Origin of the sequence: Sciscionella marina DSM 45152, from assembly GCF_000379465.1 — a bacterium.
Lineage (GTDB): Bacteria > Actinomycetota > Actinomycetes > Mycobacteriales > Pseudonocardiaceae > Sciscionella > Sciscionella marina.
In genome coordinates, this window is sequence record NZ_KB905403.1 from 454,678 (window position 1) to 632,875 (window position 178,198).

The window sequence follows — 178,198 nt, forward strand, 5'->3', positions numbered from 1 at the left end:
GCGTGATGAACGGGATCGCCGACGAGGTCCGGGATCTGCCCGGGGTGGCCGCGGTGCCGATCTCCACTCCGAACGCGACCGCGGACACCGGCATCATGCAGGTGGTCCCGGACGGGGACGGGTTCTCCGAACAGACCAAGCAGCTGGTCACCAAGATCCGTTCGCTGCAAGGACATTTCCAGGACAAGTACGGGGTCTCCACGGCGATCACCGGAATCACCGCGGTCGCGCTCGACGTCTCCGATCAGCTCGCCGGATCGCTGCTGCCGTTCGGGATCCTCGTGGTCGGGCTCTCGCTGATCCTGCTCGCGATGGTGTTCCGCTCGATCTGGGTGCCGATCAAGGCCGCGGCGGGCTATCTGCTCTCGGTACTCGTCGCGTTCGGGGCGACCTCCTTCGTGTTCGTGCAGGGGCATTTCGCCGATCTGTTCAACATCCCGAAGACCGGCAGCGTGATCAGCTTCTTACCGATCCTGCTGATGGGTGTGCTCTTCGGTCTCGCGATGGACTACGAGGTGTTCCTCGTGACCCGGATCCGCGAGGAATTCGTGCACAAGGGCGACCCGCGCCAGGCGATCGAGACCGGGTTCATCTCCGCCTCCCGCGTGGTGACCTCCGCGGCGATCATCATGTTCGCGGTGTTCGCCGCCTTCGTCCCGGAGGGGAACGGGCCCATCAAACCGATGGCGTTCTCCTTGGCGATCGGGGTGTTCGTGGACGCGTTCATCGTGCGGATGATCCTGGTCCCCGCGGTGCTCGCGCTGCTGGGCAAGCACGCCTGGTGGTTGCCGCGCTGGCTGGAGCGGCGCCTGCCGGTGTTCGACGCCGAGGGCGACGGCCTGATGAACGAGCTGCGGCTGCAGGACTGGCCGAGCCCGGAATCCGATGACGCGATCAACGCGGCCCGGCTGCGGCTCGGCGATGACCGCAACCACACCGTGTTCTCGGACTTCGCGGTGCACCTGCCGCGCGGTGGCGTGCTGGCGATCAGCGGACCGGCCCCGTCCGGTAAGTCCGCGCTGCTGTACACGCTCGCCGGGCGGGTGCGGCGCATCGACGGTGATCTGAAGGTGCTCGGCAACGTGCTTCCGCAGCGGGCGCACGCGATCCGCCGTCGGGTGGCGCTCATTCCCTGCCGTACCACCAACCATCCCGGCGAGGAGGTGCGCGCCGCGCTCCGCGACGGGATCCGGCTGATCCTGCTCGACGATGCCGATCTGGTGGTGAACACCGAGGAGCGCGCGATCCTCCGGGATGTGCTCTCCGCCCCCATCGGCGGGGATGGAACACCGGCGAGCGTGGCGCTAACGTGTCAGTCCCCCACCTTGCTTTTCGACCTGTTACCCGCGGGGACCGTCTCGGTGGATCTGGGTAACCGGCCCGCGAACGTGGCGCCCGCGAATGACGACCCGACGATGGAACAGACCCTCACGATCCAGGACGCGGAGGTCAACTGAATGTTCGACCCGCAACGCAAGTCCCGATTCGGCTCGCTTTTCCGGCCGTTCGCGAACGCGGCCGGTTCGACCGGTACCGGCCCGGTCACCTGGCGCACCTGGCTCGGGCTGATCATCGTGCCCTCGCTGATCGTGGGCGTGCTCGCCTGGGCGTTCTGGGCACCGGGGACCAACCGCGGGAGCGCGCAGGCCGCCGTGGTGAACAATGACGAGCCGGTGAAGATCCAGGGGCAGCTGCTCCCGCTCGGCCGCGAACTCGCCGGGAAGATCATCGACAACAAGGACTCCAGTTTCGACTGGAGCCTCACCAACGAAAGCGATGCCAAGGACGGACTGGCGAGCGGAAAATACGCCACCGTCGTCACCATCCCGAAGAATTTCTCCAAATCCGCGACCTCCGCGGCGAGCGTCACGATGAAGGGTGATCCGAAAACGGCGCGCCAGGCCAATGTGGACATCAAGACCTCGAGCAATGGCAAAGTCGTCGACCCGATGATGAGCAGCGATATCGCCAAGGCCACCGTCGCCACGCTCAACCAGCAGGTCGTGGAGACCTATCTGGACCAGATCTATGTCGGCTTCAACGGTATGCACGACATGATCGGCAAGGCCGCGCAGGGTGCGGGCAAGGTCAAGGACGGGCTGAGCCAGCTCACCAGTGGCACCGGTCAGCTCGCCGACGGCACGAAACTGCTCAGCGGCGCGGCGAACCAGCTCGACACCGGGGCGCAGACGCTCAACGGCGGGATCGGCCAGCTGGCCCAGGGCTCGGGCGCGCTGGCGAACGGGCTGCAGCAGGGCGCCGAGCAGACCAAGCAGATGCCCGCGCTGATGCGCAAACTCGCGGACGGGGCCAAACAGGTCGCGGACGGCAACCAGAAGATGGCCGACCAGATCGGCCCGATGGCGGACGGCATCATCAAGTTCATCGATTCCCTCCCCTCCACCGACGGAGTGGCCAAGAAGTTCCAGCAGATCGCCGCGCAGTGCGAGGCATCCGGTGCGGCCCCGCAGTTCTGCGCCGGACTGAAACAGACCGCGGACAAGTTCGCCGGGCAGTCCGACGACACCAAGGGCCAGCTCGCCAAGATCCGCCAGGCGGCGGTCGACACGAAGAACGGAACCGCCGCGCTCGCCAAGGGTGCGAGGCAGGTCGCCGACGGCAACCAGCAGCTGGCCGACAAGGCACCGCAGATGATCGGCATGATCGGGAAAGCGGCCGATGGCGCGGGCAAGCTGGACGGCGGGATCCACAAGCTGCAGGGCGGAACCGGGCAACTCGCGAACGGGACCAAGCAGCTCGCCGACAAGGCACCCGAACTCGTCAAGGGCGTCGGCGGACTACAGGACGGTGCCTCGAAGCTCGGCGACGGCGCCGGGCAGCTCGCGGGCGGGCTGGACAAGGGCAAGCAGCAGGTGCCCAGTTACTCCGAGGACGGCAGGGACCACCTGAAGACGGTCGCGGCGAATCCTGCGCTCGCGAACGCGCTCGGTGGCCCGGACTTCGGCCCGTTCGCGATCGCGCTGATCCTCGCCGTCGCGCTGTGGGCGCTCGCGCTGGCGCTGTACATGCTCACCCGCGCGGTGCCACCCGAGGTGCTCACCTCACGGGAACCGACCTGGAAGATCGTGTTCCGTGCCGCACTGCCCGGTGCGGGCATCGCGACCGCGGCCGCCGCGGTGATCAGCCTCGTACTGCTGCCCTTCCTCGGTCTCGGTGTGGCGCACTGGTTCGAACTGCTCGGGGTGCTCGTGCTCGCCGCGAATTCCTTCGTCGCGCTCAACCAGGCCGTGATCGCGATCTTCAAACGACCGGGGAGATTCCTGTCCTTCGCGGTGCTCGTGCTCACCATCGCCAGCGGGGTGGTCAGCACCGTGCCTGGCTTCTTCGACACCGTCGGCGGGCTACTCCCGACCAACGGCGCGATCGAGGCCGTGCGCTCGGTGACCACCGGATCGGACGGGCTGGCCAGCGGGCTGATCCAGTTGCTCGCCTGGCTGATCGTCGGCGGACTGGCCAGCATCGTGGTCACCGATCGCCGCCGTTCGCTTCCCGCGCGGCAGCTGCGGCTGGGGGCCTAGAATCCTGGTTCAGAAGCCCTTGGTCAGCAGCGGCCAGGCGCGCTGTAGTTCACGGAACCAGTACGGCCAGGAGTGCGTGCCCGCGCCGTAGAAGTCGGTGGTCACCGGGATACCGAGCAGCTTCAGCTTGGCGACGAAACCGAGCGAGTTCGCCAGGGTCGGCGGTTCGAGCAGGTTCGCGGCCGGAGTCTGGTCCGGCGGGTCGAGATCGGTGGACAGCCCGTTGCCTGCGGAGACGAACAGCCGGGTACCGCGCAGCTTGTCCGCATTGTCGAAGGGGTTGTGCGCCCGCCAGATGCCGGACTGGGTGACCGGGTTTCCCCAGAGCGCGAACGGGACCTGGTCGCTGCGCAGGGTGCCGAAGAGCACGGAGACCTGCCCGCTGGGCGCGCGGGTGTTCAGGATCCCGCTGAAGGCCGCGGCGGCACCGAACATGCCCGGGCGGCGGCTCGCGTACTCCATCGCGCCGTACGCGCCCGCGGAGAGCCCGGCGATCGCCCGTTTCGTGCCCGCGCGGTAATTGCGTTCGAGGATCTGGCGCATCTCGTCCAGATGGAATTTCTCCCAATTCGGCGGACCGTACTTGCCGAAGTTCCACCAGTCGGAGTAATTGCCATTGATGCCGTCGCTCGGCATGGCCACGATGACGTTCTTGTCTTTCGCGAATTGTTCGATATCGGTGAAATCCGTCCAGGACCGGTAGTCGTGGGCCGGTTCGCAGCAGCCGCCGAGCAGGTCCACGACCGGCCAGGTCCGTGGCGAGGTCCTGGCCCAGCCGGGCGGGAGCAGCAACCGCATGCTCGCCTTCCTGCCCAGCGCGGGGGACTGCATCCGCACATCCAGTTCCCGCGGGCCGATCCACTGTTCCTGGTAGACGCGCGCACCGTCGTCCGCCTGGCGCTGTGCCGCGGCCGCACTGGTGACCCCGGTGGCACTCAGTGTGAGTAGTACGGCCGCCAACAGCGAAAACACTGCCTTCGCCGTCTTGCTTCCGATACGCATACGCGGACTTTATCCGCGGTGAATCGATCATCCGGAAAAAACAACCCTTCGCGGGGAGTGCGCGTATCCCCGGTATTGGTCACCGGTAACTTTCCCGTTGTGTTGCGTGACTGGCTGAACCCCGCGAAGCCGCTCGAGTCACGGGCCGAACGCGGCGAGCGGCGGCTCATCGTCATCGAGCTCGTCATCGTCTTCGCGATCACGCTCGGGCTCTCCGGGCTGCGCAGCCTGCTCTCGCTGCTCGATTCGCTGCTGCGCACCACCCCGCTGGACAAGCAGACCGTGGCGATCAACGCCCCGCAGGCGCGCGCGGACTGGCTCGACCTGCTCACCCAGCTCGCCGGGATCCTGCAGCTGTTCGCCTGGGCGGCGCTCGGTCTGTACCTGTTGCACCGCAGCGGGATCGGTGCGCGGGCGATCGGGCTCGCCCGCCGGGTGACCGGGCGGGACTGGCTCGGCGGGGCCGGGCTCACCGCGCTGATCGGCATCCCGGGGCTCGGCCTGTACTTCGCCGCCCGTGCGATCGGGGCGAACCTCAACGTCGCACCGTCCACATTGGATGGAACCTGGTGGCGGGTGCCGGTGCTGGTGATCTCCGCGGTCGCGAACGCGGTCGCCGAGGAGGTGCTGGTGGTCGGGTTCCTGTTGACCCGGCTGCGCCGGTTCGGGGCCAGGGAGAACAGCGCGCTGTTCATCGCCGCCGTGCTGCGCGGTTCCTATCACCTGTACCAGGGGTTCGGCGGATTCGTGGGCAATCTGCTCATGGGCCTGGTGTTCGGGCGGGTGTGGCAGCGGACCAACCGGCTCTGGCCACTGGTGCTCGCGCACAGCCTGATCGATCTGATCGCGTTCGTCGGCTATGCGCTGCTCGCCCCGCTGCTACCGTTCTTGCGCTGAGCAACGATCAATTGGTTAGATCGTGAATTCGCACAACAATCCGTAGGTCCTGTGGCGAATCACGATCGAATACGTTGTCAGCTCTCGGTCCGGCACGTGGTTGCGAGTACGCTCCGAAACCATGGGAAGCGTGGAAAGCGAGGTCGGCACGCTGCGCAGCGTGCTGCTGCACCGTCCGGGCAAGGAACTCAAGCGACTCACCCCGCGCAACAATGACCAGCTGCTGTTCGACGGCCTGCCCTGGGTCGGGCGGGCGCAGGAGGAACACGACGCGTTCGCCGAACTGCTCCGCTCGCGGGACATCGAGGTGCTGCTGCTCGGTGAACTGCTCGCGACCGCGCTCGAGGACGAGCGCGCGCGGGCCGCGGGAATCGGTTCCGCCGTGGTCGAGCGGCGGATCGGGCTCGATCTCGCCGACGCGCTGCGCTCGCACCTGAGCGGGCTCAAACCCGAGGACCTGGCCGGGGTGCTGATGGCCGGGCTCACCTTCGAAGAACTGCCCGCCGCCGAAGGTGCCTCCCTGGTGCGCCGGATGCACCAGCCCGCCGATTTCCTCATCGAGCCGCTGCCGAACCTGTTGTTCACCCGGGATTCCTCGGCCTGGGTCGGGGACCGGGTGGCGATCGCCTCGCTCGTGCTTCCGGCCCGGATCAGAGAATCCGCCATCACCGACATCGTGTACGCCTACCACCCGCGGTTCGCCGGGACCGCCCGCGCCTACGGTGCGCACTCCGCGCCGATCGAGGGCGGGGATGTGCTCGCGCTCGCCCCGGGCGTGCTCGCCATCGGTGTCGGCGAGCGCACCACCCCGGCCGGTGCGGAATCCTTCGCGCGCAGCGCCTTCCGCGACGAGCTCGCGCACACCGTGCTCGCCGTGCCCATCGAACAGCAGCGCGCCTCGATGCACCTGGACACCGTGTGCACCATGGTCGACACCGATGCCGTGGTCATGTACCCGGCCATCCGGGACAGCCTCGACGCGTATCCGGTGCGCCCCAACGGAGACGGGGTCACCGTCGAAGGACCGGTGCCCTTCCTCGACGCCGCTGCCGAGGCCATGGGGATCGGGCGGCTGCGGGTCATCGACACCGGGCTCGATCCGGTCACCGCCGAACGCGAACAGTGGGACGACGGCAACAACACCCTCGCGCTGGCCCCCGGTGTGGTCGTTGCCTACGAGCGCAACACCGAGACGAACGCGCGGCTGCGCGACGCGGGGGTCGAGGTGCTGCCCATCTCGGGTTCGGAACTGGGTTCCGGTCGTGGCGGACCGCGTTGCATGTCCTGTCCACTGGACCGCGCCCCGCTCTGAGCAACCCCGTCTAGCTCAGGGGCAGATCGAGTTGGTCCACGGGCACATCGCGGCGTCGTAGTCGTCCGTCAGCCGCTGCTGAATGAATGCTCGCGTGACGTTGTATTCGAGCTTCAGCCATCGGGCGAGGATCAGTACCGAAATCGTCCGGGCACCGCAGCACGTAACGCCAGGGCGAGGGATTGTGCGTGTCCACCCGTAGTCCAGGTGTCATCGATCAGCAGTATATGTGCGTTTTCTGGTAGGTGATGCGCGATATGGAAGTGTTCGCCCGACAATCCGCGCGGGTTGTCCGTTACCCGTGGGGCTACCTGGACCTCCGTGGTCCGCGCGAATCGGGTGGCGTAGTGGTGCAGTTGATGCTCACCTTGCCGTCCGGCGAGTGAGGGAACACTCGCCCAGTGGGCTATTGGGGTTCCAGCCAGCGCTTCCACGCATGCGGTGTGGTGCAGTGCGAGTCCGAGCGTGCTGGCCACGATGCGCTGATGTAAGGGTGGCGGGCGTTCACTTTTGTAGCCGCGCATCACGTAGCCCGACTGGCGACCTGCGATGGCATAGGTCATGATTCCGACACGATCGGCCAGTAGCTCGCCTGCTGTTGCGCGGTGTTCGTGGCACCGGAAACAGCGCTCAAAGCCGTCTACCGGTGTTGTGCAGACGGAACAGGTGACCAGCCGCTCACGAAGTGGATTGCGGAAATAACCACCGGCCGAGCGTGTCAGGATCACGCGCAGGTGATCTACGGATGGCTCGGTCATGCCGAGGCGGTCCCGAGCGGGCTCAGGGCGCGCTCGACCTCCAAGTCTTCTCGCGCCAGCTCGCCGACAATCGAGATGACTTCCTCGCTCGTGCTTGCGATATGCACTCGGGGTCGGTGCCGGAGTTCCTTTGCCCAGTCGGTGTTGTTCAGCACGGAGGTTGTGAGCACGACCGGCCGACCGTGCTCGACGGCGAGCCGGGCCTGGATCCGAGTGCCGCTGTGTTCACCGGCTTCCACGATGACGGTGGCGAGGCTGTATCCGGACATGGTGGCGTTGCGCTGCGGAAAGTGCTGGCTTCGCGGCGCTGAACCAGGCAGGAACTGTGAAAGGACCAGGCCGTCTTCGCCGATCTGGTCTTGCAGTGCCCGATTCTCGTTCGGGTAGTACCTGTCGATTCCGGTACCGACGACCGCAACGGTGCGTCCGCCTGCCGCGAGCGCTGCCGAGTGCGCTGCCGTATCGATTCCGGCGGCAAGACCCGCGACTACCGTGATGCCTTCGGCCACGAGTGATCGGGCGACCTGGGAGGCGAACTCGCGTCCGCCCGCTGACGCATTCCGTGAACCGACAACGGCGACAGCGCGGTCCTTCGGAACCACTGTCCCCTTGGTGAACAGCAGGGCCGGAGCCTGATGAACCTCGCGCAGCTTCGTCGGATAATGGTCATCAGCGATAGTGAGCATTGACAGCCCGGCAGCGCGCCACGCGATGATCGTCTGCTTCGCCTCTGTCAGCTGATCGAGTTCCTCGACCGGGTCCAGCAGCGTCGGAGGCTGGGTTGCTCGCCACACTGCAAGTGCGCTGCCTTCGGCCAGCACATTGGTGGCGATCTCCTGGCGAGTCTGCTCGGTTGACCGTGCCGAGAGCAGCGCCAGGAGGGCAGCCTGCTCAGTCACATCGGCGTCGTCCACTCGCCAAGTGTCCGAGTGGGTGCGTGCCCTCGGGGCAAGGGACACGCTGAATTTGTCGAACTTAGGTTCGATCGTACTCGATCCCATTTAGCTAAAGTCTTTAGGTATATGTACGCTAGCTATAGCTAGACGGGAGAAGGCTTATGGCACGTGTCGGATTGACCACGGAGCGGCTGACTCGCGCCGGTGCGGAGCTGGCCGATGAGGTCGGCTTCGCGCAGGTGACGGTCTCGGCGCTGGCCAGAAGGTTCGATGTGCAGGTCGCGAGCCTGTACTCGCACGTCAAGGGCTCGGCGGAGCTCAAGACGGGGATCGCGCTGTTTGCGCTTGCCGAGCTCGCGGACCGGGTGACCGAGGCGCTGGCCGGACGAGCGGGCAAGGACGCCCTTTCCGCGTTCGCGAACGCCTACCGCGATTACGCGCGGGAGCACCCTGGGCGGTTCGCGGCCGCCAAGCACCCGCTCGACGCGGAGACGGCCGCCGCGAGTGCCGGGCCCAGGCATGCGCAACTGACCAGGGCGATCCTGCGTGCCTATGACTTGGACGAGCCGGACGAGACGCACGCGGTCCGGCTGCTCGGCGGCGTTTTCCAGGGCTTCGTGACCCTGGAACTGGCGGGCGGATTCGCGCACAGCTCTCCCGATGCGCGGCAGAGCTGGGACTGGGCCATCGAGGCCCTGGACGCGCTGCTGCGCAACCACGCGACAACCGACGGGGAATGAGAACGATGATCAGCACACCCATCACCGCGGAGCTGCTGCGCGGGGCACTCGAACTGGAGCGCACCGAGAATGGCCTGCTGCCGCACCGACTTCCGGCATGGGCCCGTGCCCAGGCCGCCGATCCGCAGCTGACGATGGCGGAGGCGCAGCCTTCCGGGGTCCGACTCGCGTTCCGCACCACGGCCACCGTGGTGGAACTGGACACGCTGCGCACCAAGCGCGCCTATATCGGTGCCCCGCCGCGCCCGGACGGCGTCTACGACCTGCTCGTCGACGGCCGGCTCACCGCGCAGTCGGGTGCGACCGGCGGCAACGTGCTGACCATCGATCTGCGCACCGGATCCGCGACGCGGGAACCCGGCCCGGTCGGCACCGTGCGGTTCGACGGCCTGCCCGGGCACGCCAAGGAACTCGAAATCTGGCTGCCGCACAACGAAACCACCGAGCTCGTCGCACTGCGCGCCGATGCCCCGATCGAAGCGATCACCGAACACACCCGCCCGGTGTGGCTGCACCACGGCAGCTCGATCAGCCATGGCTCGGACGCGGCCAGCCCCACCACGACCTGGCCCGCGCTCGCCGCCTCGCTCGCGGGTACCGAACTGGTCAATCTGGGGCTCGCGGGCAGCGCGATGGCCGACCCGTTCACCGCCCGCACGCTGCGCGACACCCCGGCGGATCTGCTCAGCGTCAAGCTCGGCATCAACGTGGTCAACGGCGACCTGATGCGGTTGCGCGCCTTCGGTCCCGCCGTACACGGATTCCTGGACACCATCCGGGAAGGGCACCCGGATGCGCCGCTGCTGGTGATCTCGCCGCTGTACTGCCGGATCCACGAGGACACTCCCGGTCCCGCCGCCTTCGACTTCGAGGCGCTGGGCAGCGGGCGGCTGCGGTTCCGGGCGACCGGCGACCCCGAGGCACGCAGCGCGGGGAAGCTGACGCTCACCGTGATCCGCGAGGAACTGGACCGGATCGTGCGGCGGCGCGCGGCCGAGGACCCGAACCTGCACTACCTCGACGGCCGCGAGCTCTACGGCGAGGCCGATTTCGCCGAACTGCCGCTGCCCGACGAGCTGCACCCGGACGCGGCGACGCACCGGCGCATCGGGGAACGCTTCGCCAAACACCTCGCCGAACTGGTGCGGTGATGGCTGGTCACCACGCGAGGAGCAGCAGGGCGGTGCCGAGCAGTTCGACGAGGAAGTAGCACCAGATGGGATAGAACGCCCTCGGCCGGTCGATCAGGGCGGAGAGCAGCCTGCCGAGGGCCATGCCCCCGAGCGCGGCGGCGACCGTGATCACCGCACCCTCGCGGATACCATCGAGGTCGAACGCGGCGAGCAGCAGCACGGCGGCGATGGCGAGGCCGAATCCGCCGTAGACCGCACGGACCTCGGCGCGCGCTTCGGAGCTGTCTGCGCTGAGCCGGAACGGCCGGGCCAGCGCGGCGGGGGCGATGAGCGCATAGCAGCCCATGCCGAGAAAGAACGCGCAGACGATGAGGATCAGGACGGTACTCATGGCAGCGTGGTTTCCTCCGGCGGATCGGCTTCCGTGCGAGCATCGGGGATGTGGACGATCCCGCGCTTCCGGAAACGTGCTGTGCCGCGGACGAGTCCCGGATCTGGATCAGGCCGGGGCAGGCCGCGTATCTGGGGCCCGCGCTGCGCCTCGGCGCGCATTCCGGCTCGGTGGACTGCTTCGCGCTCGGGTTGGACGCGGACTTCACGCTGTGCGCCGAGGGCATCGGTGAGCGGCGGGCGCGCAGTGCCCTCATTCCCGCGCGACAACCTCATCTGCTTTCCGCGCACGGCCGCATGTTGTTCTGCTACCTGGATCCCGGATCGGCCGCCGCCGAGCGGATCCGGGAGCGGATGAGCGAACACACGAGCGCGGCACGGTTCGGGTTCAGCGGGGAACGCGAGCTGATCCGGCGGGTGCGGGCCACGGGGCCGCGCGAACTGTTCACGAACCCGGATTCCGCGCGGCTCGATGAGCGGATCCGGGTGGCGCTGCGCATCATGCGGGCCGATCCGGCGAACGCCCCGAGCGCGGATCGGCTCGCCCAGCAGGTGCACCTGTCGAGCTCGCGGTTCCTGCACCTGTTCTCCGCGCACACCGGGACGAGCTTTCGCCGCTACCGGTTGTGGAACCGGATGCTCTGCGTGGCCGCGGCGATCGAGGCCGGACATGACCTGACCCGGGCCAGCACCGTGGCCGGGTTCGCCTCACCCGGTCACTTCAGCGACAGTTTCCGGGCCATGTTCGGCCTTCCCGCGAGTACTCTGTTGGCCGGGCGGGTGCGTATCACGGTGCTCGAACCGGGTGATCCTGCGTCATGATCGGATGAGCGAATGTTCTACACGGGTGCGTCCGAGCGCACGCTCGCTTTCGCCGCGCTCATCGAGGGCTTCTTCGGATGCCTCTGGTTCGGCTGGGGCCAGGAAGGACCACCGGCCTGGGCCGTGCCAGTGCTGATCACCGGCCAGATTCTCGCGGTGCTGCTCCTGCTGGGCGGTGTCGTGGCGATTCTCCGGTCACCACGGGATTCCTCGCCGCTGCGGGACCGCGCGGCCGCCCGGCGGTACGGAATCACCGTCGGGGCGGAGTTCGGCGTGTGCGGTGTCGGCGCGGCGATCCTCGGTGCCACCGGACATGCGGAGTTCATCTCCGCCCTGATCTGTTTCGTGGTGGGAATCCACTTCACGCCGCTGAACCGGGTGTTCCCGGGGATCGGCATGCTCGCGCTCTCCGGTGCGGTGACCGCGGTGGCCGTCGCGGCCCTGATCACCGGCCTGGCCAGCCCCGTGCTCCCGAGCACCGTCACCGGGCTCGGGGCCGGGCTCTGCCTGCTCGGGCACGGCGCCGCGCTGCTGGCCGGGTCACTGAGCCGGAAAACCCCTAGCCGAAAGTCTCCAGCAGCAGCTCGGTGAGCAGGGCCGCGTCGGCATCGAAGGCGACGTGCGCAGTGGGCTCGTCCGGGGTGTGCGGGCGCCGGTCCATCACGGTGCGGCCGATCGTGAGCGGGCTCGTGGTCTCGACGCGGACCGGGATGTGCTCGGTGGTGATCAGTTCCGGGCGCACAAGGCAGGCGGTACACACCACATCGTGCACCGGCGCGGCATCGGTGCCCGGCAGCATCGCCGTATAGGCCTCGATCCGTTTGCCGATGAACCGCGCGCAGGCGGTACCGGCCGGGGTACCGAGCGCCCCGAGCGCGTCCACGCTCGCCCTGCTGATCAGCGCACGATGGGTGGCGTCCAGTGGAACGAGGGTCAGCCGCTCGAATCCGGCGGAGAACACGACCGCGGCCGCTTCCGGATCACCCCAGATGTTGAACTCCGCGGAGGCGGTCACATTGCCGACCGCGTGCCCACCGCCCATGATCACGAGTTCGGCAACGGACTCGGTCAGCCCGGGATCGATCGCGAGCGCGGTGGCGATATTGCTCAGCGGGCCGACCGCGACCAGGGTGAGCGGATCGGTGACCGTGCGCAGGGTTTCGACGAGGAATTCGACCGCCCCGGTGCCCGCTGCGCTGCTGTGCGGTTCCGGAATGTCCAGGGCCAGACCGTGCGGATCGGCTTTCCCGTCCCGTTCGTAGTGCCGCGGCCCCGGCGAACCGTTGCGGGCCAGCGGGCGGGAAAGGCCGCGGTACACCGGAATATCGGAGCGCCCGATCCAGTCGAGCACCCGCAGCGTGTTGTCGGTCGTATTGGTGACCGGGACATTGCCGTTCACCGTGGTCACCCCGAGCAGTTCGAGTTCGGGATGCAGTGCCGCGAACATGATCGCGACCGCGTCGTCGGTTCCGGTGTCCACGTCGAGAACGAGCCTGCGCGTCATACGCGGCACGCTATCGCGTGAACCCCTGGGTCAGCAGCGGCCAGGAGCGGTGCAGTTCCCGTTGCCAGTAGGGCCAATCGTGCGTGCCGTCGCCGTAGAGATCGGTCGTCGCGGGGATTCCGGCCTTCTGCAGCGAATCGGTGAACATCTTCGTGACGGTGCCCATTACGCCCTCGACGGGATCGAATCCCTTACCCGGTTTGTCGAGCTTCCCCGGTTTCCCATTGCCCGAGGAGAAGAACAGCCGGGTGCCGCGCAGTTCGCGGACGTGCGCGATCGGATTGTTCTGCTGCCAGATCACGGATTCCCGGTTCGGGTCACCCCATAGCGCGTTCGGATCGAGACCGCGGGCGAACATCAGCAACTGCAGCGCCTGGGGCACCGCGGGGAACGTGGTGTCCAGTAATCCGCTGTACGAGGCGGCGGCGCTGAACATCCCGGGGCGCAGCTCGGCATAACGCATCGCGCCGAATCCGCCCATGGACAGTCCGGCGACCGCGCGCTGATCGCTCGCGTGATAGCCGCGCTCCAGGATCTGCGGGAGCTCGTCGAGATGGAAGGTCTGCCACGCGGGCTTGCCGTGCAGCCAATCGGAGTAGAAGCCGAAGGTGTCGGCGGTGGGCATCGCGATGATGACGTGCTTGTCCCGCGCGAACCGCTGGATGTCGGTGAACTTCGTCCACGCGGTGTAGTCGGCGTCGTCATTGGCGCCGTGCAGCAGGTACACGACCGGCCAGCTGCGCCCGGATTCCGGCGACCAGCCGGGTGGCACGATCAGCCGCACCATGGCGTCCCTGCCGAGCGCGGTCGAGGAGATCGTGAGGTCCATGGTTCGGTCGCCGAGCCATTTCTGGGTCACGACATGGGCCCCGTTCGCACTGCGCGGGGTGACCGCCGATGCGGTGCCCGGCGCGGTGAACAGGGCGATGAGCAGTGCTGTCAGCGCGACGCGGCACGCCATTGTGATCCGCCTCATATTTTGACGGTAGGTATTGCTCCCCTCCAAGGGGTACCGCCAGGCGGGTAATCCTCGGTGACCGAATGGCTACCCGGCGAAGGTACGGGCCGCCTCGAGCAGGGCGTCGTTCTCCTCGCGCGTCCCGATGGTGATCCGCGCCCCGGAATCGGCGAAGGCGCGCACGATCACCTTGTGCCCGAGGCAGTGTTCATCGAAGGCCGCAGTGCGCGCCCCGAGGGGCAGCCAGACGAAGTTGGCCTGGCTCGGCGGCACCTCGTAGCCGTACTCCTGCAGCGCCGAGCGCACCCGCGCGCGTTCGGCGATGATCTCCCGGCAGCGCGCCATGAGTTCCTCCTCGGCGTCCAGCGAGGCGATCGCCGCGGTCTGGGCGAGCATGTTCACCGCGAACGGCACGGCGACCTTGCGCAGTGCCTCCGCCACCGGGACCGGCGCGGCGCAGTAGCCGACGCGGATCCCGGCCAGCCCGTAGGCCTTGGAGAAGGTGCGCAGTACCGCGATGTTCTCCCGGCCCTCGGCCCAGCAGCGCTTGGCGAACTCGATGCCGTCCGGGACCTCCGGGTCGTCCACGAACTCCCGGTAGGCCTCGTCGAGCACGATCAGCACGTGTTCCGGGGCCGACTCCACGAACCGGGTGAGCTCGGCCCCGGTCAGCGTGGTCCCGGTCGGATTGTTCGGCGAGCACAGGAAAACCACCCGGGTTTCCGGGGTGATCGCGGCGAGCAGCGCGTCCACGTCGAGCGCGTGTTCCGGGGTCGTCGGGACCGTGATCTGGGTGGTGCCGACGACCTGGCTCAGGATCGGGTACGCCTCGAAGGAGCGCCAGCCGAACAGCACCGCATCCGCCGGGGTGCATGTGGCCTGAATCACCATCTGGCACAGGCTCACCGAACCGCAGCCGACGACCACCCGCCCGGGCTCGAGATCGAACCGTTCCGCCAGGCGGGAGACCAGCGCCTGGGAACCCGTGTCCGGGTACCGGTTCACCCCCGCGGCCGCCTCGGCGATCGCCGCGCGGACGCTCGGCAGTGGACCAGCGGAAACCTCATTGCTCGCGAGTTTGATCGCCCCCTGAATGGTCTTCCCGGGAACGTAGGCGGGCAGCGTGGCGAGGTCGGCGCGTGGCAAGGAGGTCATGGGCACAGCTAATCAGGATCGGCTCCCGCGGCGGAACCGGGAGGAGGCCGGTAACCGTCGGTGAAGTGTTGACTCGTGATCGCACCGACCGGTTGGCTTGCCCGATGACCCAAACCTTCACCGAAACGGTGCGGCTCACCGATGGGCGCGCACTGCGGATGACCATCGCCGAACCCGAGCACGCGGTTCGCGGCGGGCTGATCGTGCTCCACGGGGATGCGGCGGCCGATATCCCCGCGACACTCGCGTGCGAGGGCTGGCTCACGGTCGTCCCCGAATCCGGCGAGGGGCAGATCATCGAAGACTTCGACGCGGCCGGGGTGTGGCTGTCCGAGCGGGACATCTCCTCCGACCGGCTCGGTGTGCTCGGTTTCGATCTCGGTGGCGGATACGCGCTCGAGATCGCGGCCAAGCGGTCCATCGGGGCCGCGGTGAGCATCGCCGCGCCCGGGATCCTCGAACCGGGCTCGGCGAGCCTGCCCGCGCTGCGCGATATCGCCGGCGAACTGTCCTGTCCCTGGCTCGGCGTCTACGGGGACGCGGACGGGTTCGCCACCGCCGAGGCGATCGAGGTGCTCAAGCGCGCGGTCGCCGGTTCGGAGGTCGCCCACGACGTGCTCACCGTGCCCGGCGAGGAGCACCGATTCGACCGTGATCAGGAGGTCGCGGCCGGTGTACTGCACCGGGTCGTCAACTGGTTCGACGCGCATCTGCGGTGAGTGGGACATCTGCCCCTAGGTTGTGCCAGGCACGGGTGGGTGTATTACGCTGGGGCCGCCTCCGCGTTCCCGTCCATCCCCCCAACGGTCGAGCGCGGAGGCCCATTACCAAGGAGGCCGAAAAAGCCGATTCGGCCAGGTGAGATCCCCTTGACGGACAAAGGGGATCGGCTTGCTGGAGGTCGGTTTGGTATCTACCGGCACAGCATCCACGGTCCGTGGTGCTCCCGTTCGCGGGCGCGCTTAGGTACTGTGCCAACCGTGAATGCTGAGCCAGAAGTCTTGTGGCGTCCGGAAAAACCCGAGCAGACCGCGACCGCGCGGTTCCGCGACTGGCTGCGGGAGCGGCACGGCCTGGAACTGGCCGACTACGCCGAGCTGCACGAGTGGTCGGTCGCCGAACTCGAGGCCTTCTGGTCCGCCTTCGCCGAATACGCCGGTGTGCGGTTCCATCAGCAGCCGAGCTCGGCGCTCGGTACCCGCACCATGCCCGGTGCGCAGTGGTTTCCCGGAGCCACGCTGAACTATGCCGAACACGCGCTCACCGGCCGGGCCGACGACGCGCTCGCCGTGGTGTTCGCCCGCGAGGACGGGCTGCGCGACCGGGTCACCTACGGACAGCTGCGCGCACAGGTCGCCGAGGCACGTGCGGGACTGCGTGCGCTCGGGGTCGGCCGCGGCGACCGGGTGGCCGCGTTCGCGCCCAACTGCGTACAGACCCTCGTCGCCTTCCTGGCCACCGCGAGCCTCGGCGCCGTGTGGTCCTCGTGTTCCCCCGACTTCGGTGCGCACGCGGTGATCGACCGGTTCGCCCAGATCGAGCCGAAGGTGCTCATCGCCGTGGACGGGTACCACTACGGCGGGAAAGTCCGTTCCGTGCTGGACACCGTCACCCAGGTGCGCGAGGCCATCGACGCGGAGTGCGTGCTGATCGACTACACCGGTACCGGTTCCCTCGAGGGCACCCTGCCGTGGAGCGAGTTCACCGTCGAGCGCGGCGAGCTCGACTTCGAACCGGTGCCCTTCGACCACCCGCTGTGGGTGCTCTACTCCTCGGGAACCACCGGACTGCCCAAGGGAATCGTGCACGGGCACGGCGGCATCGTCGTGGAACACCTCAAATCCCTGCGCCTGCAGATGGATCTCGGCAAGTCCGACCGGTTCTTCTGGTTCACCACGACCGGTTGGATGATGTGGAACCTGCTCGTCTCCGGACTGCTCGTCGGCTCGGCGATCGTGCTCTACGACGGTTCCCCTGGATATCCCGACATGTCCGCGCTCTGGCGGCTCGCCGCCGAGGAAGGCGTCACCTACTTCGGTACCTCGGCCCCGTTCATCCAGGCCTGCCTCAAGGCCGGGATCGATCCGCGCGCCGAGTACGACCTCAGCGGAGTGCGTGCCCTCGGCTCCACCGGGGCACCGCTTTCCCCGGAAGGATTCAGCTGGATCGGCGAGCACATCGGGGAACGCGTGCAGATCTGTTCCGTCTCCGGCGGCACCGACCTGTGCACCGCCATGGTGTGCTCCGCCCCGGACGTTCCTGTCTGGCGCGGTGAACTCTCCTGCGCCGCGCTCGGTTCCGCCGTCGCCGCCTACGATCCCGAAGGTCGTCCCGTGCTCGGCGAGGTCGGCGAACTCGTGATCACCGAACCCATGCCCTCCATGCCACTGCGGCTCTGGGGCGATGCCGATGGCAGTAAGGAACGCGAGGCCTACTACGAGATGTACCCCGGGATCTGGCGCCACGGCGACTGGATCACCATCACCGAACGCGGCTCAGCCGTGATCCACGGTCGCTCCGACTCCACCCTCAACCGCGGCGGAGTGCGCATGGGGACCGCCGAGTTCTACCGCGTCGTGGAAGGCTTCGAGGCGATCGCCGACTCCCTGGTGATCGACACCTCCGCGGGCGGGGCCGAAGGCAAACTCCTGTGCTTCCTCGTGCTCGCGCCCGGGACCCAGCTCGCCGACGTCGAGCCCGAACTGCGCAAAGCCGTGCGCAGCGAACTGTCCCCGCGCCACGTGCCCGACGAATTCCACCTCGTCCAGGCCATCCCGCGCACCCTCAACGGCAAGAAATGCGAGGTCCCCGTCAAACGCATCCTCGCGGGTACCCCCGTCGAGAAAGCCGTCTCCCTCGACGCGCTCGCCAGCCCCGAAGCGCTGCAGCCCTTCATCGACCTCGCCGTGGAGCGATCCGGGTGATCGGCGTGATCGGTCTGATCCGCCCAGCGCAGCGCCGGTTCGGTGAGCAAACCGTAACCCGCGTGCGGAGCCTGCGAACGGGTGTGTAAGCTATCTTCTGCACATAGCCGAAGGCTCCAGGAGGCTTCGCCTAGTCTGGTCTATGGCGCCGCACTGCTAATGCGGTTTGGGTTTACGCCCATCCCGGGTTCAAATCCCGGAGCCTCCGCGCTCGTCGGTTCGCCGACGACACAACTGAAGACGGCCAACAGGCCATGCGCCCGTAGCTCAACGGATAGAGCATCTGACTACGGATCAGAAGGTTTGGGGTTCGAATCCCTACGGGCGCGCAACGTTTTTGCAGTTCAGGGGCGGCTTCTCGGGTGTTACCGAGGAGCCGCCCCTGACTTATCCCTTTATCCATCCCTGTAACTGCAGGGATGGCTCTGTGCTTATAGGGATTACGTTGTGTAGTTGTGACTGGTTGCTGCTTCCATCGAGGCGCGGTGTGGGGGTGTCAGCGGTCGGCACGGTGTTCTGAACTGTGTGCACCGGGGCGCACGCCCTGCTTTGGTTGGTGCTGCGGTGCTGCGGTGCTGCGGTGCTGCGGTGCTGCGGTGCTGCGGTGGGGTGAGGGGCTTGTGGGTTGGCGTGTTTCGTGGAGCGGGTGGGGTTTGGGAGTCCTGCGTTGTTGCGGCAGCGGGACGCGGTGTTGCTGGAGTTGGTTGCGGATCCGCTTGGGGTGGTGCGGGTTTGGGCGTTGTCGCCGTTGATGTTGGATCAGGCCGTCGCCGGGTGGCGTGCGGCCGGTGTTGGTGTTGTCGGGGTTCGGGCTCGGTGTGAGTTGCTGTGTGCCGGGACTGGGTGGGCGTGCGCGCGGGGCTGGTTGGTGCGGGATCCGTTGGCGGGTGTGGCCCGGTTGCCGGGGACGCAACCGCGGTTGCAGTTGCCGGTGCCGGTGGTGCGCGAGCTGGTGATGGTTGGGCATTGGTTGGCGGAGCAGGCTGAGCGGGACTGGGGTGGTTCGCGAGGTTCGTGGTTGCGGTGGTTTCGTGCCGAGCAGAGGTGTCTGCAGGTGCTGTTACTTGCTGAGAGTGGGCTGCGTCGCGGTGAGTTGGCGGGGCTTCGTACCGATGACCTGTGTGGCCAGGGGTTGTGGGTTGAGCGGGCGCGGAAACCGGGTCGGTGTGGTGGCGTGATTACGGGGGCGACGAAGTCTTATCGACATGACCGGCTGTCTCTGTCTCGAGCCACGGCGCTCTACTGGCGGCAACACATTCGCACTTGGTATCCGGATTCCTTGGACAGGGCGCGATGGCTGTTCTGTGCTACCCCGGATACTGATGTCCCGCTTGTCCCGGGGACGGTCGCGGCGCGGCCGGTGTTCCTGGCCAATCACGTTGACCGGCGAATCGCCATAGATGTGGCGCCGCATCGGATTCGGCACACCGTTGCCTGCGTTCTGACCGGCTGGGGCGATCCCGGCGCGGTCCAACGGCGTCTGCGGCACCGCCGGCTGGGCACGACCATGGTCCACTAAGTGGACACCAGCCAACTGGGCGACGACACCCAGCATGGCGCTGATCTGGCATGCGAAGTACTTCGCCGACGTCCCCGCGCAGCAGGTGGTGTCATGGTGAAATGGGCTCTTATTGCACGGTGCGGGCGAGGATTCCGAGGGTGGCGCGGAGAGCGTCTGCGGAGATGACGGGGAAGATGGCGCGTTCGCGCCAGGCCGGGTCGATTTGTGACCAGTCGTAGTAGGAGGTCACCAACGTCGTAGCGGCGTCGGGGTCGGCGGGTTCGAGCTGGTAGCCGTAGACGTGCCCGATGGGTGGGCGCTGTTGGCCTTCTATGGTCCAGGCGAGTTCCCGGTTTTCGATGTATTTGGTGATACGTACGGTTACGTCGTATCGTCCGAGTGGGTAATCCCCGAGGGCTTCGCGGTCCATGTGTACCACGAACCGGTCGCCCTCGGCGCCCACGCGGTGCCCGTCGGCGCTCATCAGCATTCCGGAGCTGTCGATGGTCACGTGCCCGCGCGGGTCGCACAGCACCTGGAAGATCACCTGAGGACTCGCGTCGATCCTGCGTTGCGCCGAGAGCCTTGTTTCATCACTCACCTCGCCCAGTCTAACCTTTGTGTGGTGGCCGTACGGGCACGCGGGTATTTCCCAACGAACAAGCAGCGCTCAAATGCCTGTAGCTTGTGACGACGGACCATGTGCTGGAAGCCAGTTCTCGACGCGTTCTTCATCACTTTCGGTAACTGCTGGCCGGGAGCCGAACAGTACTCACAACACACGCCGGAAATACCGTCCGCGCGAAAGCCCTCTACAGCCCCGAGACCAGCAGCATGGTCCTGGTTGCTCAACAAGACACCGAGAGATGCAGTGCCCAGTGGTGCCATACGCCAACAGGTAGGTGCCAGCTCGCGACAGGGTTCTCTAGCCGATGCTCGGCTGGGACCTTCGCGTCGAGGGGCCGATCCCTCGTTTTGCGTGTCCGGTAGTTCCATCACCAGTCAGCCACACGCGAACACAACAGCACAAGAAAACACGCCCCGTGGGACGAATCAACACGATTTGGACGCGGAAATCGTACGGATCAGAAGGTTTGGGGTTCGAATCCCTAGGCGCGCCAGAGTTTATGCAGGTCGAGGGAATTCCACCGGCGGCATTCGGTGGAGCTCCCTTGGTTTGTTCCTTTATCCATCCCTTTAAGTCGGGGCCCTGCCGGGCCGGTAAAGAAATGTTTTTGAGGCTGTTTTCCTTGCGGTGTCAGCGAATTCGGTGCCACGGTGCCGGTTAGACCACTTGTCGGCGTAATTGTTGTCTGTCCCCTACGAGATCTGTCAGATGTTCAAGCGACAGTCTTGCTGACCGGGTCTTGGTATCGATCTCGCCCTGATGGAGAAGTTCGTGCGGCTGCGTCAAGTGCGGGTGCTCGTCCAGTAGCGCTTGGCGATGTTCAGGTGGAAGGAGCATTCGAGGGCGGTCACGGCCTGGTGGGACCCGATGTCCGTGGTGAGGAAATCCGCCAGTTCCTCCTCGTTGTGGAACACGCCGTCCCAGGTGAGTGTGGGTTTGGCGGCGACGAGGCCGAGGAATCGGGTCGCCGGATGTGTGCGTAGCGCGGCGGTCAGCTCGTCGGTGGCGTGCGGCAGGCAGGAAATGCTGAGCACGACTTCGGTCTGGTAGCCGAGCTGGTGTGGGTCGATTTCGACGCGCGGCCGGAGCATCCCGGAGTCGAACAGGGCGGTCGCGGTGCGCCGGGCCCGTGATTCGGTGATCTCGAGGCTGCGGGCGATCTCCGAGTGGGGGGTGCGGGCGTCGGTCCGGAGTAGCCCGGCCAGGTCTCGTTCGAGCGGGCCGAGTTCCTGGTGGCGTTGGCCGCGCTCGGTGATGGTGTGCTCGGTGAGGGCGGCGCGCTGCTCCTCGCCGAGCCGGGGTAACCGCCAGGCCGCGGAACTGGTCAGCCTGCGTAGCACCCATTCGCTGCGGACCGTGCGGATTCCCGCGATCCGGGGCAGCTCGGTGGTCAATGCGGTGGTGGTGGCCTGTCTGGTCATGCCGTGCAGCACGGTGTAGACGTCGCCGCGTCCGGAGCAGACGCTGACGAAGGTGGTGTCCGTCCGCGCGGCGAGTGCCGTGGCTACCTCGTGTGCGGCCCCCGGTTCGGTGTCCAGCCACACGTTCACCGGAACCCCTTCGGCGAGCAGTGACCAGTCGAGCTCGCAGATGACCCGGAGCAGATCATCCTCGACCAGGCGCGCGTACCGGCGGGTCACGGTGCGCGCGGAGACACCGATGGCGCGCGCCAGTATGTCGAAGGGCGCGCGGGGCGCGTGTTGCAGGGCGGCGACCAGGTCGAGGTCGACCTCGTCCAGGCAGGGTGCCTCGGCCATCGTGTTCCTCTCCTCGGTGTCGGCGGCGAGCTTAGCGCAGGAATCCGGCAGGTGTAGACTTGCCTGAATCAGGCGTCGAGGAGCTCTATCTTGAATGAATACGGCATTATGTGCGATGCTGACGCTCGGGTATGAACAAACCTCGATGGTCAACGGAGAAGGAGGTGGCGGATGTCGTCGGTGCGCCCTGGGGGAGTCAAGATCTTCGTCATCTCCGGTGTGGGCACGACCCTCGAGTACTACGACTTCCTCATTTACGGCACCGCTGCGTCGCTGGTGTTCAACAAGCTTTTCTTTCCGGTGAGCGATCCGCTGATCGGCACGCTGTTGGCCTTCGCGGCGTTCGGCACCGGTTTTCTCGCCCGGCCGATCGGCGGCGTCCTCGCCGGTCATTGGGGTGACCGGCTCGGCCGCAAGCGGATGCTGATGCTGACCCTGGTGGTGATGGGCACGTCCACGGTGCTGATCGGAGTGCTCCCGGGTTACGCCACGATCGGTGTCTGGGCGCCGATTCTGCTGGTGCTGCTGCGGTTGGTGCAGGGATTCGCCTCCGGCGGCGAGTGGGGTGGTGCGGCACTGTACGGGGTCGAGTCGGCACCGCCGGGCAAACGCGCGCTCTACGGCAGCTTCACCGGCGCGGGGATCAGCATCGGCGGGCTGCTTGCGGTGCTGGTGTTCGCCGCGATCTCGGCGCTGTTCCCGGATTCGATGCAGACCTGGGGCTGGCGGGTACCGTTCCTGCTCAGCGCGGTCCTCGTCGTGGTCGGGCTGGCCGCGCGCCGCGGTGCGGGGGACACCCCGGAGTTCGAGCGCACTGAACGGCCGCCGCGGATTCCCTTGGTGACCGTGTTCACCGAGCATCTGCGGGCGCTGTCGCTCACTTTCGGGCTGAGCATGGGATACAACGCGATCGCCTATCTCGGCTTCTCCTTTTTCCTCACCTATGCACTCGCCGTCGGACACACGCAGGCGCAAAGCCTTGCGGCGCAGGCGATCTTCCTGACCGGTACCACCGTGTTCTCGTTCGTCTCCGGCGCGCTGGCCGATCGCTTCGGCCGTCGTCCGGTGGTGTGCATCGGTGCCGTGCTCACCGGGATCTACCTGTTCGCGTTCTTCTGGATGGTCCACCAGGGCAACGATTTCCTGTTCTATCTGGCGTTCGCGCTGGCATCCCCGCTGACCGCTTCGATGAAGGGCACCACCCCGGCGATGATCGCCGAACAGTTCCCCGCCCAGGTCCGCTACAGCGGCGCCTCGCTGGGCTATCAGCTTGGTGCGGCGCTCGGCGGCGGTCTCGCGCCCACTCTGGCCACGCTCGTGTTCGTCTCCTCGGGCAAGGCGTCCTGGAGCGTTCCGTTGCTCGGCGCGGGTGTCGCACTGCTCGTACTGGTCTGTGCCGCGCTGTTGCCCGAAACCGCGCCGCGCCGGATCGGCGAGCGCGCACAACCCATTCCGGAGGTAGCCAAATGATCGAGGTAGCCGGCATCCACGACTGGCTCGCCGGACATCGGGACGAGCTGGTCGCCGATCTCGGCGCGCTCGTCGGTTACGAGAGCCCGAGCGGGGATCCCGCACTGCTCGCCGAGACCCTGAGTTGGCTGGAACGCTGGATCGGTGACCGGCTGGGCGCCGCGGACCGGCGCGAGCTGACGGCCGGCGGGGAACACGGATCGGTGCTCGTGCTGGATTTCCCGGGCCACGGCACGGCGCCGGTCGTGTTGCTCGGGCACTACGACACCGTGTGGCCCGAGGGAACCCTGGCACAGTGGCCGTACACGGTGGACGGTGACACGGCGAGCGGACCCGGCACCTTCGACATGAAGGCCGGTCTGGTGCAGGCGTTCTGGGCGTTGCGAGCCTTGGCGCGCAACGGATACACCATGCCGCCGGTGCGGATTGTGCTCAACGGCGATGAGGAAATCGGCAGCCCGGTTTCCCGGCCGGTGATCGAGCGCGAGTGCGCGGATGCCGCCGCGGTGCTGGTGTTCGAGGGCAGCGCCGCGGGCTCGGTCAAGACAGCGCGCAAAGGGGTCGGGATCTTCGAGATCGCGGTCACCGGGCGCGAGGCACATGCCGGACTGGACCCGGAGAAAGGTGCGAGCGCGGTCGATGAACTGGCGCGGGCCACGCTCACACTGCACGCCTTGACCGACCTCGCGGCGGGAACCTCGGTCAACGTGGGGCTCGTACACGGGGGCACCGCGAGCAACGTGGTCGCCGGAAACGCCGCGGCCACGGTGGATGTGCGGGTGCGAAGCCGGGCCGAACAGGACCGTATCGCGAGCGCGCTGACCGGACTGCGCACAACGGACCCGCGGGCGCAGATCACGGTCAGCGGGGAGTGGAACCGGCCGGTCATGGAACGCAGCGCAGTGGCGGGAAAGCTCGCGGAACTCGCCAACCGGGCGGGCGCCGGACTCGGCCTGGATATCGGCGAGCGCGCGGTCGGCGGAGCCAGTGACGGCAATTTCGTTGCCGCACTGGGGGTTCCGGTGCTGGACGGGATCGGCGCGGTCGGGGATGGCGCGCATGCCAGGCATGAACACGTTTCGATCGCTGCCATGACCGAGCGTGCCGCCGTGGCCGCCGCGGTGATCGCCGAATTCACCGGCAACCTTGGAGGACCGCTGTGAAGATCGAGGGAATCGAAATCCTCCGGCTCAGACTGCCGTTGCGGCACCCGTTCCGCACCTCGTTCGGTGCGGTGCACGAACGCGAAGTGCTCCTGCTGCGCGTGCTCACCCCGGATGCCGAGGGCTGGGCCGAATGCGTCGCGTTCAGCACCCCCATGTATTCCTCGGAATACGTGGACGGCGTTGCCGAGATGATCCAGCGGTTCCTGATTCCGCGGCTGCGCGAGGAACGGGAACCCACCGCGGAGCAGCTCGGCGAGTTGTTCGCCCCGGTTCGCGGGCACCGGATGGCGAAAAGCACCGTGGAGACCGCGGTTCTCGACGCCCAGCTGCGCACCCACGGGCTCGCACTCGGCGGTTACCTCGGCGCCACCCGCGAACGGGTTCCGGCCGGGGTATCGGTCGGGATCCACGATTCGATCCCGGAACTGCTCGATGCCGTCACCGGATACCTCGACGAGGGCTATGTGCGGATCAAACTGAAGATCGCGCCCGGCTGGGATATCGAGCCGGTGCGCGCGGTCCGGGAACGCTTCGGGGACGAGCTCGTGCTCCAGGTCGACGCCAACTCCGCGTACACCCTCGCTGACGCGCGCGACCTCGCCCGGCTCGACCCGTTCGACCTGCTGCTCATCGAGCAACCGCTCGGCGAGGAACAGCTGCGCCAGCACGCCGAACTGGCCTTGCAGCTGCGCACTCCCGTGTGCCTGGACGAATCGATCGTCTCCGCCGGGGCCGCCGCGGACGCGATCGCGCTCGGCGCCTGCCGGATCGTGAACATCAAACCCGGGAGGGTCGGCGGCTACCTCGAATCACGGCGCATCCACGATCTGTGCCAGGCCAACGGAATCGCCGTATGGTGCGGCGGAATGTTGGAAACCGGGATCGGGCGCGCGGCCAACCTCGCCCTCGCCGGACTGCCCGGGTTCACCTTGCCAAGCGACACCTCGGCCTCCTCCCGCTACTACGCACAGGACATCACCGAACCCTTCGAACTCCGGGACGGTTGCCTGGAAGTGCCTACCGGTCCCGGAATCGGCGTCTCTGCGGACCAGGACGCCCTTGCCGCGCTCACCACCGCGCGGCAGTGGATCGCCTTCTGATCATCGGAGAGCATCAGGAGCGTTAGGGGTGTGTCATTCGAACGACAGCCCCCGACGACGGTCTTGGTCCAGACGAATGGTTTGGGGTTGGCGTTTCAATCGTTGGTCCACTGTCGTACGCCGTTTTCCAGTGCGGTGACGCTGCGGTGGGCTGAGCGGCGAAGACGCCGCCGCCTACGCGGCCCTCGGCGCCACCGTTGTCACCGTCACCGTTGACACCACTGCACTCACCGACATGGTTGACGTTCACCTGCAAGATGCTCGAAAATGGTGCTCGCCGCGCACCCTGCTGCCGACCATGAAGCGGCGCACAGTGCCCGACAGCCCGCACGGGCCGTTCCTAGCTGTTCACACAATGAACTATTCGCCGAGTTGGGATCACATAGATGAGCCGAACGATTCAAATCGCACCGTCTGACCTTATTCACTGGGTCACATGGGAATCGATACCAGGATCTTCCGAGGTACGCGACCGCTGCAATCCTCAGTTCGTCGCATCGGCGTTGTCAGAACTGGACGGAGCTCGAGTCGTCTCGGTCGACATCAACTCCTCTGGCGAGTGCGAGTTGCCGGCACCGCCCGGCTTCGAAGATCTCCCCGGTTGGGGCACGATGACCGGCCTGCCCGAGTACTGCGAGGTCCGCGTCGAACAATTCAGCCCGGGCGGCGCTACCGCCCAGGTCACCGTGTGGGTGCCACTCGACTGGAACGGTCGCTTCCTGGGGACCGCGGGCTCCGGCAACCGCACGAATAGCGTCTATGTTCCGTCGTTCGACATCCTGCGTGTACTGACTCCGACGATGGCGCTGAAGAACGGCTTCGCGACAGCCACAACCGACGGCGGCGTCGGGCTGGACGAGCCGCGGATGTTGGACTGGCAGTTGGATGAGGACACCGGCGAACTGAACTGGGACCTCATCCAGAACTGGGCGCACCGCAGCGCTCACGAGATGACCATCATCGGCAAGGCCGTTACCGAGACTATCCACGGAGAGGCGCCCGAATACTCCTATTTTTGCGGCTGCTCCGGAGGTGGCCGACAGGCGCTTGTACAAGCGCAGCGCTACCCGGACGACTACGACGGAGTGTGGGCTTCTGATCCCGCGATCAACTGGACCAGGTTGATTACCGCCGAGCTTTGGCCGGCGCTGGTCATGAAGGAGTATCACAATCCGCTGTCCCCAGCGAAGCTGCGAACGTTCCGTACTGCCGCACTCACGGCCTACCCGCAGCGCGACCAGGCAGATTCACACGAGTTGATCGCATTCGACGCCAGTGCCGTCATCGGCACCAACACCCCGGACGGGGAAATCACCGCCACCGATGCCGAGGTTATGCAACAAATCTGGGACGGGCCAAGAGCCGCTGATGGTGAATTCCTCTGGTACGGCCTCCATCCCGGAGCGGAAAGCTGGGGAGACAACATACTCAAGACCGGCCTGTGTATGACACAGGAACAAGACGGCGGGCTCGTCCCGGCACCGTTCGAAATAGCCGCGTCATGGTTTCGGACGTGGCTACTGAAAGACTCCGACTGGGATTGGACGACGCTGACCTTCGAGTCGTACGAAGAACTGTTCCGCCAAGGAGTTCAAGAATTCGCCGAGGTTGCCAGCGACAGCGCCGACCTTTCCGGTCTGCGCGATAGCGGTGGAAAGCTGATCCTGTCGCACGCGTTGAACGACGAGCTCATCTTCTCGCAGGGCTCCATCGACTACTACAAGCGTGCCGTTGTGGCGACCGGTGAAGTGGGCGGCTTCTTCCGACTCTTCTGCTCGCCCGGCGATGGTCACAGCCACGTGGACGCCGGTCCGGGACTCACGATCGCTCGCGGTATGGCCGCGCTCATGGAGTGGGTAGAGGAGGGCAAGGCGCCTGATTCGATCACCGCGGAAAGGTTTGATCTCGAACTGCAAAAGATTGGCGATGAGGAGCCAGTACCCGCTTTCACGCTCTAGTGCGACAGTCTTTTTCTGCCCGTCCGGATCCCGGACCGTCCGGGCACGTCGTTTGACGCTGAGGAAATCTTTTTGCTTTCTTCAAATCAAACTTCTGCCGTAGCAGCCTACCGACGCTCCGCAGTGAGGTTCGGTAGCTACCGGAAGAATGACGCTATTCTCCCGATCCGCCGAGCTTGCCGACCTCCGAGTAGGTCGGCTGGTGCGCCTCGAGTCCGCCGTCCACGTTGAGCGTCGTGCCCGTCACGAACGCGGCATCGTCCGAAGCGAGATACGCCACCGCCGCCGCGATGTCCTCCGGCTTGCCCAGCCGGGCGTGAGCGTATTGGACAGGAACACCTCCCGCATCTCTGCGGGCATGAACTCCGTAGCGGCGGGCGTCAGCATGAGTCCGGGATTGACGGCATTGCACCGAATCCTCTGCTTGCCGTACTGGGTGGCCACGTACTTCGTGAGCATCATGACGCCGCTCTTGGAAGCTGCGTACGCCATCTGCGTTCGATCGCCGGCCTGCCCCTGTGTCGACGCGGTCATCACGATCGAGCCCCCACCATGCTCCAGCATGTACGGAATCGCATACTTGCAGCCAGCGAGATATCCACGCAGGTTGATCCGCATGGTCGTATCCCACGTATCGAAATCGATATTGAGAACATTGGTGTCCTTCGACGCGTGCTCCGGCGAGAGAATCGCTACGTTGTTGTGCAAGACGTCAAAGCGCCCGAAGTGCGCCGCTGCGTTATCCACCAGCTGCTTGATGGAGCCGGTGTCGCCGGCATCGAACTGCACGGCGAACGCTGCGTCACCGATCTCCTTTGCGACTTGTTCCGCGCCGTCCCGGTTCAAGTCTCCGAGAACGACCTTTGCGCCTTCGCTCGCCAGCCGCCGCGCTGTCGCCGCCCCGATGCCCGACGCGCCGCCGGTGACGAGCGCTACCTTGCCATCGAACCGTTGACCAACCGCCATACTCTGCCACCTCTTTCAGATTCGTCTCGCACCAACTTGGGAGTCCAGTACGCTGCGCCGACACGTGCCGAAAGTCAACGGGCCCATGAGGCAAGCGCCTGTTCGACAGTGACGGCGCCAGTCCCGGGTGCGCTGCGGATGTGTGTCGGCGTGACGCTGAAGCGCGGAGCCGGAGCGGGTTGGTTCACCTCGCTCACCTCGGTGTATGTTTCGCGGGCCGCGAGCTGTGCGTGGTCTTTCGCCTCGCTCAGCGAGAGGACGGGCGCGACACAGGTGTCGGTGTCGGCGAAGTGAGCTGTCCAGTCACGACGTGTGGCGCGAGTGAACTGCTCGGCGATCCGTTTCCGGAGATCGGGCCACCGTTCCGGATTCGAGCGCTCGGTCTCGTCGGCCTGGTGCACTACATCCGGCGCAGCGTCGCCGACGGCTTCGGTCTGCTCGCGCCCCTGGCCGGCCGGATCGAGCCCACCACCGCGATGGACCAGGTCGGGGCCAGGGCCGACGCCCGCACCCATGCCCTCGTGGCACGAGTACATGACGACGGAGCACTCCGCACCGACGTCACCACCATGGACCTGTCCCTGCTCATCGATCAGTTCAGCCGCCTCCCGGCACCACCCGACCAAGGCTCCCCACCTGCGAGACCGTCTGCTGGGCATCGCCATTGACGGCCTCCGCTCGACCACGAACACGCTCCCCGCACCGGCACCCGCCCCTGACGTCTACAGCGAGCTCTGGCAGCACAGAGCAGATGTAGGGAACTAGGAAAGCGAGCGGCTCGTCACTGTCAAGGGCTCGGCCAGGCGGTGGTCAATGGACGACAAGGACGGCGCATGTCGCGTGTTCGGCGCAGGCGGCGCTCACCGAGCCCATGAGGAGTCCGGCGACGGCTCCGTGTCCGCGGGAGCCGACGATGAGCATGGAGGCCGAGGAGGCCTCCTCGATGAGCACGCTCGCGCTGTCGCCCTCGACGACGACGGACTCGCATGCTTCCGGTTGCCGGTCACCGAACGCCTCGCGCAAGGCGTCGTGCTGGATGCGGCGAGCCCACTCGTCGTCGCCACCGATCACCTCGCTGCCGTAGACGTCTTCGGCCGAGGAGGGCGCCTGCCATTCGGTGACGATCCTCAGCCCGGTGCCCAGGGCGGCGCCGAGGTTCCCGGCGATGCGCAGTGCCATGACGGAGGAGGGCGAGCCGTCCACCCCGCCGATGACCGCGTCGGAGACCTCGGTGACCGTGTGGCTCACGGGTGCGGCTTGCGGGACCTGCCAGATGTACGAGCTTCTCCTGCCACTGATGCCCGGCGATGCCCCGGTTGACGACGGGGCGGGGACCGCATGAGCGTCCCTGCGTACGAGGCTGTCATCGCTGCCACGGCTCGACCCGGGGTTTTCGTCGGCGCCACGATGGTGATCGTCGCGCTCGCCTGCCTGGGCTTCGCCTCGGTCAACGTCTTCTCCGAGGCGACCGGGTACGTCGACGCCGACCCCTGAATAGCCCGGCCGTGGAGTCGGCGTTCCACCGGCCGATCGCCGCTGATAAACCACGTCCGGGCGGGCGATGGTGGCCCAGTCCTGCCAGGGGCTGCATGGCCACCAACTCGACCTCACCCGGTGCGGCTTGACACAGCCTTGCCATCGCCGCGATGTCACCATCGCAGATGTCGTCCCGGATGGCGTCGAGGCCGTCGATCGCGGCGCTGGTCGCCGCGCCCAGTTGGTCCAGCGTGCTGGCCGGCTCGAGCGGCGGAGTGATCACGAATCGCTCACGGATCTTAGCTGGTGCCCGACTGGCCGAGCTGTTCCAGGGCGCGCAGCACCTGATCGGACGACGGGGACATTTGCAACGCGGACGAGGTCATTGGCGGCACCTTCAGTGAGAAGTCAGGTTAAGACTCAGCGTCAGGACTTACAGCGGCAGGTCAAGGGACCCGGCGAACTCGCGTAGTAACCGGTTCGAGCGTTCGGGCTGGTCCCACAGCACTTGGTGGCCGGCTCGCTCGACGAGTTGGAACGTCACTTCGGCACCAGAGTGCTTCTGGATCTCTGCTGCGACGTCAGGCGGGGTGAGCGGATCCTCAGCGCCGGCCAGCACAAGCAGCGGCTCACGCACCGTAGACAGGTCGGCGCGCAGGTCGAGGTCGGCGAATGTGGCCATGAAGTGCTCGTTGACCTCGGGCGTGGTGATCCGCTCATTGACGATCCGAGTGAGCACGTCGCCCGGCGGGCGCAGCCGGGCCAGTGGCGCGCAGACCCGAGCCCATTCCTGCTCGTTTTCCGGCGACGGATCGTGGAGAGTCCGTGCCATCACCCGGGCGGCGTCCTCTCCCCCGAGTTCGCGGTATCGCTCGATGATCTCGCTTGCGGCAGCCCTCCGCGCCGAAGACCCGACGATCACTCCACCCCGAACCACGCCGGGATGGCTGGCCAGAAATCGCTGCACCACGAACCCGCCGAACGATGTCCCGACCAGCAGAACGTCCGTCAAGCCGAGAATTTCCACGAACTGACGGACATCGTTGGCCCACTGGTCCAGTGTCCAGTGGGCTGGATCCGATCGGTCGCTCCGGCCGTGGCCGCGCTGGTCGGGAACGACCACTGTGGCCCAGTCCTGCTGCGGCGCAAGGAAGTAGCGCAACTGCGCGCCGTCGATCCCCGGTCCGCCATGCAGGCCGAGAACAACCGGCTTGCGCGAGTCCCAGGACCGCCGGGTGGAGGCGGTGAAATAGATGCCGACGTCGGCTAACGTGATTCGCAAAATGCGTCCCATCATCGTGAGGTGGACCGACCGACGGGTCGGCCGGCGAACCGAATCCGGAGGTCGATCGGGAACAACGTGCTGTTGGTGGAGACAGACTTCGGGAGCACTCCACTCAGCTTGACGGCCGTGCCGGGGGACTTGCTGAACAAGCTCGTCGAGGCGCCGCAGCGCGAGATCCGCAGCCACGCACCGGCGAGCGCCTGCCCCAAAGGGGAAATACTCCGTGATCCACGGACGCAAACTAGCCCATCGCTCGGGCCTGAACTTCTCGGGCGTTGGGAAGCGTCTCCCCGTCATCCGAGCCGACCTCATCGTCGTCGCCGACTTTGGCCTCCTGCCGGTTTCCCCGGACGCCGCGGGGGCTTCTACCGGCTAGTGGATGCCTCCTACGAGCGCTGCGTGCTTGCGGTCAGCTCAAATCTTCATCCGTCAGGATTCGACGAGATCATGCCGAAACCCTCGCCACGGCGACCGTCGATCGGCTGCTGCACCACGCCCACGTCGTGGTCACTGAAAGTGACAGCTACCGGCTTACCGAAGCCACTACCGGCAAGGGGGTGAAGCTTTTCACCTAACAAGCTCGGGGAGAAACCCTGTCCACCAGCGTGGAATTCTCCTGTCCACCCACGGGGAGAACAATGTCCGCCACCGGGGAGAAGACCGGCTCTGGCACACTTTCCGTGAAGCCGTGGACTGGGTGCACGGTCGAACTCGACAGGAGTTGTTGCGGAGACCCGTGAATCGCTGTCGCCCATCGAGATCCGGCCGACCAGATGGCACGCGACATCCTACGATCCGGATCCGGACGACCTACCAGATCACGACAAGTGCGCGAGAGCCAAATTTCTTACAGTCCCGAAGCCCACATCCGAGTGCGCTGTGGCGGCGTTGAGTGCTGTCGTGCTCGAGTGATGGTGCAGGGGTGGCTGTGCGGTCGGTGTTGGTGGGAGGTCTCGCCGGTAGGCTCATTCGGTGCCCAGGGTGCGGTTGAGGTGCTCTACCTTGCCGTTCTGCCGGGGCCTCTCAAACACCCGTGATGACGGAGCGGCCGGGCATCGCCGTGGTGACCGGGGCAGTGGTGGGCTTCGTTACGGGATCCAGTTCTCGATGCGGCAAACCTCGGCTTGGCGGGGGAACACCTTGGTTGTCAGCACGCGGTGCACTTCCTCGTCGCCATCGAGGCAGCCGTCGGAGAGCACCGTGATGCGATAGTCGAGATCGGCGGCCTGGCGGAGCGTCGAGAGCACCACACCGCTGGTGGCGATACCGCTGAGGACAAGGGTATCGATGTCCGAAGCACGCAGCACGACGTCGAGGTCACTGCCGGCGAAGGCGCTGACCCGGCGTTTGGTGACCACGATGTCGCTTCCCTGCGGGGTGATGTCGGGATGGATCTCGGTGTCCCTTTCTCCGATGAGCATGCCGCCCGAATCGGTAATGGCGCCGAACCCGCGGTTGCGGCTGCTCACTTCGGGATATCCGGCCCGAAATCCGACAACCACATAGATGACCGGGAGCCGGGCGCTTCGCGCGGTGGCGATCGCCTGGCCGAGGCGGGGAAGGTAGTCCGGGAAACCTTCGGTGAACCGGGAGACGATTCCCTGCTGTATGTCCATGACCAGTAGTGCGCTCTTCGACACGGATTACTCCTTTCAGTATGACCGCTGGTGGCGGCCGCGAAGCAGTGAGGCGATGGCTGCGACCACGGCCATCACGGCCGCTGCGGTGAACACGGTGACCAGACCCTGATGGAACGGTGCCGAAACCAGGGACGGGAAAAAGCCCTTGCCCGTGAGGATGTCTGCGTTGTGCTGCGGCAGAGCCTGCAGTACGCCGCCAGGGGCGAGGAGGTGCTCGATCGGGTTGTTCCCGAGGAAAGTCGCGAAAAGCGTGCTGACCGGAGGGAGTGCGGCCACATGGCCGGCGACGGCGGTGGGAACGCCCTGGGACTGCAGTCCGTTGGACAGCGTGAGCGGCAGCGATCCGGCGAGGCCGGAGATCATCAGCGAGAAGAACACGCCGATGGACAGGGCCGTTCCGGAGTTCTGGAAGGTGGACCGCATGCCCGAGGCGACCCCGCGCTGTTCGGGCGAGACACTGCTCATGATCGCCGAGGTGTTCGGTGCGGAGAACATGCCTTGCCCGACGCCGCTGCACAATAGCAGGACGGCGAACAGCGGGTAGGAGAAGTTCACCGGCAGCGAGAGCAGGCCGATGAACGAAGCGGCGACGATACCGAGGCCGGTGGTGGAAAGCGGCCGGGCACCGAATCGGTCGGAGAGAAAACCGGAGACCGGTCCGGCCAGCAGGAAACCCACGGTCAGCGGCAACATGTAGATGCCGGCCCACAACGGGGTGTCCTCGTAATCGAAACCGTGTAGCGGTAGCCAGATTCCCTGCAACCAGATGATCAGCATGAACTGCAGTCCACCGCGCGCCACCGCCGTCAACAGTGCCGCGAGGTTACCCGCAGCGAAGGCACGGACCCGGAACAGCGCCAGGCGGAACATCGGTTCGGCGATCTTGGTCTCGGCGACACAGAACACGATAAGCAGCAGCACCCCGAGTCCCAGCCCCCCGAGCACCCAGGGGCTTGTCCAGCCGGTCGGGTGCTCACCGTAGGGCTGGATCCCATATGTGATCGCGGCCAGCAACACACCGGTCCCGGCCGCGAAGGTGAGGTTGCCGATCCAATCGATCCGCGCTGCCCGGCGCTGCCCGGTCTCACGCAGGCTGCGATACGACCAGACCGTGCCGACCACCCCGATCGGCACGCTCACCCAGAACACGGCCCGCCAATCGATCGCGGCGAGCAGCCCTCCGGCGACCAGGCCGATGAACTGCCCGGCCAGGGCGGTGATCTGGTTGATTCCCAGGGCCATACCGCGTTGGCGCGCAGGGAATGCGTCGGTCAGGATCGCCGCCGAATTCGCGGTGAGCATCGATCCGCCGAAAGCCTGGACGATCCGCCAGCCGATCAACCACAACGCACCCGGCCCAGCGCTGAGAGGGTCCAGCGAGAGCGCGAGCGAAGCGCACGCGAAGATCGCGAAACCCATGTTGTACATGCGGACCCGGCCGAAGATATCGCCCAGTCGCCCGAGTGCTACCACCAGCACCGCGGACACCAGGAGATACCCGAGGATCATCCACAGTAGGTACCCGATGTTCGCTGGAATCAGCGGGTCCAGGCCGATTCCCCGGAATATCGCGGGCAGCGAGATGATCACGATCGAACCGTCGACCGTGGCGATCAGTACTCCGAGGGTCGTATTGGACAGCGCCACCCATTTGTAGCGGGGCCCCACGGTCGTGCCGGTGTCGGTGGTGGTCACAGTTTGTCCCCGAGCCGGTCGAGCAGCGGTAGCACGGCGAGCAGCTTGCGGCGTTCGGTCATGGTGAATTCCGCGGCCAGCACCGCGGCCAGCCGTTGCACACTCTCGGAGCGCCGATCCCTGAGCACCTTGCGACCCGCAGCAGTGAGCGACATTCCCACACGCCTGCCGTCGGCCGGATCGGTGTCGCGTCGCACCAAGCCCCGCCGTTCCAGGACGGTGAGCGTACTGCCCATCGCCTGCGGCCGGACCCGTTCGAGCTCGGCAAGCTCACCAGGCGAGCGCGGACCGTCCCGCTCCAACCGGCCCAGCGCCGACACCTCGGACATCGTCAGCTCGCCGACAGCGTGACGCTGTCGCAAACGCCGGGCGACCCGCCCGATCAGCAGCCGCAACTCACCACCGAGCTGTACCAGTTCATCGGACTCACGATCCCGCATATTTAGTAACAATAGACTTATCAATCTACTATTGCGAGTGGCGGAGCACTATGTCCGGATGATCCCGGTATCGGGCCGAATCGACGAGGGGCAAGACTTGCCCCATAGGGACAGGCATCGATCGAAGCGATCGAGTCGCGCGCGGTGACCGCCCGCAAACACCGGCAACTGATCCACGACCTGCTCGATAAGGTTGAGGCCGCCCGAGATCACCGCAAGATCGATCTCGGCTTGAACACCGTCAAACGCTACGCGCGCATCGATCACTCCGGCGGTGGTGTAGTGCCGCAGGGCGTGCTCGGCCCCGAGGCAACCGGTCACAAGGTTGGGACCATGCGTCCTTTGGCGGCATTGAGCATGGAGGCCGAACACCGCGCATCTCGAGGTCGACACTGTCCCCGAGCCGACCGGTTTCGCGGGGACGCCGGTGCCGTTGGGGCGAGAACAGTTGCACCTCATCGCGGCCGTCGGCATACACGCCGTCGCGACGGCGGAACCGGGATGCACCCGCCGGGGACGGCGCACCGCCGACGATGTCGGCTGCCTGTGACCGTGACGAGCCCGCTACCCCGGAAGGAATCCGGCTGCTACCGGCTGCTGAGCTCGGCCAGCGCAGCAGCCGGGTGCCGGTATCGCTCGCTGTCGTTTCAGCTCGCGGCGAGGGCAGCGTATTCGGCGTCGGTGAGCAGCCGCGAACGGATCAGGAAGCGGACCCCCTCGGGCGCTTCAAGGGAGAAGCCTGCGCCCCGGCCGGGCACCACGTCAATGGTGAGGTGGGTGTGTTTCCAGTACTCGAACTGAGCCGCTGACATCCAGACCGACACCGGTTCATCGACTCCGGGCACAGTCAGATCACCCAGGTGGACATCGGAGCTGCCGATGTGGAAATCCCCTGCGGGGTAGCACATGGGTGAGCTGCCGTCGCAACACCCGCCGGACTGATGGAACATCAACGGCCCGTGCATGCCGGTGAGCCGGTGCAGCATGTCCGCGGCGGAAGTGGTGACATCGACCCGCTGCATCGCAATCCCTCTTGTCTTCGTCAACGAGTGGGGCGCTCCAAACGGTCGCCTTCCACGGCCGGTTTCAGAACAGGCCCTGCGGCTGGTCTGAGTAGCTCACCAACATGTTCTTGGTCTGCTGGTAGTGATCGAGCATCATCTTGTGATTCTCTCGCCCGATGCCGGATTGCTTGTAGCCGCCGAAGGCGGCGTGGGCGGGATAGACGTGGTAGCAGTTGGTCCAGACTCGCCCGGCCTGGATATCGCGGCCGGCCCGGTACGCGGTGTTGATATTTCGCGACCACACCGCGGCGCCGAGCCCGTAAAGGGTGTCATTGGCTGTCTTCACGGCATCGTCGTAGTCGTCGAACTTCGTGACCGACACGACCGGGCCGAAGATCTCCTCCTGGAAGATCCGCATCTTGTTGTCGCCCTCGAAGATCGTGGGTTTGATGTAGTACCCACCGGAGAGCTCACCGGCCATCTCCGCGCGTTCGCCGCCGATGAGAACTTTGGCGCCCTCCTGCTGGCCGATGTCGAGATAAGAGAGGATTTTCTCGTACTGGTCATTGGAGGCCTGCGCCCCGACCTGCGTTTCGGTGTCCAGCGGGTGTCCCTGCACCAATGCCTCGGTGCGCTTGATGACGTCGGGGACGAACTCTTCATAGATGCCTGCCTGGATCAGCGCACGCGACGGGCAGGTGCACACCTCACCCTGGTTGAGGGCGAACATAGTGAAGCCCTCGAGAGCCTTGTCGTAGAAGTCGTCTCGATGCGTGGCGACATCGTCGAAGAAAATGTTCGGCGACTTCCCACCGAGTTCCAGGGTCACCGGGTGAATGTTCTCCGAGGCGTACTGCATGATCAACCGCCCCGTCGTCGTCTCCCCGGTGAAGGCAACCTTGGCTACCCGCGGGTGCGCGGCAAGCGGCTTGCCCGCCTCGGCGCCGAACCCGTTGACCACGTTCACCACTCCTGCCGGGATCAGATCGGCGATCAGCGAAAGCAGCACATGGATCGAGGCCGGAGTCTGCTCGGCGGGCTTGAGCACCACCGTGTTCCCCGCGGCCAGCGCCGGGGCCAACTTCCAGGTCGCCATCAGAATCGGGAAATTCCACGGGATGATCTGCCCGACAACCCCGAGCGGCTCGTGGAAATGGTAGGCCACCGTGTCCGAGTCGATCTCCGAGATGCCGCCCTCCTGAGCCCGGATCGCAGCGGCGAAATACCGCCAGTGATCTACCGCCAGTGGGAGATCAGCCGCCAGCGCCTCACGCACCGGTTTGCCATTCTCCCAGGACTCGGCCACGGCCAGCTTTTCGATATTCGCCTCGACACGGTCGGCGATACTGTTCAACAGCGTCGAGCGCTCAGTCGCCGAGGTCTTCGACCACGCTCCGAAAGCACCCGCGGCCGCCTCGACCGCACGGTCGATGTCCTCGGACGTGCCACGAGCGATCTCGGTGAAGTCTTGCCCCGTCACCGGCGTCGGATCGGCGAAATACTGCCCCTTGGCCGGTGACAGATACTCGCCGCCGATGAAATGCCCGTAGCGAGACTCGTAGGAAACCACACTCCCCGCGGACCCCGGGGCGACGTACTGGGTCATGACAACCTCCACCCACCCGCTCAGCAGGACAACTGACCGTGAGCTCCGCATAAGCGGGAAAAACTCGATCACAAGGCCGTATCTGCGGTGTCTTCATGCTCATGGTAACGCGGTACCGACATTATGCGGTAGGGGCAACAAGCCGTCCGGACCAGACGCAAGAGCAAAGGCCGCCAGGGTCCCCTCCCAGCCGCCCTCCGGCGCAGTACTGCTGCGAGGGCGTTCACCCCTCGAGCGACCCCGATGGCACCGGATCGATGCGGTGGTGGCCAGGAACCGTGGTCGTCACCGGCTGTTTCGCAGCGGTGTGGGATCGCGGTAGGCGCGCCAGCAGGTGACGCGGAAGGGCACTTCGATCCTGCCGTCTTGGCCGGGTTCGCTGTGCGCTCGGATGTATTCGAGCGCTCGTGTTTCGGTCCGGGTTTTTTCGGTCGGTCCGGCGGTCAGCACGGGGCTGTGCGTGCAGACCCAGGTCGCAAGTTCGTCGGCACGCATCTGCCTGTTCCAGTGGAAAGTGGCCTGCTGCCATTCGGCGAACGGCAGTCCGGGCGGTAATCGCGGCGGTTGCCTACGCCTCGCGCCGGGCGCGGTATCGGCGCCGTGGCGCATGGTCGCCAATCCAGACAGCCACCGCTGTGCGGGCTCGTCGAGGCCGCAGTACAGCACGGCCAGCACACCGCCCGGGCGCAGTACCCTGCTGATTTCCTGCCCGGCATTCGGCTGGGTGAACCAATGCCACGCCGAACACACCAGGACCGCATCGAGGCGTGCGTCGCGGATGGGGAGCGCTTCCGCGGTGGCGGTGATCGTCGTGATCTGGGGTGAGCGCTCGTGCAGCAGCCGGTTCATCCGGGCATCGGGCTCGACCGCGACCACATGCCTGGCCCGTCGCGCCAACACGCGGGTGGCGATGCCGGTTCCCGCCGCGAGATCGAGCGCGAGCTCGCAGCGCTGCGGCAACGCCCAGTGCAGCGCGAGCAACGGCGGTGCGGGACGGGTCTGGTCGTACTCTTCGGCTACGAGACCGAATGAGCGGGCGCGCGAGCGTCGCGCTACGCCGGAGGGGTCGGGTTCCTCCGGCAGCCGCAGCGTTCCGAGTACAGGCAGACTCCGGCCACGCTCCGACGGGACACCCGACCGGCGAGCATGCCACCAGCTGCCCAGATACACCGCAGCGATCACCGCGCCCACCACACCGGCCGGTATACCCACGAACAACCCGATCGTCGCCCCGATCCCCAAACCACCGCTGTCACCCGAACTAGCCAGCACGGAGAGGGCTGACAGGACCGCAACCATGGCCCGAAGCATAAGAACCGCCCAGTGAGACCGCCGTTCGGTCGCCAGCCCGGTTGCCGCGGACGTCGCCCCCAACCCGTTTCAACCCGCCCCCTACCGAATCACCCGTATGCCAAGTCGGCCTTGCCCAACATCGACTCGATCACCGGAGATCAAAAGTCACCGGGAACCGCAATCGACGGCAAAAGGCGCAGTCCAGGCATACCGGACAGCAATCCGACGCTCATCAGAGCCGAAACTCCCGAATCCATACCCGGCATCCCTGGGTGCCGGAGGGACTGGCTGGCCCCTTTGTCAAGCTGTGAGTGCGTGTTGGGCTCGAGTGTTGTTGATCATGGTTCGGTGGATGACCTCGAGAGTCGGCGTTTGAGGATTCGTAGGGCCTCGAGTCCGCCGTTGCCGTTGGCTTTTCTGCGGGCGATCATGGCGCGTGCGTCAGGATGCCAGTGGGCTTGTGTGTGGGCGATCTGGTGCGGGGCGGCGTTGAGGTGCCGATTGCCGGTACGTGACAGACGGTGGCGAGTTCGATTGGATGACCACACCGGCAGCGGCGCGGTTGCGGTATGCCTGGCGTAAGCGTCTTTGGAACGAAACCGTTCTATGCCGGCGGTTTCGGCAAGGATCTTCGCTGCCGTAAGCGGACCGCATCCGCAGATCGTCAGCATCGGGGGCGCCAAACGCTGCATGAGTGCTGTGATCTCTGCGGTGAGCTGATCGATTTCCGCGGTCAGGGCACGGCCGTGCTGCATCAGCGCGTGAGCGAGTCGTGCGACTATGCCGGTCAGCGAGCTGAGTTTGGTTTCGATCTTGTCGTACGCACTGGTTCGTTCGATCTTGGTCGGTGGTGTCCAGCCGGGATCAAGTTCATGCAAGTGCCAGCGCTCGACCGGCGCCAGCACCGGCACACGGCACAAGATTCGGGTCGTCGAAATCCGCCGAGATCGCGGTCCGACCATGAGAGAGTCGCAATCCAGCGGATGGCCTTCTGCGTCACGACACGACCCGTGGCTCATGATCGACTGCACATTCAGGCTCCGCCACGGAAGCTTCCTCCCGCGTTGCCGGAAACACGGGCCCACGTCGGCGGCACCCATGCTGACCACGTCCGCTGCCTTGATATGGGTTCAGCGGGGATCTTGGGCCGGTCGTAACATAGGAGTGAGCACGGGTGATGAACCCACCTGCACTTCGCCCAATTTTCGAAACCCGTGGCGTTCGTAAAGACGAATGTTGCGTGGGTTCGTCGAAGTAAGATAGGCAGATTTATGCTCTGCGTCACAGCGCCGAAGTCCGTGCGCCAGGAGCGATCCGCCGTAGCCCTGCCCGCGTCGGCCGGGCTCCACTCCGATCAATGGTAGATACCAATGATCTTCTGTCGGTTGAAAGCTGTCCATTTGGTCGAGGAATTCAATTGCCTCATCCTTGATGTCTGGGTCGAACTCTTCGATTACCGTGCCAAAGGCGTTCTCGTCTGAGTGAACCCCGGGGCGGAGCCACGTGGCGGCTCCAGCTCCGTCATTGGTCACATCGAAAGACCCATCTTCGAAGCCGCTGCCCGCGAGAGCATCTCGCATTCCAGGGAAGGCCTCCGCGAATTTGCCTGGCCGTGAGTACAGCCAGCGGACGGTTGGATCATCGCAGAACGCCAGAGTGAGCGTCGCCTTCGCATCGGCGACATGGCCGGGGCTGCCAGACACGACATTCATGAGTGCTCTCCCATCGTCGAACCAGACCAGTGCACACATCTACATGTACAGGTTAGCCTGGGTCTTTCGTGAGCGGATGTACGACACGGGCTGTAGATGCACGAAAGTGCCTGTCCTGCAAGGGATAACGGGCTTGCTGGAGTCCATGATCGTCCGAGCCGGGACGCACCCGGCGGGTGAAGCGTGACAAGCCAAGGAAACGAGTCGAGATTACTGCGAACGGGCGGGTGTCGTGTCGCACGCCGGGACATGCGTACCGCGGGAGACCGCCGAGCACACCGGTTTGATCGGCGGGATCGGCGGGGCGCTGCTGGATACCCATAAGGGTCCGCCCGGCATGCTCCGGGACGGTGCCGCCGGGCTGACGCGACATCAGCACTCCGCATTCCTTGTCTTCTCCGAGCGAGGGAACGGAGGTGTTACATCCGTTTGCTATCACGTCACGAGCGCCGCGAATTCCATTCGCGGGCCGGACGGCCCCCCAGGACAGTCGATATGTCCCGAACAGGCAGCATCTGCTGCCCGATCGTGCACGACGGGCTCCGGCTGCGGATCATGGCGTCGCGGGGCCGCTCGGCCGTGACGATTCCGCCCAGAACCCGGTGAGGACCTCGGCGACACGGGCAGAATCCTGGACCATCCACCAGTGTCCGATACCTGGCAGGATCTCCTCCCGGGCGCCGGCCCGTCGGGCCGCCCGCCGCCTCATCGATTCGCTGCCCACGAACGTGTCGCTCGTACCGATGACGGCCAGCCCCGGCCGCGCCGCGGCGGCCTCGAGATTCCGTCCGAGCTCGGACATGACGGGCTGGATGGCGGACCGGTAGAACGCCAGGATGGCACGACCCATCTCGGGTCCCTGTGCGCCGGCGATGCTGGTCGCAACGCTGCGGTCGGCGCCGACCCGCTCCATCACGCGCTCCGTCCGCTCGGCGATCGTGCCGCCCATCCAGCGCGCCACCGACTCTTCCCCGAGCTCGGGGGTCTGCCATTCCCGAGCGAGCGGGTGCCACTCGTAGTCGGGGTCGAAGACGCCGAGCGAGTCGCTGACCCAGCTGCGCAGCAGGTCGGGGCGCGCCATGGCGACGGCCAGCACGGTGCTGCCACCGACATCGTGGCCGACGAGGTCGACGGGCTCACCGATCCGTTCGAGCTCCTCGATCAGCCAGTCGCGGAGCGCGTCGACCGTTCCGGGGAAGTCCTCCGGAATCGGTGCGCCGAACCCGGGCGGGCTGAGACGACGGGCGTCCGGGAGCGCGAGCCGAGCGAGGAGGGGGTCCCAGATGGATCCGTTCTCCGGGTTGCCGTTGACGAAGACCACTGCCACGGGACCGATCCTCTCCGGATCGTGTCCGTCAGCGCAAGGGCGAGATCGGGGTGGCAGGGCGATCGTTGATGTGGCACGGGCGATGCTTTCGGGACCGTTCTCCGGCGGCCGGATGCCGTCGGCGACGGCTCTCGCGCGGATGCGAAGGCGTTCGTCGAGGCTCGGGAACGGCCGGATGCGCGTGATCCGAGGCGCCCCGTCGAGGGCGTACATGGCCACGGTCAGCGGATAGCGTTCGACTCGCGAGGACACCACCCGCCGCCAACCCGCGATCGTCGGGGACGGCCCGCCGATCCGCAGATGGTAGGTGCGGATCTCGTAGACGTCGCCGAACGTGCCCGGTTCGACGTCGGGCAGGAAGTCGAACGGACGATAGGTGGCGATGTCGAGGGTGTCGAGGTGCTTCCCGATCCCGAACGGGTCCGCACTGTGCAGGATCCGCTCGCGCTCGGCGGCGAGCCAAGCGAAAGCCCAGTGGACGGCAACGGTTGATGAGGGGTGCCGGGGCTCGTCCGACGCAGGGTCGATGCCTACCGCTACTACGACGGGGTGCGATTCACCGAAGGCACACCAGGGTGTCTGGTGCTGGTCGATATCGACGCGAACAACGCCGAGGCCGCCCGCAGATGGGCAGACGCGATGATCACTGCCGGGCGTGACGAAGGACCAGCGCCGGGGATGCTCGCGGCGAGTTTCTTCCTTGATACCTCTGGGCAGAAGATTCTGAACGTGGCCGAATGGGTTGAAGCCGCTGCGCATCAAGCCATGATCGAAAGACCCCGCAGCAACGCCTCCCGTGGCACGCCCCGGATGCTGATGGCGTCAGCCCCATTGGCTTCGTCCGCAGCAGTCTCGCTCTTCAGGATCCGGACTTCGGTGACACGAGTGGTAGTGCACAATCACGCAGAAGTCTACTGAAATACTCGGGATCCTCCATCGGGCCAAAATGGCCCTGATCTTCGATATCGATGAACTGCTTGTGCGCGACTTCGAGGGTGTCGAGGAATTTCTTTGCCGTCGGTGCCGGGGTGAACAGGTCGAAGCGGCCACCGACCACGATCACCGGCACCTCGAACGCCGCCCCCGCTGCGCGGTCGAAGAACCGCGGGAGCTCTGCCAGCGCGATCTCCATGTTGAGGGCGCTCGCCCTCCTGTTCGCCAGCGTCGCGAGGTCGCGCCAGCTGTAGTCCGGCGATCGGAAGGCCAACCAGAACAGCGCTCGCATCGCGTTCGGGTCGCGGTGGTTGCCGAATCCCAGTTTATGGTAGGCGTTCCGCACGACGCCGATAGCTTCGGCGGTCACACCTTGCGGATATTCCTCGATGGCGGAGAGCGCGGTGACCAGTTTGGTCTCGCCGCGACTGCGTGCCGCAGCGAGCACTTTCTCGTAGCCGTACCGTTCGGCGGCCATGAAGTCCGCGACCTGGCCGATCCCGAGATAGGCGCCGAAATGGTCGGGCTCACGACGCAGCATCTCGATCGCCACCGCCGTTCCCCACGAGTGGCCCACCAGCACGACTGGACGGCCAGGAAAGCGCACGCGCAGCTGCCGAACCAGGTCCAGACCGTCTTCGGCGTACCGGTCGAGACCCACATCGTCGCGCTGCAGCCCGTTCTGGACAAGGGTCTTACCGGAGTTGCGCTGGTCCCAGTGCACGACCGTGAAGTCGGACTCCCACTCACGCTGCATGGCGTAGGCGAAGGGCATCATCGGGAGGCCAGGACCTCCGTGCAGATACACTAAGAGCGGGTTGGCCAGGTTCTCGCCGCGTATCTGCACCCACTGCGGGACACCGCCGATCGTCCAAGGGGCGAGTTCGCTCACGCTGCCTGCACCATCGAGCCGTCGATCGCGCTCGACCCGGCGCTGCAGGAACCGACGAAGCCCGATCAGCGCGGCCACCATGGCGGCCAGGGGCGCCACGATCCGGCCCAGGACCTTCATCGGGGGCACGACCCGTCGAACAGGGGTGGATTCGGTGCGACCGCAGGCGAGAGCGAGCCTGCGGCCCGGCCGACCCCCTCCGCGTTCAGTGGCGCGTGGTCGCGCCGTACCGCGGCGCGATCTTCAGGGAACTGCGCCGAAATCTTCACCTGATCCCGAGCTCGACCGATCGGTGGCCCGGCTTGTCTCTGGCCCTGCGACTTTGGTGACATGGCACTAAGGCTATACCGGTAAGTCCGCATCAGTTACCACCCGAACCTGTTCCACCGAAGTCGCCATCACGCGAGCCGATGGCTGTTCGCCGACCGCGGCTACGATTCCGACCCCCACCGTGCGAGGCTCCGGAACCGAGGAATCGTCCCGAAAATCGCCCGCCGCAACACCAAACACGGCTCCGGACTCGGCAAACACCGCTGGTTCGTCGAACGCGGATTCGCCTGGCTACACCAATATAAACGCCTCCGCACCCGCTACGAACGCCGAGCCGACCACCGAAATCACAAACTGTCGTTGCAGTACTAAGCTTACGAGACACGAGATGCTCCTTCGATCAGCTGATCGACGCAACCGGGTCGTCGTCGACATACCGGCGGTGCGATGAACAAGACCGGGCGCCTCCGTGCTGTACCAGGTGTCCATTTCAGACTGCGTGCAGGAGCGCAAGCCGGTGCTGCTGTCGGCGAACCAGGTGTTTCCTACGGATCAGGTGTCGTGTTCGGGAGAGGGGGCAGGCGTGGTGGTGTGCTGGACGAAGGCGGCGATGTCGGGTGACGTGGCGGACTCCGACCACGCTAGCCGCAGCTCGCTGGCCGACAAATCTGTCACCGCCACGACGGAGATCCCGGTCAGCACCATCTCCGGCAACAGCGACTCCGGGACGAACCCGACCGCTTGACCCAGGCGGACACAGGCCGCGTATTGGGCCGCGTCCGATACGGACGGTCCCGGCTTCCACGTGTGGTGGGCCAGGTCGACGCCCGCCCAGAATGCCGCCTGTTCGGGTGTGTTCCCCTGCCAAACTGCGAAGGTCTCGCCGTCGAGTTCGGCGCGCTCGATGAGCGGACGGGTGGCGAGCGGATGGGCGTTGGACACGAGCGCGACGCGCGGGTCGGACCGGATGAGATCGTTGTCAAGGCCATGCATATCGAGCGGGGAACGGACCAGGGTGAGGTCGGTTTGTCCCGCCCGTACCTCCTCGACCTGGACCTGTCCGTCCACCACGGCCCACTCCGCCGGGGCATGATCGTGTCGCGTCGCGTTGTAGGAGGCCACGAGAGATTCGAGGGTCTCGACGTCGCACGCTCGCGCGGTGACCCGTAGGCGCCGTCCCTGCTGGCTGCGTCGAGTGGCGCGGGTGATCGCCGCCCGGGCGGCCTCGTCGAGCACGCGAGCATCGTCGCGCAGCGACCGGCCCGCGTCGGTCAGTGTCGCGCCGTGATGGTTGCGCTCGAACAGGGCGGCCCCGATCATCGCCTCCAGGCTTCGGATCGCCCGCGACAGTGCGGGCTGGGTCACCTCTAACCGCTCGGCGGCACCGGTGAAGGTTCCCTCCTCGGCCACCGCAAGCACGTATCGGAAGTGTCTGAGCTCGATTCTCGGTTCCACCCTCCGAGTCTCCCAGCGCTGCGGCGATGCCGCGAGGACATGGCCCCATGTCATGCAGGTTTTGGACGGCGATGGGAGTCATGCGTTGTACTCGCGGTTCCGGAGTGAGAGCGAAGGGGATGAGCGATGGTTCGGAAAGCGGTCGTCACGGGTGGTACCGGGGGGATCGGGTTCCACGTGGCCGCGCAACTGCGGTCCGAGGGGTTCGAGGTCACCGTCGTCGGTCGAGACGCCGAGCGCGGCCAGGAAGCCGTCCACCGGATCGGGTCCGACGCCCGATTCCTGCGAGCCGATCTGTCCTCGCTGCACCAGGTATGGGCGCTCGGAGCACGACTCGTCGAGGAAAGCCCGTGGCAGTTGCTGGTGAACAACGTCGGCGGCATGTGGTCGACGCGTTGGGAGACCGTCGATGGTATCGAGGCGAGCTTCGCCCTCAACCACCTCTCTCCGGTGGTGCTGACGTCGGTGCTGCTCGGTGCCCTCCGCGCCGGTGCTCCCAGCCGGATCGTCGACGTCACCTCCTCGTCCATCACGACCGCCGTAGCCGACGGCGTCCCGACCTACGAGGATGTCGAACAGGACGGCGAGTACCACGGCATGTCGGTAACGGGCCGCGCCAAGCTCGCCCACCTCGCTCACGTCCAGGAGCTGGCCGAGGAGCTGCGGGGAAGCGGTGTGTCCGTGCTCGCCGTCGATCCCCTCGGCCCGGCCGCGGCGATGACCCCGAACGCCGCCGCGATGACCCCGGAGATCTTGCCCCCCGTGCTCCGTCACCTCTGGGAGCAGATCCAGGCAGGCCTCCGGCCGCCCGCCGAGGCCGCTCGAGCGATCGTCGCTGCGGCTACCGACCCGGTCCTGGACGACGCGACCGGCCTGGTGCTCGGTCCGGACGGTGCGCCGTCCGACGAACTCAGCCGGTACGTCACCCCAGACCTCGCGACGGCTGCAGGCGCGCTGACGAGACGGACGCTCACCGATCGAACAGGTGCGCCGCCAGCCTAGCTTCGCAACGCGTGGAAGTGGGTCTGGATGCCATCGCGCTCCATCTTCCGCCTGGCACCGCTTCTTGTGCTCCAAGAGCAATCGCGCTCCATCGTCAGCTCGCCGATCTTGGCGTACGACTCCGGGGTCTTGGTCTCGCCCGCGGTGGTCTTCGACTCGAATACGTCGGCCAGCAGCTGGTTCTTCCAGGCCGTGATCTGGTTGGGTGCACATCGGACCGCTGCGCCGACTGGGCCAGCGTCTGGTCTTTCTTCACGGCCGCCGGGGCGACCTTGGCCTTGAACGCCGCCGAGTGGTTCCTACGCTGACGAGACACGAGATGCTTCTTCGATCAGATGATCACTATCGAAGCAGCTCCCCACCTAACGAGCTCCAGCCCGGTAGACACGCCACAAGATCAGCGACGGAACCGTTCACCGTTACAGTCCCACCGTCAACGCGGTGCGAGCCTATCGGCAAACCAGTCGGCGACGAGGGACGTGCGTTCGTGGCAGTGGTTGTAGATGGTGTGGTCACCGTCTGGCCAGACGCACAGCGTCTTGTCGGCGCCTGCGCTGTCCAGGAAGGGCTGCTGTGCGTCGAGATCGAACAGTGCGTCGTGCCCGCCGTGCAGAACCAGCAGTGGGCAGTCGATGTGTGCGCGGCGCGGGTCGAACTCGAGGCGCCGGAAATTCGCGGCGATACGGTCGGTGTCGGGCGTGCCCAGCATCGCCGCGGCCTGTTCGTCGAAGCTGCGATGTCCGAGCAGCGACGGTCGGGCGGGCGCGCCGTTGACGCAACAGGCCCGCAATCTGCGGTCCGCGGCGGCGGTGAGTGCTGCGTAGAGACCGCCGAGGCTGTTGCCGAAGATGCCCACCGCCGAGCCGAGTGATCTGTCGTGGTCCACGAAGTCGAGGTACCTGCCGTACGCGGCCGGAATGTCCACGTCGAGGAACACGCGATGCCGTAGCCGGGTCTCTCCCTGGCCCGGCCCTTCGGCGAGGATGGTCGCGAAGCCGCGCGCCGCCAGCGCGTCGGCGTGACGCCAGTACGCGGCTCCCCACCCGCTCTGGCCGCCGAACACGATGACCGTGCCGAGCGCCTCGGTTCTCGGTGGTCTGATCAACCAGCCGACCAGATGCTGCGAGCCGAAGCCCAGTACCAGTTTCTCGAAGCGGTCGCCGAGGACGCCGGACAGGGTGGACAGCAACGAACTCAATTGGTCGTACAGCTGGTGTTTGCGGGGTGTGTCGTCGTTGAACGCCATCTGCGCGAAGATCAGGTCGGCGACGGCCGCGCGGTACGCCTCGACCGCCGTCGCCGGATGGCCCGCCTCCAGCGCCTGTCGCCCGCGGACCTCTTGGGCGTGTGCCAACGACTCGGCGGCGACGTCCCACGCCGATCCGTCAGCCGTCATGGCCTGCATTCGGGTGATGTCGTCGGGCAGCATCCCGTAGTCGAACATGCGGGTCGGCGTCATCGACCGCCACTGTGCAGCCAGCAGTTTCTGCGCCGGTGACGAGGTGTCCGTCGGCCGGTTCATCGTGTGGCCGTCATTCGCGCTCCGTCCGGCTCCGGCCGGCTGACATAGTTCAGTTTCTCCCGGAGCTGCGCGATCAGCGGACCGATGCCTGCTGCGGCGCATGTTCCGAAGATCGCGAAGTCCGGTCGGCTGAGGAACATGTCGGCGCCGACGTCGTCGAGATATCGCGTGTACGTTCCCGCCACGTCCCGGAAGGAGCGGGCTTCGCCCTCGGCCAGCGTGTGCACCGTGCAGCCGATCTCGTCCAGGAAAGCCTCCTGCTCGCGATCGAGCAGCCCGTCGGTTCCCGTCCGGGTCACCAACCGGAAGCCGTGGCCGAATACGTCGTCGAACCTTCCCGACCGACCGTCCGGGGTGGACACCGGTCCCTGTGGCGCGAGGGTGCCGGCGAACGGTGCCGGGGTGCCGTCACCGGCCGTGTGGACGACCCCGGTCTCGAGAACGGGGAACGGAGGTGGCGGCGGCATGGAACCGCTGAGGAACGCTTCGTCACGGGCCGCGGCACGCGCCGGGTCCATTGTGTACGCGACGTCACCGAGCATGATCGACGTCTCGATGATCGTCAGGGCGTGTGGCCGACGTTCCCCCTCGTAGGTCGCCAGCAGCTGCTCGGCGGCCCGTTCCCGCAGCACCAGGTCGAGCTTCCACGCGAGGGTGACCGCGTCCCGCATCCCGGAGCAGGCGCCCTGGCCCATGGTCGGAGGCATCGTGTGCGCCGCGTCGCCCACCAGGAACACCCGATTGCCTACGCTCCACGAATCGGCAATCCTCGCCCTGATGGGATACAGCACCTGACGGATGATCTCGACATCGTCGGGGCCGAGGCCATGCGTCTCCCACAGCCACTGCCACGCGCGGTCCCGGACCTCGAGGACGTCCTCGTTCTCACCGGGCAACGCGGCAAACTCGAAGCGCTGCCGCTCGTGACCGATGGGCATGAACATGTGGGGCCTTGCCGGGTCGCAGAACAGCATGGTGTGGTCGAACCGAGCCGGGAGCCGGCGCAACGTCTTCGTGTCGATGTTCAGCCACCGCTCGTCCACACCGAAGTCGAACTGCCCGATGCCGAGCGCGGTGCGCACGAAGCTGTTGGCGCCGTCGGCGCCCAGCAGGTACCTGGACCGGACCGTGGCCCGGCGATCACCGTGCGCCTCGTGCGCGGTCAGCTCGACCCGATCTGCCAGGACGTGGAGGTCCGTCGCCTGCCATCCGCACAGGTGCAGGACGTTCGGGTGCTGCCGCACCCGCGTATCGATCGCGTCCTCGATGTCCGGTTGGTACATCGAGATGTGTGCGGGATGCCCACACGACTCACCGTCCCACGGCAGCTCGACCAGGAGCTTGCCGTCGGTGTTGATGTACTTGAAACTGTCCAGTGCATGGGCATCCCGCAGCGCCACGTCGACGTCCGCGGCGGCCTGCACGATACGCGCGGCCTCCCCATCGATGTGGGTGAGCCGTGGCAGGCCGTACAGGTGCGAATGCCGCTCCACTACGACGACGCGATGGCCCATCCCGCCCAGTATCGAGGCGGCGACCAGACCAGTCGGGCCGTAGCCGACGATGGCGACATCGGCATCGTAGGACTCATCGATCATTGCGCGCTCCCACCGATCGTTCGCGATAACTGAACCTAATAGTTAGGATGATTATGACTCTTTGTGTGTCAAGTCAGCGGCGGTACGCGGAACAGGCGCTCGGCGTTGCGGTGACTCACCATCGCGTGCTGCTCGTCATCCAGCTCCGCTTTGGACAGGAACTCGGTGGCGACACCGCTGTCCTCGTAGGGGTAGTCGACCGCGAACAACACCCGCTCGGCGCCGACCTTGGTCAGGCAGTAGTTCAACGCGTCGTGGTCGCACATGCCGCTCGTGGTGATCCAGATGTTGCGCTGGAAGTACTCGCTGGGCGTGAGCTGGAGGCCGACCATGTCCAGCACGTCGCGCGCCCACGCGTAAGCTTTCGCGTGCATGTTGTCGATGCGCCACAGCCAGAACGGGAGGCCTTCACCCAGGTGGCCGAGGACAACGCGCAGGTTCGGGTGCCGGTCGAAGGCGCCGCTCAGGATCAGCCGCAGCGCGTGTGTCGAGGCTTCGGCCTGGAACCCCCAGATCGCCTGCTGCAACCCGTACGGCTTGTACGGCTCCAGCATCTGCGGACTCGGCATTCTCGGGTGCAGGTATAGCGTGCTGTCCGTCTCCTCGAGCGCGGCCAGGATCGGTTCGCACTCCGGCTCGTCCAGATACCGGCCGCCCGTGTGCGACCCGATGAGGACCCCGCCGAATCCGAGTGTCCCCGTGGCGCGGCGGATCTCCTCCGCTGCCGCTGCCGGCTCCTGGGGCGCGACGGCGGCGAGCCCGGCGAACCGCGTGGGGTGAGCGGCCACGATGTCCGCGAGCACGTCGTTCATCTCGCGTGCCAGCGACGTCGCGGTCGCGGCATCGGACCAGAGTTGCACGCCCGGCGGGTTCAGGCTCAGGACCGACACGTCGACTCCCGCGCTGTCCATCTCGTCCAGCCGGGTCCGCAGATCCGTCAGCCGCTTGCTGATGAACTCGTTGGCGATGAAACTGCGGGAGTAGACGCGTTCGGCGTCCTCGCCGGAAAACGCCGGCAACTCGGCTGTCCGGTTCCAGTATTCGGTGGTCGCGAAATGTTCCTCGACCGCGATGACGCGTCGGCTCGTGGTGTCCGGCATCGCTCGTACCCCTTTTCCGGAGTTTTCTCCCTGCTCGTCCATGCACGCTATGGCCGCGCCCGACACGCGTGCTGTCCCCTGCTCTTCCTAGGAGCGCCAGGGGCACCCTCGAACTAAGGTCGTCGACATGCGCCGTGACAACCTGCTCGGCGAGTACCTGCGCGCCTGCCGCGAACGGGTCTCGCCCGCCAACATCGGGCTGGAGGCGCTCGGGCCGCGCCGGGTGCCCGGACTGCGTCGTGAGGAGGTCGCGCTGCTCGCAGGCATCAGCGCGAACTACTACCTGCGGTTGGAGCAGGGCGTGGACCGGCATCCCTCGGGGCAGGTGCTGGAGTCGCTCGCGCGGGCACTGCGGCTGGACGAGACGGAGACGGTCCACCTGCTGGCGTTGGGCCGCCCACCGGCGAAGGACGTGACCGGTGCCGGGATGGCGGCTGTCCCGAGCAGTATCAGAGGGCTGCTGCGGACGCTGGAGCTGCCCGCCTTCGTGCAGGACGAGCACTTCGACGTCCTCGCCTCGAACGCCATGGCCGTGGCGCTCTCACCGACACTGCGCCCCGGTCGCAACCGGGTGCTTTCGGTGTTCCTCGATCCCGACGAGCGCGCGTTGTTCGCCGACTGGGAGGTGGACTCCGGTCTCCTGGTCGCCTCGTTCCGCGCCTCCATCGCGGCCGACGCGGCCGACCGGCGCACGACCGAGCTGGTGGACGAGCTCTCGGCGCGCGACTCGCACTTCCGTGAGCTGTGGGCAGGCCACGACGTCGCCAATCGCGTGGACCGGCCACCGGTCCGTTTCGCCCACCCCGTGGTCGGCCAACTCACGCTGATCCGGGACAACCTGGCCGTCGACGGGCCTGACGCGTTGCGGCTCATGGTCTATCACGCCGATCCGGGCTCGGCCGACTTCGGCAAGCTGGCCCGGCTCAGGGAGTTGACGCTCGAGCGGCCTTGACACTCGTTTCGCGCCAAGGACATACTGAAAAAGACCTAACCATTAGGTGTTATTCAGTGAGAGGACTCCCGAGCAGATGGCTCTCCAGCATGAGCAGGCGGCGTCCGGCGTCGACGACGCCGCGGTACCGGATATCGACGTCGGCACGATGACCCGCGACGAACTGATCGCGCACAACCTGCGTGTCGTCGAGGCGCACTTTCACAACGAGAACCCCGAGCTGATCGACAAGGCACTGGCCGTGTACGGCCCCGACATCGTGTGGGAGGCCCCGGCACGCGGCCTGGTCTACGACGACGTCGAGGAGGTTCGCGAAGGTTACCTGGGTATCTTCCGGACCGTGCACTGGAACCGCACGACGTCGTTGCGCCGCTTCGCCACCGAGGACTTCGTGTTCGACGACCAGATCGCCGACCTGACCGTGGTGGGCACGGACATGCCCAACCTCCCGTTCGAACCCGGCCAGCGGATCAGCATGCGCCTGATCCATTGCTTCGAGATGAAGGACGGCAAGATCGCGCGCGAGATCACCTACGAGATCCCACGCTCGCACGGCGGCCCGCTCGACAACGACGCCGTGCCCGCGGGTGCGGTGGTCACCGACTTCCCGGACGGTCCCGACTACGGCAAGTGGGCGGCCAAGTGAGGTTCATCGGATACATCCACAATGGAGCTCGACACGTCGGTGCCGTCGAGGGGGATCACGTCATCCCGCTGGGTGAGGTGGACGCCTTCTACGCGGACCCGTGGGCGGCTACTGTGCGCGCGGACCAGGTGGTGGAACGACTCGCCCGCGCCGAGCTGGTCGAGGCGCCACCGGTGCCGGAAACCGCGCGGGTGTTCTGCGTCGGCATCAACTACCGCGCGCACGGCGACGAATCCAGGGAACACTCCGGGCTGGACACCCCGAAGGTGCCGATGATCTTCGGCCGGTGGGCCGACACGCTCGTCGTGGACGGCGATCCGGTGCCGGTGCCGCCGCACGAGGTCGGCCTGGACTGGGAGGTCGAGCTCGCGGCGATCGTCGCCGACACGGTCTGGGCCGCGGATCGCGACACGGCGGCTCAGCACGTGCTGGGATACACCGTCTTCAACGACCTCAGCGCACGCCGGAAGCAGTTGGAGACGGCACAGTTCACGTTGGGCAAGAACGCCGACCGCAGCGGACCGATCGGCCCGGTGGTCGTCACCGCCGACGAGATCGACGACCCCGACTCGCTGACGCTGTGGACTCGTATCGGCGACTCGGTCATGCAGTCCGGCAATACCAAGGACCTGATTCACGACGTCCCGTCGATCATTGCCTACATCACCGACACGGTGACGCTGAAGCCTGGCGACGTGATCGCGACCGGCACCCCGGCCGGCGTGGGGCTCGGCAGGAAGCCACAGGTCTACCTGACCCCCGGTGACACCGTCGAGGTCGAGGTGGAGCGCATCGGTGTGCTCCACACACCGATCGTGAGCCGCGCCGACCTGGAACTCTGATCATGTACGAAGCGAGGTCGGTGCTCGATGACCGCGGCGAGGTGCCGACGGTCGTCGGCGGTCGCCAGATGGCGGCGGTTGCGGGTGAGTGGATCGACGTGTTCGCGCCGTCGCGGCACGACACCCGGCTGGGGCGCGTGCCGAGGGCGCGCGCGGCCGACGTGGACCGCGCGGTGTCGGCCGCCCGCGCCGCGCTGCCGGGATGGCGCCGCCTGCACTTCACGGAGCGGCAGCACGCGCTGCTGTCCATCGCAGCTGAATTGTCCGATCACGCCGAGGAACTGGCACTGCTCACCGCCGCGGACACCGGCAACGCCCTGCGGCCGCAGGCACGGCCGGAGTCGGCCACGCTCGCGAGGTTGTTCCGGTACTTCGGCGGCGTCGCCTCGGAGGCCAAGGGGGTCGTGCTCCCGGCAGGCGACGGCCAGCTGCAGTACACGCAACGTGAACCGGTGGGTGTGGTCGGCGCGATCCTGCCGTGGAACTCGCCGTTGATGATCGCCGGCATGAAGATACCCGCCGCGCTGGCGGCAGGGAACACGATCGTCGTCAAGGCGTCGGAGGAGGCGCCACTGACCGTGCTGCGCCTCGCCGAGCTGTGCGCGCCGCACCTGCCGCCGGGCGTCCTGAACGTCCTGACCGGCTACGGAACCGAATGCGGGACGGCGCTCGCCGAGCATCCCGGAGTGGACAAGGTGTCGTTCACCGGATCCACCGCCGTCGGGCGTTCAGTGGGCGCGACCGCCGGTGACCGCCTCGCCCCCGTCTCGCTGGAGCTGGGCGGCAAGAGCCCGACCATCGTGTGGCCGGACGCCGCATCGCCGGACCGGATCGACGAGACGGTGGCGGGCATCCTCGCGGGCATGCGCATCACCCGGCAGGGCCAGTCGTGCACCGCGGGCTCCCGGCTGTTCGTGCACGATGACGTGTACGAACAGGTGCTCGATGCCACGGTGGACCGGCTGCGTGCGCTGAACGTCGGCGACCCGCTCGACGAGACCACCGATATGGGCAGCCTGATCAACAGCAGGCAGTACGACCGTGTCCGCGACTACGTGCGGGAAGGGCTCAGCAGGCCGGACATCGGGGTCGCGCTCGACGGCCTCACCGGACCGTACGACGGGCTTTTCATGGGCCCGACCGTGTTCTCCCGGGCGGACAACGCGTGGCGCCTCGCCCGCGAGGAAATCTTCGGCCCGGTAGTCGTCGCCATCCCGTGGCGCGCCGACGAGGAAGTCGTCGCGATGGCCAACGACTCCCATTACGGGCTCGCCGCATACCTGTGGTGTCACGACCTGGACCGTGCACTGGCGGCCGCCGGCGAGGTCGAGTCGGGCTGGATCCAGGTCAACCAGGCCGGTGGCCAAGAGGTGGGCCAGTCCTACGGCGGCCTCAAGCAGAGCGGTATCGGCCGGGAGTTTTCGCTGGAAGGGATGCTCGAGGCGTTCACGACCATCAAGCAGGTCAACGTGCGCATCGACCCGCTCCGGCCGGGTGCCGTTCGATGAGCGCCAGGAGCGGCCCCCTCGCCGGCATTCTCGTGATCGACCTCAGCCGAGCCCTGGCGGGGCCGCACGCGGCCATGATGCTGGGCGATCTCGGCGCCCGGGTGATCAAGATCGAGCGTCCCGGGAGTGGCGACGACTCCCGAGGCTGGGGCCCGCCGTTCGTACATCCCACCGGTGCCGACCGTGAGTCGACGTACTTCTTCTCGGCGAACCGGAACAAGGAGTCGGTTGTCCTCGACCTGACCGAAGGGCACGACCTCGATGTGCTGAGCGCATTGCTGCGTCGTGCCGACGTGCTCGTCGAGAACTTCCGGCCCGGCGTCCTCACGCGATTGGGTCTCGACGCCGAGGGGCTGACCGAGCTGAACCCGAGACTGGTGACGTTGTCGATCAGCGGGTTCGGCCACGACGGGCCGGAGTCCGCACGTGCTGGCTATGACCAGATCGCGCAGGGCGAGACCGGGCTCATGTCCCTCACAGGTCCCTCGGCCAACGACCCGCAACGAACGGGCGTACCGATCACCGACCTGCTGGCCGGTATGTACGGCGCATTCGGCGCGGTCAGCGCGCTGCACGAACGAGAGCGGACCAGCCGCGGCCAGATCGTGCGCACCTCGTTGCTCGCGGCCGGTATCGGCGTGCACGCCTACCAGGGCACCGCCTGGACGGTGGGCGGCGTTCGCGGCCGGGCCGCGGGCAACCACCACCCGTCAATCAGCCCGTACGGCCTGTTTCCCTGTGCCGACGGCAGCGTCCAGCTGGCGTGTGGCAGCGAGGCCCTGTGGCGGCGGCTGTGCGCCGAGTTCGGCTTGGACGCCGAAAGGCCGGACATCGCGACCAACGCCGATCGGGTAGCCCGTCGCGAGGTGGTGGCCGCCGAGCTGGAGAAGGCGTTCGCTGACCTTCCGGCCACACGGCTACTCGATCGCCTGGCGGCGGCCGGTGTTCCTGCCGGGCGGATCCGGACACTGGACGAGGTGTACGCCTGGCCGCAGGTCGAGTCGCAGGGGCTGAAGACCACGGTGCACCACGAAACGGTCGGGCCGATGGAGCTACCGGGCCCGCCGCTGCGGTTCTTCCGCACCGGCTCGGGCCAGGAGCACGAGGTCACCAAACGTGACCACCGGGCCCCACCCGTACTCGACGCGGATGCCGAAGCCGTCCGCGCGTGGCTGGCCGCGATCGACCAACCGTGAACGGGCGCGACGGCCGCGCTATCCCGTCGTCAGGGCGTGCTCACGAGCGAGATCGGCGGCCCTGTCCAGATTGCCCGCGACGACGGCTTTCGCGATGCGCTGATGCAGTCGCAGGCGCGATCGCTTGTACCGGCGGTGGCTGGTGTCCTCCTCGACCGAGCCGACACCTAGCGTCTCGGCATCGATGAACCGCAGCATCGACAAGTAGGTCTCGCGCAGGATCCGGTTGGGGGTGATTCGCGCGAACGTCCGGTGCAACTCCCAGACCGCGTGCACGAACGCGTTCGGGTCGTCGACCACGTCCGCCAGCGCCTCGGACTGCGCAGTGATCGCGACGATGTCGTCTTGCGTCCGGTGCTCGGCGGCGTCGACGATGATCCGTGGTTCGAGCAGTTCGCGGACGACCACGGCGTCCGCGACCCGGACGGGCTCCGCGTCCACCGTCAGCAGACTCTGGCCCAGCCGTACCACCGGATCGTGCTGGGCTACGAACAACCCGCCGCCGGGACCTGGGCGGACGGCCACGACTCCCTGCGACTCGAGCAACCGGACGGCCTCGTTCATCGTCGCCTTGGCCACACCGACCGACGCGCGGATGTCGGTCTTGGTGCCGATCAGCTGGCCAGGCCGCAGCCCTCGCTCGGCGATCTCGCGCCGAACGTGTTGGCCAACCGCCTCGGCACGTGTCATCCTCGAAAGCGCCACGTCCACCATGACCCGATTATAGGATCACGTCGCGATCCTCATCCCGAACCTCGGGGCCAATCGTACGGATCAGAAGGTTTGGGGTTCGAATCCCTGCGGGCGCGCCAGATTTTATACAGGTCCAGGACACTCCATCGGTGACATCCGATGGAGTGTCCTGGACTTATCCCTTTATCCATCCTTCAACTGGGATGGTCGGTGGGCGTCGTAAAGGGCTGTGTCGAGCCTGTTTTCGTTGGTGTGTCAGCGAAGTCGGTGTCACGGTCACGGTGGGACCACGTGGCGACGTAGGTGTTGTCTGTCACCCAGCGTGTTGTTCGGCTGAGGACACGGCTGCACGTCGTCGCGCGAGTGGGTTCGGATTCTCCTGCAGCGGCCGAGCCCACTTCCGCTTCGTCGGGCCGGGCGCCGGTTGTCATGCCTGTAGTCGCGGGAAGAGGGCTTCGGAGTTGCCTCGGTCGATGGCGGTTCGGAGGCCGTGGTCGAGCGGGTACTTCTGGTACGTGCGGTTGAGGAAGGTGACCGCGGCGGCGGGGGCGAAGGGGTAGTCGCTGCCGTAGGTGATGTGGGTGGGTTCGGCGACTTCCAGGAGGCTGGGCAAAGCTGCTGGAGAGGACGAGAGGGCGATGTCGTAGTAGAAGCGGCGGAGCGGTTCGAGTTCTTTGTGGACTTGGCGGTCCTGGTTGAGCATGGCCCAGGCCTGCTGTGCCCTGTTCTTGGTGTTGAGGATGGTCAGCAGGATCCGGTAGGAGATGTAAGGGACGAATCCGCCCGCGTGGGCCAGGATGAATTTGATGTCCGGGTACTGCTCGATCGCCCCGGAGAGGATGAGGCTGATCGCGGTCCGAGTGGTGTCGAGCAGGAAGTCCGCGGTGAAGGTGGGGACGTCCGGGACTTCGGGCGCGGGGAGCTCGCCGGGGTGGGTGAACACCGCGGCGCTGCGGTGGTGCAGAAATTCCAGCAGTGGGGCGAATTCGGGGTCGCCGAGGTAACGGCCGTCGTTGTTGGCCAGCAGGACGATCCCGTCCGCACCGAGCACGTCGAGGGCGTATTCGGCTTCGGTGAGGGCGCCGTCCACATCGGGCAGCGTGAGGGTCGCGAACTGCCCGAACCGGTCCGGATGGTCTTTGACGAGTTCGGCGGCGTATTCGTTGATCTTGCGTGCCCAGCGTCGTGCTTCGTCGCGGTCACCGAAGTACACACCGGGGGTGGACAGCGACAGGATCCCGGTGCGAATGCCGTGTCCGTCCATGAATCGCACCGCCGCCGACGGTGACCACTTCGGCAGCTCGACCCCGCCGGGGCGGATGCCCTTCTCGTGCAACCACTCGGCGTAGCGTGGAGGAAGGAAATGCTGGTGGGTGTCGATGCGGTGCGCGCGACTCACGGGCGGCTCCAGCGGTCAGTGGTCGAGATGTTCGGCGGCGTCGAACAGGGCGCGGGCGTGCAGTTCGAAGAGGCGGATGAGATCGACGGAGTCACCGCCGATCTCCTTGGCGATGAACAGTCCGTCGGCCGCGGCCATCGCGTAGGTGGTGAGCAGCCCGACGGCGTCGTCGTCGATGTGGGGAGCGAATTCCCGCGCGAGTGCGGCGAAGCGGTGATGCGCGGTGTGGCGGACCTCGAGGAAGACGGTGCGGGCGCTGGGTTCCTCCGGGCGGCGTTCCAGTGCCAGCATCAGGCCCAGCCGCAGGAAATCGGGTGCGTCGAGCAGACCTTTGGCGACGGTGACGGCGAGGTCGCGCACGGACTCCGGTGAGGCGTGCATGTCCTCGGGCAGGGCGGCGGCCAGCCACGTGTTGAAGCTGCGCTCGATGACGGCGGCGATGAGTTCGTCTTTGTCCTTGAAGTGCCAGTAGATTGAGCTCGCAGGCAGGCCGGAGCGCGCGCTGACGGCGTTGATGCTGGTGCCGTCGTAGCCGCGTTCGCCGGCGACCTCGACTGCGGCGTCGAGGATCTTGCGCCGTGATTCCTCGCCGTTGGAGCGGCGCTGGCGGGTGGCGCGGGGGTCGGCCGATGAGACTCGCTACTGCGCGACGGCAGTCATTGCGCGGGCAAGGAGTTCATCGATCGTGTCGGAAGTGTCCTGGAAAATCCATGCGGTGATGGCTGCGTCCGCGCAGGACAGTGCGGAGCAGATCAGCGCGTGCGGACGTGGATCCGATCGATCGTCGGGGTCGATCTGGAGTCTGCGGGAGACCTCGGGCCGCAGAAGTGGGGACCAGCGCGCGTGCTTGCCCGAGTGGGCGGCGGCAAGCGACGGGGTGCTGTACATAAGAGTGATCAGCTGGCGGGACCGTTCGGTGTCCGAGGCATAGCTGCGGCTGAGCGCTCCTAACGCGTGCCGGAGGGATTGCCACACGGGTTCATCGACGGGACGTTCTCGGAGCGCCTCAAGCAGCTCCAGGCCGACGGAGTCCCCGTCGCCGAGCAGTGCGTCGTCCTTCGAGGTGAAGTAACGGAAGAAGGTCGTGCGCGAGATCTCCGCAGCCGCACAAATCTGCTCCACGGTGGTGCTGTCGTAGCCCGCATCCAAACACAGGTCCAGAGCGATCTGGGAGATCTGGGCACGCATGGCCCGGCGCGCACGCTCACGTGCACCTCCGGCCTGCCTGGGGTTCTGCACCATATGCCCATGTTACAGCAGTCCTAATATGTTACAGTGTTTCACATTCGGGACAGTGACCTAGGAGCTGGTATGGCAGAGTCGAAGACCATCGTGATAACCGGCGCGAGCGACGGAATCGGTGCTGCGGCAGCCCGTCGGCTGGGCAACGACGGTCATCGCGTCGTCGTGGTCGGCCGCTCACCACAGAAGACGGCTGCCGTGGCGCGAGAGGTCGGCGCCGCTGATCACTATCTCGCCGACTTCACCGAGCTCGAGCAGGTTCGGAGCCTCGCCGACGAATTGTTGGCGACCTACCCTCGCATCGACGTGCTCGCCAACAACGCGGGTGGCGTCTTCGGCGACCCCACGAAGACCGTCGACGGGTTCGAGCGCACATTTCAGATCAACCACCTGGCGCCCTTCCTCCTCACCCGGCTGCTCATGGACACCCTCATCGACTCCCACGCGAGCGTCATCCAGACCTCGAGCACTGTGCGGCCCGCGCGAGAGATCGACCTCGGCGACCTCAACCACGACAAGAACTTCAGCCCTGTCCGGGCCTACACCGCCGCGAAGCTGGAGAACGTCCTGTTCAGCACCGAGCTGCACCGTCGTTTCGGCGCCCGGGGGATCTCGGCAGCCTCCTTCTACCCCGGCAATGTGGCCTCTAGTTTCGGCACGCAGTCTGAGAGCAGGCTCATGCGCTTCATCACCACCAACCCGATCTCGCGGCGCCTCATGCTCATCAGCCCAGATCGCGGCGCAGACACACTCGTGTGGCTCGCCGAAGCCACGCCGGGGCGCGACTGGGAGCCGGGTCGGTACTTCTACAAGCGCGAGCCGACCAAGCCGCAGAACGGCCAAGCCCTCGACGCTGACCTCGCGCGCCGTTTCTGGGACCGTTCCGAGCAATTGCTCGGCGTTTAACACACAGGTCATGCCCCCAGCCCACACCACAGCCGCTCCTGACCCGGATCGCGAAGATACGGCCTCTTCGCAGCGGACCGTCAAGGTGGCCACGGTGTGCGGTGACAACTGCCCGGTCCATCTCCTTCAACCGATCTCGACGTGCCTGACGCTACCCCGCCGTCCGGCTTCGGCCATCCCGATCCGAGGTCCTTCGCTCGACTGGATGGCATCTATCAGCGCATGGTCGAGGCCTACCGTCACGAAGACCGGCAGCGTGGCCGCGAGCTGATGGCCACACTGATCAGAGACCTCAGCACCGGCGTCCCGAAGACGCTGAGTGAGCTCATCACGCTGGGGCGGACCTTGAGAAAGCGCGCCGCTGACGTACTGGCCTACTTCGACCGCCCCGGCACCGGCAGCGGTCCCACTGCGGCGCTCAATGGCAGGCTCGAGCATGTCCGCGGCAGCGCACTGGGCTTCCGCAACCTGACTGACTACATCGCCAGGTCATTGCTCGAGACCGGCGGCTTCAGACGCCAACTACACCTTCGATTGGGATGAGCCGCCAATCCGGCATGTGACGACAGATACCGGAACTGGGCGCTGGGCCGACGCGCTGCGGCCCGGGCAGGCGGCCACACCCCGCGGGCTACGGTGCCACCGGGCATCGAGGCACCACCGCCACCGGGCCCGCAGGGACCCGCCGACTGGCCCGGTGGCGCAACGCCCGCCCCAACCGGGTGCTCAATCCGCTGCGCCAGGCCGAACGCTACGACCCGACCGGCGACTACACTCGCCGCTGGGTCCCCGAACTCGCCGGCCTCGACCAGTCCCGCGACGTCCACCAGCCGTGGCGCCTCGGCGAATCGGCGCTGCGCGTGCTCGGCCACCCACCACCGATCTCGACACCGCCCGGCGACGCTTCCACGAACAACGACGACTGGCCCTCGACATATGAACTCACCCATCAGCCGGCCGGAATCGGCGGGAACCGCGGTATTGGCCGGCTGCGGCGACCTCGGCGCACGCGTCGGCCAACGCCTGACTCGCCTCGGTTACCGCGTGCTCGGGCTGCGCAGACATCCCGAACACCTGCCCGTGGGCATCGCGGGTCAGGCAGTCGACCTCCGCGAGCAGCGACCACAGCTGCCTGCCGACACGACCCTGGTCGTGGTCGCCCTGACCGCCGATGCGTATACCGCTTCGGCCTACCGCGACACGTACGTGACCGGATTACGGCGCGTGCTCGACGCGATCGAGGAGGATCTGCCCGCACCGCCCCGGATGCTGCTGGTGTCCTCGACCGCCGTCTACGGCGTCACGGACGGGAGCTGGGTCGACGAACAGCACCCCGCGATCCCCGCGACCGATACCGGCGCACAACTGCGGGCCGCGGAAGCATGCCTGCAGGCGCGGCAGCCGGAAGGGATCGTGCTGCGCCTCGGCGGCCTCTACGGGCCCGGCCCCAGCCGACTGGTGACCAGCGTGCGCGATGGGACCGCCACTGTCCCGGCGGCGCCGATGTTCACCAATCGGATCCACCGCGACGATGCCGCCGGTGTGATCGTGCACCTGGCCACCCGGAGGGCATCCGCGCAACGGCTGTATCTCGGCGTGGACCACGAGCCCGTCGAACGGGCCGTGGTGCTGCGGTACGTCGCCGAACTGCTCGGCGTGCCGCCACCGCCGGTCGCGGCCGAGGAGTCCGGGCGCGGCTCCGGTAAACGCTGCAGCGGCGAGCTGCTGCGCTCGACCGGGTACACCTTCAGCTATCCCACCTACCGCGAGGGCTACCGCGCCGCCCTCGAAGGGAGTCGATGACATGCGCTGCGTCGTACTCGGTGCCACCGGCTACATCGGCGGCCGGCTCGTGCCCCAGCTCCTGCAGGCCGGGCACCGAGTCCGGGTCGTAGCCCGCGATCCCGACAAACTCTCCGATGTCCCCTGGCGAGACGCGGTCGACATCGTGCGCGGCGACGTCATCGATCCCACCGACATGCACACCGCGCTGCACGGGCAACAGGTCGCCTACTACCTCGTGCACGCCCTGCACCGCACCGACTTCAGCCAGCTCGACCGCACCGCCGCCCATAACGTAGCCACCGCGGCACGCCGAGCAGGCCTGTCCCGGCTGGTGTACCTCGGCGGTATCACCCCCGCCGGCGAGGAGGCGCTCTCCGAGCACCTCGCCTCCCGTACCGAAGTCGGCCACATCCTGCTCGACTCCGGTGTCCCTACCGCGGTACTGCAGGCGGCAGTGATCATCGGATCCGGCTCGGCCAGCTTCGAAATGCTGCGCTACCTCACCGAACGGCTGCCGGTCATGGTCACCCCGCGCTGGGTGCACAACCGCATCCAGCCGATCGCGGTCCGCGATGTGCTGCATTACCTCACCCATGCCGCCGAACTGCCCAGCCAGGTCCACGGCAGCTTCGACATCGGCGGCCCGGACGTGCTCACCTACCTGGACATGATGCGCCGATACGCGGTCGTCGCCCAACTGCCGAGACGATTCGTGCTGCCCGTGCCGGTGTTGACCCCGTGGCTCTCGGCCCAGTGGGTCAACCTCGTCACGCCCGTACCACGCAGCATCGGCATCCCGCTGATCGAATCACTGGTGCACGAGGTCGTCTGCCGCGAGCACGACATCGACGCGCACATCGGCCGACCCGCCGACGGGGCGACGCACTACGAGCACGCGATCGAACTCGCCCTGACCCGCATTCGCGACGCCGAGGTGCCCACCCGCTGGTCCGACGCGACCTGGCCGGCAGCGCCATCGGATCCGCTGCCCACCGACCCGGACTGGTCCGGCGGCACCACATACCGGGATGTCCGCGAGCGCCCCACCAGCGCCACACCGGCCCGGCTGTGGCAGGTCATCGAAGCGATCGGCGGTGAACACGGCTGGTACTCCTTCCCGCTGGCCTGGACCGTTCGCGGCTGGGCCGATCGCCTCCTCGGCGGTGTGGGACTGCGCCGCGGCCGCCGTGATCCACGCCATCTGCACGTCGGTGAAGCCCTCGACTGGTGGCGCGTCGAGACCCTCGAACGCCCGCACCGGCTGCGACTGCGCGCCGAGATGAAACTCCCGGGACGCGCCTGGCTCGAACTCATCGCCGAACCGGACGACGGCGGCGGAGCCCGCTACCGGCAACGCGCCCTGTTCGAACCGCACGGCCTCGCCGGGCACCTGTACTGGAAAACCATCGCCCCCTTCCACGACATCATCTTCGGCGGCATGGCCCGCAACATCACCACCGCTGCCGAACGCATCGCCGACAACGAACCCGAGTCCCCGTGAACCGGAGCCGGTGATCCGTCGGTTCGACCACCGTAGAACGTCCGGATGCCAAGGCGATTCCCTCGCGTGCTTGGTGAAGTCCCGCGTTGGCGTATACCGCGGGCGGCCTTGTGCTGTCGGGTTTCCGGTCGGAGGCAAGCCCCGATGTGGACCGTGTGTTGCTCGCGGATCGAGGTCAGGAACCGGCCGTCGTGACGGTGTTCCCACGGATCAGTGAGATGCCCACCCGGTCGGCCGGGTCTGACGAGACGGCCGATTCCACGATCGCCGCACGGGTGGAGGCACGGCACCCTCGATGGCCGGGCTCCGTGCTGTGTTCGAGTGCCGTAGCGTTCGAGTGCCGTAGCGTTCAAGGACGCCGTAGCGCACGTCGCACGATCACCGGATGCCGGACGACCGCAGGCGCGACCCTGAGCGCGAGAAGCGTGACCGCCAACCACGGGCGCAGATGCGGTGTGATCGACCGGATACGCCCGTCCGCGGCCAGCCGCAGCACCATCGCGTCGTCAAGTCGCAGCGCGCCGATCCGAGCCTGGCCGACGACCACCCGCAGCTCGCCATCGCCGAGCTCGGCATGCCACTGCAATCGGCTCAGACGGCCGTAGATCGCCGCCAACAGCACCCGGAGGTCTTCCGCGCCGCGGAAGACCATGCGACCGGACAAGGGTGACACCAACTCGGCGTCCGAGGAGAGGGTCGCGACCATCCCGTCGATATCGTTCGCGACCGAGGCAGCTCGGAACCGGGCCACAGCGTCTTCCACACTTCCCATTGTGTCATCACGCGGACCGCGAAGCCCGCGATCAATCCACCGTTCCAAGACGGGCTGCCTGCCACCCAGTACAGCGCAGATCGGTGCCGCTGACGCCCGAATCGCGGTCTCCTCGGCTGAGCTGCCGGTGCTGGATCGTGTCAGGCTGGGCGGGGTGTGACCTCGGTGCCTGCGCTCCAGATGCGGCGGATGGCGCGGGTGCGGGTGATGTCGTGTAACGGGTCGCCGTCGATGAGCAGAAGGTCGGCACGTTGTCCTGGCCGGATGGTGCCACGATCGGTGAGGCCGAAGTGGCGAGCGGGCAGAACGGTCGCCGCTTGCAGGGCTTCTGCGGTGGAAAGACCGGCATCGACGAGCAGTTCCAGTTCGTGGTGGAGTCCTGGTCCGTGTGGCACGGGGTTCGGTATCGGCGCGGGACCGGCGAAGGCGTCGGTGCCGGCGAGGACGGGTATTCCTCCGGTGTGCAGGGCGGTGACGCTGTCGCGGCTGTAGGTGTATTCCTCGCCGGGCAGGGCGACAGCGGTGATGACGGCTTCCATCATGGCCAGTGTCGGCACGGCGGCCTGTTGCTGTTCGCGCATCTGCGCGATCGTGTCGGGATCGAGCACGCCGTCGCGGGGCACGTGGGTGATGATGTCGGCACCGGCTCGCACGGCGCGCCGGTAGGCGTCGAGGGCGGAGGCGTGCGCGACGGTGAGTTTGCCGTGCGCTTTGCCCGCGGCGATCACGGCGTCGATGGTGGCCTGGCCGAGCAGGTCTGCTTCGATGACGATCTTGATGTAGTCGGAGCCCTCGGCCACCCGGTCGGCGACGAAGGTTTCGGCCTGGGCGGGATCGGTGAGGATCGCCTCGGTGGGCATGCCGGGCATGCGGGCGTGGTTGCCGCCGGGGCCGATGGCGGGCAGGCCCGCGCTGCGGATATCCGGGATGTGGCCGCGAAAGGAGTCGGTCTTGTTCCGGGGCCAGCAGGCCATGTCGAGCGCGGTGGTGATGCCGTGCCCGGCGAGAGCGGCCAGCTCCGGTGGCGCGTTGAGGTGTACGTGGGCGTCGAACAGTCCGGGAAGCAGCGTCGCGCCCGCGCCGTCGATCGTGTCGGCCGTGCCGGGCCCGCCGTGCGGTGTGCCGATGACATCGCCGTCGATGGTGACGGTGGTGGGTTCGGTCAGGTGCTCGGTGTCGAACACGCGGACGTTGGACAGCGTGGCTTTCATGGTCCCTCCGTCATTCGGCCCTCGGTGAGAAGGCGTTGTGCGTTGCGGGTGGTCAACTGCCGCCAGTCGGTGTGCCCGGCCGGTTCCGGGGCACGGTCGAGCGCGGCGATCTGCTCGCTGACCGCCGGCCGCGGTGTCCAGCAGTAGTCGCTGCCGTAGAGCAACCGTTCGGTGCCCACGAGCTGGGCGAGGGCGGGTGCCTGGGCGGGGAAGGGGGTACCGGCGAGGTCGTACCAGAGCCCGGCGAGCAGCGTGCGGGTGTCGGCTCGGCCGTCCTGCGATGTGAAAGCGGTGCGGAACAGCTCGATGCGGTCGGCCAGCATGGGGAGTGTGCCGCCGCAGTGTGGGATCACGAACCGGATGCGCGGGTAGCGCTGCAGCGCGCCGGTGAGCAGTAGGTCGGTGACGGTGCGGGTGGATTCGAATGGGAATTCGAGCATCGGGCGGGGCCGCTGGGGACTGAGCGCCCGCCAACAGCTCGGTGAGGTGGGATGGACGAAAGCGACGGCGCGGCGTTCGTCCAACGCGGCCAGCAGGGGCGCGAAGTGGGGGTCGCCGAGGTAGTTCCCGGCGATGTTGGATTCCAGGATCACTCCGGCGGCGTCGAGTTCGTCGAGGGCGCGGTCCAGTTCGGCCAGGCTGGCGGGGATGTCCGGCAATGGCAGGGAGGCGAATTGGCGGAACCGGCCGGGGTGAGCGCGTTCGAGATCGGCGGCGAAGTCGTTGACCTGGCGTGCCAGCTCTGCGGCGGCCCGGTCGTCCCCGAAATGCACGCCCGGTGAGGAAACCGAGATCACCGCGGTGCGGATGCGGTGGGCGTCCAGCAACGCCAGGTGCGCCTCAGGACTCCAGTCCGGCCAGCCGGGCATGCCGTCGGGGTGCTCGTGCCCTGCCTCGCGGGCCTCGGTGCGGTAGCGGTCGGTGAGAAAGTGCGCGTGCACATCGATGAGCTCGTCCTCGGCCATGTCGATCTCCCATCCGGGTTCAGCCCCGGGTTCGTACCGGTGTCCGGTGGCTTCGATAGGCAACGGGAATCGTGAGCCGCCGGAGCCGACGGTGTCGAGGCGACCGGTCAGTGGACGGTCCCGTTTTCGAGGCGGGCCAGCGTGTCCTCGTCGAGTGCGATATCGCCCGCCGCGGTGTTCTCCATGAGGTGCCCGGTGCTCCCGGTTCCCGGGATGAGCATCGTATTCGGTGCGTGCGCCAGCTGCCAGGCGAGACCGATCTGCGTCGGCGTCGCGCCGAGTTCCTCCGCGACGGCGGTCACGGCGGGTGCTTCGGTGACTTTGGGGAGATCGGCGTATCCGCCACCGCCGAGCGGGAAGTAGGGCACCCAGGCGATGCCCTCGTCCCGGCAGGCCGTCAACAGTGGTTCGAAAGCGCGGTCGAGCAGGTGGTAGATGTTCTGCACACACGTGATGCCGATCGGGCTCGCGGTGTGGAATTGCTCCACCGTGATGTGGCTCAGACCGATACCGAGGATCTTGCCCTCGTCCCGCAGCATTGCCAGTTCGGACAGCTGATCCTGCAGTGGCACGATCTGGTCTCCTTCGGCAAGCAGACCGGGCCGATAATCCATGCGGCGCAGGTACACCACGTCAAGCCGATCGGTATCCAACGTCGCCAGATTGGCCTCGATGGCCTCGCGCAGCTCATGGGGCTGTTGTGCGGCTGTCAGCGGTATGGCCCCTGGGACGGGTTTCGCACCGGCCTTGGTGGCCAGCACCACCTCGTCGCGTACGTCCCCCAATGCCGCGCGCAGCAACCGGTTGGCCAAGCCGTCGCCGTAGAACTGCGCGGTGTCGAAGTGCCGCACCCCGAGCTCGAATGCCCGGCGCAACAGCGCCACCGCCTCGGTCCACCCGGCGGTGCTCGTCGCCCGCCTGGCGAGCTGCCCCATGCCATAGCCGATCCGCGGCAGCGAGCGGCCGGCGAAGGGGAACACTCCACCAGGGAAAGCAGGCGTACGAGAAAGACTGTTCATCACTGGATGCTAATGCGGCGGCGCCGGTCGCCGCACATCGCCGCACCGCTGGACAATGACCGGTAGTTATCGACATGTCGTTCCAGGCAGGCAGATGGATTCGGCAAGGAGATATCTGATGGGGCGAAAGCATTGCGGACTTTGACGGGACGGATCGGCGCGGCGCCGGCGGCTTCGGTCCTTCCGTTGTCGCGGGCCACTGCGGCGCCGAGCTCACCGCGGTCATGTCCCCAGTGAAGTTCGCCGTGCGCCTGCGATCCGGCCCGGTCCACGGCGACTGGTTCCAGAACCCGGCCCGCTGGTCGCCGGGACCAGGGCGGCGGTTCACCCTCGTCGATCAGCACCCGGACGCGTGCCGCGAGCAAGGTACGACAGCGATCACCGGCGAAGGCAAGTGTGCTGAATCGAGACCCATGACAAATCTCAGTGGTCACCGTGGTGTCTGCGGTTTACCGTGAGTGACGTGGAAAGGGGGTACGGCATGGTCGTTCCGGCGCTCTTCTGGGTTTTTCAGATCACTGTGGGGCTGTGGATCCTCGCCGAGATCGTGCTGCAGGTCGTGCAGTTCCGGCGCGGTGCACGGGCACGTACGACGGAATGGCGTAGCCTCGGCGCGATCGTTCTCGGTATCGCGCTCGGCGATGTCCTTGCGGGGCTCGCGCGGCGCTTCGTTCCGGTATTGGCTGCGCATATTCCGTGGGTTGTCGCGTTCTCTGTCGCGTTGCCGGTGCTCTGGTTCGGGATCGGGTTCCGGTTGTGGGCCATGCGAACGCTCGGCCAGTTCTTCCGTGGGGTGGTGCACGTGCAGGAGGGGCACCGGTTGGTCAGCGCGGGGCCGTACCGGATGCTGCGGCATCCTTCCTATACGGGTGCGCTGATCGCGGTGGTCGGGATTTGCCTGCTGTTCAACAACTTTCTCGCGATGATCGCCTTCGCGGGATGCGCGTTCGCCGGGATCTACTATCGAATCCGGGTCGAGGAGCGGGTGCTGATCGAGGGGCTCGGCGCCGAATACGCCGAATACCGCAAGCACACCAAGCGGCTCATTCCCGGCGTGTGGTGACCGCGGACGTCGGCCGGGAGCTCCCGTGGTGTCCGGGCCGCGCTGCCCGGAGCGCCGGGAAGCGCGGGATGCCGAAGGCATCATCGATGCTCCGGGTCCGGTGCGGACCAAGGCAGCAGCGAGGTGTCGCGTACGGCGGCCCGATGCTTTGTGCGCTCGCCCCCGCTCATCCCGTCGACCAGAGCGGATACGCGTGCGCGCAGTATGCGGCGAGGCCCCGGGCGAACGACGCGAGCAGGTCGGCGGTGTAGTGACTCGCCCGCCACGCGGCCGTGAGCGTCATCGTCAGCGGTTTGCCGTCCGGGCCGTGTATGAGCAAGGGTTCGATGCCGTAGCGCGGATCCTCGGAGACGACCGCGACGCCGTGCCCTGCAGCGGCCAGCGCCTGGGCGAGCAGCGGATTCGTCGTCTGGGACAGTGCCGTGTAGCGGCCGTCCATCGCTTCCACGGCGCGGTCCAGGATGCCGCGTGTGTGGTGCTCGGCGGTCGGTAGCAGCAGCGGTTCGGCCACCAGTTCGTCCAGGCCGACGTGGCGGCGCCGCTCGGTGTGCCAGGGGTGGTCGGGCGGCGTGTACACCCACAGTGGCGGGTGCCCGACGGTCAGGGTTTCGGTACCGACCGGTGGTGGGCTCGCCGACACGGCGAGGTCCGCGCCGCTGGCAAGCGCGGTGTACGGTGCCTCGCCGGTGGCTTCCAGGACGTCCACGTGTGGCCCGTCCCGGCCCGCCGACACCACGTAGGGGGCGATCACGTCGGCGACCGTTGCCGAGGGGGCGGCAATCGTCAGGCGGGGCGGCACACCGTCTGCCAGGGCACGCAACAGGGACGCCGCGCTATCGGCGCGGGCCACCAGGTCGCGGGCGACCGGCAGGAATCGGTGCCCGGCGGCGTTCAACCGCAACCGCGTTCCACCTCGCTCGAAAAGGCTCACCCGAAGGCTCGCTTCCAGGGCGCGCAGCTGCCGGGACAGCGACGGCTGGGTGACGTGGACCTGCTGGGCGGCGCGGGCCGTGGATCCGGTGTCGACCACGGCGAGGAAATACCGGACGTGTCGTAGATCCATGGGTGTGTCTCCGTCCACTGCGGTGGGGTTCATGCGAGCTCTACGCCTGATGGGCATCGGTGCCCTGCGAACTGAGTATTGGACAGCATCGGCGAGTTCTTCAAGAATCACGCGGTATCTCCGTCGGCTACACCCGACCCTGCCGTCCTACGTTAGGCGCTCACCATGCCTCTCAGCCGTCGCGCCCTGTTCGGCGTCGCAGCCACCGGCGTTGCCAGCGCCATCGCGCCTGCTGCCGCTGCCGTGCCGACCGCCGTACCGGTGCCCGCCGATCGCCGCCGGCGGACCCTGCTCACCGCCGGCGAACTGCGTGACGGCAAGGCCACCGCCCCGGTCGACGACTCCGCGTTCGCGTTCCCGGTCGGTGCCGCCGCGCCGCGTCACCACTTCAGCGGTTCCCTCGTGCTCGACGCCGACGACAAGAGCGGCGGCTGGGCTGTTCTCAAGGACGAGGTGGGGGTGACGGCCTCGGCGGCGTACGAATCGCTGCCGAGGATGGACCTGACCTTCGTGCAGACCGGCACCCACCTCATTCCGGTGACCCAGGGACTGCAGTACACCGGACACGCTGCCTGGAACGTCATCATCGGTCCCGGCCGGATGTGGCATGAGACCGGCGACGGCGGTGCCGACCGGGCCGCGTTCCCGTTCACCCTCTGCCACCGCAATTCCAATGACACCTTCAGCGGTGCCATGACGTTCCTTTTCGATGGCGATGGTGTCAGCGACGTCCGATTCCAGATCACCCAGGAAATCTGTACCTGGCTCAATTTCGATCGATGGGGACAGCGGGCGGCCGCCTACGTCCCGAAAACCGTTCCCGGGGCCGATCGCATCCGCCGCGCTCACCTGGCCGAGGTCGCGGGCCGCATCCCGGTGCGGCCGCTGGAGAGTCTTGCCGCCGACTATCCGAAGGCCGGGATCGATACCGCCAGCTTCGGCCGTGGCGTCACCACGGACGCGATCAGCGCCCTCGGCGTCTACTACGACGGCGTCAACTACACCGCCGAGGCCCGCACCCGCCACGGCGTCTACGCCTTCCCCGAATCCCTGCGCCTGGCCGCATATTCGCTCGCCAAGACGGCCCTCACGAATCTGGCGCGGTTGCGTCTGTCCCACAAGTACGGGGAGGACGTCGGGGCGCTGCTCGTCAGGGACCTCGTGCCAGAGGCCGCCGACTCGCGGGGTGACTGGTCCACCGTCACCGTTGACGACGCTCTCGACATGGCGACCGGCAATTACGCTTCCGCCGGGTACGAGGTCGACGAGGACGGCAAAGGGATGGACGACTTCGTCCTGACCGAGCCCGAGACCACCAAGACCACCCTCGCCTTCGACTGGCCGCACGCCACCGAGCCAGGGACCTACTGGAACTACCGCACTTCGGATGTGTACATCGCGGCCCTCGCGCTCTCGAACTACCTCAGGCGAAAGGAGGGCGAGGATGCCGACCTCTATACGTTCCTGGACGAGGAGGTATACCAGCCGGCCGGGCTCAGCGCCGGGTTCCGCGCCCAATGCCTGCGCACGGACAACAGCGCCCGCGGACAGCCGCTCGGTGGATACGGCCTGTACTTCACACCGGACGACGCGGCGAAGCTGTCCCGGTTCCTGAACGTGCACCTGGGGCGCGCCGGTGACCGCCGACTCCTCGACAGGAAGGCCCTGTCGGCCTCGCTGCAGCGCGATCCCGAGGACCGCGGTCTGCCCTGTTCGTCCTCCGGCAAGTCCTATCTGCACTACCACCAGTGCACCTGGGCCGCACACGTCGAGGCGGCGAACCCGGCGTTCACTGAATACGGGTACGCGGAAGGCACCGACTTCTGGGTGCCCTCGATGTCCGGTGTCAGCGGCAACGAGATCGTGATGATGCCCAACGGTGCGACCTACTACTACTTCTCGGACAACACCGAGTATGCGTACTTCTGGCCGGTCTTCGAACTGCACAAGCTGCCCGCGGCCGAGGGCACACCGGGTGTGTGACGTGACTTCGGCGCCAGTCGGCCGGTGCGAGCGCTCGTTGCCCGTTCCCCAACACCAGGCGAACACCGGCCTGGATCGTGTCGGCTCGAATTGTCCGCCGGAGGCAACGAAGAAATCCGGGAGAGTTCCCTGACGACCTGTTCTCCGCACCTGTCCGCATCGTGTCTGCTCTGCCTCATTGGCTGGTGATCCGCGCCGTGTCCCGTCCGCTGCCGCTGATTCTTGTCCAGGCGCCTGGTCGCCTTGCCGACGACGTGACGGGTTTCGCCGCCGACGTCGAGCGGCGGGTGAAGCCATGTGCGCCCGGCGCCCTCGTCGTCTATCCGGAACTGCACCTCGGCGAGAGTGCCCCCGGCGTCCCTGCCGCCCCCGAAGATGCCGCCGAACCGGTCGACGGCAAGCGCGAGGCCGCCTTTTCACAGCTTGCCGGGGATCTCGGCGTCTGGCTGGTGCCGGGAAGCGGCTACGAACGCGGCGCTGACGGCCATGTGTACAACACGGCTCCGGTCTACTCGCCCGGGGGCAAGCGTCTGGCCGCCTACCGCAAGGCCTGCCCCTGGCGTCCGTACGAGACGGTCCGGCCGGGCAGCCGGTTTCAGGTGGTGGACCTACCCGGCATCGGCCGGATCGGCATCTCCATCTGCTATGACACCTGGTTCCCGGAGATCTCTCGGCATCTGGCGTGGATGGGGGCCGAGCTGATCGTCAACGTGGTGCGCACCGCCACCAGCGATCGTGCCCAGGAGGAGGTCTTGAACCGGGCGAATGCCATCGCCAACCAGGTCTTCGTCGCCAGCGTCAACGCCGCCGCCCCTTCCGGTGTCGGCCGCAGCCTGCTGGCCGATCCCCAAGGCACGGTCCGCTCCCAGGCCGCTGGCGACGGGGATCTCACCCTCACCGATGTCGTCGACCTCGATGAGGTCACGAACGTACGCCGCTACGGCACCGCCGGGCTCAACCGGATGTGGGAGCAGTTCCGCCCTGGTGACCCGGTCCTGGAATTGCCGCTGTACGGGGGTCGTATCGACCCCGCCGTCTGGGCCACCAGCCCGTGGATCCCGGCCACCTGACCCTTTCCGTCCGGACTCGTGCCCCGCCATCCGAGGAGCCTGCGCGATGAGTGACCAGAACCTGCGACTCAAGGGTGAGCTGAGTCTTTCCTCCGTCGTCCTGTTCGGCCTGGCGTACATCTCGCCGGGCATCGTCGTCACCACCTTCGGCGTGATCGCCGCCACCAGCGACGGCACCGCTCCCACCGCGTATGCGATCGCCACCGTCGCGATACTGCTGACCGCCCTGTCCTACGCGAAGATGGCGCGCGTCGTGCCGGGCGCCGGGTCCGTGTATTCGTATGCCCGCAAGATGCTCGACAGCCGTATCGGCTTTCTCGCCGGCTGGGCGATGCTCCTCGACTATTTTTTCATCCCGATGGTCGGCTGGCTGATCCAGGCGACCTACTTCCAGGCCCAGTTCCCGGCCGTACCACGGTGGGTCTGGCTGATCCTGATCATCGCGCTGACCACCGGCGTCAACGCCTTCGGTATGAAACTCGCCGACCGGGTCAACAAGGTCCTGATGGCCGTCACCGTCGGCTCGCTCATCCTGTTCACCGCACTGTGCCTCGTCTACCTCGGCCACGACAACACCGGCCCGGTCACCGACGCCGTATGGAATTCCCACACTTCCATCGGTGCGATCACCGCGGCCGCCGCCATCGCCGCCTATTCCTTCCTCGGCTTCGACGCGATTTCCACCCTCGGCGAGGAAACCAAGGACGGCGCCGGAACCATCGGCCGCGGCATCATCGCCTGTGTCATCGCCACGGGCGGGATCTTCCTCGTGCTCTCGTTCGTTCTCCAACTCGTCCACCCGGGCGGCCAGTTCGCCAACGAGGACGCCGCCGCCTGGAGCATCAAAGTCCTGATCGGCGGGCAGACCTACGCCAACATCGTCAACTTCATCTCGGTCGCTGGTGGCGTCGCCTCCTGCATCGCACTGCAGGCCTCCACCGCCCGCCTCATGTACGTCATGGGCCGCGACGGCGTGCTACCCCGACCCGTGTTCGGCCGGCTCGCACCGAAGCTGGGCACGCCCATCACCGGGCTGTTGCTGACCGCCGCCGCCGGTGTCATCGCGATGACACTCGACCTGGCCACCGCCACCTCCTTCATCAACTTCGGCGCGTTCCTCGGCTTCGCCTTGGTCAATGTCTCCGTCATCGCCTACCTGTTCCGCGAGCGGAAAGCAGGCCGCCGCCACAACCTGTTCAACTTCCTCGTCCTGCCACTGGCCGGTGCCGCTGTCTCGGTGTATCTGCTGAGCCAACTGGGCGCCACGGCACTCAAGATCGGCGTGGTGTGGCTGGTGATCGGCCTCATCTACCTGGCGTTCCTCACCAAGGGATTCCGCAGGCCCACACCCGAGATGACCCTGGACGAGCACGCGTCGCCGGGCTCGCCCGACGACACCTCGCTGGCCCGGGAGCGATGATCACCGGTCTCGGTGATACGGCGGTCACTGTGTTGCCCGGTGGCTGGGGCGGGCTCGGTGCAAGTGGTACCCATCCGCCCCGGGCTCGGCACCGAACCAGGAGTAAGAGACAGTCATCCAGACCAAGGTGCGCACCACATGCAGCCACGCTATCTGCTCACCCTTGCCGCGGTCCTGCTGTTGGCCGGGTGTACCGGCGCGGAGGCACCGCACCCGCGTCCACCGGCCGCCGAACCCGCGGTCGCGCCGCCGCTACGTACCCAGCCCGCGGGGCGGGTGATGCCGGTCGGCGCGTCACCGGAAGGGATCGTCGTGGACGCGAGGACTCGGCGGGTCGCGGTCGGTGCCCGCGAACCGGATGCGCTGGTGTTGGTAAACGCCGACACGCACGCGGTCGCCGAACGGATCCGGTTGCCCGGTCACCTGCGGCATCTTCAGCTGGCCGCGCCGGGGGGACCGGTGCTCGTGCCGGACGAGAACGCGAACAGGCTGCTGGAAATCGCCCCGTCGAATGGGAAGGTGACCGCGAGCGTGCCGACCGGACCGTCACCGCATGATGCGACGAGCGCCGCGAACGGCACCGTGTTCGTCGCCAACGAGGCAGGGCACAGCGTCGTCGCGGTGCGCGGCACCACCGTGGTGCACCGGTTCACCGAATCGCCGCAGCCCGCGGGGCTCGCCGCGGTGGGCGACCAGGTAGCGCTGGTCGATGTGGCCGACGACAGCCTGCGCTTGTTCGACGCGGCGACGCTTCGGCAGACCGCGCGGTTGCCCGCGGGCGATGGCCCGACGCACCAGGTCGCCGACCGGCACGGCCGGTTCGTGGTCGTGGACACGAGGGGCGGTGCGCTACTGGTCTACTCGAGCGGGCCGAGCCCCCGGCGGATAGCGCGGATGCCGTTGCCGGGTAAGCCATACGGGGTTACTTACGACCGGATGCGCGATCGGGTGTGGGTGACGCTGACCGCGCGCAACCAGCTCGTCGGCGTCGACACCTCGGGGGCGCGGCCGCGCGTGGTCGCGCGCCTGCCGACGGTCCGCCAGCCCAACAGCGTGGGAGTCGACGCGGCCACCGGTCGGCTGTGGGTCACCGGCACCGCAACCGGGCAGTTGCAGAGCATCGACGCCGATGCGTATTAGCATCGGGGGATGCGGGTACTGATCACCGGTGGGGCCGGGTTCATCGGGTCACACATCGCGGAGCTGCTCGCCGGGCAAGGGCACGAGCCGGTGGTGCTCGACGCGCTGCTGCCTGCCGCGCACGGCGATGGTGACGTTCCGGAGTGGATCGACGAGAACACACTGGTGCGTGGCGACGTGCGGGACCCGGACGTGTTGCGCGAGGCGCTGCGCGGTGTGGACGTGGTCTGTCATCAGGCGGCGATGGTCGGGCATGGGGTGGATCCCACGGATGCGCCGGACTACGCGGCGCACAATGATCTCGGCACCGCGACGCTGCTCGCCGAGATGTATCGCGCCGGGGTCACCCGCCTGGTGCTGGCCAGCTCCATGGTGGTCTACGGGGAAGGGCGCTATCGCTGTTCCCGGCACGGCATCGTGTCACCGGGTCCGCGTGACCGGGCGGACATCGAGGCGGGCCGGTTCGAGCCGCCGTGTTCGCGTTGTGGTTCGACGCTGGAACCGGAACTGGTTCCCGAGGACGCGCCGGTGGATCCGCGCAGCACCTACGCGGCCACCAAGTTGGCACAGGAACATCTGGCCGGGGCGTGGGCACGCCAGAGTGGTGGTGCTGTTCACGCCATGCGTTACCACAACGTGTACGGCCCCCGGATGCCGCGCGACACACCGTATTCCGGGGTTGCCTCGATCTTCCGCTCGGCGCTGGAGCGCGGTGTCGCGCCGACCGTACTGGAGGACGGCGCCCAGCGAAGGGATTTCGTGCACGTGCGCGATGTGGCGATCGCGGTTGCCCTCGCCGTGCAGGCGCAAGCCGAACCGGGGCGCTGCACGCCGCTGAACGTCTGCTCGGGTCAGCCGCACACCGTCGGCGAGATGGCCGCCACGCTCGCCGAATGCATGGGTGGGCCGAGCCCGCGGATCGCCGGTGGGGCCCGGTCCGGCGATGTACGGCACATCGTCGCGGATCCGGGGCGCGCGCAGCGTGAGCTCGGTTTCCGTGCCGCGATCGGGTTCACCGAAGGCATGGCCGAGTTCGCCACCGCGCCGCTGCGTGCGCCGGCTACCAGATCGTGAACAGCAGGTGGTTCACCAGCAACGCGAGTACCCCCTGCGCGGCGAGCCAGTATCTCGCCTGCCCGCGGGGGATCGCGGCACACGGGATCAGGAGCCACACCGCGAACGGAAGCCAGATTCGTTCCACCTCGGCCTTGCTCATCCCGGAGTAGTCCGAGGCGGCCACCGCGATCGCGGCGGCCGCGGCCAGCAGCACCGCGATCAACGGCAACCGTTTCGGATTCGCCACCATTCGGCGCACACCCACGACAACGGCCGGTCCGAGCGCGAACAGCAGCGCGGCGATGTTCGACCAGACGAAGTAGCTGTACGGCCTTGTCTTCGCGACACTGTCCGCGTAAACGATCCGCACCAGGTCGAAACCGGTGAACCACCAGAATCCGAGAGCCGTGAACGCGCCGACGACCGCCACTACCCCGAGAACGGCGAACGCCGCGCCGAGCCAGCGTCTCGTCACCGCGAACACGGCGATCGGCAGCAGTGCCGCCGTGGCGAGCCCGTAGGACAGGTACAGCGAGTACCCGAGCAACACACCGCCACCGAAGGCGACGAACCGGCGCGGCCAGCTCGAGGCGGCGCAGCCGAGCGCCACCAGAGCGACACCCCAGGCGAGGATCCCGGCGAACATGCCATCCGCCGAGACGCCGACCCAGACCGCCCCGGGAAACAGCACGGCGAAGGGCAGTACCCGCCGGGCGAGATCCTCACTGGCAAGCGCACGCAGGGTCACCGCGACCGCGACCGCCGCGGAGGCGCCGATCAGGATGGTCACCATGCCCGCGCCGCCACCGCCGAGCCCGAGCAGGTGCATCGACACGTACAACAGGAATGCGCCGGGTGGATGCGCGCCGACGTGCATCGACCACGGTGCGGGCGTGTCGGTCAGCACGTGCTGGCTGAACTGCCCGAGCATCGCCACGATGTCGTGCACCCGGCCCACATCGTGGTAGTACTCCTTGTCCGAGGTCAGCCGGCCGGCGATGCCGACGTCCCACCCGTCGACCAGCGCGAGCGCGGTCGTCCAGGCCACCGAGATCAGATACGCGGCCGTGAGCAGCACCGGCCAGCGAAGTCGCACGGCCAGCTCGGGACCGCGAATCACCAGCACCGCGGCGAGCAGCACGGCGGGTACGGTGCCCGAGCCCCAGTGTGGGGCCCACCCGGCCAGCAGTGGTGGCCAGCCGAGGAAGATGTCCACCCCTCGAGCGCGCAACTGCCAGCCGCCGAGCGCGGCGATCACCACGAGCACGACCGCCAGCGCCACGACGAACAGGTCCAGGGCGGGGCCCAGCCAGCGCCGAGGGCCTGCCCGGGTCGCGTGTTCGCGCTCGTGTTCCACGGCGGTCATCACGTCACGGTAACCACCGGCGGCAGGCCTGCGGGCACTTCATGCGAACAATCACCGCAACCGGGCAATCCCCGCGGCCTTCGCCTCCGAATCAACGAACATGGTGTTCTCCATCGAAGTGATCTTGCCGTGCTTGGACGAGGCGGAGTCGCTGCCCGGCGTGCTCGCCGAGCTCCCCACCGGTTTCCAGCCGCTGGTCGTCGACAACGGGTCGACCGACGGCACTCCGGGCATTGCGCGCGAGCACGGGGTACCGGTGGTGCACGAGCCACGTAAGGGCTACGGTGCCGCCGTCCACAGTGGCCTCGAGCAGGCTCGCACCGAGCTGGTCGCCGTGCTCGACGCGGACGGTTCACTCGACCCGGGCGTGCTGCCCGAACTCGCCGAGGCCGTCGAGTGCGGGCGGGCGGATCTGGCGGTCGGCAGGCGGATTCCGGTTCGCCGGGGCGTGCAACCCTGGCACGCCCGCGCGGGCAACGCCCTGCTGGCGGCCTTGTTGCGGCGCCGAGGCGCGCCGGTGCACGACATCGCCCCGATCCGGGTCGCGCGGCGAAAGGCACTGCTCGAGCTCGGAGTCGTCGACCGTGGCTTCGGGTACCCGCTGGAGCTGCTGAGCAAAGCGGCCGAGGCGGGCTGGCGCATCCACGAGACCACCGTGGATTACCGCCCGCGTACCGGCGGCCGGTCCAAGGTTTCCGGTTCGGTCACCGGAACGGTGCGCGCCGTGCGCGATATGGCGAAGGTGATGCGCGGATGAACCACGTGATCCTGGTCCTGGCCAAGGCTCCGCGAGCGGGTGCGGTCAAGACGCGGCTGTGCCCGCCGGCGACCCCCCGGGCGGCCGCCCGCATCGCCGCGGCCGCCTTGCTCGACACACTCGACGCCGCGGCGGCGACACCGGATGCCCAGCTCGCCGTCGCGCTCTCCGGCGACCTCGACGACGCCGAGGACCGCGTCGCGCTGCATGCCGCACTCGGCGCATGCACTGTCTTCGCTCAACGAGGGGACAACCTCGGCGAGCGGATCGTGGCGGCGCACGCCGAGGTTGCCGCGCGGTTTCCCGGCATGCCGGTGCTGCAGATCGGGATGGACACCCCGCAGGTCACCCCGAGCGTGCTCCGTTCCGGTGCGGCGCCGCTCGTGGCGGGCACCAGCGATGCGGTGTTCGGGCACGCCGAAGACGGCGGCTGGTGGCTGCTCGGACTGCGCGATCCACTGCGGGCGAGGCTGATCATCGAGGTGCCGACGTCTCGTCCGGACACGGGGGCCCGTACCGAGGAAGCCTTGCGCGCTGCCGGGCTCAGCATCCATGCCCTCCCCGTGTTGTCCGATGTGGACACCGGCAAGGACGCGGTCGCCGTCGCCGCGAACGCACCGCACGGCCGGTTCGCGGCCGCGGTCGGGGCCCTGCTGTGAACAGCGGGATCCGTGACGCCGACTTCGAAGCGGCGCTGGGCGGCACCATGACCGTACTGCAGCGCTGTGACGGGACCTCCGTTCCGTTGCCCGCGCACCGCTGGCACGCCGATGCCGAACAGCACGACCGCTGGTTGCTCGACCGCTGCGCCGGTGCCACCATCGACCTCGGCTGTGGACCGGGAAGGCTGGTGCGCGCACTGGTCGCCCGCGGCGTGCACGCACTCGGCGTGGACATCGCGGCCGGTGCGCTCGCCGCGTGCACCCGCAACGGTGCTCCGGTGCTGCGACGTGATCTGTTCGGCCCACTGCCACACGAGGGCGCGTGGAGCCGGGTGCTGCTCGCGGACGGCAACATCGGTATCGGCGGTGACCCGGTGGCGTTGCTGCGGAGGACGACGATGCTGCTGGTGGACGGTGGCACGATCCTGGTGGAGCTGGCCGGGCCCGGCGAGCACAGCTGGACCGGCTTCGCCCGGTTGACCGACGGTGAGCGAGGCGGACCGTGGTTTCCGTGGGCCGTTGTCGGCGCCGACAGCATCGCGGCCGTCGCCGCCGAGGCCGGACTGCGGGTCTGCGAGCTCACCCATAACCTCGGCCGCTGGTTCGCCGAACTCACCGCGGACGGCGGGCGCGCCGGATGAGGAAACACCGGGCGGTTCGGCTGGCGCAACCCGTTGCGGGGGCCGTGGGCCCGCCTTCGGCCGGACGACTCCCGGCGAGTCCGCTGCACCTGCCCAGGACCGCCCGGCCCGCGCGGTCGCTCGCCAAGCCCCTGGGGCCTTCACATTCCTTTACCCGTGCAGCGATGCGGGACCGGCGGATTGCTTCGGTCAGCTCGCGGCGCGATGACCGGATCGTTCGGCGTGTAGTCCCGGGTTCCCGAATGCGGGCCCGGTAGGCGAGTTCTCCGTCGGCGCGTAGCACGGTTCCTGTGGTGTGGGCGGATTCGTCCGAGGCGAGGTGGACGGGTGCTCGCTGGCGATGGTCGGTAGTGGATCCTGCGATCGCCGGGCGGCTTCATCGAGTTTTCCTGCGAGTGGCCGGTGATCGCGACAGATGCCTTCTCGGTGAGGGACTCGCGGGCGGTTTTGGGGCCGATTTCGCTCGGTTGGCGCCGCGCTCGATGGCATGTGGGTGTGCTCGGGCGTGTTTGTCAGGGTTCGGTTTCCAGGTCGGCGAGCAGTTTCAGGGCTTCTCGGCGGCGGGTGTGGCCTTTTGTGTCAGTACGACCAGTTTCGATCGTGCTGAGTGTGGGTCTGGTGTGACTTCGAGAAGTCCGAGGGCGACCAGGCGGTGCTTACGCCGATCAGCCGGGCGAGCTCGGACATCCGGGCAGCCATCTTGTGTGAAAGAAGGATTTCTGTCCCATGAATATTGTTCGGCACGAGCTTGTTCGTGAACGGGTTCGCGGCGCACGGCAGCAGCAAGAAAGCAACCCGAACTCCCTGTTGAGCTCCGACACGATGAATCCCCCATTGCGGCGCGGTGTCCAGCGCTGCCTTTTCGCCAGATCGTGATCGTTTCCGTGCCGCGACACCGGGCACACTGCCGGTCAGTGCGAGGTCGTGGCACGCAGGGTGCCGAGGGCCGTGGCGCCGGTCGATTCGGGCGCGGCGGAGTAGACGATCATCGATTGATCGGTGTCGGGCAGCAGCAGGGTGTCGCAGTCCAGGGTGAGCGTCCCGAGATCGGAGTGCTCGATCGTCTTGCGCATCGACCGGGACGTCGTGGAGCGTCCTTCCTCCCACATGCTCCAGAATCGCTCGCTGCCGTCGAGCAGGTTCTCGATCAGTATGCGAAGGTCCGGGTCGTGTGGGTAGCGCGAGCGCGCGGTGCGCAGCAACCCCACGGACTGCTGGGCCGTCGTTTCGACCTCCTCCGGGGTGGACGCGACGTGACTGACACCTGAACCGAGAAACCGCTGCCAGATGATGTTGCGTTGTCCATCGGGCCAGCGCATGAGATCGCCGAACAGCGCGCGGGCCATGGAGTTCTGCGCCAGTACATCGCCCTTGGCCGACAGTACGAGCGCGGGCAGGTCGCTCAGCCGTTCCAGAAGCCGCAGTACGCTCGGCCGCAACGACATCTCGATCCGGCCGGACAGCGGCGGCGAGCTGCCCGCCAGCCGGAAGACCTGGTCGCGTTCGTCGCGCTCGAGCCGGAGTGCCCGGGTCAGGGCGGTGAGCACCTGGGCGGACGGCTGTGGTCCGCGGCCTTGCTCGAGACGGACCACGTACTCGACGCTGAGCCCGGCGAGCTGGGCCACCTCCTCACGGCGCAGGCCGGCGACTCTCCTTCTGGGACCGCTGGGGAGGCCGACGTCCTCGGGCGCGATGCGTGCGCGGGCGGCCTTGACGGCGCGGGCGAGCTCGATGCGGTCCATTCGCCCATTCTCCTACCCGGCGGCGCGGACATCCTGGAACGGCCAGTACCACTCTCGGGCGTACCTGGATGGCGTCTCGCCCCCTGCCTAGCGTCGAAGCATGAGCAACTCACAACGAACTCCGAACACCGCCACTGCCCTGATCACCGGCGCCAACAAGGGCATCGGCTACGAGACCGCCCGGCGGCTCGGCGAGCTGGGCTGGCACGTCTTCCTCGGCGCGCGTGACGAGGTCCGAGGGCAGGAGGCTGCCGAGCGGCTCACCGCCCAGGGCGCGAATGTGACGTTCGTGCCGCTGGACGTGACCTCCGACGACTCCGTCGCCGCGGCCGTCGAGGCCGTGCGGGAGCACAGCGACCGGCTCGACGTCCTGGTCAACAATGCCGGGATCACCGGCGAGCAGGTCGGTCCCATGGACCAGCTGATCACACCCGAGGAGACGCTGCCACAGCACCTCGTCCCCGTCCTCCGCGTCAACGTCCTCGGCCCGGTCCGTGTCACCCACGCGTTCTTGCCGCTGCTGCGTGCCGCGGAGGACCCGCGGGTGGTGATGGTCTCCAGCGGCGCTGGTTCGCTGACGGTCGCGACGGACCCGGAGCGGCCGGAATCGGCCGTCGCGCACCTGATGTACCCGGTGTCCAAGGCGGCCCTGAACATGCTCACCGTCCAGTACGCCAACGGCATCCCCGACGTCCGGTTCAACCTGGCCGACCCCGGTTTCACCGCCACCGACCTCAACCACCATCAGGGCACCCAGACCGTCACCGAGGGCACCGACGCGATCGTCGCGTTCGCCACCACCTCACCCGGGCCGACCAGGCAGTACAGCGACCGCAACGGCAACGTCCCGTGGTGAGGGCAGTCGAGATGACCGGCGGCACCGTACCCACCTTCTCGATGGCCGAACGGGACCGGCGGTGGGACCTGGCGCGGGCATTCATGGCCCGCCAGGGCCTCGACGCGCTGCTGATCTTCGGTGAGCACGAAGACGCCGGCCCGGCGCCGTTCGCCTACGACACCTGGTTCACCAACGGCCGGGCCGGTACCACCGTCGTCTTCCCGCGCGAGGGCGAACCGGTCTCGCTGCTCCCGATGGAGATGTTCACCAAGGACCACCTCGAATCCGCCCGCCGAGGCGACACCATCTGGATTTCGCCGGAGAACCTGCGCATGTCCCGTGACTCCAGCGTGGTCACCGCCACCCTCGACGAGTGGGGGCTGGAGAAGGCGACGATAGGGGTCGTCGGCCTGGAGCCCTATCCGCCCTGGCATCCCGAGGGCATCGTGCCCTACCGGCTCTGGAACAGCGTCCTGGCCGCCTTCCCCGCAGCCGAGTTCACGCCGGTGGGGATGGCTCTGTCCCGGCTCATCATGGCGCTGGGCCCCGAGGAGATCGCCGTGGTACGTCACTCGGCGCGCATCGGTGACGCCATGGTGCGGGCCATGGTGGAGACCGCCGCCGCTGGTGTCCCGGAGAGCGAGGTGTACGCGGCCGGAATGGCTGCGGGATATGCTCGTGGAACCACCCCCGCGGCCATGCACTTCTGGACGGGCCCCGCCCCGCTCGCGTCGGGTCCGCCGCCGTGGAGCTATCGCCCGCAAGCCCCTCGTGTCCTGCGGTCCGGCGAGGTCATCTCAGCCGAGGTGTTCAGCAATGTCGCCGGTCGCCACACACAGCACCAGGTCACCATCACCATCGGTGAACCGCACCAGGACCTGCGGCGCGCCGCCGACGTCGCCCGGGCCGCGTACGACGCCGGACTGGACGCCTTGCGCCCCGGACGGACGTTCGGCGAGGCCGTCTCCGACATCCGCAAGCCGTACGCCACCGCCGGAGGATGGGAATTCGGCCCCGCCGTCCACACACTCAACCCGATGATCGCGGCGAGTGGTTTTCCCAACGACGCCAGCCGTCGTATGGCCGGCGCCGATGCCTACCCGCCCGAGGACGACCACCGCCCCACCATGGCCGCGGACCTGGAACTCGAACCCGGAATGACCTTCGCCCTCGAACCCAACTACGCCTACGGACGGCACCTTGCCTACCTCGGCGGCACGGTGCTCGTCGGCGACGACGGTCCGATCGAGCTGAACCCGTACACGGCGCGGATCCTCCGCGCCGAGGGCGTCCCGGCCTGAGGTCCGTCGAACGCCTTGTTCATCGGCTGGACAGCACGTCCCTGATGCGGGCAGCGCCGGAGTGTTCCGTCAGCCGTTGCCGTACGTCGTCGGCGCGGACAGCGCGAACAGCTTCGTCCTTTCCGAGAACGAGGACCGGCTGAGACTCTTCGGCGATGCTCGCTGAGCACGGAGAACGTCGAACCTCGTCTGGATCTGGGGCGCCGTCGTGACTCGGCGTGCGATCACGCCCATTCCTGAGGGAAGTCGCGGCCCTCCCCGTTCAGTGGTCGTCGCGGTCGTTGTCGTGGGTCTCGTGGTACTCGGCCTCGTCCATGCCGCGGCGCCAATACCCGATGCACAGTGTGTCCTGCCTGGCCAGCCCCCGTTCTCCGCGCAGATGATCGCGAAGAGCACGCACCACACGGGATTCCGCGCCCACCCAGCCGAACGCGGTTCCCCCCGGTGGCCAGGACAACTCGCGCACCGCCGCTATGAGGGGTTCCGGATCCGCCGCGGCACCGGTATGCAACCAGCGCACCTGGAAGCCCGGTGGATACCGCAGCCGCTGCTCCTCTTCCGGACCGGGTACGGCGAGGATCGCCTGCCCGTGAGCATCCTGCGGAGTTTCGGCGAGGAGCGTGGCCACCGCGGGCAGCCCCGCGTGATCGGCCACCAACAACGTCCAGTCGGCGGCCCGCACGGTCTTGCCTCCCGGTCCGGTGACACCGAGCAGATCGCCGGGACGAGCCTTGGCGGCCCAGTTGCCCGCGACACCGTGACCGTGCAGGACGAAGTCGATGTCCAGTTCACAGCTGTCCGGGTCGTGCCGCCGCACGGTGTAAGTGCGCATCACCGGGCACAGGTCGTCGACCGGCCACAGCAGTTCCCCGGACGAAACCCGTTCCGGTAGCAGCGGACGATCCTGGCCGGGCAACGGAATATAGATCTTCACGTTCGGGCCGGTACGGTCGGCACCGAACCCGGCGAGCTCGGCGCCCCCGAAGGTGATCCTGCGCAACCGGGGCGTGATGTGCGTGGCACGCAGCACTTCCAGTGTCCGGAACACGAAGCCTTCGAGAGCACGCCTGCGTCCGGATGCGACCGAATCACCGTGAACCGCCACCACGACACCTGCCTGCCTTCGACGTCGACACACCTGCCAACAGTTCACCACACCCGTGCGTTGGCAGTACTTTCGACTTCCGCGCTGCGGCCGCCCCTGGCCGCCGTGGACCGGAGCCGGACCGCAGGGGGCTGCGCTGTTTCTCGGCATGGTCCGGATCTCGTCGGCCGAGTCGGTAGGTGTTCTGAGTGAGACGCGTGGGTTCAGGCATGAGCGAGCAACAGTTCCAGTAGCTCCGCGCCGCCGTTCGCGAGCAGGTTGTGTGGGGCGTCGAGATCGGTGACGGTCCAGTTCGGGTCCGCACGCAGTGGTTCGGCGACGGCGCCGAACGGGGAGAGTGGCAGCCAGCTCGGCGCGGCGGCGAGGACGTAGTGTCTGCGCGCTATCGTCTTGTGTGCTCCTGTCAGGCGCACCGCCTGCAGCAGGCTCCCGATGGGGTGCGGTCGAGCGCGGTCGTCGAAGAAGGGCAGTGGGGCGAGCCCGAGCCCGGTGGCCGCCGAGCCGGAGAGGTACCAGTCGCGCTGTTGCCGGTTGGTCATCCTCGCGCAGGAGTCACCGTCTTCCGGCACGAAGGCGTCCAAGTACACCAGCGTGTGGACCTGTGCGGGCAGCCGGTCGGCGGCGCCGGTGATGACGGCGCCGCCGTAACTGTGGCCGACGAGAACGACCGCTTCCTCGTGGGTGGCGAGGATGCTGGTGACCTCCTCGATGTGCGTGTCGAGGTTGGCCGAGGGCGCGGCGGGACCTGACGGGTCGAGCCCGGAGAGGGTGACCGCATCGGCCGCGTGTCCGGCACGCCTCAGTCCGGTCGTGATCGGGTCGTACCACCAGCCGCCGTGGCACGCACCGGGAACGAGTACGTACCGGGTCATCTCAGGCACCCCGATGGTTGGATTCGTGTTGTGGTGAAGGCGAGTCGTGCGCTCCGCCGAGTGGATACCCTGCCGCCAGGGTGCTGGTGACGGAGGCGGCGATGGTGGTTGTCGGCCTGCCGATGAGGCGCCGCAGATCGCCAGGGGTCGCGGACAACTCCCCGCGCGCGATGGCGGCATCGGCCTCGAGCAGGGCATCCGCGCTCGCCTCGGGAACCCCGGCGTCGAGCATGATCGCCTTGTACTGGGCGGGCTCCATGCTGTCGTAGGCGATGTCCGCACCGGTCTGGGCGGACAACTCCGCGGCGAACTCCGCGAGCGACCACGCGGTGTCCCCGCTGAGTTCGTACACCGGGCGAAGCCCGTCATCGGCGGTCAGCACGATGGCGGCGGCCATGGCGTAATCGGCGACCGCCGCGGTGGCCACCCTTCCGTCTCCCGCGGCACCGAAGACCCGACCGGCCTGCATGGTCGGCCCGAGGAAACCGGTGTAGTTCTCGTTGTACCAACCGTTGCGCAGCATCACCGAGGGCAGACCGGTCGCCGTGATCAGCTGCTCGGTAGCCCAGTGGTCCCTGCCGATGGAGAACCCGGCGTTCGGCGCGTCCAGCACACTGGTGTAGGCGAGCAGCCCGACCTCAGCGGCCTTCGCCGCCTCGATCACGGCGGCATGCTGGGCCATCCGCTCGGCGCCCGGCACATTGGTCGAGACGAACAGCACCCGGTCGCCGGGGCCGAACACCTCGGCCAGCGTATCCGGGCGGGTGTAGTCCGCCATCCGGATCGGCACGCCCTGCGCGGCCAGGTCAGCCGCCTTCGCCTCGTCCCGGACCACCGCGGTCACGCGCTCGGCGGGAACCAGGCGCAGCAGTTCGGCCACCACCGCTCGGCCGAGTTTGCCGGTGGCTCCGGTCACCACGAGTTTCATCGTTCCTCCCAGTAAGACAGTGCTCCGCAGAGCGGTACCCCATTTCGAAACTGAACGTTTCGTACGGTAAGCTCTCGTCATGTCCACGTCAAGCTCGGATACCCCGGCCACCACCCGCCGATCCGGCCGGCCGCGCAGTGAACGTGCCCGCGCGGCCATCCTGCGCAGCGCCGAAGAGCTGTTGGACGAAGAGGGCTACACCGCGGTGACCATGGACGCCATCGCCTCCCGCTCCGGAGCCAGCAAGGCCACGCTGTACCGGTGGTGGCCGAACAAGGCGGCCGTGGTCATGGACGCCTACTTCGAGCACAACAACCCGGACATCTCGTTTCCCGACACCGGATCGCTGCATGCCGATCTGGTCCAGCAGCTGAGCGCGGTCGTGCACGGGATGAACGACACCGTGGCCGGGCACCTGCTCGCCAGGCTGATCGCCGACGCGCAATACGATGAAGGGTTGGCCGAATCCCTGCGCGGCCGGTTCATCAGCGCACGCCGGGCCGACGCCGTCGCAGCGATCGAACGTGGCCGCGCCCGAGGTCAGCTACGCCACGGCGCCGACCCCGAGGTCCTCGTCGACCTGTTGTACGGCGCGCTCTACTACCGGCTCCTGGTGACCGGTCAGCACACCGGCACCGGCTACGTGCACACCCTGCTCGGCCAGCTCGGAATCTCATCGCCGACCGAATCCGGCTGACCTGGCGTCCGATCAGAGCCCGGACCGCGGCCTCGTCGTTGCGGTAGGCTCGTTCCGGTCGGTCAACCGCGGCGATGGGGTGAGATGGACGGCGGCGCAAACCAGTTCGAAGGCCGGGTCGGCAAGCTCGTACAAGCCGGGCAGGTGTACGGGGACATCAACCTGAACTACGGGCCGCCCGAGCGAACCGTGGTGCCGTACCACCTAGGCCGCCGGGTGTCGCCCTACGCCAACAATACGGCGCAGTTGCGCCAGCTGACCGAGCTGCTCACTCCTGCCGAGCAGGAAGGTCCGGCGCGGCTCGCGCTCGTCTGCGGCGGGCCGGGAAGCGGGCGCAGCGCGCTGGTCACCCACGTGGCCAACGACCTCCGGGACTGCTTCCCGGGCGGGATCGTTGCCGTCTCGCTCGGCGCGAAGGACGACGAACTGGTGCGAGTCAAGCTGGCGGAGCTGCTCTCGGCCGTCGGCTACGACCTCGACCGGATACCGGCCAGCCTGGAGGGCCGCGCCGGTGTGTGGCGCAGCTGGTCGAAGGGGAAACGGCTGCTGCTGATCATCGACGATGCCCTCACCAGGGCACAGGTCGAGGCGTTGTTACCGGGGCCCGGCCGGTCCTCGGTCGCGGTGGTCCGTTCCGGTGCGGTCACCGGTTTGGTCGGGCGTGACCGTCAGGTGCACATGGAGCCGCTGAGCGACGAGTCCGCGCGTGCCCTGCTCGGCGAGTTGACCCCGGGACTCGATCTGGACGCGGAGCCGGACGCGCTGGGGCGGTTGCTGGATCGCTGTGCGGGTTCGGTACTCGCGCTGAGGGCCGTCGGCGCGCTGCTCGAGGAGATGTCCCCGGTCCGTTTGGCGGGGAAGTTGGCCGAGGCGGAGACGGCCTTACGGGCGCTGTCCCGCCTGGACGATGTGGCCGTGCGCGCGGTGTTCGACACCGCCTACCATCGCCTCGACGATGATCCCCTTGCCCAGGAGTGCTACCGGTTTCTCGGCGTGCATCCGCCCGATGCGGGCGTCACCCTGGAAGCAGCCGCCGCGATCTTGGATCAGGATGCCGAGGATGTCGAGTTCGCGTTGACCGAGCTGGTCCGGCGCGGATTGGCCGTCGAGGTCGTGGAGCAGCGCTATCAGATCGCCACTCCGCAGCTGGTTCGACCGCACGCCGCTGTGCTGCTGCGCGAAGCGGACGAGGACGAACGAGTCCGGCGCCGGATCGTCGCCTACTACCTGCACCGGGCGCTGGCTTGTTCGCGCGCGTGGATGCCGGAGCGGATCTGGCTGGCCGAAATCTGGGCCGAGGCCTTGCCCGCGCCCGAGCCCGATTCGGCCGTCGCGCAGGACTGGTTGCGCGCCGAGCGGACCAACCTGCGGGCTGTGGTCGATCTTGCCTACGGCCTCGGCGAGCTGGACCAGACCTGTCGGTTCGCGGTCGCGCTGTGGCCTTTGCATGATCAGGACAAGCACACGCTGGACATGATCGCCGTGTGCGAAGGGGCGGCGCGGGCCGCGGACGAGCTGTCGGCACCGCTTGCCGCCTCGGTAGTACGCCAACAGCTCGCGTTCGGTTATCGGGAACTGCGCGATCTCGACAAGGCAGCCGAGACCCTCATGACCGCGCTGCGGGATGCCGGGAAGGCAGGGTCCCTGCTCGCCGAGTACAGCGCGAAGGAGGCGCTCGGCCTGGTATGCCGTGACCAGGGGGCCCTGGAACGGGCGGAGCTGTTGCTGAAGGAGAACCACGAGTTTGCTCGGCGCAGCGGGGATCCCCGGCGGGACGCACTCGCCTCGTTCCACTACGGCTCGGTGGCACGTGATCCCAGAGAGGCCGGATCGCTGTTCGATCTGGCGGCCGAACGGTTGCGCGCGGAGCCGTACAACCTGGCCAAGATCGCCTACTGGCGCGGTAGGCGGCTGGTCGAATTCGGGCGCCACGACGAGGCGGTCCTGGTACTCGCGGACGCCGCCGAACAGGCCAAGGCCGGTGGCTGGCACACCGTGCGCGTGCAGGCATGCCAAGCGCTCGCCGACCTCGCGCATGCTCGCGGCGAGGTGGAGGCCGAACGCCTGCATCTGACTACGGCGCTGGAGATCGTGCAGGTGCGGGGGTTCAGCCCATATCTGGCCGACGTGATTCTGGACCGCCTGGAGCAGCTGCCACCCCTGCCACGGTGACGGTTTCTCCGGTCAGCCGCAGTCTGAGACGCCCGGGCAGCTCCGCAAGACCTCGGCCAGAGCACAGCCAGGTGTGCACCGCGGAAGCGAAGAGGTGCCCCTGTGCCGTGGCGCCGAGCCGGACGGTTGCGCCATCGGTGGATCCGAACAGCCAGCCCTGATCATCCCGGGCGGCGGCGAGCTGGCAGCCGGGGAGGGCGCGCAGGGTCGCGTCGATCCATTGTCCGGCGTGCGCCACGCTCGGGTGCACGACTATGTCCGCCATGGGAAGCAGCCCCAGCTCCGGGTCCTGCGCGTCGACGACGAGGTGGGTCTCCGCGGGCATTCTCGAGGGTTCGGTCAGCGATCCGGCGGGATACCTGTCCAGGGTCACGTCGAGCTGGTGTGGCGCTGGGGTGAGCGTGGCCCGGACGAGCGTGGCGTTCGGTTCGGGGAACCCGGTACGGGGAATGGGCGCGGCCGTCGTGCGGGCGTGGTTTCCCGGATCCGGCAGTCCGGCGAGGTCGAAGACGGTGTGTCTGAACAATGCGGCGAACTCGCCCGGGCGTGCGGTGGCCAGCGTCGTGACCGGTGCATAAAGATCCGGATCGTGTTCCAGAATGGCCTGCTCGATCCGGCGTGGGAGGTCGTCACCGGGGTCGATCGTGGGTGCCAGGCGCAGCAACTCGCCGACCGGTGAATCCGGGGCGACTGCTTCGGTCGGGGCGCTGGCCAGCAGAATGGGGGTGCCATGAACAGCGCTGTAGAACAGCACCGAACCATGGTCACCGAGGACCACGTCCGCGGCGACGAGTGCGGGCATCCACAGATCGCCCTCGGGCAGTACGAGGACGCCGTCCCGGCGGCACTCGTCCAACCACATTCGTACCTGCCACGGGGAGTGGCCGTGCGGGATGTTCGGGTGCAATGCCAGGGCGAGGCGATGAGTCTCCAGGGGGAGCTGGTGTGCCAAGGTACGGACCAGTTCCGGCCAGCGGCCGAAAAGCGAGTGTTCGCCCCAGGTCGAGGAGACGACGACCAACCGTTGTCCGGCGGTCAGCCCGAACGCCTGCCGGTAGGTCTCGCGCAGCGGCCGGCTCGCGGTCAGCCGGTCGACGCAAGGATCACCGAGGACCACGGCCGCTGGTACCGCTTCCGGGCATGCCACGCGTAGCCGTTCGAGTTGCTCGGTGTGCGAGAGTGCGATGACGGTAGGTACCACGGCACCTTTGTGCATGAGCCAGGAAGTGGACAGACCGAACACCGGCTTCCGGCTTCCGGCTTCCGGCTTCCGGCTTCCGGCTTCCGGCTTCCGGCTTCCGGCTTCCGGCTTCAGATATTTATTGTATCCCATTCCGTGTGGGATAACCACCAGCGGCGCTTTTATTTTGTGTAGGTCACCGCCGTAGCTGGCGGAGATCGCGAGGCCGAATTGTCGGCGGATGGCTTCTTTCCAGGAAATGGGTCGAATACCACGGTCGATCAGGTATTCCTCGGTCCCCGAGGTGAACGCGCTGGAACCCGGACAGGTGAAGAAGATTTCCAGCCGCTGATCACGGGCGATGATCGGCAGTACATCGAGCAGACGGGTCGCGGCCGTGACGTTGTGCACGACCGCGAGGACCGTCGTCGACGCCTTTGCCGTCCGCCAGCGTTGTGGCAGGAATCCGTTACCGTGCCTTCTCACAGATTGATATCACCGTGCACATCACGGGCTTGGATGAGTGTACCGACATCGCCGGATACCTGATTGTTGACCGAACCATCACCCGCCTGCTGGGTCACTCTGATCTTTTCCCATTCGGCGCGCAGTTCCGTCTTGAATTCGGCATCATCGTTTTCGGCCCGGTCCAGTCGCTGCGCGACCGCCTCGATGTACTGCTCGTCCTCCGGCCGCTCTGTCGCTGCCTCGAGCTCGGCGAGGGCTTCCTTGTCACCCGAGAACTTCTTTCGCACGAGGTCGTAGAGGCCCGTAGCCGCCTTGCCCGCGAGTGCGGCCGCGATGGAGATGAGAATCGGCTCGGGCATCGAAGACTCCCTTCGCGTGCTGTCGTGGCGTTACCTGCCAAACGTAGCAGCAATCAGACCGCCATCGGGGCAGCACAATCACGATGCCTGTGCGGACTGCCACCGGCCGCACAAGAGCGAACGGGTGGCGAGGGTGTCCCGGTGCCCGTCCCGGAACTCTCGCGAACACGGCAGGTCCCGGGACGGTTTCGGGATGATTCGACCTCGGCGAACGCGGGCGCGAGTCGATCGTCCCGGTATCGAGGGATTACCGGACGGCACGAGCACCGGCAGACGGCAGCCCGAGACGCGCCATCGACATCCACGAGGGTGTTGGCGTCAATGCCGGGCCCAGGAATCGGGTCGAGTGCCGTCGATATCGGTGAAACCGTAGTCGCGGGCGAGGTCAGCCACGGTCACCGAACGCTGGTTCCACCGCGCCCGGTCCGGGTCCGCGGCCAGCGCGGCGACACCGCGGCCGACATAACGCGGTGATTCGGACGTCTCGAACCCCTCGGGAGCCGCGGGATAGCCGGCGACCGATCCCTCCAGAGCATCACGCCAATTTTCCTCAGTCACCCCGAAGTTCTCCAACATGATCTCGGAACGCAGCCAACCCGGTGTGAGCGCGAGCGCGGTCGCCCCAACGGGTTCGAGCTCGTGTCCTTGGGAGAATCCCAGCCGGTTCACCGCAACCTTCGTGAGGTCGTAGTACACCGAAATCCGGTACTGGTCGGCGTTGAACGCGGCAGTGCCGTCGGTGATCTCCACCAGCAGCCCCCCGGGCCGGTCGATCACCAGCGGCAGCAGGTGATGCGAGGTGACCAGGTGGGTCTCGATCGCCAACCGCAGAATCCGCAGACCGGTATCCAGGTCGTGGCGCCAGACCGGCGTGTTCCACGTCGGCGGCGGGCCCTTGAGCACCTCAGCACCCCAGATGCTGTTCACCAGCACATCGACGTGGCCGTACTCCGTGCGCAGCCGCTCGGCCAATCGGGTTACCTGCTCAGATTCGAGGTGATCGACCTGGACCGCCACACCCACACCGCCCGAGCGAGTGACCAGCTCGGCGGTCTCCTCGATCGTTTCCGAACGATCGTAATCCGAGCGGACCGAGGGATCTCCGGAGCTGCTGGTGCGCCCGGTGCAGATCACCGTCGCACCTGCTTCACCCAAGCCGGCTGCGATACCCCTGCCCGCGCCGCGGGTCGCGCCAGCCACCACCGCCACCTTGCCACGAAGCGCGTCACGATCCGGCGACCACATCACCGAAGTCTCTCAGAGCATGCACTCGGATAGCCAGAGCGACGCCCAGAAAGTGCCCGCTACGGTCGACACCGGCCCCGCCGATCGGCGCTGGTCGGGACCGAAACCGGTCCCCTGCCCGTGTCGATTCGACCTATGGTTCTCGAATCTGCGGCTACCATAGGAAAAGACAGGGCCGATACCTTGATCATCAGAGTCGGGCTCGTCCGCCGAGCCCCCATGGTGTGAGGAGGAGTATGTCCGTGCGAGCTGTCCCGCCATTCCGGGCGGACCATGTCGGCAGTCTGCTGCGGCCTCGTGAGCTGCGTGAGGCCCGTAGGCGGCACGCAAGCGGTCAGATCACCGATGTCGAACTACACCTGGTCGAGGACGAAGCGATCCGCCAGGTGGTTCGTCAGCAGGCAGACATCGGGCTGGCGAGCGCGACCGACGGCGAGTTCCGGCGTTCGTCTTGGCACATGGATTTCATCTACCAGCTCGGCGGTGTGACGCCATCCGACGAGCAGATGCACGTGCGGTTCCAGAACGACGATGGCGGCATCGAGTTTTCGCCCTCGGCCACTGCGATCACCGACAGGATCGCGTTGGAGCAGACGATCTTCGCGGATGACTTCCGGTTTCTGGCAGGCGAGACGAACGCGACGGCGAAGCTCACGATTCCGTCGCCGAGCATGGTGCATTACCGCGGGGGTTCCGCCCAGATCGACCGTTCGGTATATCCGAACAACGAGGAGTTCTGGACCGACCTGTCGGCCGCTTACGCCGCGCAGATACGAAACATGGCGCAGCTGGGGTGCCGGTACTTGCAGCTGGACGATACGAGCCTGGCCTACCTGAATGATCCGCGACAGCGCGCGATGATGTCCGAGCGGGGTGAGGACGGGGAGCACCAGCACGAGCGATACATCCGGCAACTCAACGCCGCACTGGCCGGCCGGCCGGAGGGCATGTGGGTGACCACGCACATGTGCCGCGGCAACTTTCAGTCTTCCTGGGTGGCCGAGGGCAGCTATGAGTTCGTAGCGGAAGTGTTGTTCAACGAGCTCGACGTGGACGGCTTCTTCATGGAGTTCGACGACGAACGCTCCGGCGGGTTCGAACCGCTCCGGTTCGTCCCCGAAGGCAAGCAGGTCGTGCTGGGGCTGGTCACCACCAAGCACGGTGAACTGGAGGCGAAAGACGAGCTCAAACGCCGGGTCGAGCAGGCAAGCAAGTTCGTACCACTGGAACAGCTGTGCCTGTCACCGCAATGCGGCTTCTCCTCCACCGAAGAAGGCAATAACCTCACCGAAGCCCAGCAATGGGCGAAGCTCGCCCGCATCGTCGAAACCGCGGAAGAAATCTGGGGATGAACCTCCTCGCGCCTCCAAGGCGCGCAACCGCGGCCGACGATACGGTCAGCGCCCGCTGCGGGCTCGCGAACTCAGCGCGGCGTTCACATCCTCGGCACCGTCGAACTGCCGCTCCGGCAGGGCGCACAGATGACCAAGCAGGTCGTCGTCCGCGCCTTCTGCCGCGGCGTGCAGGATCACTGTCCTGCGATCACACGGATACTCGAGCCCGCCAAGCGTCGTGGCCAGCGAGTCGGTGTTCAGGTTGTCCACGGTGCTGATCCCTTCTTGCGCAAGACCGGGCTACGCGCCGCTGCCCACCGAGTCGGCGGCCTGCTCGCCATGCGGAACGCCGGCCCGGCGAGCGCAGTGCGCACAGCAGAAGAACCGTCCCTCGATTTGGACCCCGTGTCCGATCACCCGGCACGAGCAGTGCTCGCAGACCGGGGCGAGCCGGTGCACGGCGCACTCGAACGAATCGAACACGTGCCGTCCGCCATCCTGCGTGCGAATCTCGAAGACCATCGCGTAGTCGTTGCCGCATACCTCACACTCGGACATGCCTCTCTCCTCTCGTCGCGCACAGCTCTGTGCAGGACGGTCGATCACGCCCCGCCGCGCGCACTTCGTCGCCGCCCGGGGACTCGGTGAACGTCGAGGACGCCGAGCTTGGGGACGTTCTCCATGAACCGCGAGGGAATCCTCGAACCGGGTGCACTGATCGTCGGCGCTGGGACGCCGACGCCGGTATCGATCACTCCGGTCATCGGGTTCATCCGGACCTCCCTGACGGCCCGGCGGCTCACCTCCCGGGTACCCGCGACGATGCCGTGGAAACCCCACGGGTCTGTGCCGCACGCACGTATTGCCCGAGCCGTGCGGACCAGCCGGTCGGACAGCCCCGCGGCCTCCTTTCGCCTCGGCGGTGTGGCCGCAACCGCGCCTTGACCGGCACGCAAGAGGGCGGCCCCGTGAATATCTGCGCGTAGCTGTCGCGATTTGCGTCCAGCGGTCCGGTCGTCACGCTGGTTCTTGTCGGTGCGGAACGAACCGCCGGATCATAGGCGCGGTCTGCCCGGTGGCGTGGGCCGTGCACGCAGCGGTCACCAGGAAGGCCGCGCCGACGACGTGGTGGGCGGCGACTGCACCGATTGCCACCGCGATCCGCATTCCCGGATAGTTTGCGGGTTCCGCATGCCGGATAATGCACAAAAACAACAAGTAGGACAAGAAGTCCACGAGCCAAGACCTCGGCACGGCCGATACGTGCCGACAGGAATACCAAGGTCGCGACGAAGAGCAGACAGACGTGGCACCCGAACCAGGTGGGCTCAGGGGTCTCGGCGCCGCCGGGGCCTGTGTCTCGTGATGTTGGGTGCACTGGCTCCGTCACCGTTCGAGCGGATCGGTGACCATCGAGATCGATCACGGCGGGCACGGACGAGGTGGATCTGTTGACCACTGAGGAAGCACACCAGCAACGGCTCACCCGCAACGTCAACGAACTGCTGCAGGAACTGCGGGTGGCACAGGCCGGGGTGCAAATACTGTTCGGTTTCCTCCTGGCGGTTGCTTTCACAGATACTGACGCACGTGCCGGCACGGACATCCACACCATCCACGTTGTCACCGTCATGCTCACCACCTTCTCGACGGCATTACTGATCGCACCCGCAGCGTGGCATCGCATGCTGTTCCGACGAGGGCAGAGAGCACGAATCGTCCGCGTCGCGAACCGTTGCGCGGTCGCCGGGCTCGGCTTTCCGGCCGCCGCGATGACCGGCACCGTCCTCTTACTCACCAAGATCGTCCTCGGCGGCACGCCTGCCATCCTGCTCACCGCCGCAACAGCCACGATATTCACCATATTGTGGTTTGCCACGCCACTGCAGTGTCGCTGTTCGGTCGCAGAAGCCACACCGGTCGATGAACGTGACCGGCGGCCAAAGGATGGCTCCGAATCCGGCAAGGTGTAGTTCCGAGGGCGGCGATCCACAGCATCATGGTTGTAGCCGCCCGCTACTGTTCGGCTCTGCCGGTGGCGTGAGTGGCCAGGATCGTAGCGGCCCGGACAACTGGATCGCATCGCGTACTTCGCCGCGGACCGTGATGTCATGGATGTGGCTGTCGCTTCGAGGGAGTCGCGAGTAGGCGACCGCCGACACGGAACGGTCGGCGCTGCGCCGCCAATCGACGGGGCGGTGCAGATGATCTGAGCCCTTTGCGGAGCGGAACGCCCGCTGACGTCGGAACGGCGGCCAACGGATTCGAAATCGGCTCACCATCGGTGAGGTCGTCGGGGTTTACCGGACTCGCTGTGCGGGTAACGCATCGACTCGACCGTTCGCGGCCGTGTGCGATCGGATGAAAGGGGCGCCCCATGACGAACAAGAAGAAGGCCAAGAAATGGGGACTGCGCAGTCGCCATTACGCCGAACGTGCCGAAGCGGCCGCTGACCGGTCCGAAGCGGCCGTGGCGCGCATCGTCGAGCTGTCCGAGCATACCGGCGCCGTGGCCGATGAGCATGACCATCGACCCCCGGTCTACACCGCCGCGCGGGAGACCGATTCCGTCCCCGCGGCTGCTGAGGTGCCCTCGGCGGGAGGACCGGATCAGGAAAGGAATTCGTATGGCTGACAATGTGTACCGGGTGACCGAATTGGTCGGCAGTTCGCAGGTGAGCCTGCAGGAAGCGATCCAGGGCGCCGTGCGACGGGCGAGTTCGACGCTGCGGGAAGTGAGCTGGTTCGAAGTGTCCGGGATTCGTGGACATGTCGCGGATGGTGCTGTCGCGCATTTCCAGGTGACGGTGAAAGTGGGCTTCACGATCGAGGACACCAAGGATTAGCGTTCAGGCGGGTCGGTGGATGCCGCGGCGTTCCAGCCATTGCATGATCGGCCCCGAAGCGACACCGTGCACGACGACAGAGGCGGTTACCGTCAAGGCGGTGATCCGCCACAAGGAGTCCTGCCCGGAGAACGAGGCCATGCCGAGTGCGAACGACAGGTAGTAAATGCTGCCGATACCGCGCACACCGAAGAAGGCGATCGCCGCCGCGGCGGGCTTTTTCGCCGGGGCACCAAGCAGGGCCAGCCACCCGAGCAGCGGCCGGGCCACCAGCACCGCGAACCCGGCGATCAGGACCTCGACGAGCCGTACCCCGGTCAGCAGTCCGTCACCGATCGCGACGCCGAGCCCCGCGAGGGCGATCACCACGTAGAGCCGCTCCAACTGTTCGCCGAACTGGTGCAGGATCTGATGGTATCCATGGGATCGTTCGCTGTAGCGCACCGTGACCGCGGCGACGAACACGGCAAGGAAACCGAGCCCGTGCACGAATTCCGCGAGGGCGTATGGCAAGGCGGCGATCGCGACTATCGCGAGTCCGTCGGAGTATTCGCTCAACCGCACCTGATCGTGCGAGACGCGGAACATCAGCCAGCCGAGCAGCCCGCCGCAGATCACCCCGACGAGTACACCGAGTCCGATCCGCACGACCACGTCAAGCAGCACGAATCGCCCCCAGTCGACCGCGGGGGTCTCGACGAGCGCGACCGCGGCGAGCACGAATGGCATCGCGCAGGCGTCGTTGAGTCCTGCCTCGGTTGTCAGCGTGAAACGCACTTCGTTGTCCTTGCTGGCCCCCGGTGCGGGCACCTGCACGTCACTGGCGAGTACGGGGTCGGTCGGCGAGAGCGCGGCGCCGAGCAGCAGGGCCGCGGCCGGGGCCAGCCCGGCCGCCCACCAGCCGAGCACCGCGATCATCGCGATCGATAACGGAAGAGTGATCGCGAGCAACCGCATGGTGGAACGCCAACCACGCCAGCTCAACACCCGGTCCGACTTGAGGCCCGCGCTCGCCAAGGCCAGCAGCAGCCCGAACTCCGCGAAACGTTGCACGGCATCCAGATGCAGGCGCGGGTCCACATCGGCACCATGCGGCATGATCGGAAGCAGGCCGAGGATGATCCCGACGACGAGCATCACCAGCGGCATCGAAAGGGGCCGGTTCTTGAGGATCCTCGGCAGCACGGCGGCCAGCAAGGCCAGCACTCCGGCAGCCCCGAGTACGGCGATCAGCATGGTTCCCATTCTGCAGCCGGCGCCGCGTCTCCCGCCCGTGCGGCGATGATGGTCATGATCGCTGCTCGTCGACCGGGGCCGTCGTCAGCAGATCCTGCCGGTAGTCGTTGGGCAGCTGCGCGACCAGATCGTCGAACTCTCCTTGGGTCACATCGGTCTTCGGGTATCCCCGGCTGACCTCATGGCTGTCACTCACCGTTCCCACCTCCCTCAGAATCAACGCAGGGGTGATACCCACATCGAGCGGATGCGTAACCTCACACCATCCTTCCCGAGGGCGCACGGTGGCATGAGCGACGAAGCAAGGCGGCCGGGGAGTGCCCCGGCCGGTTTCTCGGCTTTCGAGGACCTGGCCCTTCCGAGGACCTGGCCTGGATTCGAGGATGACGCTGTCCCGCCGCGCCTGACCCGATGTCGATCTGGCTCCGGTAGACGAGCCTCATGAACCGGACTCTCTAGGTGGCTCGTTCGTTCGGTTCGGCTGCGTCGATGATGGTTCGGCGCTGTTTGTGCCGTTGTTCGTAGGTGGCCACCGCCGAACGCTGGTTCGGTGAGAGCTCGCGCAGCCGTGGCACGATCTCATCGACGGTCATCTCGTCATAAGCCGGCCAGGGCTCCGTGCCACGCAGCTCATCGATACGCCGTAATACGGTGGTCCGGGCTTGGTGTTCGGCTTCGTAGCCCTCGACTTGGTGCAGTTCACGTTGCGAAAGGGGCGGCAGCTGCGGGAGTAGCTGTTCGACGTTGAAGCTGTTGTAGTCGGCGATGGGTAGGTCTTCGGCGTTGCTCGTCAGACCCGCGGCTTCGCCTTCGACGGGGGCGAAACCGGGGATCCGGCGCGCCGTTTCCCGTGCCTTGCGAGCCTGCCGACGTCCCGCGCGCCCTGTTCGGGTCAGCACGTCTTCGCCGCGCCGCGCCAGCTCCGAATAGAACTCATCGGCCCGTCCTGTCCAGCTAGCACGATCCTGCCAAGCCTGCGCGAACTGTTCCTGGAGCCAGTCGGCTGCCCCGAGCGTGGCGGCTGCGATCCTCCTTGCTTGCTGCCGTGTATTCATGCGGGACTCCTACTGTCGTGGCGTAGCGGATGAGTACCCGGTCACTCGGGGGCTTACACATCGGCCTGCCGGTTGCCGGAAGGGACGCTCGGGTACTCGTGCGCCGCTGGCGGGTCGCCGGATTGTCCGAGGGAGGCGCGCTCGATCGTGTAAGAGCGGGCGAAAGCGACCAAGGACCAGGATCCGTTCGGGACCGAGCTGGACGTCAACGGCGCGCGTAAGCGTCCTCGCCTTCTTGCGCTTGGTCTTGGCCCGGTTCTCCAGCAGCGGATGATTTCCTTGATCGGGCTCCGGTCCAGGGCGCCGGACCGTACGCCCAGCGTCAAGACCTTCCCGGTGACTGCTCGGACAGGCCGCGCAAGGCCGCAGGGTTTCCGGGTCAGCTGCTGCTCGCGGTGTTCGCCTGGGCGGCGAGTTCTCGGCGCAGTTCGGTGAGCTTGGCGTGGTAGCGCTCGACCGAAGCCAGTTTGATCTCCTCATAGCCGCGGATCATGTCGGGCAACTCGGCGAGTTCGGTGACCAGCGGCAGTGTGTCGGGGTTCAGGTCTGCCAAGGCGGCGCCGAGCACATCCCGGTACTCGTCGATCAGTGCCCGCTCGAGCTTGCGCACGCGCATGCGGCCGAACGGGTCGAGGGCGGTTCCACGAAGCCGTCGCATGGCGCGGAGGACCCGGAAAACCGGCCGGAACCAGGGGCCGAGGGAGAGTTTGTGTTTCATGCCGAGTGCGCGCAGCACCGGTGGGTGCAGCCGGTATCGGATCGTGGCGTGCTCGCCCCACTGTGCGCGGACCGTTTCGCGCAGCGCCGGGTCCAGGGAAAGCCGGGCGATTTCGTATTCGTCTTTGTACGCCATGAGTTTGAACAGGTGCCGCGCGACGGCTTCGGTGAGCCGGGTGCTGCCGGGCAGCAGCTCGGCTTCCCGGGCACGGACCTTGTGCACGAACCGGGTGAAGGTGTCCGCGTAGCGGGTGTCCTGATAGGCGGCCAACTCGGCCGCGCGGTGCGCGATCAATGCGTCGAGGTCCACGGGCGCGTCCGGGTCCGGGGCCTCGGCTCTGGGCTGGGCGATCAGGCGGCGGCCGTGCCGGAAAGCAGCCAGGTTCGTGTCCACCCGCGCCCCGTTGAGCCGGATGGCTTCTTCGATCGCCTCGGCGGGCAACGGAATTCCCGCGACCTGGTAAGCGGCGCCGACCAACAGCATATTGGCGAACTGCTCGTCACCGAACAGCTCGAGTGCCAGCTCGTCGGCGGCGAGGTAATGGGCCGCGGCGACCCGCTCGTCGAGCGCGTAGCGGATGCCGTCCCCGTCGGGGGAGGGCGCGGTGGGGTCGACGATCCGTTGCCCGGTCGGAACATCGGCGGTGGAGACGACGGCGATGGTGCGGTCGGCGTCGGTGGTCTGCGCATGCCGGGGATCCACGGCCACGAGCGGATCGCAGCCGAGATAGAGGTCGCATTCCCCGCCGGCGAGCTTGGCCGCGCGAGCGTGCGGATCGGTGCTGATCTTGAGGTCGGAGACGACCGCGCCGCCCTTCTGCGCGAGCCCGGTCTGGTCGAGGGCACGGACATAGCGGCCCTCGATCGCCGCCGCGGTGGCCAGGATCTGGGCGACGGTGACGATGCCAGTACCGCCGACTCCGGTGATGCGGAGGGTGAAGTCCTTGTCCGAGCCACGTACGGCGGGCTCGGGCAGTGTGCCCACGTCCGCGGTGGCGCGGGTGCCGGTGCGGGGTTTTCCCTTGGCGGTTACGGTGATGAACGAGGGACAGTCCCCTTCGAGGCAGGAATAGTCGAGGTTGCACGAGGACTGGTGGATCCGGGTCTTGCGGCCGTATTCGGTGTCGACCGGACGCACCGAAAGGCAGTTCGACTTCCGGCCGCAGTCCCCGCAGCCCTCGCAGACGCGCTCGTTGATCATGACCTTGGTGGCCGGGGTGGGCATCGTGCCGCGCTTGCGTTTGCGCCGTTTCTCCGCGGCACATTCCTGATCGTGGATCAGCACGGTGACACCGGCGCGGTCGGCGAGCTCGGTCTGGGCGTCGAGCAGCTCCGCGCGGTGGCGCACGGTGACCCGTTCGCGGTCGGTGATCCCCGCGCGCCGCAAGGCTTTCCGGATCTTCGCCGGTTGTTCGGTGGTCACGACCACGCCGGTGACGTTTTCGGCAAGGACGGTCGCGACGAGCCTGCCGATACCGCCCTGCCCGCCGATGGCCTCCTGCCCACCGGTCATCGCCACGGTCGCGTTGAACAGGATCTTGTAGGTCATCGAGACGCCGGCGGCGACGGCGGCCCGGATCGCGAGACTGCCGGAGTGCGCGAAGGTGCCATCGCCCAGGTTCTGCAGGAAATGCCGGGTTTCGACGAACGGTGCCATGCCGATCCACTGCGCACCCTCGCCGCCCATCTGGCTGAGTCCGGTGACGGTGCCGACCTGTTGTTCGGGCATCATCAGCACCATCGCGTGGCAGCCGATCCCACCGCCGACCAATGCCCCTTCGACGGGCTTGGTCGAAGAGTTGTGCGGGCAACCGGAACAGAAGTACGGCGGGCGGGTCGCGAGGGTCAACGGGATACGGCTGCGGGCGCGGCTCTCGGTCCGCGGCGGAAGTGGCGCGAAGGCGTGCTCGCGGAGCCGCGCGGCGAGCCCGGGCGCGATCAGATCGGGATCGAGTTCGCCGATATCGGTGAACAGGCGCGCTCCGTGGCGGTCCCGTTTACCGGCTACCGCCGGTGCGCCCGGAGTTCCGTAGAGGATGTCGCGGATCGCGATCTCGAGGAAGGCCCGCTTGTCCTCGACCACGATGATCTCGTCGAGGCCTTCGGCGAATTCACGCACGACGGTGGGTTCGACCGGGACGATCGCGCCGAGTTTGAGCAGCCTGATCCCCTGCCGCTGCAGCGCGGGTTCGTCGAAGCCCAAGGAATCCAGGGCTTGGCGCACGTCGAGATACGTCTTTCCGGCCGATACGATGCCGATCCGAGCCTTCCGCACGGCACCGAGGATGCGGTTCACACCGCTGCGGCGCAGGTATTCGAGCGCGAGCGGCCAGCGAACCCGGTGGAAGCTGCGCTCCAGCGCGGCCAGCTCCTCGCCAAGCAAGCGGGCATGCGGAACGTGCGAGTAGGCGCGCAACCCATCCGGAAGGCCGGTGAGATCCGGGGGAGTCCATTGTGGACTCACCAAGGCGGTCGAGGTGCCATCGGCGACATTGGTCGCGACCTTCATCGCGGCCCATAGTCCGCTGGCCCGCGAGAGTTCCACGGCGTGCAGGCCGAATTCGAGGACCTCCTGCGAATCGGCGGGGTAGAACGTCGGCAATCGCAGATCCGCGAACGCGGCTTCCGAGGAACAGGGCACGCTGGAGGACTTCGCGCTCGGGTCGTCGCCGACCAGGGCGAGAACCCCGCCGTGCGGAGAGGTTCCGGTCATCGCCGCGTGCCGGATGGCGTCGGTGGCCCGGTCGAGTCCGGGAGCCTTGCCGTACCAGACGCCGGTCACGCCCGCGGTGGTCAGCTTCGCCACCTGCCCGGCCAGCTGGGTCCCGGCCAGCGCGGTCGCGGCCAGTTCCTCGTTCAGCGCGGCGGAATGCACGATCCGGTTGGCGTCCATCAGCTTCCGGCGACGCGCGATCTCCAGGTCGTAGCCGGCCAGTGGCGATCCCTCGTAACCGGTGACGTAGAGCGATCCCGGGTGTCCCAGGCGTTCGTCGTGGCGCTGCCGATCCAGCAACATCCGCACCAGCGCCTGTACTCCGGTGAGGTGCACCTGCCCGTGCTCGGCCAGGTAGCGATCGTCCAGCGAGAACGATCCCGAACGCGGGGCCGTCGATGTCGCGGCGGGCGGTTTCGAGGTGTCCAGGGGCGCGTTCATCGCGAACTCCCGTTCTTCCACACGTCGTCGTGGTGCCCGCTGCAGATGCGAGCTGGCCGCATGAAGTTAGAAAACCGTCGGCCAGGTGGTCAATAGATGGTCTGTAGAATGAGCAACTGGTAAGGAATACCGGCCGGTGTTACGCCATAAATGGTCCATTGGCTGAGCCATCGGCATACTCGGGCTGCCATACCGGACTCGACCTGGCAACCGGTACATTTCGAGGCCGGAACGGTAAGCAACCGGCGCAGCATCGTGGAGAATCGTGTGACACCGGCCTTCGAACCCTTGGATGCCGCGGTACTCGAGCTGATCGCGGAGGATCCGCGAGCCGGCGTGCGGGAATACGCGCGGCGACTGGGCATCGCGCGGGCCACCGTGCAGGCCCGGATCGACAAGCTGGTGCGGACCGGCGTGCTGGCCAGCTGGCAGCCGCAGATCGACGCCTCCGCCATGGGATTCGGTGGCATGGCCTACGTCCGGCTCCATCTCTCCCAGGGCAAGCTCGACACGACCATCGAAGGGCTGGCCGCGATTCCTGAAGTCATCGAGGTGAACGCGATCGCCGGAGATGCGGATCTGCTGTGCCGGGTCGTGGCGAAGGACAACGCCGGACTCGAGGAAGTGCTCCAGCGGATCATCGCGGTCGACGGCGTGGAGCGGTCCTCGACCGAGGTCGTGCTGAGTCGCCGGCTGCAACCCCGGGTCGAGCCGTTGATCGCCAAGCTGCACGAGGAACTTCGGCGGGGTCTTTCCTAGGCGCGAACCGGGGCAGCGTGCACACCCGCGCGGACCGAGGTTCGTGCGCCGTGGCCGAAGCGGATACGGGCCGCCGGTTCATAGCATCGAGCGGTCCGTTGCGATTCCGGTCTCCGTATGACAGGAGTTTCCCATGGCGCACCCCGTTCGCAGCCGACTCGGTGTGCTGCTCGGCAGCACCACACCGCCCGAGCAGATCGGTGCGCAGGCCCATGCGGCGGAATCCGCGGGCTACGGCGAACTGTGGATCCCGGAGGACTACTTCTTCCTCGGTGGGGTCGCCGGTGCCGCGCTCGCCCTCGGCAGCACGGCGCGGATTCCGGTCGGGATCGGCGTGGTGTCCTCGGTCGTCCGGCATCCGGCGCTGTTGGCCATGGAGATCGGCACCCTCGCCCGTGCCTATCCGGGCAGGCTCATTCCCGGGATCGGGCACGGTGTGCCCGGCTGGACCGCGCAGATGGGGTTGACCCAGCGGTCGCCGATGAGTGCGCTGCGCGAGACGCTGACCGGGGTCCGGGAGCTGCTTTCCGGGAAGACGGTGGACGAGGACGGCCGGTTCGCCACCTTCCGGCAGATCGCGATCACGCATCCGGTTCCGGACCGGGTACCGCTGTACACCGGGGTGCTCGGGGACAAGGGACTCGAACTGACCGGCCGGCTCGCCGACGGGCTGCTGGTCAGCGCGCTCGCTCCGGTCGAGTACGTGCGTGCCGCGCGGGAGAAGCTCGACGCGGCGGCAAAGGCGGCCGGACGCGAGCAGCGCCCCGGGATCAGCGTGCTCGCGGCGGCCAACATCACCAGGGACCCGGACCGGATCGCGGCGGCCCGTGCGGCGCTCCGGCCCGTGCTGGCCTTCTACCTCGCCGCGACCGGGCCGACCGCGCTGTTCGGTGCGGTCGGGGTCAACGAACAGCTCGCGGACATGCTCGCCAGGGGCGGCGCGGAGACGGTGGCCGCGGAGATGCCCGAGGAATGGCTCGACGTGTTTGGCATCGTCGGCGATCAGGACAGTGCCAGGGCGCGCATCGGGGAGTACCTCGATGCCGGTGCGGACAGCGTTGTGCTCGCCACCGTCGTCCCGGACGGGGCCGAAGAAACCCTGGCCGCCACCGGTGAACTGACCGCGGAATTCACCCACTGAAACACCAGTGAGCACCGAAAGGAAACTCCCATGAGCAGTGACCTCGAACAGATTCTCGATGTGCACAACGGTTGGTACGAAGCCAATATCGGTCTGGTCGCCGAGAAGATGCTGGCGTATTTCCCGGTCGGGGACGGATACCACCAGTTCAATCTCAACGGCCACACCTACCACGGCGTGCTGGACAAACACCGGTTGTGGGTCAACTCCGCGAAGATCGGGCTGACCATCGCCGGGATCAAGGACACCGTCGGTCCGGACGTTCAGCTTTTCGGGGATGTCGCGCTGCTCACCGCCGAAGGCGTGGCCGATCTCGTCATGTCCGGGGGAGCCGATCCGGTGCCGACCCCGTTCCGTACCACCGAATTCTTTCGCCGTGACGATGGCGAGCAGAATCCGGAATGGCGGATCTGGCACATGCACGTGAGCGTGACCGATCAGCAGATGCCCAAGTACGGGACGGAATGAGCATGGCGCCGGACCGGGTGCGTATCGCGGGCGATGCGGGACCGCTGTCGGTACTGTGCGCAGGCATGGACCGGCCGGGGACCCCGCTCGTACTGCTGCATCCCATCAACTCCGCCGCCGTGGTGTGGGCCGAGGTCGCGGCCGGTATCGACCGGCCGGTGCTGGCCGTGGACCTGCGCGGGCACGGTGAATCGGTGCTGATCGGTCCGTTCACCGTGGCAGAGGGATATGTGCCGGATGTGCGCGCCGTGCTCGATCAGCTCGGGCTGGCGCGAGCCCATTTCGGCGGCGGTTCCCTCGGTGGCACCATCTCGGTCGCCCTGGCAGCCCTTGCCCCGCAACGGGTCGCGAGCATCACCGCGTTCGGGTCCACGCTGGGCACCGGTGTTCCGGACGAGGCGATCGCGACGATGGTGGCCGAGCTCGAAGACAAGGGCACGGCCGGATATTTCGCCGATCAGGTACGCTTGATCGTCGGCCCGGCGTACCGGGAATCCGCGCACATCCGCACGGTCATGGCCGAAGCCGTCGGCCATCGCCCGGAAAACGTGGTCGCGCAGATCCTGTACGGCGCCTTCGGAGCCGATATCCGGGCACTCGCGGGAAATCTCTCGGGTTCCGGTATCCCGGTACGCGCGGTGACCGGATCCGCGGACCCGACCTGCCCGCCCGCGATGTCCGCGGAGCTGGCCGAGGTCACCGGCGGCACCGCGATGACCCTGACCGGAGTCGGCCACCTGCCGATGCTCGAGGAACCGGAGCGGGTCACGGAAATCCTGCGGGAGAACATCGCGCGAGCCGAGGACGTGAATCGGTGACCTATTCGATCGTCGCGCGCGATCCGGCCACCGGTCAGCTCGGAGTCGGTGCGCAGACCCACTTCTTCGGTGTCGGCGCGCTGTTGCCCTGGGTCGAAGCGGGGGTCGGCGCGGTCGCCACTCAGGCGTTCGTGAACGTCGATCACGGTGCGCGCGGACTGGAGTTGTTGCGGGCCGGGGCTTCCGCATCGTCCACAGTGGACACATTGGTGGCCGGTGACCCGGATTCGGCGTATCGCCAGCTGGGCGTGGTCGATGCCGCGGGCTCGGCCGGCACGCACACGGGAACCTCCTGCGCCCCGTGCGTCGCGGCGGCGCGCGGCGCTCAGGTCACGGTGCAGGGGAACATGCTCGCCGATCCGGATGTGTGCGCCGCCGCGCTGCGTGCCTTCGAGGCCGATGAGGGCGATCTCGCGGACCGGATCCTCGCCGGGCTCCGGGCCGCGGAGGCCGCAGGGGGCGATGTGCGCGGTTCGCAGTCGGCGGCCCTGCGCGTGGTGTCCGGGCACCGTGGCCCGGCACCGTGGAACGAGGTGCTCACCGATCTGCGGGTGGATGATCACCCAGATCCGGTCGCCGAGGTCGCCCGGTTGCTGCCGCGGTCCCGGGCGTTCGGCGTGGTCGGTTCGGTGATGTTCGCCCGTGGACTGACCCTCGGCCCGTTCGCCGGGATCGGGCCGGGTGAACTGGACGAACGGCTGCGTGCGCTCGCCGATGCCGCGGAGGTCATCGGGCCGGACAACCGGGAGGCCGATTTCTGGCGCGCGGTGCTGCTCGCCCGCGCCGGGCGGACAGCCGCGGCGGCCGAGCTGTTCGCGGAGGTCACCGCGAACCGCGCGGAACTGTTGCGGTTCGCCGAAAACCTTGCCCCGCTCGGTTTTCTCGACGAGGAAGCGCTCGCCGCGCTCACCGGACACGCCAGGAGGGACCCATGAGCGCCGATGCGGCGGCCGCGGTGCGCGCGGACCGGGTGACCGAACTCGCCGCCGAGCTGGTCCGGTGCGACACCAGGAATCCGCCCGGCGGGGAATGGCCGGTGGTGGAACCACTGCGGGCCGTGCTGCGTGAGCTGGGTGCCGAGTTGACGATCGTCGAACCCGAACCGGGGCGGCCTTCGGTACTCGCCCGGCTCGGGTCCGGGGACCGGCCCACCCTGCTGGTCAACGGGCACACCGACGTGGTTCCGGTCGTGGCCGGGGACTGGTCGCTGCCGCCGTTCGCCGGGCAGGTGCGAGACGGGCTGCTCTACGGTCGCGGCGCCTGCGATATGAAAGGCGGGATCGCCGCGGCGCTGGAGGGGATGCGGGCCTGCCGGGATGCCGGGGTGTCGCCGCCTGCCGATATCGCGTTCCACTTCGTGGCCGATGAGGAGACCGGTGGCCAGGCCGGGACCGAGGCACTGGTCGCGGCCGGGCTCGCGGACGCGGACGCCGCCATCGTCCCGGAACCCAGCGAGCTGCGGGTGAGTGTCGCCGAACGGGGTGCGCTGCTGGTGGAGATCCTGGTGCGGGGCCGCGCGGCGCACGGCAGCGATCCCGCGGCGGGGCATTCCGCTGTGGCCGACGCCGCGCGAATCGCATCCGCGTTGCACGAGGCCGATTTCGGGGCCGGGGAGCATCCGTTCCTCGGCACGCCGACCGCGAACGTCGGCACGATCTCCGGTGGCACCGCGGTCAACATCGTGGCCGCCGAATGCCGGCTGCGGGTCGATCGCCGGGTGCTGCCCGGGCAGACCCGGCAGCAGGCGCTCGCCTCGCTGACCGCGGTGATCGAGGCCGCCGGTGTGTTCGACTACGCCGTGACCGTGCTCGCTTTCGCCGAGGGCTCCGAACTCGATGCCGCGCACCCGTTCGTCACCGAGGTGCGGCAGGCCGCGGAGCACGCGCCGGTACGCGGCCTGTACCTCGGCACCGATGCCCGGTTCCTGCGCAATCGGCTCGGCATTCCCTCCGTGGTGTACGGGCCGGGTTCGATGAGTGTCGCGCACGCCGCCGACGAGTACGTGCCGATCGCCGAACTGGCCACGGCCGCGCGCACCTTCGCCAGGCTGTATGCGAGTTTCCGCGGCGCAGATGGCGGCCGTGCCGGGTAGGGTTCCGGGATGGAACAGGTCGCCGAGGAATGCGTCGAGGACGTGGTCCGCGGGGCACTGCATTTCGGCAGTGGTGGTGGCGGTGATCCCTATCTCGGGCAGCAACTGGTGGTCGCGGCGATCCGGCGGCACGGTCCGATCCGGCTGCTGAGCCCGGAGACGCTGGCCCCGGACACACCGGTGCTCCCGGTGGTTTCCGGGGGAACCCCGGTGGCGCTGACCGAGAAGGTGCACGGCACGCTCGAAGCGCGAACCCTGCGTTCGGTGGTGGAAGCACGGATCGGCCGGGAGTGCGCGGCGGTTCTTCCGGTGCAGCTCGGCAGCGTGAACGTGGCCGTCGCGCTGGCGGTGGCGGCCGAACTCGGCCTGCCGTGCCTGGATACCGATCTGATGCGGCGCACCTGGCCCTCGATCGACATGACCTTGCTGCGCCTGTTCGGGTATTCCGCCGCGCCGATCACCGTGGTCGGCGGGGCGGGGGTGGTCGCGGAGTTCAGCCGGGGCGCGGACGCGGTGCTCGGCGGGCTGCTCCGCGCTGTCATGCCCGGCCTCGGCCTCGTCGCCCTGATCAGCGCGTACCAGGTGACTGCCGGGGACTGTGCCCGGTTCCACGCGGGTGGGTCGATCAGCGACTGTGCCCGGATCGGTGCGGCACTCGCGGAGGTGGCACCGGCTCAGGAAGCAGGGTTCGAACCGTATCTGCGTGCCTGTGGCGGACGGCTGGTGTGCTCGGGAACGGTCGCCGAACTCGTGCAGCGCTATGGCGAGGGCTGGCCGCGTGGCGTCGTCTCGCTGCGCACCCCGGAAGGCCTGGTGCGCCTGGATTTCCAGAACGAGAACCTGATCGTCAGCCGGGAAGGCGCGGTGCTGGCCACGGTGCCGGACCTGATCGGCATCGCCGACTCGGACACCGGTGCCCTCCAGCAGACCGTCGATCTCGTCACCGGGCAGGAGGTGCGGGTGATCACCGGCCCGGTCGATCACCGCTGGCATACCCCGGAAGGCCTGACGATGGTGGGACCGCGGGCCTTCGGCTACCCCGTCGACGCGGTCCGGTTCGATGGTGCCGTCTCGGCGGGCCAGGGACGATCGGCGGAGCAGGGACGATCGGCGGAACGGGGATGAGCGGGCTCCGCGTCGGCGTGGACGCCACCGCGGCGGTGGCGCTCGACGAGCACGACCGGATCCGCGCGGTGCGGCACGGCGACACCCCGGCGCGGATGCTCGAGCAGCTGCTCACCCGGGACATCGAGGCCGCGGTGATCGACCGGGTCGTGGCGATCCTGCCCGATCCCGAGCCCGCGGAACTGAAGGCGGGGGCACGCGTGGCGGTGCTGCGCATCGGTGCCCCCGCGACGACCGCGATCCCGCCACTGGCCGCCTGGCCCGCTCGCGAACTCGCGATGCTGGCGGGACCGGTGACGGTGGTGCGTGGCGGGCACGAGTACGACGGGCGGGTCTCGGCACCACTGGATCTGGCCGCGGTGACCGAATTCGCGCACGGCTGCGCGGGAATCGCCGGTGCCGTCGCGGTCGCGGGCGTGCACGGCCTGGAGTACCCGGAGCACGAACGGCTGGCGGCGGCCCTGCTCGCCGAGCAGCTGAGCGTGCCGGTGATCCGTGGCGGCGAAACCGAGGCGCTCGGGCTGCTGGAACGGGAGAACACCGCCGTCCTCGATGCCGCCATGACCGCCGCGGTCGATGCCCGGATCGGGGAACTCACCGCCGTTCTCAGTGCACGGCAGCCGAACGCGGAGCTCTTCGTCCTCCGTGGGGACGGGACGGTACTGCCCGCCCATCGGGCACGGCGTCACGCCACGGCGCTGATCGGTGCCGCCCGGGCCGCCGCGCTGCACGGTGCGGTCCGGCTGGCGGGAACGGCTTCGGCCGTCGTCGTCGAGGCGCGCTCCGATGCCGCCGTAGTGGGCCGCGTCCGGGGCGGATTGCTGCCCGGAGCGGGGCGGTTGCGGGAGATCGCCGGTATCCGGACCGGAGTGCGCACGCCCCGGCCGGTCGTGGTTTCCCGGCGCCAGGCGGGTTTCCCGGATCGGTTCGGCGCCGCGCTCGCCCGGATGCGGGCCGGGCACGATGAGCTTCCGGTGGTGGTTCTCGGTGACCTCGCCGACGAGATCGCGGGGGTTCCGGTCATTCGGCCACCGGACGGCGAACTCGCGGCGGTGCTCGGTGCCGCGACCGCCGAGGCGGCGGGTTCGGTCGACCGGATCTTCTGGCAGGGCGCGGGGGACCGGCAGGAGAGCGCGAACCGGGCCAGGCGGTTGGCGCGCGATGCCGCGGTGCGTGCCGGTGCGGATCCGCGCACGCTTCGCGAGACACCGGTACGCGCGGCCCTGACGACCTACGTCCCCGTCCCCGCGGCGCGCCTGCAGGTGACCGCGATCGGGGCGTTGCTGCAACCGGCTCCGGTGACGCCATGAACTCCGTCCCGATCACCCTCGGCCAGCTTCTGGAACTCGGCCTGCTGCCGGAGCACGAGGTGCTCGGCGGGGCGAGCGGACTGCACCGGCCGGTCCGGGTCGTGGTCGGCTCGGACGTGCACGAGATCCCCGAGCTCGCCCCGGGAAGCGTCGCGGTGTTCGGCAGGGAACAGCTCGTCCTCGACGACCTCGCGGTGGATCTCGCGGTCCGGCTGGCAGGCAGCGCCGGTCTCTCCGGCATCATCGCCGCGCACCCGCACCGGCGGATTCCGTTCGTCACCACTCGGCTCGCCGATCGGCTGGCCCTGCCGCTCATCGGCGTGCCGGACATCGCTCCTGCGGCGGTCGTGACCGCGTTCGATCCGTATGTCCGTGCCCCCGAGATCGCCGGGCTGAAGGTGCTCGGCGAGGTGGCCCGCCGATTCCAGCGTCCACCGGCGGACGCGCAGGCGCTGGTGTCCTCGCTGACCGCGGCCGTGGGTGAACCGGTGGCCCTCGTCGATGCGGAATCCCGCCTTCTCGCCGGTGATCCGGCGGTGCACGCCCTGCTCGACGGTGCGGCGGTGCGGCTCGGTGAACGGCATCCGGTCGCCGCGACGACCGGGACCGATGACGAAGGCCTGCTGCTGCATCCGGTGCAGGCCGATCCGAGCGGGCCCGCGGTCTGCTGGATCGTGGTGCGCCGGCCGCGATTCGGGACCGGGGTGCTGCTCGAACCGGTCCGGAACGCGATCGCGATCGCCGCGCTGTCCTTCGCGCTGCACGTGGCCGGTGAGGCGGTCCGGACGGAACGCGAACACCGGCGCCGTTCCCTGCTGCTGAACGAGATCCTCGAACAACCGGAGGAGCTGGGCAGCCGGAGCGTCGAGCGGGCGACCGCGCTCGGCTGGCGGCTCGCCGGATGGCACACCGCGGTGCAGGTGCAGGTCTCGGCGCTGCCCGCAGCCGTCCGGGTTTCCGCGCTCGGCAGCGAACTCGAGGAACGGCTCACCGAGCACGGGATGCCGGTGACACCGGTGGAGCGCGCCGAGGGCTGGATGTTCTGGACGACGAGCGAGGCAGCCGCTGACCCGGCCGATCCCGGACCGCTGATCGGGTGGATCGTGCGGACCCTGGCCGCCATCGAGGCGGAGCACCCGGGGCTGCGGCTGTGCGCGGGCATCGGCGGCGCGCATCCGGGCGCGGCGGGCATCGGCCGCTCCGCCGAACAGGCGCGCCAGGCCGCCCTGCTCGCGCGCACCGCGCACCGCCCGGCGGCCGTGGAACACATCGACGCGGCCAGCACCCGGCGGTTGCTCGCGGGCTGGTACGGCACGGCCGCGCTGCGCGGGGCGACCGCCGAACTGCTCGCCCCACTCGATGCCGCCGACCCGTCCGGCGCACTGGTCCGCACCCTGCGCTGCTATCTCGACTGCCAGTCCTCGGCGAAGGCCGCCGGGGAGGTGCTCGGGATCCATCGCAACACCGTCATGCAGCGGATGGACCGGATCGCCGAGCTGTTGCCCGCCGACCTCGGGGACCCAGACGACCGGCTGGCCGTGCACCTGGCCACCCGCGCTGTCGGCGTGGAATGGGACGAGTCCTGACCGGTTCCGGTGGTTGCCCGGATTCGATGGTTGCGCAGCGCCCTGCCGGGCATCGAGGACAGGGCGCTGCGCCCACTGACGGGCACCGGATCCGTATCTAGCCTCGTGTGCCATGACGGTCGTGGACAACCGGAGGGATCACTCCCCGGCACCGATCCAGGAGGGGCAGCCTCGCCTGTCCCGCCTGGTCGGGGCCCGGCGTGGCTGGTTCGCGGTACTGGCCACGGCGGCGGGCCTGGAGCGGCCACTGGCCGGAGCGGTGATCTGGGATCCCACTCAGCCGCTGCGTCGGCACCAGGTGGTCCTGCTGACCGCGGCCCGCCCCTCGCGTGCCGAGCTCGCCGAGGCGGCGCTGGCCGGTGAGCGGGCCGAAGCCGCCGCGATCGTGCTGCGCGACGGTTGTCTGCCGGGGGATTTCGATGTCACCGCGGCCGGGATCCCGGTGCTGGCGGTACATGCCGGGGTCGGCTGGGAGGAACTGGGCGCACTGGTTCACTCGCTGGTGTCCCGCCACAGGCTTGGCGTCCCGGATTCGGTATCCACCGCGAGCGGGTTGTACGAACTCGCCGACAGCGCGGCGCTCGCCTTGGCGGGTGCCGTGGTGCTCACCGATGCCGCGCTGCGGGTGCTCGCCTTCGGCCGCGAGGGCGGGGCCGAGGAGGTCACCGAGGAACCGGTTCTCACCCGCCGGGTCTGCGGGGACGAACTCGCCGCCGTCCGGAAACTGCACGGCATCGCCTGGATCGGGCAGCGGCTGGTCGCACCGATCGAGGCGGCGCACCGCGTGGTCGGATACGTGCTGCTGACTCCCGGACCGGACACTCCCGGCTTCGCGGAGCGCGTGCTCGGCGATGTTTCTGCTGCGGCGGCCGCCTGGTTCCCGGACGCCGGTGCCGGACCCGACGCCGAGGACGAGGTCCGGGCCGAGCTGCTGCGCGGGCTGCTGGCCGGAAAGGGGTCACTGGAGGCACTGACCGAGCGGTTACCTGCCCGGCGCCGGGCGTGGTATCTGCTCGCCCTCGGCACGTATGGCCCGGAGTCCGCCTTCCCGTCGGAACGGGAACCGCCGCTGGCGCGCTGTGCCCGGATGCTGAATCCGGAAACGATCACCGTCATCCACGATTCCGTCGCCTATGTGTTGTTCACCGGTGCCGGTGATCCCGGTGCGTTCGCCGAGCAACTGCGCGGGCGTGCCGCGCGGTTGTCCGGTGTTCCGGTGGTCGCCTGCCTGACGGCGGCGGTGACCGCGGCCGAAGAGATCCGCGCCGAACGTGAACCGCTACGGCATGCCGTTGCCGTGCTGGCCGCGCGGCGCACGCCGACCACCGCGCCACTCGCCGAGCTCCGCCCGGACATCCTGATCGCCGAGCTCGCCGGTCTGGTCGCCGAGCATCCCGGACTGTTGAGCGGTCCCGTCGACATCCTGCGGCGCGGCGGGTCCCGGCGCGGTGCCGAATACCTGGACACCCTGCTGAGCTGGTTCGACGCTGGTTGTGACGTGACAAGGGCGGCCGCCGCGTTGCGGGTGCACCGGAACACGTTCCGGTATCGCTTACAGCGCATCGAAAAACTCTGCGCCCTTGATCTGGAGGATGCCGTGCAGCGATTCACCCTCGAACTCCAGGTGCGATTACTTGTGCTGCGCGGCGGCTGGTGAGCCGTCCGTCGGCGTCGACGTCCAGCTGGCGAGCAGGTTGATGGCTTTGCGGGAGGGGGAGCCGGGTTCGGTGGTGTAGATGTAGAGGGTCGTGTCCGGGTCGCCGGGAGGCGTGAGGCTTTCGTATTCGACGGTCAGTTCGCCGACCAGTGGGTGGTGCAGGTGTTTCGAGCCGTGGGTGCGCTGGTGGACCCGGTGCTGTTCCCACCATTCGCCGAATTCGGGACTGTGTTCGCGGAGCTCGGCGATGAGTTCGGCGGTCGCGCGGTCATCCGGGTCCCGGCCGACTTCGAACCGCAGGCTTTCGACGGCGGCTCTCGCCTGGTCCGGCCAGTCCACGAACAGCGATCGGGCGTCCTGGTCGAGGAGCATCCAGCGGGCGTAGTTGCGCCGTACCGCGGGCATCCGGTCGAAGTCGGCGAACAGTGCCTTGGCCATCCGGTTGGCGGCCAGGATGTCGGTGCGGCGGCCGAGGACGAGCACGGGTTCCCCGTCGAGGGCGTCGAGCAGCTGATGGATCCCCGGGCGTACCCGTTGCACACCACGGGATTGCCTGCGCGTGGTCGCCGAGCTCGGCCCGATGAGGTCGTCCAGATGGGCGCGCCCCGCGGCATCGAGTTCGAGGGCCCTGCCGATCGCTTCCACGACCGCGGGCGAGGGGGTGATGGGCCTGCCCTGTTCGAGCCGGGCGTAGTAGTCCGCGGACACGCCCGCCAGCCGGGCGACTTCCTCACGGCGCAGTCCCGGGACCCGGCGCACCCGTCCGTCCGGTGGTAGTCCGGCCCGGGACGGATCGACAACGGCGCGGGCCCGGCGGAGGAAGTCGGCGAGTTCGCGATTGGTGACCACGGAACCCATTGTCGCCGATCTCGCCGCCCGGTGGCTGGACCTGTGCGACCTGGGTCGCCCCGTCCTGGGTTGCCCCGTCCTGGGTCGCCCCGTCCTGGGTTGCCGGGTCCGAGCCCGCACAGGGCGCGAGATGGGCCCCCGGAACCCTCTGTTCGACGGCAGGCTCGAGGCATACCGGCGCCGGTAGGCGCGACCGGTGAATCGTCAGCAAAGGATCGAATTCGTGAGCAAAGTCTTGATCGTCATGTCCGCTGCCAGCACCTGGGAGCGCACCGATGGTTCCTCGTACCCGACCGGCTACTGGGCCGAGGAACTCGCCGCACCGCACAAGGAGTTCGCCGAAGCCGGGTTCACCGTCGATTTCGCCTCCCCGGGCGGAGTGTTGCAGCCACTGGATGCGCACAGTGCCGATCCGGAACTCGCCGGGCCGGACTGCGCGAGCCACGTCGAGCACGCCGCGGAAGCACTGCGGAGCTTCGGGCCGTTGCTCGAGCTCGAGGAGATCGACATCGCCGACTATGTGGCGGTGGTGCTTCCGGGCGGACACGGCCCGGTGGTGGACCTCTACCAGGACGCGCATCTCGGCCGCCTGCTCGCCGCGGCCGAGGCAGGCGGAAAGCTCATCGGCGCGGTCTGCCACGGACCCGCGGGCCTGTTGTCCGCGGTGGACGAGGAAGGGAAATGGCTGTTCGCCGGGCGGGAACTGGCGGCGTTCACCGATGAGGAGGAGCAGCTGTTCGGTACCGCCGAGGGTGCGCCGTGGCTGCTCGCCGGCAGGCTGCGTGAGCTGGGCGCGAAGCACTCCAGTGGCCCGGCCTACGAGGCGTTCACCGTCCGGGACCGGAACCTGTTCACCGGGCAGAACCCCGCGTCGAGCGCTCCGATGGCCGAGGCGATGGTGGCTGCCCTGACCTGATCGGTCTCGGCTGTTTCCGCGGGACTCCTATCCAGCACCGTGATCAATCCAGACTGTGATCAATCCAGGAAGGAGCGTGAACGCTGTGGCCATGTCCCCCTCGGTCGCCGACATCCTCGCAAGTGTGCAGCATGGCGTGCTCATCGGCGGCAGCTGGCGACCGGCACCGAGCGGATCCGCACTCGAGACCGCCCCGGCCGACCCGGCCGGAGTTGACGAATCCGGCCCGCGCCATGGTTTGTCGGCCGCGTGGTTATTCAGCGGTAGGAGCGCACGAAGACGGTGCGGACTCTGGCGGTGACATAGAGCAGGTAACCGACGACGAGTACGGCGAGCAGGAACCCGCCCACGGTGGTGGGAAAGGCGCTGCTGTCGGGGTCGAGGAAGCTGCCGTAGAGCCCGGGATCGGCGATGAGGAAGTACACCAGGTAGGCGAGCGGGAACACGACCCAGCTCAGCGGCTGCCACCAGGCGCAGTTGCCCTGGTTGCGCCCGACCAGGATCCAGTCGAGCAGCACCACGAGCGGGGTGACGATGTGTTCGAACACGGACCAGAGCTGGTCGTAGTCGCCGCCCATCAGCCCGGCGTAGACCGCGGCCACGAGCAGCAGGAGGACCGTCGTGGCACCGCGCGGCCACGGGTTGCGTGGTTCGCGGCCACCGGTGCACAGCGGATAGGCGGCCAGGCCGAGATAGACCAGCGCGGTGAGCAGGCTGGCCTGCTGGCTCAGCCCCGGAATCGCGTTCGCGAACCCGGAAAGCTGGACCGCGGCGATGAATCCGGTGAGTGCGCAGGCCACGATGAGTAGCCGCCACAGGATCACTGCGAGCATGGCAAGAGTGTGCCCGATTCGGGGGAAGTGTGGGCGATCAGGGCGAAAATACCGGTAGCGTGCCCGTTCGGTCGCGGTGACCGTCGATGATCTCGGTCAGCGTGCGGACCGCCGCGGCCCACTGTGCGTCGTCGAGCCCCATGCTGACGGTGATCCGCAGCCGGGAGATCCCGTCCGGTACCGAGGGCGGGCGGAAGCAGCCGACCCGGAGCCCCGCGGCGCGGGCATGGGACTGGGCGGTGAGGGCGGCCTGGGGGGACCGCATCGGCACCGAGACCACGGCGCCCGCGGGCCGCGGTACCGCGAGCAGATCGGCCAGTTCGGCGCTCCGTTCGTGAATCCGCGCGGGCAGATCCGGACTATGGCGCAGGATGCGCAGGGCGGTCAACGCTCCGGCCACCGGGGCCGGGGCGAGGCCGGTGTCGAAGATGAACGGGCGCGCCCGGTTGATCAGGTGGTCGATCAGGGCGCCGGGCCCCAGTACCGATCCGCCCATGGCGCCGAGCGACTTGGACAGTGTCGCGGTCATGATCACGTGCGGATGCCCGGCCAGTCCCGCGCGGTGCACGAGTCCCCGGCCGCCGTCGCCGAGCACGCCGAGCCCGTGCGCCTCGTCGACGAGCAGCAGCGCACCCGCTTCGGCGCAGGCGGCCGCGAGTTCGGTCAGCGGCGCGGTGTCCCCGAGGACGGAGAACACCGATTCGGTCAGCACGAGCGTGCGGCGGTCCCCGGCCTCGGCGAGCGCTGCCCGGACGGCGTCGAGGTCGTTGTGGGCCACCACTTCGATCCGCGCCCGGGAAAGCCGTGCGGCGTCGATCAGCGAGGCATGGATGTGCGCGTCCGAGATGATCACCGTGTCCCGGTCCGCCAGTGCGGTCACCGCGGAGAGATTGGCGTGGTATCCCGTCGAACAGACCAGCGCCGCCTCGTGCCCGGTGAATCCGGCGAGTTCGCGCTCCAGTTCGGTGTGCCCCGCGGTGGTTCCGGTGACCAGCCGGGAGGCGCCCGCGCCCGCACCCCAGTCCAGTGCCGCCTCGGCCGCGCCGCGGCGTACTTCGGGATGACCGTTCATGCCGAGGTAGTCGTTGCCCGCGAGGTCCAGGAGCTCCTCCCCGAGCTCGCGCGGCCGCAGAATACGTTGCAGGCCCGCGGCTTCCCGTGCGCTGCGTTGCTCGGCGAACCAATCCGCCCAGGCGCTCATCCTGCCTCCGCGGCGGCCACGATCCCGGCACAGAGTGCGGCGATGTCCGCATCGGTGCACACATACGGCGGCATCGTGTAGATCAGGTCCCGGAACGGGCGCAGCCACACTCCCTCGGACAGTGCCGCCTCGGTGGCCGCGGCGACATCGACCTCGTGGTCCAGTTGCACCACGCCGACCGAGCCCAGCACGCGGACATCCACCGCCGGAATCTCGTGCAGTGTCTGCAAACCCGCGTTGATCCGGCGCACATCGGCCAGCCAGTCCCCGGTGGCGAGCAGATCCAGGCTCGCGGAGGCGATCGCGCACGCCAGCGGATTGCCCATGAAAGTGGGCCCGTGCATCAGCACGCCGGACTCGCTCGCGGAAAGCCCACGGGCGACCTCGCTCGTGCACAGGGTCGCGGCCAGCGAAAGGTAGCCACCGGTGAGCGCTTTGCCGAGGCAGAGCACATCCGGGAACACCCCGCCTTCCTCGGTGGCGAACAGAGTGCCGGTGCGGCCGAAACCGGTGGCGATCTCGTCGAACACCAGCACCAGCCCGTGTTCGTCGGCGACCTCGCGGAACACCGTGAGGCACTTCGCGGGGTAGGGGCGCATTCCGCCCGCGCCCTGCAGCAGTGGTTCCACGATCAGCCCGGCCAGCCGGTCCGCGTGTTCGGCGGCGAGCGCGCGAAAATCCTCCGCCCACCCGGTGATGTCCTCGCCGAGTGCGGGCGGGCGGTCACCGAAAACCTGTTGGGGAAGGAGCCCGGACCACATCGTGTGCATTCCGCCATCGGGGTCGCACACGCTCATCGGGTTGACGGTGTCGCCGTGATAACCGCCGCGCACGGTCAGGAATCCGGTGCGCCCGGGACGGCCGGTGCCGCGCTGGTACTGCAGCGCCATCTTCATCGCGACCTCGATGCTCACCGATCCGGAGTCGGCGAGGAACACGTGCTCCAGCCCGGCCGGGGTGAGCTCGACGAGGCGCCGGGCCAGTTCGACGGCCGGTTCATGGGTGAGGCCGCCGAACATCACATGCGACATCCGGTCGAGCTGGCGATGGGCCGCTTCGTCCAGCACGGGGTGCCGGTACCCGTGAATCGCCGACCACCAGGAGGCCATGCCGTCGACGACGGGACCGTGGCCCTCGATGCTGATCCGGCTGCCCGAGGTCGCGGTGACCAGCCGGGCCGGTGCCGGATCGGTCATCGAGGCGTAGGGATGCCACACGTGCTCGCGGTCGAAGGCGAGCAGTTGCTCGGGTGTCATGCGTTCGGGAGGACGTCGGTGCCCGCGCCGCGCCGCCGGATCGAGGGGTCGGGTACCGCCGGGGAAACGGCCTGCTGTTCGCGCTCCTCCGGGGAACCGAGGACGACGAAACCGTTGTCCCGGATCATTTCCAGATCTGCCTCGGCGGCCTGGCCCTCCGAGGTGAGGTAGTCCCCGAGGAAGATCGAGTTCGCCACGTGCAGTGCGAGCGGTTGCAGCGAACGCAGGTGCAGTTCCCGGCCGCCCGCGATGCGAACCTCCTTGTCCGGGCACACGAAACGCGCCAGCACCAGGATCTTCATGCACCGCGCCGGGGAGAGCTCCCTGGTGTGCTGGAGCGGGGTTCCGTCGAACGGGATCAGGAAGTTCACCGGGATCGAGTCGGAGTCCAGTGCCTTGAGCGCGAACAGTGCCTCGACCAGTTGCTCATCGGTCTCGCCGAGTCCGGCGATGAATCCCGAACACGGGGAGAGGCCGCCGTGTTTGGCTTTCTCCACGGTGTCCACCCGGTCCGCGTAGGTGTGGGTCTGGACGATGTTCTCGTGGTTGCTCTCGGCGGTGTTGATGTTGTGGTTGTAGGCGTCCACCCCGGCATCCTTGAGCCGCTCGGCCTGATTCTCGGAGAGCAGCCCAAGGCAGGCGCACACCTCGACATCCGGGTTCTCCCGTTTGAGCGCTTCCACCATCTCGGAGACCCGGCCGATGTCCCGGTTGGAGGGACCGCGCCCGGAGGCGACGAGGCACACCCGGCTGGCGCCACCGGCGAGGCCCGCTCCGGCCTGGGCGAGGGTTTCCTCCTCGGAGAGCCAGGAGTACTTGAGGATGGGTGCCTGGGAACCGAGCGCCTGGGAGCAGTAGTTGCAGTTCTCCGGACACAGCCCCGATTTCAGGTTCACCAGGTAGTTGACCTTCACCGTGTTGCCGAAGTGCGCCCGGCGCAATCGGCTCGCGGCGGCGACGAGGGGCAGCAGCTCGGCGTCCTCGGTGCGCAAGATTGCGAGGGCCTCGTCCGGCGTGGTGGGAGTCCCGTCGAGAATGGTGTCGGCGAGCTGCTCGAACGTGGAACGCATTGCTTCTCCTGTGTCGAGTCGGCCTTGCAACCTGAACGTTGTTCAGGTGAACAGCGTTCAGGTTAAACTGGACGGTTCCATCGGTCAACAGGAGGAGCCAGGGTGCGCTACCACCGGGAGGATGTCGTGCGCAAAGCGATCGAGGTGCTCGACGAGTACGGGCTGGAATCGCTCACGATGCGGAGGCTGGCCACCGAACTGGGGGTGCAACCGAGCGCGCTGTACCACCACGTGCCGAACAAACAGACGCTGCTCGCCGCGATCGCCGACGAGATCGTGGCCCGCGGCAGGCGCACCCAGCGGGCCGGCGAATGGGACCGGCGGGTGGTCGAGATCTGCGCCGAGCTCCGGGATGCGATGCTGGCCTATCGGGACGGGGCCGAAGTGGTGGTCACGGCCTACACCTTCGGTCTCGGTGCGGTGGAACCGGCGAGCAGGCTGCGCGAGGTGCTGCGGGAAAGCGGCCTGCCTGCCGGTCAGGTCGAGATCGGTACCCGGGCGTTGCTGCACGTGGTGTTCGGGCACACCGCGGAGGAACAGGTGGCGCTGCAGGCGGCCAGTGCCGGGGCGATCGAACGGGAACCACAGGGGGCGGACGATTTCGAGCACGAGCTCGGGCTGATCGTGGCGGGACTGCGCGCCACCGTCCACCGGTGAACGGGTTCACTGGTACACGGTGAGCCGGACTCCTTCGGCGATCCGGTACGGGCGGGTGTCCACGATGGTGCCCAGCAGCTTGCGCAGCCGGGACACCTCGGCACGCACCGTCACCACATGATCGGCGTCGCCGAACAGCGCCCGGCTCAGCGCTTCGGCGGACAGCCCGTCCCGTCCCGCCCGGTGCAGGGCGACCAGGGTCTCGGCGTGACGCCGGGTGATCGTCCGCCGCCATCCGGAATCCTCGGCACGCACCCGCAGTAGTGGTGTCGCCGAAAGTTCGAGATCCAGGAACAGGTTCCGGCCGGGGCCGACCGGGCGGATCAGCCAGCCATCGGCCAACCGCTCCGGCAGGCAGGCACCAAGCCCGGGAACGGCGAGGGCATGGCCCTGCCGGGGTGCGGCCACCCGATCCTGGGGCGCGATCCCCGAGCTGTGCGCGACCCAGCCGTGCTCGTCGGCGACGACGGCGGGTCCCGGAGAACCGGCCAGCATCGGCTCGGCGGCCTGCCGCAGCCGGTCCAGCCGCTGCTGGTGCGAACGCCAGAGCTGGGCTTCGGCGAGCCGGCACCCGGTCTCGACCAGTGCCCCGATCGCCGGATGCAGGGTCAGCGCCGGACCGCTGACGTCCACGATGCCGAGCAGCTCCCCGGTGCGCGGATCGTGCACCGGGGAGGCGGAGCAATACCACGGGTGCTGGCCCTGTTCGAAGTGTTCCCCGGCGAGGAGCTCGACCGGGGCCGCCTCGGCAAGGGCGGTGCCGATCGCGTTCGTGCCCACCTTCGCCTCGGTCCAGTCCGTGCCCTCGATGAACCCGAGAGCATCCGCGCGGCGGCGGACCGCCGTGGTGCCCGCGCGCCAGAGGATGATGCCCTCGGCATCGGTCACCACGAGCAGCATGTGGGCCGCGTCCGAGGTGGCGCCGATGCTCTGGCCGAGCCCGTCCACCACCTCGTGCAGCGGGGAACCCTGTCGCCGCTGCGCGAGTTCTTGTTCGGCAACGGAATCACGGGCATTGATGCGGTCCGCGGTGAGACCGAGCCGCAGCATCCGGGACCAGGACTGGGAGACGATCTCGCGCGGGCGTACGGGCGGGCGACCGCCGCCGAGCACGGCCTCGTGCATCCGGACGAGTTCGCGCGCGTGACTCGGCAGGTTCCGTCCCGGAGGGATCGCACTGCGCACGTGCATCACCTCCCGCACCATCGCGGCAGCGGTCCCAGCATAGGTGAGCCCGGGTGCCCCCGCCATGGGCAATTCGCGTGCAACTCGCTGCAACCCTTGTCCGCGCCTGCCGAGCGGAGTGTGATCGGCGCTATAGCACCGACACCGTTCGTAGGAGCTCCGATGACGCAAATGCAGGACAAGGTGGCGCCTTCCGCGCAGTCGCGTGTCGACGACTGGCTCGGCCGGTTCGAGGCGGCACTGGCGGCGCGCGATATCGATGCCGCGGCCGCGCTGTTCGCCGTGGACAGCTTCTGGCGGGATCTGGTGGCCTTCACCTGGAACCTCAAGACCGTCGAAGGACGCGACGGGGCCTCCGGGCTGCTCGCGGCCTGCCTCGACAGCATCGATCCGTCCGGCTTCCGCACCAGTGAACCGCCGACCGAGGCCGATGGGGTGCTCGAGGCTTGGATCGAGTTCGAGACCGCGACCGGCCGGGGGAAAGGGCATCTGCGCCTGAAAGCGGAAGGTGCCTGGACACTGCTGACCAGCCTGCGCGAGCTCAAGGACTTCCCGGAACCGCGGGCCGAGCTGCGGCCCAAAGGCGCGCGGCACGGCGCGGTCGCCGGGCGCCTGTCCTGGGCCGAGGAACTGGAACTGGAACAGGACCGGCTCGGTCGCCGGGACCAGCCGTTCGTCGTCGTGATCGGTGGCGGGCAGGGCGGAATCGCGCTCGGCGCCCGGCTTCGGCAGCTCGGCGTACCCGCGCTGGTGGTGGAGCGCAACGCGCGCGCCGGTGATTCCTGGCGCAACCGGTACAAGAGCCTGTGCCTGCACGATCCGGTCTGGTACGACCACCTGCCCTACCTGCCGTTTCCGGAGAACTGGCCGGTTTTCGCGCCGAAGGACAAGATCGCGGACTGGCTGGAGATGTACACGCGCGTGATGGAAGTGCCGTACTGGACCAGTTCCGAGGTCACCTCCGCCGCCTACGACGAAGAGACCGGGTACTGGTCGGTCACCGTGCGCCGCGACGGCGAGGAGATCCTGCTCCGGCCGCGCCACCTCGTGTTCGCCACCGGAATGTCCGGCAAACCCAACCTGCCCTCGTTCCCCGGGATGGACGAATTCGCGGGCGAGCAGCACCACTCCTCCCGGCATCCGGGACCGGACGCGTACCGGGGCAAAAAGGCCGTGGTGATCGGTTCCAACAACTCGGCACACGACATCTGCGCCGCACTGTGGGAGCACGACGCCGAGGTCACCATGGTGCAGCGATCCTCGACGCACATCGTCAAATCCGATTCACTGATGGAGTTCGGCCTCGGTGATCTGTACTCCGAACGCGCCGTGCGGTCCGGAATGACGACCGAGAAAGCCGATATGGCCTTCGCCTCTCTCCCCTATCGGATCATGCCCGAATTCCAGATACCGATCTACCAGAAAATCCGGGAACACGACGCCGAATTCTACGAGCGGCTCGCCAAAGCCGGATTCCAGCACGACTGGGGCGACGATGGATCCGGACTGTTCCTGAAATACCTGCGGCGCGGCTCCGGCTACTACATCGACGTCGGTGCCGCCGACCTCGTCGCGAACGGCGAGATCCGACTCGCCCACGGCCAGGTCGACCACCTCACCCGCGACTCCGTCATCCTCGGCGACGGCACCGAACTGCCTGCCGACCTCGTCGTGTACGCCACCGGATACGGCTCCATGAACGGCTGGGTCGCCGATCTGTGCGGCCAGGCCATGGCCGACCGCGTCGGCAAATGCTGGGGCCTGGGATCCGAGACCACCAAAGACCCCGGGCCATGGGAAGGCGAACAGCGCAACATGTGGAAACCCACCCAGCAACCGGGATTATGGTTCCACGGCGGAAACCTGCACCAGTCCCGGCACTACTCGCTGTACCTCGCCCTCCAGTTGAAAGCGCGCTACGAAGGGATTCCCACTCCGGTCTACGGGCTGCAGGAGGTACACCACCTGTCCTGAACACGCGCCTCAGGAATGGCTGCGATCGAGCCCGGTGTGTACATTTCCGGCAAGCGGTGGCGTGCGCAATGAGGACAACCTCGTCGTCGGGGATCCGGCCGGTGCCACGTCCCCGCAGTCCATCCCGCACGAGCCGAATGTGGTCAGCCGATGAGGATCACCGAAGCCGAAGTCATCGTCTGTTCTCCCGGGCGGAATTTCGTGACGTCGAAGATCACCACGGACGACGGCGTGAGCGGCATCGGTGATGCGACGCTCAACGGCCGGGAACTCGCGGTGACCGGTTATCTGACCGGGCACATCGTGCCGCTGCTGATCGGCCGGGACGCCGCAGCGATCGAGGACACCTGGCAGTACCTGTATCACGGTGCCTACTGGCGGCGGGGACCGGTGACCATGTCGGCCCTTTCCGCGGTCGACATGGCGTTGCGGGACATCACGGGAAAGGAGCTCGGGGCTCCCGTGCACCAGCTGCTGGGTGGCCCGAGCCGGGAGGCAGTGCTCGTGTACGGGCACGCGTCGAGGATCTGCTCGAACAGGAGATCGTTCCGCACCTTCCCGCGGTCGACGCGGACGCATCCGCTTATGCCGCCACGGTACTGCGCCGGTTCGCGAACCCCGAGGTGCCCTACTCCCTCGCCAAACCGGGTGCCGATGGGAGCCAGAAGATCCGGCAACGACTCGCGCCGACGGCCGTGGCGGCGCTGGAGCAGGGCCACCCACCGAACCGGGTCGCGGCGGTTCTCGCTTCCTGGATTCGCTGGGTCACCCACTGCGCGCACTGGAACAGCCGGACCGGCTGGTGGATCCGCATTCCGCGACCCTGCCGGAAATCGTTCGCACACACCGTGGCGCGAGCGCCGCGCTCCGCATCCTGGACACGATTCCCGTGGTACCGAACGGCTGTCGAGCGATACGAGGTTTCGGGCGAGCGTGGCTTCGCAGGTTCAGGACGCGACACGGTAAACGGGAGATCGCCCGGTAGGTCAACGCCGATGTCCGGGTGCGCTTTCCTCCGGCCCGGGTGGTGACAGCGCGGGGAACCAGATGTCGCCGAGTGTCCTGGCAGGGTCGAGCTGCGAGCTGATCGTGCCCTGCAGCCTCCAGCGCACGAAGAATCGTTCGAGCTGGCTGACCAGCAGCTCGATGCGCAGACAGGCTTCCGCGTGCCGATCCTCGCCCCAGCGTCGCAGGTAATCGGGCATGGCGGCGGGCAGGTCGTCGATGGCGCGCTTGGCAATCGGTCTGAACGCCGGTTCGAGGGCGACGGCTTCGTCCCAGGCCGGCAGAATCGCTTGGTTGGACTCGAACCATTCCAGTGCCCGCCGTACCCAGTCGTCGAACGCGGTGCGGGAACCCGAGGTCAGCACGGCGTCGAGATCCTGGTAGACGGTCCGTGCGCGCTGGGCCATCGTTTCGGCGCCGATTTTGTGCAGCACGTCCGGCTTGTCGGCGAAGTGCAGGTAGAACGTCGCCCGGGAGCAGCCGACGGCGGCGGCGATATCGTCCACGGTGACCGCGGCGTAGCCCCGTTCGACGAACTGGCGTTTGGCGCTTTCCAGCAGCTCACGCCGGGTGCGTTGTTTCTGTTGCTGGCGCAGTGTGGTTCTGGCCTCCCCGCCCTGCTTGCCCACCCTGACCTCCCGGGTCTCGTCCGCGCAGCCTCACCCTCGGCGAGTATACATTCGCGCACTCACTAGACATCGCGTCAGTGAAATGGCACGGTGAGTCCACCCGCACCAAAGAGAGGTTGGGCGATGGTCGCACCACCGGCGGTCTGCATCATCGGAGCCGGTTGTTCGGGTTTCACGACCGCGAAACGGCTCCATGACTTCGGTATCCCGTTCGACTGCTTCGAGGAATCGGACGATGTCGGCGGAAACTGGTATTTCGGCAACCCGAACCGGCGCTCGGCGTGCTATGAATCGCTGCACATCGACACGTCCACCTCGCGGTTGCAGTTCGAGGACTATCCGGCGGGCGAGGGCTGGCCCCATTTTCCCCATCACACGCTGATTCACCAGTACTTCCGCGACTACGTGGACCATTTCGGCCTGCGCGAGAAGATCACGTTCAACACGCGAGTGGAACGAGCGGTCCGGGACGAATCCGGGCGCTGGGCCGTCACGCTGGACACCGGGCAGACGCGCTGTTATGACGCGCTCGTGGTCGCGAACGGGCACCACTGGAATCCGAATATTCCCGAATACGCAGGCGAATTTCACGGCCCGGTGTTGCACAGCCACGAGTACCGCAGCCCGTTCGAACCGGTCGACATGCACGGGAAACGGGTCGTGGTGGTCGGCATGGGGAACTCCGGGCTGGACATCGCTTCGGAACTGGCGCAGCGCACCGTGGCCGACCACGTGTGGGTATCGGCGCGCCGCGGTGTCTGGGTGCTCTCGAAATACCGCAACGGCAAACCGGCCGACAAAATGATGATGCCACCGTGGATGCCGAAAAAGCTCGGCCTCGCGCTTTCCAGGCGGGCGATCAAGAAAACGCTCGGCCACATGAGTGCGTACGGCCTTCCCGAACCGGATCACGAGCCGCTTTCGGCGCACCCCTCGGTGAGTATCGATTTCCTCGCACGGGCGGGTTCCGGTGATCTGACCTGTGTTCCGGAGATCGAACGGTTGGACGCGGACGCCGTGGTCTGTGCCGATGGCCGGCGTATTCCGGCCGATGTGCTCGTACTGGCGACGGGATACCGCATCAGTTTTCCGTTCTTCACCGACCCGGAGCTGCAACCGGACGGGCAGCATCGGTTTCCGTTGTTCAAGCGGATCCTCAAACCCGGAATCGACAATCTCTACTATGCCGGACTGGCGCAGGCATCCCCGACGATCGTCAACCTCGCCGAACGGCAGAGTAAGCTGATCGCCCGGCATCTGGCCGGCGAATACGCGTTACCATCCGAGCGGGAAATGCGGGAAATGCTCGCCCGCGATGAGCGTAAGCATCTCGGGCAGTACTACGACACTCCGCGGCACACGATCCAGGTGGATTTCGCGCGCTATGTCAAGGATCTGGACAAGGAGATCGAAGCGGGTGTCCGGCGCGCCCGATCGACCACGGGGGCCCGGTGACCGTGGCGGGCGTGTGCGCACCCCGTTTCGCGGGTGTGCACGCATTGTTGGCGCACCGGCTCGCCAGCGGTGCGGAGGCGGGCGCGTCGATCTGCGTCATCCAGAATGAGCAGACCGTGGTGGATTTGTGGGGCGGTACCGCCGATCCGGGCACCGGCACGCCATGGACGCGGGACACCCTGGTCAACACCTACTCGCTGACCAAGACCATGACGGCATTGGTGGCACTCAAGCTCATCGACGAGGGGTTGCTGGATCCCGGGGCGCCGGTGGCACGGTACTGGCCGGAGTTCGGCGGTGCGGGCAAGCGCGGAGTGCTCGTACGGCACGTGCTCGGTCACACTTCGGGTGTCTGCGGTTGGGAACGCGCGGTCACCCTGGAGGATCTCTACGACACGAGCCGGGCCGCGGCGCTGCTTGCCGGGCAGGAACCGTGGTGGTCTCCCGGTGTGGGTTCCGGTTATCAGGTGATCAGCCACGGGCATCTCCTCGGCGAACTCGCCCGGCGGATCACCGGGTGCAGCCTCGGAGCCTTGCTCGGCGAACAGTTCTCGGCCGTGCGGGAAGCGGACTACTGGCTCGGTGCCCCGGAGAGCATCGACGACCGGGTCGCGACGCTGATACCGCCATCCCGACCGGTGACCGATCGCGCGGCAGTGGATCCGCACAGCATCGCGGTGCGCACCATGACCAATCCGCTGATCCGCACCGATGTGACGACCACCAGGGCCTTCCTCGCGGCGGAACTCGGCGGTTTCAACGGTCAGGGCAATGCGCGGTCGGTGGCCAGGCTGCAGTCGATCATCTCGCACGGTGGCCGGTTCGGGGGGCGGCGTTATCTGCGCGCGGAAACGGTGGACCGTATCTTCGCCGTGCAGGCCGACGGCGTGGACCGGGTGCTCGGCGCGCACCTGCGCTTCGGCCTGGGATACGCCCTGCCGAGCCCGCATGCGATGCCGGTGCTTCCGGACGCACGGATCTGCTGGTGGACCGGTTACGGCGGATCCGTGGTGGTCAACGATCTCGACCGGCGTCTGACCATCGCGTACGTCATGAACAGGATGGAACCGAGGCTGGTCGGCGCCGAAAATGGCCGTGCCTATCTGGAGGCGGTCTACGCGGCACTGGAGGGCTCCGGCCGATGAGCCGGGACGGCGGGCACTCTTGACGGCCGGGGCGGCGCGGGATCCGGCGGAATGTGACAAGCTCGGCGTATGCCCATCACCACGCTGCGGATCCCTACCGCGGACGGCCAGGCCGACGCGCTCGCCGCGCACCCCGGGGACGGCGCACCGCATCCGGGAGTGCTGCTGTACACCGACGCCTTCGGTATCCGGCCTGAACTGGAGCGGAAGGCCACCGAACTCGCCGGGCACGGCTACTACGTACTGGTGCCCAATCTCTACTACCGCCACGGCCCGGCTCCGGTGCTCGACCTGCCCGAGCACATCAGCGAGGAGAACCGGCCCGCGGTGTTCGCCGAGCTGATGCCGCTGCTCGAGGAGCACAGCACCGAGCGGGTGCTGCGCGATGCCGAGGCCTATCTCGGGTTCCTCACCGAACAGCCCGGGGTCAGCGCCGGGCCGGTGGCGGCGATCGGGTACTGCATCGGTGCCCTGCTGGCGATGCGCACCGGGATCGCGCATCCGGACCGGGTGGCCGCCGTGGCCGGATTCCACCCTGCCCAGCTGGTCACCGAGGAACCGGACAGCCCGCACCGCCAGGTCGGCGCGCTCGCCGCCGAGGTGCATCTCGGGCTCGCGGAAAACGACATGACCCCGGAGGCAATCAGCGAGCTGAACGAGGCGTTCGGGGCTGCGGGGGTCAGCTATAGCACCGAGATCTATCCCGACACCGTTCACGGCTTCACCATGTCGGACACCGCCGCGTTCGATCCGGCCGCGCTGCAGCAGCACTGGGATCGCCTGCTCCCGCTGCTCGACCGCGCACTGCGCTGAGGAGTTTCCCACCGTGCGGACATATCTGGAACTGCTGGACCACGTACTGACCACCGGGGTGCGCAAGCAAGACCGGACCGGGACGGGCACGCTGAGCGTGTTCGGCCATCAGCTGCGGTTCGACCTCGGCAGCGGATTTCCGTTGCTCACCACGAAGAAGGTGCATACTCGCTCGGTGTTCGCCGAGCTGCTGTGGTTTCTCCGGGGAGCGACCGATGTCGGGTGGCTGCACGAGAACAAGGTCAGCATCTGGGACGAATGGGCGGACGAGAACGGCGAGCTCGGCCCGATCTACGGTTACCAGTGGCGCTCCTGGCCGAGTCCCGATGGTGAGCACATCGACCAGATCCGCACCGTGATCGAGCGGATCAAGACCGATCCGGACTCGCGCAGGAACCTGGTCAGCGCCTGGAATGTCGCCGATTTGGACCGGATGGCGCTGCCGCCGTGCCACACGCTGTTCCAGTTCTACGTCGCCGAGGGACGACTGTCCTGCCAGCTCTATCAGCGCTCGGCGGATGTCTTCCTGGGGCTCCCGTTCAACATCGCCTCCTACGCGCTGCTGACCCAGCTGGTCGCCCAGGTGTGCGATCTCGAGGTGGGCGAGTTCGTGCACACCCTCGGTGACGCGCACCTCTACCTGAACCACCTCGACCAGGCCCGCGAACAACTCAGCCGGGAACCACGCCCGTTGCCGCGGCTCGTGCTGAACCCCGCGGTGCGCGATATCGACGAGTTCACCCTGGCGGACATCACGGTCGAGGGCTACGACCCGCACCCGAGGATCAGCGCGCCGATCGCGGTGTAGTCGATTCGCGGATCTCGAGCGCGGCGGGCAGCAGCACGGAATCGGTCGGCTCCTGACCGTCCAGCAGCTGCATCAACAGGGCGACGGTCTTGCGGGTCCCGGCCTCGAACGGGACCCGGACGGTGGTGATGGCCGGGCGCGTATTTCCGTTCCCCGGCCACGGTCCGGCGGTGTTCGGCGCAGATGTGCCCGGCCCACAGCGTGATCAGGTCATCGACCGGCTCCGCGCCGAGCTCGGTCAGCGCGGCGCGCAAGGGCGGCATGACTCTCCCCGCTCGACCGGGCGCTGCGCCGTGCCGCGGTTTCGCTCAGCGCAGCGCCGCGCGGATGAGGTAGCCGTGCGGGACCCCCGGTGTTCCCCGCGGCGCGTCCGGGTACGGCCAGCGGCCCAGCCGGGTGCCGACCGTGCTGAACAGGGAAACCTCGGGATCCCAGCCGCGCGCGGTCAGCAGGGCCTCCGGTTCCTCGGTACCGAACAGCCACGGTGCGCCGTGCTCGGCCATCCAGTCCAGCGTCGCGCGCATCGCGTGCGCCTCCAGCACCGAACGGCCGACCACGTCCAGCAGCAGGGTGCTGCCCGGCGCGCTGAGGTCGGTGAGGCGGTCGAGCAGGGTGAGCACGGCGGACTCCTCGAGGTACTGGGTGAGCCCTTCGACCAGCCAGCAGGTCGGCAGGTCGGCCCGGAAACCCGCTTCGCGCAAGGGATCCCGCCAGTCCGCGGCCAGATCGACACCCACGGTGCGGCGCGCGCAGCGCGCCTGGGCGTCGATGACCCGCTCCTTGTAGGCAAGCACTTCCGGCCGGTCGAGTTCGAACAGGGTGGTGCCGGGCGTGAAGTCCAGCCGGAAGGCGCGGGTGTCCATGCCCGCGGCGAGCAACGCGATCTGACTCGGCCGCAGCTCGGCGAACGCATCGTCGAAATACCTGGTGCGCACCGGGATTGTCGGCCCGCCGTCGAACTCCTCGGCCAGTTGCCTGGCGGATGCGCCGGCCAGTTGTTCGGCGAACGGGTCGGCGAACAGCGCGTCGGGCCGGCGGCTTTCGGCGGCGCGCATCGCGGCGGTCAGCCTGCTGGTGTGCGCGACCGGATCGAGTTCGTCTGTCTGCATGCTTCGAGGTTCGCAGAGATCGGCGGTTCCGCTACCATTAACCGCCGTATTCGGCTGATAGTGCTGCACGATTACCCTTGTGTGGTGGAAACCGTCACACTGGACGAGCTAGACCGGCGGATCCTGCATGCGCTCGCGATCGCCGGGCGGACACCGCTGCGCCGGATCGCCACCGTGCTCGGCTGCTCGGAGCGCACGCTTGCGCAGCGGTACCGCAGGCTGCGGGACGCCGGGATGCGGGTGGTCGCGGTCCCGGACCGGCGCAGGCTCGGCCGGGCCGACTGGCTGGTGCGATTGCGCTGCGCACCGGACGCCGCGCCGCGGATCGCGCAGGCGCTGGCGCGCAGGGAGGACACCTCGTGGGTCGCGCTCGCCTCCGGTGGTACCGAGCTGACCTGCATGGCACACGCCGAATCCGGTTCGGGCAGCCTGCTGCTGGAGAAACTGTCCCGCACGCCGCGAATCGATGCGATCACGGCGCACTGCGTCCTGCGCGACCTCGCGGGCGCCCATGGCTGGCCCGGCAGGCTCGGCGCGCTCGAGGCCGAGGAGATCGAGCGGTTGCGGGAACCCGAACCCGCCGAACACCGCGGCCTGCCCGAGCGCATCACCGCAACCGATCAGGCCCTGCTGCGTGCGCTCGCGGTCGATGGGCGCACCGGCTATCCGACCCTCTCCGCGCTGACCGGGACGCCGGAATCCACGCTGCGCAGGCGGTTGACCGAGCTGCACCGGCGCGGGGTCTTCTACTACGACGTGGACATCGATCCCGGGTGGTTCGACTACGACTGCACGGCCGTGCTCTGGCTGACCGTGGCACCCGGGGAGCTCGACGCGGTCGCCACGGCGCTTGCCGGGCACATCGAGGTCGCCTATGCGGCGGCGACGAGCGGCGCGGCGAACATCGTGGCCTTCACCGTCTACCGGGATCTGGACGCGTGTTACGGCTATCTCGCCCACCGCCTCGGCGCACTGCCCGGGGTACTGACCGTGGAGACCTCGCTGATCACCCGGCAGATCAAGGGCCCGGGCGCCGACCTGGCACCCTAGCCGGTCGCGGCCCGCTGCTGGGTTCCGGTGGAATCGGGCTGGGCCGGGGGACGAAATCCTTGCCACGGATGAGGATCAGCGCGAGTAGCCCGTGCCTGAGCAGCAGGTCTGCACCGACGAGTACCAGGCCACCGTCGACCAGCCGGCGCGCCAGGAAAGCAAGTCCTGTTCGGTCTTGTCCGCGGCCTGCTGCCAGCGTTTCCTCGTCGGTGATGTTCATCGTCAACTGCGCGACTGGATGGCCGTTCGTCGCTTCCCGCGGCCCGGATTCTTCTGCTCGGCTCATGGGACGGAGGTCACCAGCTCCGGCGGCTGCGGGAACGTATACGCGAAAGCGCCGCCTCGCTACCATGTGCGAGCGATCGGATACCAGGTAGACGGGAGCGCGCAGGGATGACCACACCGCAGGATGCGGGCTATGAATTCGACCCCGAGACGCTCCCCGCGCTGATCCGCGAGTTCGAGGACATCGCCGAGGACTCCAGGAAGTTCGAGAGCGAGATCCGCGAGGCCTCCGCTGTCGCCACCGCCCCGGCCCCGGATGTGCAGAGCGAGTCGTACCTCGCCGCGTATCAGGCGTCGCTGGACAACGCCGCGAACGAGGCCAAGGGGGCGACCACCTATCTCGATGGCCTGGTGCGGAGCATGAAGAAGGCGCTCGCCGACTACCGCGGGGCCGAGGATCGCAACGCACAGGATCTGCGAAGGAATCGGACGTGACGGCGGGGTATACCGGGGCGGAGATCTACCGGAGGCTCGTGGAGCAGAAGCGTGGCACCGAGGGCCTGCAGCAGTCCACGGACCAGGTTTTCCGGCTGATGCAGCGGTTCACCGAGCTGTCGAGCCGGATCGAGAACGCCGCGGGCAAGCTGGAGGGCAGCTGGACGGGCCCGAGCGCGGGTGCCGCGCAGCGGGGCGCGGGCCCGGCTTCGGCGATGTTCTCCAGGATGGCGGAAAGCCTGGACAAGGCCCAGGAAATGACCCGGGCACAGGCGGAGATGACCGATGAGGTCAGCGGGAAGCTGGTGCCGGTTCCCGCGATTCCCGCGCAGCCGAGCGGCTTGACGAAACTCGACGCACTCCTGCCCGGTCATCCGGGGGCCGCCGACTACGGTGCCGCGATGCAGGCGAAGCAGGGAGCCGAGGCGCACAACATTCACCAGTACCGGAGCCTGGCGGCCGCGACCGGCCGGCACATCGACAACCTGCCCCGGACGTATCCCGCCCACGGCGAGGACACCGCGGGCGGTGGGCATCCGATGCGGGTGCAGGCGGCGCAGGACTCCGCGAGCGGTGCCGCGGGGCGAACGGATATCTCCGCGTACACCCCGCAGGCCGGTGCGGACACCGGAACCGGTACGGGCGGTAATGCCGGGTCCGGCTCGGCGTCCGGCCCGTACGGTGGAATCGCGGCCGGCCATGTGCCCGGTGGCCCGCGCGGCACGGGTACCGGGCAGCGGCCGGTGTCCGGTACGGGACGAGGAAGGAAAGCGGACAGGGAGAAGACAACACCCGATTTCCTGGTCACCCGCGGGCACGGCAACGAGGTCGTCGGGGATATCCCGCCGACGGCGCCGCCGGTGATCGGGCAGGACACCGAACCGCACCACGACCCGAACGACGAAGGCTGAGCCAGCGATGCTTCCTGGTGGCAGGGTCGTCTGCCATGCCGAGCACTTCATCAGCCTGGCGCGCCATTTCCAGGTCGGCGAACCGCATTCGGTGCTGGCCGGTGAACTCCTGTGGCGCTCGCAGGAGGCCGAACAGGATCAGCTCACCACCGCACTGCGGGCCTTCGGCGAGCGGGGGCTGCTGGAGGACCAGGACCACCTGGACCGGGATTTCGCGGTCAGCATGGGGGTGCTGTGTCATCCCGATGCGGCCTACTATGGCTGGTTCCGGGACACCCAGGACCGCTGGGAGATCCTTGCCGCGCAGCGTGGCCAGGAAGCGGTGTGCGCGGTGCGCTGCAACGGCGGCCTGTGCCTCGACCAGATCTCGCCGGGCGCGCTCGCCAAGGGTTTTCTCGCGGAATGGCCTGCCGCGACCGCCGCCCGGTTCGCGCCCATCCGGCTGTCCCTCACCGAGTTCGTCGAGCCGCCCCGCGCCGAGGACAGCGTGCTGGTCAGCAACGACTACTCGGAAACCGATGATGACCGGGCCACGGTGTTCACGCTGATCCGGGCGGGGATCAGCACGGCGAGCGCCGAAGCCTACGTCCAGGTCCGGGACCGCGCGGAGCGTCCGCAGCGCAGCCCGTACTCGCTCGGTTACGTCGCCGGTCGCCGTGGTGCCTGGTACAACCTGTTCGAGACCGACCAGCTCGGCGACACCCACGTGCTCTGCGGACCCGCCACCGAGGACGCGCTCACCGAACAACTCGACCGCATGCGCGCGGAGTTGAGTTAGGAGTCGGCGGGGCAGGTGTGCTCTAGGAGTGCGTCTGATGACTCTCGTCCGTCGCGAGCGGGAGCCAGATCGGATGCATCGCAAGGCGGACGACGACAGCGCAGCGGCGCTGCGCGGGAGGAGGACAACGCCGCGAGGCGCCGATATGGCCCCGCGCAGCAGGACACGGAGCCATCAGGTGTGCTCTAGGCTGTTCCGATGGCCCGGGCGAGTCTGACGCGGATCCTCGACGACCTGGGCGGCACCCTGCTCGAAGTGGTGCACGGCGATCCGGACCGGGTCGGCGAGGTCGGCGGTGTGGTGATCCACGATGCGGTGGAGGAACCGGCGCTGCCCCCGGCCGCCGTGGTGCTCGGGGTCGGGCTGCGCGAACCCGCGGGGATCGCGGCCCTGCTCGACCGGCTGCGCGGCCGGGCGGGGGCACTGGTGATCCGTTCCCCGGTGCCCGCAGGGCAGCGGCTGCGCACCGCGGCGGCGGATGCGGGGGTCGTGCTGCTCGCGGTCGCGCGGGGCGCCTCCTGGATGCAGCTCGCCGCGCTGTTGCGCTCGGTGCTCACCGAGGACGGCATCCGCGTCGAGGACACCGAGACACTGGGCGGTTTCCCGGCCGGGGACCTGTTCTCCCTGGCGAACGCGATCGCGGCGCAGCTGGATGCCCCGGTCACCATCGAGGACCGGGGTTCCCGGGTGCTCGCGTTCTCCGGCCACCAGGAGGAAGCGGACCAGTCCCGGGTGGAGACGGTGCTCGGCAGGCAGGTCCCGCAACGCTATTCGCAGCTGCTCACCGAGTCCGGGGTGTTCGACGAGCTCTATCGCAGCAGGCGGCCGGTCTACGTGGATTCCACCGGACTGGGCACGGAATCGATCACGATGCCGCGGGTGGCGATCGCGGTGCGCGCGGGTGCCGAACAGCTCGGCTCCATCTGGGCCGCGGTGCACGGACCGCTTTCCGCCGAACGCGAGGCGGCGCTCACCGATGCCGCGAAGGTGGTGGCGCTGCACCTGCTGCGCATGCGGGCCGGGGCGGATGTGGGCCGCAGGCTGCGCGCGGACCTGCTGAGCACCGCGCTCGAGGGTGGCCCGGACGCGCACGCCGCGGTGGACCGGCTCGGGCTCGCCGGAACCCCGGTGATCGTGCTGGCGCTCGCGATGCGCGGCTCGCAGGAACCGAGTGGTTCGCTGAGCGAGGAGACCAGCAGGGAAACCGAACGCCAGCGGATCGCCGACGGCTTCGCGATGCATCTGGCCGCGATGCACCCGCGCAGTGCGGTCGCGCTGCTGGAGAACCACGCCTACGGGTTGCTCCCGGTGGACGGGGAGGATAGCGATGCCGGGGAACGGGCCCTGCGGGTGGCCGGTGACTTTCTCGGCAGGCTCGGGGACCGCACCGATGCGGTGATCGGGATCGGTTCCTGCGCGCGCACCAGCGCGGAACTGGCCACCGCGCGGCACCGGGCGAGCCGGACGGTGCGGGCCTTGCGCGCGCACGAGGACGGTCCGCGGGCGGCCCGGTTCGCCGAGGTGCACGGGTGGATCCTGGTTTCCGAGCTGCGCGAACTCGCCATCGGACAGGGTGACCGGCCCAGCGGGGCGCTCGCCGTGCTGCGCGAGTACGACGAACGGCACGGGGCGAGCCTGGTGCCCACCCTCGCGGCCTGGCTGGACGCGTTCGGGGATGTCGGCGCGGCCGCCGCGGCCCTGCACGTGCACCCGAACACCTTCCGTTACCGGTTGCGCAGGCTCACCGAGATCGGCGGCATCGATCTGGCCGATCCGGCGGACCGGTTCGCGGCCATGCTGGCACTGCGGGTGTTCAAGGATTAGACGCTACGTCGGATCGCACGAAAGCCCGGTACCGATTTTGGCCGCGCGCACCGAAGCCCCGTGCCCGCTTGTCGCCCTAGAGTGCGTCTGCGAGCTCTCGTCCGTCGCAGCGGGACACGGAGTTCTCAGATGTGCTCCTGGGTTGACAGGCACGAACAGCGAACGGAGCTGGTGCATGGGTCCACGCAAGGTCATCGTCATCGGTGCGGGCATGGTCGGGTTGTCCTGCGCCTGGTCGCTGCAGGAGTACGGCATCGAGGTGGAGGTGCTGGACAAGGCAGCGGCCGGGTCCGGGGCGTCCTGGGGTAACGCGGGGTATCTCGCCCCGGCCTTCACCGTTCCGCTCCCCGAACCCGCGATCCTGCGCTATGGGATCCGTGCCGTGCTCGACCGGCACTCCCCGGTCCGGCTGCCCCCGCGCGCCGATCCGGAGTTGGCCCGGTTTCTGCTGCGGTTGAGCCGGAACTGCACCAGCGCGCACTGGACCCGAGCGATGGCCGGATACCGGGTGCTCAACGAGCGGATCTTCGAGTCCTTCGACGCGCAGCTCGCCGACGGGGTGCGCGGCGAGGTGCACTCCGCCGATGTGCTCGCCGCCTTCGCCGGGGCCGCCGAGGCGACCGGACTGCAGCACGAACTCGACGGAGTGGTCGCCAGTGGGCAGCAGGTCGATCTGGAACTGCTCACCGGGGAACAGGCCCGCAAGGCCGAACCCAATCTCTCCGGGCGGGTCGGGCTCGCGATGCGGGTGCGCGGGCAGCGTTACCTCGATCCGGTCGCCTATGCGGGCGCGCTCGCCGCGAGTGTGCGCGCCCGGGGTGGCACGATCACCGAACAGGTCCCGGTCTCGGCCGTCCGGCACTCCGCTGGGCGGATCCGGGTGCGGTGCGCCGATGGTGGCCGCGAGGCGGACGCGGTGGTGCTCGCCAGCGGTGCCTGGCTGCCGGAGCTGGCCGCCGCGCACGGAGTGCGGATGCCGCAATTCGGCGGGCGCGGGTACAGCTTCACGGTTGCCCTGCGCGAGCCGCTGCGCACTCCGTTGTATTTCCCCACGGCCAGAGTCGCGCTGGCCCCACGCGGGGACCGGGTGCGGATCGCGGGCGTGATGGAGTTCCAGCGGCCGGACGCCCCGCTGGACCCGGCGCGGATCACCGCCACCGTCCGGTCGCTGCGGCCGCTGCTCGCCGGTGCCGACTGGTCGGACATCCGGGACCAGTGGGTGGGTGCGCGGCCGTTGAGCGCGGACGGGATCCCGCTGGTCGGCCCTTCGGCCACCGAGGGCGTCTACATCGCGGGCGGGCACGGCATGTGGGGAGTCACCCTCGGCCCGCTCACCGGAAGACTGCTCGCCGAGCACATGGCCACCGGCGCCACCGGCCCCGAACTCGATTGGTTGCGCCCGACCCGCTGAGCCCGGCTCGCTGAGTAGGGCTCGAGATCAATGGAGATCGCGATGCTACGAGAGCGTATCGAGACCGAGCCGAGCCCGGCGCGGGTGCGCCGGATCGGCCTGCTGACCGGTGTCGTGCTGCTGCTCGCCTACACGATCGACTACGTGGACCGGTTCGCGATCAGCATGGCGCTGCCCTCGATCGGCACCGAGTTCGGGCTTTCCAAGACGGCACAAGGGCTTCTGGTCACGGTGTTCGCCGTGGTGTACATGCTCTGCCAGATCCCGGCCGGGGTGGTCGCCGACCGGTTCGGTGCCCGGATCCTGTTGCTGACCACGCTGTTGCTGTGGTCGGCGTTCACCATGTTCACGGCACTCGCCGGGACCTTCGCCCTACTGCTCGTACTGCGCGCCACATTCGGTGCCTCGCAGGGATTTTTTCCCGCGGCGAGCTTCAAGACGGTGGCCGAGCGCACCACCCCGGACAACCGTGGCACGGTCATGGGGCTGGTCATGTCCGCGAGCGGGATCGGCAGCGGGCTCACCCCGTTGCTCGCCGCCCCGCTGCTGATCGCCTTCGGCTGGCGCGGCACGTTCGGCTGGCTCGCCGCGGCGGGCGCGGTGCTCGGCATCCTGCTGTGGCTGCTGATTCCGCGCCGGCTGCCCGCGCGGATGTGCGAACTGTCCGCGCAGCCGCCGAAACCGACCCCGGCCGCGCGGCGGGCGGTGCTGCGCTCCCCGCAGGTGTGGTTGTTCGCCGGACTGTTCTGCGCCAAGAACTTCGTGGTGTACGGGCTGATCACCTGGGTGCCGAGTTATCTGCAGGAGGCCGAACAGGTCTCCATCGGGCAGACCGGGGTACTGGCCGCGATCCCGGCGCTGATCGGGTTCGCCACCACGATCCTCGGCGGCTGGCTGTTCGACCGCTACTTCCGCACCCGCCCGCGCTGGTACCTGTTCGCCACCACGCTCACCTCGGCGATCCTGCTGGCTCCCATGGCCCTGGCGAACACCGCGGGCCAGTTCATCCTGTTCGAGGCGCTCGCGCTCGCGGTGGACGGGCTCGGTTCCATGGCGCTGTTCGGCCTGCCGATGCGGGTGTTCCCCACCGCGCTGACCGGATCGGGGATGGGCGTGATCAACTTCGGCGGTCAGGTCGCGGGTGCCGCCGCGCCACTGCTGCTCGGCATGCTGGTGGACGGATTCTCCTACGCGGCCGCGTTCGGTCTGCTCGTGGTGGCCGGGCTGATCGGGGCCGGGCTCGCCGTGCGGATCCCGCAGCGTGCCGAGGATTTCAGTTTCGCGGTGAAGGGAGCCTGATGGAAGACGAGATCATCGCCCGCGCCGAACAGGTGGGGCTCCGGGTCCGGATGCACGCCCGCGCCATCGACGGGACCGGGAGTTTCGGGATCGGCGCGGACGAACCCGTGGTGACCGCCTCGGTGCTCAAGGTGCCGCTTGCCGTGGAACTCGCCGACCAGGCCGAGCGGGAGCACTGCGATCTCGCCGAGCAGATCACCGTGCCCGCCGGGCCGAAAGTGCCGTCCCCGTACGGATTGGCCACGTTCCGGCATCCGGTGACGCTGTCCCTGGACGCGCTGGCCACCCTGATGATCGGGATCAGCGACAACGTCGCCACCGATCTGGTGTTCGCGAAGATCGGCAAACCCGCCGTGCGCGCCCTGCTGGACCGGCTCGGCCTCGCGGGCACCGTGATCGAGCAGGACTGCGCCGAACTGCTCGGCACCATCGGCGAGGACCTCGGCTATGACTATACCGATGACGAGCGCGCCCTGACCGAGCTGACTCCGGAACAACTGCGCGGCCTGCGTGCCCTGGATCCGGCACAGACCTGCCGCAGCACGGCGGCGGAGATGACCGCGCTGCTCGGCATGATCTGGCGGGACGAAGCGGCGGGCCCCGGCGCCTGCGCGGATGTGCGCCGCTGGCTCGGATTGCAGGTGTGGCCGCACCGGCTGCGGTCCGGTTTCCACACCGACGAGGTGCGGATCAGCGGGAAAACCGGGACGCTGCCCACGATCCGCAATGAGGTCGGGGTCGTGGAATACGCCGACGGGGGCAGGTTCGCGGTCGCGGTGTTCACCGAGGCGGTCGATGCCCGTTCCCAGGCACCGGAACGGGACGCGTTCATCGGATTCGCCGCGGCACGGGCGATCGAGGTAGTGAGGAGCCAAGCATGAACGAGAACGTACTGCTGCGCGGCGGTCAGGTGTGCGATCCGGGAACGGGGACCACGCGCACGGCCGATCTGCTGGTCCGCGATGGCCGGGTGGCCGAGATCGGGACGGATCTTCCCGTGCCCGAGGATGTTCCGGTGCTCGACGTGACCGGGCTCGTTGTCGGGCCGGGATTCATCGATCTGCACAGCCATGTGGACTCCATCGCCGGGCAGCGACTGCAGGCCATGGACGGGGTGTGCGCGACCCTGGAACTGGAAGCGGGCGCGGCGCGGGTGGAAACCGCGTACGCCGCGGCCGCGCGGGACGGGCGCCCGCTGCACTACGGGTACGCCGCGTCCTGGGCCGGTGCCCGGTTCGCGGCCCACACCGGCGCGGACCCGGACGACATCCTCGGCGTGCTCGGCGCACCGGAATGGCAGCGATCCTCCACCCCGAGCGAGCGGGCGACCTGGCTGAACAGGCTGGAGACCGAACTCGCCGCGGGCGGGCTCGGGATCGGCATTCTGCTCGGCTACGCGCCGCGCACCGATCCGGCGGAATTCCTCGATGTGGCACGGCTTGCCGCGAATGCGGGAGCGCCGACCTTCACCCATGTCCGCGAACTGGTGGAGGCCGACCCGACCACCCCGGTGGACGGTTCGAGCGAGATCGCGATGGCCGCGGCGGAAACCGGTGCGGCCATGCACCACTGCCACGTGAACAGCACCTCGCGCAGGCACATCGACCGGGTGCTGTCTACTTTGGACTCTTCGCGATCCGCGGGTTCCCCGGTCACCGTCGAGGCGTACCCCTATGGCGCGGGTTCCACCGCGATCGGCGCGTTCTTCCTTTCCCCGGACCGGCTGCCCGCCTGGGGCATGAGCCCCTCGGATCTGGTGCTGGTGGACACCGGGGAGCGGATCGCCGATGCGGCGCGACTGAACGAGGTGCGCGCGAACGATCCGGGCGCGCCGTGCATCGTGCACTATCTGGACGAGCGCGCCGAGGCCGATCGTGCGCTGCTGCGGCACGCGCTCGCCTTCGAGGACAGCATCGTGGCCAGCGACGCGATGTTCGTCAGCTGGCCCGACGGCAGCAGGGAGAGCACCGAGTGGCCGCTGCCCGCCGGTGGGCGCACCCATCCGCGCACCGCGGGCACGTTCAGCAAATCTCTGCGCCTGATGGTGCGCGAACAGGGCGCGTGGACCTGGCTGGAGGCCTTCCGCCGGTGCTCCTATCTGCCCGCGCGGGTGCTGGACCGGGTGTGCGCCACGGCGAGCGGGAAGGGGCACCTCGGGATCGGCGCGGATGCCGACATCGTGGTGCTCGATCCGGAAACCCTCACCGACCGCGCCACGTTCGCCGATCCCACGCGTACCGCTCAGGGTGTGCGGCATCTGCTGGTGGACGGCACCTTCGTGGTGCGGGACGGTGAACTGCGCGCGGACGTGTTCCCCGGACGGGCATTACGCGGTCACTGAACCGAAACCAGGGCTCAGCCGAATTTCAGGAAGGGGCAAGGGATGTCCATCTTCGACATCGCGGATATCGCAGGTATCGAGCAACCGATCGATCTCACGTTGAGCCCGGACGGCTCCACCGTGGTGTACGTGCTGCGCACTGCGGACACCGAGGCCGACGAGAATGTGCACGAGTTGTGGTCGGTCGGTGCCGATGGCACGCCGCCCCGCCGGATCGGGGAGGGCACCGATCCGGCGATCAGCCCGGACGGTGAAACGCTGGTTTTCCTACGGCAGAACCAACTCTGGACGATGCCCATGCACGGCGGCGCCCCGGAACAGCTCACCGATCGCCCGCTCGGCGCCGGTCCCGCGGTGTGGCATCCGGACGGTCGCAAGCTGGCGTTCACCGCCGCGTTCGACTTCCGTGGTGGCACCGCGCATTCGCCCATCGTCACCACTGCCGCGGTGCACAAGATCGACGGCGGTGCCCGGTTCCGCGGGGTGTACGGCCAGCTTTTCCTGCTGGATCTGGACAGCGCCGAGACCACCATGCTCACCGGTGGCGAGTTCGAGGTGCACGCCCCCGTGTGGTCCCCGGACGGCAGCGAACTGGCCTATCTGCGCGGTTTCGCCGAGGACACCCCGACCGCGCGGGCCTATGTGCTCGATCCGCGGGACCCGGCCGCCCCGCATCGGCTGGTGCCCGGACCGGTCTCGGTGTCCGCGCTCGCCTGGCACGGCACGGATCTGCTGCTGGTCGGCGAACCCGAACCCGGGGTCCGCAATGCGGTGCTCACCCGGGTCGACAGCGAGGGCGATGCCTCGGTGCTCACCGCGGAGCTGGACCGCGCGGTGCTGCCGGGTGCTGTCGGTTACCCCGGCGCATCGCCCGCCGTGCTCGGCGAGCAGGTGCTCTACTGCGTCCGCGACCGCGGGTGCACCCATCTCTACCGGGACGGCGAACCGCTGCTGGCCGGGGAACACGTGGTCTCCGGGTTGAGTGTGTCCGGCGGGAGTATCGCGGTTGTGGTCGCCGATCCGCGGCACAGCGGGGAAATCGGCGTGATCGACCCGGAAACCGGGCGGTTGCGGCTGTTGACCGAACACACCCCGGACCGGTGCGTCCCGATCGTCCCGGTCGAGCGCACCTTCACGGTGCACGATGGGGTCCAGGTGCACGGCTGGCTGGTACGCGATCCGGAACAACGGGAACCGGGCCCGCTGCTGCTCGATGTGCACGGCGGACCGCACAATGCCTGGCATCCGGCCCTTGATCCGGCGCACCTGTACCATCAGGTGCTCGCCGCGCGCGGCTGGTCGGTGCTGCTGCTCAATCCGCGCGGCAGCGACGGCTACGGCGAGGAGTTCCTCCGTGCCGGAATCGGGGCCTGGGGCACCGCCGATGAACGGGATTTCCTGGATCCGGTGGACCAGCTGGTCGCCGAGGGCCTTGCCGATCCGCGGCGGCTCGCGCTCTGCGGCTACAGCTACGGCGGGTTCATGGCGTGCTGGCTGTCCACCAGGACCGAGCGGTTCGCCGCGGTGGTCACCGGTGGGGTGGTGTGCGATCTCGACCTGCTGCGCGACACCTCCGATATCGGGGAATGGTTCTACGAACAGGAAATCGGTTCAGCAAAAGCACAGTCACCGATCCAGCACATCGACCGGGTCAGCAGCCCGACACTGGTGCTGCACGGGCTGGCCGATCAGCGGTGCATCCATGCGCACGCCGAGCTGTGGTATTCCGGGTTGCGCCGTCGTGGGGTGCGCACCGAGCTGGTCAGCTATCCGGAAGCGAGCCATCTGTTCATTCTGGACGGTCGTCCGACGCAGCGGATCGACTACAACCGGCGCATCCTCAACTGGGTCACCAGGCACACCGGAACCCGGGTGCGCGGCGGCGCCGATCCGGACTACTGGCAGCGCAGGCTCGCCGCGCTGGTCGAGTCGCACGGCGTCGTGGGTGCCTCGCTCGGTATCGCGGTCGGGGACGAGATCAGTACCGCGGCTGCCGGACTGCTGCACACCGGGACCGGGGCCGCGGCCCGCACCGGCAGCCTGTTCCAGATCGGTTCCATCACCAAGGTGTACACCGCGACGGTGCTCATGCGCCTGGTGGAGCGCGGGGAACTCGGGCTGGACGAACCGATCGAGCGCTATGTTCCGGGCATCGCCGAAGGTGTCACCGTGCGGCATCTGCTCACCCACACCAGCGGCATCGACGGCGATCTGTTCCACGACACCGGGCGCGGGGACGACTGCCTCGAGCGGTACACCGCCAAACTCGCCGAGGCAGCCCGGATTCACCCGATCGGCGAGACGTTCTCCTACTGCAACGCGGGATTCAGCCTGCTGGCCCGGATCGCCGAGGTGTGCACCGGAAAGGTGTGGGACGAGCTGTTCGGCGAACTGCTGCTCGAACCGCTCGGCCTGGAACACACCGTGCTGCTTCCCGAACAGGTGCTGCGCTTCGACGCCGCGATGGGGCACGTCACGGGCAGGGACGGCAAGCTGGCCCCTGCCCCGCAGTGGCATCTGCCGCGCGCGGTCGCACCCGCGGGCGCGATCTGCGCCACCGCCGAGGATGTGCTGCGGTTCGCGCGCGGACAGGTACTGCGCCAGGAAACCGCCGAGCTGATGCGCAGCGAACAGGCCGAGCTTCCGGATGCGAGCCGTGCGGATGCCTGGGGTCTCGGCTGGTGGCGCAACATCTGGGACGGCACGCGGTTGATCGGCCACGATGGCAACACGGTCGGCCAGTCCGCGTTCCTGCGGGTGCTGCCGGAGGCGGATATCGCGGTCACCCTGCTCACCAATGGCGGCGAGGCGAACCCGCTTGCGCACGAACTGTTCACCGAGATCTTCGGGAAGTTCGCGGGCATCACCCCACCGGAACCCGTGCGCCCACCGGAACAGGGCAGCGTAGACAACGGAACCGGGGAACCGGCGGACTGGCACCTCGGTGTCTACGAACGGGCCGCGCTGCGCTTCGAGGTTTTCCGGCAGGACAACGGATTGCGCGCTACGTACACAACATCCGCGGTCGGTTCGCTCGGGGAACCCGAACCACCGCGCGAGTTCGCCCTGGTGCCCTGCGCGCAGGACGCCTATCTGATCCGGGAACCACGCACCCGGGAATGGCAGCGGGTGCGGTTCTTCCGGCTCGCCGACGGCACCGCCTACGTGCATTTCGGGTTGCGTGCCACGCCCAAGGTCCGGCCGTGAAACGCGCCGCGGTGGCACTCGCGCTGCTGCCGCTGCTCGCCGGTTGCGCGGTCGGGGCGCACACCGGCGGGGACACGATCACCATCGCCATGCCCGCGGGGTCGGCGAAGTTCGACCCGCAGGCTTCCTCCTCCTCGATCAATATGGCGCTGGTCCCGCTCGCCTACCAGAAGCTGGCCAGCACGAACCCCGATCACACCCTGGCCCCTGACGTGGCCAGCGGCTGGACGGTCAGCCCGACCAGTGCGCGGCTGCGCATCCGGGACGGAGTGCGCTGCGCGGACGGGGAAACCCTCGATGCGGCAACGGTGGCGGCGAACCTGAACTATGTCGCTGATCCGGCGAACAAATCCGAACTGCTCGACGTCGCCGTCCCCTCGGGAGCCGAGGCAAGCGCGCACGGCAAGGAAGTGGACGTCCGGCTCGCCGCCCCGGAACCATTCTTCATGCAGAACGTAACGATGCTGGGATTGGTGTGCCACAAGGGAATGCGCGATCGTGCGGCGCTGAACAAGCACAGTGAAGGGTCCGGGCCCTATGTGCTCACCGAAGTCGCGCCCGGGGATCACCTCGGCTACACCAAGCGGCCCGGTCAACCGGAACGGCTGCCGCGCAGCATCGTGGTGAAGTTCGTCAATGACGAGACCACCATGGCGAACCTGCTGCTCGGCCGCCAGGCCAATATCGCCGGTATCCGCGGACCGGACCGGGACCGGCTCGCCGCGGCGAAACTCTTCCGGCGCAACACTCCGGAGACGGTCGGTGAGCTCTACTTCAACCAGGGCAAGAAGACCTTCGCCGATGTGCGGGTGCGCCGGGCACTGGCCATGGGGGCGCGGTTCGACAACGCGGCCAAGGCGATCACCATGGGCGAGGGGCGGCGATCCACCGGACTGATGCCGGACCCGAAGCTCTGCCCCGGCGACAATGCGCGTGCGCTGCCCGGCTACGACCCCGCGCGGGCGCGTGCCCTCCTGGACGAGGCGGGCTGGCGGACCGGTCCGGACGGGGTGCGCGCCAAGAACGGCACGCCGCTTTCCTTCTCGCTGAAGTTCCCGCCGCTTGGCGCGGCGGCCGCGGAATACCTCGCGCAGCAGTGGCGTGCGATCGGCGTTACCGTCCGGCTCGAACAGCGCACCACCGAACAGCTGCTCGCCAGCATGATGGGCGCCGGGGACTGGGACACGGCGTTCGAGAACGTGAACGTCACCAACCCGTCGACCATCCGCGCCTTCCTCTCCGGACCGGCCCCGCCGGACGGCTCGAATTTCGCGCACATCGAGAATCCGGGCTATGTGGCAGGGATGCGGGCGGCCAGTCAGCGCACCGGGACGGCGGGCTGTGCCGACTGGAACGCCGCGGAGACCGCGCTGTTCCGGAACGCCGATGTACTACCGTTCGCGGATTCGAGCACCCCGTCGTTCGGTGCCGGGGCGCGGTTCGAGCTGGACGGCAACGGAGCCTTCGTGCCGACCGCGTTCCACCGGGGCACGTCATGAACCACTGGCTGGTTTTCGCGGCACGCAGGCTGTTCCGGTTCGTGGTTTCGCTGTTCGTGCTCGCCGTGGCCACCTTCGCCATGGTGCACGCCATCCCCGGTGATCCGGTGCGGGTCGCGCTGGGACTCAAGGCACCGGCGGCGCTCGTCACGGCGAAACGGCACGATCTGGGCCTCGATCTGCCGCTGCCGCAACAGTTCCTCGACTATTTGCAGCGACTGTGCACCGGACGGCTCGGCAGTTCGCTGATCTCCGGTCTGCCGGTGCGCCGGTTGCTCAGTGAACAGCTGCCCGCGACCGCGCAGCTGGCCTGCTATGCCTTTCTGCTCGCGGTACTGCTCGCGGTGCCGCTCGGCATGTTCGTCGGGGTGCGCACGCGCAACGGCCGGGCGCGCGGCACCGAGGCCGGTTTCGTCACGGTGACCGGGTTTTTCTCGGTGATACCGGATTTCCTGCTCGCCGTGGGATTGGTGTTCGTGTTCGCGGTGACGCTCGGCTGGTTCCCGCCCGCCGGTCTGGCCAGCCCGGTGGCGTTCGTGCTTCCGGTGCTCGCGCTCGCCGCGGCACCGGGTGCGCTGTTGTCCCGGATCGTACGGGTGGAGACCAGGCGGGTGCTCGATGCCCCGTATCTGCGCACCGCGCGCGCGAAACGGCTGCCGGACCGGCTGCTGTACCTGCGGCACGCACTGCCCAATCTGCTCACCTCGACGCTGACCATGAGCGGGCTGATCCTCGGTTCGCTGCTGGCCGGGACGGTGCTGGTGGAGAACATCTTCGCGATCCCGGGGGTCGGCATGCAGCTGGTGCAATCGGTGCTGAACAAGGATTATCCGGTGGTGCAGGCCCTGGCCATCGTGTTCGGTGGTGCCGCATTGCTGATCCACCTCGTCGTGGACATCGCCATCGCGGCCGCCGATCCGCGTTCCACGATCAGGGAGCGCTGAGATGCGCCAGCTGACTCGCCCACTCGGGCTCACCACCCTCGTACTGGTCAGCGTGACCCTGCTGCTCGCGGTGTTCGGCCCCGTGCTGTGGTCGGCGCGCGCGGATTCGATCGATATCGACGCGATGCGCCAGGGAATGTCGGCGGCGCACCCGTTCGGCACCGACTATCTCGGCCGCGATGTGCTGGCCAGAACCCTGGTGGCCACCCGGCTTTCGGTGCTGCTGGCGCTGCTGGCCACGGTGCTCGGGGCGGCGCTCGGCATCCTGCTCGGTACGCTGCCGGTCGTGCTCGGCAGGCGGATCGGCGGGCTCGTGGTGGCGTTCATCAACCTCACCGTGGCCTTTCCCGGCCTGCTGCTGGCGATCTTTTTCGGCGTGGTGTTCGGGGTCGGCGCGGACGGTGCGGTGCTCGCGCTCGCGGTGGCCCTGACGCCCAACTTCGCCCGGTTGACCTATACCAGGGCGGTAGCGGTGGCCGAGGCGGATTTCGTGTCCGCGGCGCGATTGCTCGGGGTGCCGCGCGCTGTGGTGATCACCAGGCATGTGGTGCCGAACATCGCCGAGCCACTGGTGGTGAACTTCGCCTCGGCGATCGGCAGCGCACTGCTCAGTTTCGCGGCGCTGTCCTATCTCGGTTTCGGGGTGCAGCCGCCCTCGTACGACTGGGGTCGGCTGTTGAACGAGGGCCTGCCGCGGATCTACACCGACCCGGCCTCGGCGCTGCTTCCCGGCTTCGCGATCGTGTTCGCCGGGATCACCTTCGTACTGGCCGGTGAACTGACCGCCCGGCTGCTGACCGCGGAACCGCCCGGTCATCGCGCGGCGCCGCGGGAAACCGCCGCACCCGGGGAACCGGAACCCGGCGGGGAACACGGCGTGCTGCGAGTGGTGAACCTGCGGGTGCGGTTCCCCGCCGCGAACCCGGTATGCGGCGCCAGCTTCACCCTGCACCGTGGAGAAATCCTCGGCCTAGTCGGGGAATCCGGCTCCGGGAAGAGCGTCACCGGTGCCGCCATCGCCGGTCTGGTACCGCATCCCGGACAGGTCGAGGCCGAGCGGCTGGAGTTCGACGGCGAACCGCTCGATCCCGCCCGGCTCGGCGACCGGCTGGCCATGGTGTTCCAGGATCCGATGAGTTCGCTGAACCCGGCGCTGCGGGTGGGCAGGCAGCTCGCCGAGGTCGCCGAGGTGCACCGGAACGCCGATCGCCGCTCCGCCATGGCCCGTGCGGTGGATCGGCTGCGTGCGGTGCGCATCCGGGATCCGGAACGCCGGGCCGCGCAGTATCCGCACGAGTTCTCCGGCGGAATGCGGCAGCGTGCGATGATCGGCATGGGGCTGATGGGCGAGCCGAGGCTGATCATCGCCGACGAGCCGACCACGGCACTGGATGTCACCGTGCAGCGGGACATTCTCGGCCTGCTCCGCGAGGTGCGCGATACCCAGGGGACCGCGGTGCTGTTCGTCAGCCACGACATCGCCGTGGTGCGTGAGCTGGCCTCCCGGGTGCTGGTGATGTACGCCGGGCGGATCGTCGAGGAACTGCCCGCGAGCGCGCTGGACACGGCGGCGCACCCGTACACCAGGGCACTGGTGGCCAGCTCCCCGGATCTGCGCACCGACCGTTCGCTGCCGCTGGCCACGATCGAGGGCCGGGCGCCGGATGCCACCGAGGAGCTGCCCGGCTGTCCGTTCGCGCCGCGTTGCTCCTACGCCGACGAGCGCTGTCACACCGAGCTCCCCGCGCCGCGGGACCTCGCCGGGCACCGGGTGAGCTGCTGGCATCCCATCGGGGCACTGGAGGTCAGGGCATGAGTGAACTCACGGTGGACGGGTTGACCGTGCGGTTCGGCGCGCACACCGCGGTCGACGGGGTCAGCCTCGCCGTCCCCGCGGGTTCGGTGCTCGGCCTCGCGGGCGAGTCCGGGTCCGGCAAGTCCACGATCGCGCGCGCCATCGTCGGGATGGCACCGATCAGCTCCGGGAGTGTCCGCTACGACGGGACGCCACTGCGCACCCCGGACCGCCGGATCCAGCTGGTGTTCCAGGATCCGGCCGCGGCACTGGATCCGCGGCGCAGCATCGGCTCGTCCATCGCGGAAGGCGTGCGCGCCAAGCGAACCGCGCGCCGCGCCCGGGTACGCGAGCTACTGGAACTGGTGCACATCGATCCCGCGCGGGCGAACCTGAACCCGCGCGAGTTCTCCGGAGGACAGCTGCAGCGGGTGTGCCTCGCGCGCGCCCTCGCGGCCGAACCGGAGTTCCTGATCGCCGATGAGATCACCTCGGCGCTGGACGTCTCGGTGCAGGGCGCCGTGCTGAACGTGGTGCGGGAAATACAACGGGAGACCGGGATCGGGATCCTGTTCATCAGCCACAATCTCGCCGTGCTGCGCTACCTCGCGGACACCATGGCCGTGCTGCGCGCCGGAAAGCTGGTCGAACAGGCGGAGACCGAAACCCTGCTCGGCGCGCCGGAACACGAGTACACCAAGCAGTTGATCGACGCCGTTCCCGGACAGGAATAGGGTGAGAACCGTGTCCTACGAAACCTTGCGCGTGTCCATCGCGGACGAACTGGACGCGTTCTTCGCGCAGTACACCGCCGCCGGGCAGGCCAAGGGGCTCGTCTACGGGTTCAGCGATACACGCGGGCTGGTGCACTCGGCCGGATTCGGCGTGGCAGACGAGGCGGGCACGGTCCCGGACGCGGACACCCTGTTCCCCATCGCCTCGATGTCGAAGAGTTTCATCGCCTGCGCGGCGCTGCTCGCCAGGGACCGCGGTGTGCTGTCCCTGGAAGACCCGATCACCAAGTATATTCCGGAGTTCCGCGCGAGCGCCGCGCCGGAGGACCCGTGCGAACCGCCGAGCATCGGGATGCTGCTCGCCATGCGCGGCGGGCTCACCGAGGACAATTCCTGGGTGGACCCGTTCATCGGCATGCCCGAGCGGGAACTGCTCGAACTTGTCGGCAAGGGTGTCCGGTACAGCAACCTGCCCGGCACCGTGTTCGAATACTCCAACCTCGGCTATACGCTCGCCGCGATCGCGGTCGGCCGCGCGGTGGGCAACCCGATCACCGATTTCGTGCGGGACGAGGTGATCGCGCCACTCGGCCTGGCTTCGACCTGTTTCGACAGCGCGGCACCGGAACGACGCGCGGTCGGTTATTCGCTCGACGCGCACGGCGACTGGGTGCCGTATCCGCCGAACATCTCGGACGGGTTCGCCGGGGCGGGTGGCATCATGAGCACCGTCCGGGACATCGCGGGCTGGATGACCTGGCTGGGTGCGGCGTTCCGCCCGCAGTCCGGCAAGGATCGAATACTCGGCAGGGCGGCGCGCCGGGATATGCAGCGGCTGCACAGTATCGCGCGCCCGGCCGTCGTGCTGCGTCCGGACGGCGGGCTGCACGCCGGGCTCGGCGGATACGGTCTCGGGCTGAGCATCGAGGAGGATCCGCGCTGGGGCACCGTGGTCTCGCACGGCGGCGGACTGCCCGGGTTCAAGCTGTTCATGTGCTGGCATCCGGATTCCGGGCACGGTGTCACCGTGCTCACCAACAGCCACCGCGGCGATCCCGCCGCGCTGTGCACCGAGGCACTGCAGCGCATCCTGACGCGGGAGAAGGCACCGGCGCGGACCGTCACGCTGTGGCCGGAAACCGAACGGCTGCGCGCCGAGGCGGATCGCCTGGTGCGGGACTGGGACGAGGAACTGGCCGCACGGATCTTCGCGGAGAACGTCGACTTCGACCGCCCGCTCGCGGAACGCCGCGCCGAGGTCGCCGAACTCATCGCGGAGATCGGCCCGCTCGCCGATGCGCCTGCCGCGGTGGTCTCCACCTCCAGCCCGGCCGATGTGACCTGGTCGATCCCCGGCGAGCGCGGCGAACTGCTGTGCATGATCCACCTGACCCCGGTCGATCCCGCGCGGATCCAGGAATTCGAGGTGCGTGCCGTGCCCGCGCACCGGCCACGCGCGGCGGCTCCGGTGGACATCTCCCCGCGGCGCACCCGGCTCGGTGACGCGTTCATCGGCCCACCACGAGACATCCTGCTCCGGGGCTGAATTATCTCACCGGCTCGTCTTGCTGGTGGGCATGTGGGTGACGGATTTCGTGGCGCGTCTTCGGGCCGAGCACCTGCCGGGCGACCGCGATGGCCGCGGCCAGTTCCGTCAGTTCCGCGTCCGGCACGTCCCCTGCTTTCGCGCACACCGGTCGTTCCCTGGGATTGCTGTCGTGCGCCCGGGCCGGGACGCGGTCGCCGCGTGCAGGATGTTGCACTGGATCCGGCCGAGTTCCCCGCACCCGGCGGACCGGCCGTGCCGGTCACCACGATTCCCTGCTGCGCCGGTCCAATGGACAACGGCACGTATCGCGGGCGCGCGCCCCTGCCGACCTGGGAACCGAGCCCCGCCGTGCGGCTCGCGGAGCCGGAGTAGCGCCGCCAACCGCCATGAGTCTCGGCCCGCTCCGCCTTTGGGAGCGGTGGGGTACCCCGTCAGGTGCACCTTTGCATTGCGGCCTTGCGCACTTCCGATGGACCGATCCTGCCCGATCAGGCGTACCGTGCACCCGGAGTCTCGGTGTTAAGTACGTTTCGTGTCTGTCTGGTCGGAACGCCGCTTGGAGGTCCGATGCGCTATCGCCTGCTCGGGCCGTTGACGCTGGACGATGCTCCCCTCGAGCATCGCAGGCAGCGGACGGTGCTCGCCGCGCTGCTGGTGCACGCGGGGAAACCGGTGCCACTCGCCGCGCTCATCGACGAACTCTGGTCGGATCCACCGGAATCCGCGCAGGTCATGGTGCAGATGTGCATCTCGGAGCTGCGCAAATCACTCGCTCCCGGGGTCGCCGCGCGCGATCCGGGGCAGGTGCTGCGCGGCCGCCGCGGGGGCTACACCCTCGATGTGCCGGGCGGGGAACTCGACCAGACCCGCTTTCTCCGGCTCGCCGAGCACGGCAACCGGCTGGCCTGCGAGGGACGTGCGGACGAGGCCTCGGCCGTGCTGCACGATGCGCTCGATCTGTGGCGCGGCGCTCCGCTCGCGGATGTGGACGGAGGACCCGCACTGTCCGCGCATGCCGCCTGGCTGGCCAATCTGCGCACCGTGGCCATGGAGCGCGCGGCCCGGGTGGATTTCGAGCTCGGCCGCTACGCCGAGGTGATCGCCATGCTCCAGGTCGAGGTGCTCACCGATCCGGCGCAGGAGGCCCTGGCCGCGCATCTGGTCAAGGCACTCGCCGCGACCGGACGGCGCGGGGAGGCGGCGAACGTGTTCGAACAGGTCCGGTTCGCGCTCGATGAACAGCTCGGAGTGCGCCCGGGAAACGAGCTGATCGACGCGCTGCGCTCGATCGAACCGGCAAACCGGCCGAGTGATCCGCCCGCGGCGCAACTTCCGCCACAGCTGGGCGATTTCACCGGGCGCCGGGACCTGCTCGCCGATATCCACGCCCTGTTCGAGGAAACCGATGGACCACGGGTGCTCGTGCTGTGTGGACAGGGCGGGATCGGCAAGACCACGCTCGCGGTCCGCGCGGCGCATCTGCTGCGCGAACGATTTCCCGGCGGACAGCTCGCGGCGAACCTGCGCGAGGACGGCAGCCGGATCCACGAGACCCTGGCGCGATTCCTGCGCGCGCTCGGGGTGGACGAGTACCGGTTGCCCGCCGACCACACCGAACGCAGACAGCTCTGGCGCAGCCATACCGCTCGCGCCGAGGTGCTGGTGTTGCTGGACGACGCCGCCAACGAGGCGCAGGTGCGGGAACTACTGCCGACCGGATCGCGCTGTGCCGCCATCGTCACCTCGCGGCGCAGGCTGCTCGGCCTGGAGGGCGCGCGCACCATCGAGGTCCCCGAGCTGCCCGGGCAGGACGCGGCGGAGCTGCTGGACAATCTGGTCGGCGCGCACCGGGTTGCCGCCGAACCCGGGCAGGCCGAGCGGCTGCTCGCGCTGTGTGCCGGGTTGCCGCTCGCGGTGCGGATCGTGGGCGCGACGCTGGCCGCGGCGGCGCATGAACCGATCCGCGAGCTGGCCGACCGGATCGCCGACCGGCACCGGAACCTGTTGCGGTTGCGCGCCGGTGACCTGGATGTGCGGGCGACGCTCGAGGTCGGGATCGCCGAGTGCGATGCGGCCGCGCGGCGGGCGCTGTGCCTGCTCGGCGCGTTCCGGTTCGCCACCTTCACCGCGTGGACCGTTGCCGCGCTGACCGATACCCCGGAATCCGAGGCCACCGACATCCTGCGTGGGCTGGTCACCGCGCAACTGGTGCAGGCCGCGGGCCGGGACCGTCTCGGCAGCACCCGGTACCGGATGCACGAGCTGATCGCGGCCTGTTGCGCGGAGCGTGCCGATGCGGCCGAGGTCGACGCCGCGCTGGACCGGATCTGCGCGGGTTACCTGTTGCTCGCCGGGCTGGCGCGGCGCACCTTGCGGCGCGGCTGGTTCCCACCGGACGAGCCGGACGCCGCACCGGAATCGGCCACGGCGCACGCGGTCGTCGAGAATCCGGGCGGCTGGTGCCGTGAGGAGCTGGCCAACCTGATCGCGGTGATCGGCATGGCCTTCGAACGCGGCTGGTGGTCGCTGACCGCGCAGCTGTCCGGGGCGTTCGCCGGTATCGCCGAACCACGGCCGGGCAGTGTGGAAACCCGGCAGGTGACCATTCTCGGCCTGGTCGCGGCCCGGCAGAGCGGTGATCAGGGCGCCGAGGCGCGGAGCTTGTGCGCGCTCGGCGATCTGCGCTGGGACATCGGCCAGGCGAAGGTTGCGCTGCCCTGCTATTCGCTGGCGATTCGCCGCTTCGAGGCCAGTGATGACCGGCCCTCGGCTGCCCGGGTGCTGCTCGCCCGCTCCGAGGTGCTGCTCGACCTGGGCAGGCTCGGCGAGGTGCGCGCGGACCTGCACGCCGCGATGCACATCCTGGAACGCGAGGGCGACCGGTTGTGGTATGCGCAAGCGCTGCGCCAGCTCGGTTCGCTGCTGTTCGATATCGGCGAGATCGATGAGGCGCTGCGGCTCTATCAGGAGGGCAGGCAGCTGATCCTGCGCCACGGGACCCGGCACGAGCTGGCCAGGGCGAGCAAGACGCTCGCCGACATCCACTCCTGGCACGGTGACCATGCCGAGGCGGAGCGCCTGCTCGCCGAGTCCTTCGACATCGCGACCGAGCTGGCCGACCGGCACTGGCGGGCGCACGTGCTGCGCTCCATCGGCAATCTGCGCAGACGGGAAGGCAGGCTCACGGAGGCGGACAAGGCGCTCGGCGAATCACTGACCCTGTTCGAGGAGCTGCAACATTCGCACGCGCGCGCCTACACGCTGCGCTGGATCGGCGAACTGCGCCTGGACCAGGGTGACCCGGTCGGCGCCGAGCAGCAGTTCCTCGCCTGCCAGACGCTCTGTTACGCATCCGGTGACCGGCGCGGTCAGGGATATGCCCGCTATGGCCTCGGCAAATGCCGCCTGGCCTGTGGGGAGATCGAGGCCGGGAACCACCTGCTGCACAGCGCGGCGCGCATCTTCGGCGCCCTCGGTTTTCACCGCTGCGTCGACCTGGTCGAATCGGCGCTCAAGCGTATCTGAGGCCGGCATTTAAGGTTCGTTTAGTCCCCTCCGGTTCCCTATCGGTACGTTCCGTCGAACTGGAGGGCATATGCATTACAAGTCCGGAATCGCGATCCTCGCGGCGCTCGCGTGCACCACCCTTACCGCGGCCACGGCGACCGCGTCGAACGCACCGGAGCTCGCCGCGAAGCAGGCGCTCGGCGTTGACGTGTCCAACCACAATGGCTCGGTCGATTTCAAGAAAGTCAAGGCATCCGGGCGGGAGTTCAGCTTCGTGCTCGCCTCGGACGGGAAATCCTTCAGCAATAAGCTCTTCAAGTCCCAGTACTCCGGTTCGGCCAAGGCCGGACTGATCCACGGCGCCTACCATTACGCTCGGCCGAATCAGTCGTCCGCCGCGCAGCAGGCGAAACGATTCCTCGGCATCGCGAACTACAAGCACGACGGAAAAACCCTGCCGCCGGTCATCGATCTGGAACCGGGTGGGGCCAACGGCTGTTACGGCATGTCCGCGAAGCAGACCAAATCCTGGATCACCGCGTTCAACAAGGTCGTCAAGGACCGGACCAAGCACAACGCGATCATCTACACCAACCCGGGCTTCTGGTCGAAGTGCACCGGTAACTCAAAGGGCTTCACCGGCAATCCGCTCTGGGTCGCCTCCTGGGGAGTCTCCAAGCCGCAACAGGTCGGCGGCTGGAAGGGCTACACCTTCTGGCAGTACAGCGATTCCGGGAAAGTCCCCGGGGTCAGCGGGAAAACCGATCTGGACAAGTTCTCCGGCAGCAGCGCCGAACTGAAGAAATTCGCCGAAAAGTGAAAGGAGCAGTAATGCGCAGTCGAACGACCAAGGGGATCGCCACCGCGGCCATCGCGGTAGCACTGTCCATCTCCGGAACCGGGATCGCCACCGCCACGGCGGACACCGCGGCCCCGAAACAGGACAGTGCCGCGGCGAAGAGCATCACCAGGGGTGAGGTCATCAAGCGTGCCCAGAAATGGGCGAAGAACCCCGTCCCGTACAACATGAACAAATACAAGGACGGTTATCGCACCGACTGTTCCGGCTATGTCTCGCTCGCCTGGAAACTCGGGGACAGCCTGTCCACGGTGACCCTGCCCAATGTCGCGAAGCCGATCAAGAAGAGCCAGCTCAAGGCCGGTGACATCCTGGGCAATCTCGGGCCGGGAACCGGTGGGGCGGCGGGACATGTGGTGATCTTCGAGAAGTGGGCGAACAAGAAGCACACCGCCTACTGGACCTACGAGCAGACCCCGCCGCACACCATGCACCACAAGGTCTCCTACCCGGGCCACAAGAACTTCAAACCGTACCGTTACAAGAACATCAAGGACTGATCATGATGCGTAGCCAGCTCTCCCGCGGTCTGCTCGCCGTGGCCCTCGCCGGCGCCACCCTGCTCGGTGGCGCGGGAATCGCGAGCGCCGCACCGGCCGCGGGACAGAAACCCGTCGACGACTACAAAGGACACTGGGGCCAGACCTACGGTTTCGCCAAACAGAACTGCACCGCGTTCGCCGCCTACCGGATCGTGCATCGCTTGGGTGTCAAGGGATTCAAGAACCAGTGGAAAGGCCAGGTGTTCGGTGACGCCGGGCACTGGGACAACGCGGCGCGCGCGGCGAAACTCAAGGTGGACAACAAACCGGCCGTCGGCGCGATCGCGGTCAACGATGTGCACAAGGTCGGCCACGTCGCCTATGTGAACAAGGTGAACTCCAACGGCAGCTTCGATGTCGAGGAGTACAACTGGAACAACCCGCTGCATTACGGGACCCGCAAGGGCGCCAAGCACGGAAACGGGCAGGCACAGTTCCAGCACTTCATTCACTTCAAATAGCACAGCATTTCAAATAACACGGTATTCACTTCAAGTAATTCAAACACGAAGCGAGCGTATCGGGGCCGGGTCACCGAAGTCCGGCCCCGATCGCGTTGGAGGGCAAGAAGAATGCGCAACAGAAGAATCCTCGCCGTGTTCCTCGCCGGGGCCGCCTCGCTGACCGTGACCGCGGGCGCCGCACAAGCCACGCCAACCGAACGGGCCACACAGGCCGCGCCGAAACGGTGCACGGCCACCTGGTACGGCAAGAAGGGTGAATTCCCGCCGGGTGCCCACACCGCGAACGGGGACAAATTCGACCGGTTCGCCATGACCGCGGCGAACAACAAACTTCCGTTCGGCACCAAGGTCAAAGTAAGCTATGGCAAGAAATCCGTGACGGTGCGGATCAACGATCGTGGTTCCTTCCACGATCCGGTCTGTCTCGACCTCACCTATGGTGCCTTCGGCAAGATCGCCGATCGGGACAAGGGCATGATCAAGGTGAAATACCAGGTTCTCGACTGAGGCCCGGCACGCCCGGGTTCACTCCCCCGCGAGGCCGAGCAGATGCGCCAGCTCGGCCTCGACCGCGTCGAGCGGGGCGAGGCTGTGCTGTCCGCGGGCGAGCGCGATGGCGCCCTCGACGGCCGCGATGATCAGGGTGGCGAGCGTGTCGGCGCGGTCGCTGGTCGCCGGTTCGGCGCGCAGGATCCCGGTCAGTGCCTCGTGCCAGTCCCGGAAAACGTCACCCGCGGCCCGCTGTGCGGCGGTCGCGTCGTTCTGCAGCGCCGCGGAGAGAATGGGGCAACTCTCCGCATAACCCGTGCTCCGGAGCATGTCCCGCCAGTACTCGATCAGCGCGTGCAGCCCATCGGCGAGGCCCTGCTGGTCGACCACCGTGGTGATCAGGTCGGTCAGATCCTGCCCGGATGTGCGGACGGCCTCCTCGGCGAGCTCGGCCTTTCCACCGGGGAAATGCGTATAGATCGATCCACGGCCCGCACCGCTGTGCGCCAGGATCTCCGCTACCCCGCACCCCGCGATCCCGCTGCGCCGGAACAGCGTGACCGCGCTGCTCAGCAGGCGTTCGCGTGCTCCTCGTGACATGCCACACCTTGACTAGACCGATCGTTACAGTCACTCTACCAAACAACCGAGCTGTACCAATCGGTCTAGTGACGAAGGTATCCAAGGTGTTCAGGAGGAGGACCCATGACCGGACTCGGCGATCCCCTGCGGCTGGCATGCGGACTGGTGCTGCCCAACCGGCTGATGAAGGCCGCGCTCAGCGAGGGGTTGGCGGACGGCGAACATCGGCCGGACGATCGGCTGGAACGCCTCTTCGCCCGCTGGGGCAGTGGCGGCTACGGGCTCGTCGTGACCGGAAATGTCATGGTCGACCGGGATCACCTCGGCGAGCCGGGCAATGTGGTGCTCGACCGGGAGCGGGACCTGGATCGGCTGTCCCGCTGGGCGAAGACCACCAAGGACGGCGGGGCGCCGATCTGGGTCCAGCTCAACCATCCGGGCAGGCAATCCAATCCGCTCGCCACCCGGAGCCGCCCGGTCGCGCCATCGGCGATCGCGCTGAACCTGCCGGGCCTGCCGACCCCGCGCGCGTTGGGCGAGGCGGAGATCGAGGAGATCCTCGAGCGGTTCGCCGCCGCGGCCGCGCTGGCCGAGTCGGCCGGGTTCGACGGTGTCCAGGTGCACGGGGCGCACGGCTATCTGGTCTCCCAGTTCCTTTCCCCGCTGTCGAATCAGCGCGAGGACGCCTGGGGCGGTGATCCCGCGCGGCGGATGCGGTTCGCTCTCGAGGTGGTCCACCGGATCCGCGCCACGGTGAGCCCGGGATTCGCGGTCGGGATCAAGCTCAATTCCGCGGACTTCCAGCGTGGCGGATTCGGTCAGGACGAATCGCGGGCGGTGATCGAGCACCTGGCCGCCGAACAGGTCGACCTGATCGAGATCAGCGGCGGAAGCTATGAATCCCCGGCCATGATGGGCCGCCCCGCCGTGCAATCCACGAGCACCAGGGAGCGCGAGGCCTATTTCCTCTCCTACGCGCAGTCCGCGCGGGAGGCTGCCGGTACCGTGCCGCTCGCGGTGACCGGTGGATTCCGGTCCCGTGCGGTGATGGACGGGGCGATCGGTTCCGGGGCCTGCGAGGTCATCGGGCTCGGCAGGCCGACGGTGATCAGTCCCGAGGCGGCGAACGAGATTCTGGCCGGCCGGGATCGCCTCGACGCGCCGCGGATCTCGACCGGGTTGCCGCGCGGGCTGGCGAAACGGAGCGCGGTGAAGTCCCTCGACGGTGCGCTGGACTTGCAGTGGCACACCGACCAGCTGCACCGGCTCGGCGCGGGCCGCGATCCTGCGCCGGACCGGCCCGCCTGGCGGACCGGGATCTCGATGGTCAAACGCAATGGCCTCGACGCCTTCCGGGGCAGCGGCAGGAGCGCGGGGTCCGGATCGGAGCGGGTGCTCCGCCGGTTCCGTTTCGAACGCGCCGTCGGCCGTTATCTCGCCAATCCCGCCGTGCGCGGGCTTTCCCGTCTCGGCATCCGGGTATCGCTGGCGACCGAGATCGAGACGACCGGACGCAAAACCGGGCAGCCGCGGCGGGTTCCGGTCTCCGTACTGTTCGACACCGAAGGTGCCTGGCTGATCTGCCAGCACGGCACCCGCTCCGGATGGGGAGCCAACCTCACCGCGCATCCCGGGATCCGGGTGCGGCAGGGAAACCGCTGGCGCACCGGGACGGCCGTGTTCGTGCCCGAGGACGACGTCGAGGCCCGCGCTCGCAGCTTCGCCCCGCATCCGGCGCTCGGCGTGCTCAGTGCGGCGACCTTCCGCGCGCTGCAGACCAGGCCCGTCTCGGTGCGGGTGACCTTCACCGACGGCTGAGCGTGAGGTCAGCCGATCCGGGAGAGCACCGCGCGCAGCAGCCGGGTGTACGGGTGCCAGCGCGCGGGGGAACCGACCGTGCCGGTCAGTGTCCGCTCGGCGCGGTCGAAGCAGTCCTCGAGGCAGGCGTCGTGCAGGTGGCGGAACACGAGCGGCCAGCTCAGCCTTGCGGGCCCGGTGGTGCGCATGGCGAGCAGGTGGCGCAGCACGGTGTCACCGGAAGCGCTGGGGTGCACGGTGAATTCGTGCAGACCGTCGAAACCGCGTGGCGCGCGGAACCGGAACCGGACGAGCCGCCCCGGAAGGTATTCCTCGACGGCGTAGCGCACCGGTCCGTGCCCGCCATCGGCGCCGACCGTGAGCGGGCCGTCCAGCAGCAGCGGGGGCCAGTGCTCCACCGGCCAGAGCGGGTCCTGTTCTCCGGACAGCCCGTCGAGCAGGGCCGCCGCGCGCTCGGCAGGCACGGGCAACCGGCGTTCGTGCAGGTTGTACACGGGCATGGCAGCTCCTATTAGAGATGGCTCTCTAAAAGAGCGAAGCATATGCTTGCCGCCATGGCAAGGCCTGCGCGGTTCAGCACGGAGGATCTGCTCGATGTCGCGGTCTCGCTCGCGGCGCAGGGCGGGCCCGCCGCGGTGACCATGGCCGCCGTGGCACGGGCGGCGGGTGCCCCGAGCGGTTCGCTCTACCACCGGTTCCCCGGCCGGACCGCGCTGCTGGCCGGGACCTGGCTGCACGCGGTGGAGGCGTTCCAACAGGGCTGCGCGGAACGGCTGCGCACCCGTCCGGCGCTCCCCGCCGCGGTGGGGACCGTGTGGTTCGCCGTGGACTGGAGCCGCCGCAACCCCGAACGGGCGCGGGTGCTGCTGCACGGCGCGGGCGAGTTCGATCAGGGGAACTGGCCGGAAGCGGACCGAACCCGGCTCGGTGAGGGCAATGCCGCGCTCGGTTCGCTGCTGCGCGAGCTGGCCGGGGTGTTGCGCGCGGACGGCGAGACGGCCGAGCACGCGCTCGAACGGCTGCGGCTGGCCGTGGTGGACCTGCCGCTCGCGCTGGTGCGGCGGCATCTGCTCGGCGGGGAACTGGGCACCGGAACCGCCGCGCTGGCGGCGAGCTCGGCGCAGCGGCTGCTCGAGCACCCATAGTCGTTAACTATGTCATCGATTCATGATCGCTCTTTCCGTCTATCGCAGTTCTGTGACGTGCAGAGATCGTGAGGCGGATCGGCGCATTCGAGTGCGTTCGCGGGCTCGGGGGCTTGCATTCGATCGCGAGCGACCTAGGCTCGTTCCCCGAGTTCACCGTGCGCGGCCGAGGAGGTAACAGGTGTCAGAGGATCGTTCGCGGCTTCCGCTCCCGGACCCGGAGGCGCCACGGGCGACCGCCCTGGATGTGCACGATCAGCACCCGCCGTTCGAACCGCGGCAACCGCGCCGGGCCCCGGAAGGCGCGCCGAACGTGGTCCTCGTGCTGCTCGACGATATGGGATTCGGGGCACCGAGCGCGTTCGGCGGCCCCTGTTCGATGCCCACCGCGGATCGCCTCGCCGATGGCGGGCTGCGGTACACGCGGTTCCATGTCACCGCCATCTGCTCGCCGACCAGGCAGGCGTTGCTGACCGGGCGCAATCACCATTCGGTCGGCATGGGCGTGACCACGGAGATGTCCAGTGCCGCACCGGGCTACACCGGGATCCGTCCGCAGTCGGCGGCCACGATGGCGCAGCTGCTCTCCGGTAACGGCTACAACACGGCCGCGTTCGGCAAATGGCACCAGACCCCGGCCCGGGATGTGAGCGCGGCAGGCCCGTTCGACCGGTGGCCGACCGGCGAGGGCTTCGAGAAGTTCTACGGTTTCCTGTGCGCGGAGATGAACCACTGGTACCCGGTGCTGTTCGACGGTACGAATCCGGTGGAGCCCAGCCGGTCCCCGGAGGAGGGCTATCACCTCTCCGAAGACCTTGTCGACAAAGCGATCGACTGGGTGCGCACCCAGCGTTCGCTGAAACCGGACACGCCGTTCTTCGCCTATCTGCCGTTCGGCGCCACGCATGCGCCCTATCACGTGCCCGCCGAATACCGGGACCGCTACAAGGGCCGGTTCAGCCACGGCTGGGACCGGCAGCGCGAGATCACCCTGGAAAAGCAGAAGGAACTCGGGGTGGTGCCACCGGACACCGAACTCGCGCCATGGGCCGAGGGAGTGCCGCACTGGGACGAGCTCGGCGCGGCCGAACGCGGGGCGGCCGAGGCGCTGATGGAACTCTACGCGGGGTTCGCCGAACATACCGATGTCCAAATAGGACGGTTGGTGGACGCGCTCGGCGAACTCGGCGAGCTGGACAACACGCTGTTCGTCTACATCCTCGGGGACAACGGTGCCTCGGCCGAGGGAGGCCTCGGTGGCACGCTGAACGAGCACCGGATCGCCAGCGGGATCACCGACACCGCCGAGCACATCCTCGACAACGTCGAAGCACTCGGGGATCCGAGTACCCACGCGCACTATCCGGTCGGCTGGGCACTCGCGATGAACACGCCCTATCAGTGGACCAAACAGGTCGCCTCGCACTTCGGCGGCACCAGGGACGGGATGATCGTGCACTGGCCCGCGGGGATCGCCGAACGCGGCGGGATCCGCGACCAGTTCCACCACGTCATCGATGTGCTGCCGACCCTGCTGGAGGCCGCCGGGATCCCGGAACCCCGTGCGGTCAACGGAATCACGCAGCAGCCGATCGAGGGCACCAGCATGCTGTACAGCTTCGACGCCCCGGAGGCTCCGGACCGCCATCGCACCCAGTACTTCGAGATGGTCGGCAATCGTGGGATCTATCAGGACGGATGGACCGCGGTGACCAGGCACGGCACCCCGTGGGAGATGGTGCAGGATCAGCGGCGCGGCTTCGATCAGGATCGCTGGGAGCTCTACGACACGAACACCGATCCGAGTCAGGCGCACGATCTGGCCGCCGAATTCCCGGAGAAGCTCGAGGAACTCAAGCAGTTGTTCCTCATCGAGGCGAGCAGGTTCAACGTGTTCCCACTGGACGACCGGATGACCGAGCGGGAGAACCCGAAGGAGGCGGGCAGGCTCGACCTGATGGGCGACCGGCGCTCGATCACCTTCCACGGCGGCGCGCCACGGCTGACCGAAGAGACCGCGCCCAATGTGAAGAACCGCTCGCACGTACTCACTGCCGATATCGAGACCGGAGAACGGACCGGCGGGGTGCTGCTCGCCCAGGGCGGCCGGTTCGGCGGCTGGTCGCTGTACCTGGTGGACGGAAAACCGTGCTACGCCTACAACTACTTCGGCACCCAGACCCATCACGCGCGGGCTACGCAGCCGATTGCGCCCGGCAGACACGAGATCCGGCTGGAATTCGACTATGACGGCGGCGGGGTCGGCAAGGGCGGAACGGCCCGGCTGTACGCGGACGGCACCGCGCTCGCCGAGGTGCGGGTGGATGCCACGATCCCGTACTACTTCGCGTTCGACGAGACCTTCGATATCGGGGTCGACCGCGCATCCCCGGTCACCGAGGACTACGCGCCGCTGCGCAATGCCTTCGAGGGGGTGCTGCACTCGGTGCGGGTGGACCTCGGCGCGGATCTGCACAGCGATGCGGAGACCGACCGGGAAGCGGACCTTTTCCGGGCCGCCCATGAATGAAAGCCGAGACCGGTAGTCCACTGTGGAGCGTCGCGAACTCGAGTATTTCCTCGCCATCGCCGAGCACGGCAGCTATACCGCCGCCGCGCAGGCGCTGCACGTCGCGCAGCCCTCGCTCTCGCACGCGATGAGCGCACTGGAACACCGGCTCGGCGGGAAGTTGTTCCATCGCTTGCCGAACGGGATCGCGCTGACCCCGGCGGGCCGGGCGCTCGTCGATCCGGCGCGGCAGGTGATGCGGGATCTGGCCACCGCAACCGATTCGGTGCGCGAGGTGCTCGGCCTGACCGGTGGCCAGCTGGACATCGTCGCGCAGACCACGCTGGCCGTCGACCCGCTGGCCGCCCTGCTCGGCGAATACCTCGCCAGCTACCCGAATGTCGCGGTGCACGTGCTCGATCCCGAGCTCGGCAGGGAGGTCAGCGCCAGCGTGCGCAGCGGGGAATGCGAGCTCGGCATGGTGGATTCGGCGACCGAACTCCCGGAAATGCGCAGTACGCTGCTGCCCGGAAGGGAGATCCGCGTGGTGCTCCCGCCCGCATTCGCCGAACGCGCCGGAACCCGGATCGGGCTCGCCGAACTGGCCACCATGGATTTCATCGCCACTCCGGTGGGCACCGCCACCCGGGAGATCATCGAGGATGTGCTCGGCGGCTGCGCCGATCCGCCCCGGGTCGCGATCGAGACCGCACACCAGGCGATGATCGTGCCGCTGGTGGTCGCCGGGGCCGGGGTGAGCCTGCTGCCCAGATCCATGGCCGATGACGCGACCCGCGGCGGGGCGGTCGTGCTTCCACTGCGCCCCCGGGTGGTGCGCCGGGGCCGGTTGTTCTGGCGTTCCGGCCCGCTTTCCCCGGCCGCCGAACAGTTCGTGCGGCTGGTCGACCGGACCGGGAACGGGCGGAAGCAGGGGCGATAGCGGTGTTCTATCGACTGCCTAGAAATCGGGTATCGCCCTTTTGTTGACCCGCAGTGAAATTCGGTGCGAGCATCTACGAAATTGTTGATGCGCCGACCATTTCGGACCGGAAACCGATCGTGAGGAGTCACCATGAGTTTCACGGCCGTGGACAACGCGCCCATTACCGGGTTCCACCGAAAACTGGTCGTCGGCTGCTGTGGTGGCCCGTTGCTGGACGGGTACCTGCTCGGTATCGTCGGGGTCGCGCTCGCCGGTGCGACCACGGAACTGCGCCTGAGTGCGACAAGCGTGGCCGTGGCCGGGATCGCGGCGCTGGTCGGCATGTTCTTCGGCGGGCTCGTCTTCGGCCCGATCACCGACCGGGTCGGGCGCAAACCCATGTACACCCTCGATCTGCTCGTGCTGATCGCCGCCTCGGTGCTCTCGGTTTTCGTCACCTCGTCCTGGCAGCTCATCGTGCTCCGGTTCGTGATCGGGGTCGCGATAGCCGCGGATTATCCGATCGCGACCACCCTGCTTTCCGAATGGTTGCCGAAAAAACACCGCGGCCGGATGTTCACCGCGGTCATCATCATCTGGTACATCGGGACCGCGCTCGCCTATTTCGTCGGCTATCTGCTCACCGAGATGCTCGGGGAAGCGGGCTGGCGCTGGATGCTCGGCAGTTCCGCGGTGCTCGCGATCATCGTGTTCCTGATGCGGCTGAGCACCCCGGAATCTCCGCGCTGGCTCGCCGGTGCCGGCCGGATTTCCGAGGCGCGCCAAGTGATCGAGCGCGCGCTGCAGACCAGGGTGGACCTCGCCGAGCTGGAGAACATCGGGGAGAGCGAGACCGAACGCGGCCGGATCGGGGAACTGTTCCGCGGGATCTACCGGCGCCGTACCCTGTTCGTGGTCGTCTTCTTCACCTGCGCGATCATTCCGCTGTTCGCCCTGCTGACCTTCGGGCCCCGGCTGCTCGGCTCGTTCGGCATGGGCGAGGGCAACGCGTCGAACCTCGGCACCGCGCTGATCAATCTGGTGTTCGCGCTCGGCTGTCTGCCCGCGATGCGGCTACTGGAAACAGTCGGGCGGCGGCGCACGATCGTCTTCTCGTTCGCGCTCATGGTGCTACCACTGGTGGCGCTCGGTCTTTTCCCGGCCGCCTCGCCCTTGCTGACCATCGGGTTCTTCTGCCTCTACGCGCTGTTCTCCGGTGGTCCCGGAATCCTGGAATGGGGCTACCCCAACGAACTGTTCCCGACCCGCATCCGCGCGGCCGCGGTCGGCATGGCGGTGGCACTCACCAGGTTCGGCGCCGCGGTCGGTACTTTCCTCGTTCCGCTCTCGCTGACCGGTCTCGGTGCCTCGACCACCCTGTTCATCGGCGCGGGAATCACCTTCCTCGGTTTCCTCGCCTGTGTGGCCTGGGCCGAGGAAACCTCGCAGCGTTCGCTCGAGGAGACCGGAGGCGGTGTGGCCGCTCGGCCGCGCGCCCGAAACCGTGTGTGACCGTAAGATTTTCGCGTGCTCCGATCGCGCACCAATGATCGAGCACGTCGAGTTCAGTGGCGACTGTCGCCTCGGTAGGCATGGTCCCGGCTGAATCGGTGTTCGTGCGTGGCGGGTGGCCATCTTGGTCGGGCTCCGCGCCGGTCGGCTCAGCCGTTCTCCTCGAGGTAACGGCCGGTGATGACCTGCACCGGGATCCGGATGAACAGATCCCCCGCGGCCCGTAGCCGACAGGAGAGCGCGCGCTTCTCCTCGGCGCCCTCGATGCGCCGGGCCATGCCGACCGCGACCACACTCCATCCGCTCCGGCGCACTTCATCGATGCTGTCGGCCTCGAAGGCGACGACCGTGTCCGCGAGCCTCCCGAGCGCCCCGTCCGTCGTGGTGCGCACGAGGATGTCCTGATCCTGCATCAGGAATCCGACCGGCCGGATCGCGGGGAGCGCGTCCTTGGTGAACACCAGCCTGCCGATGGTCGCCTTGCGCAACAGCCGGAGACACTCATCCCAGGGCAACTCACGCATGATCCCTCCCTCGCCTCGGCCTCACCTGTGACCATTACTCAACGGCGGTTTCCCCGTACAGGGCAGAAGGTCATCATCCGGGACGACGACCGGCACGAGTCGGCAACCCGGGCGTGCCCGGGGTGACTCATCCCTCCGGACAGGGTTCGGGGACATCGGGGGTGCCCTTCTCCGGTACAGCGACGGGTGCGCCGGACGCTTCTGTCCACAGTGGACGCATCCGGATCCCGGGGAAGAGTTCGCGGACCGGGGACTCGGTGACGAGGATGCTCATGTGCCGGGCTAGGCGAGTTCCGCGCGGATGGCCGAACCGACCGCGTCCAGTTCACTGAGCAGTCTGCGCGCGGTGGGGCTCGGCGGTGTGCTGTCCGCGAGGGTGACCCCGACGGTGCGCGTGGTCTCGAGTTCGGTACCCAGCAGGCTCAGCTGGTCCTCCCCGCGTGCGACGAGTTCGGGAAGCGCAGCGAGCACATCGGTTTCCAGCAACAGGGACCGCATGGTCAGGATCGAGGTGCACTCGATCCGGTCGGCGGGCAGCGGGAGGCCGTGTCTGGCCAGCGCGGTCTCGAGTTCCTGGCGCAGTGTGGTCTGCGCGATCGGCACGATCCACGGATAGTGCAGCAGTTCCGTGAGTGGTGGCGGTGTGGCCGATCTCGTCACGGGATGCCCGGCACGGGTCACGAGCCGGATCGGTTCGCGGTAGAGAGCCCTGCGCACGGTGCGGTCCGCTTCGACCGAGGACAGCCTGCCGACGGTCAGGTCCAGTTCACCGGAGAGCAGTTCGGTGCGCAGCAGTTCCGGGGAACCCTCCTGGACGATCACGGTGATCCCGGGATGGGCCCGCTTGAGCCGGGCGATGGCGCGTGGCAGCAGCACATTGGACCCGGCGAGATGGGTGCCGACGATGACGGTTCCGGTCGCGCCCGCGGAGAGCTCGCTGAGGTGTTTGCCCGCGCGGCGCACCTCGCCGAGGATGGCGTCCGCGTGCTCGAGGAAGGCCGTACCGTGCTCGGTCGGGCTCATCCCGCGCACGGTGCGCTCGAACAGGCGCACGCCGAGCAGGTCCTCGAGTTCCCGGATACCGCGGGTGACCACGGGCTGGGTGATGTGCAGGTGTTCCGCGGCGGTCACCACGCTGCCGTGCTCGGCGACCGTGGTCGCCAGGACGAGGTGCCGCAGCTTCAGCCGGCCGTCGAGCAGATTGTCCGCCATGGGCCCATCCTAGCCAGGCCCTATAGCCATATGGGCATGTCCGGTTCGCAGGAAAGTATTTCCCCGGCATGCCGGGAGCGCGCGAAGATCGTCCTGGCACGGTGAACAGGAGGTGGTCGGTGTGCCCCTTGCGCACTACATCGGTGGCCGGTTCGAGGAATCGGGTGTTCCGTTCGAACTGGTCGATCCGGCCGACGGGACGGTGATCGGCACGGTCCCCGAAGCGGACGCGGCGACCGTGGACCGCGCGGTCACCGCGGCGCGCGCGGCGCTGACCGGGTCCTGGGGTGCCTGCGGCGATCAGGAACGCGGCGCGATGCTGCACCGGATCGCCGAAGGAATCCAGGTCCGGTTCGAAGAATTCGTCGCCGCCGAGGTCGCGGACACCGGCAAACCGGTCGAGCTGGCGCGCACCGTGGACATTCCGCGCGCGATCGCGAACTTCCACGCCTACGCGGATCTGTTGTGGGGCCGCGCCGAGGACAGTTATCACACCCCGACCGAGGACGGCGCGGGCGCGCTGAACTACACGGTCCGCCGCCCGCTCGGCGTGGTCGCGGTGATCGCGCCGTGGAATCTGCCGCTGCTGTTGCTTTCCTGGAAGGTCGCCCCGGCACTGGCCGCGGGGAACGCGGTGCTGGCCAAACCTTCCGAGCTGACCCCGTCGAGCGCCACACTGCTCGCCGAGGTCGTCGACGCGGCCGGGCTGCCCGCGGGCGCGTTCAATCTGCTGCACGGTTTCGGCGCGGACAGCGCGGGGGCGATGCTCACCGCGCACTCCGGAGTGGACGCGATCGCGTTCACCGGGGAATCCGCGACCGGGAGCGCGATCATGCGGTCCGCGGCGCAGCGGCTCGCCCCGGTCTCGTTCGAGCTCGGCGGCAAGAATCCGGCCCTGGTGTTCGCCGACGCGGACTTCGAGGCCGCGGTGGCCGGCACCGTCCGCTCCGTGTTTACCAATGCGGGCCAGGTCTGCTTGTGCACCGAACGGGTCTATGTCGAGCGGTCCATCTTCGGGGAGTTCGTCGAAGCGCTCGCCGAACGCGCGAAAACGCTGCGCCTCGGTGCCCCCTACGATCCGGGCACCGAGATGGGGCCGCTGATTTCCGCGCAGCACAAGGAAAAGGTGCTCGGCTACTACGAGCTCGCCAAACAGGGCGGCGCCACGGTGCACGCCGGTGGCGGCGCCCCGGACCGCAGCGGCTTCTTCGTGGAGCCGACCGTGCTCACCGGGCTGCGCGAACAGGACCGGCCGGTGCGCGAGGAGATCTTCGGCCCGGTCTGCCATCTGGCCCCGTTCGATACCGAGGAGGAGGCGCTGCAACTGGCGAACGACAGCGAATACGGCCTCGCCGCGACGGTGTGGACCGGCTCGCTTTCCCGCGCGCACCGGGTCGCGCCACGGCTGCAGACCGGGATCGCCTGGGTGAACTGCTGGAATCTCCGGGATCTGCGCACCCCCTTCGGCGGGGTGAAGGCCTCCGGGATCGGGCGCGAGGGCGGAAAACACTCCCTCGACTTCTTCTCCGAACCGATGAATGTGTGCGTGAAACTGTGACCGGACAAGCGATGACCGAAGCCGCGGACCGCTTGGCGCGGGCACACGCCAGCGGCGAACCCGTCGAACCGGTGCGCGAACTGCTCACCGATGTGGATCAAGCGTACGCGGTACAGCGGGAGCTGGCCCGGCGCTGGACCGGCGAGGGTGCCCGGCGCACCGGCCGCAAAATCGGGCTCACCTCGCCGAGTGTGCAGCGCCAGCTCGGCGTGGACACCCCGGATTTCGGCGCGCTGTTCGCCGGGATGGCGGTGCCCGAAGGGGCGGAGATCCCGGTGGGTGCGGTACTGCAGCCGCGGGTCGAGGCGGAGATCGCGCTGGTGCTCGACGCGGATCTGACCCAGGAGCGGCACACGATCACCGAGCTGATCGGCGCCTGCGGCTATGCGCTGCCCGCGATCGAAATCGTCGGCAGCCGGATCCGGGACTGGGACATCAGCCTGCTGGACACGGTGGCGGACAACGCTTCGGCGGGGCGCTATGTGCTCGGCGGCACCCCGGTTCCGCTGCCCGCGGCCGGGGACCTGCGGCTGGCCGGGATGGTGCTGGAGCGCCGCGGGGAACCGGTCTCCACCGGTGCGGGCGCGGCCTGTCTCGGGCACCCCTTGCGTGCGGCGCTGTGGCTCGCGGACACTCTCGCGCGGTACGGGGAACCATTGCGCGCCGGGGACACCATCCTGACCGGGGCGCTCGGCCCGGTCGTCGCGGCGGAGCCCGGGGATGTGTTCGAGGCGCGCATCGAAGGGCTCGGCGGCGTGCGCGCCGCGTTCGCGAAGGAGACGGTATGAGTGTGGCAGTCATGGCCGGGGTACTCGACACGGCCGCGCGCTCGGCGCGGGCGGTGCCCCGGCTGACCGAGGAACGCGAACTCGATGTGCCGCAGGCCTACGCGGTGCAGCGGGCGCTCGTGGATCTCCGGCTCGGCCGCGGGGAACGGCTCGCCGGAATCAAACTCGGATTCACCAGTGCCGCGAAGATGCGCCAGATGGGCGTCTCCGATCTGATCTGGGGACGGCTCACCGATGCGATGCGGCTGGCCGACGGCGCACACCTGGAACTCGGGAACTTCGTGCATCCGCGCATCGAACCGGAGATCGCGTTCCTGATCGGGGACCGCATCGACGAGCGGACGGCCGATCCGGTGCGCGCGATCGAGGCGGTCGCTCCCGCCTACGAGATCATCGATTCCCGCTACGAAGGCTTCCGGTTCTCCCTTCCCGATGTGATCGCGGACAATTCCTCGTCCGCCGCGTTCGGGGTCGGGGCCTGGCGCGCACCCGATACCGAGCTCGGCAACCTCGGCATGCTGCTGGAGATCGATGGCCGGGTCGCCGAAACCGGGAGCAGTGCGGCGATTCTGGGACATCCGCTGCGTTCGGTGCACGCGGCCGCCCGGCTGGCCGCGACCGCGGGGCTCGCGCTCGAACCGGGCTGGGTGATCCTCGCCGGGGCCGCGACCGCGGCGGTCGCGCTGGAACGCGGCACACACGCGCGAGTCCGGACGAGCGTGCTCGGCACGGTGGAGGTGACGGTGCATGACTGAGCAGGCGATCACGGTGGCCGGAAAGGCCGTTCCCCGCGGACGGTTTCCGCATCTGCGCCGTGCCGGGGACTTCGTCTATGTCTCCGGGACGAGCGCACGCCGGCCGGACAACAGTTTCGCCGGGGTCGAGGTGGATGAGTTCGGCACCACCCGGCTGGACATCAAGGCCCAGACCGCCGCGGTGCTGGAGAACATCCGGGATGTGCTCGCCGCGGCGGGCGGCACACTGTCCGATGTGGTCAATGTGACCGCGTATCTGGTGAACATGAACGATTTCGGCGGCTACAACGAGACCTACGCCGGATTCTTCGACGAACACGGACCGGCGCGCACCACCGTGGCCGTGCATCAGCTTCCCCATCCGCACCTGCTGATCGAGATCGCCTGTGTGGCCCATCTACCCGTCGACCGGAAGGAGTCCTGAGCAGTGTCGCCCAAGACAGAGTTGCCCCGGAACAGCCGCAAACCGTTCAATTTCCAGCAGTGGATCGCCGAACACGAGCATCTGCTGCGCCCTCCGGTGGGCAATGTGCAGCTCTGGGAGGACGCCGATCTGCTGGTCACCATCGTCGGCGGGCCCAATCAGCGCACCGATTTCCACGATGATCCGATCGAGGAATTCTTCTATCAGATCAAGGGGAACATGGTGCTGCGGGTGATGGCCGAGGAAGGTGAACCTCCCGAGGACATTCAGATCAACGAGGGCGAGGTGTTCCTGCTCCCGCCGCACGTCCGGCATTCCCCGCAGCGCCCGGAACCGGGCAGTATCGGCATGGTCGTGGAATTCGCCCGCCCGCAGGGATCCCTGGACGCCGTCGAGTGGTACTGCACCGCGTGTTTCCATCGGGTGTACCGCGCCGAGCTGCAGCTCGAATCGATCGTGCGCGATCTGCCCCCGGTGTTCGCGGACTTCTTCGACGAGCAGGGGCACTGCGCCAACTGCGGGGCCGAGCATCCGGGCCGGGAATGGCCCGCGCAGCTGCGCCCGGTGACCGGCGGGGGAGCCCGGTGACCGTCGTCGACGTGCACACCCACGTCTTCCCGCAACTGTCCCAAGTGGAGTCCGCCATCCTGCACCAGGAGGACGGGCCGTGGCTGCGGACCGATGATGCGGAGACCGGGATGATGATGAGCGGGACGCAGGAGTACCGCCCGGTGCACGCCCCGCTGTGGGACCCGGTCTCCCGGATCGCCGACGCGGACCGTACGGGCGTGGACATCCAGGTGATCTCCTCCACCCCGCTGCTGTTCGGGTACACCCATGATCCGGGGCGCGCCACGGACTGGTGCGAGCTGATCAACACGCGGATCCTGGAGTTCTGCGCGTATGCACCCGATCGCTTCGTCCCGCTGTGCCAGGTTCCCTTGCAGGACACCGAACGCGCCTGCGAACAGCTCGACAAGGCGCTCGCCGCCGGGCATCGCGGTGTGCACCTCGGCAATCACGTCGGCGAGCGCGGCTTCGACGACGGTGGGATCCGGGAATTCCTCGGCCACTGCGCGCTGCGCGAGGCGCCGGTGTTCGTGCACCCCTGGGACATGCTCGGTGCCGATCGCATGCCGCGCTACATGCTCTCCTGGCTCGTCGGCATGGCCGCGGAAACCCAGCTGACCGTGCTCGGGCTGATCCTGTCCGGCGGTTTCGAAGCGCTGCCGGAGAACCTGCGGCTGTGTTTCGCGCACGGCGGCGGGAGTTTTCCCTTCCTGCTCGGCAGGGCGGACAATGCCTGGCGGCGCAGGGATATCGTGCGGGCGGACTCGCCGAAACCGCCATCGTCCTATGTGGACAGGTTCTTCCTGGATTCCGCGGTGTTCGATCCGGGCGCGCTGCGGCTGCTGACCGAGGTGATGGGCACCGAGCGGGTCATGCTCGGCAGCGACACCCCGTTCCCGCTCGGTGAAGAGCAACCGGGGGAGCTCGTGCGCTCGGCCGATTGGCTCAGTGCCACCGAACGGCAGGCCATTCTCGGCGCGAACGCCCTGGAGTTCTTCGGCATCGAGAACTAGGGCGCGCCGGGTCTTAGGGCATCCGCAGCCGCGCGGGATCGATCGCGGTCATGGCGGTCGTCCCGTCCAGTTGCCACCCCGAATCGTAGGCCGCGGCGAAGGTTTCCGCGCCGAGCACGGTTTCCGCCCGGTCGCTGAGTTCGCGGACCTGCCGGTCTGTGTGGTCGTGCGCGCCGCGCAGCCGGGAGGCCGCGCCGAGCAGCACGGCGGCCGGGCGCCACCGGCCGAGTTCCCCGGCGAGTGCGGCGGTGTTCACCGCGACCCGGGACAGGATCGGCAGGTCCCTGGTCTCCAGCCCGACCGCGTACGCCCGCGCCAGCGCCTGTTGCGCGCCGGCCGGATCACCAGCCGCCATGCACAGCGAGGCCCGTACGTTGCCCGCGAAGGTGCGCGCGTGGTCACCGGGGAAGGTGGCGTCCCCGCACAGTTTCCGGTCGGCGTCCTCGAGTAGTTCGCGCGCCGGCTCCGGTTCGCCTTGCTGCACCCGGAAACTGGCCTCCCACACGTCCACGAGTGCCGACATTCCCGGCGCGCGCACCCGCAACGCCCGCTCCCGCGCCGATTCGATCATCGCGATCGTCCGGGCGGTGTCCCCACGCCGCAGGTACAGGTCGATCCAGCGCAGATCGGTCAGCACCTCGTCGCCGAGGGACAACGTGCCGAACTGCCCGGAGAGCTCCCGGGCCTCGCGCAGATCGGCGAGCGCACCGTCGAGGTCGTCGTACTGCCGCAACTGAGCGCGCATCGGCAGGGCACTCGACTGGCCCCAGCGATCGCCTGCCTGCCGGAAGCTCGTCAGTGCGGCCTCCAGGTCGGTGCGGACCCGGTCGAGCTCGCCCGCGTTCTCCGCGAACTCGGCCCGGAACATCCGGGCCAGCCCGGAGCGCCAGACATCCGCGCTTTCCGCGTAGCGGTCCAGGATCGCGAGCGCGGTCCGCTCCTCGTGCAGCAGCGCGAACGGGACCGCGATGAGCACGCTGTGCGGATTCGGCAGCTCCGGATACCCGGACAACCGCCCGGCGAGCTCGGCCAGCCGTTCCGCGTCCCCGTCCGTCGTCCCCGCGGTGCTCGTCCTGTTGAACAGGCAGATCACTTCGGCGCAGTCCCGATCCGGTGCCGGTGTGCCGCCGGGCACCGCAAGCACCTCGCCGAGCCAGTAGGCCGCGTCGGTGTGCCGGTCGAGAATGTGCCAGTACCAGGTCAGGTTCATGGCGATGGCGAGGGCGCCGGTGGCGTCTCCGGTGGCGCAGCGCCTGCGGATGGCGGCGAGCACGTTGTCGTACTCCGCGCCGATCATCCGGACCGCGCCCAGCTGCTCGGGTCCACGCAACGCGGGGTCGTAGGCCGCGAGCAGTGCGGCGAAGTGGTCGGCGGCGAGATCCCCCGCGGTGCCCCGATCCCCCGCGGCGGCAAGCTGTTCCGTGCCGTACCCGCGCACCGTCTCCAGCATGCGGTAGCGGCCGGGCTCGGCCAGCTGCAACAGCGAGCGGTCGACCAGTCCGGAAAGCAGCTCGGGGACCTCGGCGGGCGGCACGGCGGTGTCCGCGCAGACCGCGACGGCCGATTCCGGGGTGACCCCGCCGGGCAGGATCGCGATGCGCTCGGCGAGCGTGCGCTCGTGTTCGCCGAGCAGATCCCAGCTCCAGGCCAGCACCCCGCGCAGGGTGCGGTGCCGGGGAAGCGCGGTGCGGTTGCCGGTGGTGAGCAGCCGGAACCGGTCGGAAAGCCCCGCGGCCAGTTCGGGCAGCGACAGCGTGCGCAACCGGGCGGCGGCCAGTTCGAGGGCCAGCGGCAGCCCGTCAAGGCCGCGGACCACCTGCCGGATCTCGGGCAGCGTCACCTCGTCCACCGCGAAGCCGGGGCGCACGGCAGCGGCCCGTTCGGTGAACAGGCGCACCGCTGCCGTGCTCCCGGCCCGCTCGACCCCGTCCTCCGGGCCGGGCAGCGCCAAGGGGCCGAGTGGCACCAGCGCCTCGCCGTCGACCGCGAGTGGTTCGCGGCTGGTGGCCAGCACCCGCAGCTCCGGGCACCGGGACAACAGCGCGGCGACCAGGTGGGCCGCCGTGTCGATCAGATGCTCGCAGTTGTCCAGCAACAGCAGGCTTTCCCGGCCGCCGAGCTGGTCCACGAGGGCGTCCAGTTCATCGCCGTCCGCCCGGCTCCTGGCCTCGAACACGGTGCCGCGCAGCCCGATCCCGGCGAGCAGGGCCGCGCCGAGCTTGGCCGGTTCGGTGACCGAACCGAGGTCGATCATCCAGGCGCCGTCCCGGTACTCGTGCCGGTGGCGGCTGGCCGCTTCGACGGCGAGCCGGGTCTTGCCCGCACCGCCCGGGCCGAGCACCGTGACCAGCCGCCCCGCGCGCAACAGCGTGTCCAGCCGGGCCAGATCCGCATCCCGTCCGATGAAGCTGGTCAGCGGCGCGGGCAGATTGCCCGGTTGCGGCCGCGCGGTGCCCAGGTCCGGGGGCTCGGCGCGCAGCAGGATCAGGTGGCGTTCGCGCAGTGCCGCACCCGGATCGGTGCCGAGTTCTTCGGCGAGGGTTTCCCGGACCCGCTCGTAGAGGGCGAGCGCATCGGCTTCGCGTCCCTGGGCCGCGAGCGCGTCCATGAGCAGCGCGGCGGCCTGTTCGTGCACCGGGTGTTCGGTGCGCAGGGCGCGCAGCCGGGTGGTGGCCGCGTCGGCCTGGCCCAGTGCCAGTTCGGCGGCGGCGAGGTCGGTGACCGCCTGCAGCGAGATCCCGGCCAGCCGGGTCGCCGCTGCCGGTGCCACCGCGGCGATGACCGCGGGCTCGGCTCCAGGGTGCTCGCCCCACAGCGCGGCGGCCTCGCCGAGCACGGCGGCCGCGGCGGGGACCTCGCCCGCGCGCAACCGCTCGTGGCCGTCCGCGGCCAGTTGCTCGAACCGCAGCGCGTCCACCCCGGCGGGGTCCACGGCGAGCCGGTAGCCCCCGGAGAGCTGGGTGATCGCTTCGGCCTGGCCGAGGGTGCGGCGCAGCCGGGAGACGAGGGCCTGCAGTGCGTGCGCGGGATCGGCGGGTGGATCCGCGCCCCAGATCGCCTCGATGAGGGCCTCCTGTCCGACCGCTCGCCCACCGGCGAGGGCGAGCCGGGCGACAAGGGCCTGCAGCCGGGCACCCGGGACGCCGAGCGCGGTATCCCCGTTCGCTACCGCGAAGCCGCCGAGTATCGCGATACGCAGGTCCATTCCCCGATTTTCGCCCACCGCGGCCACGTGAGCGCCAGGCGCCCCCGCGTGAGTGCCGTACGCGTCCGGTGTGAGTGGTTCGGGTGAACCTGGCGGCACCTGGAGCGGCCAGGAATCGGAAGGGGAGTTCCCATGCATGATGTCGCGATCGTCGGTGCGGGCCCGGTCGGCCTGTTCCTCGCCTGCGAGCTCGGTCTCGCCGGCTGCTCGGTGCTGGTGCTCGAACGGGAACCGGAACCCGGTTCCCCATGGCGGACGGAGCCACTCGGCACGCGTGGTCTCTCCGCCACCTCGCTGGAGGCGTTCCACCGCCGCGGAATGCTGGATCAGCTGCTGGCGGCCTCGGGTGCGGAACCGGTCACGTCCCCGGAAACCGATGCGCCGCAGCCCCCGCACATCGTGGGCCACTTCGCGGGCACCGTGCTCGATCCGGCCAAGGTCGAACTGGGCGCGTGGCCGTACCGGTTGCCGACCCCCGCGCCGGAGTTCCTGATGACCACCCTCGACGCGGTCGAATCGGTGCTGGCCGAGCGGGCGGACAAGCTCGGTGTGGAGATCCGGCGCGGGGTCACCGTGGACGAGATCGCCCAGGACGAGCAGGGCGTGACCGTGCACGCGGGCGTGCAGCGGTACCCGGCGCGGTGGCTCGTCGGCTGCGACGGCGGCCGCAGCACGGTGCGCAAGCTCGCGGGTTTCGCGTTCACCGGCACCGAGCCACTGTTCACCGGCTACGTCATGCTCGCCGAGCTCGAGGATCCGGAGAAGCTGACCCCCGGGATCAACCTGACCGCGACCGGCACGTACCTGCGGCTGGAGGCGGAGGGGCACCTCGGCATGATGGACTTCGACGGCGGCGCGTTCGACCGCACGCAGCGGCTCACCCGCGAACACCTGCAGGAGGTGTTGCGCCGGGTCTCCGGGACCGATGTGACGCTGACCGGGGTCACGCACGCTTCGAGCTTCACCGACCGGGCCATGCGGGCGAGTACCTACCGGCACGGTCGAATCCTGCTCGCCGGGGATGCGGCGCACATCCATTCCCCGCTCGGCGGCCAGGGGCTCAACCTCGGCCTCGCGGACGCCGTGAACCTGGGGTGGAAACTCGCGGCGACCACGCGGGGACAGGCCCCGGACGGGGTGCTGGACAGCTACGCCCGCGAGCGCGAGCCGATCGCCGATTCGGTGCTCGACTGGTCGCGCGCCCAGGTGGCGATCATGCGGCCGGGTTCGCATACCGACGCGGTCCAGGGACTGGTGCGTGACCTGCTCGCAACCGAGGACGGGACCACCTATGTGTTCCGCCGGTTCACCGGTGCCGCGATCCGGCACGACCTCGGCGGCGAGCATCCCCTCGTCGGCGGCAACGCCCCGGATTTCCGGTTCGCGGACGGCATTCACCTCGGCGAGCTGATGGCGGACGGGCGCGGTCTCGCCCTCGAATTCGGTACCGAGGACCGGCTGCGTGGCGCGGTCGAGGGGCGGGAGGACCGGCTACGGCACGTCGGCGCTCCGGTGCGCAACGACCTCGGACTGGGCGCCGTGCTCATCCGGCCGGACGGAATCGTGGTCTGGGCGAGCGATCGCGGCGCCGATCCGGCCGGGTTCGAACGGGCCGTGGAGCGGTGGTTCGGCGGGCCCCGCTGAGTTACGGTGGTTGCCGTGGAACTCACCGATTTCCCCGCGCTGAGCTTCGACTGCTACGGCACGCTGATCGACTGGGAGACCGGGATCGGTTCCCGGCTCGCCGACTGGGCGCGGGTGCACCGGCTCGACGTGTCCGCCGAGGACCTGCTCACCAGCTATGCCAGGCATGAGGCCGCGGCCATGCGGGACACTCCTGCCGCGCGGTACCCGGACATCCTCGCGCGTAGTTTCACCGCGGTGGGGCGGGATTTCGCCACTCCCGCCGATCCGGAGGAGGCCACCGCGTTCGGCCGCTCGGTCCCGGACTGGCCCGCTTTCCCGGACTCCGCGGAAGCGCTGCGCGCACTCGCCGAACGCTACCGGTTGATCATCCTGTCCAATGTGGACAGAGAATCCTTCGCGGGGAGCAACGCCCGGCTCGGCGTGCGGTTCGACCATGTCCTCACCGCCGAGGACATCGGTTCCTACAAGCCCGATCCGCGCAACTTCACCGCCCTGCTCGGGCTCGGCGGACCGGAACCGCTGCACGTCGCACAGAGCCTGTTCCACGACCATGTCCCGGCCGCGCGGGCCGGTCTGTCCACCGCGTGGATCAACCGGAGGAAAGGGAAACCGGGGTGGGGCGCGACCCCGCCACCCGAGGTCGTGGTCAGCCCGGACTGGGAGTTCGCCTCGATGGCGGAGTTCGCCGAGGCGGCGGTTTAAGGCCGATTCCGGTTTTCCTTATGTGCCAGGAGTTCTAGCATCGCGGTGAACGGTCGTTCGGTCCGCTACTGGTGTGTCTGTGATTTGTCATGGCGGTTTGTAGGATGCGGGTCATGGTTGCTGTGGCCTTGTCGATGACCGATGACCAGCGTGCCGAGTTGAGCCGGATGGCGGCGTCGTCGACGTTGCCGCACCGGCAGGTGGTGCAGGCGCGAGCGTTGCTGTGGGCGGCGGATGGCGTGGCCAACGAGGAAATCGCACGCCGGTCTGGCGTGGACTCCGATGCGGTGCGCCGCTGGCGGTCCCGGTTTAGCGAGGCCGGGGTTGCGGGTGTCGGGCGTATCGCCCGAGGCCGGGGACGCAAGCCCAGTTTGCCGCCGGGCACGGTCGAACGGGTGCTGCACGCCACCNCGCACGAGACACCGCCGGGCGGGGCCACGCACTGGACCACCCGCACCATGGCCGCCCGGGTCGGGATCGGTAAGGACTCGGTGGCCCGGATCTGGGCCGATCATGGCCTCAAACCGTGGAAGGTGGACACGTTCAAAATCAGCAACGATCCACGGTTCGAGGAGAAGCTGGTCGATGTCGTCGG

167 protein-coding genes, 2 tRNA genes and 8 pseudogenes (1 of these 177 cut by a window edge) are annotated in these 178,198 nt (G+C 68.2%); 105 read left to right on the top strand and 72 right to left on the bottom strand.

All coding sequences use genetic code 11. The features are described 5' to 3' along the window. Both A37U_RS45440 and A37U_RS0126865 read left to right on the top strand, forming a co-directional pair. On the top strand, positions 1–1,457 hold the 3' portion of the coding sequence (locus A37U_RS45440; RefSeq protein ID WP_083933851.1) for an MMPL family transporter. The gene continues 1,327 nt to the left of window position 1, outside the view; the window shows 1,457 of its 2,784 coding nt (coding positions 1,328–2,784); the start codon falls outside the window, past its left edge; the stop codon is at positions 1,455–1,457. Continuing rightward, positions 1,458–3,539: a YhgE/Pip domain-containing protein gene (locus A37U_RS0126865; protein ID WP_020499770.1), complete on the top strand. Its 2,082-nt coding sequence runs from the start codon at positions 1,458–1,460 to the stop codon at positions 3,537–3,539. 9 nt (positions 3,540–3,548) lie between these two features. Here A37U_RS0126865 and A37U_RS0126870 read toward each other — a convergent pair whose 3' ends face one another. After that, positions 3,549–4,541 carry an alpha/beta hydrolase gene (locus A37U_RS0126870; protein WP_020499771.1) on the bottom strand — a complete coding sequence of 331 codons (993 nt, stop codon included), beginning with the start codon at positions 4,539–4,541 and terminating at the stop codon, positions 3,549–3,551. Positions 4,542–4,643: 102 nt separating this feature from the next. On the opposite strand from A37U_RS0126870, the gene A37U_RS0126875 reads away from it, so the two are divergent. Continuing rightward, on the top strand, positions 4,644–5,438 hold the full coding sequence (locus A37U_RS0126875; RefSeq protein WP_205623036.1) for a CPBP family intramembrane glutamic endopeptidase: 795 nt from the start codon (positions 4,644–4,646) through the stop codon (positions 5,436–5,438). 121 nt (positions 5,439–5,559) lie between these two features. Continuing rightward, positions 5,560–6,750, top strand: a complete 1,191-nt coding sequence (locus tag A37U_RS0126880) for an arginine deiminase (RefSeq protein ID WP_020499773.1) — start codon at positions 5,560–5,562, stop codon at positions 6,748–6,750. Positions 6,751–6,881: 131 nt separating this feature from the next. On the opposite strand, the gene A37U_RS51915 is transcribed toward A37U_RS0126880, so the two are convergent. Then, entirely contained in the window at positions 6,882–7,508 is a 627-nt protein-coding gene (locus tag A37U_RS51915) for a hypothetical protein (RefSeq protein ID WP_157183032.1), read from the bottom strand. Continuing rightward, the gene (locus A37U_RS0126890) at positions 7,505–8,422 is read right to left on the bottom strand and encodes a DNA-processing protein DprA (protein WP_020499775.1); all 918 of its coding nucleotides are present in this window, start codon (positions 8,420–8,422) and stop codon (positions 7,505–7,507) included. Before A37U_RS0126890 ends, A37U_RS51915 begins: the two co-directional genes overlap by 4 nt. 143 nt (positions 8,423–8,565) lie before the next feature. On the opposite strand from A37U_RS0126890, the gene A37U_RS0126895 reads away from it, so the two are divergent. Beyond that, complete coding sequence (locus tag A37U_RS0126895; RefSeq protein ID WP_020499776.1) at positions 8,566–9,144, top strand: TetR/AcrR family transcriptional regulator; 579 nt, start codon at positions 8,566–8,568, stop codon at positions 9,142–9,144. Positions 9,145–9,149: 5 nt separating this feature from the next. After that, positions 9,150–10,295: a GDSL-type esterase/lipase family protein gene (locus A37U_RS0126900; RefSeq protein WP_020499777.1), complete on the top strand. Its 1,146-nt coding sequence runs from the start codon at positions 9,150–9,152 to the stop codon at positions 10,293–10,295. 7 nt (positions 10,296–10,302) lie between these two features. Here the strand turns inward: A37U_RS0126900 and A37U_RS0126905 are convergent, their stop codons facing one another. Then, on the bottom strand, positions 10,303–10,668 hold the full coding sequence (locus tag A37U_RS0126905) for a DUF4345 family protein (protein WP_020499778.1): 366 nt from the start codon (positions 10,666–10,668) through the stop codon (positions 10,303–10,305). 50 nt (positions 10,669–10,718) lie between these two features. On the opposite strand from A37U_RS0126905, the gene A37U_RS0126910 reads away from it, so the two are divergent. Together A37U_RS0126910 and A37U_RS45445 are read left to right on the top strand one after the other, a co-directional pair. After that, complete coding sequence (locus tag A37U_RS0126910) at positions 10,719–11,489, top strand: helix-turn-helix domain-containing protein (protein ID WP_020499779.1); 771 nt, start codon at positions 10,719–10,721, stop codon at positions 11,487–11,489. A 12-nt stretch (positions 11,490–11,501) separates the two neighbouring features. Beyond that, positions 11,502–12,080 carry a hypothetical protein gene (locus A37U_RS45445; RefSeq protein ID WP_020499780.1) on the top strand — a complete coding sequence of 193 codons (579 nt, stop codon included), beginning with the start codon at positions 11,502–11,504 and terminating at the stop codon, positions 12,078–12,080. Here A37U_RS45445 and A37U_RS0126920 read toward each other — a convergent pair. The 3 genes from A37U_RS0126920 to hisC form a co-directional block, all read right to left on the bottom strand. Beyond that, positions 12,049–12,993 (bottom strand): nucleoside hydrolase, encoded by a 945-nt coding sequence (locus A37U_RS0126920; RefSeq protein WP_020499781.1) that lies wholly within the window; start codon positions 12,991–12,993, stop codon positions 12,049–12,051. The genes A37U_RS45445 and A37U_RS0126920 overlap by 32 nt on opposite strands. Positions 12,994–13,003: 10 nt before the next feature. After that, entirely contained in the window at positions 13,004–13,969 is a 966-nt protein-coding gene (locus A37U_RS0126925) for an alpha/beta hydrolase (protein ID WP_026197644.1), read from the bottom strand. A gap of 69 nt (positions 13,970–14,038) precedes the next feature. Next, the gene (hisC, locus tag A37U_RS0126930) at positions 14,039–15,106 is read right to left on the bottom strand and encodes a histidinol-phosphate transaminase (RefSeq protein WP_020499783.1); all 1,068 of its coding nucleotides are present in this window, start codon (positions 15,104–15,106) and stop codon (positions 14,039–14,041) included. A 104-nt stretch (positions 15,107–15,210) separates the two neighbouring features. On the opposite strand from hisC, the gene A37U_RS0126935 reads away from it, so the two are divergent. From A37U_RS0126935 to A37U_RS55040, 5 genes are all read left to right on the top strand, one after another. Next, the gene (locus A37U_RS0126935; RefSeq protein ID WP_020499784.1) at positions 15,211–15,825 is read left to right on the top strand and encodes a dienelactone hydrolase family protein; all 615 of its coding nucleotides are present in this window, start codon (positions 15,211–15,213) and stop codon (positions 15,823–15,825) included. A gap of 252 nt (positions 15,826–16,077) precedes the next feature. Beyond that, positions 16,078–18,030, top strand: a complete 1,953-nt coding sequence (locus A37U_RS0126940; RefSeq protein WP_026197645.1) for an acetoacetate--CoA ligase — start codon at positions 16,078–16,080, stop codon at positions 18,028–18,030. A gap of 119 nt (positions 18,031–18,149) precedes the next feature. Then, a tRNA-Ser gene (locus tag A37U_RS0126945) sits at positions 18,150–18,238 on the top strand. 48 nt (positions 18,239–18,286) lie between these two features. After that, positions 18,287–18,359, top strand: a tRNA-Arg gene (locus tag A37U_RS0126950). 626 nt (positions 18,360–18,985) lie between these two features. After that, positions 18,986–19,549, top strand: coding sequence for a tyrosine-type recombinase/integrase (locus tag A37U_RS55040; protein ID WP_420806264.1), 564 nt, complete (start codon positions 18,986–18,988; stop codon positions 19,547–19,549). Between the two features lie 109 nt (positions 19,550–19,658). Here the strand turns inward: A37U_RS55040 and A37U_RS0126960 are convergent, their stop codons facing one another. Beyond that, on the bottom strand, positions 19,659–20,132 hold the full coding sequence (locus A37U_RS0126960; RefSeq protein ID WP_026197646.1) for an SRPBCC family protein: 474 nt from the start codon (positions 20,130–20,132) through the stop codon (positions 19,659–19,661). Between the two features lie 27 nt (positions 20,133–20,159). Between A37U_RS0126960 and A37U_RS55045 the strand changes: the two are divergent. Next, positions 20,160–20,303 (top strand): annotated as a pseudogene (locus A37U_RS55045) (IS256 family transposase); the annotation flags it as partial. A gap of 638 nt (positions 20,304–20,941) precedes the next feature. On the opposite strand, the gene A37U_RS0126965 reads toward A37U_RS55045, so the two are convergent. Next, positions 20,942–21,916: an Lrp/AsnC family transcriptional regulator gene (locus A37U_RS0126965; RefSeq protein WP_020499789.1), complete on the bottom strand. Its 975-nt coding sequence runs from the start codon at positions 21,914–21,916 to the stop codon at positions 20,942–20,944. Positions 21,917–22,087: 171 nt separating this feature from the next. Here A37U_RS0126965 and A37U_RS45450 point away from each other — a divergent pair, with 171 nt between their 5' ends. From A37U_RS45450 to A37U_RS45455, 4 genes are all read left to right on the top strand, one after another. Then, entirely contained in the window at positions 22,088–23,386 is a 1,299-nt protein-coding gene (locus A37U_RS45450) for an MFS transporter (protein ID WP_020499790.1), read from the top strand. Next, on the top strand, positions 23,383–24,549 hold the full coding sequence (locus A37U_RS0126975; RefSeq protein WP_020499791.1) for a M20 family metallopeptidase: 1,167 nt from the start codon (positions 23,383–23,385) through the stop codon (positions 24,547–24,549). Before A37U_RS45450 ends, A37U_RS0126975 begins: the two co-directional genes overlap by 4 nt. Further along, positions 24,546–25,652, top strand: coding sequence for an o-succinylbenzoate synthase (gene menC / locus A37U_RS0126980; protein ID WP_020499792.1), 1,107 nt, complete (start codon positions 24,546–24,548; stop codon positions 25,650–25,652). The genes A37U_RS0126975 and menC overlap by 4 nt, the downstream gene beginning before the upstream one ends. Positions 25,653–26,038: 386 nt before the next feature. Continuing rightward, entirely contained in the window at positions 26,039–27,610 is a 1,572-nt protein-coding gene (locus tag A37U_RS45455; RefSeq protein ID WP_157183034.1) for a tannase/feruloyl esterase family alpha/beta hydrolase, read from the top strand. A 154-nt stretch (positions 27,611–27,764) separates the two neighbouring features. Here A37U_RS45455 and A37U_RS55050 read toward each other — a convergent pair whose 3' ends face one another. The 3 genes from A37U_RS55050 to A37U_RS55055 form a co-directional block, all read right to left on the bottom strand. Continuing rightward, positions 27,765–27,890, bottom strand: coding sequence for a hypothetical protein (locus tag A37U_RS55050; RefSeq protein ID WP_276142617.1), 126 nt, complete (start codon positions 27,888–27,890; stop codon positions 27,765–27,767). Then, positions 27,854–28,576, bottom strand: coding sequence for an SDR family NAD(P)-dependent oxidoreductase (locus tag A37U_RS53915; protein WP_276142619.1), 723 nt, complete (start codon positions 28,574–28,576; stop codon positions 27,854–27,856). Before A37U_RS53915 ends, A37U_RS55050 begins: the two co-directional genes overlap by 37 nt. Positions 28,577–28,650: 74 nt before the next feature. Then, positions 28,651–28,977: a CoA transferase gene (locus tag A37U_RS55055; RefSeq protein WP_051111734.1), complete on the bottom strand. Its 327-nt coding sequence runs from the start codon at positions 28,975–28,977 to the stop codon at positions 28,651–28,653. On the opposite strand from A37U_RS55055, the gene A37U_RS53920 reads away from it, so the two are divergent. Further along, entirely contained in the window at positions 28,867–29,244 is a 378-nt protein-coding gene (locus A37U_RS53920; RefSeq protein ID WP_240437676.1) for a hypothetical protein, read from the top strand. The genes A37U_RS55055 and A37U_RS53920 overlap by 111 nt on opposite strands. Positions 29,245–29,386: 142 nt before the next feature. Here A37U_RS53920 and A37U_RS53105 read toward each other — a convergent pair whose 3' ends face one another. Then, a complete protein-coding gene (locus tag A37U_RS53105; protein WP_040588776.1) occupies positions 29,387–29,824 on the bottom strand; it encodes a universal stress protein in 438 nt (145 codons plus the stop codon). 90 nt (positions 29,825–29,914) lie between these two features. Between A37U_RS53105 and A37U_RS53110 the strand changes: the two genes are divergently transcribed. Next, positions 29,915–30,070: a hypothetical protein gene (locus A37U_RS53110; protein WP_020499798.1), complete on the top strand. Its 156-nt coding sequence runs from the start codon at positions 29,915–29,917 to the stop codon at positions 30,068–30,070. Positions 30,071–30,485: 415 nt separating this feature from the next. Here the strand turns inward: A37U_RS53110 and A37U_RS0127020 are convergent, their stop codons facing one another. Together A37U_RS0127020 and A37U_RS55060 are read right to left on the bottom strand one after the other, a co-directional pair. Further along, on the bottom strand, positions 30,486–31,349 hold the full coding sequence (locus A37U_RS0127020) for an alpha/beta fold hydrolase (protein WP_240437677.1): 864 nt from the start codon (positions 31,347–31,349) through the stop codon (positions 30,486–30,488). Between the two features lie 165 nt (positions 31,350–31,514). After that, positions 31,515–31,649, bottom strand: a pseudogene (locus tag A37U_RS55060) (cytochrome P450); the annotation flags it as partial. A gap of 14 nt (positions 31,650–31,663) precedes the next feature. Between A37U_RS55060 and A37U_RS50100 the strand changes: the two are divergent. Continuing rightward, entirely contained in the window at positions 31,664–31,912 is a 249-nt protein-coding gene (locus A37U_RS50100; protein ID WP_276142693.1) for an ATP-binding protein, read from the top strand. 513 nt (positions 31,913–32,425) lie between these two features. Here the strand turns inward: A37U_RS50100 and A37U_RS0127030 are convergent. The 11 genes from A37U_RS0127030 to A37U_RS0127085 form a co-directional block, all read right to left on the bottom strand. After that, complete coding sequence (locus A37U_RS0127030) at positions 32,426–32,977, bottom strand: cysteine hydrolase family protein (protein ID WP_020499801.1); 552 nt, start codon at positions 32,975–32,977, stop codon at positions 32,426–32,428. Positions 32,978–32,989: 12 nt separating this feature from the next. Next, positions 32,990–34,672 (bottom strand): MFS transporter, encoded by a 1,683-nt coding sequence (locus tag A37U_RS0127035; RefSeq protein ID WP_020499802.1) that lies wholly within the window; start codon positions 34,670–34,672, stop codon positions 32,990–32,992. Continuing rightward, entirely contained in the window at positions 34,669–35,112 is a 444-nt protein-coding gene (locus A37U_RS0127040; protein ID WP_020499803.1) for a MarR family winged helix-turn-helix transcriptional regulator, read from the bottom strand. The genes A37U_RS0127035 and A37U_RS0127040 overlap by 4 nt, the downstream gene beginning before the upstream one ends. Before the next feature lie 48 nt (positions 35,113–35,160). Further along, positions 35,161–35,379, bottom strand: coding sequence for a hypothetical protein (locus tag A37U_RS0127045; RefSeq protein ID WP_157183035.1), 219 nt, complete (start codon positions 35,377–35,379; stop codon positions 35,161–35,163). A gap of 380 nt (positions 35,380–35,759) precedes the next feature. Then, on the bottom strand, positions 35,760–36,134 hold the full coding sequence (locus A37U_RS0127055; RefSeq protein ID WP_020499806.1) for a DUF779 domain-containing protein: 375 nt from the start codon (positions 36,132–36,134) through the stop codon (positions 35,760–35,762). A gap of 64 nt (positions 36,135–36,198) precedes the next feature. Next, entirely contained in the window at positions 36,199–37,722 is a 1,524-nt protein-coding gene (gene exaC, locus A37U_RS0127060; RefSeq protein ID WP_020499807.1) for an acetaldehyde dehydrogenase ExaC, read from the bottom strand. Between the two features lie 285 nt (positions 37,723–38,007). Then, positions 38,008–39,021 (bottom strand): class I SAM-dependent methyltransferase, encoded by a 1,014-nt coding sequence (locus A37U_RS45470; protein WP_157183036.1) that lies wholly within the window; start codon positions 39,019–39,021, stop codon positions 38,008–38,010. A gap of 332 nt (positions 39,022–39,353) precedes the next feature. Beyond that, a complete protein-coding gene (locus A37U_RS51010) occupies positions 39,354–39,926 on the bottom strand; it encodes an IS110 family transposase (RefSeq protein ID WP_020499809.1) in 573 nt (190 codons plus the stop codon). 219 nt (positions 39,927–40,145) lie between these two features. Next, complete coding sequence (locus A37U_RS50105; protein WP_083933857.1) at positions 40,146–40,766, bottom strand: GNAT family N-acetyltransferase; 621 nt, start codon at positions 40,764–40,766, stop codon at positions 40,146–40,148. A 514-nt stretch (positions 40,767–41,280) separates the two neighbouring features. Next, on the bottom strand, positions 41,281–42,813 hold the full coding sequence (locus tag A37U_RS54720; RefSeq protein WP_020499811.1) for an alpha/beta fold hydrolase: 1,533 nt from the start codon (positions 42,811–42,813) through the stop codon (positions 41,281–41,283). A gap of 100 nt (positions 42,814–42,913) precedes the next feature. Beyond that, positions 42,914–43,999, bottom strand: a complete 1,086-nt coding sequence (locus A37U_RS0127085) for an alpha/beta fold hydrolase (protein WP_020499812.1) — start codon at positions 43,997–43,999, stop codon at positions 42,914–42,916. 240 nt (positions 44,000–44,239) lie between these two features. Between A37U_RS0127085 and A37U_RS50115 the strand changes: the two genes are divergently transcribed. Further along, on the top strand, positions 44,240–44,521 hold the full coding sequence (locus tag A37U_RS50115; RefSeq protein WP_420806266.1) for a transposase: 282 nt from the start codon (positions 44,240–44,242) through the stop codon (positions 44,519–44,521). A 180-nt stretch (positions 44,522–44,701) separates the two neighbouring features. Here A37U_RS50115 and A37U_RS0127090 read toward each other — a convergent pair whose 3' ends face one another. After that, positions 44,702–45,604, bottom strand: coding sequence for a LysR family transcriptional regulator (locus A37U_RS0127090; protein WP_276142629.1), 903 nt, complete (start codon positions 45,602–45,604; stop codon positions 44,702–44,704). A gap of 126 nt (positions 45,605–45,730) precedes the next feature. On the opposite strand from A37U_RS0127090, the gene A37U_RS0127095 reads away from it, so the two are divergent. Next, entirely contained in the window at positions 45,731–46,606 is an 876-nt protein-coding gene (locus A37U_RS0127095; protein ID WP_020499814.1) for an SDR family NAD(P)-dependent oxidoreductase, read from the top strand. Between the two features lie 172 nt (positions 46,607–46,778). Here the strand turns inward: A37U_RS0127095 and A37U_RS53925 are convergent. From A37U_RS53925 to A37U_RS0127110, 4 genes and pseudogenes are all read right to left on the bottom strand, one after another. Further along, positions 46,779–46,922: pseudogene (locus tag A37U_RS53925) on the bottom strand (transposase); the annotation flags it as partial. 117 nt (positions 46,923–47,039) lie between these two features. Beyond that, positions 47,040–48,050, bottom strand: a complete 1,011-nt coding sequence (locus A37U_RS0127100) for an alpha/beta hydrolase family protein (RefSeq protein WP_205623022.1) — start codon at positions 48,048–48,050, stop codon at positions 47,040–47,042. Positions 48,051–48,124: 74 nt separating this feature from the next. After that, complete coding sequence (mhpA, locus tag A37U_RS0127105; RefSeq protein WP_020499816.1) at positions 48,125–49,726, bottom strand: bifunctional 3-(3-hydroxy-phenyl)propionate/3-hydroxycinnamic acid hydroxylase MhpA; 1,602 nt, start codon at positions 49,724–49,726, stop codon at positions 48,125–48,127. Between the two features lie 68 nt (positions 49,727–49,794). Next, a complete protein-coding gene (locus A37U_RS0127110; RefSeq protein WP_205623023.1) occupies positions 49,795–50,868 on the bottom strand; it encodes an amidohydrolase family protein in 1,074 nt (357 codons plus the stop codon). 85 nt (positions 50,869–50,953) lie between these two features. On the opposite strand from A37U_RS0127110, the gene A37U_RS0127115 reads away from it, so the two are divergent. The 5 genes from A37U_RS0127115 (at position 50,954) to A37U_RS0127135 (ending at position 55,970) form a co-directional block, all read left to right on the top strand. Continuing rightward, on the top strand, positions 50,954–51,778 hold the full coding sequence (locus tag A37U_RS0127115) for a helix-turn-helix transcriptional regulator (RefSeq protein WP_020499818.1): 825 nt from the start codon (positions 50,954–50,956) through the stop codon (positions 51,776–51,778). Between the two features lie 76 nt (positions 51,779–51,854). Further along, positions 51,855–52,424 (top strand): nuclear transport factor 2 family protein, encoded by a 570-nt coding sequence (locus tag A37U_RS0127120; RefSeq protein ID WP_020499819.1) that lies wholly within the window; start codon positions 51,855–51,857, stop codon positions 52,422–52,424. A 173-nt stretch (positions 52,425–52,597) separates the two neighbouring features. Beyond that, positions 52,598–53,266, top strand: a complete 669-nt coding sequence (locus tag A37U_RS0127125) for a fumarylacetoacetate hydrolase family protein (RefSeq protein ID WP_205623024.1) — start codon at positions 52,598–52,600, stop codon at positions 53,264–53,266. Positions 53,267–53,268: 2 nt separating this feature from the next. Continuing rightward, positions 53,269–54,774 carry an aldehyde dehydrogenase family protein gene (locus A37U_RS0127130; protein WP_020499821.1) on the top strand — a complete coding sequence of 502 codons (1,506 nt, stop codon included), beginning with the start codon at positions 53,269–53,271 and terminating at the stop codon, positions 54,772–54,774. Further along, a complete protein-coding gene (locus tag A37U_RS0127135) occupies positions 54,771–55,970 on the top strand; it encodes a CaiB/BaiF CoA transferase family protein (protein WP_020499822.1) in 1,200 nt (399 codons plus the stop codon). The genes A37U_RS0127130 and A37U_RS0127135 overlap by 4 nt, the downstream gene beginning before the upstream one ends. Before the next feature lie 18 nt (positions 55,971–55,988). On the opposite strand, the gene A37U_RS0127140 is transcribed toward A37U_RS0127135, so the two are convergent. From A37U_RS0127140 to A37U_RS0127155, 5 genes and pseudogenes are all read right to left on the bottom strand, one after another. After that, the gene (locus A37U_RS0127140) at positions 55,989–56,684 is read right to left on the bottom strand and encodes a FadR/GntR family transcriptional regulator (RefSeq protein ID WP_020499823.1); all 696 of its coding nucleotides are present in this window, start codon (positions 56,682–56,684) and stop codon (positions 55,989–55,991) included. A gap of 406 nt (positions 56,685–57,090) precedes the next feature. Further along, positions 57,091–58,062 (bottom strand): amidohydrolase family protein, encoded by a 972-nt coding sequence (locus tag A37U_RS0127145; protein ID WP_020499824.1) that lies wholly within the window; start codon positions 58,060–58,062, stop codon positions 57,091–57,093. A 15-nt stretch (positions 58,063–58,077) separates the two neighbouring features. Further along, positions 58,078–58,443, bottom strand: coding sequence for a hypothetical protein (locus A37U_RS45485; RefSeq protein ID WP_020499825.1), 366 nt, complete (start codon positions 58,441–58,443; stop codon positions 58,078–58,080). 60 nt (positions 58,444–58,503) lie between these two features. Next, positions 58,504–58,632: pseudogene (locus A37U_RS54500) on the bottom strand (helix-turn-helix domain-containing protein); the annotation flags it as partial. Positions 58,633–58,701: 69 nt separating this feature from the next. Then, positions 58,702–59,304 carry an acyl-CoA-like ligand-binding transcription factor gene (locus A37U_RS0127155; protein ID WP_240437678.1) on the bottom strand — a complete coding sequence of 201 codons (603 nt, stop codon included), beginning with the start codon at positions 59,302–59,304 and terminating at the stop codon, positions 58,702–58,704. 69 nt (positions 59,305–59,373) lie between these two features. On the opposite strand from A37U_RS0127155, the gene A37U_RS0127160 reads away from it, so the two are divergent. The 5 genes and pseudogenes from A37U_RS0127160 (at position 59,374) to A37U_RS0127175 (ending at position 63,496) form a co-directional block, all read left to right on the top strand. Continuing rightward, entirely contained in the window at positions 59,374–60,210 is an 837-nt protein-coding gene (locus A37U_RS0127160) for an SDR family NAD(P)-dependent oxidoreductase (RefSeq protein WP_020499827.1), read from the top strand. 207 nt (positions 60,211–60,417) lie between these two features. Beyond that, positions 60,418–60,753, top strand: a pseudogene (locus A37U_RS0127165) (transposase); the annotation flags it as partial. A 179-nt stretch (positions 60,754–60,932) separates the two neighbouring features. Beyond that, positions 60,933–61,001, top strand: a pseudogene (locus A37U_RS53935) (hypothetical protein); the annotation flags it as partial. 145 nt (positions 61,002–61,146) lie between these two features. Further along, positions 61,147–62,013 (top strand): NAD-dependent epimerase/dehydratase family protein, encoded by an 867-nt coding sequence (locus tag A37U_RS0127170; protein WP_020499829.1) that lies wholly within the window; start codon positions 61,147–61,149, stop codon positions 62,011–62,013. A 1-nt stretch (position 62,014) separates the two neighbouring features. Beyond that, positions 62,015–63,496, top strand: coding sequence for an SDR family oxidoreductase (locus tag A37U_RS0127175; RefSeq protein ID WP_020499830.1), 1,482 nt, complete (start codon positions 62,015–62,017; stop codon positions 63,494–63,496). Positions 63,497–63,845: 349 nt separating this feature from the next. Here the strand turns inward: A37U_RS0127175 and A37U_RS0127180 are convergent, their stop codons facing one another. The 5 genes from A37U_RS0127180 to A37U_RS51920 all read right to left on the bottom strand — a co-directional run bounded on the left by A37U_RS0127180 (position 63,846) and on the right by A37U_RS51920 (position 67,807). Beyond that, positions 63,846–64,268: a nuclear transport factor 2-like protein gene (locus A37U_RS0127180; RefSeq protein ID WP_020499831.1), complete on the bottom strand. Its 423-nt coding sequence runs from the start codon at positions 64,266–64,268 to the stop codon at positions 63,846–63,848. Between the two features lie 140 nt (positions 64,269–64,408). Then, complete coding sequence (locus tag A37U_RS0127185; protein ID WP_020499832.1) at positions 64,409–65,479, bottom strand: amidohydrolase family protein; 1,071 nt, start codon at positions 65,477–65,479, stop codon at positions 64,409–64,411. Beyond that, positions 65,476–66,444 (bottom strand): amidohydrolase family protein, encoded by a 969-nt coding sequence (locus A37U_RS0127190; RefSeq protein WP_026197652.1) that lies wholly within the window; start codon positions 66,442–66,444, stop codon positions 65,476–65,478. Before A37U_RS0127190 ends, A37U_RS0127185 begins: the two co-directional genes overlap by 4 nt. A 107-nt stretch (positions 66,445–66,551) precedes the next feature. Further along, complete coding sequence (locus A37U_RS0127195) at positions 66,552–67,463, bottom strand: aldo/keto reductase (protein WP_040588777.1); 912 nt, start codon at positions 67,461–67,463, stop codon at positions 66,552–66,554. After that, positions 67,463–67,807 carry a hypothetical protein gene (locus tag A37U_RS51920; protein WP_169526944.1) on the bottom strand — a complete coding sequence of 115 codons (345 nt, stop codon included), beginning with the start codon at positions 67,805–67,807 and terminating at the stop codon, positions 67,463–67,465. The genes A37U_RS0127195 and A37U_RS51920 overlap by 1 nt, the downstream gene beginning before the upstream one ends. A 119-nt stretch (positions 67,808–67,926) precedes the next feature. Here A37U_RS51920 and A37U_RS0127200 point away from each other — a divergent pair, with 119 nt between their 5' ends. Beyond that, positions 67,927–68,526: a methyltransferase family protein gene (locus tag A37U_RS0127200; protein ID WP_026197653.1), complete on the top strand. Its 600-nt coding sequence runs from the start codon at positions 67,927–67,929 to the stop codon at positions 68,524–68,526. Between the two features lie 166 nt (positions 68,527–68,692). On the opposite strand, the gene A37U_RS0127205 is transcribed toward A37U_RS0127200, so the two are convergent. Next, positions 68,693–69,589 carry a LysR family transcriptional regulator gene (locus A37U_RS0127205; RefSeq protein WP_020499836.1) on the bottom strand — a complete coding sequence of 299 codons (897 nt, stop codon included), beginning with the start codon at positions 69,587–69,589 and terminating at the stop codon, positions 68,693–68,695. A 165-nt stretch (positions 69,590–69,754) separates the two neighbouring features. Here A37U_RS0127205 and A37U_RS45490 point away from each other — a divergent pair, with 165 nt between their 5' ends. From A37U_RS45490 to A37U_RS0127230, 5 genes are all read left to right on the top strand, one after another. Then, positions 69,755–71,572 (top strand): serine hydrolase domain-containing protein, encoded by a 1,818-nt coding sequence (locus A37U_RS45490; RefSeq protein WP_020499837.1) that lies wholly within the window; start codon positions 69,755–69,757, stop codon positions 71,570–71,572. A gap of 185 nt (positions 71,573–71,757) precedes the next feature. Continuing rightward, complete coding sequence (locus A37U_RS0127215; protein ID WP_240437679.1) at positions 71,758–72,642, top strand: carbon-nitrogen hydrolase family protein; 885 nt, start codon at positions 71,758–71,760, stop codon at positions 72,640–72,642. A gap of 46 nt (positions 72,643–72,688) precedes the next feature. Then, positions 72,689–74,062 carry an APC family permease gene (locus tag A37U_RS0127220; protein ID WP_020499839.1) on the top strand — a complete coding sequence of 458 codons (1,374 nt, stop codon included), beginning with the start codon at positions 72,689–72,691 and terminating at the stop codon, positions 74,060–74,062. A gap of 138 nt (positions 74,063–74,200) precedes the next feature. Beyond that, positions 74,201–75,202: a Vgb family protein gene (locus tag A37U_RS0127225; protein WP_020499840.1), complete on the top strand. Its 1,002-nt coding sequence runs from the start codon at positions 74,201–74,203 to the stop codon at positions 75,200–75,202. 9 nt (positions 75,203–75,211) lie between these two features. After that, positions 75,212–76,276, top strand: coding sequence for an NAD-dependent epimerase/dehydratase family protein (locus tag A37U_RS0127230; RefSeq protein ID WP_020499841.1), 1,065 nt, complete (start codon positions 75,212–75,214; stop codon positions 76,274–76,276). On the opposite strand, the gene A37U_RS0127235 is transcribed toward A37U_RS0127230, so the two are convergent. Then, a complete protein-coding gene (locus A37U_RS0127235) occupies positions 76,263–77,624 on the bottom strand; it encodes a hypothetical protein (RefSeq protein WP_020499842.1) in 1,362 nt (453 codons plus the stop codon). The genes A37U_RS0127230 and A37U_RS0127235 overlap by 14 nt on opposite strands. 100 nt (positions 77,625–77,724) lie before the next feature. Here A37U_RS0127235 and A37U_RS0127240 point away from each other — a divergent pair, with 100 nt between their 5' ends. Genes A37U_RS0127240 through A37U_RS0127250 form a run of 3 tightly spaced genes read left to right on the top strand, consistent with a single transcriptional unit; the run spans position 77,725 to position 79,684 of the window. After that, on the top strand, positions 77,725–78,381 hold the full coding sequence (locus tag A37U_RS0127240; RefSeq protein ID WP_020499843.1) for a glycosyltransferase family 2 protein: 657 nt from the start codon (positions 77,725–77,727) through the stop codon (positions 78,379–78,381). Further along, positions 78,378–79,040 (top strand): TIGR04282 family arsenosugar biosynthesis glycosyltransferase, encoded by a 663-nt coding sequence (locus A37U_RS0127245; RefSeq protein WP_020499844.1) that lies wholly within the window; start codon positions 78,378–78,380, stop codon positions 79,038–79,040. Before A37U_RS0127240 ends, A37U_RS0127245 begins: the two co-directional genes overlap by 4 nt. Next, positions 79,037–79,684: a methionine biosynthesis protein MetW gene (locus tag A37U_RS0127250; protein ID WP_020499845.1), complete on the top strand. Its 648-nt coding sequence runs from the start codon at positions 79,037–79,039 to the stop codon at positions 79,682–79,684. Before A37U_RS0127245 ends, A37U_RS0127250 begins: the two co-directional genes overlap by 4 nt. Positions 79,685–80,595: 911 nt before the next feature. Here the strand turns inward: A37U_RS0127250 and A37U_RS0127255 are convergent. Further along, positions 80,596–81,426, bottom strand: coding sequence for a helix-turn-helix transcriptional regulator (locus A37U_RS0127255; RefSeq protein WP_020499846.1), 831 nt, complete (start codon positions 81,424–81,426; stop codon positions 80,596–80,598). Positions 81,427–81,526: 100 nt separating this feature from the next. On the opposite strand from A37U_RS0127255, the gene A37U_RS0127260 reads away from it, so the two are divergent. After that, positions 81,527–82,282, top strand: a complete 756-nt coding sequence (locus A37U_RS0127260) for an SDR family NAD(P)-dependent oxidoreductase (protein WP_020499847.1) — start codon at positions 81,527–81,529, stop codon at positions 82,280–82,282. Further along, positions 82,279–83,565 carry a M24 family metallopeptidase gene (locus tag A37U_RS0127265; protein ID WP_157183040.1) on the top strand — a complete coding sequence of 429 codons (1,287 nt, stop codon included), beginning with the start codon at positions 82,279–82,281 and terminating at the stop codon, positions 83,563–83,565. Before A37U_RS0127260 ends, A37U_RS0127265 begins: the two co-directional genes overlap by 4 nt. Positions 83,566–83,827: 262 nt before the next feature. Here the strand turns inward: A37U_RS0127265 and A37U_RS0127275 are convergent, their stop codons facing one another. The 3 genes from A37U_RS0127275 to A37U_RS0127285 form a co-directional block, all read right to left on the bottom strand. Further along, on the bottom strand, positions 83,828–84,670 hold the full coding sequence (locus tag A37U_RS0127275; protein ID WP_205623027.1) for a siderophore-interacting protein: 843 nt from the start codon (positions 84,668–84,670) through the stop codon (positions 83,828–83,830). Between the two features lie 203 nt (positions 84,671–84,873). After that, complete coding sequence (locus A37U_RS0127280) at positions 84,874–85,542, bottom strand: alpha/beta fold hydrolase (RefSeq protein WP_020499851.1); 669 nt, start codon at positions 85,540–85,542, stop codon at positions 84,874–84,876. Position 85,543: 1 nt separating this feature from the next. Then, on the bottom strand, positions 85,544–86,470 hold the full coding sequence (locus A37U_RS0127285; RefSeq protein WP_020499852.1) for an NAD(P)H-binding protein: 927 nt from the start codon (positions 86,468–86,470) through the stop codon (positions 85,544–85,546). A gap of 79 nt (positions 86,471–86,549) precedes the next feature. Here A37U_RS0127285 and A37U_RS0127290 point away from each other — a divergent pair, with 79 nt between their 5' ends. Both A37U_RS0127290 and A37U_RS0127295 read left to right on the top strand, forming a co-directional pair. Beyond that, on the top strand, positions 86,550–87,167 hold the full coding sequence (locus A37U_RS0127290) for a TetR/AcrR family transcriptional regulator (RefSeq protein ID WP_020499853.1): 618 nt from the start codon (positions 86,550–86,552) through the stop codon (positions 87,165–87,167). An 84-nt stretch (positions 87,168–87,251) separates the two neighbouring features. After that, entirely contained in the window at positions 87,252–89,339 is a 2,088-nt protein-coding gene (locus A37U_RS0127295; protein WP_020499854.1) for an NB-ARC domain-containing protein, read from the top strand. On the opposite strand, the gene A37U_RS45495 is transcribed toward A37U_RS0127295, so the two are convergent. The 3 genes from A37U_RS45495 to A37U_RS0127310 all read right to left on the bottom strand — a co-directional run bounded on the left by A37U_RS45495 (position 89,275) and on the right by A37U_RS0127310 (position 92,591). Beyond that, complete coding sequence (locus tag A37U_RS45495; RefSeq protein WP_157183041.1) at positions 89,275–91,005, bottom strand: hypothetical protein; 1,731 nt, start codon at positions 91,003–91,005, stop codon at positions 89,275–89,277. The two genes, A37U_RS0127295 and A37U_RS45495, sit on opposite strands and share 65 nt — an antisense overlap. After that, positions 91,002–91,346: a hypothetical protein gene (locus tag A37U_RS0127305; protein ID WP_020499856.1), complete on the bottom strand. Its 345-nt coding sequence runs from the start codon at positions 91,344–91,346 to the stop codon at positions 91,002–91,004. The genes A37U_RS45495 and A37U_RS0127305 overlap by 4 nt, the downstream gene beginning before the upstream one ends. A gap of 318 nt (positions 91,347–91,664) precedes the next feature. Continuing rightward, entirely contained in the window at positions 91,665–92,591 is a 927-nt protein-coding gene (locus tag A37U_RS0127310) for an SDR family oxidoreductase (RefSeq protein ID WP_020499857.1), read from the bottom strand. A gap of 236 nt (positions 92,592–92,827) precedes the next feature. On the opposite strand from A37U_RS0127310, the gene A37U_RS0127315 reads away from it, so the two are divergent. Beyond that, positions 92,828–93,943 (top strand): 5-methyltetrahydropteroyltriglutamate--homocysteine S-methyltransferase, encoded by a 1,116-nt coding sequence (locus tag A37U_RS0127315; RefSeq protein WP_020499858.1) that lies wholly within the window; start codon positions 92,828–92,830, stop codon positions 93,941–93,943. Between the two features lie 45 nt (positions 93,944–93,988). Here the strand turns inward: A37U_RS0127315 and A37U_RS0127320 are convergent, their stop codons facing one another. Both A37U_RS0127320 and A37U_RS0127325 read right to left on the bottom strand, forming a co-directional pair. After that, positions 93,989–94,195 carry a DUF2795 domain-containing protein gene (locus tag A37U_RS0127320; protein WP_020499859.1) on the bottom strand — a complete coding sequence of 69 codons (207 nt, stop codon included), beginning with the start codon at positions 94,193–94,195 and terminating at the stop codon, positions 93,989–93,991. 30 nt (positions 94,196–94,225) lie between these two features. After that, positions 94,226–94,483 (bottom strand): hypothetical protein, encoded by a 258-nt coding sequence (locus A37U_RS0127325; protein WP_020499860.1) that lies wholly within the window; start codon positions 94,481–94,483, stop codon positions 94,226–94,228. An 884-nt stretch (positions 94,484–95,367) separates the two neighbouring features. Between A37U_RS0127325 and A37U_RS0127340 the strand changes: the two genes are divergently transcribed. From A37U_RS0127340 to A37U_RS0127350, 3 genes are all read left to right on the top strand, one after another. After that, positions 95,368–95,898, top strand: coding sequence for a DUF6328 family protein (locus A37U_RS0127340; protein WP_020499863.1), 531 nt, complete (start codon positions 95,368–95,370; stop codon positions 95,896–95,898). Positions 95,899–96,302: 404 nt separating this feature from the next. Then, positions 96,303–96,560, top strand: coding sequence for a hypothetical protein (locus A37U_RS0127345; RefSeq protein WP_020499864.1), 258 nt, complete (start codon positions 96,303–96,305; stop codon positions 96,558–96,560). Beyond that, positions 96,553–96,771, top strand: coding sequence for a dodecin (locus tag A37U_RS0127350; RefSeq protein ID WP_020499865.1), 219 nt, complete (start codon positions 96,553–96,555; stop codon positions 96,769–96,771). The genes A37U_RS0127345 and A37U_RS0127350 overlap by 8 nt, the downstream gene beginning before the upstream one ends. Positions 96,772–96,774: 3 nt before the next feature. Here A37U_RS0127350 and A37U_RS0127355 read toward each other — a convergent pair whose 3' ends face one another. From A37U_RS0127355 to A37U_RS0127375, 4 genes are all read right to left on the bottom strand, one after another. After that, complete coding sequence (locus A37U_RS0127355; RefSeq protein WP_157183042.1) at positions 96,775–98,007, bottom strand: cation:proton antiporter; 1,233 nt, start codon at positions 98,005–98,007, stop codon at positions 96,775–96,777. A gap of 52 nt (positions 98,008–98,059) precedes the next feature. Continuing rightward, on the bottom strand, positions 98,060–98,203 hold the full coding sequence (locus A37U_RS51930) for a hypothetical protein (RefSeq protein ID WP_240437682.1): 144 nt from the start codon (positions 98,201–98,203) through the stop codon (positions 98,060–98,062). A gap of 259 nt (positions 98,204–98,462) precedes the next feature. Then, a complete protein-coding gene (locus A37U_RS0127365; RefSeq protein WP_020499868.1) occupies positions 98,463–99,062 on the bottom strand; it encodes a hypothetical protein in 600 nt (199 codons plus the stop codon). A gap of 379 nt (positions 99,063–99,441) precedes the next feature. Continuing rightward, the gene (locus A37U_RS0127375) at positions 99,442–102,933 is read right to left on the bottom strand and encodes an indolepyruvate ferredoxin oxidoreductase family protein (RefSeq protein ID WP_083933881.1); all 3,492 of its coding nucleotides are present in this window, start codon (positions 102,931–102,933) and stop codon (positions 99,442–99,444) included. Positions 102,934–103,200: 267 nt separating this feature from the next. Here A37U_RS0127375 and A37U_RS0127380 point away from each other — a divergent pair, with 267 nt between their 5' ends. The 10 genes from A37U_RS0127380 (at position 103,201) to A37U_RS0127425 (ending at position 113,889) form a co-directional block, all read left to right on the top strand. Further along, a complete protein-coding gene (locus tag A37U_RS0127380; RefSeq protein WP_020499871.1) occupies positions 103,201–103,692 on the top strand; it encodes an Lrp/AsnC family transcriptional regulator in 492 nt (163 codons plus the stop codon). A gap of 133 nt (positions 103,693–103,825) precedes the next feature. Beyond that, positions 103,826–104,833 (top strand): LLM class flavin-dependent oxidoreductase, encoded by a 1,008-nt coding sequence (locus A37U_RS0127385; protein ID WP_020499872.1) that lies wholly within the window; start codon positions 103,826–103,828, stop codon positions 104,831–104,833. A gap of 30 nt (positions 104,834–104,863) precedes the next feature. Continuing rightward, on the top strand, positions 104,864–105,301 hold the full coding sequence (locus tag A37U_RS0127390) for a nuclear transport factor 2 family protein (protein WP_020499873.1): 438 nt from the start codon (positions 104,864–104,866) through the stop codon (positions 105,299–105,301). A gap of 2 nt (positions 105,302–105,303) precedes the next feature. Beyond that, positions 105,304–106,119 (top strand): alpha/beta fold hydrolase, encoded by an 816-nt coding sequence (locus A37U_RS0127395; RefSeq protein ID WP_205623028.1) that lies wholly within the window; start codon positions 105,304–105,306, stop codon positions 106,117–106,119. Beyond that, a complete protein-coding gene (locus tag A37U_RS0127400) occupies positions 106,116–107,054 on the top strand; it encodes a DUF1028 domain-containing protein (protein ID WP_020499875.1) in 939 nt (312 codons plus the stop codon). The genes A37U_RS0127395 and A37U_RS0127400 overlap by 4 nt, the downstream gene beginning before the upstream one ends. Next, on the top strand, positions 107,051–108,211 hold the full coding sequence (locus tag A37U_RS0127405) for a M20 family metallopeptidase (protein WP_020499876.1): 1,161 nt from the start codon (positions 107,051–107,053) through the stop codon (positions 108,209–108,211). The genes A37U_RS0127400 and A37U_RS0127405 overlap by 4 nt, the downstream gene beginning before the upstream one ends. A gap of 9 nt (positions 108,212–108,220) precedes the next feature. Beyond that, positions 108,221–109,336: a DUF917 domain-containing protein gene (locus tag A37U_RS0127410; protein WP_020499877.1), complete on the top strand. Its 1,116-nt coding sequence runs from the start codon at positions 108,221–108,223 to the stop codon at positions 109,334–109,336. After that, entirely contained in the window at positions 109,333–110,646 is a 1,314-nt protein-coding gene (locus A37U_RS0127415; RefSeq protein ID WP_020499878.1) for a hydantoinase/oxoprolinase N-terminal domain-containing protein, read from the top strand. Before A37U_RS0127410 ends, A37U_RS0127415 begins: the two co-directional genes overlap by 4 nt. Beyond that, positions 110,643–112,232, top strand: coding sequence for a helix-turn-helix domain-containing protein (locus A37U_RS0127420; protein ID WP_020499879.1), 1,590 nt, complete (start codon positions 110,643–110,645; stop codon positions 112,230–112,232). Before A37U_RS0127415 ends, A37U_RS0127420 begins: the two co-directional genes overlap by 4 nt. Before the next feature lie 112 nt (positions 112,233–112,344). After that, a complete protein-coding gene (locus A37U_RS0127425; protein ID WP_020499880.1) occupies positions 112,345–113,889 on the top strand; it encodes a PucR family transcriptional regulator in 1,545 nt (514 codons plus the stop codon). On the opposite strand, the gene A37U_RS0127430 is transcribed toward A37U_RS0127425, so the two are convergent. Then, positions 113,863–114,747, bottom strand: a complete 885-nt coding sequence (locus A37U_RS0127430; RefSeq protein ID WP_020499881.1) for a helix-turn-helix transcriptional regulator — start codon at positions 114,745–114,747, stop codon at positions 113,863–113,865. The two genes, A37U_RS0127425 and A37U_RS0127430, sit on opposite strands and share 27 nt — an antisense overlap. Positions 114,748–114,961: 214 nt before the next feature. Here A37U_RS0127430 and A37U_RS0127435 point away from each other — a divergent pair, with 214 nt between their 5' ends. Continuing rightward, positions 114,962–115,654 (top strand): type 1 glutamine amidotransferase domain-containing protein, encoded by a 693-nt coding sequence (locus tag A37U_RS0127435; RefSeq protein WP_026197659.1) that lies wholly within the window; start codon positions 114,962–114,964, stop codon positions 115,652–115,654. A gap of 257 nt (positions 115,655–115,911) precedes the next feature. On the opposite strand, the gene A37U_RS0127440 is transcribed toward A37U_RS0127435, so the two are convergent. Genes A37U_RS0127440 through bioB form a run of 4 tightly spaced genes read right to left on the bottom strand, consistent with a single transcriptional unit; the run spans position 115,912 to position 120,014 of the window. Continuing rightward, positions 115,912–116,487 carry a hypothetical protein gene (locus A37U_RS0127440; protein ID WP_020499883.1) on the bottom strand — a complete coding sequence of 192 codons (576 nt, stop codon included), beginning with the start codon at positions 116,485–116,487 and terminating at the stop codon, positions 115,912–115,914. A gap of 37 nt (positions 116,488–116,524) precedes the next feature. Beyond that, complete coding sequence (locus tag A37U_RS0127445; protein ID WP_020499884.1) at positions 116,525–117,688, bottom strand: 8-amino-7-oxononanoate synthase; 1,164 nt, start codon at positions 117,686–117,688, stop codon at positions 116,525–116,527. Continuing rightward, positions 117,685–118,944: an adenosylmethionine--8-amino-7-oxononanoate transaminase gene (locus A37U_RS0127450; protein ID WP_020499885.1), complete on the bottom strand. Its 1,260-nt coding sequence runs from the start codon at positions 118,942–118,944 to the stop codon at positions 117,685–117,687. Before A37U_RS0127450 ends, A37U_RS0127445 begins: the two co-directional genes overlap by 4 nt. Further along, positions 118,941–120,014 (bottom strand): biotin synthase BioB, encoded by a 1,074-nt coding sequence (bioB, locus tag A37U_RS0127455; RefSeq protein WP_020499886.1) that lies wholly within the window; start codon positions 120,012–120,014, stop codon positions 118,941–118,943. The genes A37U_RS0127450 and bioB overlap by 4 nt, the downstream gene beginning before the upstream one ends. Before the next feature lie 102 nt (positions 120,015–120,116). On the opposite strand from bioB, the gene A37U_RS0127460 reads away from it, so the two are divergent. Then, a complete protein-coding gene (locus A37U_RS0127460) occupies positions 120,117–120,671 on the top strand; it encodes a TetR/AcrR family transcriptional regulator C-terminal domain-containing protein (RefSeq protein WP_020499887.1) in 555 nt (184 codons plus the stop codon). Positions 120,672–120,677: 6 nt separating this feature from the next. Here the strand turns inward: A37U_RS0127460 and A37U_RS0127465 are convergent, their stop codons facing one another. Next, positions 120,678–121,862 (bottom strand): GAF domain-containing protein, encoded by a 1,185-nt coding sequence (locus A37U_RS0127465; protein WP_026197661.1) that lies wholly within the window; start codon positions 121,860–121,862, stop codon positions 120,678–120,680. Positions 121,863–122,018: 156 nt separating this feature from the next. Here A37U_RS0127465 and A37U_RS0127470 point away from each other — a divergent pair, with 156 nt between their 5' ends. The 3 genes and pseudogenes from A37U_RS0127470 to A37U_RS55065 all read left to right on the top strand — a co-directional run bounded on the left by A37U_RS0127470 (position 122,019) and on the right by A37U_RS55065 (position 124,861). Beyond that, positions 122,019–123,830 carry a flavin-containing monooxygenase gene (locus A37U_RS0127470; protein WP_026197662.1) on the top strand — a complete coding sequence of 604 codons (1,812 nt, stop codon included), beginning with the start codon at positions 122,019–122,021 and terminating at the stop codon, positions 123,828–123,830. A 150-nt stretch (positions 123,831–123,980) separates the two neighbouring features. After that, positions 123,981–124,352, top strand: a pseudogene (locus A37U_RS53940) (bifunctional D-altronate/D-mannonate dehydratase); the annotation flags it as partial. A 20-nt stretch (positions 124,353–124,372) separates the two neighbouring features. Then, entirely contained in the window at positions 124,373–124,861 is a 489-nt protein-coding gene (locus tag A37U_RS55065) for a mannitol dehydrogenase family protein (RefSeq protein ID WP_420806267.1), read from the top strand. Here A37U_RS55065 and A37U_RS0127485 read toward each other — a convergent pair. Further along, complete coding sequence (locus tag A37U_RS0127485; RefSeq protein ID WP_020499890.1) at positions 124,817–125,464, bottom strand: TetR/AcrR family transcriptional regulator; 648 nt, start codon at positions 125,462–125,464, stop codon at positions 124,817–124,819. The two genes, A37U_RS55065 and A37U_RS0127485, sit on opposite strands and share 45 nt — an antisense overlap. Before the next feature lie 123 nt (positions 125,465–125,587). Here A37U_RS0127485 and A37U_RS0127490 point away from each other — a divergent pair, with 123 nt between their 5' ends. The 4 genes from A37U_RS0127490 (at position 125,588) to A37U_RS0127505 (ending at position 129,685) form a co-directional block, all read left to right on the top strand. After that, complete coding sequence (locus A37U_RS0127490; protein ID WP_020499891.1) at positions 125,588–126,919, top strand: flavin-containing monooxygenase; 1,332 nt, start codon at positions 125,588–125,590, stop codon at positions 126,917–126,919. A gap of 11 nt (positions 126,920–126,930) precedes the next feature. Then, the gene (locus tag A37U_RS0127495; RefSeq protein WP_240437684.1) at positions 126,931–128,064 is read left to right on the top strand and encodes a serine hydrolase domain-containing protein; all 1,134 of its coding nucleotides are present in this window, start codon (positions 126,931–126,933) and stop codon (positions 128,062–128,064) included. A 69-nt stretch (positions 128,065–128,133) separates the two neighbouring features. After that, on the top strand, positions 128,134–128,877 hold the full coding sequence (locus A37U_RS0127500) for a dienelactone hydrolase family protein (RefSeq protein ID WP_020499893.1): 744 nt from the start codon (positions 128,134–128,136) through the stop codon (positions 128,875–128,877). 13 nt (positions 128,878–128,890) lie between these two features. Continuing rightward, a complete protein-coding gene (locus A37U_RS0127505; protein ID WP_020499894.1) occupies positions 128,891–129,685 on the top strand; it encodes a thymidylate synthase in 795 nt (264 codons plus the stop codon). Here the strand turns inward: A37U_RS0127505 and A37U_RS50130 are convergent. Next, positions 129,663–129,818 (bottom strand): annotated as a pseudogene (locus A37U_RS50130) (LacI family transcriptional regulator); the annotation flags it as partial. The gene A37U_RS0127505 and the pseudogene A37U_RS50130 sit on opposite strands and share 23 nt — an antisense overlap. Positions 129,819–129,993: 175 nt before the next feature. Further along, the gene (locus A37U_RS0127515) at positions 129,994–130,794 is read right to left on the bottom strand and encodes an SAM-dependent methyltransferase (protein ID WP_020499896.1); all 801 of its coding nucleotides are present in this window, start codon (positions 130,792–130,794) and stop codon (positions 129,994–129,996) included. 84 nt (positions 130,795–130,878) lie between these two features. Here A37U_RS0127515 and A37U_RS0127520 point away from each other — a divergent pair, with 84 nt between their 5' ends. The 16 genes from A37U_RS0127520 (at position 130,879) to A37U_RS0127595 (ending at position 150,853) form a co-directional block, all read left to right on the top strand. Next, positions 130,879–131,844 (top strand): Lrp/AsnC family transcriptional regulator, encoded by a 966-nt coding sequence (locus tag A37U_RS0127520; protein ID WP_020499897.1) that lies wholly within the window; start codon positions 130,879–130,881, stop codon positions 131,842–131,844. Positions 131,845–131,935: 91 nt separating this feature from the next. Continuing rightward, entirely contained in the window at positions 131,936–132,241 is a 306-nt protein-coding gene (locus A37U_RS0127525; RefSeq protein ID WP_020499898.1) for a hypothetical protein, read from the top strand. Then, a complete protein-coding gene (locus tag A37U_RS0127530) occupies positions 132,238–132,564 on the top strand; it encodes a hypothetical protein (RefSeq protein WP_020499899.1) in 327 nt (108 codons plus the stop codon). Before A37U_RS0127525 ends, A37U_RS0127530 begins: the two co-directional genes overlap by 4 nt. Continuing rightward, positions 132,561–133,475, top strand: coding sequence for a hypothetical protein (locus A37U_RS0127535; RefSeq protein WP_020499900.1), 915 nt, complete (start codon positions 132,561–132,563; stop codon positions 133,473–133,475). The genes A37U_RS0127530 and A37U_RS0127535 overlap by 4 nt, the downstream gene beginning before the upstream one ends. A 7-nt stretch (positions 133,476–133,482) precedes the next feature. Next, the gene (locus A37U_RS0127540) at positions 133,483–134,253 is read left to right on the top strand and encodes an ESX secretion-associated protein EspG (RefSeq protein ID WP_020499901.1); all 771 of its coding nucleotides are present in this window, start codon (positions 133,483–133,485) and stop codon (positions 134,251–134,253) included. 198 nt (positions 134,254–134,451) lie between these two features. Beyond that, the gene (locus A37U_RS0127545) at positions 134,452–136,077 is read left to right on the top strand and encodes a PucR family transcriptional regulator (protein ID WP_020499902.1); all 1,626 of its coding nucleotides are present in this window, start codon (positions 134,452–134,454) and stop codon (positions 136,075–136,077) included. 175 nt (positions 136,078–136,252) lie between these two features. Further along, a complete protein-coding gene (locus A37U_RS45500) occupies positions 136,253–137,488 on the top strand; it encodes an NAD(P)/FAD-dependent oxidoreductase (RefSeq protein ID WP_020499903.1) in 1,236 nt (411 codons plus the stop codon). A 42-nt stretch (positions 137,489–137,530) separates the two neighbouring features. Further along, the gene (locus A37U_RS0127555) at positions 137,531–138,787 is read left to right on the top strand and encodes an MFS transporter (RefSeq protein WP_040588877.1); all 1,257 of its coding nucleotides are present in this window, start codon (positions 137,531–137,533) and stop codon (positions 138,785–138,787) included. Beyond that, the gene (locus A37U_RS0127560) at positions 138,787–139,668 is read left to right on the top strand and encodes a serine hydrolase (protein WP_020499905.1); all 882 of its coding nucleotides are present in this window, start codon (positions 138,787–138,789) and stop codon (positions 139,666–139,668) included. Before A37U_RS0127555 ends, A37U_RS0127560 begins: the two co-directional genes overlap by 1 nt. Then, positions 139,665–141,128 (top strand): amidohydrolase family protein, encoded by a 1,464-nt coding sequence (locus A37U_RS0127565; protein ID WP_020499906.1) that lies wholly within the window; start codon positions 139,665–139,667, stop codon positions 141,126–141,128. Before A37U_RS0127560 ends, A37U_RS0127565 begins: the two co-directional genes overlap by 4 nt. Positions 141,129–141,170: 42 nt before the next feature. Next, entirely contained in the window at positions 141,171–144,335 is a 3,165-nt protein-coding gene (locus tag A37U_RS0127570; protein ID WP_020499907.1) for a serine hydrolase, read from the top strand. Next, complete coding sequence (locus A37U_RS0127575) at positions 144,332–145,834, top strand: ABC transporter substrate-binding protein (protein ID WP_020499908.1); 1,503 nt, start codon at positions 144,332–144,334, stop codon at positions 145,832–145,834. The genes A37U_RS0127570 and A37U_RS0127575 overlap by 4 nt, the downstream gene beginning before the upstream one ends. Continuing rightward, complete coding sequence (locus A37U_RS0127580; protein WP_020499909.1) at positions 145,831–146,778, top strand: ABC transporter permease; 948 nt, start codon at positions 145,831–145,833, stop codon at positions 146,776–146,778. Before A37U_RS0127575 ends, A37U_RS0127580 begins: the two co-directional genes overlap by 4 nt. Before the next feature lies 1 nt (position 146,779). Beyond that, on the top strand, positions 146,780–148,594 hold the full coding sequence (locus A37U_RS0127585; protein WP_020499910.1) for a dipeptide/oligopeptide/nickel ABC transporter permease/ATP-binding protein: 1,815 nt from the start codon (positions 146,780–146,782) through the stop codon (positions 148,592–148,594). Further along, positions 148,591–149,307, top strand: coding sequence for an ABC transporter ATP-binding protein (locus A37U_RS0127590; RefSeq protein WP_020499911.1), 717 nt, complete (start codon positions 148,591–148,593; stop codon positions 149,305–149,307). The genes A37U_RS0127585 and A37U_RS0127590 overlap by 4 nt, the downstream gene beginning before the upstream one ends. A 10-nt stretch (positions 149,308–149,317) precedes the next feature. Then, on the top strand, positions 149,318–150,853 hold the full coding sequence (locus A37U_RS0127595) for a serine hydrolase domain-containing protein (protein ID WP_020499912.1): 1,536 nt from the start codon (positions 149,318–149,320) through the stop codon (positions 150,851–150,853). 1 nt (position 150,854) lies between these two features. On the opposite strand, the gene A37U_RS54505 is transcribed toward A37U_RS0127595, so the two are convergent. Continuing rightward, positions 150,855–150,980 carry a hypothetical protein gene (locus A37U_RS54505; protein WP_020499913.1) on the bottom strand — a complete coding sequence of 42 codons (126 nt, stop codon included), beginning with the start codon at positions 150,978–150,980 and terminating at the stop codon, positions 150,855–150,857. Positions 150,981–151,054: 74 nt separating this feature from the next. Here A37U_RS54505 and A37U_RS51935 point away from each other — a divergent pair, with 74 nt between their 5' ends. From A37U_RS51935 to A37U_RS0127630, 6 genes are all read left to right on the top strand, one after another. Continuing rightward, entirely contained in the window at positions 151,055–151,228 is a 174-nt protein-coding gene (locus A37U_RS51935; protein WP_020499914.1) for a hypothetical protein, read from the top strand. Between the two features lie 195 nt (positions 151,229–151,423). Next, positions 151,424–154,381: an AfsR/SARP family transcriptional regulator gene (locus tag A37U_RS45505; protein WP_020499915.1), complete on the top strand. Its 2,958-nt coding sequence runs from the start codon at positions 151,424–151,426 to the stop codon at positions 154,379–154,381. 70 nt (positions 154,382–154,451) lie between these two features. Next, positions 154,452–155,183 (top strand): GH25 family lysozyme, encoded by a 732-nt coding sequence (locus A37U_RS0127615; protein ID WP_020499916.1) that lies wholly within the window; start codon positions 154,452–154,454, stop codon positions 155,181–155,183. An 11-nt stretch (positions 155,184–155,194) separates the two neighbouring features. Beyond that, positions 155,195–155,722, top strand: a complete 528-nt coding sequence (locus A37U_RS45510) for an NlpC/P60 family protein (protein ID WP_020499917.1) — start codon at positions 155,195–155,197, stop codon at positions 155,720–155,722. A gap of 2 nt (positions 155,723–155,724) precedes the next feature. Next, positions 155,725–156,225, top strand: coding sequence for a CHAP domain-containing protein (locus A37U_RS0127625; protein WP_020499918.1), 501 nt, complete (start codon positions 155,725–155,727; stop codon positions 156,223–156,225). Positions 156,226–156,336: 111 nt separating this feature from the next. Further along, entirely contained in the window at positions 156,337–156,735 is a 399-nt protein-coding gene (locus tag A37U_RS0127630; RefSeq protein WP_020499919.1) for a septal ring lytic transglycosylase RlpA family protein, read from the top strand. Positions 156,736–156,753: 18 nt separating this feature from the next. Here A37U_RS0127630 and A37U_RS0127635 read toward each other — a convergent pair whose 3' ends face one another. Further along, positions 156,754–157,317, bottom strand: a complete 564-nt coding sequence (locus tag A37U_RS0127635) for a TetR/AcrR family transcriptional regulator (protein ID WP_020499920.1) — start codon at positions 157,315–157,317, stop codon at positions 156,754–156,756. Positions 157,318–157,422: 105 nt separating this feature from the next. On the opposite strand from A37U_RS0127635, the gene A37U_RS0127640 reads away from it, so the two are divergent. Beyond that, positions 157,423–159,117, top strand: coding sequence for a nitroreductase family deazaflavin-dependent oxidoreductase (locus tag A37U_RS0127640; protein WP_020499921.1), 1,695 nt, complete (start codon positions 157,423–157,425; stop codon positions 159,115–159,117). Positions 159,118–159,125: 8 nt separating this feature from the next. Here A37U_RS0127640 and A37U_RS0127645 read toward each other — a convergent pair whose 3' ends face one another. Next, positions 159,126–159,617 (bottom strand): hypothetical protein, encoded by a 492-nt coding sequence (locus tag A37U_RS0127645; protein WP_020499922.1) that lies wholly within the window; start codon positions 159,615–159,617, stop codon positions 159,126–159,128. Positions 159,618–159,671: 54 nt separating this feature from the next. On the opposite strand from A37U_RS0127645, the gene A37U_RS0127650 reads away from it, so the two are divergent. From A37U_RS0127650 to A37U_RS0127665, 4 genes are all read left to right on the top strand, one after another. Beyond that, the gene (locus A37U_RS0127650) at positions 159,672–160,262 is read left to right on the top strand and encodes a TetR/AcrR family transcriptional regulator (RefSeq protein WP_020499923.1); all 591 of its coding nucleotides are present in this window, start codon (positions 159,672–159,674) and stop codon (positions 160,260–160,262) included. 181 nt (positions 160,263–160,443) lie between these two features. Then, positions 160,444–162,792 carry an arylsulfatase gene (locus A37U_RS0127655; RefSeq protein WP_020499924.1) on the top strand — a complete coding sequence of 783 codons (2,349 nt, stop codon included), beginning with the start codon at positions 160,444–160,446 and terminating at the stop codon, positions 162,790–162,792. Positions 162,793–162,814: 22 nt separating this feature from the next. Beyond that, the gene (locus A37U_RS0127660; protein WP_020499925.1) at positions 162,815–163,711 is read left to right on the top strand and encodes a LysR family transcriptional regulator; all 897 of its coding nucleotides are present in this window, start codon (positions 162,815–162,817) and stop codon (positions 163,709–163,711) included. 132 nt (positions 163,712–163,843) lie between these two features. After that, a complete protein-coding gene (locus A37U_RS0127665; RefSeq protein ID WP_020499926.1) occupies positions 163,844–165,205 on the top strand; it encodes an MFS transporter in 1,362 nt (453 codons plus the stop codon). A 149-nt stretch (positions 165,206–165,354) separates the two neighbouring features. Here A37U_RS0127665 and A37U_RS0127670 read toward each other — a convergent pair whose 3' ends face one another. From A37U_RS0127670 to A37U_RS0127675, 3 genes are all read right to left on the bottom strand, one after another. Then, positions 165,355–165,729, bottom strand: coding sequence for a pyridoxamine 5'-phosphate oxidase family protein (locus tag A37U_RS0127670; RefSeq protein WP_020499927.1), 375 nt, complete (start codon positions 165,727–165,729; stop codon positions 165,355–165,357). A gap of 127 nt (positions 165,730–165,856) precedes the next feature. Then, the gene (locus A37U_RS51940) at positions 165,857–166,003 is read right to left on the bottom strand and encodes a hypothetical protein (RefSeq protein ID WP_157183044.1); all 147 of its coding nucleotides are present in this window, start codon (positions 166,001–166,003) and stop codon (positions 165,857–165,859) included. 8 nt (positions 166,004–166,011) lie between these two features. Next, positions 166,012–166,941: a LysR substrate-binding domain-containing protein gene (locus A37U_RS0127675; protein ID WP_020499928.1), complete on the bottom strand. Its 930-nt coding sequence runs from the start codon at positions 166,939–166,941 to the stop codon at positions 166,012–166,014. Positions 166,942–167,062: 121 nt separating this feature from the next. Between A37U_RS0127675 and A37U_RS0127680 the strand changes: the two genes are divergently transcribed. The 6 genes from A37U_RS0127680 to A37U_RS0127705 are packed head-to-tail and all read left to right on the top strand — an operon-like array spanning position 167,063 to position 172,049. Then, positions 167,063–168,499, top strand: a complete 1,437-nt coding sequence (locus tag A37U_RS0127680) for a 2-hydroxymuconic semialdehyde dehydrogenase (protein WP_157183045.1) — start codon at positions 167,063–167,065, stop codon at positions 168,497–168,499. 11 nt (positions 168,500–168,510) lie between these two features. Beyond that, the gene (locus A37U_RS0127685; RefSeq protein WP_020499930.1) at positions 168,511–169,287 is read left to right on the top strand and encodes a 2-keto-4-pentenoate hydratase; all 777 of its coding nucleotides are present in this window, start codon (positions 168,511–168,513) and stop codon (positions 169,285–169,287) included. Beyond that, positions 169,284–170,042, top strand: a complete 759-nt coding sequence (locus A37U_RS0127690) for a 2-keto-4-pentenoate hydratase (protein WP_026197666.1) — start codon at positions 169,284–169,286, stop codon at positions 170,040–170,042. The genes A37U_RS0127685 and A37U_RS0127690 overlap by 4 nt, the downstream gene beginning before the upstream one ends. Further along, on the top strand, positions 170,035–170,466 hold the full coding sequence (locus A37U_RS0127695) for a RidA family protein (RefSeq protein WP_020499932.1): 432 nt from the start codon (positions 170,035–170,037) through the stop codon (positions 170,464–170,466). Before A37U_RS0127690 ends, A37U_RS0127695 begins: the two co-directional genes overlap by 8 nt. Positions 170,467–170,469: 3 nt before the next feature. Next, complete coding sequence (locus A37U_RS0127700; protein ID WP_240437685.1) at positions 170,470–171,054, top strand: 3-hydroxyanthranilate 3,4-dioxygenase; 585 nt, start codon at positions 170,470–170,472, stop codon at positions 171,052–171,054. Continuing rightward, positions 171,051–172,049, top strand: coding sequence for an amidohydrolase family protein (locus A37U_RS0127705; RefSeq protein ID WP_020499934.1), 999 nt, complete (start codon positions 171,051–171,053; stop codon positions 172,047–172,049). The genes A37U_RS0127700 and A37U_RS0127705 overlap by 4 nt, the downstream gene beginning before the upstream one ends. Before the next feature lie 13 nt (positions 172,050–172,062). Here the strand turns inward: A37U_RS0127705 and A37U_RS0127710 are convergent, their stop codons facing one another. Then, on the bottom strand, positions 172,063–175,254 hold the full coding sequence (locus A37U_RS0127710) for an AfsR/SARP family transcriptional regulator (RefSeq protein ID WP_020499935.1): 3,192 nt from the start codon (positions 175,252–175,254) through the stop codon (positions 172,063–172,065). Positions 175,255–175,386: 132 nt separating this feature from the next. Between A37U_RS0127710 and A37U_RS0127715 the strand changes: the two genes are divergently transcribed. The 3 genes from A37U_RS0127715 to A37U_RS0127725 all read left to right on the top strand — a co-directional run. Then, on the top strand, positions 175,387–176,898 hold the full coding sequence (locus A37U_RS0127715) for an FAD-dependent oxidoreductase (protein ID WP_020499936.1): 1,512 nt from the start codon (positions 175,387–175,389) through the stop codon (positions 176,896–176,898). Positions 176,899–176,913: 15 nt separating this feature from the next. After that, positions 176,914–177,603: an HAD family hydrolase gene (locus A37U_RS0127720; RefSeq protein WP_020499937.1), complete on the top strand. Its 690-nt coding sequence runs from the start codon at positions 176,914–176,916 to the stop codon at positions 177,601–177,603. 167 nt (positions 177,604–177,770) lie between these two features. Beyond that, on the top strand, positions 177,771–178,198 hold a 428-nt coding region (locus tag A37U_RS0127725; protein ID WP_026197667.1), incomplete at its 3' end, for a helix-turn-helix domain-containing protein.

What these genes read in the sequence shown, in the direction of transcription:
- A37U_RS0127155 (WP_240437678.1), bottom strand. Translation starts at nt 59,304, where the DNA reads ATGGTGCAGAACCCCAGGCAGGCCGGAGGTGCACGTGAGCGTGCGCGC.
- A37U_RS0127375 (WP_083933881.1), bottom strand. Translation starts at nt 102,933, where the DNA reads ATGAACGCGCCCCTGGACACCTCGAAACCGCCCGCCGCGACATCGACG.
- A37U_RS0127630 (WP_020499919.1), top strand. Translation starts at nt 156,337, where the DNA reads ATGCGCAACAGAAGAATCCTCGCCGTGTTCCTCGCCGGGGCCGCCTCG.
- A37U_RS0126935 (WP_020499784.1), top strand. Translation starts at nt 15,211, where the DNA reads ATGACCCAAACCTTCACCGAAACGGTGCGGCTCACCGATGGGCGCGCA.
- A37U_RS45490 (WP_020499837.1), top strand. Translation starts at nt 69,755, where the DNA reads ATGCCTCTCAGCCGTCGCGCCCTGTTCGGCGTCGCAGCCACCGGCGTT.
- A37U_RS0127425 (WP_020499880.1), top strand. Translation starts at nt 112,345, where the DNA reads ATGACGGTCGTGGACAACCGGAGGGATCACTCCCCGGCACCGATCCAG.
- A37U_RS0126975 (WP_020499791.1), top strand. Translation starts at nt 23,383, where the DNA reads ATGATCGAGGTAGCCGGCATCCACGACTGGCTCGCCGGACATCGGGAC.
- A37U_RS0127110 (WP_205623023.1), bottom strand. Translation starts at nt 50,868, where the DNA reads ATGGACGAGCAGGGAGAAAACTCCGGAAAAGGGGTACGAGCGATGCCG.
- A37U_RS0127115 (WP_020499818.1), top strand. Translation starts at nt 50,954, where the DNA reads ATGCGCCGTGACAACCTGCTCGGCGAGTACCTGCGCGCCTGCCGCGAA.
- A37U_RS45505 (WP_020499915.1), top strand. Translation starts at nt 151,424, where the DNA reads ATGCGCTATCGCCTGCTCGGGCCGTTGACGCTGGACGATGCTCCCCTC.
- A37U_RS0127055 (WP_020499806.1), bottom strand. Translation starts at nt 36,134, where the DNA reads ATGCAGCGGGTCGATGTCACCACTTCCGCCGCGGACATGCTGCACCGG.
- A37U_RS0127315 (WP_020499858.1), top strand. Translation starts at nt 92,828, where the DNA reads ATGTCCGTGCGAGCTGTCCCGCCATTCCGGGCGGACCATGTCGGCAGT.
- A37U_RS0127625 (WP_020499918.1), top strand. Translation starts at nt 155,725, where the DNA reads ATGATGCGTAGCCAGCTCTCCCGCGGTCTGCTCGCCGTGGCCCTCGCC.
- A37U_RS0127230 (WP_020499841.1), top strand. Translation starts at nt 75,212, where the DNA reads ATGCGGGTACTGATCACCGGTGGGGCCGGGTTCATCGGGTCACACATC.
- A37U_RS0127710 (WP_020499935.1), bottom strand. Translation starts at nt 175,254, where the DNA reads ATGGACCTGCGTATCGCGATACTCGGCGGCTTCGCGGTAGCGAACGGG.
- A37U_RS0127130 (WP_020499821.1), top strand. Translation starts at nt 53,269, where the DNA reads ATGTACGAAGCGAGGTCGGTGCTCGATGACCGCGGCGAGGTGCCGACG.
- A37U_RS0127465 (WP_026197661.1), bottom strand. Translation starts at nt 121,862, where the DNA reads ATGCACGTGCGCAGTGCGATCCCTCCGGGACGGAACCTGCCGAGTCAC.
- A37U_RS0127100 (WP_205623022.1), bottom strand. Translation starts at nt 48,050, where the DNA reads ATGTTCGACTACGGGATGCTGCCCGACGACATCACCCGAATGCAGGCC.
- A37U_RS0127170 (WP_020499829.1), top strand. Translation starts at nt 61,147, where the DNA reads ATGAACTCACCCATCAGCCGGCCGGAATCGGCGGGAACCGCGGTATTG.
- A37U_RS0127405 (WP_020499876.1), top strand. Translation starts at nt 107,051, where the DNA reads ATGAGCGCCGATGCGGCGGCCGCGGTGCGCGCGGACCGGGTGACCGAA.
- A37U_RS51940 (WP_157183044.1), bottom strand. Translation starts at nt 166,003, where the DNA reads ATGAGCATCCTCGTCACCGAGTCCCCGGTCCGCGAACTCTTCCCCGGG.
- A37U_RS0127085 (WP_020499812.1), bottom strand. Translation starts at nt 43,999, where the DNA reads ATGAAGGTCCTGGGCCGGATCGTGGCGCCCCTGGCCGCCATGGTGGCC.
- A37U_RS0127560 (WP_020499905.1), top strand. Translation starts at nt 138,787, where the DNA reads ATGGAAGACGAGATCATCGCCCGCGCCGAACAGGTGGGGCTCCGGGTC.
- hisC (WP_020499783.1), bottom strand. Translation starts at nt 15,106, where the DNA reads ATGACCTCCTTGCCACGCGCCGACCTCGCCACGCTGCCCGCCTACGTT.
- A37U_RS0127420 (WP_020499879.1), top strand. Translation starts at nt 110,643, where the DNA reads ATGAACTCCGTCCCGATCACCCTCGGCCAGCTTCTGGAACTCGGCCTG.
- A37U_RS0126905 (WP_020499778.1), bottom strand. Translation starts at nt 10,668, where the DNA reads ATGAGTACCGTCCTGATCCTCATCGTCTGCGCGTTCTTTCTCGGCATG.
- A37U_RS0127675 (WP_020499928.1), bottom strand. Translation starts at nt 166,941, where the DNA reads ATGGCGGACAATCTGCTCGACGGCCGGCTGAAGCTGCGGCACCTCGTC.
- A37U_RS0127555 (WP_040588877.1), top strand. Translation starts at nt 137,531, where the DNA reads ATGCTACGAGAGCGTATCGAGACCGAGCCGAGCCCGGCGCGGGTGCGC.
- A37U_RS0127160 (WP_020499827.1), top strand. Translation starts at nt 59,374, where the DNA reads ATGGCAGAGTCGAAGACCATCGTGATAACCGGCGCGAGCGACGGAATC.
- A37U_RS0126870 (WP_020499771.1), bottom strand. Translation starts at nt 4,541, where the DNA reads ATGCGTATCGGAAGCAAGACGGCGAAGGCAGTGTTTTCGCTGTTGGCG.
- A37U_RS0127640 (WP_020499921.1), top strand. Translation starts at nt 157,423, where the DNA reads ATGACCGGACTCGGCGATCCCCTGCGGCTGGCATGCGGACTGGTGCTG.
- A37U_RS45470 (WP_157183036.1), bottom strand. Translation starts at nt 39,021, where the DNA reads ATGGTTGCGGTCCTGTCAGCCCTCTCCGTGCTGGCTAGTTCGGGTGAC.
- A37U_RS0127245 (WP_020499844.1), top strand. Translation starts at nt 78,378, where the DNA reads ATGAACCACGTGATCCTGGTCCTGGCCAAGGCTCCGCGAGCGGGTGCG.
- A37U_RS0126895 (WP_020499776.1), top strand. Translation starts at nt 8,566, where the DNA reads ATGGCACGTGTCGGATTGACCACGGAGCGGCTGACTCGCGCCGGTGCG.
- A37U_RS0127240 (WP_020499843.1), top strand. Translation starts at nt 77,725, where the DNA reads ATGGTGTTCTCCATCGAAGTGATCTTGCCGTGCTTGGACGAGGCGGAG.
- A37U_RS0126880 (WP_020499773.1), top strand. Translation starts at nt 5,560, where the DNA reads ATGGGAAGCGTGGAAAGCGAGGTCGGCACGCTGCGCAGCGTGCTGCTG.
- A37U_RS0127430 (WP_020499881.1), bottom strand. Translation starts at nt 114,747, where the DNA reads ATGGGTTCCGTGGTCACCAATCGCGAACTCGCCGACTTCCTCCGCCGG.
- A37U_RS45450 (WP_020499790.1), top strand. Translation starts at nt 22,088, where the DNA reads ATGTCGTCGGTGCGCCCTGGGGGAGTCAAGATCTTCGTCATCTCCGGT.
- A37U_RS0127635 (WP_020499920.1), bottom strand. Translation starts at nt 157,317, where the DNA reads ATGTCACGAGGAGCACGCGAACGCCTGCTGAGCAGCGCGGTCACGCTG.
- A37U_RS0127255 (WP_020499846.1), bottom strand. Translation starts at nt 81,426, where the DNA reads ATGGACCGCATCGAGCTCGCCCGCGCCGTCAAGGCCGCCCGCGCACGC.
- A37U_RS0127365 (WP_020499868.1), bottom strand. Translation starts at nt 99,062, where the DNA reads ATGAATACACGGCAGCAAGCAAGGAGGATCGCAGCCGCCACGCTCGGG.
- A37U_RS0127665 (WP_020499926.1), top strand. Translation starts at nt 163,844, where the DNA reads ATGAGTTTCACGGCCGTGGACAACGCGCCCATTACCGGGTTCCACCGA.
- A37U_RS0127530 (WP_020499899.1), top strand. Translation starts at nt 132,238, where the DNA reads ATGACCACACCGCAGGATGCGGGCTATGAATTCGACCCCGAGACGCTC.
- A37U_RS0127410 (WP_020499877.1), top strand. Translation starts at nt 108,221, where the DNA reads ATGGAACAGGTCGCCGAGGAATGCGTCGAGGACGTGGTCCGCGGGGCA.
- A37U_RS45510 (WP_020499917.1), top strand. Translation starts at nt 155,195, where the DNA reads ATGCGCAGTCGAACGACCAAGGGGATCGCCACCGCGGCCATCGCGGTA.
- A37U_RS0127395 (WP_205623028.1), top strand. Translation starts at nt 105,304, where the DNA reads ATGGCGCCGGACCGGGTGCGTATCGCGGGCGATGCGGGACCGCTGTCG.
- A37U_RS0127580 (WP_020499909.1), top strand. Translation starts at nt 145,831, where the DNA reads ATGAACCACTGGCTGGTTTTCGCGGCACGCAGGCTGTTCCGGTTCGTG.
- A37U_RS45500 (WP_020499903.1), top strand. Translation starts at nt 136,253, where the DNA reads ATGGGTCCACGCAAGGTCATCGTCATCGGTGCGGGCATGGTCGGGTTG.
- A37U_RS0127500 (WP_020499893.1), top strand. Translation starts at nt 128,134, where the DNA reads ATGCCCATCACCACGCTGCGGATCCCTACCGCGGACGGCCAGGCCGAC.
- A37U_RS0127540 (WP_020499901.1), top strand. Translation starts at nt 133,483, where the DNA reads ATGCTTCCTGGTGGCAGGGTCGTCTGCCATGCCGAGCACTTCATCAGC.
- A37U_RS0126925 (WP_026197644.1), bottom strand. Translation starts at nt 13,969, where the DNA reads ATGAGGCGGATCACAATGGCGTGCCGCGTCGCGCTGACAGCACTGCTC.
- A37U_RS0127175 (WP_020499830.1), top strand. Translation starts at nt 62,015, where the DNA reads ATGCGCTGCGTCGTACTCGGTGCCACCGGCTACATCGGCGGCCGGCTC.
- A37U_RS0127295 (WP_020499854.1), top strand. Translation starts at nt 87,252, where the DNA reads ATGGACGGCGGCGCAAACCAGTTCGAAGGCCGGGTCGGCAAGCTCGTA.
- A37U_RS0127095 (WP_020499814.1), top strand. Translation starts at nt 45,731, where the DNA reads ATGGTTCGGAAAGCGGTCGTCACGGGTGGTACCGGGGGGATCGGGTTC.
- A37U_RS0127615 (WP_020499916.1), top strand. Translation starts at nt 154,452, where the DNA reads ATGCATTACAAGTCCGGAATCGCGATCCTCGCGGCGCTCGCGTGCACC.
- A37U_RS0126965 (WP_020499789.1), bottom strand. Translation starts at nt 21,916, where the DNA reads ATGGCCGAGGCACCCTGCCTGGACGAGGTCGACCTCGACCTGGTCGCC.
- A37U_RS0127040 (WP_020499803.1), bottom strand. Translation starts at nt 35,112, where the DNA reads ATGCGGGATCGTGAGTCCGATGAACTGGTACAGCTCGGTGGTGAGTTG.
- A37U_RS0127120 (WP_020499819.1), top strand. Translation starts at nt 51,855, where the DNA reads ATGGCTCTCCAGCATGAGCAGGCGGCGTCCGGCGTCGACGACGCCGCG.
- A37U_RS45455 (WP_157183034.1), top strand. Translation starts at nt 26,039, where the DNA reads ATGAGCCGAACGATTCAAATCGCACCGTCTGACCTTATTCACTGGGTC.
- A37U_RS0127715 (WP_020499936.1), top strand. Translation starts at nt 175,387, where the DNA reads ATGCATGATGTCGCGATCGTCGGTGCGGGCCCGGTCGGCCTGTTCCTC.
- A37U_RS0127345 (WP_020499864.1), top strand. Translation starts at nt 96,303, where the DNA reads ATGACGAACAAGAAGAAGGCCAAGAAATGGGGACTGCGCAGTCGCCAT.
- A37U_RS45445 (WP_020499780.1), top strand. Translation starts at nt 11,502, where the DNA reads ATGTTCTACACGGGTGCGTCCGAGCGCACGCTCGCTTTCGCCGCGCTC.
- A37U_RS0127325 (WP_020499860.1), bottom strand. Translation starts at nt 94,483, where the DNA reads ATGTCCGAGTGTGAGGTATGCGGCAACGACTACGCGATGGTCTTCGAG.
- A37U_RS0127260 (WP_020499847.1), top strand. Translation starts at nt 81,527, where the DNA reads ATGAGCAACTCACAACGAACTCCGAACACCGCCACTGCCCTGATCACC.
- A37U_RS0127415 (WP_020499878.1), top strand. Translation starts at nt 109,333, where the DNA reads ATGAGCGGGCTCCGCGTCGGCGTGGACGCCACCGCGGCGGTGGCGCTC.
- A37U_RS0127670 (WP_020499927.1), bottom strand. Translation starts at nt 165,729, where the DNA reads ATGCGTGAGTTGCCCTGGGATGAGTGTCTCCGGCTGTTGCGCAAGGCG.
- A37U_RS0126920 (WP_020499781.1), bottom strand. Translation starts at nt 12,993, where the DNA reads ATGACGCGCAGGCTCGTTCTCGACGTGGACACCGGAACCGACGACGCG.
- A37U_RS0127195 (WP_040588777.1), bottom strand. Translation starts at nt 67,463, where the DNA reads ATGAACAGTCTTTCTCGTACGCCTGCTTTCCCTGGTGGAGTGTTCCCC.
- A37U_RS0127305 (WP_020499856.1), bottom strand. Translation starts at nt 91,346, where the DNA reads ATGCCCGAGCCGATTCTCATCTCCATCGCGGCCGCACTCGCGGGCAAG.
- A37U_RS0127545 (WP_020499902.1), top strand. Translation starts at nt 134,452, where the DNA reads ATGGCCCGGGCGAGTCTGACGCGGATCCTCGACGACCTGGGCGGCACC.
- A37U_RS54720 (WP_020499811.1), bottom strand. Translation starts at nt 42,813, where the DNA reads ATGCGCAGCGGCTTCAACCCATTCGGCCACGTTCAGAATCTTCTGCCC.
- A37U_RS0127190 (WP_026197652.1), bottom strand. Translation starts at nt 66,444, where the DNA reads ATGGCCGAGGACGAGCTCATCGATGTGCACGCGCACTTTCTCACCGAC.
- A37U_RS55040 (WP_420806264.1), top strand. Translation starts at nt 18,986, where the DNA reads ATGGTTGGGCATTGGTTGGCGGAGCAGGCTGAGCGGGACTGGGGTGGT.
- A37U_RS0127205 (WP_020499836.1), bottom strand. Translation starts at nt 69,589, where the DNA reads ATGGATCTACGACACGTCCGGTATTTCCTCGCCGTGGTCGACACCGGA.
- A37U_RS0127225 (WP_020499840.1), top strand. Translation starts at nt 74,201, where the DNA reads ATGCAGCCACGCTATCTGCTCACCCTTGCCGCGGTCCTGCTGTTGGCC.
- A37U_RS0127350 (WP_020499865.1), top strand. Translation starts at nt 96,553, where the DNA reads ATGGCTGACAATGTGTACCGGGTGACCGAATTGGTCGGCAGTTCGCAG.
- A37U_RS0127645 (WP_020499922.1), bottom strand. Translation starts at nt 159,617, where the DNA reads ATGCCCGTGTACAACCTGCACGAACGCCGGTTGCCCGTGCCTGCCGAG.
- A37U_RS0127515 (WP_020499896.1), bottom strand. Translation starts at nt 130,794, where the DNA reads ATGCAGACAGACGAACTCGATCCGGTCGCGCACACCAGCAGGCTGACC.
- A37U_RS0127490 (WP_020499891.1), top strand. Translation starts at nt 125,588, where the DNA reads ATGGTCGCACCACCGGCGGTCTGCATCATCGGAGCCGGTTGTTCGGGT.
- A37U_RS0127450 (WP_020499885.1), bottom strand. Translation starts at nt 118,944, where the DNA reads ATGACACCCGAGCAACTGCTCGCCTTCGACCGCGAGCACGTGTGGCAT.
- A37U_RS0127440 (WP_020499883.1), bottom strand. Translation starts at nt 116,487, where the DNA reads ATGCTCGCAGTGATCCTGTGGCGGCTACTCATCGTGGCCTGCGCACTC.
- A37U_RS53915 (WP_276142619.1), bottom strand. Translation starts at nt 28,576, where the DNA reads ATGGCGGTTGGTCAACGGTTCGATGGCAAGGTAGCGCTCGTCACCGGC.
- A37U_RS0127690 (WP_026197666.1), top strand. Translation starts at nt 169,284, where the DNA reads ATGAGTGTGGCAGTCATGGCCGGGGTACTCGACACGGCCGCGCGCTCG.
- A37U_RS0127565 (WP_020499906.1), top strand. Translation starts at nt 139,665, where the DNA reads ATGAACGAGAACGTACTGCTGCGCGGCGGTCAGGTGTGCGATCCGGGA.
- A37U_RS0127650 (WP_020499923.1), top strand. Translation starts at nt 159,672, where the DNA reads ATGGCAAGGCCTGCGCGGTTCAGCACGGAGGATCTGCTCGATGTCGCG.
- A37U_RS0126865 (WP_020499770.1), top strand. Translation starts at nt 1,458, where the DNA reads ATGTTCGACCCGCAACGCAAGTCCCGATTCGGCTCGCTTTTCCGGCCG.
- A37U_RS0127280 (WP_020499851.1), bottom strand. Translation starts at nt 85,542, where the DNA reads ATGACCCGGTACGTACTCGTTCCCGGTGCGTGCCACGGCGGCTGGTGG.
- A37U_RS53110 (WP_020499798.1), top strand. Translation starts at nt 29,915, where the DNA reads ATGAGCGTCCCTGCGTACGAGGCTGTCATCGCTGCCACGGCTCGACCC.
- A37U_RS0127585 (WP_020499910.1), top strand. Translation starts at nt 146,780, where the DNA reads ATGCGCCAGCTGACTCGCCCACTCGGGCTCACCACCCTCGTACTGGTC.
- A37U_RS45485 (WP_020499825.1), bottom strand. Translation starts at nt 58,443, where the DNA reads ATGCACGCCTCACCGGAGTCCGTGCGCGACCTCGCCGTCACCGTCGCC.
- A37U_RS0127185 (WP_020499832.1), bottom strand. Translation starts at nt 65,479, where the DNA reads ATGAAAGCCACGCTGTCCAACGTCCGCGTGTTCGACACCGAGCACCTG.
- A37U_RS0127685 (WP_020499930.1), top strand. Translation starts at nt 168,511, where the DNA reads ATGACCGAAGCCGCGGACCGCTTGGCGCGGGCACACGCCAGCGGCGAA.
- A37U_RS0127235 (WP_020499842.1), bottom strand. Translation starts at nt 77,624, where the DNA reads ATGACCGCCGTGGAACACGAGCGCGAACACGCGACCCGGGCAGGCCCT.
- A37U_RS0127180 (WP_020499831.1), bottom strand. Translation starts at nt 64,268, where the DNA reads ATGGGAAGTGTGGAAGACGCTGTGGCCCGGTTCCGAGCTGCCTCGGTC.
- A37U_RS0127385 (WP_020499872.1), top strand. Translation starts at nt 103,826, where the DNA reads ATGGCGCACCCCGTTCGCAGCCGACTCGGTGTGCTGCTCGGCAGCACC.
- A37U_RS0127570 (WP_020499907.1), top strand. Translation starts at nt 141,171, where the DNA reads ATGTCCATCTTCGACATCGCGGATATCGCAGGTATCGAGCAACCGATC.
- A37U_RS51915 (WP_157183032.1), bottom strand. Translation starts at nt 7,508, where the DNA reads ATGACCGAGCCATCCGTAGATCACCTGCGCGTGATCCTGACACGCTCG.
- A37U_RS0127020 (WP_240437677.1), bottom strand. Translation starts at nt 31,349, where the DNA reads ATGATGGGACGCATTTTGCGAATCACGTTAGCCGACGTCGGCATCTAT.
- A37U_RS0127220 (WP_020499839.1), top strand. Translation starts at nt 72,689, where the DNA reads ATGAGTGACCAGAACCTGCGACTCAAGGGTGAGCTGAGTCTTTCCTCC.
- exaC (WP_020499807.1), bottom strand. Translation starts at nt 37,722, where the DNA reads ATGACCCAGTACGTCGCCCCGGGGTCCGCGGGGAGTGTGGTTTCCTAC.
- A37U_RS0127310 (WP_020499857.1), bottom strand. Translation starts at nt 92,591, where the DNA reads ATGTGGTCGCCGGATCGTGACGCGCTTCGTGGCAAGGTGGCGGTGGTG.
- bioB (WP_020499886.1), bottom strand. Translation starts at nt 120,014, where the DNA reads ATGCGTTCCACGTTCGAGCAGCTCGCCGACACCATTCTCGACGGGACT.
- A37U_RS0127140 (WP_020499823.1), bottom strand. Translation starts at nt 56,684, where the DNA reads ATGGTGGACGTGGCGCTTTCGAGGATGACACGTGCCGAGGCGGTTGGC.
- A37U_RS0127695 (WP_020499932.1), top strand. Translation starts at nt 170,035, where the DNA reads ATGACTGAGCAGGCGATCACGGTGGCCGGAAAGGCCGTTCCCCGCGGA.
- A37U_RS0127285 (WP_020499852.1), bottom strand. Translation starts at nt 86,470, where the DNA reads ATGAAACTCGTGGTGACCGGAGCCACCGGCAAACTCGGCCGAGCGGTG.
- A37U_RS0127390 (WP_020499873.1), top strand. Translation starts at nt 104,864, where the DNA reads ATGAGCAGTGACCTCGAACAGATTCTCGATGTGCACAACGGTTGGTAC.
- A37U_RS0127445 (WP_020499884.1), bottom strand. Translation starts at nt 117,688, where the DNA reads ATGAGCGCCTGGGCGGATTGGTTCGCCGAGCAACGCAGCGCACGGGAA.
- A37U_RS0127355 (WP_157183042.1), bottom strand. Translation starts at nt 98,007, where the DNA reads ATGCTGATCGCCGTACTCGGGGCTGCCGGAGTGCTGGCCTTGCTGGCC.
- mhpA (WP_020499816.1), bottom strand. Translation starts at nt 49,726, where the DNA reads ATGATCGATGAGTCCTACGATGCCGATGTCGCCATCGTCGGCTACGGC.
- A37U_RS0127470 (WP_026197662.1), top strand. Translation starts at nt 122,019, where the DNA reads ATGACGCAAATGCAGGACAAGGTGGCGCCTTCCGCGCAGTCGCGTGTC.
- A37U_RS0127135 (WP_020499822.1), top strand. Translation starts at nt 54,771, where the DNA reads ATGAGCGCCAGGAGCGGCCCCCTCGCCGGCATTCTCGTGATCGACCTC.
- A37U_RS0126900 (WP_020499777.1), top strand. Translation starts at nt 9,150, where the DNA reads ATGATCAGCACACCCATCACCGCGGAGCTGCTGCGCGGGGCACTCGAA.
- A37U_RS0127590 (WP_020499911.1), top strand. Translation starts at nt 148,591, where the DNA reads ATGAGTGAACTCACGGTGGACGGGTTGACCGTGCGGTTCGGCGCGCAC.
- A37U_RS0127290 (WP_020499853.1), top strand. Translation starts at nt 86,550, where the DNA reads ATGTCCACGTCAAGCTCGGATACCCCGGCCACCACCCGCCGATCCGGC.
- A37U_RS50105 (WP_083933857.1), bottom strand. Translation starts at nt 40,766, where the DNA reads ATGTGTGCACTGGTCTGGTTCGACGATGGGAGAGCACTCATGAATGTC.